This is a genomic window from Streptomyces daghestanicus (assembly GCF_020521275.1).
In the GTDB taxonomy this organism is placed as follows: domain Bacteria; phylum Actinomycetota; class Actinomycetes; order Streptomycetales; family Streptomycetaceae; genus Streptomyces; species Streptomyces griseoviridis.
The window spans coordinates 57357-288042 of the sequence record NZ_BNDX01000014.1 but is presented as its reverse complement, the minus strand read 5'-3'; the positions used below and the strand labels follow the sequence as shown (position 1 = coordinate 288042).

Genomic DNA, 230686 nt, shown 5'->3' with positions numbered 1-230686 from the left:
GTAGTGCACCGCCTTGCCGCCCGCGAGGGTGGTCACCGCCGTCCACAGGGGGAAGTCGGGGGCGGGGATCAGTACTTCGTCGCCGTCCTCCACCAGGGCCTGTACGGCCATCGACACCAGTTCCGAGACGCCGTTGCCGAGCCAGACGTCGTCCACCCCGACCTCCAGGCCGAGGGTCTGGTAGCGCTGGGCGACCGCGCGGCGGGCGGAGAGGACGCCCCGGGACTCGGTGTACCCGTGGGCCTGGGGCAGCATCCGGATCATGTCCTGGAGGATCTCCTCCGGCGCCTCGAACCCGAACAGGGCCGGGTTGCCGGTGTTGAGCCGCAGCACGCTGTGGCCCGCCGCCTCCAGTGCGTCGGCGTGCTCGATCACCGGGCCGCGGATCTCGTAGCAGACCTCGCTGAGTTTGTTCGACTGCCGGAACTCCATGCGCCGCTTCCCTCCGCCATCTGGTATTGCTTGGTTTTACCAAGTAGATCCTTGGAAAGTCCAACACATTGTCTAGACTGCGCCGCATGTCACCTCGCCGAAGCTACGACCAGTACTGTTCCGCCGCCCGCGCGCTCGACGCCGTCGGGGACCGCTGGACCCTGCTGATCGTCCGGGAGCTGCTCGCCGGACCCCGGCGCTACACCGACCTGCACGCGGACCTGCCGGGTGTCAGCACGGACGTACTCGCCTCCCGGCTGAAGGACATGGAGCGCGACGGCCTGACCGCCCGCCGCCGGCTGCCTCCGCCCGCGGCGGCCTCCGTGTACGAACTGACGCCGCGCGGACGCGCGTTGCTGCCGGTCCTCCAGGCGCTGGGCGGCTGGGGCGCGGGCGAGCTGGGGGAGCGGCGGCCCACCGACGCTCTGCGCGCCCACTGGTTCGCGCTGCCGCTGCTGCACGCGCTGGACGGCGAGGGCGTGGTCGAAGTACGCCTGCGCGAGGGCGACTTCCACGACGGGGTCTTCCACCTCTACGTCGGAGCCCAGGACGGCCCGGCCTACGGGGAGGGCCCCGCGCCCCGCGAGCCCGACGCCCGGCTGGTCCTGGACGCCGGGACCTGCGCCGCCGTCGGCCGGGGCGAGACGGGGGTGGCCGAGGCGGTGCGGGCCGGCCGCATCGAGGTGACCGGCGACGGGGCGCTGGCGAAGGCGCTGCGGGAGGACTGAGGCCGGGGACGCCGGGGGCGCCGGGGAACGGGCGAGGCCCGCCGGTACGCGTCCCCCGGCGGGCCTCCCCTACGCGATATGACGGAGTGTCAGGCGCCCGGCGGCACCCCGCGCGGCCGGCCCGAGCCGCGGGTCAGGGCGTAGCCGCCGATGCCCGCCAGCGCGGCCAGCACGCCGCCGATCCCCGTCCACACCCACCGGTCGGACCACCAGCCGGAGGACCAGCCGTCCTCGGGCTCGATCGCGGAGAGCACGGCGGAGTCACCGGAGTCGTCATCGGCCGCGTCCTGCCGGGACGTCACCGCGATGCCCGGCACCAGCGGCTCGGAGAGCGAACCGTCCACCGCCGCCGCGCCGCCCATGTCCTTCGCGTCGGCCCGGACCTCGGCGCCGACCGGCAGGCCGAGGTCGGCGGCCGGCAGGTCCAGCGCCGTCAGCCGGACGTAGTACGTGCCCGGCAGCGGGTCGTTCGCCCACGGCTCCGACCAGGCGCGGACCGTGCGCAGCACACAGGCCAGCTCCACGGAGGAGGTGCCCGCGGCGGCCGTCCGGGTCTGGGCGCCGTACTGGCACGCCTGCCGCCGGCGCAGACCGTCGTACACGTCGACCTGCCAGGTCTGCGACGCGTGCGTGTCCGGCAGCTTCACGGTCGCCCGCACGGTGGGCCGCTGCCCGGCGTCCGCCGGGAACGACCAGTACAGGTAGTCGCCCGCGGAGGCGTCCGCCGTGGCCCGCTGCCCCTGCTCGATCTCCGTCGCCGTACGGAACGACGTACCCGCCGACGAGGGGGCCGGGGAGCCCGCGGCGGGGCTCGGGGAGGAGTCGGCCGCCGCCGGTCCCGCGGCCAGGCCCAGCGCCAGCAGCGCCGCGCCCGTCACCGTTGCGATCCGCATCAGTTCGTCCTCCAGACGGCGACCCGCCAGCGCGACACCCAGCCCCACACCAGACCGGCGAGGAAGCCCACCACGACCAGCGCGCCCAGCAGCCACCAGCCGCGCCCCAGCCCGAACGAGGCCACGTCGGACGCGTCGTCCGGACCGTCCACGACGTCGACCGTCAGCTCCAGCGGAAGCCCCGGCGTGGTCTTCACCCCGGAGGCCGCCGAGAAGGAGTGCGTCACCTCCAGGCACACGGTCTCGGCGGCCTCCTCGGCCGCGTCGTCGCTCTCGGCCTCCGCCTTCGGGTAGCGCAGCCCCGTCGAGACGACGTCCGTGCGCCCGTCGCCCGCGGCCTCGCCGCGCACGATCTCCCGGCCGGGCGCGGTGACCGCCCGCAGCAGCACCCCGTACGAGGGGGCCACGGCACGGTCGGCCGACACGCTCACCGAGGCGCGCAGCTCCTTGCCCGGCGCCACCGCCACCCGGTACCAGCGCTGCTGCCCGAACTCCACGCGGTCGGTGTACAGCCCGGACTCCAGCGTCGGCGCCGCCGCACAGCGGTCCGCGCCCTCGGTGGCGGCCGGCACCACCACCGGATCGGCCGCCCGCTCCACCAGCTGACTGACCTTGTCGGTGAGTTCATCGGTGTGCTGCACCGACGTGTACGTCCCGCCGGTCGCCTCCGCGATACAGCTGAGCTGCTGGCGCAGCTTGGTGCTGGGCACCAGCCCCAGGGTGTCGATGGTCAGTCCGATGCCCTTGGCGGCTATCTCGCGGGCCACCTCGCACGGGTCGAGCGGCTGGCAGGTGTCCTCACCGTCACTGATCAGCACGATCCGCTTGGAACCGGCGCCGGAGCCGAAGTCGCCCGCCGCCTTCAGCAGCGCGGGACCGATCGGCGTCCAGCCGGTGGGGGTGAGCGTCGCCACCGCCGTCTTCGCCTCCGTGCGGTCCAGCGGACCGACCGGGTAGAGCTGCGCGGTGTCCTTGCAGCCCGTCGCCCGGTCGTCGCCCGGGTAGTCCGCGCCGAGCGTCCGGATGCCGAGGCGCACCTCCTCGGGCGTCGCGTCGAGCACCTCGTTGAACGCCTGCTTCGCCGCGGCCATCCGGGTCCCGCCGTCGATGTCCTTGGTCCGCATGGAGCCGCTGACGTCGAGCACGAGGTCGACCTGGGGGGCGTCCTCGCCGGTGGGTTCGCCGGCGGACGCCGGGGCCGGGAGGGCGAGCCCGGCCGTCAGCGCGGCGAGCAGGGCGCAGACACCCGCCGCCAGCCGTTTACTTGTGATCATCGGCGGATCTTATTGACCCCGGGTGCCCTGCTCCAAAACAGCCGCCGGCCAACGGGTTCACGGGCGGAGGGGATTGGGCAGCCGGGCCCACCGGTCGCCGGACCCCTTAGGCGCCAGCCGCATCAGCGTCAGCGCCTTCGCGGGCAGCGGCTCCTCGCACAGCGCCACGAGGTCCGGTGTGCGCGGCAGCTCCCGTACGGCCGCCGCCAGCGCGTCCCGCAGCGCCGGACCGCTGCCCGCCGTCTGCGCCAGCGCCCCCGCCACCAGCGAACCGAACAGCTTGCGGCGCAGCACCGCGACGTCGTCCGTGACCATCCGGTCCGGCAGTCCGGGCACCGGCACGCCGTGCCGGGCCAGCCGGGCCGGGCTGATCCGCAGGTCGGCGAGGTCCCGGTAGACCAGCCGGACCGGCTCCCCGGCGGCGGAGAGCACCACCAGCAGGTTCTGGCCGTGCGCCTCCAGCGCCACACCCAGCTCCAGCAGGCGCAGCCCCACCCGCAGCGCGAGGCGGGCGAACCGGGCCGTCCAGCCCGCCGACCCGGGCAGCGTGGTCGTCGCCAGGGCCGCCACCGGCACCACCCGCTCCCCGTCGGCCCCGTACCGGTCCGGCGACTCCCGCAGCACGGCGGCGAGATCGGGACTGTGGGCGCTGGCCGCGGCCAGCGTCCGGGTGATGTGCAGCAGCCCCTCGCAGCGCGCGGCGAGCCCCTCGCCGAACGCCGACAGCGTCGCCGAGGCGGCGACCGAGGCGACGGAGATGTCCCGGACCGAGGAGGTCAGCCGGGCCGACAGCGCGGTCTTGACGTGCGGCCCGCCGGGCACGGCGAGGGTCCGCAGCGACATCAGCGGATGCGCGTCGAGTCCCGGGCCGCCGTCCTCGTCCGCGCCCTTCAGCACATGCGCCGCCTGCCACGGATGCACCGGCAGCAGCAGCCGCCCGGCGTCCCGCAGCGCGGCCGGCCAGTCGCCCGACACCAGGCACTCCCCGGCCGGCACCGCCACCCGCCGCAGCGTCACCACCGGCCCGTGCTCGGGCGCGTAGGCGAGCTGTTCGGCCACCGAGAAACCGGGCCGCGAGCGGCAGCCGGGGTGGAAGGGGTGTCCGTCGACGACCCGCTGCTCCCACTCCCAGCCGTTCCCGGGCCACTCCGGCGCCGGCGCGCCCCGGCCCGCCCGGGACAGCGCCAACGAGGCCACACTGTGCCCGAGTTCCCCGGCGAACGACTCGGCGCCGGGCACGGCGAGGGCGGTCATCAGCCGCGCCGGATCGCCGTACTCCCGCCCGGCGCACCGTACGGCGGTGACAGGGGAGCCGGTGCGGTACGGGTCGGCGGGCGGGCCGGACAGCCGGCGGCCGTCCCGCAGCCGCAGGACCAGCTCCCCGGCGGCGGCCTCGCGGCCGGCGATCCACGGCAGCGGCTCATGGGCGAGCGCACGCCAGAGCCGGGACAGCACGGCCGCGCGGGCGCCGGGCAGCGCGGCCGTGTACCCGGCGACGAGACCGGGCCGGACGGCGGCCAGTTCCTCGGCGACCTCGGTCTCGGCGGTGGGGGGACGGTGCACGGCGGCTCCTTCGGGTGCGGACTCGGTACGGGTCGGGGGCGTCACGGCGGAGTGACGAGGGCAGACATACTGATCCTCTCCGCCCATGACAGACCGTAGGGAACGAGTGGAACGCGTGGATGTCCTGCCCCCGCCAACCGGCGGCGACGCCGTGAGCCGTGCCGGCGTCGCGGCGCTCGCCGACGCCCACGCGGCGGTGCCGCTGCTCAACTGCCTGCTGCGCGAGGTGGCCGAGCCCCTGCCCGGCCATCGCGGCGCCGGCGGTGACCGCCGGGTGTACCGGCTGCCCGGCACCGGCCGGCTGCTGCGGGTGCGCGGCGGCCGGCGCCCCGCCGAACCCGAGGTGCGCACGGCGGCCGGCTGGCACCGCCTCGGCCACCCGGACCTGGTCGCCCTCGTCGCGGAGGAGCTGCTCCGGCACACCGGCCTGCCCAACCACGAACTGCCCGCCGAGATGACCGACAGCCGGGACGCGGTCGCCGCCCTGCTGACCGCCCGCGCCGTCGCCGACCCGCCCGCCGACCCCTACCTCCGCTCCGAACAGGCCCTGCTCACCGGCCACACCCACCACCCCGCCCCCAAGGCCCGCGGCGGTGGCCCGGCCGCGGCCTGGCTGCCGTACGCCCCCGAGGCCCACGCCCGTTTCCCGCTGACGCTGCTCGGCGTGCGCGCGGACCTCGTCGTCGAGGAGGGTGACACCTCCGCCCTCGACGCGCTCGGCGACGCCCCGCCCGGCTACCGGCTGCTGCCCGCGCACCCCTGGCAGCTCGCCCTGACCGCCGACGCCCTCGCCCCGGCCTTCGCCGACGGCCGGCTGATCCGGCTCGGCGAGACCCCGGCCCCGGTCTGGCCCACGGCGGCGATCCGCACGCTCTACGCGCCCGGACCCGACCTGTTCCTGAAGTTCAGCCTCGACGTGCGCATCACCAACGACATCCGCCGGCTGTGGCGCCACGACCTGCTGAAGCTGTGCCGTACGGACACGGCGGCCCGCGCGGCGTTCGCGGCGCTCGACGGGAACGCCGCCTGGCTGGCGGACACCGGTTACCGCACCGCCGCCTTCGCCTTCGAGGAACTCGCCGTCCTGGTCCGCGACGGACTCCGCGGCCACCTGCTGCCCGGCGCGGTCCCACTGCTCGCCGCCGGGCTGGCCGAGGGCTTCGCGGGCAGCCCCCTCGACACCGCCGCCGACCCTGGCGCCTGGTGGGAGGCGTACCTCGCCCGGGTCGTCCCCCCGGCCCTGGCCGCCTTCCACGACCACGGCGTCGTCCTGGAGGCCCACCTCCAGAACACCCTGGTCGCGGTCGACGCCCACGGGACGCCCGTACAGGCCCTGTTCCGGGACGCCGAGGGCGTGAAGCTGCTGGGTGACGTGGACCGGGCGGCCGGCTGGGAGCGGCTGGTGTACTGCCTGGTCGTCAACCACCTCACCGAGATCGCCGGTGCGCTGGCCGACCGGCACCCCGGCCTGGACCCCTGGCCCGCCGCCCGCCGCGCGTTCGCCCGGCATCCGCTCCCCGAGATCCCCGCGCTGCTCACCGCGCCCACCCTGCCCGGCAAGACCAACCTGCTGCTGCGCTGGACCGGCGCGGACGGCGCCGACGCCCGCTACCGGCCGCTGCCCAACCCGCTCGCCGGGCAGGGGGCGGTCAGTCCGGATAGGCGTGGGTCTGGGCCGCCTTCACCGTCGCCCAGACCTCGGCGCCCGGACGCAGGTCGAGTTCGGCCGCCGCGACCGCGCTGAGGTCGGCGGCGAGCGGCAGTTCCCCGCCGAGCGCGGCACGGACCCGGTCGCCGTGGCTCTCCAGCCCGGTGACCTCGCAGCGCCAGAGGTTGCGGGCGCTGGCACCGGCGGGACGGTCCCGGTACAGGGTGACGGCGCCCGGCGGGAACGCCACGAAGACCGGCCCGGTCAGCTCCTCGGTGGTGGTGACCGTCTGCCCCGAGCCGAGCCGGACGGTGTGCCCGTCGGCCTCGCCCCGGTAGAGGTTGAGGCCGACGAGCTGGGCGATGTAGTCGGTACGGGGGCGGCGCGCGATGTCGGCCGGGCCGCCCTCCTGCACGATCCGCCCGTTCTCCACGACCACCAGCCGGTCCGCGAGGACCATCGCGTCCAGCGGGTCATGGGTGACGATCACCGCGACCGCCTCGAACTCCGCGAGATGCCGCCGCAACTGGGCCCGGACCTCCAGCCGGGTCCGGGCGTCCAGCGCCGCGAGGGGCTCGTCGAGCAGCAGCAGCCGGGGCCGGGTGGCCAGCGCGCGGGCCACGGCGACCCGCTGGGCCTGCCCGCCGGAGAGCCGGCGCGGCTTGGCACCGGCGTGCCCGGCGAGCCCCAGCCGGTCCAGCCACTCGGCGGCCTGCGCGCGGGCCCGCGCCTTGGACGCGCCGTGGCAGCGCGGCCCGAAGGCCACGTTGTCCAGCGCGGTCAGGTGCGGGAAGAGCAGGTAGTCCTGGAAGACGACGCCGACCGGGCGCAGTTCGGGCGGGGTGCGCTCCAGCGCCGCGCCGTCCAGCCGCAGCCGCCCGCCGGTCAGCGGGGTCAGTCCGGCCAGGGCCCGCAGGGCGGTGGTCTTCCCGGCGCCGTTCGGCCCGAGCAGGGCGACCACCTCGCCGGGCGCGACGGCCAGCTCCACGTCCAGCCGGAACGCGCCCCGCTCCACCACGAGGTGGGCGTCGAGACCACTGCCCGTCCCGGTACCCCCCGTCCCGGCAGTCCCCGTCCCGGTACCCCCCGCCCCGGCAGTCCCCGCCCCGGTCATCTCGTCCCCGTCTTCCGCGGTCATCCGGCGGTCATCCAGCGGTCGCGCAGCCCGGCGAGGACGGCGACGGACACGGCGAGCAGGACCAGGCTGAGCGCGGTGGCCGCCTCGGGGTCGCTCTGCAGGGCCAGGTAGACGGCGAGCGGCATCGTCTGGGTACGGCCGGGGAAGTTGCCCGCGAAGGTGATCGTCGCCCCGAACTCGCCGAGCGCCCGCGCCCAGGCCAGCACCGCGCCCGCCGCGATGCCCGGCGCGATGAGCGGCAGCGTGACCCGGCGGAAGGCGGTGAACCGGGAGGCGCCCAGCGTGGCCGCCGCCTCCTCGTAGCGGGGGTCGGCGGCGCGCAGGGTGCCCTCGACGCTGATGACGAGGAACGGCAGCGCGACGAACGCCTCCGCGATCACCACGCCCGCGGTGGTGAACGGCAGGGTGAGGCCGAACCAGTCGTCCAGCCACTTCCCGACGATGCCGTTGCGGCCGAGCGCCATCAGCAGGGCGACGCCGCCGACGACCGGCGGCAGCACCAGCGGCAGCGTCACCAGGGCCCGTACGAGACCCCGCCCGGGGAACTCCACCCGGGCCAGCAGCCAGGCCAGCGGCACGCCGATCACCAGGCTCACCGCGGTCGCCGCCGTCGCGCACAGCAGCGACAGCCGCAGCGCCTGCCACACCTCGGCGCCGGTCAGCAGCTCCGGCAGGCTCGACCAGGGCGTCCGCACCAGCAGGGCGAGCAGCGGCACGATCAGGAAGGCGAGCCCGATCAGCGCGGGCACCAGCAGCGGCAGCGGCACCCCGCGCACCTGCGCCCCCGCGCGCCGGCGTCGGCGCCGGGGGAGTACGGCCTTGTCGCCCGCCGTCACGACGTCAGGAACCCGGCGTCCGTGAGCACCTTCCGCCCCTCGGCCGAGCGCACGAGGTCGATGAACGCGTCGGCGCCCGCGGCGTTGCCCGCGTCCTCGAGCCGGGCGATCGGGTAGGCGTTGACGGCGCCGGCGGATTCGGGGAAGTCCACGCCCTCCACTTTGTCACCCGCCGCGCGCACGTCGGTCCGGTAGACGACGGCGGCGTCGGCCTCCTTCAGCTCGACCTTGGTCAGGGCGGCCTTGACGTCCTGCTCGTAGGAGACGGGCGTGAGCTTCAGGCCGCTCGCGTCCAGCGCCTTCCGCGCGGCGGCGCCGCAGGGCACCTCCTCGGCGCAGAGCACGACCTTCAGCGCGGTGTCCGTGAGGTCCTTCAGCGACGCGATCCGGTCCGGGTTGCCGGGGAGGGTGGCGATCTCCAGCTGGTTGCGGACGAAGGTGACAGGGGTCCCGGACGTGTCCCCGGCGTCCGTGACGATCTTCATCGTCTTGGGGCTGGCCGAGGCGAAGACATCGGCGGGGGCGCCGCCGGTGATGCTCGCCGCGAGCGAGTCGCTGCCGCCGAAGCTGAAGGTGACCTTCGTGCCGGGGTGGGCCTTCTCGAAGGTCTCGCCCAGCGTCGTGAAGCTCTCCTTCAGCGAGGCGGCGGCGAACACGGTGACCGTGCCGGACACCCGCCCCGAGCCGGAGGAACCCGGAGCGCCGGACGACGCGGAGGAGGAGGAGGCGGATTCGTCGGACGACGAGCAGGCGCTCAGGGCGAGCAGCGCGGCGACGCCCGCGCCGGCCGCCCGCAGGGTACGGGTCATCACAGGTCCACTCCTCGAAGGTCCTGGCAGGTCCCGGCACGGTCCTGGCAGGTCTGACCGGTCCCGACGGACAGGATGTCCCGATGATAGTCCCGCAGATGCCAGGAGGAAGTCACCTGTGGGTTCGCATCAGCGGGACCGGCGGACCGTGAAGGTGGCATGTGCGTTGCTACGGACGCGGCGGCTCAGGCGCGGTCGATGTGCACGTTGGTCGACTTCACGCGGGCGGTGGCCTCCATGCCGACCTCCAGACCGAGTTCCTCCACGGCCTCGCGGGTCAGCAGCGACACCAGCCGGTGCGGACCCGCCTGGATCTCGACCTGCGCCGCGACGTCGCCGAGCTTCACGGCGGTGACGATGCCGGGGAAGGCGTTGCGCGCGGAGGTGTACGAGGCGGCCTCCCCGGTGTCGTCACCGGACCGGGCGAGTTCGACGGAGAAGGCGGCCAGGTCCCGGCCGTCGACGAGACGCCGTCCGCTCTCGTCCCGGTGCGTGGCCACCCGCCCCGCGTCCGCCCACCGGCGGGCGGTGTCGGGGCTGACGCCGAGCAGCCGTGCCGCCTGGCCGATCGTGTAGGACTGCATGGGCGTCAACATACGTGACCGCGCGTCCCGCGACGCCCGGAGGCCGTACGGTCGGAACCCTGCGACCGAGAGGGGACGTGCGATGCGCGGCGTGACCTGTTCGATGGGTGTCTCGCTCGACGGGTACATCGTCGGGCCGGACGGCGGTCTCGACTGGTCGGTGCCCGACGCGGAGGTGTTCCGCCTCGCCACCGACGAGGTGCGCGGGCTCGGCGCCCACCTGCTGGGACGGCGCCTCTACGAGACGATGCTGTACTGGGAGAACGCCGACCGGGATCCCTCCCTCGACGCCGCGGAGCGCGAGTTCGCCGCGCTCTGGAAGAGCCTCCCCAAGGTGGTGTTCTCCCGCACGCTGACGTCGGTGCGGGGCACCGGCACCCGCCTGGCCGGCGGCGGTCTCGCCGAGGAGGTCGAGCGGCTGCGGGCCGAACCGGGGGAGGGCGCCATCGCGATCGGCGGCGCGACCCTCGCCGCCGAGGCGGCCGCGCTCGACCTGATCGACGAGTACCTGATCAGGGTCCACCCCGTACTGGTCGGCGGCGGCATCCCCTTCTTCCCTCACGACGAGCGCCGGGTGGCCCTGGAACTGGTCGAGAGCCGCACCTTCGCCTCGCAGATCGCCCACGTCCGCTACCGCCTAAGGCGCTGACCGGCGCTGACCGCGGGGCGCCGCCGCGCCGCGCGGCCGCACGCGTCCGGGACCGGCAGGAGAGGCGAGTCGGGCGATCGTCGGGTGAGCCGCGCGTCAGTCGGCGCGGCCGGCGGCGGTCACCGGGTGGAAGCAGGCGGTGACCGACTTGCCGTAGGGGCAGGGGCGGGCCTCCCAGCTGTCCGCCAGGGCCTCCACGAGCAGCAGGCCCCGTCCGCCGGGGCGGTCACCGCTGGGCTCCTGGGGCTCGGGCAGGTTCCGGTTGTCGTCGTGCACCGTGATGTGCAGGCACTGGCTGTCCCAGGTCATCACGAGCCGGGCGGTGGAACGGGCGTGCACATGGGCGTTGGTGACCAGTTCCGAGACGGTCAGCAGCACGTCGTCCACCGGCTGCGGGCTGTCACAGGTCCAGCCGATCGTCTCCAGATGGCCGAGTGCCCAGTCGCGCGCGGCCTTCGGACCGGTGTCCATCGGCAGCGAACGCGCCCAGCCCACCGCCCGCACCGCTGACTCCTCAACCGACGGATCGTCCACTGCGTCCTCTTCCTGATGGCCTCTGCGACTTGTGTCCCCGCCGGGTGCACGGCCCCGGTCGCCGGCAGCCGCATCCCCGCACGCGGGCGGGTGAGCTGCCGTAACAGCGCGTACCCGGTCCGGTCGTTCACATGCCAGGCCCTGAGACCGTCACGGACGCGGTCCCGCTTCGAAATTTCGACCGGCATTCGGAAACTTCATCATCCGAAGGATGTCGACGGACCCTAGGGATGTCGCTGGCGCTGTCAACACTTCCGCCAGGATTGCTCGGTCACCGGCCTCTCGATGGCGCGATCGGCCCCGAATGTTTCGGGATGCGGGGCGAATTCTGCGAGAAGGATTGACGGCGCGTGCTGGGCTCATATCATCCAGAAAGCTCGACAGACCGTCCCGCATTCGGCATTCCGAACGTGCGGCAGCTTGCTCATTCCGCGCGAGACCGGGATGCCGCCAGCTCCGCTTGTCATGCCCGCATCAATCAGGCACCGCGCTTCCCGCTCCCCGACCCAGGAGAACGAGGTTCCGTCATGCGCCGCAGACTCCGCGCCTCGGCCGCAGCGCTCATCGCCCTGCCGCTGGCGTTCGCCGCCGCACCGTCCGCCCACGCGGCCGACCCGACCACCATGACCAGCGGGTTCTATGTGGACCCCGACTCCAGCGCGAAAAGGTGGGTGGCCGCCAACCCCGGCGACGGCCGGGCCGCCGCGATCAACGCCTCGATCGCCAACACCCCGATGGCCCGCTGGTTCGGTTCCTGGAGCGGCACCATCGGCACCGCCACGGGCGCCTACGCCGGAGCGGCCGACCGCCAGGACAAGCTGCCGCTCCTCGTCGCCTACAACATCTACAACCGCGACTACTGCGGCGGCCACTCCGCCGGCGGAGCCGCGTCGCCGTCCGCCTACGCCGACTGGATCGCCCAGTTCGCCGGCGGGATAGCGGCCCGCCCGGCCGTCGTCATCCTCGAACCGGACTCCCTGGGGGACTACGGCTGCATGTCCCAGGCACAGATCGACGAACGCGAAGCCATGCTCTCCGGCGCCCTCGCCCAGTTCGCCCGCCAGGCCCCCAACACCTGGGTCTACATGGACGCCGGCAACCCGCGCTGGGCCGACGCGGCGACCATGGCCCGGCGCCTCCACGAGGCCGGCCTCCGCCAGGCCCACGGCTTCTCGCTCAACGTCTCGAACTACTTCACCACCGCCGAGAACACCGCCTACGGCAACGCCGTCAACAGCGAACTCAGCGCCCGCTACGGCTACACCAAGCCGTTCGTCGTGGACACCAGCCGCAACGGCAACGGCTCCGACGGGCAATGGTGCAACCCCGCGGGCCGCCGCATCGGCACGCCCACCCGGACGGGCGGCGGCGCCGAGATGCTCCTGTGGATCAAGACCCCGGGCGAGTCGGACGGCAACTGCGGCGTCGGAACCGGCTCCACCGCCGGACAGTTCCTCCCCGAGGTCGCCTACAAGATGGTCTACGGCTACTGACAGGGGTCCCCGGCGCCCACCGGACGTCCCACGCCCTCCCCCTCACTCCGCACTCCGCACTCCGCACTCCAGACACTCCAGACACTCCAGTCCCTCCCTCCCTCATGTCGACCTTGGAGGCACAGTCATGGGCTCATACGCCCTTGCCGGACCGGCCGTCCGCCGGAAGACCCGCGGCCTGCTGCTGGCGCTGCTCGTCGGCGTCCTCGCGGTGGTCGCCGCACTGGTCGCGCCGCCGACCGCCCAGGCGGCGGAGAGCACACTAGGCGCCGCGGCGGCGCAGAGCGGCCGCTACTTCGGTACCGCCATCGCCTCGGGCAAGCTGGGTGACTCGGCGTACACGACGATCGCCAACCGCGAGTTCAACTCGGTCACGGCCGAGAACGAGATGAAGATCGACGCCACCGAACCGCAGCGGGGCCAGTTCAACTTCACCGCCGCCGACCGGGTCTACAACTGGGCGGTGCAGAACGGCAAGCAGGTACGCGGCCACACCCTGGCCTGGCACTCCCAGCAGCCCGGCTGGATGCAGAGCCTCAGCGGCAGCGCGCTGCGCCAGGCGATGATCGACCACATCAACGGCGTGATGGCCCACTACAAGGGCAAGATCGCCCAGTGGGACGTCGTGAACGAGGCCTTCGCCGACGGCAGTTCGGGCGCCCGGCGCGACTCCAACCTGCAGCGCACCGGCAACGACTGGATCGAGGTCGCCTTCCGCACCGCGCGCGCCGCGGACCCGTCCGCCAAGCTCTGCTACAACGACTACAACGTCGAGAACTGGACCTGGGCCAAGACCCAGGCCATGTACAACATGGTCCGGGACTTCAAGCAGCGCGGCGTCCCGATCGACTGCGTCGGCTTCCAGTCCCACTTCAACAGCGGCAGCCCCTACAACAGCAACTTCCGCACCACCCTGCAGAACTTCGCCGCCCTCGGCGTCGACGTGGCCATCACCGAGCTCGACATCCAGGGGGCCTCGGCCACGACCTACGCCAACGTGACCAACGACTGCCTGGCCGTCCCGCGCTGCCTCGGCATCACCGTCTGGGGCGTGCGCGACACCGACTCCTGGCGATCGGGCGACACACCGCTGCTGTTCAACGGCGACGGCAGCAAGAAGCCCGCCTACACCGCCGTCCTCAACGCACTGAACGGCGGTACCTCCACGCCCCCCACGGACGGCGGACCGGTCAAGGGCGTCGGCTCGGGCCGCTGCCTGGACGTGCCCGGCACCAGCACCACCGACGGCACCCAGCTCCAGCTGTGGGACTGCCACAGCGGCACCAACCAGCAGTGGACGTACACCACCGCGGGTGAACTCAGGGTGTACGGCGACAAGTGCCTGGACGCCGCCGGCACCGCCAGCGGCACCAAGGTCCAGATCTACGGCTGCTGGGGCGGCGACAACCAGAAGTGGCGCCTCAACTCCGACGGAACCATCGTCGGCGTCCAGTCCGGCCTCTGCCTCGACGCCGCCGGCACCGCCAACGGCAGCCCGATCCAGCTCTACACCTGCGCGAACGGGAGCAACCAGCGCTGGACCCGCGCCTGAGCGGATCCGCCCCCGACGACAGCGCACCGGGTCGCCGCCACCACGGCGGCGACCCTCGCGGTGTTTCCCTGCCGGCGGATTCGTGATGCGGCGGTTCCCCATGGGAACGGTCTTCCTGGTCGGCAACGGGATCGGCCTGCTGGTAATGGTCCCGCTGGTGCTGACCAGCGTCACCGGCCTGAGCACCCTCCAGCTCGGCCCCTTCCTGATCCCTGGCGGGGCGGCGATCTCGATCGTGGCGGCCCTGAGCAGCCGGGTCACGACCGCTGGCGGCGGCTGTCGGTGGGGATGCCGGCGGCCACCGGGTCGCCCCGGGACCGCCGGGTCCGCAGGAAGCCCGCGAGATCGTCCATGTGCCTCATGGCTTGGGCAGGGCCCGTGAGGATGGTCCCGCCGTTACCAGGAGGTCCCGGCCGATGGATGAGGAGCCCCTGAACGCCGGACGGCGGGACGCCCAGGATCGGAGGCATCCGATCCGAAGGAGTTCCCAGGAAGACGCCGATCGTCTACGCCCACCCGGAGCCGAAGTCGCTCAACGGCTCGCTGAAGGATGTCGCGGTCTCCACGCTGGAGTCCGCCGGGCACGAGGTACGGGTGAGCGATCTCTATGCGATGAACTGGAAGGCGGTCGTGGACGCCACGGACTACGGCCCCGACACATCGAGCCCGCTGAAGGTCGCCCGGGACTCGGGCAGCCGGGCCTTCGACGCCGGAACGCTCGCGCCGGACGTCCGCGCCGAGCAGGAGAAGCTGCTGTGGGCCGACACGCTCGTCTTCCCGTTCCCGCTGTGGTGGAACACGATGCCCGCGATCCTCAAGGACTGGGTGGACCGGGTGTTCACCTCCCGCTTCGCGTACGGCGTCGGCGAGCACCGCGACACGTGAAGGAGGGACTGGAACCGGCGGGCCGCACGGGTTTCGGGCCGCACGTGCGCCGTTGACCGCCAGCGATGGAACAGGACGAGCTGAGGCGCGGACCCGATAACAGCCCGGGAGCCCGCGCCGCGCCCGGCAGGCAGTCGCGTCCGTCACCGCAGTCGGCCCGCGCCCCCTCCTTCGAGGCGGTGCGCATGCCGGTCTCGACCATGAAGGCGCGGATGACGACTCCCGGACGGGCCCCCGCGGGCGTGGTCAGGTACCTTCGGCGACGTCATCGCGGTGAACGCGTGGAACACTTGCACACAAGAAGCCCGCGCCGGCCAAGGCCGGCGTCATCCGGCCCCAGGCCGAGGGGACGAGGCGGTGGCAGGGGGAAGCGGCCCCGCAGGGCGGTTCCACGTGCCGCGGCACACCTCCGCGTCGATCATGCTGGAGGAGGGCGAGTCGGTGGTGACGTCGGCCCGTCGGCCGGGGCACTCCTCACCGGCGATCACCCTCGGTTACTATGCACACTTCATGCCGGAGGCCGGGAGCAAGGGGCGCAGGGCCGTCGACGCACTGCTGGAGAGGACGGGAGGCAGCATGCCGGTCCGAACTCCCCAGATCCTCCCCATGGCTGATCCCGGACGGACTCACCCGATGAGCGGTTCAAGGAGTGGTCGTGGAACGCAAGGCCAAGTGGGCGGTTCGGGTTCAGGAATGCTGAGGCACGTCACCGCCACCCGCTACATCGAACCCCTCACCACCGGCGGCTCCGTCCCCGCCGTCGTCGAGGCCGACGACCTCGGGACCTACGTGGTGAAGTTCACCGGCTCCGCGCAGGGCCGCAGGGCGCTGGTCGCCGAGGTGATCGTCGGGGAGCTGGCGCGGGCGCTGGGGCTGCGCTTCCCCGAGCTGGTGCTGGTCGGCTTCGACCCGGTGATCGCCGCGGACGAGCCGCACCAGGAGGTGCGCGAACTCCACCGGGCCAGCGCCGGCGTCAACCTGGGCATGGACCATCTCCCGGGCGCCGTCGACTTCACCCCCGAGGCCGCCCGGACCTTCCCGGTCGACCCGGTGGAGGCGGGGCGGATCGTCTGGTTCGACGCCCTCACCGCCAACGTCGACCGGACGGTGCACAGCTCGAACCTGATGATCTGGCCGACCCTCGGCACCGTCCCGCCCCGGCTCTGGCTGATCGACCACGGCGCCGCCCTCGTCTTCCACCACCGGTGGGAGAGCGCGGACCCCGCCAAGGCGTACGACTTCCGCCACCACGCCCTCGGCCGCTACGCCCCCGACGTGCGGGCCGCCGACGCGGAACTGGCGCCGAGGGTCACCGAGGGGCTGCTGCGCGGGATCGCCGCCGAGGTCCCGGACGCCTGGCTCGCCGCCGAGGAGGGCTTCGCCGGCCCCGACGACGTACGCCGGGCCTACGTCGACCACCTGTACGCGCGCGTCCGGGCCTCCGCGGCCTGGCTCCCCACCGACTTCCCCACCGGGGACGAACTCGCCGCCGAGGACGCCCGCCGGGCGGAGCGCACCCGGCGGGGCCGTCCGGACTGGCTCAAACGCGTCCCCGACCTGCACGGCAAACCGGGAGCGGCCCAGGACTGGTCGGTCCACCTGGGCGGCGGCACCGGCGGGAAGACGGACCGACAGGAAGGACACGGCGGATGACGGACGACGAGCGGCGCGTGGAGATCGAGTACTGCACCCAGTGCCGCTGGCTGCCGAGGGCGGCCTGGCTGGCGCAGGAACTGCTCACCACCTTCGAGGCGGAGCTGACCGAGGTGGCGCTGAAGCCCGGCACCGGGGGCGTCTTCGTCGTCCGGGCCGCCGGCGAGGTCGTCTGGGACCGCCGGGAGCACGGCTTCCCGGAGCCGACGGCCGTCAAGAAGGCCGTACGCGACCGAGTGGCCCCGGGCAGGACCCTGGGCCACTCGGAGAAGACCGGCCGGTGACTCAGCCCTTGAGCTGCTCGTACGCCGGCAGGGTCAGGAAGTCGGCGTAGTCCTCGTCGAGGGCGACCGTCAGCAGCAGGTCGTGGGCCTGCTGCCAGTTGCCGGCCGCGAACGCCTCGTCGCCGATCTCCGCGCGGATGCCCGCCAGTTCCCCGGCGGCGACCTCGCGGGCCAGTTCGGCGGTGACCGGCTCGCCGTTGTCCAGGACGACACCGGCGTTGATCCACTGCCAGATCTGGGAGCGGGAGATCTCGGCGGTGGCCGCGTCCTCCATGAGGTTGAAGATGGCGACCGCGCCGAGGCCGCGCAGCCACGCCTCGATGTAGCGGATGCCGACCTGGACGGCGTTGACCAGACCCGCGTACGTCGGCCTGGCGTCCAGGGAGTCGATGGCGATCAGGTCGGCCGCCTTGACGTCGACGTCCTCGCGCAGGCGGTCCTTCTGGTTCGGCTTGTCGCCGAGGACCTTGTCGAAGGACTCCATGGCGATCGGGACCAGGTCGGGGTGGGCGACCCAGGAGCCGTCGAAGCCGTCGTTCGCCTCGCGGTCCTTGTCGGCGCGGACCTTCTCGAAGGCCACCTTGTTGACCTCGGGGTCCTTGCGGGACGGGATGAACGCCGCCATGCCGCCGATCGCGTGCGCGCCGCGCTTGTGGCAGGTGCGCACGAGGAGTTCGGTGTACGCCCGCATGAAGGGGGCGGTCATCGTGACCGCGTTGCGGTCCGGGAGCACGAACCGGGCGCCGCCGTCACGGAAGTTCTTGACGATGGAGAAGAGGTAGTCCCAGCGCCCGGCGTTCAGCCCGGAGGCGTGGTCGCGCAGTTCGTAGAGGATCTCCTCCATCTCGTACGCGGCGGTGATCGTCTCGATCAGGACGGTGGCGCGGACCGTGCCCTGCGGAATGCCGGCGTAGTCCTGCGCGAAGACGAAGATCTCGTTCCAGAGGCGGGCCTCCAGGTGGGACTCCGTCTTCGGGAGGTAGAAGTACGGGCCCTTGCCGAGGTCCAGCAGGCGCCGCGCGTTGTGGAAGAAGTACAGGCCGAAGTCGACCAGGGCGCCGGGGACGGGGCGGCCGTCGAGCCGGAGGTGACGCTCGTCCAGGTGCCAGCCGCGGGGGCGCATGACGACCGTGGCGAGTTCGTCGGCGGCCTTGAGCGCGTACGTCTTGCCGGACCTCGGGTCGGTGAAGTCGATGTTCCGGGTGTAGGCGTCGATCAGGTTGAGCTGGCCGAGGACGACGTTCTCCCAGGTGGGGGCCGAGGCGTCCTCGAAGTCGGCGAGCCAGACCCTGGCGCCGGAGTTCAGCGCGTTGATGGTCATCTTGCGGTCGGTGGGGCCGGTGATCTCCACCCGGCGGTCGTTCAGCGCGGCGGGGGCCGGGGCGACCTTCCAGGAGTCGTCCGCGCGGATCGCGGCGGTCTCCGGGAGGAAGTCCAGCGTGCAGGTGCGGGCGATCTCGGCGCGGCGCTCGGCGCGGCGGGCGAGGAGTTCGTCACGCCGGGGGGTGAACCGGCGGTGCAGCTCGGCCAGGAAGGCGAGGGCCGCGTCCGTGAGGACCTCCTCCTGCCGGGGCAGGGGCTCGGCGTCGACGATGGCCAGCGGAGACGGCGCTGGTGCGGACATGAGCTGTCACTTCCTTCGAACAGGCACAGGCACTTCTGAGGCACAGGCACTTCTGATCACGGAGTAGCACAACGGATAGTAGTTTCCTCATGGTGGAAGTTCAATGGTTTGTTGATGTCGAGATACCGCGTGGTTCACTCCCTCCGCCCCGGGCTCCTCCGCCCCGGGCTCCTCCGCCCGGGGTTCTCCTGTCCGGGGCGCCCTTGCCCGAGGTGGACGAGATCCGCCTCGGTGTCGATGTCGTAGGGCCGCGCCACGTCACCGCACTCCACGAGCGTGATCTCCCGCGCGTGCTCCTTGAGGTAGGCCCGCGCCCCCCGGTCGCCCTCGGCCGCCGCGGCCACCCCCGCCCAGTGGTCCGCGCCGAGCAGCACCGGATGCCCCCGGACACCGGCGTACGCGGCCGAGGCGAGCGTCGCCGCGTCCCGGAAGGCGCCCCGGACCCGGGCCACCGCCTCCGCGCCGATGCCGGGCTGGTCCACCAGGCAGACCAGCGCCCCCCGGGCGCCCGTCCCGGCCAGCGACTGGAGACCGGCCCGCAGGGACGACCCCATGCCCCGCTCCCACTCCGGGTTCTCCACCACCACGCACCCGTCCAGCGCCGCCCGCGCGCGTACGTCATCGGCTCGCGCCCCCAGCACGACGTGCACGCGGGCGCAGCCACCCGCGCGCAGGGTGCGCACCGCATGCTCGGCCAGGGGGCGGCCACGGTGTTCCAGCAGGGCCTTGGGGCGTCCGCCGAGGCGCCGCCCGCCGCCCGCCGCGAGCAGCAGGGCGATGACCTGGTCTTCGTACTCCGTCATGGGTCCTGCATACCGGAGCGCGCGGCCGACACCCCGGCGGGCGCCGGGTTTCGGGGGACTTGTTTTCGGCCTGCGCTGTGGCGCGGGCCCGCCGGGGTGGCGTTTACTGACCCGCGTCCCCCCGGCGCCCACCAGCGTCCTCGGGGATGCGGGCGCCATCAGGGGGCAAGGGGAATGAAGCACGAGAGGGCGCACAACGGCGTGCGAGGGGGAGGGACCGTGTTGCGTGGCGTGGGGCGGGAGCGCATGGCCGACGGCGTGGGACGGGAACGGACGACCGCGGGCGCGGGCCGGGAGCGAGCGACCGCGGACGTGGGTCAGGAGCGCGTGGCCGCCGGTGAAGAGGACGTGCGGGTGCGGGAGTTGCGGACCGCGGTGGCCCGGCTGCGCCGGCTGCTCGCCGCGTTGCCCGCGGAGTTCCCGGACCGGGGCATCGCCGAGGAGGAGCTGGCCGGTCTCGCCGCCATGGCGGCGGACGGCGTGCCGGAGGTGCCGCGGCTGCGGCGCTCCCTGCTGCTGCTCGCCGGCGCGATCGGCTCGGTCAGCGCCCTGTCGGCCGGGCTGACGGAGGTCCGGCACGCGGTCGAACTCTTCGGAGAGCCGCCGCGTCGCCGCGCCGCTGAGCCGCCGCGCCGCTGAGCCGCCGCGCCGCAGCGCCGTCGAGGCGCGGGGGCGCCCCGGTCAGGCGGCCGGGCCGCCGTGCCCGGAGGCGAGGAGGGTCTCCGACAGCTCCGCCGCCACCTGCCGCAGGACCGGCACGATGGTGGCGGTCGCGGCCTCGGTGACCCGGCCGGCCGGGCCGGAGATCGAGATGGCCGCGGCGGTGGGGGAGTCGGGCACGGACACGGCCAGGCAACGCACCCCGATCTCCTGCTCGTTGTCGTCGATCGCGTACCCCTGCCGCCGGACCTCTTCCAGCGCCGCGAGGAACCCGTCCGGCGTGGTGATCGTCTTCTCCGTCGCGGCGGGCATCCCGGTGCGGGCCAGCAGCGCCCGTACCTCCTCCGGCGGGAAGGAGGCGAGCAGCGCCTTGCCCACGCCGGTGGAGTGCGGCAGCACCCGCCGGCCGACCTCGGTGAACATCCGCATCGAGTGCTTGGACGGCACCTGGGCCACGTACACGATCTCGTCGCCGTCCAGCAGCGCCATGTTCGCCGTCTCGCCGGTTACCTCGACCAGCCGGGCGAGATGGGGGCGCGCCCAGGTGCCGAGCAGCCGGGACGCCGACTCGCCGAGCCGGATCAGCCGAGGCCCGAGCGCGTACCGCCGGTTGGGCTGCTGACGGACGTACCCGCAGGCCACCAGGGTGCGCATCAGGCGGTGGATGGTGGGCAGCGGCAGTCCGCTGCTCGCGGACAGCTCGCTGAGGCCGACCTCGCCGCCCGCGTCCGCCATCCGTTCGAGCAGGTCGAAGGCGCGCTCCAGGGACTGGACGCCGCCGCTCGCGGCGGGCCTGGCGGAGTCGGTGGTGCTGGCGCTGGACGTCGGCACGGCGCGTTCCTTTCGGGGCGGACGGGAGGGCAGAAGCCTACCCGGCGGCCGGTTGACTCCCTGCTTGTGCATAGCTACGTTCTGCTTGTCGAAATAGTAATTCCGCTTTGTGGAAACGTCTAGAGGTTCCATCGCGCGCCGGCCCCCGGCGCGCGGTGCCCCTTGACGGCGCGCGGGAGGCGGAGGGAAGCTCCTTCAACAGAACGTTGAAGTCCGTTACGTGGCGGTTAACACGTATACAGCGAGAGGGGTTCGGGTGTCCGGAGCTGAACTGGTGCTGCGTTCCACACGGGTCGTCACACCCGAGGGGACGCGCGCCGCGTCGATCCAGGTGACCGGGGAGACGATCACGGCCGTCCTGCCGTACGACGCCCCCGTCCCGGCCGGTGCCCGCGTCGAGGACGTCGGCGACCACGTCGTCCTGCCCGGCCTGGTCGACACCCACGTGCACGTCAACGACCCCGGCCGCACCGAGTGGGAGGGCTTCTGGACCGCCACCCGGGCCGCCGCGGCCGGCGGCGTCACCACCCTCGTCGACATGCCGCTCAACTCCCTCCCGCCCACCACCACCGTCGACCACCTGGAGACCAAGCGGAAGGTCGCCGCCGACAAGGCCCACGTCGACGTCGGCTTCTGGGGCGGCGCGCTCCCGGACAACGTGCCCGACCTGCGCCCGCTGCACGAGGCCGGCGTCTTCGGCTTCAAGGCGTTCCTCTCCCCGTCGGGCGTGGACGAGTTCCCGCACCTCGACCACGAGCAGCTCGCCCGCTCCCTGGCCGAGATCTCCTCCTTCGGCGGCCTGCTGATCGTGCACGCCGAGGACCCGCACCACCTGGCCGCCGCCCCGCAGCAGGGCGGCCCGCACTACCGGAACTTCCTCGCCAGCCGCCCGCGCGACGCCGAGAACACCGCCATTGCCGCCCTCATCGCCCAGGCGAAACGGTTCGACGCCCGCGTCCACGTCCTGCACCTGTCCTCCAGCGACGCGCTCCCGCTGATCGCCGAGGCCAGGGCCGAGGGCGTCCGCCTCACCGTCGAGACCTGCCCCCACTACCTCACCCTGACCGCCGAGGAAGTCCCGGACGGCGCCAGCGAGTTCAAGTGCTGTCCGCCCATCCGCGAGGCCGCCAACCAGGACCTGCTGTGGCAGGCGCTGGCCGACGGCACCATCGACTGCGTGGTCACCGACCACTCGCCGTCCACCGCCGACCTCAAGACCGACGACTTCGCCACCGCCTGGGGCGGCATCTCCGGCCTCCAGCTCAGCCTGCCGGCCATGTGGACCGCCGCCCGCGCCCGCGGCCACTCCCTGGAGGACGTCGTCCGCTGGATGTCCGCGCGCACCGCCGCCCTGGTCGGACTGACCGGCAAGGGCGCCATCGAGGCGGGCCGCGACGCCGACTTCGCGGTCCTCGCCCCCGACGAGACGTTCACCGTCGACCCGGCCGACCTCCAGCACCGCAACCGCGTCACCGCGTACGCGGGCCGCACCCTGTACGGCGTCGTGAAGTCCACCTGGCTGCGCGGCCGACGCGTCGTGCACGAGGGCGCGTTCACCGAACCGAAGGGACGGCTCCTCTCCCGCACCCCCTGACCCTCTCCCGACCGTGCCCGACGACCGAAAGGCAGAACTGATCACCGTGACGGCGACCTCGATGTTCACCGGCGACGCGAACCCCTACGCGGGCGGCGACCCGTACGCGGACTACCGCACCGCCGACTTCCCCTTCACCCACCTCGCCGACCTCGCCGACCGGCGGCTCGGCGCCGGTGTCATCGCCGCCAACGACGAGTTCTTCGCCCAGCGCGAGAACCTGCTGGTGCCCGAGCGGGCCGAGTTCGACCCCGAGCACTTCGGCCACAAGGGCAAGGTCATGGACGGCTGGGAGACCCGCCGCCGCCGCGGCGCCTCCGCCGAGCACCCCTGGCCCACCGCCGACGACCACGACTGGGCGCTGGTCCGCCTCGGCGCGCCCGGGGTGATCCGCGGCATCGTCGTCGACACCGCCCACTTCCGCGGCAACTACCCGCAGGCCGTGTCGGTCGAGGCCACCTCGGTGCCGGGTTCCCCGTCGCCCGGGGCCCTCCTCGCCGACGACGTGAAGTGGACGACGCTCGTCCCCCGTACCGCCGTCGGCGGCCACGCCGCCAACGGCTTCGCGGTCGACGCCGAGCAGCGCTTCACCCACCTCCGCGTCAACCAGCACCCCGACGGCGGCATCGCCCGCCTGCGGGTGTACGGCGAGGTCGTCCCGGACCCCGCCTGGCTCGCCGCGCTCGGCACCTTCGACGTGGTCGCGCTGGAGAACGGCGGCCGGGTCGAGGACGCCTCCAACCTCTTCTACTCGCCGGCCACCAACACCATCCAGCCGGGCCGCTCCCGCAAGATGGACGACGGCTGGGAGACGCGCCGCCGCCGCGACCAGGGCCACGACTGGATCTCCTACGGCCTGGCCGGCCGCTCCGCGATCCGCGCGCTGGAGATCGACACGGCCTGCCTGAAGGGCAACGCGGCCGGCTGGGCCTCGGTCTCCGTACGCGACGGCGAGGACGGCGAGTGGCGCGAGATCCTGCCCCGCACCCGCCTGCAACCCGACACGAACCACCGTTTCGTGCTCCCCGAGGAGGCCGTCGGCACGCACGCGCGCGTGGACATCTTCCCCGACGGCGGCATCTCCCGCCTGCGGCTGTTCGGCTCCCTCACCGAGGACGGCGCGGCCCGCCTCGCCGCCCGCCACCAGGAACTGGGCGGCTGACGCACGGCCCGACCGGCCCGCCGGGTGGCCGGAGCCCTTCCGTCCGCCTGGCCGGCCTTCCTGCTGTCCCGCGCGGGGTGAGCGGGTCACGTGCCTCGCCCCGCGGCCGGAAGGCGTGGGGGGTCCGCGGGGCGAGGGGCGGAAGGCGCCCGGGGCCGGACGCGGCACGTCGGGGCGATGCTCAGCAGTCGTGGTCGACCAGGTCGAACGACGCGTAGTGGTCCGCCGTGCAGTAGTCCTCCTGGTACTCCTCGCCGGTGACGATGCGCCGGGCGCCGCGGGTGGCGGAGCCGAGCGTGATCACCGTGTACTCGGGGTAGTACCCGCCCGCCCGGCTGGGCAGCACGCCCTCGCGGTTCCGGAAGACGGTGCCGTCCTGCTCGTACGGGAAGGGGCCGCCCCGCTCGATCAGGGCCAGGGTGTCGTGGGCCTGCGCGGAAACAGGTCGCTGTGGCAGATGCCGCCGACGGCCGCGACGGAGGTGTCCGCGGAGTGCGCCGCGGCGGTCCCGCCGACGATGACAAGCTCACCTTCCCCCGTGCGGGCAGCGGACCTTTCCGCCGTTCGACGTGCGGGCCGTGGTGCCGCCGGGCGCGGTGACCCCGCCGGTGGAGGGGGTGGCCGGACGCCTGTGGACCGTGCTGCCATATGTCCGGACAATCGGACGACACGACTTCCCGTCAACCGCGCGCGAGGCTACGCTCGGTCACGTGCCGAAACCAGAAGTGGACCCGACCGTGGCGCTCGGCCTCGGCGTCGACCGCGGCAGCCCGGTGCCGCTGTACTTCCAGCTCTCGCAGCAGCTGGAGGCGGCCATCGAGCGCGGCGCGCTGACCCCGGGAAGCCTGCTGGGCAACGAGATCGAGCTGGCCGCCCGGCTCGGCCTGTCCCGGCCCACGGTCCGCCAGGCCATCCAGTCCCTCGTCGACAAGGGCCTCCTCGTCCGCCGCCGCGGAGTCGGCACCCAGGTCGTCCACAGCCAGGTCAAACGCCCCCTGGAGCTGAGCAGCCTCTACGACGACCTGGCGGCGGCCGGCCAGCGCCCCGGCACGACGGTGCTGGTCAACGATGTCGTCCCGGCGCCCGCCGAGGCCGCCGCCGCGCTCGGCCTGGGGGAGGGGAGCGAGGTCCACCACGTGGAGCGGCTGCGGCTGGCCCACGGCGAGCCGATCGCGTACCTGTGCAACTACCTGCCCCCCGGCCTCCTCGACCTCGGCACCCGCCAGCTGGAGGCCACCGGCCTCTACCGGCTGATGCGGGGCGCCGGGATCACCCTGCACAGCGCCCGCCAGTCCATCGGGGCCCGCGCCGCCACCGCCGCCGAGGCCGAGCGGCTCGGCGAGGACCCGGGTGCCCCGCTGCTCACCATGCGGCGCGCGACGTACGACGACACGGGCCGCGCCGTCGAGTACGGCACCCACACCTACCGGCCCTCCCGGTACTCCTTCGAGTTCCAGCTCCTCGTACGGCCCTGAGCCGCCGCCCGCGCACGCCGCAATGTCCTGACAAGGTGGCCGGCACCCGCCCCCCGCGTGCCGCCTCCGGCGCCCGTGCCCGACAATAGGGCGTTTGGGTCGGTGGGCCCACCGGTCCTCACGCGGGACAGAACCACCACAGAACGCCGCAAGACAGCACACAGCAAGAAGGGCACCGCCTCGTGGCACGGTTTCGGACCTGGACAGGCATCGCGCTGGCAGGGGCATTGTCACTCTCCCTCGTCGGATGCAGCAGTACCGGCGGCAAGCGCGCCGAGGACGCCCGGAAGGCCGCCGCGGCCCAGGGGAGGGCGGCGGTGGACACGCCCCGCTGGACCGTCGCGATGATCACCCACTCGGGAGACGGCGACACCTTCTGGGACATCGTCCAGAGCGGCGCCGAGCAGGCCGCCGTCAAGGACAACATCAACTTCCTGTACTCCCACGACGACGAGGCCCAGCAGCAGGCGCAGCTCGTGGACGCCGCCGTGGACAAGAAGGTCGACGGGATCATCGTCACGCTCGCCAAGCCGGACGCCATGAAGGCAGCCGTGGCCCGCGCGGTCAAGGCCGGCATCCCGGTGGTCACCGTGAACTCCGGGTCGGCCGAGTCCAAGGAGTTCGGCGCGCTCACCCACATCGGGCAGGACGAGACGATCGCCGGCGAGGCGGTCGGCGAGGAACTGAACGAACGCGGCCGCAAGAGCGCCGTCTGCGTCCTGCACGAGCAGGGCAACGTCGGCCACGAACAGCGCTGCGACGGCGTAGAGAAGACCTTCGACGGCAAGCTCCAGCGGCTCTACGTCACCGGCACCAGCATGCCGGACGTGCAGTCCGCCCTGGAGGCCAAGCTCCAGACCGACAAGAGCGTCGACACCGTCGTCACGCTCGGCGCGCCGTACGCGGACACCGCCGTCAAGGCCAAGGAGGGCGCGAACAGCAAGGCCGAGATCGACACCTTCGACCTCAACGCCAAGGTCGCGGCCGGCCTGAAGAACGGCACCCTCGGGTTCGCCGTCGACCAGCAGCCCTACCTCCAGGGGTACGAGGCCGTCGACCTGCTCTGGCTCTACCGGTACAACGCCGACGTCCTCGGCGGCGGCCAGCCCGTGCTCACCGGCCCGCAGATCATCACCGAGGACGACGCCGACGCGCTGGCCGACTACACGGAGCGGGGCACCCGATGACCGCCACCGACGCCCCGGCCGCCGACGAGAGGATCCTGCGGGCCTCGCCGCTGCGGAAGCTGCTGGGCCGCCCCGAGCTGGGCTCGGTCGTCGGCGCGATCGCCGTCTTCCTCTTCTTCGCCTTCGCCGCCGACAGCTTCCTGCGCGCCTCCAGCCTCAGCACGGTCCTGTACGCCTCCTCCACCATCGGCATCATGGCCGTCCCGGTGGCGCTGCTGATGATCGGCGGGGAGTTCGACCTCTCGGCGGGGGTCATGGTGACCTCCTCCGCCCTGCTGTCGTCGATGTCCAGCTACCAGATGACCGCGAACGTCTGGGTCGGCGTGGGCGTGTCCCTCCTGGTCACCCTCGCCCTCGGTGCCTTCAACGGCTTCATGCTCAGCCGCACCCGGTTGCCCAGCTTCATCATCACGCTGGGCACCTACCTGATGCTGATCGGCATGAACCTCGGCTTCACCAAGCTGATCGACGACACCGTCTCCACCAAGTCCATCGCCGACATGGAGGGCTTCACCTCCGCCAAGGCGGTCTTCGCCTCGACGGTCACCCTCGGCGGCGTCGACTTCAAGATCACCATCCTGTGGTGGGTCGTCCTGGTCGCGCTGGCGAGCTGGGTCCTGCTGCGCACCCGCGCCGGCAACTGGATCTTCGCGGTAGGCGGCAACCAGGACGCGGCCCGCGCGGTCGGCGTCCCGGTGACGAAGACCAAGATCGGCCTCTACATGGGCGTCGCCCTCGGCGCCTGGATCTCCGGTCAGCACCTGCTCTTCTCGTACGACGTCGTCCAGTCAGGCGAGGGCGTCGGCAACGAGCTGATCTACATCATCGCCGCCGTCATCGGCGGCTGCCTGATCACCGGCGGCTACGGCAGCGCGGTCGGCTCGGCGGTCGGCGCGCTCATCTTCGGCATGACCAGCAAGGGCATCGTCTTCGCCGAGTGGAACCCCGACTGGTTCAAGTTCTTCCTCGGAGCGATGCTGCTCCTCGCGACCCTGCTCAACGCCTGGGTCCGCAAGCGCGCGGAGGCCACCAAGTGACCCAGCCATCGAGTCGTACGCCCCTCGTGGAACTGTCGGACGTCAGCAAGCAGTACGGCAACGTCCGCGCCCTGGAGGGCGTCTCCCTGACGGCCCGCGCCGGCGAGATCACCTGCGTGCTCGGCGACAACGGCGCCGGCAAGTCCACCCTCATCAAGATCATCGCGGGGCTCCACCAGCACGACGGCGGCACCCTCGCCCTGGACGGCGAGGAGACCCGTCTCTCCTCGCCCCGCGAGGCCCTGGACCGGGGCATCGCCACCGTCTACCAGGACCTGGCCGTCGTACCGCTCATGCCGGTGTGGCGCAACTTCTTCCTCGGCTCCGAGCCGCGCAAGGGCGCCGGCCCCTTCAAGCGCATGGACGTCGACCACATGCGCCGCACCACCCGCGCGGAGCTGCTCCGCATGGGCATCGACCTGCGCGACGTCGACCAGCCCATCGGCACCCTCTCCGGCGGCGAGCGCCAGTGCGTGGCGATCGCCCGCGCGGTGTACTTCGGCGCGAAGGTGCTGGTCCTGGACGAGCCGACCGCCGCGCTGGGCGTGAAGCAGTCGGGCGTCGTCCTGAAGTACGTGGCCGCGGCCCGCGACGAGGGCCTGGCCGTCGTCTTCATCACGCACAACCCGCACCACGCGTACCTGGTGGGCGACCGTTTCGTCCTCCTCAAGCGCGGCACGATGACCGGCAACCACACCCGCGACGAGATCACCCTCGACGAACTGACCCGCCAGATGGCGGGCGGCAACGAACTCGAGGATCTCCGCCATGAGCTGGAACGCCGCTGAGGGCGCTGACTCCGCTCCCCTTGCGCCGACGGCCCAGGGGCGCGGGGAACCGCGCGCTCGACCACGACTCACCCGCACCCGCCCCCGGGGCCGGGTCCTCCCCTGAAGGGCGCGAGGAACCGCGCACCCGGACCGGGCGCCCCGCACCCCTCCCCTCCCGCCCACCATCCCCCCCACCCAGCCGCCACCCGCAGGGTTCGGCACCCACCACCCCCGTACGGCACAATCGCACCCGATGAGCACCTACCGCGACCTCACCGCCCCCATCGGCTCCCGCCGGGCCACGGCGCTGCGCACCGTCGGCACCAGGGAACGCCGTTCCCACCTGACGGCCCCCCGCGTCCCCACGGTCGGCATCGACATCGGCGGCACCAAGGTGATGGCGGGCGTCGTGGACGCCGACGGCACCATCCTGGAGAAGGTCCGCGCGGAGACCCCGGACAAGTCCAAGAGCCCCAAGGTCGTCGAGGACACCATCGTCGAACTGGTCCTGGACCTCTCCGACCGCCACGACGTCCACGCGGTCGGCATCGGCGCGGCCGGCTGGGTCGACGCCGACCGCAACCGCATCCTCTTCGCCCCCCACCTGTCCTGGCGCAACGAGCCCCTGCGCGACCGCCTCTCCGGCCGCCTCTCCGTGCCCGTCCTCGTGGACAACGACGCCAACACCGCCGCCTGGGCGGAATGGCGCTTCGGCGCCGGCCGCGGCGAGGACCACCTCGTCATGATCACCCTCGGCACCGGCATCGGCGGCGCCATCCTGGAGGACGGCCAGGTCAAGCGAGGCAAGTACGGCGTCGCCGGCGAGTTCGGGCACATGCAGGTCGTCCCCGGCGGCCACCGCTGCCCCTGCGGCAACCGCGGCTGCTGGGAGCAGTACAGCTCGGGCAACGCCCTGGTCAGAGAGGCCCGCGAGCTGGCCGCCGCCGACTCCCCGGTGGCGTACGGGATCATCGAGCACGTCAAGGGCAGCATCGGTGACATCACCGGCCCGATGATCACCGAGCTGGCCCGTGAGGGCGACGCCATGTGCATCGAGCTGCTCCAGGACATCGGCCAGTGGCTCGGCGTCGGCATCGCCAACCTCGCCGCCGCCCTGGACCCGTCCTGCTTCGTGATCGGCGGCGGCGTCAGCGCCGCCGACGACCTGCTCATCGGCCCCGCCCGCGACGCGTTCAAGCGCCAGCTCACCGGCCGCGGCTACCGCCCCGAGGCCCGGATCGTCCGTGCCCAGCTCGGCCCCGAGGCCGGCATGGTCGGCGCCGCCGACCTGGCCCGCCTGGTCGCCCGCCGCTTCCGCCGCGCCAAGCGCCGCCGGGTGGAACGCCACGAGCGGTACGAGCGCTACGCGCAGACCCGCCGTGCGGAGCGGGAGGCGCTGTGACGGGAGCCGTAGCGCCGCACGGCGGACCCGCGAAGGAATCCGGGTCCCCGGCCGAGGACCGCCGGCACATGATCCGCCGCCGGGCGCTCACCCTGCTCATCATCGTGCTGCTGATCGGCGTCCCGGCGGGCTACCTGCTGATCTCCGCCGAGCAGAGCCGCAGCAGCGGCCGGGACAAGGAGGAGAAGTACTCCGCGACCGGGCTGACCGAGGGCTGGCCCTCCAAGCTCCAGCGCCGCCTCTACCAGATCCCCGTCCCGCACCCGGCCGGCAAGGTCGCGTACTACGAGACGAACAACTGGAAGACCAGCCGCCTCTACATCCAGTTCGAGACCAGCGCCGCCGGACTGGACGCCTTCCTCGCGGGCGTCGGCGTCGACCGGGGCGATCTGGAGCGGGACGACATCTCCATCAGCGACCGCGACCGGCGGGTCACCGGCTGGGACTTCTCCGCGCCGGGCCAGTGGTGGGGTCTGATCCACACCCAGGAGAACCCCGCCCCCACCCAGGACATCGTGATCAACCTCGCCAACCCCCAGACGCCGATGGTCTACGTCGTCTCCCGCACCGTCCCCTGACCGGCCCGCGGCAGGAGTCCGGAGCCGATTGTCAGACCCCGCCCGTAGAGTCGAAGACAGGTGGTCCGACGACGGGTCGGTCCGGCGACGGGCCGGTCCGGCGACGGGCCGGTCCGACGACGGGAGGTGGCAGGACGTATGAGCGGCATGACAGCGGCGCCCGGGCGGGAAGTACCGGGCGGCGAGGCGGACCCGGCCGCGCGCGTCCCCGTCCGCCTCGCCGCCGTCTTCCTGCCCGCCGCGCTCCCACGCGAGAGCCGGATCGCCTTCTGGGACCCGGACACGGCGGAGCGACCGGAGGCACGGGCACCGATCGACGCACCGACCCCCTACGAGCCACGGACACCACCCGGCCCAGGGGCGTGGCCCGAGCCGCGCCCGCCGGAGCCGGACGCACCGGCCGAGCCGGCCGTGAGCCCGCTCACCCCCGCCCCGCTCACGGTCGTACGGCGCCACGGTTCCCGCGTACGCCGCAGGATCGTCCCCGCGCTGACCCTCAGCGTCGAGGAGGCGCTCCCCCTGCTGGTGCGCGCCCGGCACGACCCGGCCGCGCATCCCGCCACCGCCTGCTGGGGCGCCGCCGCCCTGCACGCCCTGCGGCTCGCCGCGCGCGGCCGGCTGCTGCCCGGCCTGACCGCCGACGGCCACGACGCCTGGCGGGCCGGCCCGCTGGAGCCGGACGACATCGCCCACCTGCGGGCCGTCGCCGCCGCCCTGCCGCCCGAGGGCCACGCGGTGCCGCTGGACGGCCCCGGGCCGCTCCGGCTGCCCGAACCCCGCGCGCTGGTCCGCGCCTTCCTGGACGCGGTCACCGACACCCTGCCCCGCACCCCGGCGGCACCGCACGCCCTCGGCCGGCCCTTCGCCGCCCGCCCCGCCCAGCGGCTGCCCGGCGCGCGGGACTGGGCCGCCGAGGTCGCCGCCGGCATGGACGCCGGGGTGCGGATCTCGCTGCGCCTGGACCTGTCGCCGTTCGACCTGTTCGACGCTTCGGGGCTGGGCGACGCGGACAGCGGGCGCGGCCGGGCCGCCGGCGCCGCGGTGGTCCAGGTGCACAGTCTGGCCGACCCCACCCTGGTGGCCGACGTCGCCGATCTGTGGTCGGGCGCGGCGGACCCGGCGTTCGGCCCCCGCGCCCGGGTGGACACGGCGCTCGCGGTGCGCCGCGCCGCCCGGACCTGGCCCCCGCTGGACCGGCTCACCGAGCAGGACGTGCCCGACGTACTGGCCCTGTCCGAGGAGGAGCTGACCGACCTGCTCGGCGTCGCGGCCACCCGGCTCGCCGCCACCGGCGTCGCCGTCCACTGGCCCCGCGACCTGGCCCAGGACCTCACCGCGACGGCCGTGGTCCGGCCCGCGCCCGGCTCGGCGACCGACGGTACCGGCTTCTTCGAGAGCGGCGACCTGCTCCGGTTCGGCTGGCAGCTCGCCCTCGGCGGCGACCCGCTCACCGAGGCCGAGATGGACCGGCTCGCCGAGGCGCACCGCCCGGTCGTCCGGCTCCGCGACCGCTGGGTGCTGGTCGACCCCGCGCTGGTCCGCCGCGCCCGCAAGCGGGACCTCGGCCTCCTCGACCCGGTCGACGCGCTGTCCGTGGCCCTCACCGGCACCGCGGAGGTCGACGGTGAGACGGTGGAGGCGGTGCCGGCCGGCGCGCTGGCCGCCCTCCGCGACCGGCTGACCGCGGGGCTGCGCCCCGCCGAGCCGCCGCCCGGCCTCGCCGCCACCCTCCGCGACTACCAGCTCAAGGGCCTGGCCTGGCTGGACCTGATGACCTCGCTCGGGCTCGGCGGCTGCCTCGCCGACGACATGGGCCTCGGCAAGACGATCACCCTGATCGCGCTGCACCTGAAGCGGGCCCGTCCCGAGCCCACCCTCGTGGTCTGCCCGGCGTCCCTGCTGGGCAACTGGCAGCGGGAGATCAGCCGGTTCGCCCCCGGCGTCCCCGTCCGCCGCTTCCACGGCCCCGGCCGCACCCTGGACGGCCTGTCCGGCGGGTTCGTCCTCACCACCTACGGCACCATGCGCTCGGCGGCGGCCCTCCTCGCCGACCGGCCGTGGGGCATGGTCGTCGCCGACGAGGCCCAGCACGTCAAGAACCCCTACTCGGCGACGGCGAAGGCCCTGCGCACCATCCCGGCCCCCGCCCGCGTCGCCCTCACCGGCACCCCGGTGGAGAACAACCTCTCCGAGCTGTGGGCCCTCCTCGACTGGACCACCCCCGGCCTGCTGGGCCCGCTGAAGTCCTTCCGCGCCCGGCACGCCCGCGCGGTGGAGACCGGCGAGGACGAGGAGGCGGCGGCCCGGCTGGCCCGCCTGGTCCGCCCGTTCCTCCTGCGCCGCCGCAAGTCCGACCCCGGCATCGTCCCCGAGCTGCCGCCGAAGACCGAGACCGACCACCCCGTGCCGCTCACCCGGGAGCAGGCCGCCCTGTACGAGGCGGTGGTGCGCGAGTCGATGGCGGCCATCGAGACGGCGGAGGGCATCGCCCGCCGGGGCCTGGTGCTGAAGCTGCTGGGCGCGCTGAAGCAGATCTGCGACCACCCCGCGCTGTACCTCAAGGAGGACCACCGGCGGCAGGGCGACGGCGCGGCCGTCCGTTCCGGCAAACTGGCCCTGCTCGACGAGCTGCTGGACACGGTGCTCGCGGAGGACGGCTCGGTCCTGGTCTTCACCCAGTACGTCGGCATGGCCCGCCTCCTCACCGCCCACCTCTCCGCCCGCGCGGTCCCCGTCGAGCTGCTGCACGGCGGCACCCCGGTGCCGGAGCGCGAGCGGATGGTCGACCGTTTCCAGGACGGCGCCACGCCGGTCCTGGTGCTGTCCCTGAAGGCGGCGGGCACCGGCCTCAACCTCACCCGGGCCGGCCACGTCGTCCACTTCGACCGCTGGTGGAACCCGGCCGTCGAGGAACAGGCCACCGACCGCGCCTACCGCATCGGCCAGACCCAGCCCGTCCAGGTCCACCGCCTGGTCACCGAGGGCACGGTCGAGGACCGCATCGCGGAGATGCTCGCCGCCAAGCGCGCCCTCGCCGACGCGATCCTCGGCTCCGGCGAGTCCGCCCTCACCGAGCTGACCGACCGGGAGCTGTCCGACCTGGTCTCCCTGCGGAGGCCGGCATGACCTCCCGGCCCGCCGACGAGGCCCGCCGTGCGCTGCGCGCCGCACGCGAACGACAGGGCGCACCGGCGTCCGCCGAGCCGCGGCCGGCCGAGCGCGCATCGCCCGCAGCCCCCCGCCCGGGCGACGCGGCCCGCGCGGCACTGCGCCGCGCGGCGTCCCCGCAGCCCCCCACGGCCGAGGACCAGGACGCGTCACCGGCCCGTCCTGAGGAGGGCGACGACACGCCCCCGCCCCCGGCTTCCCGCCGCACCCGCCCCGCCTTCGCCCCGCCCCGGCCGGACGCCGGCCCGACTGCGGCGCCGGCCTCGGCGTCCCCTGCTCGCGATGAGGCCCGGCCCGCTCCCGGTCCGCCCGCCGGGGAGCCGGCCCCGCCCTCCGCCGGCCCGGCCAAGGCCGCGTCCCGGGCCGCCGCCGGCGGCACCGGTACGGCCGCGGCAGCCGCCCCCGATGCGGACGGGACTTCGCCCGCCCCGGGGCCGCACGACGTGCCGACTCCGCCCCCGTCCGCCGGGGACCAGCCCGCGGCCTCCGAGGCGGAGACGTCCGCTCCCGCCCGCCCCGGGGACGGCGCGCGGGAGGCGTTGCGGGCAGCGCGCCGTCAGGCCCGTCAGGCCCGGGAGACCGCGTCCGCGCGCAGGCCCGGTTCCGGGCGCCGTCCGGTGCGCTCCCCGTCCGCCGCGGACGCCCGCGCCCGCACCGTACGCGACCTGCTGGCGCACGCCTTCCGGCCGCCGTACCAGGAGGAGCCCTCCGGGGACGCCGCAGCCCCCGCCGCACCTCGGCCGCTTTCCGAGGACGCGGCTGCCCCCGCCGCACTCCGGCCACCCTCCGAGGACGCGGCGGCCTCCGCCGCACCCTCCTCGCCCGCCGCAGGAAGCGACTCCACCGGCACCCCGCCGCACCGGCCGTCCGACGCCCCGGCGGGCAACCCGACCGCCACTCCGACGCACCTGCCGGACAACGACCCGCCGCACCGGCCGTCCGCCGCCCCGGCGGGCAACCCGACCACCACTCCGACGCACCTGCCGGACAACAATCCCCCGCAGCGGCCGTCCGACGCCCCGGCGGACGGGCGCACCAACACCCCACCGCACAAGCCGGCCGCCACCACCCCTACCGCATCCACCAACCCTCCGCCCCCCACCGGAGCCCCGGACGACGACGCCCCCGCCCTCGAAGCCGCACCCCCTCGGACACCCCCCTCCATGGCCGCTCCCCGCCGGGACGGCGAGCTGCGGCGGACCTTCCCCGCGTTCCCGCCGGGCCCCTCCGCCGGGCCGGGCTTCGCGGGGACCTGGTGGGGCAACGCGTGGGTCACCGCGCTGGAGGAGGGCGCCCTGGACGCGGGGCGTCTGGCGCGGGGGCGGACGTATGCCGAGCGCGGGCATGTCGACGCCATCACCGTCACGCCCGGACTCGTCCTCGCCTACGTCCAGGGCAGCCGCCCCCGGCCGTACCGCGTGCAGGTACGGCTGCGCACCCTGGACGACACCGACTGGGACCGCTTCCTCGACACCGCCGCCGAGCGGCCGGGACACATCGCCGCCCTCCTCGACAAGGAGTTGCCGCCCTCGCTCGCGGACTGCGGGGTCCGCCTGCTCCCCGGCCCGGGCGACCTCGCCCCGCGCTGCAACTGCCCCGACTCCGGCCACCCCTGCAAGCACGCCGCCGCCCTCTGCTACCAGACGGCACGGCTGCTCGACGCCGATCCGTTCGTGCTGCTCCTGCTGCGCGGCCGGGGCGAGCGCGAGCTGCTCGACGCCCTGTCCCGGCTGAGCGCCGCCCGCGCGGCCCGCGCCGCCCAGGGCGAGGAACCGGCGGCGTTCCCCGGCGTCCGTGCCACCGAGGCGCTGACCCCCCGCGCCCTTCCGCCCCTGCCGCCGCCGCTGCCCGCCCCGCCCCATCCCGAGCAGCCCCCCGCCTATCCGGCGGCGCCCGGCGGTCCGGACCCCTTCGCCCTGGACCAGTTGGCCACCGACGCCGCCGCCCGCGCCCACGCCCTGCTCACCACCGGCCGGGACCCGGTCGGCGGGCTGACGCTGTGGCAGGACGCGGTGCGCCTGGCCGCCGCCCGGCCGGGGTCCGGTCTCACCGCCGGGACCCGCGCCCTCTACTCCTCCCTGGCCCGGGCGGCCGGCCGTGACACGGCCGAGCTGGCCCGTGCGGTGGCCGCCTGGCGGCAGGGCGGCGCGGAGGGACTGAGCGTCCTGGAGGAACCGTGGGACCCGCCGGCCGGACGGTTCGACCGGGCCCGGCCGCTGCTGCTCGCCGCCGACCTGCCGGCGTTCCGCCCGTGGCGCAACCACCTCACCCACCCCGGCGGCCACATCCAGCTCCGCCTGGGCCGCGACGGCCTGTGGTACGCCTACGAGTCCGAGCCGGACCGCGACGACTGGTGGCCCCGCGGCACCCCGGACCTCGACCCGGTGGGCGCCCTCACCGGCCTGGGCGCGGCCGACGGGAACTGACCGGCCCGCGCGGGGCGCGGGGGCGGCCCCGGGGCATCGGGAGGTCCAGGGACGTGGACTCGGCAGCGGGTCCGGCTGCCAGATGACCGGGTCCGGTCACACGTGCGCGGAGGGCGCCAGCCGGCACGGGCCGGTCGCGGAGTCCGCGGGGACCACCCAGCCGACCTCCTGGGAGGCGGTGTACTCCGTCCGCCGGGGGACGGACCACATGGCCGGGTCCGCGCGGAACGTCCCGCCGGCGGCACGCTGACGGTGTGGGCGCCCGTCGCCCGTGGGACAGGCGTGGAACCCGCGGTGCCGGGGCGTACCGGACCCGGACGGTGGCGCCGACCGGGCGCGGTCCCGGGTCGGTGATCTCGACGGCGGAAACGACGTGGTCCTGGGTGACCCGGGCGCACACCCGCCAGACGGCCGGCTCCGGCCCGGCGAACGGCACCCCGTACCGGCTGTCCTCCCCGAGCGGCCCCTCAGCTGATCGCCCACGGCCGGCCCCGCACCTGAACCCGGCCACCACCCGACCATGGCGGCGGCGCCCGGCAGGCCGGCGAGCCGGACGGCACCGACCGGGTCTTCGCGGCCACCGAGTCCGGCGGTACCCGGACCTCCCGGTCCGTCGTCCCCGGAGTATCGGCGGACCGGCTCGCGGTACGCCGTGACAGCGACGGCGGTGACGTGCTCCACCTGCCCGACACCACCCGCCGGACCCCGTACTACGCCCGCCGCTGAGCGGCCCCGGCGAGGAACGGCAGGACGACGCCGGCCATCTCGTCGGGCACCTCCTCCGCCAGGTCGTGCCCGGCGTCGAAGACATGGGCGGTGACGTCGTCGGCGACGTGCCGTACCTGGGACTCGACGCGCTCGCCGATGAAGGCCGCCCCGCCGAGGGCCAGCACGGGGATGTCCAGCTTCTTCCGCGCGGCCCGCCGGTTCTGTTCGGCGTCGGTGAGCATCGCCCGGTAGACCGCGAGCATCGCGCGGACGCCACCGGGCAGGGAGTAGCAGCGGACGTACTCCTCGATCGCGTCGGGGGTGGCGCTGTCGGGGCGGCTGCGCTCGTTCTTGATCATGTAGGTGATCAGTTCGCGCTCGTGGCCGGCGATCAGCATCTCGGGCACATCGGGCTGGAAGTAGAAGCCCAGATGCCACAGGTGCATGCCGCCGTGGACGTTCTCCGGGGTGAGGGCGGTGTGGTCCTCGAAGCCGAAGCCGGGGAAGAGGGCCTCGGCGAAGACGAGGGCGGTGACGGCCGAGCGGTGGCGGGCGGCGAGCTGATAGCCGATCACCGCTCCCCAGTCCTCGCCGACCACGGCGTACGACGTGTGTCCGAGGCCGGCCATCAGCTCGGCGATGTCGTCGCTCATCGTCGCGGAGTCGTAGCCGCCCGCGGGGCGGGCCGAGTCACCGAGTCCGCGCAGGTCCGGTACGACGACGGTGTACCGCGGCGTCAGCCTCGGCAGGAGGTGGCGCCAGTGGTAGCCGGTCTTGGGCACGCCGTGCAGCAGCACCACCGCGGGGCCCGTCCCGGCCGTCCGGTAGTGCAGGCTCGTTCCGTTGACGGTGGCCCGGCCGGTGCGGACGGGCGTTCCCTCGTGGTCGGACATCATGACTCTGCTCCGTTCTTCTTCGCGGTCGTCGGGGTGTCCGGGGGTCCGGCCAGGACCAGCAGGCGGCTCGGTCCGCCGCCGTCCGGGGCCGTGCGTCCGGCGCGGTCGTCGGCGGGGTGGGCGGCGGCGCGCAGGGTGACGTTCTCCGGGTAGAGCCGGCCGAGGAGGGCCAGGGTGACCAGGGGGTCCTGGCCGGTGGCGTCGACGGTGGTGTCACCGGCCCCGGTCCACACCAGTCCGGGCGCGCGCAGGGCGGTCCACAGCTCCGCGGTGCGTGCGGGGAGAGGTGCGGCGGCGTCCTCCCGGCGGGCGAAGCGGTGGCCGCGCAGGGCCTGGCCGAGGTCGACGCGGGCGGTGGTGCCGTCGGTGCGGGTGACCTCGACGGCGGCGGTCCTGGTCGCGCCGGTGACCGGCCCGGGGACGACCCGTGCGGTGAGCGGGCCGGCCGCCGCCGGGGTGGCCGGCAGCTCCTCGACGGGCGTGCGGGGGGCCGCGTAGTAGTCCGGCAGCTCGGCGACGTAGGAGACGGGGGCGCCGGGGGCGGGGCCCGGACGCCAGGTCAGCAGGTACCGGGGGGCGGTCAGGGGCGGCAGGCCGAGGACGGCGGGCAGGGCGGTGCCGCCGGGCGCGTCGAAGCCGTAGCCGTCCGGGCCGTCGGTGCCGGTGACGGCCCGGCGGGCGAAGGCCACCACACTCGTGTGCCGGACGCGCCGGACCAGGAGTTCGGTGAGGAAGGTGTCGCGGGCCTCCTCGAGATGGCGCAGCCCGAGCGGGGAGATCCGCAGCGGCACGTCCTGCCACGGGGTGAAGGGGAGCAGGGCGTCGCGCAGCAGGACGATCTGGTGCAGCCACTCGTTGTAGAGCTGCATCGTGACGGGGCCGCCCCGGTGGAGGAGGCGCTCGGCCGCGGCCGGGGTGAGCAGATGGCCGTAGCAGTGGCTGCGCACGACCAGCGGGCCGGCGGGCAGCGGAATCCGGTCGGTGAGCAGCCGCCGGAAGGACGCCGTGGCCCAGGAGGCCAGCTCGCGGCCGATCTCCTCGGCCTGCGCGCCCAGTTCGCGGGCCGGCGGCGCGCTGTCGGGGCCGATGCGCAGCGGCAGGGAGGTCTCCCGGGTGCCGAGGGCGAGGGTGGCGCGGATCTGCTCCGCCAGCAGCGCGTCGTCGGCGGCGGTGAGGGCGCCGGCGTCGATGACGCCCTGCAGCAGCGGCTCGGTCGCGGTGAAGAACTCACGGGCGGTCAGGGTGGTGCCGGCCGCGGGGAACGTGTGCCAGCGGCTGCCGCCGAGGGCGGGTGGTGCGGTCGACGTGGGGGAGTGGGCGGTCATGGGTCCTCCGAGGTGCTTTCCGGTGTGCTCCGGTGTGTTCTGCCGAAGTTTCTTTATCGATCGTTACAGAATCAGGCCGTGAAAAACGGCCGGCCGGGGTGCCGGCGGGCCGTCAGTCGAGGGCGGTCAGTGCCACGTCCACGAGGGGTTCGAGGGCGCGGGCGTCCGGGGTGATCTTCGCGGAGACCAGCAGGCCGTTGAGGAAGGTGACCAGGAAGGACGCGAGCGTGTGAGGGTCGTGCCGCGCCGCGATCTCGCCTCGCTCCCGCGCCGCCCGCAGCAGCTCGGTGAGCGCCTCCCGGCTGGCGTCCTGCATGTCCCGCACCGTGCGCCGGGTCGTGGCGTCCTCGGGCAGCCGCTCGCAGACGGCGTTGACCGCGAGGCAGCCCCGGCCGCCCTGTCCGACGGCGATGCGGACCCGCTCGGTCAGCAGCGCGCGGACCGCCGCGCGGACGTCCGCGCCCTCCGCCAGGTCACGCAGGGCGGCCGCCGCGAGGGTGCTGCGGTAGTGCTCCAGGGCGGCCCGGTACAGGCCGTCCTTGTCGCCGAACGCCGCGTACAGGGAGCCCTGCCCGATCCCCAGGTGCTGGGTCAGGTCGCGTACGGAGGTGGCCTCGTAGCCCCGCGTCCAGAACAGGTCCATCGCGCGGCTCACCGCCGCCTCCGTGTCGAATGCCCGCGTTCTCGCCATGGCCTCACGGTAGCTTATCTGGATCGATCGATCAAGAAAGGGGGTGGCGCCCGTGGGTCGGCGGGCCGTCACCGGTTCCCCGGTGAGAGGCACGTCAGGGTTCGCGCGGTTGCTGACGATCGCCAGGCGGGGACCGACCGTGCCCATGTGCCACTGGCCGCCGACCAGGGGGAGCAGGGCGATGCCGGGCGTCGGCCCCCCGCGTCCAGTCCAGGGGGCCGGCGATGGTGACGAGCCGGGCGCCGGCGAGGGCGTCGGCGACCCAGGCCCGGTCGGTGGGATCGTCCGCGGCGGTGAGGGCGTGGTGCGCCGCCTCCAGGAGGGCGTGGGCCAGGCCGAGGGGCTGGAGCCTCTCCCGGGCGCGCGTGCCCGGCACCGGTTCAGTGCCGGTCGGCGAGTTCCCGTCGCGCTCCGGGGACGTCCACACCGGTGGAGGCCCCGGTCTTCCGGCGGCCCGGGAGGACCGCGAGGACGATCAGCGCGCCGACGGCCATGATGACGCCGCCGATGAGGCTGGTGTGCGCCACGCCGTGGGCGAAGGACTCGTGCACCGCGTCCACCAGGGCCTGCGCCTGCCGGGGGCCGGCGGCCGGGTCCTTCGCCACCTGCTCGGCGACGGCGAGGCCGCCGCCCACCGAGTCCTCGGCGGCGTCCAGCGCGGCGGCCGGCAGCCGGCCGCCCACCAGTTCGCCCAGCCGGTCCTCGTAGGACGTGGCCAGCAGGGAACCGAGCACGGCGATGCCCAGGGAACCGCCCAGTTCGAGCGAGGTGTCGTTGGCGCCGCCGCCGACGCCGAGCTGTGACTCGGGGAAGGAGTCCATGATGGTGTCGGTGGCCGGGGAGACGCTGAGGCCGATCGCGAAGCCGAGGAGCAGCAGCGAGGCCAGGAAGTCGGTGTACGTGGAGCCCTGGCCGATCCGGACCAGGAGGAGGACGCCGGCCGTGCCGATGGCCATGCCGGCCGTGATCGTCACCCGGACCCCGAGCCGCGGGGTCAGCCGGCCGGTGACCGCGGCGCCCGCGAAGACGGCGCCCGCCAGCGGCAGCAGCCGGACACCGGTCTCCAGCGGGCCGTGGCCGAGGACGAACTGCAGGAACTGGGTGGAGTAGTAGATCGAACCGAAGGTGCCGAAGAAGAAGAACAGCACCGCGAGCATCGACCCGCTGAAGGGGCGCCGGCGGAACTTGCGGACATCGAGCATCGGGTGCGGGTGGCGCAGCTCCCACAGGGCGAACGCGACCAGGCCGGCGCCCGCGACCACCGCCGCGGCGACCGGGCCGGCGCCCCAGCCGAAGTGCGGGCCCTCGATGATCGCGTACACCAGGCAGCCCACGGAGACGATCGACAGCAGGCCGCCGACGTAGTCGATGCGGCCCATGTCCCGCGCCCTGGACGGCGGCACCAGGATGAAGGCGCCCACCACGGCGACGGCGGCGACGGGCACGTTGATGAGGAAGGTGGAGCCCCACGCGTGGTCCTCCAGCAGCCAGCCGGCCAGCAGCGGGCCGGCGGCGATGGCCAGTCCGGAGGTGGCGGTCCACGCCGTGATGGCGCGGGCCCGCTCGCCCCTGGGGAACATGGCGACCAGCAGGGACAGCGTGGCCGGCATGACCACCGCCGCGCCGACGCCCATGACGGCGCGGGCCGTGATGACCAGGCCGGTCTCGTCGACCAGGCTGCCCATGACGGAACCGCCGGCGAATATCAGCAGGCCCGTGACGAGGGCGCCGCGGCGGCTGTACTTGTCGCCGATGGCGCCCAGCACCAGCATCAGCGCGGCGTAGGGGACGGTGTAGCCGTCGATGACCCACTGCAGGTCGCTGCTGCTCAGCCGCAGATCCCGGGTCATGGCCGGCGCGGCCACGATCAGGGACGTGTTGGCCATGACCACGATCAGGAGGCTCAGGCAGAGCACGGTCAGGCCCCACCAGCGCCGTGGGTACGGCCCGGTCATCTTCTCGACCGGGGTGTTCGCGACGAGTGGCATCGGAAGCTCCTTGGGCCGGCACGCGGCGTCGGGGGAGACAGGGGCGGGCGGACGAGCAGGCCCGCGCCAGAGCACTACTTGCCCACCGATGTGCAGATTAGTTTCTTGCTCGCAAGTGTGCAAATACCCCGGGGGTGAGACAACAGGCGTCCGGCGGGAGGACACGCGTGAGGCGCCGCGGGCCGTCGGGCCGCGGCGCGGGGCAGGCGCAATCCGGGACCTCGGTGCGGAACAGACGGAACCTGGGACCTCGGTGCGGAACAGGCGGAACCTGGGACCTCGGTGCGGAACAGGCGGAACTTGGGACTTCGGTGCGGCGCAGGCCGAAATCCGGGGCCTCAGCGCGCGGTCGTGCCGTCCCGCACGTCCGGGGTGACGTCACCGACGACCCGGACCGCCCGCTCCTCCGGCACGCCCGCCGCGACCAGATTGATGACGGCGGTCCGGGCGCCGTCGTCCTCCCACGCCCCCGTGTTGACGCTCTCCAGCAGGGAGACGTTGAGGGCTTCGAGGCAGGCGCTGAAGGCGGCCGGCGGCAGCTGGCGGTGGAACACGGCCCGCCGCTGCCCCCGCTCCAGGATCGCGGCGATCCACGCGCGGGCCGGCGCGAGGATCTCGGACACCCGCTCCATGCCCAGGTCCCGGCGGGCGAGGGTCAGCAGCAGCCGGTAGCGGTCTCCCACCGGCCAGATGGAGAGCATGAACCGCGCGAGCGCCCGCTCGGGGTCCTCCACCGCCTCCGGCTGCGACGCCACCACACCCTGGAGCGCCTCGGCGGCCTCTTCGGCGAGCGCGTCCAGCAGCGCCGCCCGCCCCGGGAAGTGGCCGAACAGTGTACGGCGCACGACACCGGCGGCCTTGGCGATCTCCTCCAGCGTGACATCCGGGTTGCGGCCCAGCTCCTGCCGCGCGGTCACCAGGATGCGGGCCCGGTTGGACCGCGCGTTGCGCCTCAGGGGTTCACGGGCCACGGGCTTGGACACGGGACGGACCTCACGGATCACCGGACGAGCGGACAGCGGGTCCATCCTCCCACGCAGGGGTGCCGCCGGGACTCCTCCGGCGCCCGCGGCCACCGGAGCCGGACCCCGCGCGGCACCGGGCCGCGAGCCGGTCGGCAGGGGTAACCCTCCGTCCGTCGGCGTGCGCGGGTACCTTTCCGGGGAGGGCCCGAGCGGGCCGCCGGTGTGGAGGAGAGGCAATGGACGTGACCGGTTCCGGTGCGAGTGGGCGGTCCCGGCCCGGTCCCGGGACGGCGCCCGCGCTGCCGGCGGACGTGGCGGCGGCGGTGCTCGTCGTCGACGCGGACGGCCGCATCGCCGAGGCGAACGGCGTCGCCCAGCGCGTCCTGGGACACAGCCACGAGGAACTCGTCGGCCACGACTCGCACGACCTGCTGCACCGCGACAGCCACGGGCACACCATGCCGCGCACCCGCTGCCGGCTGCGGCAGGCCCTGCTCGCCGGACGCACCGAACACGGCGGTCCGGAGTGGTTCAGCCGGGGGGACGGGACCTCCGTCCGGCTGTGCTGGTTCCTCGTGCCGCGCTCGCCCGTGCCGGGGAAGACGGGCGCGCTCGTCCTGCTGTACGGGCCGGACGGGGCCGCGGCGGACGGCGCCCCGGCACCGCTCTCCGAACTGGACCGCCTGGCCCTGCTCGCCGAGACGACCACCCGGATGACGTCCACCCTCGACACGGACGAGGCGCTGCACCGGCTGGCTGCCCTGACGGTGCCCCGGCTCGCGGACTGGGCGGTGATCGACCTGCTCACCGAACGCGACGAGGTACGCCGGGCCCTGGTGATGGAGTACCGGGACGGCGCCCTGGTCGAGCGGGAGGACCTCCAGGGGCCCATGCCGCCCGTGCCGCAGGAGTCCCCGATGCCCCTGTCCCGGGCGCTGCGCGGCGCCGCGTCCTCCCTGGCCGGGCCCGCCACCTACCAGGGGCCGCCCGACTCGGGGATCGCGGTGGAGCAGCGCCGGCTGTTCGCGGCGACGGACATGCACTCCGCCGTCATCGCGCCCATCCGGGGCCTGCGCGACGTGCTCGGCGCGCTGACCCTGGGGCGGGCGAAGCACGCCGCCGCGTTCACCGCCGCCGACCTGCCCCTGCTGGAGGACATCACCCGCCGGGCCGGCCTGGCCCTGGACAACGCGCGGCTCTACCAGCGCCAGCGCAAGGTCGCCGAGACCATGCAGCGCCACCTCCTGCCCCAGCTCCCCACCGTGCCCGGGGTGGAGATGCGGGCCCGGTACGTGCCCGCGCCGGACGCCTCCTCGGTCGGCGGTGACTGGTACGACGCCTTCGCCCTGTCCTCCGGCACCCACGCCCTGGTCATCGGGGACGTCGTAGGGCACGACCTGGACGCGGCGGCCGGGATGGCGCAGGTCCGGAACATGCTGCGGGCCTTCGCGTGGTCCCGGCCCGACGCCGCGGCCAGTGCCGTCGTCAGCCAGCTCGACGAGGCCGTGAAGCACATCGCCGAGGTACCCATGGCGACCATGATCCTGGCCACGCTCGGCCGGGGTGACGACGAGCTGTGGCGGCTGTGCTGGACCAACGCGGGACACCCGCCGCCGCTGCTGGTCGACAGCGACGGCCGCACCCGCTACCTCACCGACGCGCACGGCATCCTGCTCGGCACCGGGCTCGTCAAGCCCCGCCCCGACGCGGTGACCGTCCTCCGGCCCGGCACCACCGTCCTGCTCTACACCGACGGCCTGGTTGAGTCCCCCCGGCACTCCATCGACGAGGGCCTGGACCGGCTGAGCCGGCACGCGGCCGCCCTCGCCCACCGCCCCCTGGACTCCTTCTGCGACGTCCTGCTCGAACAGGTCCGCCCCGTCGGCAGCGACGACGACGTCGCCATGCTGGCCGTGCGGATCCCCGACCGGGCGTAGGGCCTGTCGTTCGGATCAGGTCGCGGGGAGTCGGCTGCGTCTTCCTCGCGCCGGTGAGCGGGGCCTGGTGCGCGCGGATGCAAGGCGGAGGAGGGAGTCGACGCGGAGCGTCGGCGAGTGACGACAACGCGGCAGGTGCGCGTGCCAGGCCCCGCGTCCGCGGCGTGATCCAAACGACAGGCCCTAGAGGGCCCAAAGCTCGTTCCCCACTGGTACAGCCGGTCCTCCAGGTCCCGCACTCACTGTTCCTGCTCGTGCGACGCCGGCGCGCACCGCACTTCACGCACCCGGTCCATGCCCATCGCCTGCCACGTCCGCTCCAGCGGGCCCAGCGCGCGCCGCGTACGCGCACGTGGCTTCCGGGTGGCCGGCCGCCACCTCGACTGCGGCGAGGTCGCCGAGCACGACGGTGCTCTGTTTCTCCTCGGCCGGGCTGAGCGCGTCGAGGACGTCCTGGAGGCAGGACTCGATGCGCCGTGGGCCGCACTGACACAGATCGTCAACTGATTGATTCTCACGGGGCTGGTCGCTGTCCCGGACCTGCGAAAGGGTTCCAGGAAGGCGGCAGTGCGGCAGGTGCGCACTCGACCTGTTGCCGCGCCGAGTGTTCAGGCACATCCATGAGAGAAGGAAACACCCCCCTATGCGCGCCCTTGTGGTCGATCACAGTGAGGCCGGACCCGTCCGGTTCGCCGATGTCGATGAGCCCGTCCCGTCCACCGGTGAGGCGCTGGTGGAGATACGGCACATCGCTCTCAACTTCGGAGAGCTGAATTACGTGCGCCAGTGGCCAGCCGGCGCTGTGCACGGTCATGACGCCTCCGGCATCGTGGTGCGCGCCGCATCCGACGGCTCGGGGCCGCCCGAAGGCACGCGCGTCGCCGTGGGAATGGCTCCCCACGCGTGGGCGGAGCGGGTGGCAGTCAGCCCCGCCTCGCTCGGCACCGTCCCCGAGGGCGTGGATCTGGCCGACGCCGCCGCGCTGGGGATCGCCGGGGTCACCGCATTCCGGGTGCTGCGCAAGCGTTCCCTGCTGGCGCGCGACGTGCTGATCACCGGCGCCAGCGGGGGCGTGGGGCACTTCGCCGTCCAGCTGGCGGCGCTGGCGGGAGCCCGGGTGACGGCACTCGTCGGTTCGCCGGGGCGGGCCGCCGGGCTCCGCGAACTCGGCGCCGACAAGGTCCTGACCGACCTGGCCGAGACCGGGGACCGGTTCGACATGGTTCTGGACACGGTCGGTGGACCACTTCTGGCCCAGGCATGGAGTTCCCTCGCCGAGGGCGGCACCATCCACCTGGTCGGTTACTCCTCGGGGCAGGAAACCACGTTCCCGTCAGGGGCCTTGTTCGGCTTCGGTGAGCCCCGCAGCATCGCCACCTACGGCGACATGACGCCGACCGGCGGGGAGCTGACGGACCTGCTGGGTCTGATGGCCGCCGGGAGGCTCTCGGCGCCGGTCGGACTGCGAGGCGACTGGCAGGGCGTCAAGGACGCCGTCCAGGCGCTGTTCGCGCGGAAGGTACACGGAAAAGTCGTTCTTGACGTGGCCTGACTCTGTGCACGAGGACAGATGCGTCGTCGGCAGTCGGCAGCCGGCAGTCGGCCGTTGGCGGCGGTGGACGAGGATGGACCCATGGATGTGCTGGCGGAAGTCTTGCGTGTTTCGGGTGCGCGTGGAGCGCTCGGGGTCATGCTGAAGGCCGGAGGAACCTGGGGCCTGTGGCTGGACTCCTATCCAGGAGCGGCACTGCACGTAGTGTCCCGCGGCACCATGTGGCTCCACGCCACAGGCGAGAAACCTCTTCAGGTGCAGGCCGGAGACGCCGTCCTCGTGTCGCCGGGCACCGCACACGGGATAGCCGGCGGCGCCAACGCGACGATGGGTTCCTGCGACCGCGAGGCGGCGGCCCGGGCTTTCGGCGATGGCCGGGCCCTGCGGCTGGGCTCGGCGCCGGCGCAGACCGAAGTGATCGTGCTGCACTACGAGCAGGACCCGGAGGTGCGCACACCGGTGCTGACCTCCCTCGCTCGGCCGATGCACGTCACAGCCCGGGAGAACGCGCAGCTCAGGAGGACCGTCGAGCTTCTCGCTGCCGAACTCGCACAGCCGCAGATCGGCACCACCGCCGCCATCAACAGCATCGTCGACCTTCTGCTCGTCCAGTTCGTACGCGCCTGGCTGGCCCGCCACCCGCAGGAGCCGTCCGGCTCATGGCTGGGAGCGATGCGTGATCCGGTCGTGCGCGCCGCTCTGGCACACGTCCACGCCCAACCGGAACACCCCTGGACCACGGAGACCCTGGCCGCCGCGACGAGCGTCTCCCGGGCGACGCTGTCCCGGCGTTTCCGGTCCGCCCTCGGACAGACGCCGGGCGCGTACGTGACGCAGTGGCGCATCGACCTGGCGTCCGTCCGGCTCCGCGATACCGATGAGCCGGTCGAATCGATCTCCGGCGCGGTCGGATACGGCTCTCCCCACGCTTTCAGCCGCGCCTTCAGACGCGCCCGAGGCACGGCCCCGGGCGAGTACCGTTCTCTGCTCCGCAAGTGATCCGGGCTCCGGAGAGGTCAGCACCAGGCAGGTGCCGTCCCCCTTCCCCCAAGGCCCACATCGGTACAGGAAACAGGAAATACGCGACACCTCGGCATGTGAGCCCATCCGTCCCGCAGCCGAAAGCAGCGGACACCTCGTTGCCCGACAACGCACTTGCCCAATCAACGGCCGGGAAGTGCCAGGTGTCCGGCGCCTACGCGCAGTCCGAATGGCACGGACCGAGGAGGAACGCGACACCCGAAGCGGGAGACCGCCGACGCGCCGTACTGGAAGTGGGCCCGCCTGTACCGCAAGGAGCGGTCAGCCGCAGTCGTTGCGGTTGATCCTCAGGGAGCGGGTCTATAGGTGTGTCGTCCGGGCGGGTCGGTGACGCGGCCGGCCGGTCGGTGGCCGCCGGTGCCGGTGCCGGTGCGGGGTCGGTGGTTGGTTGTACCTGTCCAGCCAGCCGAAAGACGCCGGGGGCTGATGCCCGCTCGTGGCAGGTGTCGCGCCAGGTGTTCCTGGTGCAGGCCCAGGCGTTGTCGGTGAGGTCCCGCTCGACTATGAAGCCCTACCGGGCGAACCAGGCGGCTGCTCGTCGCGGGAATGCCGCGCAGGTGGCGGCCTTCTCGCCGGGCGGGTCCTCGGTGTGGGCGAGGGGGTGTGGTCGTCCAGGGCGGTGTGCGGACAGGCGGCTACGAACGGCGCCCGGCCCGGCGAACCGGTCCACCTCGCCGTCAAGAAGCCCGGCCGGGTCCCCGACGGCGGCGGCCACAAGGTCCTCGGCCGGGCGGCCGGCAGCCCCGACAACGACCGCCGCAACGGCGCGGGACATGGTGCCGGAGGAGGATGCGGGGGCGGTGGAGGCGGCGATGCCGCATCGGGCGGCCGGCCTCACCGGCCCGATCCGGTGTTCGCGCCGCAGCCGCAGCCGCAGCCGCAGCCGCAGCCGTAGCCGCAGGACCCGCTGACCGACCGGGGCGGGCGTCTGCCGCGGGCTGTGGCGCGGGCGGCTGGGGCGGTCGTGCATCCCGGCCGCGCCCAGGTGCCGGTAGCGGCTCGCCCGGCGGGCGGCGGTGGTGTGGCTGACCTGGAAGCGTTCCGAGCCCCCGCCGCAGCGGCCGGCCGTCGTCCACGACACACCGGGCCGGACGCGGCCTCCTGGCCGGTGTCAGCGGGGCATCGCGGTGGGACACGAGGGCTTCTTGGCCTTCGGTGCAGATGTCGCAGTCCGCACCGACCCCGAAGGCCCTCACCCGTTCAAGCACCCAGCGCGCGTGTCACCGACGTCCCGGGACGGCACACCCGGGCGCCGCCTCAGTCGCCGGCCGCGGCCACCCGCGCGCGGACGCTCTCGACACTGCCGCACCCGTCCTTCAGGTACCGCGCGCGGGCCTCCAGGAACGCCTGGCCCAGCTCGGCGCGGCGCTCGTCGCGGACGTTGGCGCGGGCGTCGTTCAGCAGCGTGCGCTCCTCCTCGTCCGCGTGGTGGTTGACCGCCGACACCAGCTCCTCCAGGGCGTCCTCCCACGCGTCGGAGGCGGTGTCCTCCACCTCCAGCAGCGCCAGCAGCGCCTCGTCGGCCTCGTGGTGCTCGTGGACGCTGTGGTCGACGTCCTCGCCGTCGACGTTCTTGTAGCGCCGCAGCGCCGGATAGACCTCGTCCTCCTCGGCCGACGCGTGGGCGATCAGCAGGTCCGCGAACTCCCGCAGGGCGCGGGCCCGGTCCGCCTCCGCGTTGCGCATCGTACGGAAGAGGTCTTCCATGCGGCGGTGGTCCTTCAGGATGAGGTCGACGACATCGGTGGACGCCACGGCGGCTCCTCACTCGGGGTGACGGTGTTCCGCTGTGCTGCTACCCCGGCTCGGGCGAGTGAGGCGTGGCGAGGCCGCCCCGGCGCCGGCCGTTCCCGCCGGGCCGTCAGCCGAGGCCGTGCACGGTGGTCAGTTCGGCGAGTCCGGAGACCTCCAGTACGGGGGCCAGCAGCGGGGTGGCGACCAGCTCGATGCGGTCGGCGTGGCGGAACAGGACGCTCAGACCGGCGCTGTCCAGGTACTCGATCCCGGTCAGGTCGATGACGAGCGGCCCGTCGGTGGTCTCGATCGCCGTGGCCAGCGCGTCGGTGTTGCTCATGTCGATCTCACCGACGGCCGTCAGCTCGGTCACACCGTCGGGCCGACGACTGGCGGTCAGGGTCAGAAGCGTGGTCATCAGGCGATCCTCGTGTGCATGTCGACGGTGGTGCCGGCGGCGCCGGAGGTGATGGTGACCTGGTGCATCAGCGCCCGCATCAGAGCCACGCCACGGCCACGGTGGGCGTTGGCCTCGGGCTGAGGTGTCTTCCAGCGGCCGGTGTCGGCGACGGTGAGGCGCAGGTCGTCGACGAGTGCCTCGGCACGGAGGCGGACCGTGTCGCCGGGGGCGTCCCGGTGACCGTGCTCGATGGCGTTGGCACACGCCTCGCCCACGGCGACCAGGACGTTCTGCACCGTGTGCGGGGGGAGCTCGCACTGGGCGAGCCAGCTGCGCAGGGCCTTGCGGACCGGCGCGAGCTGCGCGGACTCGGCGGGGAAGGCCATGTCGAGCGGCGCCGGGTGCCGGTACAGCAGGAGCGCCACGTCGTCGTCGTAACCGTCGGCCGGCGCGAGTCGCTTCATGACCTGGGTGGCGAGGTCGTCGACCGCGGCGTCGCGGCCGGCCTGCACCGCCTCGCCGGCCTGGTCGATGCCGGCCGTCAGCGGCCGGCGGCGGCGCTCCACGAGCCCGTCGGTGTACAGCAGCAGGGTGGCCCGCGCCGGCACCGTGCAGGTGCCCTCGGGACGGGCCCGCCCCGGGCGCACCGCCAGCGGCACGGAGCGCCCCTTGTCCAGGAGGACGAGGGTGCCGTCCGGATGGGTGAGGATGCCCGGCGGGTGCCCGGCGCTGGAATAGGTGAGGTTGCCGGTCACCGGGTCGAGGACGCCGCAGAACACGGTGGTGCACATGGCCCCGGGGACACCGGCGGCGAAGTGGTCCAGGGCCATCAGGGTCTGTGCGGGGCTGGAGTCCTGGAGCAGCAGGGCGCGGCAGGCGCTGCGCAGCTGGCCCATGACGGTGGCCGCTTCCAGTCCGCGTCCCACGCAGTCGCCGACGACGATGCCGATCCGGCCGTCCGGGAGCCGGACGGTGTCGTACCAGTCACCGCCGACCTCCAGCGGCCGGGTGGCGGGTTCGTAGCGGACGGCGAAGCCGTCGGGGAGGTCGGCCGGGCCGAGGATCGCGCGTTGCAGGGCGATGGCGGTCTCGCGCTGCTGGTCGATCTGGTGGGCCCGGGACAGCCCCTGGGCGAGCTGCCCGGCGAGGAGGGACAGCAGCAGCTGGTCCTCACCGGTGAACGGCCGCTGCTCTCCCAGGTCGATCCAGAGCACCATGGTGCCCTCGGGATGGCCGACGGTGATGCCCGCCCCGGTGCCGTCCTCGACGGGCGTCAGCAGCGGCCTGTCCAGCCATGAGGTCAGCCGCTCCCGGCGCTCGGCGGGCAGGTCCGCCCAGCGCAGCCCGGCGTCGGTCGCCGTCACCGACATGTCCTGCCCGGCGGTCGCGACGGCGGCCAGCACGCACTCGGCCCGCCACAGGGTCTTCAGCTCCGCCAGGGAGCCCGCGAGGGCCTCCGGCAGGCTGGTCGCCTGCGTCAGCCGCATGCCCAGCGCGGCCTGGGCGCTCTTGCGCTGGACCGCGTAGTGCTCGGCGGTGACGTCGCGGAAGGTCCCGACGGTCACCCGGCGTCCGGTGTCCGGGTCCTGCGCCTGGTTGAAAGTGGCCGTCACCCACAGCCGGTGCCCGTCCCGGTGGGTCACGGGGATGGTGTACGAACCCTTGGGGTTGTTCAGCAACTGGGCGAAGGCGTCACCGACCTCGCGGTGCGCCTCGGGGTCGGCGACGGCGTCCGGCCACCAGGGGTGGACCGGCCGGTAGGGGAGGCCCTCGGGGCCGTAGCCGAGGGTGTTCGTGAAAGCGGTGTTGATCTCGATGACGGCGCCGTCCTCGTCGCAGACGAAGAACGCCTCCTGGAGGGAGTCCACCAGCGCCTTGCGCCAGCGTGCCTGGTGGTTGCGGAGCCGGGCCAGCTCCACGTTGGCCCGCACCCGGGCGAGGAGTTCGGCCGCGGCGAACGGCTTGACGAGATAGTCGTCGGCGCCGGCCCGCAGCCCCTCGATGGACGCCTCCTGACCGGCCCGCGCCGACAGCAGCACCACCGGCACCGACGCGGTGCGCGGGTCGGTGCGCAGCGCCGCCACCAGCCCGAGGCCGTCGAGGCCCGGCATCATGACGTCGCTGATCACCAGGTCGGGAGCGCCGGCCCGGACCGCCTCCAGCGCCGCCAGGCCGTCGACGGCGGTGTCCACCAGGTATCCGGCGCCGTCCAGGAGCCGGGTCAGGTACTCGCGCATGTCGGCGTTGTCGTCGGCGACCAGCACCCGCGTCGCGACGGCCGGGGCGGTGGCGTACCCCGACGGGTCGGCCGCCGTCGCCGTGGTCCGCGCGTCCCCGGAGACCTCGTCCGGCAGCCAGCGCAGGGCCTCCTGCACGAACGGGTCGGCGCTGGTCGCCGCGTGGCCGTCCGCGGCGGGGGCCAGCGCCTCGGCGGGCAGGTGCGCCGAGCCGAACGGCAGCCGGACGGTGAAACAGGTGCCCTCGCCCTCGGTGCTGTCGGCGGTGATGCTGCCGCCGTGCAGCGTCACCAGCTCCTTGACCAGGGCGAGTCCGATGCCGCTGCCCTCGTTGGAGCGGGAGCGGGCGTTCTCGATCCGGTGGAACCGCTCGAACAGCCGGGGCATCTCCGCCGCGGGCACCCCGATGCCGCTGTCGGCGACGGTCACCACGGCGTGCGCGTCCTCGGCGCGCACGGCGACCCGGATCGAGCCGTCGAAGGTGAACTTCAACGCGTTGCTCAGCAGGTTGAGGACGACCTTCTCCCACATGCCGCGGTCGATGTACACCGGCTCGGGCAGCCGGTCGCAGTCGATCCGGAACCGCAGGCCGGCCTTGTCGACGGCGGACCGGAACACGCTCGCCAGGTCGGCCGTGACGACCGCCAGGTCGGCCGGTTCGTACCGGGCCTGCATCCGGCCCGCCTCGATGCGGGAGAAGTCCAGCAGGGAGTTGACCAGCTTGCCCAGGCGCAGTCCGTTGCGGTGGACGACGTCCAGTTCCTCCCGTACCTGCGGGTCGGCGCCGGCCAGCCGGGTCCGCAGCTCCTCCACCGGGCCCATGATCAGCGTCAGGGGGGTGCGGAACTCGTGGCTGATGTTGGAGAAGAAGGCGGTCTTGGCCCGGTCCAGCTCCGCGAGTTCCTCGGCCCGCCGCTGCTGGGCCTCGTAACTGCGGGCGCTGGCGATGCCCGCCGCGACATGGCCCGCGGTCAGCTCGACGAACCCGCGGTAGGCGTCGTCCAGGGCCCGGTAGCGGTTCAGTCCGGCCACCAGGAACCCGTACGGCGTCCCGCCCCGCTGGAGCAGCGGCAGCACCAGCGCCCGCGTGGGCGGCAGCGGCCATTCACCGGCCGGGAGCGCGTCGGCGAACGGGGCGTCGCCCAGCTCCACCAGCACCGGCTCGCCGTGGGCCAGCGGCGCGACCGGCCACACGCCGGAGCCGTCGGCGGGCAGGGTCGGCGGCGCGGCCGGGTGGCCCGCGGCCACGCCGGTGGCGTCCGCGAGCCGGGCACCGCCACCGGCGTCCGCGAGGTAGGTCAGGGTGAAGGGCAGGTCGCGCTTGTTCCGGGCGAGCTGCTGGTTGGCGAAGGCGAGCCACTCCTGCTCGGTGCGGACGACGCTGGGGTCGGAGCCGAGGTCACGCAGGGTCGTCATCCGGCGCTCGCCGATGACCCGCTCGGTGTCCTCGCTGACCACGCAGAGCATGCCGACCACGGTGCCGTCGTCGTCGCGCAGCGGGCTGTAGGAGAAGGTGTGGTAGCTCTCCTCCGTGTAGCCGGACCGCTCCAGGAACAGCAGCAGGCCCTCGTCCCAGGTCGCCTCCCCGGTGGTCATGACGGTGTCGATGCGCGGGCCGATGTCGTCCCAGATCTCCGCCCACACCTCGCTCGCGGGCCGTCCGAGCGCCCACGGGTACTTGGCGCCCAGGGTGTCGCGCCGGTACGCGGCGTTGCAGAAGAACGTCAGCTCCGGCCCCCACGCCATCCACATCGAGAACCGGGAGGACAGCAGGATGCTCACCGCCGTCCGCAGGGACTGCGGCCACTGTCCCGGCGCGCCCAGCGGCGTCGCCGGCCAGTCCACCCGGGCGAGGTCCGCGCCGACCTCCCGGTCGGCACCGAACACGTCCGACCCGGGCACCGCCACGACCTCGCGCGCAGCGTCTTCCGAACGCCCCACTGGACACCCTTTCCCTCACACCGCCCGAACCGGCAGCCGCCCACCGGGGGTCGTCGGCCAGCTCTGCCGAACGCCCGCACCGTCGTCCCGGAACAGCACTGCGGGGGACCGTCCGCACCGTCCTCGCCTGCCCCTGTCGCCGCCGCTGCCTGCGGGGACCTCGGGGGGATCGCCGGCCACGCGCGTCGGCTTCGTAGGATAAGCCAGGCGCCGGCACGTGCCGAAGGCAGGGGAAGAGGATGCGACAGAGACGACGCAGGGGGAGACGATGACGGTGAGCCCCGTGCGGACCGTCCCGGAGGCATCCGCCGACGAGGCCGCGCGGCTCGCCGCCGTCCGTCGCTACCGGATACTCGACACGCCGCCCGACGGCGCCTTCGACCGGATCGCCGCGCTGGCCGCGCGCCTCTTCGACGCGCCCATGGCCACCGTCTCGATCGTCGACACCGACCGGGTGTGGTTCAAGGCCGCCCACGGCCTCCAGGGCGTCACCGAGATCGACCGCGGGCCTGGCCTGTGCGCCTCCGCCATCCTCCGCGGCGAGCCCTACGTGGTGCCCGACGCCGGTGCCGACGCGGGCGCGTTCGCCGACCCCCTGGTCCGGGGCGAGCCGGGGGTCAGGTTCTACGCCGCCGCGCCGATCACCACGGCCGACGGGCAGCGCCTGGGCACCGTCGACGTCCTGGACACCAGGCCCCGCCGCCCCACCGAGGACCAGCTCCAGGCCCTGCAGGACCTGGCCGCCCTCGTCATGGACGAGCTGGAACTGCGGCTGTCGGCCATGCGCACGGTCGCCGCCGAGCGCGAGCGGCGGGCCGAGGCCGAACGCCTGGCCCGTGCCCTCCAGCGCACCCTGCTGCCGCCCGCTCTGCCCGAGGTACCCGGTCTGCACGCCGCCGCGGCTTACCACACGGCCTCCCCGGACGAGGTCGGCGGCGACTTCTACGACCTGTTCCCGCTGAACGACGGCCGGTGGGCGTTCTTCCTGGGCGATGTGTGCGGCAAGGGCGCGGACGCCGCCGCGCTGACCTCGCTGACCCGCTACACCCTGCGCGCCGCCGCCATCTACGACCCGGACCCGTGCGCCGCCCTCGCCAACCTGGACGCGGTCCTCAAGGGCGAGTACCAGGGCAGCGACCCGCGCTACTGCACGGCCGTCTTCGGCGTGCTGCGGCCGCTGCCGGACGGGTCCCACGCCATCACCCTGGCCGGCGGCGGGCACCCCTCCGCCCTGGCCGTCCGCGGGGACGGCTCGGTGGAACCGATCTCCACGATGGGCGGCCAGCTGGTCGGGATGCTGCCCGATCCGCAGTTCGTACGGACCAGTACGCGTCTGCGGCCCGGCGAGAGCCTCCTGCTGTACACGGACGGCCTCACGGAGGCGCGTACCGCCGGGGGCACAATGCTGGGGGAGGACGGTCTCACGCGCCGGCTGACCGCCACCGCCCCCCGCACGGCGCACGAACTGCTGGACTCGGTCGAGGGGCTGCTGCGGCAGCTGGGTGACGGCGTCAGCGACGACACCGCCCTGCTCGCCCTCTCTGTACCCCCACCCCCCACGCCCCGTATTCAGGAGAACCGGTGATCGAGAACGAACACCTGCTGACCGTCACTCCGCACCAGATGCCCGCGGGGCCCCTGGTCCTGCGGGTCACGGGAGAGCTGGACCACCACAGCGCCCCGCTCCTGTCCCGGGCGGTGGACGACGCCGCCTTCGACGACACCGGTGTGGTCCTGGACCTGTCCGGCCTGACCTACTGCGACTCCACCGGCATCACCGTGCTCATCGGCGCCTACCAGCGGTCGCAGCGGACCGGTGCCCCGCTCATCCTGGCCGGGGTCAACCCGGACCAGATGCGCGTCTTCACCGTCGTGGGGCTCGACCAGGTCTTCACCTTCCACCCCAGCACCGAGGCGGCCGTGGCGGCGCTGGCGAAGTGACCGGGCGGCCCGCCCGGCCCACGGCGCGGGGGCGGCGCGCCCCGAAGCGCGCGGCCCGGCCGTACACGCCGGCCTCAGGCGGCGGGCCCGCCCAGCGCGATCCGCGCGGTGACGCGCTTGCCGGTCGGCTCGCGCCGGATGTCGACGTCCTGGCAGAGCGCGGCGACGATCTCCAGGCCGTGCTGTCCCACCCGGCCGGGGTCGGCGGGCCGGGGGACCGGCAGGGTGCTGCCGCCGTCCCGCACGGTGACGGAGAGCAGGTCGCCGGTCCGGGCCAGGACCAGTTCCACGGGACCGGCCCCGTACTTGACCGCGTTGGTCACCAACTCGCTCACCACCAGCTGGACGGTGCCCGTCGCGCCCGGCGGCAGCGGGCGGTCCCGGTCCCGCTGGGTCTCGGCGAGGTACTCCGCCGCGAAGCCGCGTGCCTCGGCGATGCGCACGGTGTCCCGCCCGAACGTCCGCGAGACCTCCCGCGGTCCGGTTCCCTCCGGTGTACGGCCGGTCAAGCCGTTCAGTCCGGTTTCCCCCATACCAACCGTCACATTACCCCCGTGTGCTGCAGGGCACGCTGACGTCTCCCGCGCCCCAGGAACATCTGTCGTTCCCACAGTAGTTCCATGGGTCACGCGCCACCGCGCTCGGTCCAGGGGAGCGGGTGCCCGGAGATGAGGCCGGTATGGCTGCGGTCTCCCGCGACACGCGAATGTTTCGGTGCGGACGGCGATTCTTGCGGGAAGTCTTGACGCCGTGTGCCGGTGCCCCGATATTCGGGTTGCTCGACACTCCGGCAAGCGTTCGATATCACGAACGTGCGCCGCCCTGTGTGTCATGTTCTCGTCAAGGCCGGTCGACGGGGTCGGCCGGAACCGTCTACTCAGGATCGGGGAAGCCCCTATGCGCAGAGGAAGTTCCCGCCGAAGGCGTCCGTCCGGAACGCTCGCCGCCGTGGTCGCGGTCCTTGCCGCGCTGGCGGCGATGCTCGCCGCCGTCCCGGCCCAGGCGGCGTCCACCGGCGCCCTGCGCGGCGCCGGGTCGGGCCGCTGTCTCGACGTGCCGGGCGCGAGCCAGACCGACGGCACGTACCTCCAGCTGTACGACTGCTGGGGCGGGACCAACCAGCAGTGGACGCTGACGGACAGCAACCAGTTGACCGTGTACGGCGGCAAGTGCCTGGACGTTCCCGGTCACGCCACCGCACCCGGCACCCGGGTGCAGATCTGGGGTTGCTCCGGCGGCGCCAACCAGCAGTGGCGGGTCACCTCCGGCGGCACGGTGGTCGGCGTGGAGTCCGGGCTGTGCCTGGAGGCCACCGGCGGCGGCACGGCCAACGGCACGACCGTGGGGATCGGGACGTGTGACGGCGGCAGCGACCAGAAGTGGTCCGGCCTGACCGGGACCCCGCCGACGGACGGCCCGTGCGCCCTCCCGTCGTCGTACCGCTGGGCGTCGACGGGCGTGCTCGCGCAGCCGGCGAACGGCTGGGCCGCCCTGAAGGACTTCACCACCGTGACGCACAACGGCAAGCACCTGGTCTACGCGTCGAACGTGTCGGGATCGTCGTACGGCTCGATGATGTTCAGCCCGTTCACCAATTGGTCGGACATGGCGTCGGCCGGCCAGACCGGGATGAACCAGGCCGCGGTGGCGCCCACGCTGTTCTACTTCGCGCCGAAGAACATCTGGGTGCTGGCGTACCAGTGGGGCGCCTCGCCCTTCGTCTACCGCACGTCCAGTGACCCCACCAACCCCAACGGCTGGTCCGCTCCGCAGCCGCTGTTCACCGGGAGCATCTCCGGCTCCGACACCGGGCCGATCGACCAGACCCTGATCGCCGACGGGCAGAACATGTACCTGTTCTTCGCCGGTGACAACGGCAAGATCTACCGGGCGAGCATGCCGATCGGGAACTTCCCGGGCAGCTTCGGCTCGTCGTACACGACGGTCATGAGCGACACGAAGGCCAACCTGTTCGAAGCGGTCCAGGTCTACAAGGTCCAGGGCCAGAACCAGTACCTCATGATCGTCGAGGCGATGGGGGCGAACGGGCGTTACTTCCGCTCCTTCACGGCCACCGGTCTGAGCGGCTCGTGGACCCCGCAGGCCGCGAGCGAGAGCAACCCCTTCGCGGGCAAGGCCAACAGCGGCGCCACCTGGACCAACGACATCAGCCACGGCGACCTGGTCCGCGACAACCCCGACCAGACCATGACCGTCGACCCCTGCAATCTGCGCCTCCTCTACCAGGGCAAGTCCCCCACCGCGGGCGGCCCCTACGACCAGCTCCCGTGGCGGCCGGGCCTCCTCACCCTCCAGCGCTGACCTCCCCGCGGCGCCCGGACGGAACCCCGGCCCCTTCGGTGGCCGGGGTTCTCCGCGCGCCCGGGAGGAACGGCGGCTTCCGGCCAGATGATCCCCGGCATCGTTGCCCCAGGCATCTAGTGCGGGAAGCATGGAGGCACGGCACCCCCCACCGTCGCGGAGGCAGGCATGACCGAGACCTTTTCGCACACCCCGGACGACCTCGCCGCATTCCCGATGCCCAGAGCCGCCGGGTGTCCCTTCGACCCACCCCCCGCCCTGCGGACCCGGCAGTCGGACGCCCCCCTCTCCCGGGTGCGGATCTGGGACGGCAGCACGCCGTGGCTGATCACCCGGCACGACCACATGCGCACCCTGCTCGCCGACCCACGGCTCAGCTCCGACGTCACCCGCCCCGGATACCCGCACCTCAGCGCCGGCGCCAAGGCCGGCAACGACGCCCGGCGCTCCTTCATCACCCTGGACGACCCCGAACACGCCCGGCTGCGCCGGATGGTGACCGCGCCGTTCGCCATCAAGCGGATCGAAGCCCTGCGGCCCGCCGTCCAGAAAATCGTCGACGACCTCATCGACGACCTGCTCGCCGGGCCGAAGCCCGCCGACCTGGTCCAGGCGTTCGCCCTGCCGGTGCCCAGCCTGGTCATCTGCGCCCTGCTCGGCGTGCCCTACGAGGACCACGACCTCTTCCAGAGCAACACCAAGGCGATCGTGCACCGCGCCTCCACCGCGGACCAGGTCGTCACGGCGCTCACCACGCTCACCGACTACCTGGACGACCTCCTCGCCGCCAAGCTGGCCCGGCCCCAGGACGACCTGCTGTCCGTCCTCGCGACCCGGCAGGTGGCCACCGGCGAGCTGTCGCGCCGGGACGCCGCCCGGACGGGCGTCCTGCTGCTCGTCGCGGGCCACGAGACCACCGCCAACATGATCGCCCTGGGCACCCTCGCGCTGCTGCGCAACCCCGACCAGCTCGACCTCCTGCGCGGCGCCGACGACCCGAGGACGACCGCGTCCGCCGTCGAGGAACTGCTGCGCTACCTGAACATCACCCACAGCGGCCGGCGCCGCGTCGCCCTGGCCGACATCGAGATCGACGGACAGACCATCCGCGCGGGTGACGGCCTGGTCATCGCCGGTGACATCGCCAACCGCGACCCGGCCGTCTTCCCCGACCCCGACCGGCTGGACCTCACCCGCGACGCCCGCCGGCACGTCGCCTTCGGCTTCGGCGTCCACCAGTGCCTGGGCCAGCCCCTGGCCCGCATGGAACTCCAGGTCGTCTACGGCACCCTGTACCGGCGCGTCCCCACCCTCGCCCTGGCCACCGGCCTCGACGAGCTGGAGTTCAAACACGACGGCGTCGTCTACGGCGTCCACGAACTCCCGGTCACCTGGTAACGCCCCCCCCCGAACGGAAGCGAGCCCCCATGCGCGTGGAAGTCGACCAGCCCAAGTGCGTCGCCTCCGGCCAGTGCGTCCTGCTGGCGCCCGCCGTCTTCGACCAGGACGACGACGGCATCGTCACCCTGCTCGACGCCGACCCCGGCCCCGAACACCACGCCGACGTACGGGAGTCGGCGGCGATCTGCCCGGCCGCCGCCATCCGTCTGGTGGAGAAGTGACCGTCGCGCCGCGGCGGGTGGTCGTCGTCGGCGCCTCGGTGGCCGGTCTCACGGCCGCCGAGACCCTCCGCAGGGAGGGGTACGACGGCTCGATCACCCTCATCGGCCGCGAACCGCACCCGCCGTACGACAGACCGCCGCTGTCCAAGCAGGTCCTGCTCGGCGACTGGCCCGCCGAGCGGGTCTTCCTGCGCCGGCCCGAGGACGTGGCGGCCCTCGGCCTGGACCTGCGGCTGGGCACCGCCGCGACCGCCCTGTCCACGGCCGCCCGCACCGTCACCCTGTCCGACGCCACCGAGACCGGCTACGACGCCCTGCTCATCGCCACCGGCGTACGGCCCCGGCGGCCCCCCGGGTACGACCTCCCCGGCACGCACGTGCTGCGCGACCTGGCGGACGCCCTCGCCCTGCGCGAGCGGATCGCGCCGGGCCGCCGGCTGGTGGTGCTGGGCGCGGGCTTCCTCGGCGCGGAGGCGGCGTCCTCGGCCAGGGCCCTCGGCGCGGAGGTGACCCTCGTCGAACCGGCCCCGGCCCCGCTCGCCCACGCCGTCGGTCCGCAGGCCGCCGCCCACCTGGCCCGCCTCCACCGCGAGCACGGCGTCGACCTGCGCACGGGCACCAAGGTGACCGGCGTCGAGACCACCGACGGACGGGTGAGCGGGGTGCGCCTGTCGGACGGCACACGCACACCCGCCGACGACGTGCTGATCGCCGTCGGCTCCGAACCGGACACGCGCTGGCTGGAGGGCAGCGGACTGCGCCTGGCGGACGGGGTGGTGTGCGACGCGTACTGCGCCGCGGCTCCGGGCGTGTACGCGGCCGGTGACGTGGCGCGCTGGCACAACCCGCTGTTCGGCGTCTCGATGCGGATCGAGCACCGCACCAACGCCGCGGAGCAGGCCATGGCCGCCGCGCGCAACCTGCTCCGCCCGGAACAGGCCCGGCCGTACGCCCCGGTGCCCTACTTCTGGTCGGACCAGCACGGGGTCAGGGTGCAGGCGTTCGGCCACCTCCGCGGGCACGACGAGGCACGGGTGGTCGAAGGCGACCCGGAGGAGGGCGGCTTCCTCGTCGCCTACCGGGCCGGCCGGACGCTGACGGGCGCGCTGTCCGTGGGCCTGCCACCCAGGGCATTGCGCCGCTGGCGGACGGCGGTGGCCGGCCGCGCGGACTGGCGCGCGGCGACCGAGGACCTCCCGGAACGGTGAGGACGCCGGCCCGCCGGCCGTCCCCGGCCGGAAGGCGGCCGGGAGCGGAACGGGCTGTGGGGTGGTCGCTTCCCACCGGTGCCGGAGGGACGCCCCTGGCGGCGGGCCGGGCGGACCGCGGAGCCGCCGCACGCCTCGCCGGCCGGCTCCGGGGTGCCCTCGGCCTGCCGCTCCTGGACCCGGTCGAACCCGGACGAGTCACCGGGGGAGTGGCCGGAGTGACGAACCACCACGACGAGTGGGGAGAGCGCGTGCGGACGGACGGGAGGAGCGGACGGGGCGCCGGTGGTGCCCGCGCCCCCGGAGGACACCGTCGAGGCCGCGCGGCTCGCGCCGGACCACCGGATCAGCGTGGCCGGCCCCGGCCGGCACGGCGAGGGCGTGCCGCCCGACTGGGCCGCGGTCGGCCGCCGGCGCACGGGCCCGGCCGGTGAGAGCGAGGAGTGGGAGGACGACGAGCGGCACCGCCCCCCGGAGGCGCTCGGCTGGCCCGCCCCCACCGACGACGTGGACCGCGCCCTTCAGCGAACCGTCACCGGACACGGACCGGCCGGGTACGTCCGGCCCGTGGTGCCGGTCTCCACCTTCCCGCCCCACCTCGACGCCGTGGGCGGCTTCGTCCTCGAACGCCTCACCGCGACCGACCTGCTGGACCGCCTGCCGGCCGGCCACACCCTGTACGCCGGCCCGCCCAGCCCCGCCGGCACCGTACCGGAGCCCGGCCCGCTCGCTGGGACGGCCCGCGCGCACACCGCCGGCCGGTGCGACCCGGGCCGGGGAACCCGTACGGCGGTACGCGTCGTCCTCAGCGGTGACACATGAGCGGACGCGCGGTCGCCGTCGGCTCACCGCACCGTTCGGGAGGTACCCCATGGCCCTGGTCGGCCTGTTCTGGATCACCGAGGACTGCGTCTACGTGGGAGCCGAGCCGGTCGGCGCGGCGACCGGCGTCCGGCTGACCGAGGACGGCGTGGAAGCACTGGGGCTGGGGCGGGGCGAGTCGTGGCGGTGGGACCGGGTCCGGCGGATCGAGGTCCGTGACGTGGCCGTGCGGTCCGCCGCCCGGCGACTGGTGTCCGTGGCGTTCGACAACCTGATGGTGATGGTGACCGGCGACGGCGAGCTCCCGCCCGCCTTCACGGTGTGCGTGGACGCCGCCGACGGCCCCGTCGAGGTGAGCGTGGTCTCCGCCGTCACCGGCGGGGTGTACACGCCCGCCGAGTACGAACTGTCCCGCGCGCTCCTGACCCGGCTCACCGACGGCAGCACGCCGGTCGGCGAGCTGCTCGCCTGGCGCCGCGACCACGGCACCGGCGGAACACCGTCCCGTGCGGAGCGCGAGGCACTGCTGCGCAAGTGGACCGGCGACGACCGCGTCTGACCCTCGGCGGCGCCGACGTCCGCGGTCCGGCAGGACCGGGACGTCGTGCCGAGGTGGGCGGAGCCGTGGGACCAGGTTCCCGCGGTCGATCCGCGAGCGCGGGGTGCCGGTGATGACCGAGCGCGGCGGCGGATCGGTCATCGACGTCACCAGCGGCCAGGGGCTGTCCGGGACCGTCTGCGGCCGCGAGGGACACGGCCGCACCGGCATCGGGGCCGTCGCCACCGGGGCGAGGGAGTCCACGCGCGCCATCCACCACCGCTTCCAGGGCGAGGACCACCTCCTCCCGGAGGCCGTCCACGACGGCGCCGGCCGGTCGCGGACGCCTTCGTCGCGACGGTGGCCGAGCAGCCCTCCGGCACCGGCGTCCGCACCCCGACACGGACCGGGCACCTGTGCCGCGTGCCGTGGGTGAGGGAGACGGCGTACTGAATGAAGTTTCGAAGGAGTGTGTGAACACCGTGTCGCCGGGCACAAGGGCTATCGCACCGAGGTCCTGACAGTCGGAACTGGTCGGGATCTACCAACCAAGGGACCAACTCAGGCCCTTGTGAGGCTTGTACGCACACGCGCCTGAGCCGAAATTGACGATGGGATTTGCAATGATCATTCTTGGGCTCATTCTGCTGATCATCGGCCTGCTTGTCGGCATGGGGCTGCTGACGACGATCGGTGGCATCCTCATTCTGGTCGGTGCCATCCTGTGGATCCTGGGTGCGACCGGCCGCGCGGTCGGTGGACGCAAGCATTTCTTCTAGAGGCAGGGCGTCTCACCGGCTCTCTGCGACGAGTGACTGTCCCTGAGCCGGGCTCTGCTCGCCGGTCATCGAGCGCGGAGCCCGGCTGCGGGGCGAGGCGGACGCCGCCGCCACTGCCCCTCTCGCCGGCCCCTGTGCCGTCGAGTCACTCGGCTGCCTGCTCGGGGTCAGGCAGTGGGGGCAGTCCGTGCCGGCCGTTCAGGCCGGTTCCGGACACGTTGAGGAACCGGCCAGGGCCGTCGCTGCCGAAGGCGCTGTCGACGCGCTCGACCGCGGCCTTGACCAGCCCGGCGAAGAGCGGGTGCGGGCGGGTCGGGCGTGAGCGCAGTTCCGGGTGGGCCTGGGTGGCGACCAGGTAGGGGTGGGTCTCGCGGGGGTACTCGACGTATTCGACGAGTTTGCCGTCGGGGGAGGTGCCGGAGAAGACGATGCCCGCCTTCTTCTCCAGTTCCGCGCGGTAGGCGTTGTTGACCTCGTAGCGGTGGCGGTGGCGTTCCTCGACGTACTCCTTGCCGTCGTAGACCTCGCGCACGATCGAGCCCTCGGCCAGTTTGGCCGGGTACATGCCGAGCCGCATGGTGCCGCCCATGTCGCCCTCGCCGGCGACGATGTCGAGCTGCTCGGCCATGGTGGAGATGACCGGGTGGGCGGTGGCGGGGTCGAACTCGGTGGAGTTGGCGTCGGCGATCCCGGCCAGGTTGCGCGCGGCCTCGATCACGATGCACTGCAGGCCCAGGCAGAGGCCGAGCAGCGGGATCTTGTGCTCGCGGGCGTACTGGATCGCGCCGACCTTGCCGAGCACGCCGCGGTCGCCGAAGCCGCCCGGGATGCAGACGGCGTCGACGTCACCGAGCTGTGCCCGGGCGCCGGCCGGGGTCTTGCAGTCGTCCGAGGTGACCCACTTGATCTTCACGCGGGCCCGGTTGGCGAAGCCGCCGGCGCGCAGTGCCTCGGTCACCGACAGGTAGGCGTCGGGCAGGTCGATGTACTTGCCGACCAGTGCCATGGTGATCTCGTGCTCGGGCTGGTGGACGCGTTCCAGCAGGTCGTCCCAGGTCGTCCAGTCCACGTCCCGGAACGGCAGGTCGAGCTTGCGCACGACGTAGGCGTCCAGGCCCTCGGCGTGCACGACCTTGGGGATGTCGTAGATCGAACGGGCGTCCGGGCAGGCCACCACGGCGGCCTCGTCGACGTCGCACATCAGCGAGATCTTGCGCTTGATGGCGGTGGGCACCTCGCGGTCGCAGCGCAGCACGATGGCGTCCGGCTGGATGCCGATGTTGCGCAGGGCGGCGACGCTGTGCTGGGTCGGCTTGGTCTTCAGCTCGCCGGAGGGGCCGATGTAGGGCAGCAGCGAGATGTGGACCACGAAGACGTTGTCCCGGCCGACCTCGTGGCGGACCTGGCGGACGGTCTCCAGGAACGGCAGCGACTCGATGTCACCGACCGTGCCGCCGACCTCGGTGATGACGACGTCGACCTCGTCGGTCGCCATACGGCGGATGCGGTGCTTGATCTCGTTGGTGATGTGCGGGATGACCTGCACGGTGTCACCGAGGTACTCACCGCGCCGCTCCTTGGCGATCACGGTGGAGTACACCTGGCCGGTGGTGACGTTGGCCGAGCCGTCCAGGTCGCGGTCGAGGAACCGCTCGTAGTGGCCGATGTCCAGGTCGGTCTCGGCGCCGTCGTTGGTGACGAACACCTCACCGTGCTGGAACGGGTTCATCGTGCCAGGGTCGACGTTGAGGTAGGGGTCGAGCTTCTGCATCACGACACGCAGACCCCGGGCCTTGAGCAGCATGCCGAGGCTGGAGGCGGTCAGCCCCTTGCCGAGAGAGGAGGCGACACCCCCCGTGACGAAGATGTGCTTGGTCGTCGAGGATGTGTGCGGCATGGCCAAGAGGGGGCTCCCGTGGTCGCGGTCCGGTGTGCGGAGCGGCTTATGAGGACGTGCCGTTCGGGACAGAGCCGCTGGGACACAGACGTCTGACAATGTCTGTCTCGCAGTCGAGGATGTGCGGAAGTGCTCCGAGCGTGTCCGCGATGAAGCCGTACAGGCTCGCTTCGCGCTCGACGGACACGTCGGCCAAGAGGTTGTGTCCGCCCGTCACGGCGGCACAGAAGCGCACGTCGGGACAGGCGGCCAAGGCGGTACCGACCGTTTCGATGCCTGCCGGGTGAACCTTCAGCCGCACGCGTGCGTCCACTCGACGGCCCAGCAGGGCCGGCTCGACGAGCGTGCGCAGGTGGAGCACCCGGCGCTCCAGCAGAGACGTGATGCGTCGTCCCGCCGTAGCCGTGGAGAAGCCGATGTCCCTGGCGAGTTCGGTGAGGCTCACGCGTGCGTTCCTCATCAGGGCCTCGGCGACGCGGATGTCGGTGGGAGTGAGGTCGTAGTGGTGCGCGAGATCGGGCAGGGGCCGGACCAGACTCGCGCGCAAGCGCTTCTCCTCTTCAGCCGTCAGGACGGGGGCGTGCCACTCGGCCTCACTCAAGAACGGGCGCAGTGTGATGTGCGCGCCGAGCACCTGGACGTCCAGGAGGCCGGGAACGTCTTTCGTCGACAGGGAGTGCAGATGCGACCGGCCCTCCAGCAGTAGCTCGCACCAGAGCTGGCCGACCCCTCCGCTCACTGTGGCGACGTTAAGCACATCAGGAAGCCTTGCCAATCTCTGAGAGACGCTTTCCAGACAGCTTGTGGAAGTCTGGAGCAGCAAGTGACCTGTGGGGCCGCGGCCACAGCGCAGCGGAGCGTACTCAGCCGTACAGTGCACGACCCCCGTGTCCAGGAGCCTCTGGAGACGTCGTGCCACCGATCGCTCGTGTTCCCCGAGGATGCGGCCCACCTCTGCCACACCGGCCCGGGGGTTGATCTGGAGCGCGGCGACGATCCGCTGGTCGAGTCCCTCAAGGATGTCGGAATCATTCATCATGACCGCATGATGGCAGGATCTTTATCACGGGGGCCAGGTTCGTTGTCGGAATCGATCTGCTGATGCACACTGTTGCCTGCTACGAACAGTGATGAGTGCTCAGCCTGCTGTATTCAACCTGGCTACGGCCCGAGAGGACAGAGCCCTTGTTAGGCGAGAGCAACCCCGCAGCAGTTCAGGACCACGTCACGCCGGATGCGTTCCGCTTCGTCATGGGGCGGTTCTGTTCAGGAGTCACCGTAGTCACCGCGATGGGTTCCGCAGGGCCGGTCGGGTTCACCTGTCAGGCGTTCTCCTCGCTCTCCCTCGACCCGCCCCGTATCGTCCTGTGCGTCAGCCGCACCTCGACGAGCTGGCCGTCCATCAGGAACCGTGCCTCCTTCTGCGTCAACGTACTGTCCCGGCAGCAACACGCACTCAGCGAGCGGTTCGCGCGGTCCGGCGGTGACAAGTTCCGCGGAGTCGCGTGGGCCCCGTCGTCGGATGGCGCGCCACGGCTGGCCGAGGCGGCCGCATGGATCGACTGTTACCTGCACGCCGAGTACGACGGCGGCGATCACCTCGTGGTGATCGGCGACGTGAGCCGGCTGGAGGCACCGGCCGAGCCCCGGGAACCGCTGCTGTACTACCGAGGCCGGTACACGGGCGTCGCCGACGCCTTCTGACCGGCACAGCCTCGACCGATTCCCCCGGCCGGGCGGCGCGGACCGCACATCCCACCGCGACTGTCCCTTGGCGGGGATGACGCATGCCGGTGACTCCCGGCCGCGGTACACGCATGCCCGGCGCCGGAGTCACCCGCTCTTCTCCACCACCACTCACCTCTCCGAAGAAGAAGGAGCGACACAGTCATGGAGACCACCTCGGCCACGGACGAAGTGTCCACACACAAGAGCGGTCTTCTCGCAGGACTCGATGTCTTCGTGGGCGGCCCGATCCAGCACGCCATCCTGGAGAACGGCTTCGTCGGTCACTTACAGGACGCGATCACCACCGCGATCGGCACGGTCAGGGAACACGGCGGCAACATCTTCTCGGCCCACGTCGTCGAGAAGTTCGGCGCCGAGACCGCGGCCTTCACACCGGAACAGGTCTCGGTCCGCGACTTCCGCTGGATGAAGAAGTGCGACGTCTTCGTACCCGTTCTTCCCCTGCTGGAGGACGGCACACTGCGGCGTACCGACGGCACCCATGTCGAACTCGGCTGGGCCACGGCTCTGGGGCGTCCCATCGTCCTGATCACCCAGCAGCCCTTCGTCGAGTCCGCGAGCCACCTCCTCAAGGGCCTGCACCGGGTGGGCTTCGTCCAGGCCATCGGCTTCGAGGAGTTCATGGAGAAGCCGGGCCTGCTCATCGACGCCGTGCTCGCCGCCACCGAGCGGCAGCGCGAGGCGATCGGCGCGAGCTTTGTCGCCTAGACACCCGCTGACCGCCCATCCGCTCATCCGCCGGACGGAGATACCAGTGTCCGATGTGACCGCTCTGGGCCTGCCGATCGCCAACCCCGTGATCGTCGGATCCGGACTGCTGACGGACCAGGAACGCAACATCCGCCGACTCATAGAAAAGGGAGCCGGTGCCGTAGTCACCAAGACCATCCACCCCAACCCCCCCGAGGGGTTGGACGAGCGGATAGTACGGCTGCCCGTCGGCATGCTGAACAGCACCACGTACTCCAAACGGCCGGTCAACCACTGGCTTCGGGTTCTGCGTTCGTTCGCCGACGACCGGCTTCCCGTCATCGCTTCTCTGCACGCCGACTCGCCGGCCGAACTGGCCGCGCTGGCCAAGGACGTCGAAGCGACCGGCTGCCGGGCACTGGAACTCGGCATCTCGTGCCTCAACGAGGAGGACGGACTGGAGGACGACAACCCCGACCGGGTCTACGCCTACACCTCCGAGACCCGCAGCCGCACCGGGCTGCCCATGTCGGTCAAGCTCGCCATCGGTGAGGGCCTGCAGGACCGGGTCCGCGCCGCCATCGCCGGTGGAGCCGACGCCGTCACCGTCAGCGACACCATCTCGGGAGCGGCCGTGTCGCCCGCGACGGGGGACCTGGAACTGAACGGCGTCTTCGGATACTCGGGGCCGGGCATCAAGCCGCTGGTCCTCGCCGCCATCTGGCAACTGCGCCGCCGAGGTATCGACCTGCCCGTCCTGGGCTGCGGTGGAGTGGGCAACGGCCGCGACGTGGCCGACTACCTCCGGGTCGGCGCGAACGCGGTGCAGGTCTACACGGCCCTGCACACCGACATGTACCAGACGCTGGAGCGCATCCTGGCGCAGACCCGCGAGCTTCTCGACCCACGGACCGACTTCCCGGTTCCCGGCCACCGCGAGCCCGAGGGGGCGGTCACATGACGGGCGGGCGGCAGGCCGCCCTGCGCCTCACCGACCTGACGAGCAGTCGCGTCACCGAAGCCGTCCGCGGACGTACCGTCGTCTGGCCCGTCGGAGCCGTCGAGCAGCACGGCCCGCACCTGCCCCTCTCCGTCGATCTGCTCCTCGCGGAAGCCTTCGCCGACGAGATCGCGCGGGAACTGGACGCCTTCACGCTCCCCGCACAGGCGATCGGCGCACGCTCGCTGCCGCAGAGCGGCGGAGGACTGCACTTCCCCGGCACCGTGTACGTCGCCGGTGACACCTTGATCCGCTTCCTGCGCGAGAGCATCGGTTCCCTGGCGAAACTACCGATGGCCCGCCTCGTCGTGGTCAACGGCCACTACGAGAACGAACCCTTCCTCTTCGAGGCGCTGGACCAGGTACGGGAGCAGGGCCTGCTCGACGGCAAGGAAGTCTTCGCGTTCAGCTGGTGGAGCCTGGTGCGCGACGCCTTCACCGACGCCGAGATCCCCCGGTTCCCCGGCTGGCACGCCGAACACGCGGGAGTCACCGAGACCAGTCTGATGCTCCACCTGCGTCCGGACCTCGTCACCGACCAGCGCCCGGACCACGACCAGCCGCCCCGCGCGGGCGTCTACCTCCATCCGGTGGACGCGGAGAAGACCACCGACCGTGGTGTCCTCTCATCGACCTCGGGATCGAGCGCCGCACTCGGCGAGAAGCTCCTGCGGCACGTCGTCGAGGAGGCGACGGCCCTGGTGCGCGACGGCGAGGGGCTGATGTTCGCATGGATCCAGCCCGACCGCCGGCGTACCGACCCCAAGCACCGAACCACCGCACCGTCCGGAGGGAAGCGACCGTGACACGCAAGTTCCATCTCGCCTGCATCTTCAACTTCACCCCGGACGACTGGCAGGGCCCGTTCGGCACCGGCGGTTCTCCCTGGGACGGCAGGTTCCACACGGAAGTGGCCCAGGCGCTGGAGCGCGCCTGCTTCGACTACGTGATCATCGAGGACAAGCTCATGGTCCCGGAGAGCTACGGCGGATCCTCCGAGCGGGCGCTGCGGCAGGGCATGGTCGTCCCCAAACACGACCCGGTCCCGCTCGCCGTCGCGATGGGGCTGGCCACCTCTCACCTGGGCATCGTCGCCACCCTGTCGACCATGGCGTACCCGCCGTTCATCACCGCGCGACTCGCCTCGACAACCGACAGCATGCTCGGCGGCCGGTTCGGCTGGAACATCGTCACCAGCGCCGAGGACCTCGCCGCGCAGAACTTCGGCATGGAGAAACTGCCACCGCGGGACGTCCGCTACGCGATGGCCGACGAGTACGTCGACGTCGTCCGGCAGCTGTTCGCTTCCTGGGACGCGGACGCCGTCGTGCTCGACCGGGAGCGAGGGATCTACGCCGACCACACCAAGGTCCGGCCGATCCATTTCAAGGGCGAGCACTTCCAGGTGCGCGGCCCGCTGAACACCGTGCCCTCCCCGCAGCACCGGCCCGCGTTCGTCCAGGCCGGCGCCTCGCCCAGAGGCCGGATGTTCGCCGCCCGCAACGCGGACTCGGTCATCGCCATCGCCAACGGCCCCTCCGGCATGAAACAGTTCCGGGACGACGTGCGCAAACACGCCGAGGCCGCCGGCCGCGATCCGGACGACGTCAAGGTGCTGTTCTGTGTCACGCCGACTCTCGGCGAGACAGAGCAGGACGCACGGGACAAGTACCAGCGGATGATTTCCTCGCCCCAGTTCATCCACGACATCCTCGCCGAGACGTCCGCGCTCACCGAGATCGACTTCGCCCAGTTCGACCTGGACAAGCCGCTGCCCTACCGGCTGGAGACCAACGGCGAACAGGGGTCGCTGGACCAGCTGCAGCAGTGGGGAAGCGGCAAGACGCTGAGAGAACTGGTGATGGACGCGGCCGGGGGACTGGTTTCCTCGGTGGAACTGATCGGTACGCCGGACCAGGTGGCCGAGCGCATGGGTGAGGTGATGGAGGAGGTCGGCGGCGACGGCTTCATGCTGACCACACCCGTACTCCGGCTCAACCGCCGATGGGTCGCCGAGGTCACCGACGGTCTTGTGCCCGCGCTGCAACGCCGTGGTCTGACCCGGTCGACGTACACGCCGGGGAACACCCTCCGGCAGAACCTCGCGGAATTCTGACACCGGCCCCAGCGATGACGACCTCCATGGAATCCCGGCTGGTCCTGGACGCAAGCGCCCAGGACCTGCTGTTCAGGCGGGCGCGCACCGCGGACCGCTTCACCGGCGAACCGGTCGACGACGAGGCGATACGGGCCGTGTACGATCTCGTCCGCTACGGCCCGACCGCCTTCAACCAACAGCCCCTCAGAATCCTCCTGCTCCGCTCCCCGGAAAGCCGGAAACGGCTGGCCGTTCACCTCTCGCGGAGCAATCGGGAGAAAGCCCGGCGGGCGCCGCTGACCGCCCTGCTGGCGGTGGACAATGAATTCCACCGAAGACTTCCCGAACTGTTTCCCCAGTTCCCCGGAGCGGCAGACCTCTACGCCGGGAATTCCGCACTGCGGGAGCGGTCTGCGTTGCTGAACGGGGCGTTGCAGGCTGCCTACTTCATCATCGGGATACGGGCTGCGGGTCTTTCCGCCGGACCCATGAGCGGCTTCGACGAGGACGGGGTCAACCGGGAGTTCTTCCCCACGGGCGATCTCTCGGCACTGTTCGTGGTGAACATCGGCCGGCCCGAGACCTCCGGTGAGCGGCCGCGCGCGCCCCGGCTGTCCCACAGCGAGGTCTGTTCGACACTGTGACGTCGCGCCGTCCGGCCCTCGCCCGTGTCAGGAGGACGGGCGAGGGCCGGACGGGGCCTCGGGACGTACGGTCTCGCGGTACCAGCGGCCCCACTTGTCCAACTCCTCCGTGATGGAGTCCAGGCTGTGCCCGACCTCGGTGAGCGCGTACTCGACCCGCGGCGGCACCTCGCGGTACACGGTCCGCGTCACCAGGCCGTCGGCTTCGAGTTCCCGCAGCTGCCGGGTCAGCATCCGCTGGCTGATGCCCGGCAGCGCGCGCATGAGTGCGCCGAATCGATGGGTGCCCGCGGTCAGCTGCTTGAGAATGGCCAGCTTCCAACGCCCCCCGAGCATCTCCATGGCGAACTCGACCGCGCAGTGATCGGGAGTTTCCTGGACGCTGGAACGCACGACTGACCTCCATCGGTATACAGCGTGGCACTAAGGGACGCCAAAGACCGTACTTGTGCCCCGGGTTGATACATCCTGAAACTGAGACTATGTCAAACAAGGAGGCAGCCGCACAGATGCGAGCAATCGAAGACACCGAACACGGGGAGGCTCCGGCCGCCCCGCCGGGACGGCGATGGCTGGTGCTGGCCGTGGTCTCGGGCAGCCTGCTGCTGTGCGGTATCGACCTCACCGTGCTGCACGTCGCAGTACCCAGCATGAGCCGGGAGCTCGAACCTTCTCCCGCCGGGCTGCTGTGGATCGTCGACGTCTACTCGCTCACGCTCGCGGCCCTGCTCGTGACCTGCGGCACCCTCGGTGACCGGATCGGCCGGCGCCGCATGGTGCTCAGCGGTTTCGTCACCTTCGGCCTCGCCTCGGCGGCAGCCGCCTTCTCGACCTCGACGGCGCAACTCATCGCCTCGCGCGCCGCGCTCGGAGTCGGCGCGGCGATGATCATGGCGTCCACGGTGGCGATCATCAGGGTCGTCTTCACCGACGACCGCGAACGGGCCGTCGCCATCGGCATCTGGACAGCCGCCCACAGCGTCGGCGCCACGATCGGCCCGCTGGTCGGCGGTCTGGTCACCGCGAAGTGGGGCTGGGGCGCGGTCTTCCTGATCAACCTGCCCATCATCGTCGTCATCCTGGCCGTCGGCGCCCGGGTCATCCCCGAATCCCGGAACCCCGTCCCCCGCCGCTGGGACCTGGCCAGCGTGGCGCTGTCCGTCACCGGCCTGGCCGGTGTGGTCTACGCGCTCAAGCAGGCCGGCGAGCACGCCGGGGTGAACAGCGTCATCGTCATCACGGCAGTCCTGGGAAGCTTCCTGCTCTACGTCTTCGTGCGCCGCCAGCGGCGCATCGCCGAGCCACTGCTGGACTTCACCCTCTTCAGTGAACGCCGCTTCACCACCGCCACCTTGTGCGTCATCGGCTGCTTCGGATCGTATGTCGCCCTGCTGTTCTTCCTCACCCAGTGGCTCCAGCAGGTGGGCGAGTACTCGCCCCTGCGCGCCGGACTCGCCCTGATGCCCCTGGCCGGCGCCAACGCCATCGGCGCCGTCACGGCGCCCTGGGCAGCGAACCGGTGGGGCAACCGGTGGGCGCTCACCGGGGCGCTCGCCCTCTTCGCCGTCGCGCTGGCCGTCATGGCCGGCGTCGGCGACACCGCCCACTACGGGGTGCTGCTCGTGCCCTTGCTGGGCGCGGGCTACGGCGCGGGCATCGTGATGACCCTGGGGGCCGACTCCATCATGAGCGCCGCGCAGCCGGAACGCTCCGGGGAGGCGGCGGCCATCCAGGAGACGTCGTTCGAACTCGGCGCGGGCCTGGGCGTCGCCGTCCTCGGCACCGTCCTGACCGCCGTGTACCGAACCGGCCTGCCCCGGGTACCGGGACTCGGCCCGGACGGGCGGGCGACTGCCGAGGAGTCGTTCGCCCACGCCGAGGGCCTCGCGGCCGGCCTCCCGCCCGAAACCGCCCGGACGCTGCTGCACGCGGCACAACGGGCCTACGACCACGGCTTCACCGTCGTACTGACATGCGCCACCATCGGCTTGGCCGTCACCGCCACCATGGCGGCCGTCCTGCTGCGCCCGCCGAGGACGAGGTGACGGGCCGCGTCGGGACCGCGCCGCCCTCGTGCGCCGCTGAAGGGGCGCCGCCTGCGTACCCCGGGAGGGCAGCCCAGCCCCTCTGGGTTCCTCGGGCCGTGCGGCTCGGCCGCCGTGCTGTCGCCGTCGGCGCGCGGTCCCGCGGACGCCCGGGTCAGCCGGACACCGCCCCCAGCGACCGGCCCTGGGCCGACGTCGACAGGGTGAGGGTGAGCACACAGCCCGCGGCCAGGACGGCGCAGATCAGGGTGAGGACGCCGGTGAAGCGCGGCGAGACGTACCGGGTGCCGGTGATCCTCGGGGCGGTGATGCCGCCGATCCGGCCGAAGGCGTCGGAGGTGGCGGCGGCCATCGGGCGCGACCACGTCGGGTACCCCTCGGGGAGGTAGGTGTACAGCGGCGCGTACAGGCCGTTGAGGAAGAAGCCCAGCAGGATGCTGAGGATGAGGACGGCGGTGTTGCTGTCCGCCTGGGAAGGAGACGGACAGGGCGTGGTCGGTCACGTGTGCTCCTCGGAGGGTGCGGCGGCCGGGAGGGCAGTTCCCAGTCGGTGCCGTCGGCGTCGGGCAGGGTGTGGCGGGTGGGGGCGCCGTGAACGCCTCACGCCCGCTGACCGAACCGGCCTCGCGGTGTCAGAGGGAGGTGATCTCCAGGGTGACGGCGGAGTAGACGCTGTCGACCGTACCGAGTCCGAGGGTGCAGGCGAGGATGCCGGTCGCGGGTCCGGTACTGATCTGCACGACACTGTCGCCCGCGATCACTCCGGAGGTGACGTTGCCGGTGATGGTGACCACCAGGGCCGCGCCGACCACGGTGGCGGTCCGGGACCCGGAGATCGTGCTGGTCTCCCCGGTGTCCCAGGTGATGGTGAAGGCGGACACCGCGGTCTCCAGCAGGGTGAGGCAGGACCGGTCCGGGGTGAGGACGTGCAGCGACCGGGAGCCGGAGTCGATGTCGGGGCGGCTGAGGGAGACGCACGGTCCGTACTGGACGGTGGAGGAGAAGGTGACGTCCTGCGGGGCCAGCGTGAGGGGCGGGTCGTAGGTGGTGGCCTCGCTGCTGGGTGCCGTGCACGTGAGGTCGAGGAGACCGTCGGTGGAGGCGGCTGCGGGAGAGGCGAAGACGAACGCGCTGACGACGAGGCAGGCGGTCGCCAGCAAGGCGGAGAGCCGGGACCGTGCCCGGGGGGAAGGGTGCGCGACGAGGGACATCGAGTCCTCCGATCGGGGAGTACCGCCGCATGCGCGAGAGGGAGGGCCACCGTGAGCGGCAGGTGCTCAGGAGCGTAGGGACGGCCCTGCCCGTGAGTAAGGGTGCGAAGGCGCCGGACGCGTGCCCACCGTGCACACGGGGCACGCCGCTTCCCCACCCCGCCCCCGCGAGGTCCCCGCCCCATCCGGGCCGAGGGCGGCGGCGCGGGCGGGACGCGGCGGGGCCGGGCGGCCGGGTTCGGCCATCACGGGGTGTTCGTGCTCGTGTTCTGGAGAGGTGGCGCGGGCCGTGCCACCGGTGCCGGCGCGAAGCCGTGGACGGCGACGGAGATGTCGGCCTGCTGCGGGGGCCCGCCTGGTTTCGGGCGGCACGGCAGGCACGGCCGTACCGGGTCCAGTGCTCGGGGGTGCCGCCGAGGATGCCGAGGAACTTCGGCAGGCCGAGTTCGACCGCGCGGTGGACGGAGTCGGGGCTGCCGCCGGTTGCCCAGCCAGATCCTCCGTTGCCGACGATGTGCCGGCCGAGGCGCGGCAGATGCCGCTCGCCCTGATGCCCCGGCCCACGCCCACCGGTCGGCCTGATCACCGCCCGGGTCATCACCGCCGCGGGACGGACGGCAGGCATCGACGCCGTACGCGGCGTCCGGGTCCTGGCCGTCGGCGCCCCGCCCGCACCCCGCACTCCGCCTTGGCGGCCCGCGACCGAGGCCGGTGGAGACGGGGGACACGCTGAGGTGAGCGTTGACGGGGTGGTTCCGGATCACGCCGGAGGCATGCCTTCTGCCAGTGGCAGAACACCGGCCCGACCGGGCCCGACGATCACTACAGTCCAGGCTCATGACGACAGTTACCTCGCGCACGGTCGCATACACGGCCGACGGCCTGACGATGACCGGGCACCTCGCGCTCCCGGCCGGTGCCGGCCGCAGGCCGGCGGTCCTGGTCGGGCCCGAGGGGGTGGGGCTCAGCGACGTCGACCGCCGCCGGGCCGATGCGCTCGCCGAGCTGGGATACGTGGCGCTGGCCTTCGACCTCCACGGCGGACGCTACCTGGGCGTCCCCGAGGAGATGCTGGCCCGTTGCATGCCACTGCTCGCCGACCCCGACCGGATGCGAGACATCGGCTACGCGGCGCTCGACGTGCTCCGCGCCGAGCCGCGCACCGACCCGGACCGGATCGCCGCCGTCGGCTACGGCACCGGCGGTGCCATCGCGCTGGAACTCGGACGCGACGGCGTCGACCTGCGCGCGATCGCGACAGTCAACGGACTGACCACGGGCCGACCAGGCGAGACGGCGCGCATCCGCTGCCCGGTGTGGGCCGGGGTCGGGTCGGAGGACCCGATCATGTCGCCCGCGCAACGGGACGCGTTCACCGCCGAGATGCAGGCGGCGGGCGCCGACTGGCGCCTCGTGGTCTACGGCGGCGCCCTGCACGCCTTCCATCACCCACCGGTCGACCACAGCGTGCTTCCCGGGGTGGGTCATCACCCTCAGCACGCGCAGCGAGCCTGGCGGGACATCGTCGACCTGCTCACCGAGTGCCTGCCCATGACGGAGTGAGCAGGCGGCGGACAGCGATGCCGAGGCGGGTGCCGTGGGCGAGGGCGGTGGCGCGGTGGCCCAGGTCAACCCACGCCGCCCGCGGGGGCGGCTCGCCCGATCCGTGCGGGCCCGGCTTCGTGGTCGCCGGGCTTCGGCCGGTTTCAGCGAACCTCGGCAGCACCTGCGGTTCGACAGCAGGGGTACTCGACGAAGCGGTGGACGACGGCCGACACGAGCAGGGTCGCGGCCACGAGACGAATGACCAGCGCGAGCGGCACCAGCGGCAGCGCCGAGACGGAGAACGGAGCGGGCAGGACGAGGCAGATGAGGACTCCGAGCATCTGATGGACTTCGTTCCTGACCCGTTGCGGCCGCAGAACCTCCTGGGGACGTGGCCCGAGGGTCGCGGGGCGGGCGAGCTGGACGAGGTAGTTGCGTTCCAGTTCGTCCAACTGCAGCGCGCGAGCGATGGCCATCAGGACCGAGTCGGAGACACTGGGGTTTCGGCCCTGTTCGATGCGTGCGTAGTAGTCCGCGCTCACACCGGCCAGCTCCGCGACTTCCTCGCGGCGCAGTCCGGGCACCCGGCGGGAAACCACACGGGCCGGGCAGGCCCACCTTCTCCGGCGCCAGGCGCGAGCGGCGGGAGCGGAGAAACTGCCCCAATTCGGTGTGCTGATCCATGTATCCAGCTTCTCGCAGAGTGACGGGCCCGAGGTGTCTCAAGGTGGACCTGCTGGACCTACCCAGAGCCACAGGGCCGCCGGGCGGGGGCGTATGACCGGTTCGTCCACGCCGTCATCGTGGCGTCGCGGGCACGAGGTCGGCACTGGCACGGGCGGACCGGACCTGGCGGCAGTTCGCCCCCAGCATCGCGCCGCCAGGAGGCTGAGGGGGAGGGAGGGGAAGACGTATCTGGTCCGTTGATCATTTCACGCGAGCGCCTTCTCCGGCCTGTCACCCAGGCCTGGAGACGCTCCCCGCGAAACGGAATGCGCGGCGTGGCGGGGGCGTCACGGTGTGACATTCCGCCTGATATGCAAGCCTCTGCTCCATGATTGACCGACACCATTCCATGGATTGTCGGACAAAAGTTGGGGCAAGCGATCCATCAGTGTGGCGCTGAAGTGGGGTCTTCGGTGCAGTCTCTTGTGTGATCTTTTCGTTGGTGTTACGTTCACGCGCAAGTTGTTCGACAATCAACGTGTCGACTATGTCACGCACAGTAATGGCCCTTGTGTGAGACCGCCCCTGAAGGGACCTTGCAGCAAATGTCACCTGATATGAAACGTCGAGCGTTCCTCATAGCGGGCGCAACCGTCGCCGGCGCCGCGCTACTCCCCAAGCCCTTCGCCATCGCATCCGCCGCCGCCGGGAAAAAGGGCGTCATGCTGATGAACCGGATCGGCCCGTCGGCATCGACCCTGTACATCGCCGACGCGGACGGAACGAACGAGCGCAAGCTGCTGAAGGACGCGGCGTTCGATTACCACGCGACCTTCGGCAACGACGGTGCGTCGGTGTACTTCACGTCGGAGCGGACGGGCGACGGCAACTCCTGTCTGTATCGAGCGGCCCTCGACGGGTCTCGCGTCGAACCCCTGGTGACCGGTCCGGCCATGGACGACTGGGCGGTTCCGTCGCCGGACGGGACCAAGGTGGCCTACGTGTCCACGAGCGGGGATCACAGGACGCACATCTGGCTGCTCGACCTGAGCACGCGCAAGCGCATCAACCTGACCGGCGCCGCGGGGCTCGCCGGCGACCCGGCGAGTCCCGACTGCCAGTTCCGACCCGCCTGGTCACCCGACGGTCAGTGGATCACCTTCTCCAGCGATCGCAACACCACCTGGCGCGGCCACGGCAACGGCGCGGGCTGGGAGCACACGCAGGAGCTCAGCATCTACGTCATCCGGCCGGACGGCACCGGCTTCCGCCAGGTCGCCACCCGGGACGGATACTGCCTCGGCTCGCCGAAGTGGTCACCGGACGGCTCCCGGATCGTCTTCTACGAGATCACCGTCGAAGGGACGTGGGGCGCCCACCGTCCGGAGGCCATCGGCCAGGTCGAGTCGCAGATCGTCTCGGTCGACGTCACGACCGGCGCGCGGGTCGAGCACACCTCCGGCCCGCACCTGAAGGTCGCACCCCAGTACATCGGCGCCGACGAGATCGGCTACCTCGTCAAGGGCGGACCGGACGAGGGACTGGCCTACGTGTCGGGCACGCGGCCAGGCGTCAAGCGGGCGTTGCGCTCGCCGGTCTGGTCACCCGACGGGAAGTCGGTGATCTACGAGAAGCTCGACTACGCCACCCGCGCGCTCGACGCCCCGCTCTACAGCTGGGACTCCGACTGGGAGTACCGCTTCTGTGACGTGTTCCCGGTCCTGTCGAAGCAGGGCCGCCTCGCGATCACGGACAAGCAACTCGGCACGTCCTCGATCGTCACCATGCGTCCGGACGGCTCGAACCAGAAAGTCGTCTTCGACAGCACGAGCGCAGGGCTCGACCCGGCGATGGTCGCCAAGGGACTGGCCGGCGCCTTCCGGCCCACCTGGTCGCCCGACGGCAAGTGGATCGCCTTCGGCGTGGGCGGCTGGTTCCAGACCCGCGCGACGAGCACGGCCACGCTGATGCGGGTACGCAGCGACGGATCCTCCTACGAGCCGCTCACGGACGGCACGGTCAACGCCGGCTTCCCCAGCTACTCGGAGGACGGCAACCGCATCGTCTACCGCGTCTGGGGTCCGGACGCGAAGGGCCTGCGCATCCTCGACCTGAGGACCGGCCGGTCGACCGTCCTCACCACGGAGGCAGACAACCTGCCGGACTGGTCTTCGGACGGCAAACTCATCCTCTTCACCCGCAAGACGAGCGCCACCAACTTCGACGTCTGCACCATCAAGCCCGACGGCAGTGGGCTGCGCGTCCTGACGACGAGCGGGGCGAACGACGGCCACGCGGTCTGGAACCACGACGGTCGCATTCTGTACAACAGCGGCATGTACGGGTTCCGGGAGGAAGCCGCGCTGTACGACGACACATTCCAGCCCTACGGACAGATCTTCAGCATGAACGCGGACGGGTCGGACAAGAAGATGCTGACCGACAGTCAGTGGGAGGACTCGATGCCGCTCTATCTCCCGCAGAGCGTTCTTTCCGGATGATGTGAAAGCGTCGGCGCGCAACGGCCCCCCTGTGTGTCATGCTCGCGCCAAGCGTGTGCTGCGGGGGAGAGGACGAGGGGAGGCCGGGCATGCGGTGGCACAGCGCGCCCGGCCCGCCCCGACTCACCTCAACGACGCCGGGCCGCGCTGACCGGTCGAGGACAGGACGAGTACGACGATCCCGACGCAGGCAGCGGCCACCCCGCCGACCAGCAGCGCGCTGCGGGCACCCCAGTACGCGCCGACCGCTCCGACGAGCGGCGCCCCGATGACCGTGCCCCCCATCCAGCCGATGGACCAGATCGCCATGACCCGCCCACGCATCTGGGGCGCGGCCCCCATCTGTATCAGCGTTCTGGCCGACGAATTGAACGTGATGGAGCCGACGCCGACGAGGACGAGCAGGGCCAGGGCCACCGGGAGGCCGGGCGCCAAGGCAGCTGCGCAGATCAGAACTCCCCAGATCATCGCCGACACCGACAGCGAACGGGTGCTGAGCCGGTGACGCCGTACGGCCACTAACCCGCCCAGCACCCCGCCCACGCTCATCACGGCCGTGGCCGCGCCGTAACCGGCGGGGCCGGACCGGAACACCGATGTGGTGAGCAGCGGCAGACTCACCGGAAACTCCCAGGTGAGGATGCCTGTTACGTACACCATGAGCATCGGGTACAGCAGTTCCGGGGTGCGGCGGATATGGGCGAGTCCGGCGCGGATCTGACCCTTGGCGCGCACCTCCCGTTCCGCGGGACTCATCTCCGCCGTCCGCAGCATGGCCAGACTGACCAGCACGGCCAGGAAGGACACGGTGTCCAGGGCGAAGCACGGCACCACGCCCAGGGCGGCGATGACGAAGCCGGCGACGCCAGGGCCGACCAGTTTCGCGGTGTTGATGAAGGTGGAGTTGATCGCGATGGCGTTGGTCAGAAGCCCCGGGGTGACCAGTTCGCTGATCAGCTTCTGACGCGCGGGACCGTCGAAGAGGTTGGTCAGGCCGAGCGTCAGCATGATCAGGACGAGTAACGGCAGCGTCACCAGATGAGCCGCGGACAGCCCGGTGAGGAGTGCGGCCTGCGCGGCGAAGCCGACCTGGGTCCAGGCGAGCACCCGGCGGGTGTCGTGGCGGTCCACCACGAGACCGCCCCAGGCCCCCAGCAGCAGGACGGGCAGATACCGGGCGCCGGTTACCACCCCCAGCATCGTCCCGCTGTGCGTCAGCTCCAGCGTCAGCCAGCCGACGGCGATGTTCTGCATCCAGTTGCCCACGACGGACGTGGATTGGCCGAGCGTGTAGATGCGGTAGTTCCTGATCCGCAGCGAGGCGAAACCGCTGCTGCGCCGAGCGTCCCCGGCCGGGGTGGGCCGGCCGGACGGCGGGCCCTGGTCCACATCCGTCATCGGCGCACCGGTGCCGGTCGGCTGCGGCGACAAGGGCGACGCGTCGCGTCGCCCCGATTGCGGACGCGGAGGACGGCCGGGTGCGGCCGGGAAGACGTCATGACGCTCCGTTCCTGGTGGCCGGTGCCGACCGTGGACTCGTTTCCGGGCGTGGTCGCGCCGGAACGGTTCGTCGACGGACGCCGGCCGGCGAACTGATGACGATCCGCCGGCACAAGGTGCGGCGGGGACCGGGTCGCCACCGCGGGTGGCGGCAACCCGGTCGGGACGGTGGGCAGCCGGAGGCGGAGGCAGTCCGGTCAGAACCGCGGCCGGCCGGAGGCGTCAGCACGGACGTGGAAGGCGATGCAGTCGGGGGCGGGCACGGCCACACCGGCACCGGTGTCCGTGAGGCGCCCGGACTCCGGGTCGACGCGGAAGAGGTTCACTGTGCCGCTCGCCTCGTTCGCGACGAACAGCCATCGGCCGCCGGGGTGCAGGGCGAAGCTCCACGGTGTGACGCCCCCGCACGGGACGCGCTGGATCTCGGTGAGCCGACCGGTTCTCGCATCCGCCGAGAAGACGACCAGGGTGTTCTCGCCGCGGTTGGAGACGTAGACGTGGTGGCCGTCGCGGCTGACGGCCAGCTCGGCGGCGCTGGTCGCCCCGGTGTGACCCGGTGCGTTCGTCGAGAGAACCTGGCGGAGTGTCAGTACGCCTCGTGCCGCGTCCCAGCGCAGGGTCTGGATATCGGCGGTCAGCTCGTTCAAGAGGTACACCGCCTGGCCGTTCGGGTGGAAAGCCAGGCGTCGTGGGCCCGATCCCGGTGCCGTCGCGTAGGCGCCGGGGCCGTCGGGAGGCCCGGCGGACAGCCGGTGCGTGGTCCGGTCGTAGTCGTAGACGAACACCCGGTCGGCGCCGAAATCCGCGACCAGCGCGAACCTGCGGCTCGGGTCGACGACCACATGGTGCGGATGGGGGCCCGCCTGCCGAGGATGGGGCCCGGACCCGGTGTCCTGCACCCGCGAGACCACCCCACCGAGTCGTCCGTCCGCGTCCACGGCGACGGCCACGGCGGAGCCGGCCGCGAAATCGGCGACCAGCAGGGCGTCCGCCGCCGCGGTCAGCCCGATGTACGACAGTCCTCCGGTGCCGGTCGGGACGGACTCCGTCTCGACCTGGCCGATCTGCCGCAGGGCTCCCGAGGCGCCGTCGATACGGAGGACGCGGACGAGACCGCCTTGTTCACCGCCGGCGACGTAGAGGACCGGCCGGGTTGGATGTGCCGCGACCCAGTTCGAGCTGACCTCCGCGACGCGTCCCAGGGATGTCATGGTCCCGTGATCGGATTCGAACCGCACCGCGTGCACTTGGCCCTGCCCCCAGGTGCCGATGTACAGGAGGTCACCGTGCCGCTCAGGGGCCGCCTCGGCCCGCGTGGCCGGGAGCAGCGGTGCGATCACCGCGGGCGACGCGGCGATGGTGGCCAGTACGGTGCGGCGGGAGGGCCGCCCCTCTGGCCTGTCACCCGAAGGGAAGTGCGAGGACGTGTTCATGGGGAGGGAGTCCTTCCTCGGTCACAACGCGTGCGCGGCCCGCTCCGGGAGCGCGGTGCCCTGGTGCTTCGCCGGTCCTGTGCACGTGCCTCGGGGGATTGAGGGCGTCGCGCATCCGATCGGACTCGTTCCCCGGCAGGATTGTCGGACAAGATCTGTCAGGAACGTAACGCCACGGGCTGGCGCTGGCAAGAGAGCTGCGTCAGGAGCTGAGGGTGGCGGAAGAAGCACCTACGGGACGCTGCGGATTGTTGGCCAATTTTTGGTGAGTTCGGGATGGACCCGTAAAGCTTCGAGCGTGGTTCCCCCTGAGGGGGTGTACGTGCGCCGGGGTGCGAAAGGGGGGCATGCGCGGCTCGGGGCTGCCGCAGATGCTCGGCGACACCTGCGAACCCCACGGCGGGGGGCGGTCTCGGCCTTCCAGTGATCGACCCCTCGTCCCGTAGGTGGCGGTCCTGCGGTTCAGCTGGCGGTTCCGGATGCATGTCGCTCGCCACCTTGAAGTCCATCTGGAGCGACGTTGTCCAACAATCTCCTGTCATCGATTCAAGGGGACTGTGGGCGAGCATCTTCTTCCTGCAGACTTCTTGTGGACGTGGGTCGGCGGTGTTACGTTCCCCTCACCGCTTGTCGGACAATCTTCAGGCGGGGGTGGTGCCGCCGAGATCGCGTCAAGCGGAGAACGAGCCGCCCTGATGTTCCCCGGGGCACGTCCGGACGCACCAACTGCCAGCGGTTCACCGCACCGTCACACATGAAAGCCGCCGCGGGTGAGGGCGCAGGGCCCCGCTCCGTCTCTTCGTGAGGAGGCGGCCGAGGAGACAGATATGTCGAGCAGTCAGCGCATCTCGCACCCGGAAGCACTCCGGCTCGAACACGTCACTCTGCAGTTTCCCGGTACTCACCGACCGGCGATCGAGGACGTGTCGTTCAAGGTCGACCGCGGCAAGGTCGTCGCCGTGATCGGACCCAGCGGGTGCGGCAAGAGCACCATCCTCAACCTGGCCGCCGGGCTGCTCACTCCCACCCAGGGCGAGGTGCACTACGCCGGCGAGCGGGTCACCACGGTCAACTCCGACGCCGCGTACGTGACTCAGCACTCCCACCTGCTGCCCTGGCTGAGCGTCGACGCGAACATCGGCCTGGCGCTGAAGTTCCGCAAGGTGCCCAAGGAGGAACGCGAGGAACGCATCGCCCACTGGGTCGGACTCGTCGGCCTGAAGGGCTTCGAGAGGCACTACCCCCGGGAGCTGTCCGGCGGTATGCAGAAGCGCTGCGCGATCGCGCGTGCGCTGATCTACAACCCGTCCATCGTGCTGATGGACGAGCCGTTCGGTCCGCTGGACGCCATCACCCGGCTGGAGCTCCAGCAGGAACTGCTCAACATCTGGCGGGAGCAGAACGGGACGCTCATCTTCGTCACGCACGATCTCAACGAGGCCATCTACCTGGCCGACGAGGTGGTCGTGATGTCGAAGGGCCCGGGCACCATCCGCCGCATCCTTCCCGTCCCCTTCGAGCGCCCCCGCCAGATCGGCGAGCTCGTCGAGTCGCCCGAGTTCTCGGAGCTCTACAACGAGCTGTGGAGTCTCTTCGCCGCCGAGCGGAAGGCCGCCGCGTAACGCGGGAGCCACTCGCCACCGCGGCCCGCCGCCCGTGCGGACTCCCCGGTCCTCTGCGGGAACTCCCCGGACCCGGTCCCGGATCTCCGCGCCCAAGTCGCCAAACCGCCATGCCGGTCGTGCCGTCGTGCCCTTTCCCCGATGACGTCAGACCTGCCGCCGAGTGAGGTTCACAGCTTTGATATCGATCACGGAAGAGATCACCGTACCGAGTCCGCCCACACGTGTCTGGGAGGTCATCTCCGATCCCTCGGCCGTCGTGTCCTGCATCGGCGGCGCCGAACTCGGGGCGTCCCACGAGGACGGCTCCTTCGACGGAACCCTGGCCATCAGGTTCGGTGGCCTGCGGGTCAAGTTCGCCGCCCGGGTCGCGCTCGACCTGGACGAGTCCGCGCTCGAGGGTCGCCTGACGGCCCGCGGCGGCGACGGGCAGGGCGCCACCCGATTCAGCGCCGGCGCCACCTTCAGGGTCACCGAGGGGGACACCTTGGGTACCTCGCGGGTCTACTGCGACGGTGAGATCAAGCTCAACGGCAAGCTCGCCAAGCTGATCGAGTCGGGCGCGGGAGTGGTGGTCACCCGGATGACGAAGGAGTTCACCGACGAACTGGTGAAGGCATGCGCCGCACCCGCCGAGCCCGGCACGGCGGCCGTCCCGAAGCTGCTGACGGCAGTGCCCGCCGGCCCCTCCGCGGCAGACTCCGCCGAACCGTCCGCGGCGACGGCCGCCCGGCCGCGCCCGACCGCGCCCACCGGCCTGTTCGCCCGGTTGCGTGCCTGGTGGGCGGGGCGGAAGTCCCGACGCCAGGGTCTGTCGCCACAGCCGGCACACCACTCGGCGGACAACACCAGTGACGCACTCGGCCAGGGAGGTCGGCGATGACAGGGTTCAGGCACAACAAGGTGATCGAGCGGCTGGCCGCGGGGGAGCACGTCTTCGCGACCTTCTCGGCCGCCGACCCGACGGCCGCCGTCGAGCTCACCACCACGGACTACGACGGGGTGGTGTTCGAGATGGAGCACAAGCCCTGGGACATCAACGCGCTCAAGGACAGCTTCCAGTACCTGCTGAGCCGCCGTCAGGTCTTCGAGGCGGACAGCCTCGCGCCGGCCGTCACTCCGATGGTGCGCATCCCGGCCAACGGCGCGGAGAAGGCCCAGTGGCATGCCAAGCAGGCCCTCGATCTCGGTGCGTTCGGCATCATCTGGCCGCACGTCTCCACGGTGGAGGAAGCCCGTAACGCCGTCGCCGCCTGCCGTTACCCGCGGCTGCCCGACACCGCGCTGTACGAACCCGCCGGTCTGCGCGGGGACGGCCCGCACGCGGCGACGCGTTACTGGGGCATCTCGAACATCGAGTACTACGCCAAGGCGGACGTGTGGCCGCTCGCCGAGGACGGTGAGATCCTGGTGGGCCTGATGATCGAGGACCAGCTCGGCATCAAGAACCTGCCCGACATGCTCGACCAGGTGCCGGGGATCGGACTGATCCTCATCGGCGAGGGCGACATGAGCCAGGAACTGGGCTTCCCCCGCCAGTACGAGCACCCCCGCGTCCTGGAGTGCAAACGGCGGATCCTCGACATCTGCAACGAACGCGGCATCGCCGTGGGCCACCCCCATGTGACGGCCGGCAACGTCAAACAGGTACTCGACGACGGCTACCGCTTCCTGATGTCGGCGCCGGTGCGCACCTACCCCGGCCTGGAAAAGGCCCGCGAGCTGACCGGCCGCGCCTGATGCGCCCCCGGTCCCGCCGTACACCACGCGAACACCGCACCGCGATTTCGGAGTGATACATGATCATCGACTGCCACGGTCACTTCACCACGGCGCCCGCCGCGCTGGGGGAGTGGCGCCAGAAGCAGATCAGGGAGTTCGAGGAGTCCGGCGCCCGCCACTCACCCGACGAACTGCGCATCACCGACGACGAGATCCGTGCCGCCATCGAGAACGGGCAGCTCAAGCTGCAGATCGAGCGCGGCACCGACCTGACGATCTTCTCGCCGGGCGCGGGCAAGATGGCCCACCACTACGGGGACGAGCGGACCAGCCTCGACTGGTCCCGGGTCAGCAACGACCTGATCTCCCGGGTGTGCGGCCTCTTCCCCGAGCGGTTCGTGGGCGTGTGCCAGCTCCCGCAGTCCCCGGGCGACGCCCTCCCCGCCTCCCTCCGCAACTCGGTCGTCGAACTGGAGCGCTGCGTCGAGGAGCTGGGCTTCGTCGGCTGTCTGCTCAATCCGGACCCTTCCGATGGTTACTACCAGGCCCCGCCGCTGACGGACCGCGTCTACTACCCGCTCTACGAGAAGATGGTCGAGCTCGACGTCCCCGCGATGGTCCACGTCGCGATGTCGAGGAACCCCGCGCTGCAGGGCACCTGCGCCCACTACCTCGCCGGTGACACCGCGGCGTTCATGCAGCTGTGCGAGTCGGACCTGTTCAAGCACTTCCCGACGCTCAAGTTGATCCTGCCGCACGGCGGCGGAGCCGTTCCGTACCACTGGGGCCGCTACCGGGGAATGATGCAGGACCGCGGCCGGCCGCCGCTCGAGGAGTCGATCCTGCGCAACGTCTACTTCGACACCTGCGTATACCACAAGCGGGGCATGGAGCTGCTGCTCGACATCATCCCCGCCGAGAACGTGCTCTTCGCCTCGGAGATGATCGGCGCCGTGCGCAGCGTGGACCCGGAGACCGGCCGCCGGTTCGACGACACCAAGTACACCCTCGACTCCATCGACAGCCTGAGCGACACCGAGCGGCAGGCGGTCTACGGAGGCAACGCGCTGCGGGTCTTCTCCCGGCTCGACGGCGTCCTGAAAGCGCGGGCGACGGCCGCGGCGAACGCGAAGGAGTCATAGGACGTGAAGGTCTACGAAGCACTGGCCGAGGCATTCGTCAAGGAAGGCACCACCGATGTCTTCGGCATGATGGGCGACGCCAACATGCACTGGATGGCCGCGCTCGCCGACCGAGGGGTGCGGCTGTACGAGGTGCGGCACGAGGGGTCCGGCCTCGGCATGGCGGACGGCTGGGCCCGCGGCGCCGGGCAACCGGGCGTGGTCACCACCACCAGTGGCCCCGGTGTCTCGCAGCTGGCCACCTCGATGCTCTGCGCGAGCCGGGCGCGTACCCCCCTGGTCGCCTTCTGCGGCGAGACCCCGCTGGGCGACGAGGGCGCCACCCAGTACCTCGACCAGCGGCGCTTCGCCGCCGCGATCGAGTGCGAGTTCATCCACGTGACCCGGCCCGAGAACGCCCAGGAGGCCGTGCGGCAGGCCTTCTACCGGGCCCGGACCGAGTCCAGACCGGTCATGATCAGCGCGCCTTTCGACGTCCAGGTGGCCGAACTGGACGACTACGACGAGGACTACGTCCCCTCCACCGCGCTGATCGACACCCCGCGGCTGCTGCCCGACCCGGCCAGGCTCCACAACGCGGCCGACCTGCTGCGAGACGCCAAGCGGGTGGTGATCATCGCGGGGCGGGGCGCGCGCAAGGCCGAGGCCGGCGAACAGATCCTCACCCTGCAGCAGCAGACGGGTGCTCTCCTGGCCACCACCCTGCAAGCGAAGAACTGGCTGTGCGACCGTACCGACTTCCACGTCGGCCTGTCGGGTCTGTTCGGCGACAAGCTGTCGATGGAACTGCTCCAGGAGGCCGACTGCGTGCTCGCGGTGGGCGCCAGCCTGAACCACTACACCATCGAGAGCGGCTACCTCTACCCCGAGGCCAAGTACATCCAGATCGACACCGCTCCGCACCTGGTGATGGGCAACGGCAGGACGGCGGACTGCTATCTGCAGGCCGACGCGGTCACCGCCCTGGGCGAATTGACCCGGGCCCTTGAGGAGCGTGGCGTCCGGCTGGAGGGCTACCACACCGAGCAGGTCCGGCAGCACCTGACCGGCAGGCTCCAGCAGCCGGAGTACGTACGCGAACCCGGACGGCTCGACCCGCGCGAGGCCATCTGGGTCCTGGACCACGAGCTCCCCGCCGAGATGGGCCTGGTGCTGGGCAGCGGCCACCAGACCGACTTCGGCACCATGCTCTTCCAGCGATCGCGCGACGTGCTCTCCAACTACGGCATGTTCGGCGCCATCGGCCAGGCTCCGCTGATCGCGATGGGCCAGATGGTCGCCAAGGGCAACAAGCCCGGCTTCGTGGTGGAGGGCGACGCCAGCTTCCTCATGCACCTCTCCGAGTTCGAGACGGCCTGCCGGTACGACATCCCGCTGCTGGTCGTCGTGATGAACGACCAGGGCCTCGGCGCCGAATACCACAAGGCGAAGGCGAAGGGACTCGACCCTGAGCTGGCGACCATCTCCACGCCCGAACTGGGCGACGTGGCGAGGACGCTCGGTGGCGGCGGAGCCACCGTCCGCACGGCCGGTGAGCTGCGCGCCGCACTCGCGGAGTACGTGCGCTCCCCCCGGCCCACCGTGATCGACGTCCGCATCACCCGCGAGGTGCTGAGCACCCCGTACCGCCGTATCCAGTACGGCGAGGACGTGTGAGCGCGCGAGAAGGAACACCCATGCCGACGCCGTTGAAGGTGCTGCTGGGCGATTACCCGCACACCCGTCCGCTGAAGGAGGGCACCGTCTCCGTGGAGGGGGTGGAGTGCCGGTATCCGGAGTCCTCTCCACTGCCCCCGGCCTTCGCCCGGATGGTCCGTGACCTGGCCTACGACATCTGCGAGCTGCCGATGGCCACCTACCTCCAGGCCCGCGACGCCGGCATACCGGTCACGCTGCTGCCGGTGGTGCTGGTCGGAAGCACCCACCACCGCTCCCTCACTAGGCTGCCGGAGGGACCGGAGATCGGCCCCCGGGACCTCGTCGGCCACCGCGTGGGTGTCCGTGCCTACGGCCAGACCACCGGCCTGTGGGTGCGCGGCTGGCTGCGGGAGGAGTACGGGGTCGAGTCCTCCGACGTCACCTGGGTGACGACCGAGGACGTCCATGTCGCCCAGTACGTCAACCCGCCGTACGTGGAGCGGTCGAAGACCGAACGGGTCGCGGACCTGCTGCACTCCCACGACGTCAGCGCGGCGGTCCTCGGTCCCAAGGCGATCGGCGGGCAGGGCGCGGGCCTGGTCCCCCTGGTGGCGGACGCGGAGCGCGCCGGGCAGGCGTGGATCGAGCGGCACGGGACGATCCCGGCCAACCACCTGCTGGTGGTGCGCGACGAGGTCCTGCGCGACACCCCGGACGCCGTGCTCGCCGTGTACCAGGCCCTGAAGCAGGCGATCGCGGACACCGCGGGCGAGCGCGACGACTCACCGGCCGGCCGAGCGGTCGCCGCCGGCTGGAGCCCGGGGCTCACCGCGTGCGTGGAGATCGCCGGCCGCTACGCCCTGCAACAGGGCCTCGTCAGGGACGCGGTGGACGTCGCGGCGATCGAGCGGAAGACGGCCTTCCTCGACGCGTGAGGAACCAGCGAACACGTGCGGAACCAGTGAAAGGAGGAGCAGCGATGGGAGAGCCGGTAGGGCTGCGCAAGCGGGGCAACCCGCCCACGCGCAAGCCGGAGACCTGGACACCCGACCTGCTCGACAAGGTCGCCTGGCGGGTGAAGGCGGCACACGAGCCCTTCCGGGGAGTGGCCACCTCCGACGGCATCCGGCCGGGCCTGTTCCCGCTGCGCGACACGGGCGCGGATGTCCGCAAGGCGTGCCGGGCGGTGGAGGAGTACTTGGCGGGCCTGACGGCGCAGCAGCGTGCCGAGGGCCGGTTCACGATGGACGACGAGAGCTGGCGCCACTGGAACAACGGCGCCCGGTACTTCCTGCGCCACGGCGTCCTGCTGGAGGACCTCGACGACGTCGGACGCCGACAGGCCATGAACGTCGTCCGGGAGAGCCTCAGCGCCTACGGGTACGGCCAGGTGGTCGACCTGATGCACCTCAACCTCACCATCGGCGAGCTGAGCGGCAACACGCACGGACTCAACGAGTGGCTGTACTGGTTCTCCGTCTACGGGGAGCCGGAGAACGGCGGCCCATGGGGATGGCAGCTCGACGGACACCACGTCAACGTCAACTGCGTGTTCGTCGGGAACCAGATGGTCCTCACCCCGACCTTCCTCGGAGCCGAGCCGGTGATCGCCGGCGGTGGCAAGTACGCCGGAACCATGGCCTTCCGGGGCGAGGAGGCGCTCGGCCACGAGCTGTTCACGCGGTTCGACGGCCGGCAGCGGGAGCGCGCCACGATCGCGGACACCAAGCCGCAGGAACTGTTCGTCGGAGCCTTCCGGGACAACTATGAGCTCGACTACCGGGGCCTGCGCCTGGCCGAGATGTCCGCCGGCCAGCGTGAGACCGCGCGCCGGCTCCTCGGCCTGTACGTGAACCGGGCCCGCGAGGACCAGGCCCGCACCCGCATGCGGGAAGTACTGGACCACGAGGGCGACACGTACTTCGGCTGGGCCGGGGACCCCGACGGCACCTTCTACTACCGCTTCCACAGCCCGGTGATCATCGTGGAGTTCGAGCACATGCCCGGCGTGATCTTCGACAACGATTACCACTCGCGCCGGCACATCCACACCGTCGTCCGCACCCCCAACGGCAACGACTTCGGCGTCGACCTGCTGCGGCAGCACCACGAGCGGCACCACCGGCACCGTCCCTCCGCACAAGGACCGGCACCAGAACGCGCACAGGAATCGGCACAAGGAGAAGAAGAATGAAGCTGGTGCTCGGCCGCGACGATCTCGCGGCAGCCGCCGCCTCGTCGGCCCGCGAGGCGGGCGCGGAGCCGGAGCGGGTCGGCATCAAGCCGGTGCACAAGGCATCCCGCGGCTTCGTGAACCGATCAGACGTGGACCTGTGCGAACTGGCCATCGTGACCGTCCTGCAGGCCCTCGCCCACGACAAGCCGGTACTGCTGCTGCCGGTCACCACGCTCGGCCGCCACCAGCACCAGACCTTGGTGACCACCGGCGAGCTGTCGGTCGCCGACGTGGAGGGGCACAGCATCGGTGTGCGCGCCTGGAGCCAGACCACCGGCGTATGGGTGCGCGGCTTCCTCACCGAGCAGTACGGTGTCGATCTGCGCAAAGCCCACTGGACGACGTACGAGGGCCACCACGTCGAAGGCGCCGAGGACCCGGCCTGGGTGCAGCGCGCGCCGGAGGGGACCAAACTGCCGGCGGACTTCCTGGCCGGCCAGGTCGACTTCGGCATCATGGGCAATGAACTGCCCTCCGACGACCGCATCCGTACCGCCATCGACGACGCCCGCGCGGTCGCCGAACAGTGGTCGAAGGACCAGGGCTTCATCCCGGTGAACCACGTGGTCGGCGTCTCCGAGGCCGCTGCCGCGCAGTACCCCGAGGCAGTCCTCGCCGCGTACGACGCGATGCGGTCGGTACTCGTCGCCAAGGAGGAGGCCGGACGGCCGTTCCCCCTGCACCCCGTCGGCTTCGAGGCCCTGCGCGGCGCGTTCACCAAGGCGGCCGCCTACGCGCTGGAGCAGGAGGTCATCCCGCGGGCGGTGGACTACGACGAACTCGTCGAGCGGACGTGCGCGGCGCTCGATGTGTCACCGGCCCGCCTCGGCGGCTGAGACCCCTGCCGACGGTCACGACGGAACACGGAACGAAGAGGAAACAGGGTAAACAAGGTATGGACAAGCTCACGGTCGTCCTCGGTGACTACCCCCACGCGCAGCCGCTGCTGGACGGCGATGTCGCACTGGACGGATACGCGGTCGAGCCGGTTGAGGTCAAGCCGGTCATCGGTGCCTACCGGCGGATGATCCGGGACCTGGAGTTCGACGTGTGCGAACTCGCGCCGGTGTCCTATCTCATGGCACGCCAGGAAGGGATACCGCTGACCGCCGTCCCGGTCTTCCTCAACCGGCGGTTCCACCACGGTGACGTGCAGTGCGCCGCGCACTCCGGTATCCGCGTGCCCCGGGATCTGGAGGGACGCCGGATCGGTGTGCGCGCCTACTCGGTGAGCACCGGGGTGTGGGTGCGGGGCGTGCTGCGCGACGAGTACGGGGTGGACATCGACACGATCACCTGGGTGGTGGACGACGACGACCACGTCGAGGGCCGCGTCCCGTCCAACGTCGAGCGGGTCACCGACGGCCGCACGCTGGGCGAACTGCTGCGCGCCGGGGAGACCGACGCGGCGCTGACGGGCAACGCCGGGACCGGACGGGCGGGCGCGCCCAAGGCGGGCTGGACGGCGGCGGCCGAGCCGGAGGACGGCGGAGACGGCGGCCCGTACCCACTCTTCCCCGAGGCCGGCACGCTCGCCGTGGACCACTACCTGCGCAAGGGCGTCTACCCGCTGCACTCGCTGGTGTCGGTGCGTACCGAGCTGGTGGAGCGCGACCCCGACCTGCCGGCCAAGCTGTACGCGGCGTTCGCCGAGAGCAAGCGCCGGCACCTCACCGACCGGCCCGAGTGGGCGGCGGTGCCCCGGCTGGCCCGCCAGGCGCAGCAGATCGGCGGCGACCCCGTGCCGTACGGCATCACGGCCAACGAGTCCAGCCTGACGGCGATGGTGCGGTTCGCCAAGGACCAGGGCCTGCTCGACGCGGACTTCCCCGCCGACCTGAAGTCGCTGTTCGCCGCGGGTGACTACCCGGACGCCTGAGCCGGTCCGTACCGCACATACCGAAGACAAGGGAGCACCACGCATGGACTTCGTCGACGCGCACTGCCACATCATCTCCGAGGATCTGAGCGCTTACCCCAAGGCACCGATCGGGGGCAAGCAGTCCGAGTGGGCCGCGACCCGCCCGGTGACCGCCGAGGGCATGGTCGCCCGCATGGACGAGACCGGCATCGACCAGGCCGTCCTGGTCCAGGCCACCACCAACTACGGTTACGACAACTCCTACGTCCTCGACAGCAGCCGGCGGTGGCCGGAGCGCTTCGTGGCCGTAGGCACCGTCGACCCGCTGCGACCGGACGCCGCCGCCGGTCTCAAGGCCGCGGTCGGTGCGGGAGGCCTGGCCGGCGTGCGGCTGTTCACCAGCGGCAGTACCGTGCCCACCCAGGGCGAGTGGTTCGTCGCCGGGGAGACCTTCCCCTTCTGGGAGCAGGCCGCCGAACTCGACCTGCCGGTCTGCCTCCAGATGCGCCTCGGCGCGGCCACCCGTCAGCTGGTGGAGCTGCTGGAGCGGTTCCCCGGAGTGAAGGTGCTCCTGGACCACATCGGGTACCCCGACATCGCGTCCTCGCCCGCCCGCGCCGGCGCCGAGGTCGCGGAACTCGGCGTCCACCCGGGCCTGCACCTCAAGCTCACCCACCGCAACCTGGAGCGGCTGCGGGACGCCGGGGAGCAGGCCGGTGACTTCCTCACCCCGGTCCTCGAGGCGTTCGGCGCCGGGCGGATCGCCTGGGGGTCCAACCTGCCGGCGGCCGAGCAGTCCCTGCCCGAATTGCGCGCCCTCGCCGAGAACGTCCTCGCGGGGCTGCCGGAGCAGGACCGGCAGGAGATCTTCGCGGGCACCGCCCGGCGGCTGTACCCGGGGCTCACCCAGAGCGGCGCCTGAGCGTCCGGCCGCGGCCGACATCCTGTCGCGTTGTCGCAGAATGTCGGCCGGGCCCCGGCGATTCCCGCCGACGGCCGGCTCCTCCGAGCAGACCCACAAGGTGATCATGATGGATTCCAACGGTTTCGACGACGACGCGGGCCGGACGGCGCTCACCCGGCAGAGCCAGGCCTACGAAGGGCTGCGTTCGCTGCTGCTGTCGGGGAGCATCGAGCCGGGAACCCGGCTCACCGAGGCCGACCTGACCCGGATGTTCAGCGTCTCGCGCAGCACCATGCGCACGGTACTGGTCCGGCTGGCCCAGGAGGGGTACGTCACCAGTGAGGTCAACCGGGGCGTACGGACCCGCAGCTTCTCGGTCGAGGAGGCCGCGGACATCCTGGAGGCGCGCGAGACGCTGGAGTCCGCTCTGGCGGGCAAGGCCGCCGAACGGGCCACCGAGGAGGAGATCCTCGGGCTGCGCCGCACGCTGGAGGCGATGGAGGACTGCAAGGCCCGCGGGGACGCGACGGGCTACTCCCAGGGGAACCGGCGCTTCCACCAGCAGGTGAAGGAGGCCGCCCACCAGCAGACCCTGGCCCGGGCGTACGACACCCTGCTCTACCCCCTGGTGATGCGCCAGTACCGCAACCTCTCCGCACCGCACCCGCGGGCCGGCTCGCTGGAGGAGCACCAGGCCATCCTCTGGGCCATCATCACGCGCAATCCGCAGGCGGCGACCGCCGCCATGTTCCACCACGTCAGCAGTGCCCGGCAGGCACTGCTGCTGCACGTGCGACGGGAGCGCACCGCAGGCTGACGAACGGCTACGGAAAGAGAGACCATGCTCCAGCGAGTGAAGACCGAAGCGGGACTGGTGGAGGGCATACCCGGGCGGGACCGGTCGGTCACCGTCTTCCGCGGCATCCCCTACGCGGCCCCGCCGGTCGACGATCTCCGCTGGCGGCCACCCCGCCCCCCGGCGCCCTGGGCCGGGGTGCTCAAGGCCGACAGATTCGGCCCGATGAGCCCTCAGGTGCCGGGCTCCGAGCGGGACGGCAACAACCTCCCGGTGAGCGAGGACTGCCTGCGCATCAACGTCTGGACCGGGGCAGGCGCCGGGCAGGAGCGGCTTCGCCCGGTGCTCGTCTGGATCCACGGCGGTGGCTTCCGGGTCGGCACGGGCGCCAACCCCCGTTACGACGGTGAGGCACTGGCCCGTAAGGGCATCGTGGTGGTGACCTTCAACTACCGCCTGGGCGCCCTCGGCTTCCTGGCCACGCCCGAGCTGAGCGAGGAGTCCGAACACCGGGCCTCCGGCAACTACGGGCTGCTCGACCAGATCGCCGCGCTGGAATGGGTCCAGCGCAACATCACCCACTTCGGCGGCGACCCGGACCGGGTCACCGTCGCCGGTCAGTCGGCCGGTGCCGGATCGGTCAGCTTCCTCGCTATGTCACCGCTGGCCGAGGGACTTTTCCACCGGGCGATCGCACAGAGCCACGCCCGCCACGCCCGCGATCCCGAACTGCGCTATCTGTCCTCGTCCTACCGGACCCTGGCCGACGCCGAGGCCGCCGGCACCCGGTATGCGGCGGCGCGTGGCGCGCGCACCCTTCGGCGGTTGCGGACGCTGCCCTGGCAGAAGCTGGTCGAGGGCAACGCCTCCGCGGTCGACCACACCGTCGAGACGGGGAGCGAGGCGAAACCGCCCTTGTTCCGCCCGGTGGTCGACGGCTGGGTGCTTCCCCACGGCTACGAGGAGACGTACGCCAAGGGCCTGCAGAACGACGTCTGGTATCTCGCAGGGAGCAACCTCGACGAGAGCGGGGCGGTTCCCGCCGACACCTTCGCGATGTACCGGGAGGCCGGCCGGAAGAGCTGGCGGCCGGGCGCGCCGCCGGTCCACGTGACACTTGAGGACTACGTCACCGCCTCCCGTCTCAAGTTCGCGGCGAAGGCCGAGGAGTTCCTCCGGCTCTACCCGGCACACACCGACGAGGAAGCGGCGCACGCGCATTGCGCCGCGGTGCGGGACAGTGCCAAGATCTCCACCTGGCTGTGGGCGAGAGACTGGACCGCACACGCAAAGCGGCCCGTGTACACGTACTTCTGGACCTACGCCGCCCCGACGGCCGGCCACGGCACCCGCCGCGCTTCGCACGGCTCCGAGATCGACTTCGTGCTCGGAAACCTGCATCCCGACCGTGCCGCGTGGTCCGACGAGGACCGCGAGGTCGCGGAGACGATGAGCGGTTACTGGGCCAACTACGCAGCCACCGGCGATCCCAACGGCCCCGGGCTGCCGCACTGGCCCGCGTGGGCGCCGGAGAACCCGGCGGTCATGGAGGTCGGTGCGCACTTCGGCGCCATCCCCTTGGCCGACCCGGCCCGACTCGATTTCTGGCAGCGCTACTTCCTCACTCAGCACGCTTGGTGACAGGAGACCGTTCATGACACACGACCACCCCACCGCCCGCCCGGCCCGCGGCAGCTTCCGGGTCCGGACCGGAGGCAGCCGGCGGCTGCTGGCCACAGCCTCGGCCGCGGTGCTGGCACCGGCGTTGCTCACCGCCTGCGGCGGCAGTTCCCCCACCACGACCACCGCCGACGGGCTCACCCAGATCACGGTGGGCGGTGGAGGCAGCATCTTCGACACACCGCTGCACGTGGCCGACGCACAGGGCTTCTTCAAGCAGCAGGGTCTGCAGATGAAGTTTGTGAGCCTGACCGCGGCCACCGGACCCTCGGCGCTCCAGTCGGGCTCGGTGCAGTTCTTCGACAGCAGCCCCACCGGGTTCGTGACCTCCCTCGCCAAGGGCCTGCCACAGATCGCGGTCTCCGCCGACGGCCTCGGCAACCCGCTCGGTCTCGTCGTGAGCAAGAAGTTCGCCGCAGCCCACGACCTGACCGCGAAGACCCCCGCCGCGCAGGTGGCCAAGGCGCTGTCGGGCTCCACCGGCGGCGCCAGCTCGGCCAACACCAGGGCCGAGGCCGGCATCTTCCTGAAGAAGTACGGTGTCGACCCCGACAAGAAGGTCAAGTGGGTCTCGCTGCCGAGTCCGGCCGCGGACAAGGCCGCCATCAACAATGGCCAGATCGACTGGTTCCTCACCTCCGAGCCGATCCCGCTGCAGATCCAGGACTCCGGGGACGGCATCCTGGTCGCCGACCCGGTCAAGGTTCCCCAGTGGGCCGCCGAGCAGGCCGGCTACGGGCAGGTGGTGGTGACGCAGAAGAGCTACGCCGCCGAACACCCCGACATCGTGGAGAAGTTCGTCACGGCGGTCCAGCAGGCGACCGCATACATGAACACCCACCTGAAGAACAGCAACGACAAGACGGTGGTGCAGGCGGCGCAGAGGGCGCTGGAAGGCGTACCGGACACCGTGGTGGAGGACAGCCTCCAGCAGGTCGAATGGCCCACGGAAGGATCGATGGACGCCGCGGGCTGGCAGAAGACGATGGCCTTCCTGAACAGCCTGGGCACGCTCCCCGACGGAGCGAAGGTCACCACCGACAACTGGACCAACAAGTACCTGCCGTAAGACGGCCGACGTGCCGCGCCCGGTGAACCGGAAGGAGCAGACGATGGCGACTGCCACCAGCAGTGCGGAGAGCAAGACCGAGGTCAAGAAGGTGACCCCGACAGGAGGCGGCAAGAACAGTGTGTGGCGGAGGACCGCCCTGGTGGTGGTGCTGCGTATCGCGGTGATCGCCTTGTGTCTGGTCCTCTGGCAGGTGATGAGCGGGCCCGTGCTGCCGGAGTACGCCGTCAGCAAGCCGACCGACGTGTCACACGCCCTGTGGGATCTGCTGGGCTCGTCGACCGGATGGAACGACATCAGGGCGACGGCCGTCGAGATCGTGGCGGGCTTCGGGATCGGTGTGGCGATCGGCACCGTGATGGGCCTGGTGCTCGGCTCGGTACCGCTCGCGGGCCAGGTGCTGGAGCCGCTCATCGCGGCCGTCAACGGCATACCCAAGATCGCGCTGGCGCCGTTGTTCCTGCTGTTCTTCGGCATCGGCCCCATGTCGAAGATCACGATCGCGGCGGCGGGCGTGGCCTTCGTGGTCTTCTACAACGTCTACCTGGGCCTGCGCCTGAGGGAACGCGAACTGGTGGAGATCGTCCAGGTCATGGGCGGACGCCGGCACCACGTCCTGAGCTACGTGACGCTTCCCACCCTGGCCGCGCCGTTCTTCGCGGCGCTCAAGACGGGCGGACCGCTGGCCATCCTCGGTGTCATCGGCGGTGAGTTCATCGCCTCCACCGAAGGCGTCGGCCACGAGCTGTTCACCGCGGCCACCAACCTCGACGCCCCGACCGAGTTCGCCGGCCTGATCGTCCTGGTGGCGATGACGCTCATCCTCAACGGGGTGCTCACCGCGCTGGACACACTGGCCCTCAAACGCCTCGGCCTGGGAGACCGGCGGTCGGGTCGCAAGATCACGTGAGCCACCCCCCTCAGCGACCGTGTGGGGAACCGGGAGCCGCGCTGGAAGACCGCCGGACGCGCACCCCCCGATACTTACGCCCCCGCCCGCGGCGCGGGCGGCTGGTACCTACGCTTGTCCCGATAGACCGGCAGGCTTCGCGCGTTGCCGGGTCGCTCACCACCGGTCAGGAGTTGAGCGTCACGCCGGCGGCCGGGCGAGTTTGGCGGCCACGGCGTCGAGGACCCAGTCCAGGCCGGTCGCGAAGGATGCCTCGGCGTCCACGTCCGTGCCCTCGTACACGGCCTTGGTCAACGCCGGGAAGCGGCCCGTGGCCAGCATTCTCGTCAGGTGCGGGCCGTGGGTGCGCTGCCAGTCGTGCTTGGACAGGCCCGTGGCGCGCGCGGCCCGCAGATTCGTGATCTCGCGCCTGATCGCGCCCGTGAAGTAGGCGCTGACCGTCTCCACGGCACGCATGACGGTGTCGATGTCGGCGAGGCCGTCGAGGGCGGACAGGGTGGACTCGGCCACGGCGAAGCCGTTCGGGCCGAAGGCCGGGCGGCCGCCGAGCAGGTCGGCCAGCCATTCGTGACGGAGGGCGGCCTGCCTTGTGCGGTGGGCGAGGACGCGCAGCGCCTCCCGCCAGTCACCGGGCTGCTCCTCGGGGACAATCTCGGCCTGGACCTCGTCCACCATGAGGTCGAACAGCTCCTCCTTGGTGGAGATATATCCGTACAGCCGCATCGGGCCGGCCTCCAGCCGGGCGGCGACCTTGCGCAACGACACCGCCGCAAGGCCGCCCTCGTCGGCCAGCGCGATGGCGGCGGCGACGATCCGCTCCCGGTCGAGCGGCACGGGGCGAGTCGGCGGCTCCGGCCGGTCCCACACGGTCATGGTTACTCCGAACTGTTGCGATGCATCGTAATGAGCAAATACAGTGTATAGATATGAGACATCGTATCGCTGTGATCGGGAGCGGCCCCGCCGGCCTTACCTTCGCCCGCGTCCTGCACCGCCATGGCCACCCCGTCACCGTCCTCGAACGCGATCCCGCCCCCGACGCCCGCCCCCCGGGCGGCACCTTGGACCTGCACGAAGGGCTGGGCCAGCTCGCGCTGGACAAGGCGGGGCTGCTGGCGGAGTTCCAGGCGCTGTCCCGTCCCGAGGGGCAGGCCATGCGCATCCTGGACACGGACGGGACCGTCCTGCGCGACTGGCGACCCCGTCCGGATGACCGGGCCAATCCCGAGATCGACCGCGGGCAGCTCCGTGACCTGCTGCTCGGCCCCCTCGACGTCCAGTGGGGCCGGGGCGTGACGCAGGTGGCGCCAGGGACCCGGGATGGCGTACTGGTCCATTTCGCGGACGGGCGGCAGGAGACGTTCGACCTCGTGGTCGGCGCGGACGGCGCCTGGTCCCGGGTCCGCCCGGCGGTCTCGTCGGCGACACCGCACTACACCGGCGTCACCTATGTCGAGACCTTCCTCGACGACGTCGACACCCGCCACCCTGACCTCGCCCGGCTGATCGGCGACGGTTCCGTGGCTGTGTACGGGGTGAACCGAGCTCTCGTGGCCCAGCGCAACAGCGGCGGCCACGTCAAGGTGTACGCCCAGTTCCGCGCGCCGCTGGACTGGCACACGAACCTGGACCTGGCCGACGTCGAGGCCGTGCGATCGAGCCTGCTGGCTCTGTTCGACGGCTGGGCCGCTCCCGTCCTCGACCTCCTCCGCCACGGCACCGCTTTCGTCGACCGCCCCCTATACGTCCTGCCCGTGTCCCACACCTGGACCCACGTCCCCGGGGTGACGCTACTGGGCGACGCCGCACACCTGATGCCCCCACTGGGGGCTGGCGCGAACCTTGCGATGCTGGAAGGCGCCGAACTCGCCGAGTCCATCGCCACCGGGCCTGCAGATCTGGACGAGGCCGTCCACGCCTTCGAGGAACAGATGTGGGCACGGGCCGGCAGATGGGCAAAGATCACGACGGCCGGTCTGGAACGCCTCGTGAGCCCGGACCCTGCCGAAGCCCTCGCCCTCTTCGACCAAGTCCAGCCATCCTGAACACCAGCACTTCTGCGGACGGTTTCCGCATGTTGCCGCTTTGTCGGTGACGCTACCAGGACAACGGGCGTGCGGCCGATGATCGCTATGGCGTCATGCTCGACCGGCTGGGACTTTGGACGGCACTGACCATGAGGCTGACCTAGCCGAGCACCAGGCCGTCACCGCCGAGACCGGAATGCCGATCTACCTTTGCAAGCCACGGAGTCCGTGGCAGCGCGGCACCATCGAGAACACCAACCGGCTGCTGCGGCAGTACCTCCCCAAGAGAGCGGACCTCCGCACGTTCAGCCAGGCCAACCTGGACGCCATCGCCCATGAGCTCAATCACCGTCCGCGCAAGATCCATGGGTATCGCACTCCGGCGGAGGTCTACGCTGACCTTCTGAACAGCGATGATGCGCTGACCGCTTGAGGGAGCGGGACTGGGCGGGCTGACGCTCGCCCGGGTACTGCAAGCTCACGGCGTCGCCGCGACGATCTACGAGGCCGAGGCCTCGGCGACGACCCGCACGCAGGGCGGCCTGCTCGATATCCACGAAGAGACCGGACAGGTCGCCGTCCGCGCAGCCGGTCTGTACGACGAGTTCCTCACGCTCGTCCGCCCGGGCGAGGACGCCAAGCGCGTGGTCGACCGCCACGGCACGATCCTGTTCGACCAGCCCGCGGACCCCGGTTCGGCCCGTCCAGAAGTGGATCGCGGCGAACTGCGGCAGCTGTTCATCGACTCGCTGGCACCCGGGACGATCAGGTGGGGGCACAAACTCGCTTCGATCCGGCACCGCCCGCAAGGCGGTCACGACCTCACCTTCGCAGATGGATCCACCGCGCATGCCGACATCACCATCGGCGCGGACGGCGCCTGGTCGAAGGTGCGTCCACTGCTCACGCCCGCCAAGCCCCTCTACAGCGGCACCTGCTTCATCGAGATCGCTCTCAGCGCAGATGGCCATGACTGTCAGGCGAGCGTGGCCGCGATCGGCAGTGGCACGCTGATGGCGGTCGCGCCGGGCAAAGGCATCATCGCCCACCGCTACGCCGACGGGCATGTGCGCGGGTACGTGGCGCTGAACAAGACCGAGGAGTGGATGAGGTCGATCGACTTCGGTGACCCAGCTGCTGGCCTCCGCCGACTCGCCGACTCGCCGACGGCTGGTCGCCCCTGCTCACCGCCTTCGTGACGCAGAGCGACGCGGAACCGTGGCTCCGGCCCATCTACGCGCTTCCTGTCGGACTCACATGGGACAGGTCACCCGGCGTGACGCTCGTCGGCGACGCCGCGCATCTGATGTCCCCGTTCGCCGACGAGGGCGCGAACCTCGCCATGTTCGACGGTGCCGACCTGGCGAACAAGTTGCTGGAGCAACCCGACATCGAGGTCGCGCTCGCTTCCTACGAAGAGCGGCTGTTCCCGCGCAGCAGCGACTCCGCCGGACGCTCGGCACAGAACCTGAAGGTGTTCTTCGGCCAGGAAGCGCCGCAGAGCATAGTCAGCCTGTTCAATCGCCTCTGATACTTCAGTACCACCGGTGAACTGGTCTTCTACCTGCGCTGGTCGCCCACCGCGGTCGCATGGTGCTCCGTTGCTGTAGATCGTTGACGGAGGCGGCGTGATGCCCACGGCTTCGCGGCAGGTGATGAGGGATGGGTGCGGCGTCTGTTCAGTTCCCGGCCGCCCGGTCGAATCGAAGTCGAGGAGCATCGAGACGAAGAAGTCGGGGTTCTTAGTGGGCGTTTGCATAGCTTTTTTTCGTTATGCGAGTTTTGCCCATGCCCTGCTTTGGGCGCCTTCACCGGGTAGGAGCTATTCGTACTCTGCGGGGCCGAGCACTCGACTGTCCGTCTCATGCGGCTCCATGCCCGAAAACCCGTCTGATTTGAAAACACCCCAGAATCGTCCGAGTCTCAGCGGAACCCACCCCTCCGCAGTACTCAGAATCACGCTGCCCCGTGAGCGAGCGCAAGCCGTACCCCAGCGACCTGTCCGTCGCCCGATGGGCCCTGATCGAGCCGACGCTGACGGCCTGGAGAAAGGCCCGCCTCGAACGCCGGCCGACGGGACAGCCGGCCAAAGTCGAACTGCGCGACGTATTCGACGCACTCCTCTACATCAACCGCACCGGAATCCCCTGGAAGTACCGCCCGCACGACTTCCCGGGCCACGGCACCGTCTACTTCTACTACGCCGCCTGGCGCGACGAGGGAATCCTCGCCCAGCTCAACTACGACCTGACCGGCCTGGCCCGCGTCAAGGACGGCCGCAAACCCGAACCGACCGCCTCCATGATCGACACCCAGAGCGTGAAGACCTCCACCAACGTACCCCTGACCAGCCAGGGAACAGACGCCGCCAAGAAGATCGTCGGCAGGAAGCGCGGCATCCTCACCGACGCCATCGGCCTCATCCTCGCCGTGACCGTCACCGCCGCCAGCCTCTCGGAAAACGCCCTGGGAATACGCCTCCTCGACCAGGCGAAGGAGAAGTACCCAACCATCTCCAAGAGCTGGGTCGACACCGGCTTCAAAAATGCCGTCATCGAACACGGCGCCCGCCTCGGAATCGACGTCGAAGTAGTCAACAGAAACCCGGATAAGCGCGGATTTCACGTCGTGAAGAGGTGCTGGGTAGTAGAGCGAAGTATTGGCTGGATCATGATGCACCCGCCGTCTCGCCCGCGACTACGAGACCCTCACTGCCAGTTCAGAAGCCATGATTCACATCGCCTCGATCAACAACCTCGCCAAACGCATAACGGACGAGACCACACCAACCTGGCGAGGAACCTACTAGGGCATACAGGGTAATACGCCTAGATCAAATGCCCTCTTAGCGTAAGCCAGAGGCTGAACCACGATTTTCCGACGGCCGGCCAAGCCGCTCGGGCTAGTGCTGTAACCGCATACGTTCACCGGGTCGGAGCGATGGGGCAGCCATGATGTGAGCCATGCGGCATGTGCACGACATCTTCGGTCCGTTCACACACCGGCCGCGGAAGGACGAGCGGCCGCGCCCGGGGCGCTGGGAGGTCCTGGCGGCTCCTCCGTGTACTTCGCTGCTCGACCACCCGCATCCTCCTGCATCCGGCCTGCTCTCAGTGAGGATGGGCAAGACTCACGGTCGGGTGCGCCGACGTCGACCGATCGGCCTTGCCCCTCACCGTGGAAGCATGCCCGCCTGCTTGCACGCACCAACGCATACGTCACTCGGGCGGCGTCCACCAACCCCTGTGTACGTAGGCGACCGGCTCACCGCCTTTTCTGCTCGAAAAGCCAGTCCCGGATGCCCTCGATGGTGTAGGCGGCCCGCCAGGTGCAGACGTGGTTGTCGACGGAGTTCTCCTCCAGCCCCGACCACACCACCGTGCCCTTCTTGAGTGCCACGAAGTTGACCGGGGTGTTCTTGGCCCGCATCCGCGCGGTGTACGGGGCGAACTGCTCGGGGGTGAGCTGGCCGTCCCAGACGGCGCGGCTGATCTTCGCTCCCGCCGCTTCCAGGGTGTTCATGATGCCGGTCATGCCGGGGTACGCCTGCTCGTCCCCCTGCGACACGACCGCCCAGATCTTCTGCTTGGCCAGCGGCTTGACCTGGGAGAGGTCGTCCCACTGGCCGGCCACCAGGAAGGAGGCGGCGAAAAGGTCCGGGTAGGTGAAGTCGAGGGCGATCGAGGTGATCGTGCCGCCCGACTGCCCCGTGGTGTAGAGCCGCTTCCGGTCGATGCTGTACTGGTCGGCCAGTGAGTCGAGCAGACCCTTGATGGTCCTCAGGGCGGGGGCGTTGCCGTCACTGCCCTCGTCGTCCTCACCGGTGAACTGGGGCGCGAGGACGAAGCACTCGTGCTTGGCCTGTTCCGACGGGCTGGCCCAGACGACCGCTCCGAGCCCCTGGGTCAGTGTGATGAGCGGGTTGCTGCTGGCGGTTCCGCCGTCGTGCATGAACAGCACCATCGGATACGACTTCGCCTTGTCGTAGTTCTCCGGTACGAACAGGTTGTACTGCAGGGACCGTCCGGTGCCGGCGTCGGTGTACTTCAGCTGCTGGAAGTCGTCGACGATCAGGTTGTCGACCTTGCTCGTCGCGACGGCAGTACTGACGGCGGCGTAAGTGTCGCCGTCGACGGTGGTCACCGAGCCGACCTGGGTCACCTCGGCCGAGGCCGTCTTCAGTGTGGGCTCCCGCATGCCCCCGCCGCCTCCCGGTCCGCCACCGGACGGAGAGCCCGACGGGGACCCGGACGGAATCGGCGACGACGACGTGGCGGCCGAGGGCTGCTGTGAAGACGATGACGAACCCGAGAACGAGTCCTCGTACAGGCGGGCCGCGTGGTCCAGCGGCGAGAGTTCAATGACGACGTACTGGCCGTTGACGCCGTGCGCCGCCTTCGCCGGCTCGGTGTTGGCGTAGACGTTCGTCACTGTTCTGTCGGTGACCTCGAACGCGGACGGCGACAGCTTGGCCGCATCGATCTCCTTGTCGTACTTCAGTGCCACGGCGGTGAGCTTCTGTCCGTCACCGAAGACCTCGGTGATGGCGGTGCCTTCGGTGATGTGGCCGGCGCTGGCGGCCAGTTGCGCGGCGGCTGCCGTTTCGGTCTGCTGGGTTCCGGACGAGCATCCGGCGACGACGGGGGTGACGGTCGCGGCCATCATTCCGGTAAGGAGGCTGCGGCGTTTCATGTCATCTTCTCCCTTGGCGGGCCGCCTCTCCTCAGGAGTGCGGCTGCGTACCGTCCGGTTCGACATGCGATGCGGACGTCGGTCGGTGGGGTTGTCCCGGCCTCGGTCGGCGCTATTGTCAACGATTTCGTCCGTTTCTTGAGTGATCATGAATTTCCGCTGTGAGTCAGCCGTGAAAAGTTGTGTCCGCACCATGAGTCGACGTCAGAGTTAGCGAAATTGTCAACATTCTTCTAGCGTCACCGACAGGGCTCAGAGAGCCCGTGAACAACTCGCAAGCACACACGCGGGACAAACCGGAGAGGACCTCACGGTGAAGCACAAGGCAGTCAGGCGCAGGTCGGTCGTTATGGGCATCGGAGCCACCGCGGGTATCGCGGCGATCGGCGGTATCGCGGTCGGAGCGCAGGCGGCAGGCACGAGTTCCGCCTCGTCCTCGTCGGATGGCCTGCTCTTCGATCCGGACGGCTACACCGAGATCACGACCACGCTGACGGACACCGACGGCACCGACCATGAGGTGACCTACCACTTCTGGAAGGCGATCACCTACGTCTCCAAGCCGGTGGACGCCACCTACCAGAGCCTGATCGTCAGTGTTCCCGTCACCATCGACGGCAAGGCCGTGGACGCGTCCGACGCGCCCATCGTGCTGTCCAACGTCATCGCCGGTTACGTCGAGTCCTCCGTGGCGGAGGCCACCGGTATCGGTGGTGCCGCCATGGGGGGTACACCGCCCACCGGGGGCGGCGGTCCCTCCTCCGCGCCCCCCTCCGCCTCCGCTTCCCCCACCCCGTCCGCCTCCGCCGGAGCACCTGCCGGCGGTGGCGGTGCGGCGGCCATGCCGCAGATGGCACTGCTCGCCGGCTACGTCGTCGTGGAACCCGGCGCCCGGGGCCGCACCCTGACCGACTCCAGCGGCGAGTACTACGGCACCGCTCCCGCCGCGATCGTCGACCTGAAGGCGGCCGTGCGGTACATCCGCCACAACCGGGGCCGCATCCCCGGTGACGTCGACCGGATTGTCTCCGTGGGCGTGAGCGCGGGCGGCGCCCTGTCCGCGCTGCTCGGTGCCTCCGGTGACAGCCCGCTCTACGACGAGTACCTGAAGGAGATCGGCGCCGCCCACGCCTCCGACGCGATCTTCGCAACCGGCGCCTGGTGCCCGATCACCGACCTGGAGCACGCCGACGGCGCCTACGAGTGGAACTGGGGCACCAACACCACCCAGTCCACCGGCAAGACCGTCGACCAGACGGTGTCCAAGGACCTGCGCACACAGTTCGCCGAGTACCAGGCGGCACTGAAGCTCCGGGGCCTGAACCACTTCGGCACGCTCACCGCCCGCAACTACGACGAGTACCTGCTCAAGCAGTACCTCCAGCCGTCGGCGACCACGTACCTGGCCGGCCTGTCGGACACGGAGCGCGAGACCTACCTGGCCGCCAACACCTTCATCACCTGGAAGAACAGCAAGGCGTCCTTCACCTGGGAGGACTTCCTCACGCACGTCGGCACGCGCAAGAAGACCGCTCCGGCCTTCGACGCCTTCGACCTGTCGGCCGGCGAGAACAACGAGTTCGGCACCGGCACCACCAAGGCCCGCCACTTCACGGCGTACGGCCTCAAGAACGACATCACCGGTGTCACCGGCACCCGCGTCGACAGCGACATTCCCGAGAAGCTGCGGCTGATGAACCCGATGTACCACCTGCTGGAGAAGACCAACCCCAAGCGCACCCGGCACTGGTGGATCCGGCTCGGCACCAGCGACACCGACACCTCGCACGTCATCTCCGCCAACCTCGCCGCCGCCGCGAACAGCCTCGGCGACCAGGTCGACCACCGCTACTACTGGGACCAGGGCCACGGCGCCAACATCGATCTGCCCGACTTCGTGGCCTGGGTCGCCGGCATCACCGGTCACAAGAGCGCGCTCAAGTAGGGCGTCGAGCACCCACCGTGGCCACCCGCGCCCGGCCAGCCCGTCCCCAGGGAGGCGGACCGGCCGGGCGGTCAGCGCGCGGGCTGCCTCACATGGCGGGGCTGATGTCGTTCCACAGCGCGCAGTTGTGCTCGGCGTCGATCTGCGCATAGGTCACCCGGTGGGCGGAGGGCGCCTGGAACTGGAGCAGGTCGCCCTGCGGGGCGTACCGGGGCCAGGCGGGTGCGAGCCGCACGTTCGGGCGCCCGTCTTCGCTGAAGCTGCCCCAGTAACTGATCATCTGGTCGGAGAGCCGCACCTGATCGGCGCTGAACGGCAGGGCGGTGCCGAGGTAGTCCCACAGGTAGCCGAGCTCGTTGACATGGGTGGCGCCGAAGGGGTAGTCGGTGCCGAGCCGCCAGATCGAGGTGAAGGCAGGGCCGTCCTTCTCGGCGAACTCGTAGGCATACGTCCGGGTGTCGGCCGCCAGCCGGTCGCGCAGGGTCTGGTCGCGGCAGGCCCGCTGATCGCTCTGGATCGTGCCCCAGGCCACCGTCGGCGACCAGTACTCGTCCACCGGGTATGCGGCCTCGACCCGGTCCGCGCCCTCCGGGTACGTCTGCTCGATCAGGTCGCCGACCTGGGCGGCGGTGAGCGGGTTGCCCCGGTAGTCGTACTGGCCGAAGACGCTCTGCTGGGACTCGTCGGAGTTGCCGCCGACCACGACCGGCAGATTGGTCAGCTTCCCCGTCTTGAGCAGGGCCAGCGGGTCCGCGGGCAGCACGGACGTGCCGTAGACCGAGGAGTTCTGGGAGACCTTCTGCTGGGCGGCGAGGATGTCCGCGGGGCTCTTGGCGCGCAGGCAGGCGAGCTGGCCGGTGCCGGTGGGGCAGTGCAGCTCGGCGGCGAACCGGTCACCGCTGTCGGCGGCCTCGGTTCGGGTGCGGGCTGGGGCGTTGCAGCCGCCGCTCTGCAGGATCACCCGGTCGAAGAGTCCCTTGGCACCCGGTGCGGCGAGCTGGGTGCAGGTGTTGCGGGCGCCCGCGGACTGGCCGGCGAGGGTGACGTTGTGGGGGTCGCCGCCGAAGGCGCGGATGTTCTGCTGCACCCAGCGCAGCGCGGCCTGCTGGTCGAGGAGGCCGTAGTTGCCGGCCGCGCCGTCCTTGTTGTCCTGGTTCAACTGGTCGGTGTAGAGCCAGCCCATGGCGCCGAGGCGGTAGTTGAGGGTGACGAAGACGGCGTCCTGGCGGGTGATGAACTTGGCGGGGTCGGTGTCCCGGCCGGCGCCGCCGGTGTTGCCGCCGCCGTGGTTCCACACGAAGACCGGCAGGTTCTTCTTCGTGCTGTTCGACGGCCGGTAGACGTTGAGGTACAGGCAGTCCTCGGTCAGCGTGGGCTTGTCGTATCCGGGGTCCCAGCCGGTGCCCTGGACGCAGGAACCGCCGAACTCGGTGGCGTCTCGCACGCCGTTCCACTTCGCGGCCGGCTGCGGGGCCTTCCAGCGCAGGGTGCCGACCGGTGGCTTGGCGTAGGGGATGCCCTTGAACGAGGTGACCATAGACGCGGCCTCGCCACGTAGCTTGCCCTGCGCCGTGCTGACGACGGGATTGCGGCCCGGGTAGGACGCCGCCTCGTCGCCGGCGGACTCGGCGCCCGCCTGGGCCATCGCGGTGAGTGTCGTGGCCGCGGCGACCGCGGCCGACACTCCCGCCACCAGAAACGTTCTCAGTTTGGTTCGCATGCGCTGCCTGCCTCCTTCTCGCCGGGGCGGGACCGGGCACGGACTGCCGCGGCCTGACCGCCCCGGGCGGCTTTGGTGGTATGCGGTGGTACGTGGTGGTAGGGGAGGGCCGGGTAGTGGTCAGTACTCTTTCGTCTGTGACTCCAGGTAGTCACGCAGGAAGGCGTACTTGACCTCGCTGCCGGCGGCCGGGACGGGCCCGAAGCGGTCGCCGAGTTCCATGGTCTGCGGCTTGCCGGGGCGCAGGGCCGGCCAGGTGAGCGGGGCACCGCGGCCGTGTCCGTTGGGGTTGCCCGTGGCGGCGAAGTCGGCCAGATAGGTGGTGGTGAGGTCCGCGAGCCTGTGGTCCTTCGCCGTCCAGGGGCGGCCCGCGCCCTTGAGGTTGCCGAAGAGGTAGTACATCTCGGCGCCGTGGTACGCGCCGAGCGTGGCCGCGTCTCCGCGGGTCATGATCGGGTTGCCGGTGTCGGCTCCCGGCGGCACGTGGGACCACCAGTAGTTCCAGACCGGGCTGCGGTTGCCGGCCGTCTCCTTGAACAGCGTGCCCCACAGGAAGGTGGAGACCCGTTCCTCGTCCCGCGCGTAGTCGTTGTAGGACGTCACGGCCTCGGCGTCGGTGGCCGCCGGGTAGAGCGCGAGGAACTCCTCGGCCCCGTCACCGAAGGTCGTCGTGGCGAATTCCCGGTACTGCGCCACTGTCATGGACAGCGAGGGCGAAGCGCCGTTCTCGTCCTTGTTGTTGCCGGTGAGGACCGGTACGTCGATCTCGGCGCCCGATGTCATCGCGGCCCCGTACGTGCTGGGCAGCACATACCCGTCAAGGGTGTTGCCGCCGGTGGCGGGGGCACCGGCCGCGTTGGACCCGGCCACGATCTCGTCCGCGCTCAGGGCCCGCAGCCCGGCCAGCGAACCGGCGCCCGTGAACTCCTGGAAGGCCAGGCCGTTGGCCTCCGCGACATCCAGGGTTTTGTAGCCACCCGCCACCCGCCCCAGGGCCGGGTCCTTCGGGTACTGCACGCCGGCGCAGAGCACGGCCCGCTGGTACAGGCCCCGCGCGAGGCAGGAGGCCATCAGGATGTTGACCAGCGAGGAACCGTGGGACCAGCCGGCCAGCGTCACCCGGTCAGGGTCCCCGCCGAAGGCGCCGATGTTCCGCCGGATCCATTCCAGCGCTGCCACGGTGTCCATGGCGCCCCAGTTGCCGGACGCGCCATGCCCGGACTCCGCGCTCAGCTCGGGATGGGCCAGGTTGCCGAAGGCGCCGACCCGGTGGTTGAAGGTGACGAAGACCAGCCCCTTGCTCGCCAGGTACGACCCGTCGTACACCGGCTGCTGGGTCCACATCGCCGTCCTGGCACCGCCGTAGACCCAGACGACCACCGGACGGCGTTCGCGCGAGGAGGAGGCACCGGTCCAGATGTTGAGGTTCAGGCAGTCCTCACTGAACTCCGGCAGCTCGGCCCAGGCGGGCGTGTCCGTCGTGGGCTGCGGACAGGCGGGCCCCCACGTGTCCGCCCTGCGGACGCCCTTCCAGGACGGTGCGGGCTGCGGCGGGCGCCACCGGTTCTTGCCCGCGGTGGAGGCCGCGAAGGGGATGCCCTTGTAGACGGTGACACCGGGCAGGGCGGCACGGACGCCCGTCACGAGGCCGGACCGGGTGCGCACGGGCGTCTCGGGGCGGCTGCGTGCGGGGGTGGAGGCCGTGGCGGAGGCCGGGAACGCGGGCTGTACGCCTCCGAGCAGCGCCGCGCCGACGGTGGTGGCGGCCGCGCGGCCGAGAAAGCCGCGCCGGTCGGACGCCGCTGCGGGGAGTATGGGGAGGAAGGGTTCGTCCGAGGTCACAGGGGCCTCCAGCGGTGGTGGATCGGATGTGCCGCGTCGGTCGTCTCGTCCGGCTCCGGATCGGGTCGGTTCATGCTGTTGGGCCGTGCCACAGCCATCAAGACATCGGACCGGAACTACGGTTGCCTCCCGCGAAATCACAGTGTGCGGAGGCGGGGGGTATGAGAAGTCGGTCGTCAGGCTCGGTGCTTCCGGCAGGCAGATGCTGAGAGCATGACCTGGGGCACGGGGTGGTACGGGCGGGCGGTGGCGGCGGGCGGGTCCGGGGGCGACTGGCCCGCCGCGCGGACTCAGCCGGTGCTCGTGTTGTACAACTTGTCACCGCTGTAGACAACGGTGACGGTTTTGCCGGACCACTGGGACGCGGCGCCGCGGAGAACGGCGTGGCCGTCGCTGAGCTTGACGGGCTTGCCCAGGTCGACGCCGTCGGCCTTGAACTGGACGGTGCCGGTCGCGGTGGCGGGTTCACTTGACGCGGGGGTGACGGTGGCGGTCAGCTTCGAGGTGCCGGTCGTCACCGCGGTGGTGGTGGCGCGGAAACCGACCCGGGTGAGGAAGTCGTGCAGGGTCTGCTGCCAGAACGCCCAGGTGTGGCCGCCGCTGGCCGAGTAGTAGGTGAAGGGGACGCCGGCGTTGATGAGGCCCTCGCGCTCGGTGATGGCGGTCATCATGGGCGCGTTGCCGCCGAGATCCTGCTGGCCGATGGCGAGGTGGATGCCGAGAACCTTCTTCAGGGCGGGGTCCTTGTAGGCGTCGTCGATCGGGGTGTTGCCCTGGCCGGTGACTGTGACGGCGGGCGCTCCGGAGGCCGGGGACCAGACGCCGATGTAGCCGAAGGCGGTGGTGTCCTTGAAGAGGAAGTTGTTGGCCTGGGTGCCGTAGGCGCTGGTGCCGGCGAAGGCGCGGTCGGCGGCGCCGGTGCCGACGTTGTAGTGCGCTTCGACGTACGGCAGCACGGTGCCGGTGATCTCCGTGGTGTAGCTGCCGGAGGTGAGACCGCTCCCGTTGGGCATGACCACGATGGCGGGCTGCACCCTGCCGGAGGCGATCAGGTTGTCGACTATCTGCCGGAGCCGGCCGCGGGTGGACCAGGCGATCTCGTTCTCGCCGCCGCCGTGGCTGAGGACCAACACCGGGTACGGGGTGGAGCGCTTCGCGTTGTAGCCGGGCGGGGTGTAGACGGCCAACTGGTGATCGCCGGTGGTGGTGTTGGCGGTCGGATAGGTGACCTCGGTGAGCTTGCCCTGCTTGGATGCCGGGGCGTCCGCCGTGTACGAGAGGTCGGCGGTGCCGAACCTCTCGTCGGAGGGCACGTACACCTGGCTGAACACGGCGGACGAACCGGTATCGTTCCAGGCCGGGTTGGCGGGGTCGGTCTTCGCGGTGCAGCCACTGAGCGTGGCGGAGGCGCAGTCCGCGTAGAACTGGTAGTCGAAGGTGCCTGAAGGCAGCGGCACGGTGTAGGACCAGACGCCGGTCTTGGCGTCCTTGGTCATCGAGGCCACCGGCCATGCCTCGCCCGGCTGATTGGGCGACTGGAGGGGGAAATCACCGGGTCCCCAGTCAGTGATGGCGACGGCATCGGCGTTCTTGGGGTCGGTGCTTGTGGACTCCGTGGACGCGAACGACCAGGTGCCCTTGATACGCATCGAGGTCGCCGCGGAATCCTTGACGCGGAAGGTGACCTCGTAGCCGGTGGGGCCCGTCCCCGTATGCGTCACGGTGAGGCCGAGGGCTGCGGGGGAAGCCTGGCTCGGCGAGCCGACGGTCGCCAGTGTGGCGGCCAGGGCGAGGCTGAGCATGAGGGGGGTGACGACTCTGCGCGTGATTCTGGGCATGGGCGGCTCTTTCGAGTACACGCGGGGACAGTGACGTCCGGCGCAGGTGGCCGTCCGCAGGCTGCGGACACCGAGCACGACGGGGTGGGCGGAGGACGTTCCGTTCCCTCTCATCGGAAACAGAGTGGGGTCAGAACGTCGTCACGAGCCGGGGGCGACTGGGAGGGCGAGTCCTGCGGACTGCGTCGGGCTGCGCGACCGCGCACTCTGGCGGTACGAGCGGCGTCGCTGAATGTGCTGCTTGTATTCGGAGGTTGAACGATCGTGGTGTCGAGCGTCGTATTTTTAATCCTTCTGAAATCAACCTGTCAACAGATCGAGCAACGCCCGGGGAAAGTCACAGCGAGACTCGCCCGTCAGCCCCCAGGGCAGAGCCGCTCCCAGTTGTCGGCCGGGAACGAGGGCCCCACAAAGGTCGACGAAATTGTTGACATGAGCCGGGGGCGGACTTACGTTCGCTGAGCCCCGGCCGCGACCTGCCCGGTTACGGCCGCACCGGCGCCGCTGCGGGCGACACAACCGCTCTTCACACCTCCGGAGCCCGCACGACGGAAGACAGCCGTCACCTGTCGCAGCACGAAGGGACAGCCATGCAACACAGATTCGCGCACCGAAGGACGGTTCTGAGGGGAATCGGTGCCGTGGCGGGCGCCGTCGCGGCAGGCGGTCTCACCGCCACCGGCGCTCAGGCGTCCCCGGCGGCGCGGACGACCGGCGTAGGCCGGCCGCACTCCCTCGTCTTCGACAAGACCGCCTACACCCTCCGGACGGCCGTCCTCCCGTCCGCCGACGGCGGGACGAAGGAGGTCACCTACCGCTTTTACGCACCGACCACCTACGTCACCGACCCGTTGGACGCAGCTCATCAAAGCCTTGTCATCAGCGTGCCCGTCGCGATCGACGGCCGGAAGGTGAACACCGAACGCGCCCCGATCGTCTTCGCGAACTGGGTCGGCGGTTACTTCCCCGTCAGCGTCGCCGAGGCCACCGGTGTGGGCGAAGGCATCATGGAGATGCCGAACGGCCAGGTGCTGGAGAACAACGGCAACGACACCAACCTCCCCAAGCTCGCCCTGGCGGCCGGCTACGTGGTCGTCGAGCCCGGCGCCCGCGGACGTACCCTCGTCGACGGCGAAGGTGTCTACTACGGCACGGCCCCTGCCGTCATCGTCGACCTGAAGGCCGCGGTCCGCTACCTGCGCGCCAACAAGGGCCTGGTCCCGGGAGACACCGACCGGATCGTCTCCACCGGCACCAGCGCCGGCGGCGCCATGTCCGCCCTGCTTGGCGCCTCCGGCGACAGCCCCCTGTACGCCGGGCATCTCCGGCAGCTTGGTGCGGCGGACGCGAGCGACGCCGTGTTCGCCGCGGCCGCCTGGTGCCCGATCACCGATCTCGAACACGCCGACATGGCCTACGAGTGGTGCTGGGGAGAGGCGCAACTGTCGTCCACGGGCACGCTCGTCGACCAGAACCTGTCCAGGGAACTGCGCGCGGCGTTCGCCGAGTACCAGGCTTCTCTGCGGGTCGATGGGCTGGGCGGCTTCGGCCGGCTGTCGGCCCGCAACTACGACGACTACCTTCTGAAGACCTATCTCCAGCCCGCCGCCACGGCTCATCTCTCCGGGCTGTCCTCCGACGCACGGTCGGCCTATCTGGCCGACCGTCCGGCCATCCAGTGGAACGGCAAGCGGGCGTCGTTCACCTGGGACGCCTACCTCGCGCATATGGGCGGCCGCAACAAGAACGTCCCGTCGTTCGACGGCTTCGGGCTCACCACGGGCGAGAACAACCTCTTCGGCAAGGGCACCGTCAGCGCCCGCCACTTCACCCGGTACGGCCTGGACCACGACACGACGGGACTCGGCGCGGACCGTCTCGACAAGGACATCCCCGAGACGCTCGCCCTGATGAACCCCATGCACTTCATCCGGCGACGCCACGCGGGCCGGTCCCGGCACTGGTGGATCCGGCTGGGCACCAGCGACCCCCACACCTCGCTGACCGTCGTCGGCAACCTCGCCGCGTCCCTCTCCGGACTCGGCGACCACGTGAACTCCGCCATGTACTGGGACGCCGGCCACGCCACCAACCGGGACCCCGCCGCCTTCCTGCGCTGGATCGCCGAGGTGACCGGCTCACCAGCCACGCACCGCTGACACCGACGCCCGCACATCCTCGCCTCGGAAACTCCTCAGCCGACTCCCGAAGGGCCGGCCCTCCAGGGAGAGCAGGACAACCGCTGGGGGTCATCGCCGCATGCGGCTCCACTGCGACCGCCGCCCTCGCCGCCGGCATCCCGCCGGATCACACCGTCGGTCCCGGTCCCGACGCCCGCGGCCGGCGCCGACCGCACGGGCACCGGCCCAGTAGCCCGGCCGAAGCGAAGAAGCGAGCGCCATCCTCCACACCCGGTGTCCGCAGCGGCCACCCAGCTACCTCGACAGGATGGAAGTCGCATGTCCATGACCAGACGCGAGGCTGCCCGCGCGGTGGCCGCCACCGCTGGCAGCGTCTCACTCGCCGGCCTGACACTCGGAGCCTCACCCGCCTCCGCGGTGGTGCAGGGCCGTGGCAGCACATCGGAGAAGAGCTCCCGCAAGAAGCCTGGACCTCTGGTACGGCACACCGGCAAGGGAGCCACCGGGTACGAGGTCACCTTCCGTTACTACGCTCCGACCGCCAAACGTGTTCAGCTCAAGGGCGAGTGGTATTTCGAGCGGCCGAGCGAACTCGCCGAACGCCTCACCGGCCCCGACCACCTCGTGCAGACCCCGGGTCTGCTGCCCCGGCAGTGGCGGCCGGGCGACGTCCCCGCCGCTCACCCCAACTCCACCAGCCCCCTGTGGCCGGTCGTCGATATGGCCAAGGGCCGCGACGGGGTGTGGACCTACACCACACCCCTGCCGGGCGGTGTCTACACGTACGGCTTCTTCGTCGACGCACAGGCCGACTCCACCACGACGACCGGGCAGCTGCCCGACCCGGGCAACCCGACCTGGAACGTGACCGACGGTGTCGCCGACGGCAGGGCCGTCGACCGCAGTCAGATCTACGTGCCGTCCGACCCGGAGTTCAACGGGGCCGATCACTCCTGGCAGGGCCCGACTCGCGGCAAACGTGGGAAACTGCGCCACGTCACCTACGCCTCACCCGGTCACGTCGTGCCCGCCGACACCAACTACCTCGTCGTGTACACCCCGCCCGGCTACGACCCGAAACGTAGCAAGCCCTATCCGACGCTCTACCTCAGCCACGGCGGAGGGGAGGACGAGATGGGCTGGAGCACCCAGGGCGACCTGGCCGACATCATGGACAACCTCATCAACTCCGGTGAGGTACAGCCGATGGTCGTCGTCATGCCGAACGCGACTGGCTACGCGAGTTCGGCGGCGGACCAGCAGGAGCACCGCACCGACCTGATCGACCGGGTGTTCCCCTACGTCGAGGAGCACTACAACGTGTCGTCCTCGGCGGCCGACAGGGCCTACACCGGACTGTCCGCGGGCGGCATGCGCACGGTCTTCCTCCTCCTCCACAACACCGAACAATTCGGCTACTACGGAATCATGAGCGCGGGGCTGCCGCCCGGCACCACGTTCACCGAAGCGCAGGTCACCGCCATGAAACAGGTGTCGGTCTACCTCGGCTGTGGCTGGCAGGACCCCATCAACGCCGGATTCTCAACGCTCCACCGCGGCCCGTTCCGGGCCGTGCGGGATCTCACCGAAGCCGGCGTTCACGTACAGACCGACTTCATCGACGGCGGACACTCCTGGCACGTCTGGCGCATTCTGCTCAAGGACTTCCTGACCCGCGTGGCCTTCCTGCCACCGACCTCGGCTTCCGTTACTTGGGGTGCTTGACCTCCTTCGGACGCTGACCCGCACACCTTGCGCTCGTCGGCCGTCGAGCCCGCGAGAACGACAGTGTCATCGTTGCTCTCGCTCCGGCCGGTCCCGGACGCTCCCTGATGGATCTGGTCAAGGCCGGAGCGCAGTGGGCGCGAACGGGTGAGCCCGAGCTGAGCACGCGAGCGACTGCCGGGTCAGCACCGTGTGGCACCGAGATGTGAGCCGATCAGCGCAAACCGTGCTGTGCCCCCCGGGGAGGGGGAGGGCCCAGCACGGTGCAGGCCGCTACGGAACGGCTGCCCGGGATGTGGGCGCGACGGCCCGGGAGGTCGTGGACGGCCCGGTGCTGCTCACCCGCGCCGAAGGCACGGCCGGCGGGCGGCGAGTCAGCTCGCCAGGGCATCGATCCGGCCGGCGCACGGGGTAGGACAACACTTCGCGCTACCACGAGAAACAGGGACCTGTCGCCATTGTCCCGGACGTGCACTGTCGTGCTCGGCTTGTCACTTGAGCCGGCCGGCGGCCCAGAGCACTCCGCCCCGGACGTGCTCGATGAACGCCGCGTCCTTGTAGGCGTCTGCCGCATGCCCGAGGGCTGTATAGAAGACGCGTCCGTCCCCATGGTGCCGACACCAGGCTATGGGGTGGTCCGTTCCCATCCCGCCGCCGGTGTAGGAGGATTCGTCTACGACTGCCAGGATGCGCGAGGTTCCTCGTGGACTGGTGTCGAAGTCGTACCACTCGTCCTCGAATTCCCAGACCGTGGGGAGATGCCGTGTGGCAGGGTGATCCGCGTCCTCGACCAGCGCCATGCCTGGCTGGTAGTCCGGGTGCCGGGTGAACCGTGCTTTCAGGAAGTCGCCGTAGCCGGGCCACCCGTACTCGGTGCAAGCGGCTGAGTGGATGCCGACGAAGCCTCCTCCCGACTCCACGTACCTGGTCAAATGTGTCCGTCCGGCCGGGTTGAGAACGTCTCCGCTGGTGGACAGGAAAACGACCGCTTCGAACCCTTCCAGGCCGCCCTCGAAGGATGCGGGGTCTTCGGTGTGCACCATGTCGATGCCCACCATCGAGCGCAACGCTGCCACGGCCTCGGGTATCGAGGCGTGACGGAACGCGGTGGTACGGGTGTACACGAGCACACGGCAGTCCATGGTGTCCCTGTCGACCAGCGGGTTTTCAAGGTTGAGCGGCACGGGTTCTGTGCTGCTTCAGCTCGACGCAGACGGCCGAGTGCGGGGCGAGTCGCCGAGTGAAGTCGGCGTCCTGGGCGATCGCGCCTCGGGTGTCGAGCGCTCCCAGGTCGACGGGGGTGGACCGGTGGTTGACGATCACGGCTCTGGTGCCGAAGACGGCCACTTCGACACCCTTGGCCGGCGGGAGGAGAGCTGTGGGGGCGGGCCCGGCCAGTACCCCGACGGGAGTGCGGTGCAGGAGCACCAGGGGGTGCATCTCGCGCTTGCCGTAGCGGGGAGGGACGATGGGCATCGACTCACGGCAGTAGGAGTAGCCGTACTGGAAGCCGAAGGAATAGACATTTCCGGCGCCCCAGGATGTCTGTGAGATCGCCGTCTCCTGTGAGTTCAGATACGCGGCCAGGGGCTCTCCGCTCGTGAAGGTGACGGTCGACCAGCCGTGGGGGATGACCTCCTCGTCGCTCCAGGCGAAGCAGTCGAAGTCGATGTCCGATTCCTGGATGTCGAAGGCGCGGCGCGCGAGTTCACACGAGGGGCCGTGCCAGGTGGTTCCCCCCGCGGCGGTCCACTCGCGCACAGCGTTTTCGAGGGCGGCGTTGTCGCCGAGGTCATAGAGGGAGTTCGTGGGAACGACGAGGTGCTGGTAGTGAGCCAGGGTTCCGTCGGTCACTTGATCGGGGTGGATGATGTCGACGTGCCAGCCCAGGTCGGTGAACTGCTGGTACCAGCCGAGCAGGTCCATCCGGTGCCGGCCGCCGTGGTCGAGTTCCACGGGTTCGTACAGGCTCATCTCGGCGGGGAAGAGGAGGGCGACCTGGCGGGTCCGGGGTTCCGTGAGCAGGGGCATCACCTCGGCGGCCCATGTCATGCCGGTGCGCAGGGAATCCTTGAAGAGGGGGTCCGTACGGAAGAGCACGCCTCCGTCGTCCAGACCGCTGTAGCCGTAGATGTGGAGGCCGCGGGCGCCGGCGGCTACCTGGGTTGCGATGGCCTCTGCCGGAGGCACGGTCCGGTAGACGTCCGTGTTGACGTGCCGGCCGAGGTACAGACCGGCGGTGAACGGTGCGAACCCGTTCGCCGCGCGGGCGATGGATCCCTCCACGCTGACCACGGAGGCGTCGGCTCGGTTCTCCGCGTTCAGCGGGGCGGTGATGAACAGGACTCCGTCCAGGTGCCGGGCGCACCGGTAGACGTCCAGGGCGCGCTGGCCGGTCTGCCAGTCACGTTGTCGTGGCGGGTTGAAGAAGTACCCCCACTGGTGGAGCACCGGTTCGGCGAAGACATCGAGGTCGTTCCAGTGGCTGCGCATCGTGGCGAGGTAGTCGTCGAGGACGTCGGCGAGGTAGGTCTGGTTGTCGATCCACCGGTGGAAGTCGGGGGTCCGGCGTGCGAAGTCCTCGTGGCCGGGGAGGGCGCAGCCCACCCAGTTCAGTTCGTCGGGCCGCAGCCAGTACGTGTGGGGCTCGAGGTCGTCGAACGAGGTGGCTCGCAGTGCATAGCGTTCGTTGAGGTGCTTGATGTCGTCGTTATAGCGGTCCGCGAGCCAGGTCAGGTAGTGCCGCCGTCCCTCGGCGTCGAAGCTCGGTTTGGCGATGGGGTCGAACATGGTCTGGACGACGGTGCGTCCGTCCGAGGCGCGTCGCATGCCGGAGCCGTAGAGCTTCAGCAGGCCCCGCACATGATCGACCATGGTGGCCTGCGCCGCCGGCGACCAGTACTTGTAGGTGCCCATCGGCCGGCCGTCGGGCAGGACGGCTTCCTCGCCGCGCACGGGCGGCACGTCGCGGATGGTCGGGTACAGGTTGTCGCCGCACAGGTACAGGGCCAGGGATGTGTAGTCCATGCCGCGGGCTGCGGCTTCGGCCATCATGAATTCCTGCATCGCTACATACTGGCTGGCCTCACCGCCTGCGTAACGGGCGAAGAAGTCCTCCCAGGGTTTCGAGTCCAGGTTGATGGCGTTGAAGCCGAGGTCGGCGATCTCGGCTATGCCACGCCGGGTGGCGTCGTAGTCGCTGTAGAAGGGCTCGAAGAAGTTGCCGAACCACATGCTGAGGAAGGGGCGTTCGGTGTTGTCCATGTCCTTCTCGTAGGTGGAGGGGCCGTTGTGGGGTTACGGATGCGGCGATGGGTGTGCGGCGGCTCGCGCGGATGATGACGGGGTCAGGAGGCCGATGCTCTCGGCGCAGGGCCGGCAGGCTAGGCGGAAGTCGCGGAAGTCGGCGGTGAAGGACGCGTCGACGAGGTCGCGGGCGTGGATGCCGACCAGGGTTCCGGTGAAGCGGAGGGTTCCTCCGTGGTCGTCGGAGAGGCGGGTGCAGTCGAGCGGGAGTCCGATCTGGGTGCGCTGCCCGTCGGTGGCGTACCAGAAGCGGGCGGACGTACCGGTGATGGTGACGCCGAGTGTGACGGGGTTGTTCGGTTCGATCTCCTGCAGCGCTGCCTGCCGGGCGCCGTGTTCGTCGCGCTCGACGAGGCTCAGGACGACCCGGCCCGCTGACTGCCACTGCTGGCCGCGCTGGGCCTCACCGTCCGGTTCGGTCCAGGTGAGGTCCAGTGAGAGGTAGGCCGCGGCGTCGTAGCGCAGGATCAGGCCGGCGGCCTGGGTGAAGGTTCGCGGCCGGGCGTCGACGGTGACCTGGGCGGTGGCGTGGTGTTCGGTGAGGCGCTGGGCGAGCAGACTCTGTTCCCACCGTGACTCGGGGCCGTGCCGGCCTCGCAGCCGGATCCACCCTGGGCGGGTGGTGGTGTCAGCCCAGGTGGAAGAGGGCGGTTCACGCAGTGTGCTCCACGGCCAGTTCAGCGATGTCGGCTCTGCTTGGCGCGGGGAAGGCGGTGCGCAGGGCGTGGTCGCCACGGTGACCTCGGTTGCCGGATGCCATCCCCCCTGCTGCAGGCGGGGCCATTGCTCCTCGTCCCAGGTGATCGCTTGGATCGCGGTCTCCCGGCCCAGGGTGCAGCGCGGACCGGCCGCTGTCTGCAGGGGGCGGGCTGCCAGATGGCACAGCACCCATTGTCCGTGCGGTGTCTGGACGAGTTCGCCGTGCCCGGCCTTCTGCAGCGGAAGCGTGGCGTCGTCCCGCGTGGTCAGCAGGGGCAGGGTGTCCAGTTCGTAGGGCCCGCCGAGGCTGCGGCTCCGCGCCATCCGGACACCGTGCTCGAAGCCGGTGCCGCCCTCGGCGAGGGTGAGGTAGTACCAGCCGTTGCGGGTGCAGACCTTGGGTCCTTCGATGAGGCGGTCGTGCTGGAGGAGCAGTCGTGTCTCGTCGACGGGGGCGAGGCTGGCGGGGTCGAGTTCGGTGAGGACGATTCCGCTGAAGCGCTGGCCGCCCGGCCGGTGGTCGTTTTGCAGGTTGAGCAGCCACAGGCGGCCGTCTTCGTGGAAGAGCGCCGGGTCGAAGCCGTGGCTGGCCACCCGGCGCGGCGGTGTCCACGGGCCGCGGGAGTCGCTGGCCGTGGTGATGTAGGTGTCCAGGTCGAAGTACGGGGTGCCCACCGAGCGCACCACCGCGTACACCATCCAGAACCGCTCGCCGTCCCAGCTCATGGACGGGGCCCAGATGCCACCCGAGTCGGGGACGCCGGCGAGGGACCCGCCGGGAGCGGCTCCCTGCACGTGGCCGGCGTACTCCCAGTGGGCCAGATCCCGCGAGCGGTGGATGGGGATGGTCGGGAACCACTCGAAGGAGCTGTTGGCCACGTAGTACCAGTCGCCGACGTGGATCATCGACGGGTCGGGCATGAAACCGCGGATGACGGGGTTGCGCGCAACAGTCGTGCCGTCGGGTACGGGGCTGGTCACTTCAGCGCTCCCAGGGTGACGCCGGAACGCCAGTAGCGGCGCATGGCGATCATCAGGATGGCCATGGGCACGATCGACAGCAGAGCACCGGTCAGCACCAGGCTGGTCAGGTCCACTCCGGCTTCCAGGCGCTTGCCCGACCAGTTGTACAGGCCCAGGTTGAGCGTCCAGTTCTCCTCGCCGCGCAGGACGGTCAGGGGCAGGAAGAAGGCGTTCCAGGTGTTCACGAAGGCGAGGAGGAAGATGGTCGCACCGCCGGTGGTCATCATGCGGACCACGATGCTGAAGAAGATACGCAGCTCGCCCGCTCCGTCGATGCGCGCGGCCTCCAGCAGTTCGAAGGGGATGGTGGCCTCCGTGTACACCTTGGCGAGGTAGACGCTGAAGGGATTGATCAGGCACGGAATGAGCATCGCCCACGGCGTGTCGACCAGGCCGATGTCGGAGAAGACCAGGTACAGCGGCAGGGCGAGCAGTGCGATCGGGATCAGGAACGATCCCACGACGCAGGCGAAGATGAGGCCGCGGCCGGGAAAGGTGAAGCGGGCGAGGCCGTAACCCGTGGCGAGGGCGATCAGCGTGCCGCCCAGGCTTCCCACGCCGGCGTACAGGAGTGAGTTGGCTGTCCAGCGCAGGAAGATGCCGCCCTCGTAGGTGAACAGCTGGTGCAGGTTGTCCGTGAGGTGCCAGCCCGAGAACCAGAGACCGTTGCTCTGATAGAGGCCCACGCGGTCCTTGGTGGCCGCGATGATCAGCCACCACAGGGGGAAGAGGCTGTAGGCGCAGGCGAGGATGAGGCCGATGAGAACGAAGCGCTGGCCACCGCGTGAGCGGGAGGCCGGGTCGGGCCGTGTGACGCGTTGCACGCTGCGGACGCGGGGCTTGTCGGTGGTGTGCTCGGTGAGCGTCATCAGTCGGCCTCCTTCGAAGTGAGCCGGTAGAACACGAAGGAAGCGATGCCGAGGATCAGGGCGAGCAGTACCGACAGCGTTGCCGCGTAGTGGTAGTTGCCGGCGTTGAACGCGGCGTTGTAGATGATCATGATGGGGGTGAACTTGTCGTCCACGGTCTGCGGTGTGACGTTGCGGAACAGGGCGGGCTCGTTGAAGATCTGCAGCATCTGGATGATGGACAGCAGGCCGGTCAGGACCAGCGCGCTGCGTACGTAAGGGATCTTGATGCTCCGGGCGATGCGCCACTCCGATGCCCCGTCGAGCCGGGCCGCCTCAAACAGTTCACGGGGAACCGCCTGCAGCGCGGAGTAGATGATCACCATGTTGTAGCCGATGCCGTGCCAGGTCAGGAGGTTTCCGATGGAGGGCCACACCATCGAGGGGGTGAAGAAGTCCCAGTCGAAGCCCAGTGCGTCGCCCAGCGGGGTGAGCGGGCCGACGTTCGGGCTGTAGAGGTTGATCCAGACGATGGCGGCTACGACACCGGGGATCATGTACGGGACCAGCAGCAGGATGCGGAACCGGCCGGCCGTGCGTGAGGTGAGCGAGTCCAGCAGCAGGGCCAGCACCAGGCTGATGAGCAGCATCAGCGGGATCTGTACGCAGGCGAAGAGCGCCACCCTGAGGACCGAGCCCATGAAGGCGCTGTCGGTGAGTCCTTCGAGGTAGTTGTCCAGGCCGACGAAGCTCTGGCTGGAGCCGCCCAGACCGAGTCCGGACTGTTCTTCGCGGAACAGGGACTGGTATGCGGCGTAGCCCATCGGCAGCAGGTAGAGGAAGACGAAACCGAGGAGGAACGGCGCCGTGAAGGAGGCGCCCTTCCATCGCAGGGAGGAGATCATGAGCGTTCTGCCTCTGCCTTCGTCAGCCCTTGACGTTGATGCCGCGGGACTTCAGGTCATCGACGGTCCACTTCTGCATGTGGGTCAGCAGCTCGGTGACCTTCAGCTCCTTGCTGACGACCTTGCCCCACTGGCTCTGCAGCTCGGTGAACATGGCGGTCCAGTTCGGGCCGAAGGTCCAGTCCGTGTTGACGGTGTCCAGGCTGTCATTGACGATCTTCTTCGCCGGCTCGTAGTTCTCGCCCAGCAGCTCCTTGGAGATGGTCACGTCGGTGTATGCGCTGCTGTCCTTGAGGGCCGGCAGTACTCCGCTGCCGGTGCCCGGAGTGGCCATGGTCTTCACGGCCCCCGGATCGGTGGACAGCCACAGTGCTGCCTCGGCAGCCTGTTCGGGGTGCTTGCACTGCTCCGTGACCAGGTTCAGTCCGGCGCTCTGGTTGGTGCCGGCCGGGGTGCGGACGGCCGAGCCGGCGAAGGCCGGCCAGGGGCTGAGGGCCCAGTCGCCGAGAGACTCGGTGAAGTTCTGGACCATGCCGGACATCTGCCAGGTGGAGATCTGACGTGTGACCGTACCGCCGCTGTCGAAGTTGCGCTGCACTGCGGCGTAGTCCGCGAACGACAGCTTGGAGTTGAGGTCCTTGTCGATGATCTCTTGGATGACTTCCGCGGCCTGGAGGCTCCCCTTGTCCCGGAAGTTCACTCGCCAGGCGTCCCCGTCGATGGCGTACCAGTGGGCCTCGGCCTGCATGGCGAGGACCTCCAGGACACTGGGGTCTTCCCCGGCGAAGTTGGTGATTTTGATGCCGTGCTTCTTCAGCACCTCACCCGCGGCGATGAAGTCGTCCCAGGTGGCAGGCGCCTCCAGCCCGTACTTCTCGAACACGTCGGTGCGGTAGATCGTGAAGGAGGGCGCCGAGCTGGTGGGGACCCCGTAGACCTTGCCCTGGACCTGAACCCCGGCCCACGCTCCGGGATTGAAGGCCGACTCCTTCGACTTCACGTACTGGGTGATGTCGGCGAGAGCCCCCTGTGAGACCCAGCTCGTCACGTACTCGGCGGTGTTCTGGACCAGGCAGGGGGCGTTGCCGGCCTTGACGGCATTGCTGAGCTGCTTCTGCGTACCGAGCTGATCGGTGACCTTCGTGTACTTGAGCTGGACATCCTTGTGCGCGGCGTTGAACGCCTTCACCACGGCCTCCTGGCCGTTGGCCCACCCCCAGAACTCCAGCGTGATGGGGCCCTGGCTCAAGGCATCGTCGTCGCCGCCCGACCCGCCGCACGCGGTGAGCAGAATGGACAGCGCAAACGTCGCGGTGGCGGCTCGGCGAACGCTTCGACGCGGACTGATGGACTTCATTGACCCAGATCCTTCGACTGAGGGACGCCCTCGCCAGGAGGGAGGAAGAGGACTGCGCGGAACGCAGTGGACTGCCGGGGAAGCCGGCTGGGTACGGCGACGACCCACCGCAGCACAAAACTGTAGTAATCGCTTCCCATGGAAGCTACGTTCAGCCTGCGTATCAGAGCAAGAGCTGCGGCCCAAAATGTTTCGACTACTTGTCCGTTGGGTTCATTCGGCGTTCCACGAGCCTGCCCGGATGGCCTCATATTGACTGCTCATAGCCCAGGTACGCCCCTGGGAGGGGCCCGGTCCGGGCAGGAGAGCGGGAGACGCCTCAGCTGACCTCATCGGGCGGCGAAGTGGACCGTAAACGATTACTCACAATGTCGAGCTGAACGTCGCGGCGGTCAGGCCAGGCGCGTCAGATCGGCCCGGCGGACCGGATGGACCAGCGGCTGCCCGGCGGCCAGGCGGGCGACCTCGTCCACCACGACGGCACCGAGCCGCTCGAGTTCGTTGCCGAGAGAACCAGCGATGTGCGGTGTGAGGAAGACGTTGGGCAGCCGGTAGAGCGGCGAGCCGGCCGGAGGCGGCTCCGGATCGGTGACGTCGAGAATGGCCTGCAGCCGGCCCGCCACCAGTTCGGCGGCAAGTGCTCCGTGGTCCACGAGCGCCCCTCGGGAGGTGTTGATGAGCACCCCGCCGTCACGGATGAGGGCGAGCCGGGTGCGGTCGAGCATGTGATGGGTCTCGGGCGTGTCGGGCGCATGCAGGCTGACGATGTCGCTGCGCCGCAGCAGCTCCTCCAGCGGCATGAGCGCCGCGCCCAGGCCGGCGGCCTCGGCGGGGTCCACGTAGGGGTCGTAGAGCAGAACCTCCAGGTCGTGGGAGCGCAGGAGCTTCAGCAGGTGGCGGCCCACGCGGGAAGCACCGATGATCCCCACGCGGCGGCCGACGTTGCCGATACCGGCAGTCTGGACCGCGGTGGGGTAGGCGTGCGTGTCGCGGTAGCGTTCCCGCTGTGCGAAAGCGTCCTTGCCGGCGAGCAGGATCATCGCCAGGGTGTACTCGGCCACGGGGACCGCGTTGGCGGCAACCGCGCTGGACACGGCGACCCCGTGGGACCACAGCGCGTCGCTGACGAGTGCGCGGACGGAGCCGGCCGCGTGCAGTACGGCCCGCAGCCGCGGCGCGGCTTTGAGGACCTCCGGCCCGAGCGGGGGGCACCCCCATCCGGTGATCAGCGTGTCGGCCCCGGCGAGAGCCGCGGCCGACCTGGGGTCGGCGAAGTCCCGCACAACGACGTCGGGGTCTATCCGGGCCGATGCCTGGAGCCTGGCCATGAGCGCCGGCGGGAACAGCATCGGAAGGTGAACCGGGTCCAGGGCGAAGACCGCTCGGGGAAGTGGGGCGCTGGGCATGACTCTCCTGAGGAGCGAGCAATCACGGGTTGGACGACAGAAAACGTTTGCCGTGAAGCCACGGTAAGCTCGCCCCGGAACGCTGGTCAATGAGCCGGGCAGAGGCTGCGATGCTTTGCCCGGATGCCGCGGCCTGCGTGAGGGAGGACTCCGCAGCGTTCCCGAAGGGGGCGCCGGAGATGTCGGCGGATGCGGCGGGCGCCTCAGTGGGTCACTGTCGGGTACGGCACAGACGCCTCATGGAGGCTGCCAGACGCCTACTGCCAGGCGAGCCGGCGGACCGACTTCCGGATGATCAGTTGCGTGCCGAGCACGACCCGGTCGTCGTCGGACATGGCGTCCCTGCGGGTGAGGGCCAGACGGACAGCAGTGCGGCCGAGTTCCTCGTAGGGCACGCGGATCGTGGTGAGCGCGGGGGTCAGGTCGGTGGCGAACGGGACGTCGTCGAACCCCACGACCGAGACGTCGTCCGGGACACTCCGTCCGGCTTCCCGCAGCGCTGCGAGGGCGCCGAGGGCGACCATGTCCGAGGCCGCGAACACGGCGGTGAACTCCACGCCGTTGCGCAGGGCGTCGCGGGTGCGGGCATAGCCGGAGACGCGCGTGTACGGGCCCTGCGTGTCGAGAGCCTCGGCGCGGAGGGCGACCCCGTGGGCGCGCAGTGCGTCCAGGTAGCCGGCTCGGCGCTCGTCCGGACTGTTCAGCCCGGCCTCACCGCCCAGGAACAGCACGCTGCGATGGCCGGATGCGAGCAGGTGTGACGTGGCCTGGAAGGCGCCGCCGCGGTTGTCGTAGTCGACCACGGTGACCGGCAGGCCCGGAGCCGGCGCCGGGCGGCCGACCAGTACCAGCCGGGAGCCGGCCGCGTCGAGCGCCCGTGCGTATTCGCTCATGCGGCGCTGATAGCTCTCGTCGGGTGCGGCACTGCCCACGAGGACGACGGCTGCCGCATGCTGCTCCCGCATGAGCTGCACCAGGTCGTTCTCGCGGGCCGAGTCGTCGTGTGTGGCGCACACCAGGCTCAGCCTGCCCAGGGAGGCCGCCTCCTGCTCCACGCCGGCGGCGACGTGGGCGAGCGAGGGGCCGGTGATGTCTTTGATCACCAGGGCGACGGGGCCCGCGACGCGCCCGGACAGAGCCTTGGCGTGGACATTGACCACATAGTGCAGTGACTTGACGGCGGCCATGACGCGCGCCCGGGTTTCCTCCGAAACCGGATAGTTGCCGGCCAGGGTGCGTGAAACGGTTGCTACGGAGACTCCGGCCTCTCGGGCCACGTCGGTGATGGTGCTGGGCCTGTCCGCGGGCCCGCGCCGGGACTTTCCCCTTTTGCCCTTCGAAGTCTTGGTCGCACTGTCGACCGCCTGATGATTCACGCTGTCAGTCACGGCTCGACGTTACTGCATCTTGCATGCGCTGCCGACCCGTGGGCAGGGCAGAGACCGGGCAGGACCGGTAATCGTTTCCCGCAGGAGGGAAGAAGGGCTTGGTCTCGCCCTGCGTCGCCCCCATTGCCGAGAAGGACGGGAGGGCGTCGCTCCCGCGCGAGCCGGAGCGACGCCTGGGCACCCGCGGGGTCTCAGCCCCTCCTGAGCACGACGGTGGTCCCCGGCTTCAGCCGCAGGTCCCCGACGGCCCTGGCTCCGGTCGGGAGGCTCCTCGACGGGCCGAAAGTCCTGGTGTCCAGGGTGTAGGTGCGGTCGCTGGAGGTGTTCATCGCGATCAGGTAGGGGCCGTACTGGCACCGGTAGAAGGATGCGCGGCCGGCGAAGGGGCTCTCCACGCCGGGGGCGCGCGGCGGCACATCGCCGGGGGCTTTGGCCAAGGGCAGTGGCTGACCGGCGAACGCCTGGTGCAGGGCCGGGCCCGGTGGGGGGAAGCCCCCGTCGGGTATGTCGAGATCGCCGACGGTGAACTCCCAGTTGGTCCAGTCCGGCTCGGCGAAGCTTCGTCCGTCGGGCTGGTACTTGACGTGCTGCCAGACCGTGGCGGAACGTTCGATGCCGTCGGCTGCGATGTGGTGGATGCGGGCCAGGCAGTTGATGCCCCAGCGCGCGCGCCAGTACAAGGACACGTAGAGGATCTCGCTGCCGTGCTTGACCGCCACGACACCGGTCTCCTCGTCGCTGAAGACGAAGTCGGGCTCTCCCGGGGTCATCGGCATGCGGGCACCGCTCGACGGTGCGGCGGCGATGTAGCGGTAGTCGTCAGCCACGCTCAGCAGGTTGAGGTTGGTGCGGGCGGACGCGGTCAGTGCCGCGGCTTGGTCGAGGACGTGGAAGACCTGGTTGTCGGTGAGGGACTGACGGGCGTAGGAGGTGTAGTCGGCGTCCTTGAGCAGGGTGGCCAGGTGGAGGGGGTGGCCGTCCCACTTGTTGCCTTCGTCGTAGGCGATGTCGCCGGGGTATTCCGTGTCGCGCCAGCCGACGACCGACTCCAGGCGCATCGCCTGGTAGCCGTCTCCGTCCAGGGCGGGGTAGTGGAAGACGGCGCGGGTCTTGGCCATCGTGCTCAGGTGGTCGCGCAGGACGTTGTCGTCGACGCCGCCGATGCCGATCACGGCGTCGTAGACCATGGACAGCCATTCCTGCAGTTCACCGTAGTTTCCTACGTAGCCGAGTTCCTTCGACAGGCCGTTCTTGCTCACCTGGTAGTAGGAGCTGCCCAGTGGTTTCGTCGGCGTCCCGTCCTCCTCCTCGGGGCCGAGCCAGGGCGCCAGCCCGACGGACTGGTAGATGTAGTCGCGGGCTCTCCTCTCACCCCAGGCTGCGTCGGATCCGAGGAGGGTCAGGCCGCGGTCGGCGAGGTAGAGGCCGATAGCGCAGATGATGGCCTGGTTGGTGTACTGCGGGATGCGCCGGCGCCAGTACTCGCGGCTGTCGAGCAGCATCTTCGTCCAGGCGGCGCGGCGCACGACGGGCGCGTGGCCGGAGCCGTCCGGCCCGGTCATCGTCAGGTCGTCGAACCACGCGATGCCGGCTCCGGAGAGACGGACGCTGACCGTGACGTGGGTTGCGGTGGCGGGCGTGGCGCAGGCGAAGGTGACGTGCTCGAAGTCGTGGGTGCCGCCGGCCGCGTAGCCCTTGTTGTCGCTGCCCACCTGCTGGCCGCTCGCGTCGTGGAAGACGACGTCGAGGTAGGCGCTGTCGGTGCCCACGTTCTCGGTCTTGACCCAGGCGCCGTAGATGTAGGTTCCCTGGTCCACGGGGATCTTCACGCTGGTGCTGTAGCCCACGGTGCCCGAGGCCGGGATCGTGATCTTGGCTGAGGCGCTGCCCGAGCGGTGCACCGTGGTGTCACGGGAGGCGGTGCCGCTGCCGGACCAGGTGGCGGATCTCCATGCAGTGGTCCCGATCTCGAAACCGGGATTGGTCAGACCGTACGGGGAGCCGAGCACGGGTTCGTCCAGCAGGGGCTGGATGCTGTCGGAGAGGCAGAGCAGGACGAGGCCGGCCCGGCCGAGCCCCATCCACTGCTGGCTGGAGTCCGTCATCACGGCGGCGTCGGCGGTGTACTTCCAGTAGATGCCGTCCAGGCTGCGTGCGACCTGCGGGGCAACGGCGGTGCTGCGGTACGCGGGGGTCGACGGCATGCCGTGGGCGCGGGCCAGGAAGTCCAGGTACCACAGGTCGAGCTGCGCGGTGGTGCGTGCCATCTCCGTGGCGACCTGAGCGTTGACCCGGGTGTTGATGCGCTCGACCACCTCCTGCCCCGGGGAGGTGCGCGTGGCGGGCTCGGGCATGACACCCGTGACGTCGTCCGGGGCGAGGGCGAGGTAGGGCTCGTCATGGGTGTATACCCGGTAGATCCCGCGACTGGGCCCGACCTTGTCCTTGTAGTACGCCGTGGCTGTGGTCGCGTAGCCGGAGAGGGCTCCCGTGGAGCGGATCTCGAGGGAGAGGGTCTTCTTCCCCGCGGTCATGGCGAGCGGAAGGGGGAGCGTGTGGAAGTAGAAGCGCTCCGGGGTGCGGGGCTCGGCGCTGGCGATGTCCAGCGGATCGACGGCGCCCAGGTGGAAGTGGCCGACCTGTTTGCCGTCGGCGAAGAGCTGCAACCGCCCGAGGTCCGCACCGCTGTCGGAGCCCCACAACTTGACGGTGACGTAGGTGGCCCCCGAGGGGTTGCAGGCCATATGCGCGGTGAGCGTGCCGCCCCAGAAGCTCGCCGCGTCCCCTGGGTTGAGGACGCGAGCGCTTTGCCCCAGTCCGCCAGAGATGAGATCAGACCGGGTCGAGGTCAGGGTGTGCCGGCGTTCTGAGGCGGTGTTTCCCAGGACGAGGGTGTCACGGGGGCCGGCCTCGGCCGGGACGGCATGGGCGGCGGCCCCGGCGTCCAGTGTGCTCGCCTGCCACAGCCACCCCCCGGCGGCGGTGGCCGCGGCCGTTCTCAGGATGGACCTGCGCGGATAGTTCGTGGGCATGCCAGCTGTCCTTTCGGCTCTGGGAGCACAGTTGAGGCATCGGTGGGCGTGGGCTTCCGCGGACGGCGTCCCGTGCAGTACGCACAAGCCCGGCGGTGCTGCGGGGTTCATGAGCCCAGAAGTGGAAGGACGGATCGGCACCGTGTGGTCCTTGGATGTCAGGTCGTCCACGGTGGCGGACGCACCGACTGCTGGTGCCCCGCCCATGACGGCTCCAGCGTGGGTGGCTGCCGTCGCCACTGGGTGGGAAGTGCCCTTCGCTTGGTGCGGGGATGTCGTAAGGGTGTGCGTGGGCCTGGATGACTTATCGTCCGGCGCGACGCCTAGGCCGTTTCTGTGCACACCGCAGAGTGTGCCGCGCCGACGAGGCAAGGATCTCGTTCGGTAGTAATCGTTTGTTTCTGGAGAGCTTCACGCCGCGAAGACGTGGCGTCAAGCCCCAGGGGTGAGGTTTCGGATAGAACGGCCGTGGCACCGAGCCCCATACGCAAGGCAGCCCGCTGCCCATGGCTGCCTCTGCTTACGAAGCCGGGCCGGCCCAGAACCCCTGATCGCAATGACTTCAGGCGACTCCAGCGCATCAGTGCGCAACCGAGAGTGCGAGGCAGCCCGCTGCCCGCCCTGCCTCGGCTGACGGGGTGTCACCCAATCTCGGCCTCACCGCGCAGGGCAGCGAACTTGGCGTTCTCGGCGTCGATCAGTGCCGCCAGTGTCACGGCGTTCTCCGCAGCGCTTGACCGTAGCGCAGGTGATCCTGCACGCAGCCGAGTCGCCGAGTCCAGACTCGCCACGCCGAGGTTCCCTGGATCAGCCAGCGCTGCGGGACCAAAACCCAACCCGCTCACGGGCGGAGTCGTCAATGCCGACGGCCATGCTTGGCACCTGGAGTTCGAGGGCTGCCACCCAGTCAATCAACATGTCGACTCATAGGGGTCATGCGGCGCAAGCTGCTGCGTCGACTGCCTACGGTTCGCAGAACGCGCCCGACACGTAGCTCACCGCCACGAGGCCGGCAGCGGCGGGTGATCACGCCGCCGCGTAGCTTGCCCGGAACAGGCCCTGCGCCCGTTCCCCATCCCTCGGCGTACGAAGCTGCGCTTCAGATCACCCGTCCCTTGGTGACGCGTTCCGCTGGCTGCACCGCTACAACACCCGACGCCGTCACTCCCGCCTCGGACATCGCAGCCCAATTGCTTGCGAGACAGCGTCCGAGACGACATCGACTACGCCGGCACCAGCCGTATAACCCGTGTCCAGGATTCGGGGGCAAGGCCCAACCAAAGCCACGGTGTCCAGGTGTCCACGGTGAAGGGGAAGCTCCAACGGCCCCCTCCCGAACGGAGAACAATGACGACCACTACCGCGACACGTGCCTGCCGGGCGCGACATCCCGGGACAGCGATTCAGTGGCACGTCCGCCGTAGGTGAGCCCGGCCAGGGAGGTGATCCATTGTCCTTACCCATTTCCCATGTCTCGCCCTCGGCGCAAGTCTGCGACTTCGGCGCCGTGCAGGAGTCTTGACGCTGCCGGACGGCCCACCCTACGGTCAGTAATCGTTTTCTATCCGAGTCGTTCATCCTTTCCGGAGCCGCAGATGTCCGATCGTCCCGAGCTGTCTTGCCCACCGCGTCTCTCCCGCCGTGCCCTCCTGACCGCCGCGGCGCTGGGGGTCGCTGCCCTGGGCCTGCCCGGCGTGGCAGCGGGACGCGCCGTCGCCGACATGGCGGCCGACGAGGGCCTGCCGACCCTGCGGACGTGGAGGAGTAAACAGGGTTTCGTCCACCCCGGCGTCGGGATCACAGCCGAGCGTCTGCGCCTCGCCCGCAGCCAGGTGCTCGCCGGGATCGATCCCTGGGCGAGCGCCTACGCCGCCGTGCGGCAGACCCCGTACGCCTCCGCGACCCTCGTGTCGAAAAACGTGAGCAGCGTGCCCGACCGGCCCGCCAACGATGCCTTCACCTCCCAGGGCACGGAATCACAGCTCATCGCGGACTCCTGGGGCGTGCTCACCCAAGCGGTCCTGTACTTCTTCACCGGCGACCCGGTCTACCGGGCCAACGGCATGAAGATCATCCGGATCTGGAGTCACATGGATCCGGACAAGTACGCCTACTACGCGGACGCCCAGATCCACTCCGGCGTCCCGCTCTTCCGGCTGCTGTACGGTGCCGAGATCTTCCGCGCCACGGACCATGACACGGCTTACCCGGAGTACGACCTGGCCTGGAACGACGCCGACACCACGAACCTGACGGACAACCTCATCGTCCCGATGACCGAAACGTTCCTGCACAAGAACACCTACTACTACAACCAGCACCTCTACCCGCTCATCGGAGCACTGGCCGGATACATCTTCACCGACAACCTCGACCGTTACCGGGAAGGGGTCGAGTGGTTCACCTTCAACCGCACCACCACGGCGCCCCATCAGAACGGCGCGCTCGCCACGAACTTCGTGAAGGTCGACAAGAAGGACCCCCTCAATACCCACGGGCACACCTTCGTCCAGGTCCAGGAGATGGGGCGCGACCTGGCGCACGCCGAGGACAACGTCTTCACCGTCGCGAACATCGCCCGCATCCTCACCGCCCAGGGCACCCTGCTGCACCCGGAGAAGGGCACGGTCTCCACCGCCCGTGGCGCCGTCAGCCCGTACCGCTTCCTCGACAATCGCCTGCTGGCCGGAGCCGACGCCATCTACCGCTACATGCTGGGGTACGCGGTCCCCTACGTCGACACCACGGGCGGTGTCGGCACCCTCTCGGACGCCTACCGCGGACGTCTGTTCAAGCCGCTGGACGAGGTGTACTACACGTACACCTACGACGAGCCCGTCGACCTCCGCGAGCAGGCGCCCGGCGTCCTGGAGGCGAATCTCCACACCGAGGGCCCCGTCTACTACCACGGAAGCGCCCTTACCAATTTCTGGGCCAACACCGAACAGCAGAACTCCGAGTACTGGCTCTCGCTGCCCAAGGCCGCCGCCGGCCCCGTTCCGGCGGTGCCGGCCGGCCCGAACGTGCCGTTCGCGACCAAGGCGGTTCTGCTGGACAGCAGGTCCAAGGTCCGGGACGAGGACGGGCACAAGTTCGTCCGGGTCAGGCCCACGAGTGACGGCAGTGTCGTGGCCGTCCGGCAACTCATGTACGGCGACACCTCGAAGTACTATCCGGTAGGTGTCCGTGTCCGCACCAACGCCTCCGCGACCCTGGAGATCGGCCGGGACCGGTCATCCACCCCCTACTACAGGCTCACCGTGCCCGACACGCAGGGCGAATGGCGGTACCTCACCTACAACCTCCAGGCGTCCGTCATCCCCGCCTCCCTCGTCGGCAACTACATCGCGTTCTTCAGGATCAAGGGCTCGCCCGGCACCACCGTGGATCTCGACCATGTGAACCTCGTCGCGGCCAGCCAGCTCTCGCCGCCGCTGTTCCCGCAGGGCGACTCTACGACGATCATCGGTCTCAAGGAGGTGCCCCTCACCCGGTCCCTCGCTGCCACCGACTCGAACGCCGCGGACACCCTCATCTACCGGGCCGAAAAACTCCCCCCGGGTGCGCGACTGGACGCCTCCACCGGGGCTTTCCACTGGACCCCGGGCGCCTCGCAGATCGGCACGCACACCTTCCACGTGGTGGCCTCGGACGGCACGGTGGACACGGTCCTCGACGTCACCGTCGCGGTGGCCGCCGACCGCGCGGCCGCGCACCAGCTCGCTCTCGGCGGCTTCGACGGCATCGCCACCTACACCACCGTCTCCCTCGCCGCCTTCCAGCCCGTCGCCGACTCCGTCAAGGCGTCGATCGACACGGCGGACGACGAGGCGTTCCTGGGGAACCTGGTGACGCTCCAGGCGGCCGTGGCCAAGCTCCAGCTCCTCTCCCCGCTCCTGAGCGACGACGGCAGCCTGGCCTACCCCGCCCTGGTCACCTCGCCCACGCTGACCGCCGCCGCCATCGCCAACATGACGGACGGCGACTTCAACACCACCAGCGGTGACCTCCGGGCGCCCTTCGTCCTCGACTTCGGCGCGGACTACCGCTTCACCGCGACCGCCTTCGGTCTCCGGGCCCGGTACAACTTCGCCAACCGCTCGCAGGGCGCCAACGTCTACGGCTCCAACGACGGGGGGACCTGGACGAAACTGACCGTCAGCGAGACGACGGACACCACGGACGACAACTTCGCCATGGAGACCATCGACGTCTTCGACGCACTGCAGGACGAGCAGTACCGCTACCTCAAGGTCCAGGTCGACGATCCCGGTGTTCCCACCGACCCCGCCTACCCGGGCATCTCCTCCTTCAGCGAGCTGCGCGTCCACGGCAGCCGTCACGAGACCGTCACCAAGATGTCCTCGGTCGGTCTCACCTCCAGCAACGCCCTCCCCGGCCGTGCCGTGAACGGGGACACCGTCACCGTCACCTTCGTCGCCAAGGAGGCGGTCACCGGACTGGCGGTGACCATCGAGGGCCAGGCGGCCCGGATCACGGCGGACAGCGACACCGCCTTCCGCGCCAGCGTCGTCCTCCCCGACGACATCGACTCCGGCCGCAACCTGCGCTGGAGCGCCGACTACCGCACCGCTGACGGCGTCAAGGGGACGACCCTCTACGCCACCACTGACAACTCGTACCTCTACCTCTCGAACGAGAAGAACCTCGTCGACGACGTCATGGCGAAGTCGGACCTGGTGAGCCTCACCGGCGCCTCCGAGACCTCCCTCAAAGAGGCCGGCACCGCCGTGATGTTCGACGCGAAGCCTCTGACCTGGTCCGACACCCGAGCGGTCAACGGCGCGTACTACATAGTCTGGGACTTCCACGAGGGCGGTTCGCTCGCCCTCGACCGTGCCGATCTGCTCGTGCGGCAGGACGCCTACGGCCCTGCTCGGGCCGGCGGCCTCCAACTCCTCGGCTCCAACGACCTGACCACCTGGACGGCCATCACCAAGACCGCCCAGTCCGTCCTGCAATGGCAGAACCTCGCCCGCACGGACACCACCTCCGATCCGGTGCCCTACCGGTATATCCGCCTGTCCAACACGAACATCATCGGCGTCTCCGAACTCCGGTTCTTCGGTACCTGCACGGCACCTGACGCGAGCTGACGGGCACCGGCCCGCATCCCGTGCCCCCGCGACCCGGTCCCGGCCACCCCACGTACGCCGGCGGAGCGGCGACACCGCGCCGGCCCAGCGGCCTGCCGACCTCGGCGGCCCAGTCCTGCGGTGGTCCGGGCCTGCGGTGTACGTCCGGAACGTGTGTGTCCGGACGATCCGGAGCGGGTCGGGGAGGCCCGATCGGCGGCTCGGGCCTGAGCCAGGGGAAAAAGTGTTATCGAGCCGGTCCGGGCCCGTCTCCTGTGCGCACCACATGCACCTCAGTACGCGCAAGGAGTGATTCATCCCCATGGCAGAACACAACCGGCACCGCCTCAGCCGCCGCAGCGCCCTCGGTATCGCGGGCGCACTGGCGACCGTCGGGGCCGTCAGCAGTGCCGCTCTCACCCTGAGCGGCCACGACACGGCGGGCGCGGCGCAGAGCCGTCGTCTCACGCACCCCGGCATGCTGCACAACGCCGGTGACCTGAACCGGGCCAAGGTCCGGGTAGCGGCCGGCCAGGACCCGTGGCTGAAGGGCTGGAACCGTCTGACGTCCAACGCCCACGCGCAGAGCGGCTGGACACCCCGTCCCCGGGCCACCGTGGTACGCGGGGGGACAGGGGAGAACTACACGATGCTGTACAACGACATCCACGCCGCCTACCAGAACGCGCTGCGATGGCGGATCGGCGGGACCACGGCCAACGGGGATACCGCCGTCGCCATCCTGAACGCCTGGGCCTCGCAGCTCAAGGCCGTCGAGGGCAACGCCGACCGCTTCCTCGCTGCCGGCATCTACGGTTGGCAGTTCGCGAACGCGGCGGAACTGGTACGGGACCACGCGGACTTCGACCTGGACGCGTTCAAGAAGATGATGCTGGACGTCTTCTACCCCATGAACGACGACTTCCTGACGCACCACAACGACGCCTACATCACCAACTACTGGGCCAACTGGGACCTGTGCAACGTCGGTTCCCTGATGGCGATCGGCATCCTGTGCGACGACCGCGCCAAGTTCCGACGCGCGGTGCAGTACATGAAGACGGGTGCGGGCAACGGCTCCCTCCCGCATGCCGTCCCCTTCCTGTACGAGGATGTGGACGGGTACGCCCTCGGTCAGTGGCAGGAGTCGGGCCGTGACCAGGGGCACACCCTGATGGGCATGGGCCAGATGGGCGCGATCTGCGAGATGGCCTGGAACCAGAAGGTCGACCTGTACGGCTGGGACGACAACCGGTTCATGAAGGCCGCGCAGTACGTCGCCAAGTACAACCTCGGCCAGGACGTCCCCTTCACCAGCTACACCTGGGGGACCGGCCAGCGGGGCAGCATGATGTCGCAGACCGTCATCTCCGAGGCCGGACGGGGCGGGGTACGGCCGGTGTGGGACCTGCTGCACTATCACTATGCTCGGCGACGGAGGCTGGATGTGCCGTACATCACCGCGATGGCGGAGAAGACGAGGCCGGAAGGGGGTGGCGGCGACTACGGCCCGAACAGCGGCGGCTACGACCAGCTCGGCTTCGGGACCCTGGCGTACGCCAAGTGAAGTGAGAAGCACACGGACGCCCGTGGACGGGCGGGAGTGGCGCGATGTCGTCGTGGCCGCGCAGAACGGGGACCGCCTGAGCCGGGACGCCCTGGTCGAGGGCTGGCTGCCGCTCGTCTACAACGTGGTCGGCCGCGCCCTGAACGGTCACACCGACGTCGACGATGTCGTCCAGGAGACCATGGTGCGGGCGGTGTACCGCCTGGAGGGGCTGCGCGACCCGGATTCCTTCCGGTCCTGGCTCGTCGCCATCGCCATGCGGCAGGTGCGCGAGTGGGCCAGGACCCGCGACCACGTGCGGCGCGCCGAGGTCGACGACACAGCCGCGGCCGCTGATTTCGCCGACCTCACCGTGCTGCGACTCCAGTTGGAGGGACAGCGGCGCGAGGTGACGGAGGCGGTGCGCTGGCTCGACTCCGAGGACCGGCAACTGCTGTCCCTGTGGTGGCTGGAGACGGCGGGCGAGCTGACCCGGCGGGAACTGGCCGCCGCGGCCGGCATCACCCGGCAGCACGCCGCCGTACGCGTCCAGCGGCTGAAGGGCCGCCTTGAGACCGCCCGCGGAATCGTCCGCGCCCTCGGTTCAGGCTGCCCGGAGCTCGCCCGCGAGGAGTCCGCCCGCCAGGGGCGGGTGGACTCCGTCTGGCGCAAGCGCATCGCCCGCCATGTGCGGGGCTGCGCCCGGTGCGGTACGCCCGACGAGGAGCACGTGCCGGTCGAGCGACTGCTCGCGGGCATGGCGCTCGTGCCGGTACCGGTGGCGCTGACCCTGTCCATCCTGTCCGGCGGCGGGAAGACCGCTGCCGCGGCGGCGCCGGCGTCATGGGCGGCCAAGAGCATCGCCGTCCTGACGAAACCGGCGGTCGCCGCCACCGCCGGCGTCACTCTCGTGGCGGGAGGTCTCTACATGGCGGCCTCCTCCACGGGCCGACCGCAGCCCTCCGGTGGGCGAGCCGCGCCGGCCGTGAGCGCGCCGGTGCCGACGGCGGCCTTCCCTGACGCGTCGCCGGCGACGCCGTCGCGGGCGGACGCGTCCCCGTCCTCGTCCCCGACCGCGACACCGGCGGCGCCGCACGCCGCGTACGGTACCGTCGTCGACACGGCCGATTCCGCTCCCGCGGCCGGCGCCCCGCCGGCGGCGCTGCCCCGACGCGCCGAGACGCGCGTTGTCCTGTCGGGGGCGCCGGCCGCCGGACTGACGCACCGGGGCGAGTCGGTGACCCTCACCGGGGTGGGCTATGTCCGTGTCCGGTGGCAGGTGCTGCCGTCGCAGCGGGCCGGGGCACTGGTGATGCCGACGTGGACCGGGCTCACCGGCCGGCTCTTCCACGTGGCCTCGGGCGGCGGGCACCGGATGGACGACCGGCGGCCCGGCGTCGCCGACGGCACCACCTGGATGGAGGACCCCGTGAACGGGGCCACCGTGCTGCCCGGCGGCGCCCAGCAGATGTGGCAGAACGAGTACTTCTGGATCAACGGCAGTGTCACCCTCCACCAGAACGAGAAGGGGGCGGACTACAACCTCTTCGTGGAGGCGTCCAGCTGGACCGCGGTGACCGAGGACGTCGGGACGGCACCCGGGGACGGAGTCGTCCGCTACGGACTGGTGCGCGACACCGGGACGGATCGAGCACCAGTGCCGCAGTACCTCACGCGCGAGTCCCCGGACGCGCCGGAAGCGGTGCCACAGCGGTCCCGCCCGGGACCGCCCTGAAGCGTCCGGCGGCGGCGTGGGCAGGTACTCAGATCCGGCGCAGGTAGATCTGCGGGGCGCCGCCGTCGGCCCAGCCCGGGACCAGGTCGGTCGCCCAGGAGTAGAAGACCACCTGACGTCCGGACGCGGACACAGCGCCCGCATAGCCGCCGCCCCCGCCGGTGGCCGTGCTGGTGACCACCCATGCGGTGTTCAGCCGGAGGTCGCGCACGAAAACCTGGTAGGCGCCGTTCAGCGGCTGGGCGACCAGGTTGGAGGAGAAGGACTGGAAGGCGACATGACGGCCGTCGGCCGACAGGGAGGCGGCCCGGCTGCCGCTCCAGCCGTTGCCGGACAGGCCGTCGAGACCGAGGGACGCCTTGACGGTCGTACCGGTGCGCAGACTGTGCACGAGGACGTCACCGGCGGGGTTGGCCGGCCCGTCCGCCGTCAGTCCGGCGGCCCCGGAGGTGAACGCGACGGTGGAACCGTCCCGGGAGAACACGGGCGAGGTGCTGGAACCCCCCGTCGCCTTTGCACCGGTGGAGCTGACCGAGCCCCTTGGACGTCTCCGGTCCTGAGGTTCCGGATGAACACGTCGTACTGGGCGTTGGTGTCGCCGGGCACCAGGTCGGCGGCGGCGGACGCGGAGGCCACCAACCGTCCGTCGCCGGATATCACCTGGCTGCGGCTGAGGCTGTCGGTGGCCGGAGCCGACACCGGCGCCGTGGTGCCGGTGCGCGGGTTCCTTACCTACACCGCGGATCCGGAGGCGCTGCCGGCGCCCGCGACCAGGTTGGTGGAGTTGGAGGAGAACACGGCCTCGCGTCCGTCGTCGGAGACTGCGGGCGGCTGCTGGAAGCCCGGCAGCACGCCCATGTCGGCCTGGCTCCCGCCACCGGCGACCGACACCCGGGTGGTGACGCCGGTGCGCACGTCGAACTCGAACTCGTCGGTCGAGCCGTTGGTGTCACCGGCGACCAGGTTGCCGGCGGACGAGTAGGACACGATGTGCCGGCCGTCGGGAGTGATGACCGGGGGGTGCTGGCGAGGTCACCGGGAACTCCGGCGAGGGAAGCCGAGACCAGGCGGGTGGTGCCCGCGACGACGTCACGGAGGTAGGTCTGCCGCGGAGCCGGATCGTCGCCGGGGCGCCCGGCAGCAGGTTGGTGCAGGGCGCCCAGAGCGACGACGTCCGTGAGGGCGAAGACCCCGTCGACCCTGCCGCTCGTCGGCGGCCGTGCGCGTGAGCCCCGCGGTACGGAGACGACCTGCGCAAAGCACGCCGGGCACCGGGCTCGGGACTCGATGCCGCGGGCGGACAAGGCCTCGACGGGCCGGGACAGCCCAGGAGTCCGCCCGGCGCCCACGTGGCCGGTACGGAACCCACCCATTCCACAGTCCAGGCAGCCCACCCCGGGTCTGCCTGGAACCACCTGCGCACGGATGAGGACCCACCCCTCCACGACCAGCTCACGGCCCCGGATCGTCGTCAACCTCGACCTGCCCGGCGCCATCGTCAGCCGTCATCTCCACGGTCGCTTCGCCGAGCGCCTCGGACGCTGCGTCTACGGTGGTTTCTGGGTGGGCGAGGACTCGCCCCTGCCCAACGAGGGCGCGCCGAGGCGTACACCGACCTCGCGTGCCAGTACGCCACCTACTGCCGTGACCAGGGCGACAACAAGCTCTACCCCATCGCGGCCGGCGCCAACGTGGACGGCTACGCGTGGACCGAGGCGCTGACGAAGTCCTTCGGCTGCCTCACCTGCGGCGCAACCCGGGCCCCTTCCAGGCGATCTGCACTACTACGCGATGAACGGCTCCTGGGATGACAAGGGGCACGCCACTGATTTCACCGCGGACGACTTCTACGTCACCATGCTGCGGGCCCGCAGGATCGAACACCTGCTCAAGCGGCACTCCCGGTGCTGGACCGTTACGACCCCGACCGGGAGATCGGCCTGGTCCTCGACAAGTGGGGCACCTGGTGGAACGGCGAGGAAGGCACCGACCCCGGCTTGCTGTGCTAGCAGAACTCCCTGCGGGACACGCTGGTGGCGAGCGTGCACTTTGACGCCTTCCACGCCTTCGCGGACCGGCCCGTGATGGCCAACACCGCCCAGACGGTCAACGTGCTCCAGGCCATGCTCCTCACCGACCCCGGGACCGGGGCCCTGGCCCGCACGCCGACCTATTACGTCTTCGAGATGAACGTGGGCCACCACGACGCCACCGCGGTACGGTGCACGTCCTGGCGCACCGGACGCGCGGCGCGAGGCCGAGGGCAAGAACCTGCCCCTGTTGTCTGCGTCGGCCTCCACGAAGGACGGCGGGGCTCTGATCTCCCTCTCCCATCTGGACGCCGACCAGCCGCGCACCGTCGTCCTGGACCTGCGTGGCGACACGGTGACAGGGCACCAGGCCCGTGTCTCGACAGCGCCGAACCCGCAGGCGCACAACACGCCGGAGCGGCCTTGAGGTCGACCTGCCGACGCACTCCTACGTCACCGTCGCCCTCACCTTCGCCGATGAGCACTGACCGCGATGAGCGAGACCCGGCGGGCTGGCGACGGAGGTCCTCCGTCGTGATCCGGCCCGTCGGGCCCTCCCGTGCGCCGGGGAACGTGGTCGTCCCGTCGCCGGGATGTGAGGAGTCGGCTACTTGGCGTACATCAGCGTGCCGAAGCCGAGCTGGTCGTAACCGCCGCTGGTGGACTCGTAGTCACCGCCGCCCCCCTCGGGTGCGACGAGGGCGTACATCTGTGCGATGTACTTGTCGTCCAGGTACAGGCGCCGGTTGTAGTGGTAGTGGAGCATCCCCCACACCGGACGGAGCAGACCGCGCGAGCCGCTTCCCAGCGCCGTCTGCGAGTGCACGGCGCAGTTGGTGCCGCTGCCCCAGGTGTAGGTCGTGTAAGGCACGTCCCGGCCCACGTTGTACTTGGCGACGTACTGGGCCGCCTTGAAGAACCTCCGGTCGTCGTAGCCGTACAGGTCGGTGCCCTGGTTCCAGGCCATCTCGCAGAGGGCGCCCATCTGGCCCATGCCCAGCATGCAGTGGCCCTGGTCGCGGCCGGACTCCTGCCACTGACCGAGCACGTAGCCGTCGTCGTCCATGTACAGGTACGGCACGGCGTGGGCGATGGAGCCGTTGCCGGCCCCGGACTTGAAGTAGGTGACGGCCTGGTCGAACTTCTCGCCGTCCTCGCAGAGAATACCGATGGCCATGATGGACGCCATGTTGCACAGGTCCCAGTTGGCCCAGTAGTTGGTGATGCAGGCTGCGTTGTGGTTGACGAGGAAGTCGTTGTTCACCGGGTAGAACACGTTCAGCATCATCTGCTGGAACGCCGCGAGGTCGAACCCGGAGTAGTCGCGCAGGAGTTCTCCGACGTTGGCGAACTGCCAGCCGTAGATGCCGGCGGCAAGGAAGCGGTCAGCGCTGCCCTGGATGGAGGTGAGGGTGTCCGCCCAGGCGTTACAGATGGCGGCGGCGCAGGCGGCGTTGGCGGTGGTGCCGCCGATCCACCAGCGCAGGGCGTTCTGGTAGGCCGCGGCGATGTCGTTGTAGAGCGCCGCGTAGTTCTCGGCGTAGCCGGAGCCCCGGTACACGATGGAGGCGGGGCGGGCCGTCCAGGTGGAGGCGGAGTGCGCGTTGGCGGTCAGGAGCTTCCAGCCGGAGTACCAGGGGTCGGTGCCGGCGGCGACCCTGACCTTGGCGCGGTTGAGGTCACCCCGGTTGTGCAGACCTCCGGGGTGGGTCCAAGTGACCGGGGCAGCCCCGGCGGACCACATGGTGGCGCCGCCGAGGGCTCCGGCCGCGGTGAGGCCGCCGGCAGCACGAAACAGCGCGCGCCGGCTGGGCTCCGTACGGGGGGACGGTGGAACAGTGGGGGGTCGTCGGTGGAGATTTCTGCGGCTCATGGGGGAACATCTCCCATCCTGTGTCGAGGCCCGGCCTGTCCTAGCCGGAGGTGACGATCACCTGCTCGAACTGAGCGGTGCCGAGGGTCCGGGGGTCACGGGAGCAGACCACCAGGCCCACGTGATAAGGGGCGTCACCGAACGCGGGAGCCTCGCCGGAGGCGAGGACGGTCCAGGTGGCCCCGTCGTCGGTGGACGCCGCTGCGGTGAAGGCGGTCCCGGTGCGCGTAAGCCGCAGCAGGCAGGGAAGGGTGACGGCCGCGTTGCCGGTGAAGACGGACTTGCCGGCGACGGTGGTGCGCAGCATGAGCTGCGCGGATGTGCCGCCCGTGACGATCGCTCCGGCCGCCAGGTCGAACGGCGACAGCGACTTGGTCATGAGCAGGCCGATCTGGTCGGTGGTCGCCCCGCTGCGGGATACTAGCCGGGCCGTGACCTCGCAGTCGCCCGTGACGGTCCGATGCGCGAACTGGCCCGTCATGGCCTGACCGTTGACGTTGAGGTCGGGGCCGGCGCCGCGCACCGTGAAGGTGCCGTCGTGGTAGGCGGTGCTTCCGGCCGCGCGGACGGCGATGACACCGAAGGTGCCGTAGTCCCGTGGGTTCAGGACGACGTCGGCGAGGTCGGTGTGGCTCCACGGGCTTGGCGGTGGTGTGCCGACGGTCAGTTTCAGGGTGCCACTCGCGGTGCCCGCCGCGTTGACCGCCGTGGTGGTGACGCTGAACTCCCCGGTCTCCTGCGGGGTGCCGCTGACGAGGCCGGTGCGGGTGTCCACCGTGAGGCCCTTGGGTAGTCCGTCTGCGGTGAGGCGCACGGGCTCGTGGGATGCCCGCAGGTACCACTGGAACGGCTCGCCGAGTCCGGCGAACGCGGTGGTGGGCGAGGTGAGTACGGGGTTGCTCGGGGTCGGCATGACGGCGCTCGCCGACTGCGACCGGGGTCCGACACCCCCGCTGCCGGTCTTGGCGACGGTGTAGTGGTAGGTACGGCCGGGGATGCCGGTGGCGTCGGTGAACCGGATGCGGGTGCCGAATCCGACCGGGCCGACGTCGGTGGCGAGGGCTCGGTACGGGCCGCTCGCAGTGTCGGATCGCAGCACCGTGTACCGGGCTGAGAGGTCCGGGTCGGTCCAGCTCAGGCCGATGGCGTCGGCGCCGGCGACCGCGTGCAGGTCGGCGGCGGTGCGGGTGGGGCGGGGGGTGGCCCACACGTCGCCGGACGGGGCGGTGACACTGACGTTGTCGAATGCGCCGGTGCCGGTCTCTGCGTGGTCCTCGTCCACGCCGAGGCACGAGGTGAGGACGAGTCCCGCGTACACGGTGCCGCCGAGGCCCACACGGGCCGTGCCGACCTCGGTCCAGTGGACGCCGTCCGGGGAGATGGCGCCGGTGCAGCGGGCGTCCTGGCGGGTCACCCGCACCCAGTAGGGGGCGCGCAGTCGGTATCCGTCACCGGCCCCCTCCACGTACGGGGCTTGGAGCGGGGTCGCCGACTCGGGCAGGGTACCGAGGTCGGAGATCGGGAAGGACGCGGCGGTGGTGATGGCCTGCTGTTGGGAAGGCGGTACCGGGGTGCTGCCGGTGGCGGACACCTCGGCTCCGGCCGACGGACGCACGGTCCACACCCCGCTCCAGGTGTGCAGGGGCAGGCCCTGGATCAGCATGGCGGCGTAGGCGGCCTCCGGGTCGAGGGAGTCGCGGAGGGTGACGCCGATCTTGGCGTACTGGGAGCTGAGAGGGAACACGATCCGCGCGGTGATGGTGCCGTTGCCGCGCAGGGGCAGGTGCACGAGGCGGTAGGTGTCGGCGGTGCCGCTCGCCTCCAGCACGAAGCGCTCGCCGTCGTAGGCGGCGGATCCGGGGATCTCGACGGTGCCGACGTCCCGGGTGGACCAGGGCGCCGGCAGCCCGCGAGTGGCCGCCGCCGGGGCCGAACCCGCGCCGGTGCCGCGGGCGTTGGCCGCTGTCACGGAGTAGAGGTAGGTTCGTCCGGCCTCCGCGTGGCGGTCCGTGTACGTGGCCGTGTCGACACCGGTCGCGATCGTCTCGTACGGTCCGCCCGCGGCCTTCGCCCGCCGCACGGTGTAGCTCTCGGCGCCCGCGGACGGCAGCCAGGACACGGTCACCGCGTCGGCGTCGCCGACCGCCGTGACGCCCGCCGGCGCGGTGGGGACGGCCGGCGCGGAGGCCTTGGCCCCCGCGTAAGCGAAGGTGCCGAAGCCTGGCAGGTCGTCGTTGCTGCCCTCGACGACCCGGCTGCCGCCGGTGCCGCGGAAGACGGCGGCGCGGGTGTACGGGGCGTCGCGGCCCCGGACGCCGGCGTAGTGGGCGTAGACCATCTCGTAGACGGGCGGCAGGGTGCCGCGGCCGGTCGCGGAGACCGCGGTCTTGATGTACTTGCCGGTGCGGTCCAGGTCCGGGACGAAGGGTACGTCCCCGCCGAGATTGTAGCGGGCGGCGTACTCCGTGTTGGCGAGTATGCGGTCGGCGTCGCAGCCCCACAGGTCGACGCCCTGGTTCCAGGCGACCTGGGCAGCGTCCGCGAGAAGCCCGACCGCGAGTTGTTCGTGGCCCTGGTCGCGGCCGCTCTCCTGGCCCTGGCCGTCGGCGGTGACGACGCGGTGCGGGACACTGCCGTTGCCCGCGCCGGCCGCGGCGAAGCGCAGCGCGTCCTCGAAGAGGACCGGCTGTTCGCAGAAGACGCCGATGGCGGCGATGGTCTGCAGGCAGGTCAGGTCCCAGTTCCCGTTGGCGTACAGCGCGTAGCCGGAGACGGCCGGGTACCAGACGTCGAGGAAGGACCGTTCGCAGCGTGCGACGTCCGCGTCGCTCCAGCCGTCGTAGTCGGTGTGCCGCAGGAGTTCGGCGGCGTTGACGAACTTGAACGCCTGGAGTCCGGCGCCGAGGGGGCCGTCCGCGCCGGTGACGCCGGTGAGCGAGGACGACCAGGCGTTCAGGATGTCGCGGGCCTTGTCCGCGTGGGCGCGATCGCCGGTCACGGCCCACATCAGCGCGTTCTGGTACGCGGCGGCGGAGTCGGCGACGGCCTGGGCCTGGTAGTTGGCGGGGCCGCGGCCCCAGGTGGTGATCTGACCGGTGTTCTGCACGGTGTACGTGGCCGACGAACGGGCGTGTGCCGCGAGCACCAGGTAGCCGTCGTGGACGGGTGATTCCTCGGCGGCGACCGCGGCCCTGAGGCGGGTGAGGTCGTCGGCGCTGTGGAGCAGGCCGGGATGGGCGAAGGAGCGGGCGACGGTGTCATGTCCTGAGGCGCCGACGGCCCGGGCGGTGCCGGGCGCGAGCAGTCCGCTCGCGCCCGGCACCAGCAGCAGGGCCGCGGCGCCGCCGAGGAAGCCCCGGCGGCTGGTCGCGGGCGTCTGTGTCATGACGCGGCCGCCTCGGCCGTGGTGAGGAACTTGAGGTTGGTCACGTGCTCGTTGGCGTACCACTGGACGACGTCGGTGGTGTAGTACCAGGACGGCTTCTGCATCGAGTCGGCGATGACCGTGCCGTTGATCACCAGGTTCTCGAAGGTGACGTTGTCGATGGCGTGGTCGGCGTCGTAGCCGAGGAGGAGCGACGGGTTGGCACGGGTCCCGGTGTAGGAAAGGTTCTTGACGTAGACGTTCTTGATGCCCCGGCCGATGGAGGTGTTGTATTTGGTGTTGTACATGACCTTCATGTAGATGACCTGGCCCCAACGGAAGTCCTCGATCCGCACGTCCTCGATGTGGACGTTGCTGAGGAGGTTGGAGTCGCCGACGTTGAGGGCGATGCATCCCTGGTAGTTCATCTGGGGCTCGCGGTGGTCGAGGATGTCGATGTTCTGGATGACCAGGTTGTCGATCACTTCGGGGGCCTCACTGTTGCCGTGCGTCCCGACGTTGATCGGGTGGGCCACGTCGGCCCAGAGGGTGCAGTTCTTGACGGTGACGTCGCGGGTGTCGCCGTAGTAGTCCCAGCGGTGACCGTAGACGGCGACGCAGTCGTCCGAATTGCGCAGGAAGCAGCCGTCGAGGACGACGCTGCTGCTGGAAAAGACGTCGATGCCGTCACCGTTGCCGCGGGAGCTGAAGCCGCGCAGCTTGCTGATGGTGACGTTCTCGCTCTCCCCCAGCATCGCGACGTAACCGCCCTTGGGATTAAGGACGATGACGTCGTTCACCTCGATGTTCTTGCTGCCCTCGCACAGGATCGCGTTGACCGGGCTCGCGTAGAGCACACCGCGGCCGGTGAGCGCCGCGTTCTCCACGTCCTTGAAGTGGACCTGGCCGACGAGAACCGCGCCGCCCGCCAGGTACACGGTCTTGCCGCTGGGCACGGTGAGCGTACCGCCGGTGACGGTGTGGATGCCGGGTCCGTAGTAGAGGATGTCGGGGTCGGTCTCGGCCGGCGGGTCGGGATCGATTCGGTTGGTGATCAGGTGCAGGCAGTCGAAGATCTCGTCATTGATCTGGACGACGACGTCCTTGGGCTCGTCCAGGGTGAAGCGCAGCGTGTCGCCGTGGAGTTCCGGCGTGATGCCGAGTGCGTCGGGCCGCACCCGGGCCTTGATGGCGCCGCCCTTGAGGTAGGTCACCTCAACCTCGACCGAACCCCGGCAGTCGAAGTACGCCAGTGAGGAGTCGTACACCTTGCCGACGCCGGTGGTGGGGTTGATCTCCTCCAGCTGGGGGAGCCAGATGTCGAGGTTCTGCCAGGCTCCGTGCGGCGCGGTGCGCACCCTAGCCCGAAAGCTGGTGTTGGTCGGCATGTCGGCCGGGCGGGGATAGGTGACCAGCCGCGGCTGGGACTTGCCGGACGAGGCTTCGGCCTCGGTGATGCCGGCGGTGCCGGCGAGCCCCGTGGCGAGCGCGACGGCACCAGCCGACCGGAAGGCGGTTCTGCGGGACAGGGGCGTGTTCATGGGACCTCCGGAGCAGCTGGACGGAACAGGGGAAGCGGGGTAAGGGGCTACCTGTAGGGGGCTAGCAGTTGATCATCATCGTGATGGTCTCCCCGGAACCACTGACGCCGGTGGAGACCCGCATCGCGCATCCGTTGAGAGCCGTCGCACCGGCCACGGCCGACCGACAGTGCAAGGAACCTGCGGCGGCTGGTAGGAGCGCCGGCTTGGGCGCGCATGACTGTCTCACCTTCATTGGGGTTCGATGTGGGGAAGGGCTCTGACATCGTTCGCTGTTTAGCAAACGATTTCTACACGCTGGGCCAGAGCTTCCATCGCTCCATACACGACGTCAAGACCTTCGACCGGCATTCGGAGACGCTGAGCGGTCGCTCTCATGAGCACACACCGGGCAGTCATCTCCGTGCACCACGCCGAACACGCTGTTCAGGGTCGTTCCACAAGTGGCACGACGCCAGTCAGGCCGACATGGCCGAGGGGTGAGGCCGGGTCAGAGCAGAGTACGTCCCGACCGGAGGCCGCAGCCTCGGAGCGGCGACGGGTTGATCGGTCGACTGCGTCACACCTCCGATGGACTCACGTTGTAGAAAACGTTTCTTACTGATCTTTTCGTTGGTTCGGTGGGGTTGGCGAGTGCTGGGTGAGGCCGGTGTGGGCGAGGAAGGACCAGGGCAACTATCGCTTCTGTTTGATGCGGCGGATGCCCTGTTCCGTGGCGTCCGCGATGTCGGCGAGGTGGTCACCGGCGAGGTCGGCGAGCTCGTGGTCGGTCGTTGCCCTTGCCGGTGTCTGCCTGCTGCCGATGGCCGTACTGCACCGCATCGCCGAGACCGTGGAGTCGTCGTCCCCCTCGGCGTCCGCCGCCCGCCCCGGTCGGCGGGCCGTGCGGTCGCTGGTGCGTCAGCCGGGGGTCGCTGTGTGGGCGGGCGTCCTCGTGCCGCTGGTATGGATGGGCATCATGCTGCCGCAGGCGCTCATCCCGCCGCTGCTGGTGGACCGGGGCTGGCCGCTCGGCCGTATCGGGCTGCTGACCGTCCTGCTCGGTGGGGCGGCCGGGATCGCGGGGGCGTCCGTCACCGGGCGACTGGTCGCCCGGCTGGGACGCGGCCGGGTGCTGCTCATGGGCTGCGCTGGGCAACTGGCGGCAACGGGCGTGCTGTTGGCCGTGGCTGTCGGGGCGCAGGGGGCGGTCGCGGCGGTCGCGGTCGCCGCGCTCGGTCTAGCCCGGGGTGCGCTCAATACCGTGATCTTCACGGTCTTCATGGACTTCTGCCGACCGGCCACCGCGGGGACCGACTTCACTCTCCTGTCGGCCTGGGGCTTCGCCGTCGCGGTGGCGGCGCAGTCCGCGGGGCCACCGCTCGCCGGGGCCGTCGGCTACGGAGCGGCCGTCGCCGTCGCCGGGATGATGACCGCCGTCGCTCTGGTGTGGGCGCGGGCGGTGTACGGCCGTGAGGCACCGGATTCGCCGTCAGAGGGTGCCGAGCATGCCGTCCAGGACGCGCGGTAGGGCCCAGGCCAAGTCGTCGCGGGACACACTCGCCCCGGGCGGGCCGGGGACCGGTACGGCATCCGCGTCCCCGGCCTCGTGGGCACTTTCGGGGCCGACGCCCTCGGAGCGGGTGTGGCCCACCGGATGGGCGTTGAGCACGTGACCGAGCAGCAGATGCCACAGCACCCGGTACACGCGGGCGATATCGGCCCGTGATTCCGCCGTACCCCCGGCCAGCACCCTCAGTGTGCCGAGCGCGCTCTCGGCGAAGGCCGAGGCGCCGTCCGCCACATGCTCGCCCTCGGCGATGATCCGAGCCGCCCAACGGTGTTGTGACAGGTAGTCGTAGGCGTCCAGCCACTGGCCGATGACCTGTTCGCGGACGTCCGGGCACTTTCTCGGACCCGGGAGATGGACCGCGACGTCCTCCGCGAGGAGGCGGAGCAGTTCGTCGCGGTCCTCGATGTGGCGGTAGAGGGACGCCTGTCCGGTGCCGAGGCGCTGCGCGACCCGTCGCACGGTCAGCGCGTCCAGCCCCTCGTCGTCCGCGATGCGCCGCGCCATGGTGACGATGCGTTCACGCGACAGGATGCGCGGTCGGCCGGGAGCACGTGCGTTCACGCGGACACCCTACCCGCCGCCCCCCCCGGCTGGACTTGTGGCCCAGGGCGAAGGACGCCTATCCTCGTAATTAGCGAACACTGGTCGCAAATCAAAACGCAGAGGTGACCCTTGACAGCCCCCGCCGCCGGAGCCCCCGCCCGGCCAGGAACGAAGGCCCTGCTGGCCCTCATCCTGGCCGTCCTGTCCTACTCGCTCGTGCAGACGATGCTGGTGCCCACGCTGGGCATCCTGCAGACCGAGCTCGACACGAGTGCCGCGGGCGCCTCCTGGGCGGTGCTCAGTTCCACCCTGCTGGCGAGCGCGGTCCTCACCCCGCTCATCAGCCGGCTCGGCGACAGCCACGGCAAGCGACGCGTACTGCTGGTCACGCTGGCGCTGCATCTGCTGGGCAACATCGGCGCGGCAGCCGCCTGGAACGTCGGCTCGCTCATCGCCTTCCGTGCCGTCCAGGGCGTCAGCCTCGCGCTGCTCCCCCTGTCCCTGGGGCTGATCCGCGAGGTGCTGCCGCCCCACCGGGTGGCGTTCGGTCTGGGCCTCACCTCGGGCCTCGTGGGCGGTGCGGCCGGCCTCGGCCTGCTGGTCGGCGGCCTGATCGTCGACCACGCATCCTGGCGGTGGCTGTTCGTCGCGGGCGGGGCCCTGGTTCTGCTGGCCCTGGCCGCCGTGGTGCGGTACGTGCCCGAGAGCCGTCCGAGCGCACCGGCGCGGCTGGACCTGGCCGGTGCCCTCCTGCTGGGCCTGGCCCTGGTCTGTGTGCTGCTGGGGCTGACCGAGGGGCCGACCTGGGGCTGGTCCTCCAGCCGAGTGATCGGGCTCTTCGTCGGCGGCGTGCTGTTCTCCGCGGTGTTCCTGCGGTGGGAACGCCGGGCGCCGCACCCGCTGATCGACCCGGCCCTGCTGCTCGGCCGCCCGATCGCGGGAGCCCACATCGGCGCATTCCTTCTGGGTGCCACCCAGTTCGTCTTCTACGTCCTGGTGCCCAAGCTCGCCGAACTGCCGACGGGGCTGCCGCCGGAAGCGGCGCGTCTCGTCGATTACGGCTTCGGGGCTTCGGTCACGGCAGCCGGCCTGATCCTCATTCCCGGGACGCTGCTCGGCCTGCCGGCCAGCTCGGCCGTCGGACGGGTGGAGGGCCGGCTGGGCCCGCGTGCCCCGCTGGCGCTCGGGCTCGCGCTGAGCGCGGTGGGCGGGGCGGTCATGGCACTGTTCCACGCCCGGGAGTGGCAGGCCGTGGTGGCGTACGGCGTGATCGGCACCGGCTTCGGGTTCGCCATGGCGGCGCTGCCCAAACTGATCCACGACGCCACTCCGCCGCACGCCATCGCCACGGCCAACGGCATCAACACGGTGGCCCGGACCGTGGGCGGAGCCGTCGGCAGCCAGCTCGCCGCCGCGGTCCTGGCCTCCCGCACGATCTCCGGCACCTCGCTCCCCGACGACTCGGCCTTCACGCTCGCGTTCTGGATCGCCACCGCCATAGCGGCGTCCGGGGCGCTCTATGCCCTGATGACCGTCAATCGCTTGACCACTGAAGGAGGAAACGGTCAGGAATTCATTAGGACCAAAAAAGAGGTCGCCGATCAGGTAATGGGAGAATAAAAAGTGAGTCGACTGTCACGTCCGTCGATTCCGCCAACTCGCCCAATGAGCCACCGAAGAAAAGAAGTGCCAGGTGACGGGGGGTTCGACGGTCAGTAAGGGTACCCTACCTTGGCATGGAGCGAGGGTAGTGTCAACTGTCCGCGCAACCATGCCGAATGGCCGAGAAATGACGTTGCGAACAACGGTCGCAATCTGCCGGTGATCAACTCTTGCCAGACCCTTCAGGCATGTGCTGATACTTGTGCGGCCCGGGGAAGTTCTCGCCGTGTCGAAATCCCGGGACATCCGAACGCGCAGGAAAACCGTCCTTGCCTGGAGGGGTCTTGCCTGGTTCCGCCCGTCACACCGCACCGTCCTCCGGCCTTCCCATGAGCCAGGAGGACCTACGCCGGCACCTCGCGCGCAGCCTCCGGCTGGATCCCGCGGAGATCGGCGACGACGACGATCTCGTCGGCCTCGGCCTGGACTCCGTGACCGCCATGACGATGGTCGGAGCCTGGCGCGACGCGGGGCTGACGGTCACCTATCGTGAGTTCACCGTCAGCCCGACCGTGTCCGACTGGTGGGCCCTGCTGGCCGACGGCCGGTCCGAGACGCCGCCCGTCGCCGAGACGGTCACCGCCGTCGATCCGGGGGCTCCCTTCCCGCTGACGCCCGTCCAGCACGCGTACTGGATCGGGCGGCACGAGGGGCAGGTGCTCGGCGGGGTCGCCTGCCACGGGTACTTCGAGTTCGACGGGCCCGGTGCCGACCCCGCCCGTCTGGAGGACGCCGTCCACCGGCTGACCGAGCGCCACGGAATGCTCCGGGCGGTGATACGGGACGACGGCCGCCAGGAGATCATGTCCCGTTCCCCGTGGCCCGGTCTCACCTGTCACGACCTGCGATCGCTGAGCCCGGACGCCGCAGGGGAGCGGCTGCGGGCCGTCCGGGAGGAACTGTCCCACCGGTTGCTCGATATCCAGGCCGGTCAGGTCTTCGACATCCAGCTGTCCCTGCTTCCTGACGGCAGTGCCCGGCTGCACCTCGACGTAGATCTGATCGTCGCCGACGTCATGAGCATCCAGGTGCTCCTCGCGGACCTCGCGGCCCTGTACCGGGGCGTCGACCTCCCGCCGCTCACACTGAGCTTCGCCGAGTACCTGGCCGACCGCACTGCCCGCCGCCGCGAGGAGCGGGAACAGGCGCGGGCCCACTGGCGGGAGCGCGCCGAGCGGCTGACCGTCGGCGGCCCGCGCCTGCCGCTTGCCACCGACCCGGCCCGGGTGGTGCGGCCGCGCTTCCGGCGGCGCTCCCACCTGCTGGAACAGGCCCGCTTCGACCACCTCAAGGAGTGGGCCCGCGCCCACCGCGTGACCCCCTCGATGGTGCTGGCGACGGCGTTCGCGGAAGTCCTCGGCCAGTGGAGCGAGGACCGGCGATTCCTGCTCAACGTCCCGCTGTTCGACCGACAGGCGGGCCATCCCGACACCGAGCGGATGATCGCCGACTTCACCAACCTGATCCTGCTCGAAGTGGAGACAGGCGGCACCGCGCCCTTCGGGGACCGGGTGCGCGCGGTCCAGGACCGCTTCCAGCAGGACGTGTCGTATGCCGCCTACTCCGCGGTCGAGGTGCTGCGGGATCTCGCCCGGAGCCGGCCGGACGGGCCGGTCACCGCTCCCGTGGTCTTCGCCAGCAGCATCGGCGGACTCTTCGTGGACGACGACTTCCGCGGCCTCTTCGGCGACATGAGCTGGATGCTCTCGCAGACCCCGCAGGTGTGGCTGGACCATCAGCTGTACGAGACCCCCGACGGGTTGTTGCTCACCTGGGACACCGTGGACGCCCTGTTCCCCGACGGCCTGGTGGACGCGATGTTCACTGCCTACACGCACCTGGTCCGGCGCCTGGCCGAGGACGAACGGGCATGGACCGGCCCCGTCGCGCGGGCGCTGCCGCCCGCCCAGGCCGCCCGCCGTGCCCAGGTCAACGCCACCGCCGCACCCGTACCGGAGGGGCTGCTGCACGACGGCTTGATCGCCCAGGCCCGGCGCACCCCCGACCGCACCGCTGTCGTCGCCGCTGACCGCAGCCTCGCCTACGGCGAGCTCCTCGGCCGCGCCGAGGCCGTCGCCGAACTGCTGCGGGAGCGATGTCGATGTACCACCGGGGAGATCGTGGCCGTCGCCATGCCCAAGGGCTGGCAGCAGATCGTCGGCGTGCTCGGCACCCTGCTGGCCGGCTGCGCCTACCTCCCGCTCGACACCGCCCAGCCGCCCGCGCGCCGGGACCGGATCCTGAAGGACGCCGGGGTCCGCCAGATACTGGTGTGCGAGGGCGGCCCCGGCCCGGCTGGCTGGCCCGAGCAGGTCCGCGTCGACGCGGTCGACGACCTCACCTCCGCCGCCACATCGCCGTACACCTCACCACCGTACGGCGAACGGCCGCGGCCCGAGGACCTGGCGTACGTCATCTACACCTCCGGGTCGTCCGGCACGCCCAAGGGCGTGATGATCAGCCACCGCAGCGCGCTCAACACCGTCGCCGACATCAACACCCGGTACGGCGTGGGCGAGGACGACCGGATCCTCGGTCTGGCCGGCCTCGGCTTCGACCTGTCCGTCTACGACGTCTTCGGCCCCCTGGCCCGGGGCGGCGCCCTGGTGCTGCCCGCCCCCGACCGGCGCGGCGACCCCTCCCACTGGGCGGAGCTGATCCACGAGCACCGCGTCACGCTGTGGAACTCCGTCCCCGCGCAGCTCCAGATGCTCGACGACTGTCTGGGGCCCACCGCCGAGTGGGACCTGTCCCGGTTACGGCTGGCCCTGATCAGCGGCGACTGGATCCCGGTCACCCTGCCCGACTCGATCCGCGGCAAGCTGCCCGGACTGCGTGTGATCAGCCTGGGCGGTGCCACCGAGGCGGCGATCTGGTCCATCCACTTCCCCATCGGCACCGTCGACGAGAAGTGGACCAGCATCCCCTACGGCACCCCGCTGGCCGGCCAGACCTTCCACGTCCTGGACGCCGAGGACCCCGCACTGCCCCCGTGCCCCGACTGGGTCACCGGTGAGCTGTACATCGGGGGCGTCGGGCTCGCCCTGGGATATCTCGGCGATCCGGAGCGCACGGCCGAACGGTTCGTCCGCCACCCGGTCACCGGCGAACGGCTCTACCGCACCGGCGACCTGGGGCGCTACCGCCCCGACGGCGTCATCGAGTTCCTCGGCCGGGCGGACTCCCAGGTCAAGGTGCTCGGGCACCGCATCGAACCGGGCGAGATCGAATCGGCCCTTGAACGGCACCCCTCGGTCGGGGCCGCCTGCGTGCTGGCCGACGGCGGCCGTACGGACCGCCGCCTGGTCGCCTTCGTGACCGGCAGCCACCGCACCCGGAACGCCGGCTCCACGGCGGAGCTGGCGGCAGCCGCCGACGCCGCCGGACGCTCCGCCGCGAAGGCACCGGACGCGGCCCGGATGCGCGCCTTCCACACCGCGCTCGACGAGGCCGTGCTGCTCACCGTCGGTCACGTGCTGCAAGAACCCCTCGCCGAAAGGCATACCGCGGACGAGGTGCTGCGGCTGATGCGGGCAGTGCCCCGGCACCATTGGATCGTGCGCCGCTGGCTCGGCCTGCTGCACGAGGCGGGCCGGGTGACCCACGATCCCACCACCGGCATGTACACCGCCGCCCCCGGGGCGCTGCCGGACAGCCGGTCCGAGGTCGACGCGGCCTGGCGGCGGGTGCGCGAGCTGCACGCCCACGGCCACGACCAGTGGTCGCCGGAAGCGGTCGCGCTGTTCGAACGCAGCGGGGCCCGCCTGCCCGAGCTGGTCAGCGGCGCTCAGGACGAGGTCCACCTGCTCTTCCCCGAGGGGCGGGCGGACACCGCCGTGTCCCTCTTCACCGACAGCCTGATCGCGCGCTACACCAATGCCGCCACCGCCGGAGCCCTGCGGGAGATCGCGCTGAACCACACCCCGGACCACGGTCCGCTGCGGGTGCTGGAGGTGGGGGCCGGTGTCGGCGGCACCAGCGCGGCAGCCTTCGAGGCCCTGGCCGACCAGGACGTGGAGTATCTGTTCACGGACGTGTCGCCGTTCTTCCTCAACGGAGCACAGGAACGCTTCGCCGACGTCCCCTTCGTGGACTACGGCCTGTTCGACATGAACACCGACCCGCGCTCCCAGGGCCTGGACCCGAACTCCTTCGACGTGATCGTCGCCGCGAACGTCCTGCACAACGCACGGAACGCGGCCACGATGCTCGGCCGGCTGCGGGAACTGCTCGCCCCCGGCGGGCGGCTGCTGTTCACCGAGCCGACGCGGGAGAGCCCGGAACTCCTGATCTTCATGGCCTTCCTGATGGACGCGGGTGAGACGGGCGTCGACTTCGCCGACGTCCGACGCGGCCAGGACCGGATGCTGCTCGACCGGGAGGAGTGGACCCGGTTGCTGCGACAGGCGGGCGCCACCGAGCTGTGGCACCTGCCGCGGGACCCCGGCCCAGACGCCGACCTGCTCCCGCCGTCGCTCGGACAGGTGCTGCTCGCCGCCCGCTTCAAGACCGATCAGGCCCGGGTGAGCCCCGACGCCCTCGGCACCTACCTGGCCGGCCAGTTGCCGGCGCACATGGTGCCCTCCCGTACCCAGGTGCTCGACGCCCTGCCGCTGACCGCCAACGGCAAGGTGGACCGGGGCGCGCTGGCCGCCTGGCTGCGGGCTGCCCCGGACCCGGCCGCCGGCCGCAAGGGGGCGCTCCCGCCGCGGGACGCGCTGGAGGAGGCGATAGCCGGCCTGTGGGCCGAAGTGCTGGGGGCCGGTGAGCAGATCGGCGTCGACCAGGACTTCTTCGCGGCCGGCGGCGATTCCCTGCTGGCCACCCAGCTGATCGGCAAGGTCCGCGGACAGGTACCGGAGGCGACCGGGCACGGCTTCGACGCCCTGCTGAGGTGTCTGATCGAGTACCGGACGGTCGAGGCTCTCGCCGCGGCCGTACGACAACCCCCGGGCGTGGACCCCGGTGAGGAGCCGGGCCGGTGAGTGCCGTCCCGTCGCGCCGGTCCGGCCTGCTGCAACGTCACACTTCCGGGCACCGAGGCCGGGCACGGCTGGTGTGCCTGCCGCACGCCGGAGCCGCACCCGGCATGTTCGTGCCCTGGGCCGACGGTCTGGGCCCGGACGTGGACCTCGTCTCGGCGCGGTACAGCACGCCCGACGATGTTCCCCGCAGCGTGGCCGACCTCGCCGACCGCGTCGCCGGAGAGCTGGAGCGCCTGTCCCGGCGCCCCACCACACTGTTCGGCCACAGCATGGGCGGCATCGTCGCCTACGAGGTGGCCCGCCGCTGCTCGGCCCGAGCCGGCCTCGTACGCCTGGTCGTGTCGGGCACGGTGTCTCCCGCCGCGCACCGGCCGGGCGGCACCCACCGGCTCGACGACACCGCGTTCGTCGCGGAAGTGCTCGCCCTCGGCGGCACCGCCCCGCACCTGTTCGCGGACCCTGCCGCCCGCGCCGTGTGGCTGCCGCCGATCCGCCAGGACTTCCGGCTGATCGACACCTACCGGCACCGGCCCGGACCACCGCTGACCTGCCCGGTCACCGCGATGGCCGGGCAGCACGACCACGAGGCACCGCCGGACCTCATGCGGTCCTGGCAGGACACCACGGCCGCCGACTTCGATCTGAGGGTTTTCCCCGGCGGCCACTTCTATCTGCTGGACGCCCAGCGAGCGGTCGTCACCGAACTGCGGCGCCGGCTGGAGCGGCCGAGCGCCGTGCCGTCCCCCCTCACCCTGCCCTGACCGGCGGCGCACCACCGGACGCACCCGTCCCCCACTCACACACTCCACCCGCAAGGAGTTGCCCGTGCAGTTCGGCCTGAACTTCTTCCCCGTCATCGACCCGGCGCGCAAGAGCGCCCCGCAGTATTACCAGGAAACGATCCAACTGGCCCTGCTCGCCGAGTCGTCGGGCTTCGAGCACGTACAGACGGTGGAGCACTACGGCTCCCCGTACGGCGGCTACTGTCCCGACCCGGTCACCCTGCTCACCGCCATCGCCGCCAGGACCAGCACGATCCGCCTCACCACCGGCGCCGTCATAGCCGCCTTCAACCACCCGCTGAAGACGGCGGCCAGACTGGCCATGCTCGACAACCTTTCGGGCGGACGGCTCGACGCCGGCTTCGGCCGGGGTTTCCTTCCCGACGAGTTCGCGTGGTTCCAGGTGCCCATGGCCGAGAGCCGGGCCAGGTTCGCCGAGATGGTCGACGCGTGCGTCGCCCTGTGGTCAGAGGAAAGCGTCACATGGACCGGGGATTTCTACCGGTTCGGCCCGGTCTCCCTGCTGCCCCGTCCCGTGCAGCGACCGCACCCGCCGGTGTTCGTCGCCTCCGCGACAAGCGCCGAGTCCTGCGCCGCCGCCGGCAAGGCCGGCCACCACCTCCAGGTCGTGCCGTCCGTCACCTCGCGCGAGCAACTGCGGGAGATGCTGGCGGCCTACCGCGAGGCATGGGCGGCGAGCGCCCACCCCGGTCGTCCACGCATCCAGATCAAGTACACCTGCTACCTCTCCGAGGACCGGGCCGAGGCGCTCGACGCTGCCGAGCGGTACGAGCGCAACTACGTCGAGCACATGGCGGGCGCGGTGGCCGGCTGGGCGGGAGCCCGCAGCGACCAGTACCCCGGGTACGAGAAGTTCGTCGACAAGGTCCGCGACTACGACTTCGCGGCCTCCCTGGCCGCGAGGAAGGTACTGGCCGGCACCCCGGCCGAGGTCCGCGACCAGCTCGCGGCCATCGCGCAGTGGTACGGCGACGACCTGACCGTCAGCATCCAGGTCAATCCCGGCCACATGCCCTACGAACAGAGCGAACGCGCCCTGCGGCTGTTCGCCGACCACGTGATGGCGGAGGTGTGACCGTGCTCGACGGATGTGTCGCCAGACCGCAGGAGGAGATCGACCGCTACCGCGCAGCCGGATACTGGACCGGTGAGCCGCTCGGCGCGGCGCTGCGGCGCTGGGCCGCCACCCACCGGGACCGCACCGCCCTGGTCGGGGAGGGACGGCGCATCTCGTACGCCGGACTCGACTCCTGGGCCGACCGCCTGGCGGCCGGGCTGCGCGGGCTCGGCATCGGTCCCGGCGACCGGGTGGTCGTGCAACTCCCCAATGCACCCGACTTCGTGGCCGTCTGCTTCGGCCTCTTCCGCCTCGGGGCGGTGCCGGTGTTCTCGCTTCCCGCCCACCGGTCGTACGAGGTGCGTCACCTGTGCGAGCTGTCCGGTGCGGTCGCCCATGTCGTACCCGGGTCACAGCGGGGCTTCGACCATGTGGGAATGTCCGTGGCCCTGCGCAAGGAGGTCCCGTCCCTCCGGCACACGCTGGTGGTGGGCGAACCACGGCCCGGGACACCAGGGGACGTCGTCCTGCTGGACGGCCTCACCGGGCACCCGGGCAAGGCGTACGCGCCGGACCCGACGGACGCGGCGTTCTTCCTGCTCTCCGGCGGTACGACGGCCCTGCCCAAGCTGATCCCGCGAACGCACGACGACTACGGCTACCAGATCCGCACCACCGCCGAGGTGTGCGGTCTCGGACCGCAGACCGTGTACCTGGCGGTTCTGCCGGTGGAGTTCAACTTCACCTGGGGGTGTCCCGGCATCCTCGGCACCCTGCACGCCGGAGGCACCGTGGTGTTCGCTCCCGACCCGAGCCCCGACACCTGCTTCCCCCTGATCGCCGCCGAGAGGGTCACCCTGACCTCCGTGGTGCCCACCATCGCACACCTGTGGATGGGCGGGAACGAGCACGCCCGGCACGACCTGTCGAGCCTGGCTCTCCTCCAGATCGGGAGCGCCAAGCTGCACCGGCACGTCGCGGAACAGGTCCGTCCAGTGCTCGGATGCGCGCTCCAGCAGGTCTTCGGGATGGCCGAGGGGCTGCTGACCATGACCCGGCGCGACGACCCGGATGACGTCGTCCTCGCCACCCAGGGACGGCCCGTCTCACCGGCCGACGAGATACGCGTGGCCGATCCGGTGACGGGGGAGCGGGCGGAGCCCGGCGAGGTGGGCGAACTCGTCACGCGTGGTCCCTACACGCTGCGTGGCTACTACCGGGCGCCGGAGCACAACCGGACGGCGTTCACCGACGACGGCTTCTTCCGCTCCGGTGACCTGGTCCGGCTCACCGCGCGGGGTGATCTGGTGGTCGAAGGCCGGGTGAAGGATGTCGTGATCCGGGGCGGCGACAAGGTGTCCGCGACCGAGCTCGAAGGTCATCTGACCCGGCACCCCCGTGTCGCTCAGGCAGCCGTCGTGGCCGTTCCCGACCCGGCGCTGGGCGAGGCGATCTGCGCGTGCGTCATGCCCGACGGCGATCCACCGGGCATGCCGGAACTGCGGCGCATGCTGCGGGAGAGCGGCGTGGCCGACTTCAAGCTTCCCGACCTGCTGGAGATCTACGACGCCTTCCCGCTCACCGGTCTGGGGAAGGTCGACAAGAAGGCACTCGCGGCCGACGCCGCCGGCCGGCGGGCCGCGCGCGGTGAGGAGAACCACTGATGCGCGGCGACCGTGTGTACGACGTGCCCTTCGCCCGCCGGGGAAGCGTGCTGGACGACACCGAGTTCCGGGCACTGACCGAGGTGCTCCACTCCGATGCCCCGCTGTCCATGGGGAAGTGGCGCACCGCGTTCGAAGACGAGTTCCGCACCCTTGTCGGTGCCCGACACGCCCTGTCGGTGACAAGCGGAACCGTCGCACTGGAGATCGCGATCGCGCTGCTCGACCTGCGTCCCGGCGACGAGGTCGTGGCCAGCCCGCAGACCTTCCAGGCGACGATCCAGCCACTGCTCGACCTCGATGTCCGGGTGCGGTTCTGCGATGTCGACCCGTACTCGCTCAACATGGACCCGAACCGGCTGGCCGACCTCATCACCGAGCGGACCCGCGCCGTCCTCCTCGTCCACTACGGGGGCTGGCCCGCCGAGATGGAGGCGGTGATGGACCTGGCGCGCGCCCGGGGCATCGTGGTCCTGGAGGACTGCGCGCACGCCCTCGGTGCCGAGTACCGGGGACGCCGGCCGGGAGCCCTGGCCGACATCGCCTGCTTCAGCTTCCACTCCTCCAAGAACATCACCACTCTCGGCGAGGGTGGCATGATCACCACCGACCGCGACGACTGGGCGGAGCGCATCGAGCGCCGCCGCTCCAACCAGGTCGATGGCGTGTTCACCGGGTCCCCCGCCCCGCCCGGTGACGTCCCCGCACTGCTGCCATGGATGCAGTACTCCGCCTACATCTACCGGGAGTCGTGCGAGTGGGTGCGCAGATCGGGCACCAACGCCACCCTGTCCGAGGCGGCCGCCGCCGTCGGCCTCGCCCAGCTGGCCAAGCTGGACGCCTTCGTCGCCCGCCGCCGGCAGATAACCGCCCGGCTCGACGAGGTGGCGTCGGCTCATCCCGGGGTCCGCGTCCAGCGGCCCGGCAGCGGTATCGGGCACGCCCACCACCTCTACACCTGTTTCGTGCCGGGCGGCCCCGAGGCACGCACCCGGCTGGTACGGGCCCTGGACGAGCGGGGCGTGGAGATCCAGCTCCGGTACTTCCCGCTCCACCTCGTCCCGGAGTGGCGGACCCGTGGCCACGGCCCCGGGGAGTGCCCCACCGCTGAGCGGCTGTGGTTCACGGAACAGCTGAACCTCCCCTGCCACCCCGGACTGACCGACCGGCAAGTCGACCATCTTGTTGAAGCGTTCTCCGACAGCCTGGACGAGGTCCTGCCTGTCGGCGCCATGTCCCTACCGCGGCAAGGAGGCTCTGTCTGATGCCCTTGATCGAAGTCAAGCTGTACGAGAAGCGGGTAACGCCCGAGACGCGCGGGCAACTGATCGAGCGACTGACCGACGCCGCGGCGGAAGTGCTGGGGGACGAGGTACGGGAGCACACCTGGGTAGTGCTGCATCCGGTGCCCGAGACACACTGGGGAATCGCCGGCAAGCCGGGCGGCGACTGAGATGCGGCTCGGATGAGGACCCGATTCGACGACTGGCCCGTCGTGACCCTCCTCGCCGAGGGGGAGGCTCCGGACGTGGTACGCGACGCAGTACTGGACCTGCTCCACTCCGCGCTGGAACGGGGGCAGCCGTTCGCGGCCGTCCTCGACCTCACGGCCACGGCAGGCGCGAAGGAGGCCGACCGCGGCCCCCGGACCGCGGAACATGCCAGAGCGGTCGAGGAATCACGGCCAGCTCTGGCCAGCTGGTGCCGCGGCCTCGTGGGTGAACTCGGGGGCGCGCTGAACGGTCGGCAGCTCCGAACGCGGGCCTGCGAAATCATGGACGCAAACGGCCTTGGGTGCAGTTCCTCTGAAGTGAAGGTCGTGGATCAGGCGGTCAGTCTGTATGTGGCCAGGCCAGAGCTGGGGTAGAGGCGTTCGTGTTCGCGGGCGGTGTGGTAGGTGAAGTAGGCGTCAAGGTGTCCGTTGCTGGTGACGGCGCGGAGTTTGAGGACGGCTTCGGCGCCGGCGAGGCCCCAGCGGGCGCCGGTGATGTCGAGGCGGTCGGCGATGAGATGCCGGCAGGCTCCTTCGATCGCGCCGGTGGCGATGGGCCAGCCCGCTGCGAGGGCGGTGTCGTAGTGGAGTTGGTCGAGGTGGCCGGTGAGGTAGCGGTGGCAGGTGATGACGGCTTCGCGGGGTGAGGCCGCCAGGTGGGCCTGGTCGGCTTGTGCGAGGAGTTCGTCGGCGACGCGGGCGGCGTGACCGGCGAGGATCGCGGTGAGCCGGTCGGCGGTGAAGGCTTCGGCCTCACGGCTGCCGGGCTTGTGGAAGGCGTGCGCGGCCGCCCAGACGTATTCGGTGACGTGGACGAAGTCGATCAGGACGTGGATCGTCACGCCCCGGCGGGCGGCTTCGGCCTGGACGACGTCGAGCTGGTGTCGGGCGCCGTCGACCAGGACGATCCAGTGGCGCAGGTGGTGCGGGTCGCGGGCCTGGGCCTGGTCGAACGCCTCGGCGATGACCTCCTCGGGGGGTTTGACCAGGGAGGCGGTCAGCCACTTGTTCTCCGCCCTGGGGTGCGGGCGGCGGGTGCGACGGTGGCTGCGGCCCTCGGGCGGGCCGATCACGTCGTGCGGGCGGCGCGGGGCCGGGCGGATGTCGAAGACGCAGGCGATGGTGGCCATCCGTTTCCGGTTGGGTTTCTCGCCCGGGGCCAGCCGCCCCCGCCGGCCCGCGGCGGCGGCCCGGGCGGCCTTGCGGCGGGTGGCCTCGCGCAGGGCTTCGGGCCGCATGACCACACCCTTGCCGTCGGCCTGGATGACCAGCGGCATGTCCCGGCTGCAGGGCAGCGCGGTCTTCGCCCGGTAGAAGCCCTCGACATCCGCGGCGGTCTCGACGACGAGTTCCTCCAGCCGGCGTTTGCCCAGCACCGGCCCGCACTGCCGGCCGACGGCAGCCACGGCCTGGTCGAAGGAGCCGCGCACGGCCTCGGTGACGGCCAGGCGGCGCAGACCGGCCGAGTGCCGGCCCGCGGGCAGCGACAGAGCTACGTCCGCGGGATGCACGTTGCTCACCCCAGGTCCACGATGCGCGACCCGTCGTACCCTCACGTGGCCGAAGACGGTGGACAGCCACCGCTCATGCCCCTTCTCCCGCCACGGACGCGGGATGCCGTCGCCACCCGTCACCCTCAGGCAGGGACGGGCCGCGAGGTGTTCTTCCTCGCGCAGCGCGCGCAGGTCGAGGTGGTCCTGCAGCAGTTGGCGTATCAGCGCGCGTCCGGCTTCCTGGAGGTGTTCCTCCAGCTCACCATGGGTCCACTCTTCGGCCTCGCGGCCTGACAGGGTGGCCGTCAGCAGGTCGAAGGCACTGACCGAGCGTGCGAACGCCTCAGGCGTGCCCCGCATGTCGTAGGGTTCCATCCGGGCTCTTCTCTCGCAGGTTCGTTCTGGTTCGCACCTTCGAATCTAGAAGGAAGAGCCCTTCTTTCAGGGCGTGTTGGACGAATGAGTCTTTCTCGTGGCGGATGGGGTGAACAGGCCGGGAGTGGTCTCGTCCAGCCAGCCCCGTACCACCAGACGCTTCAGCTTCGACCGCGTCACCTCGATCTTCCCGTTCTCCACCGGCAACCCGATCCTGGGCACGATCTGCTTGGCCCGCACCGGCCCCGGCGCATCATCGACGACCTCGAGAATGTCCTGGTAGACCCGCGGCAGCACAGTCGCGGCCATGCCCGGCTGCCACTTCGGCACCGACAGCACCCCCACGACCTGGCGCTCGGCCCCGGCGAACGGCGATACGTCCGCCGCCGCCGCCGTCGGCGGCGTCTCGTCCGCAGCGCTGCCGTCGCTCATCCTCGCCAGGAGTTCCCCTGCCGTCTCACGGGTGATCACCAGCCGTGACAGCCTCTCCTGCTCAGCCTCCAGCCGCTCGGTCAACTCGGCCAGCTGGGCCTTGAGTTGTTCCACCCGGCCCCGGACCTCCGCCTCCTCGGCCTCGATCGCCTCGAACAACGAGCCCACCGACACCACCTCCTCCCCTCAGGGAGAAGACCTGCCCACCTGGACGCCAATCAACGTCTCCCCAGGTCAGCCCGTCCCTCGAAACGAGCCGCACCCAACGGCCTTCGCAGGGTCCGTCTGTACGATGCTCGGGCGTCTTGCCTCACGTACCTGGCCAACAAGGGGGTGCCGGATCACCTGCTAGCCAGGTGGGCTGGGCACACCAACGTGAAGACGACGAAGAAGTGGTACGTGAAGCCGGACGTGGCGGACCTGCTTCCAGCGGCGGGGGCATGGGGAGGTCTCGCAGGTGGCGTGTGACAGATCGTGACAGATGAAGGTGTGAACCCGTGACCGAAGCCAGGATCGAAACGCTGCAATACCGCTTTGACGGGCCAGAACACCTTCCTGTGTTGATCTTGGGGCCGTCCCTCGGTACCACCTGGCACATGTGGGACCGCCAGGTTCCCGAACTGGCCCGGCACTGGCGGGTCTTCCGGTACGACCTGCCGGGGCACGGCGGCGCGCCCGCCCACCCCGGGGGGTCCGTCGGTGACGTCACCGAGCGGCTGCTGGCCACGCTGGACGGGCTCGGCGTGCAGCGGTTCGGGTACGCGGGCTGCGCGTTCGGGGGCGCGGTCGGGATCGAGCTGGCGCTGCGGCACCCCGAGCGCCTCGCCTCCCTCGCGCTGATCGCCGCCTCGCCGCGGTTCGGCACCGCCGACGAGTTCCGCCAGCGCGGCGTGATCGTCCGCACCAACGGCCTCGACCCCATCGCCCGCAGCTCGCCCGACCGGTGGTTCACCGGCGGGTTCGCCGCCGCCCAGCCCGCGATCACCGAGTGGGCCGTGCAGATGGTCCGCACCACCGACCCCGGCTGCTACATCGCCGCCTGCGAGGCCCTCGCCTCCTTCGACGTACGGCACGAACTGGGCCACGTCGGCGTGCCCACCCTCGTCCTGGTCGGCTCCGAGGACCAGGTCACCGGCCCCGCCGAGGCCCGGACCCTGGTCGCCGGCATCCCCGACGCCCGCCTCGCCGTGGTCCCCGGCGCCTCCCACCTGGTCCCGGTCGAGCAGCCCGCCGCCGTCACCGACCTCCTCCTCCGGCACTTCACCACCGCCTGGCAGCCCGCCCCGGACGCCACCGGCCAGACCGTGCTGCCCGGCGTCCCCGGCAAGCCGGTGCTCGCCGCGGCGCCGCAGACGGTGCCCGTGGCCGAGATCGCCCCGGCCGTCGCCCAGCCGCAGGCCGCCCAGGGCCGGCCCGACCCCTACGAGGCGGGACTGAAGGTACGCCGCGAGGTCCTCGGGGACGCGCACGTCGACCGGGTGCTGGCCGACGCCGACGACTTCGCCGGCGACTTCCAGGAACTCCTCACCCGCTACGCCTGGGGCGAGGTCTGGAACCGGCCGGGCCTGGACCGCCGTACCCGCAGCTGCGTCACCCTCGCCGCCCTGATCGCGGGCGGCCACGCGGAGGAGATCGCCCCGCACCTGCGGGCCGCCCTGCGCAACGGCCTGACCCCGGCCGAGATCAAGGAGGTGCTGCTCCAGACCGCCGTCTACTGCGGCATCCCCGCGGCCGACCGCGCCTTCCGCATCGCCCAGCAGGTGGTCCGGGAGGAGACGACCCCCTCGGAATGACCCGGAACGACCTCGGGGCCAGGATGGAACCATGACGCTGAAGCTGACCAAGAAGTCCCACTCCTGCGTCCGCCTGGAGAAGGACGGACAGACCCTCGTCCTCGACCCCGGCGGGTTCAGCGAGGAGGACGCCGCGCTCGGCGCGGACGCCGTCCTCATCACCCACGAGCACCCCGACCACTTCGACGAGCTGCGGCTGCGCGCCGCGATGGAGATCAACCCGGCCGCCCAGGTGTACACGCTGCGGTCGGTCGCGGAGAAGATCACCGCCGCCTTCCCCGGCCGGGTGCACACCGTCGGCCACGGCGACACCTTCACCGCCGCCGGTTTCGACGTGCAGGTCCACGGCGAACTGCACGCCGTGATCCACCCGGACATCCCGCGCATTACCAACATCGGCTTCCTCGTCGACGGCGGCCGGCTGTTCCACCCCGGCGACGCCCTCACCGTCCCCGACCACCCGGTCGAGACGCTGATGCTGCCCGTCATGGCCCCCTGGAACAAGATCTCCGAGGTCATCGACTACGTCCGCGAGGTCCGCCCGCAGCGTGCCTACGACATCCACGACGCCCTCCTCACCGACCTCGCCCGCCCGATCTACGACCGTCAGATCGGGGCGCTGGGCGGCTCCGAGCACCTGCGGCTGGCGGCGGGGGAGACCACCGTCCTGTGAGTGTCGGAGGCGCCCGGTAGGTTGGGGGACATGCGCATCGCGACCTGGAACGTGAACTCGATCACCGCCCGCCTTCCGAGGCTGCTGGCCTGGCTGGAGAGCAGCGGCACCGACGTGCTGTGCCTCCAGGAGGCCAAGGTGGCCGAGGACCAGTTCCCGTTCGAGCCGCTGCGCGAGGCGGGCTACGAGGCCGCCGTCCACGCCACCGGCCGGTGGAACGGCGTGGCGGTGCTCAGCCGCGTCGGCCTGTCCGACGTGGTCAAGGGCCTGCCCGGCGACCCCGGCTACGAAGGCGTCCAGGAACCCCGGGCGATCTCCGCGACCTGCGGTCCGGTCCGCGTCTGGTCGGTGTACGTGCCCAACGGCCGCGAGGTGGAGCACCCGCACTACGCGTACAAGCTCCAGTGGTTCGAGGCGCTGCGCGCGGCCGTCGAGGGCGACGCCGCCGGCGACCGCCCGTTCGCGGTGCTGGGGGACTACAACGTGGCGCCGACCGACGACGACGTCTACGACCGCGCCGCCTTCGAGGGCTCCACCCACGTCACCCCCGCCGAGCGCGCCGCCCTCGCCTCCCTGCGCGGCGCCGGCCTGTCGGACGTCGTCCCGCGCCCGCTGAAGTACGACCACCCGTACACGTACTGGGACTACCGCCAGCTCGCCTTCCCGAAGAACCGCGGCATGCGTATCGACCTGGTGTACGGCAACACGCCGTTCGCCAAGGCCGTCACCGACTCCTACGTCGACCGCGAGGAGCGCAAGGGCAAGGGCGCCTCCGACCACGCTCCGGTCGTCGTCGACCTCGACGTCCAGGTCTCCTGAGGTCTAAGGGACCAGCAGCCGCAGGTCCACCGAGTCGGCCAGCGCCTTCAGCCCCGCGTCCCCGGGGTGCAGATGGTCGCCGCTGTCGTGGGCGGGCCGCATCCGCGCCGGGTCCGCCGGATCGCGCAGGACGGCGTCGAAGTCGAGCACGGCGTCGAAGGCGCCGCCGGTGCGCAGCCAGGCGTTCACCGCGCGCCGCTCGGCGTCCACGGCGGGCGTGCACGCGGCCCGGCCGCCGCAGGGCAGCACCGTCGCCCCGAGCACCCGCAGCCCGGCGGCCCGCGCCCGGTCCGCCAGCGCGCGCAGCCCGGCGGTCAGCGTCCGCGCGTCCGCGCCCGCCAGCAGGTCGTTCACACCCTCGAAGACGACCACCGTGCGCACCGAGGTCTGCGCGGTGACGTCGCGGTCGAACCGGTGCAGGGCGCTGACCCCGGCCTGGTCGGTGGAGACGCCGTCACCGGGGTAGCGGTCGGTGACCACACGGTTGCCCGAGACGCCGTGGTTGAGCACCCCGTAGCGGGGGACGGCGCGCTGCGCCCGCAGCCGTCCGGCGAGGACGTCGGGCCAGCGCCGGTTCGCGCCGACCGTCGACCGGTCGCCGTCGGTGATCGAGTCCCCGAGCAGGACGACCGACCCCGGCCCGCCGCCGACATCCACCCCGGTCAGCAGCGGCCAGGACGTCAGGCTGGTGGTGTACGCGCCGCCGGTCCGCTCCGCCGTGTGATCACCCGGCCCGCTGAGGTACGACCGCTGCACCGCGAGCCGGTGCACCGGCGCCGCCTTCACCGGGCCGGGCAGATGGAAGCTCACCAGCAGGTCGGCGCCCGCCGGCACCGCGAACCCCAGTGGATCGCTGTACGCCTGCGCCCCCGCCGGGATCACCGCGCCCCGCGCACCCCCGAACGTCAGCCGCGCGGGCGCCTTCCGCGCCGCCGCGCCCGACGCCCGGACCGCGACCGTCGCGCCGCCGATCCGCACGGGCGCCGCCGCGAAGGTGTTGTCGAACCGCACCCGCACCCGTGTCCCGCCCACCGAGGCGCGCACCACCAGCCGCAGCGTACGGTCCGTCCACGGCCCCACCGCCGGGTGACCGGACGTCGACGCCGCCCAGGTCCCCGTCCAGCCCCGCCCGGTGTCCCGTACCGCCAGCGCGAAGACATGCAGGTCCGTCGCGCGGGGCAGCCGCACCGAGGCCACCTCGCGGCCGGCCGCGAGCGGCACGGTCACCACGTACAGCCGGGCCCGCCCGGCGCTCCGGCCGGCCGGCGTGTTGACGCGCGGCACGGTCACGGCCCTGGTGGCGAGCGGGCCGGTGCGCCAGTGGGGCGCGAGGAGGCGGAAGCCCGACCGGCCGCCGTCCGCGTACGCCACCTCGCCCGGCCCGCCCGCCGTACCGCCGCCGGTGCCCGCCACCAGGAAGGCCAGTGCGTCACCGCGCCCGGTGACCCGCACCTCCTGCCCGTCCGCCCGCACGTTGTCCGGTTCGCCCGCGGGCCGGTCCGGCCAGGTCAGCCGGGCACCGAGCACGGTCAGCGGACGGCCCGGCGTCCAGCCGGCGGCGGTGAGACCCTGGGCGGAGAGGGAGGCGCCCGCACCGTCGAAGTCCGCCTCCGCGGGGCGGGCGTCGTCGCTGACGGCCGTGTTGTCGAAGTACCGCTCCAGCGGCAGCGGCGCCGCCGCGCGCGCCGGTGCGCCCGGCGTCAGGACCGCCAGCAGGGCGAGGACGACCGCGGCTCTCCGGACCCCTCGGCGCACGACCGGCTCCTCCCCCTCGACTCCCCCGACGGACGCACGCGAAAGTAGGGAGACCTCCGGCGGCCGTCAATGCGCCATGCCGCCGCGACCCGTCATGTCACCCGGAAGCGGGACCGCGCGCCTGTGGTGCGAACGGCGGTACGAATGCCAGGCTGGAGGCATGAACATCCCCTTCCTGGGCAAGCGGCGCGTCGATCCGGGGACTCGCGACCCGGAGGGCATCGCCGGCCTGCTCGCCGAGTGCGAGCTGCTGCGGTCCCAGGCGGACCGGGAGGGCGTCCGGCTGGACGACTCCCCGGCCTCGCTGGAGCAGCTCGACCAGGTCGTGCCCCGCTGGCGGGACGACGAGGAGATCCTGCCCTGGCTGGGCAACGACGCCGGGCTGTACCTGGGCACCGTCATCGTACGGACCGTGCCGGGGGCCGCCTGGTGGTTCAGGGCGGACGGCCAGCCGGTCGTCCGGCTCGCCTCCGGCCGGGAGTTCGACGTGGTGGCCTCCGGGCACGAGTGGGCCGCCAGCGGCGCGCCCGAGCTGTCGCAGTCCTACGCCGAGGTCGCGGAGACCTGAGCGGCCGGGCCGGGCATCGTGGTCTCGCCCTACCCCCATGGCCGTAAATACGGCTAATGCCCGGAAAGTGCGTGTCGGGTGGGGGCCGCTCTCCCGGCCGGATACCTTGCGGCAGCCAGGACACAGCTGAGGAAAAGGGCTGGGATGGTCATCGATCCAGTGATCGAGTCGAGTGACGCAAGGAAGCACGCGGGGGAGAGGGCCGGGGGCAGCGGGGGGCGCGCGAGCCCGTCGCGCCGGTGCCCACGCGCTCGATGCCGGTGCGGGTGCGCTCCGCGCCGGTATCCACGCACCCCGTTCCGTGACGCCCGGCACCCGGGCCGCGATGCCGGGTGCCGCCGCCTCCGGAGCGCCGGGCAGCTCGCCCGCCGGTGCGCCGGGCACCCCGGCTGACACCGCCGGGAAGCTCCTTCCGACAGTCGGACCCGTCCGGTGCCGGCCGCAGATCACTCCCGCCATGGAGAAGGTCAGCCGCGCGCCGGCCGGGCCCGCCGAGCCGGGTACGCCGAGCCGGGTACGCCCAGGGCGCCCGGGTCGAGGTCGCCGTCTCTCGCGGTTCCCCGGGTTGAGGTCGCCGTCTCTCGCGGTTCCCCGGGTTGAGGTCGCCGTACTCTCGCGGTTCCCCGGGGCGAAGCAGCCGTACCCCTCGCGTCGCCCGTACCCCGAACCCGGCGCCCCGGACGGCCCTGTCCAAGCGACCGGATCTGTCGCTTGGACGTCCCTTCGTGCATTCTTGGCGACGCGGTGGCGGCTCCGCCCCGCCCGTCACTGACCGGCCCCGCGCCCGTGCCACGACCCGCGCGGAGCGGGCGGGTACGTACCGCAGGTCTCCCTGCCCCCGCCTCCCGCAGCCCCGCCGCGCCGGCATCGCACCCCGGCCGGTGGCACCCCTGCGCGCAGCGGCGTCCGCACGTGTCCGCGAGGACAACGCGTCCGGTCAGGACAGCAGAGAAGGGACAAGGCATGAGGCATGCGAACCGGTACGGCTCGGTTCCCGGGCGCACCTTCGGGCGTACCAGAGCCGGCGCCGTCACCGTGGTGCTGGCCACCCTGGTGACCGCCCTGGCGGCGCCGTCCGGCGCGGCCGGAGCGCAGGGCGGACTCCGCCCGGAGACACAGTCGCTGGACGGCAGCGGCAACAACCGGGCGCACCCGGGGTGGGGGCGCGCCGGTGGCGCCTACGCCCGGCTGGCGCCCGCGCACTACGCCGACGGGCGCAGCAAGCCGGTCGCCGGTCCGGACCCGCGTTACGTGAGCAACCGGATCTTCGCCGACGAGGAGGTCCAGGGCGGCCGGGTGATGCCGGCGAACATCTTCTCCGAGCGTCAGGTCAGCCAATGGGCCTGGACCTGGGCGCAGTTCCTCGACCATACCTTCGCCCTGCGGCTGGGCGAGCAGGCCACGGACCCGCAGGGTGAGTCCGCCGACCTGACGGGCGACGACAGCGACCCGCTGGAACTGGTCTCCGGGAAGCACTACCTGCCGTTCACCCGGTCCACGCCCGCCCGGGGCACCGGAACCCGCTCGCCGCGGCAGCAGGTCAACATGGCCGGCTCCTACCTCGACGCGTCGGCCGTCTACGGCGGTGACGGCGAGCGGCTGGAATGGCTGCGGCAGGGCGAGGTCGACGGCGACCTCTCCGACAACGGCGCGAAACTCCTCCTGCCGGACGACTACCTGCCGCGCCGGGACGCCCGGGGCGACGCGCGGTCCGCGCCCGCCACCGACATCGACGGCCGGCTGCGTGCCGATCCCGGCAGTGCGGTGGTCGCCGGGGACGTACGCGTCAACAACAACATCGCGGTGACCGGCGTACAGACGCTGTTCGCCCGGGAGCACAACCGGATCGTGGACGCGCTGCCCGCCCACCTCTCCGAGGAGGAGAAGTTCCAGACAGCCCGGCGGGTCGTCATCAGCGAGATCCAGTACATCACCTACACCGAGTTCCTGCCCGCGGTCGGCATCACCCTGCCCGGCTACCGGGGCTACGACCCGAGGACCGACGCCACGCTCACCAACGAGTTCGCGACCGTCGGCTACCGCGCACACAGCATGATCCACGGCGCCACCTCCCTCAACCAGCCCGCGGGGCGCTACACCGAGGCACAACTGGAGGCATTCCGGGCCGCCGGGCTCGTCGTCATGGGCGCGCCGGACGGGCCGGTGAGCGTCGAGGTCAGCCTGGAGTTCATGCGGGACAACCCCGAACTCCTCAAGGACCTGGGCCTGGGGCCGCTCCTGCAGTCCCTCGGGGACAAGGCGCAGTACCGCAACGAGGAGATGACCGACCACCTGCTGCGCAGCGTCCCGTGCTCCGCGCCGAACGCCGACCCCGCCTGCGTCTTCGACCTGGCCGCCACCGACCTGGCCCGCAGCCGCGACCACGGCATGCCGTCCTACAACGACCTGCGCGAGGCGTACGGACTCGCCCCGGTGACGTCCTTCACCGGCATCACCGGTGAGGCCCGCGACACCTTCCCGCAGGACGGCGAGCTGACCCCCGGTGCCGAGATCGACGACCCGGACAGCGTCGACTTCACCGACATGCGCAACCTCTTCGGCAGCAAGGTCGGCTTCCAGGCGCTGCCCGGGGACACCTCCGCCACCACCTACACCCGGCGCACCCCGCTCGCCGCCCGCCTCAAGGCGATCTACGGTTCGGTCGACCGGGTCGACGCCTACGTCGGCATGCTGGCCGAACCCCACCTGAGGGGCTCGGAGTTCGGCGAACTCCAACAGGCCATGTGGGCGGACCAGTTCCGGCGGCTGCGCGACGGGGACCGGTTCTTCTACGGCAACCAGTCCGCCACGCTGAGGGCGATATCCCGGACGTACGGCATCGACTTCCGCCACCGCCTCGCCGATGTCATGGCCGCCAACACCGACATCGAGCGCTCCGCCCTGCCCGACAACGTGTTCTACTCCCACGGTGAGGTCCCCGCCGGGAGCTGCCGGGTGAGGTACGCGGCGGGCGAACCCGACGCCGCCGGCGCGTTCACCGGCACCCTCGAGATCAAGAACACGGGCCGGACACCGCTCACCGCCTGGGCGCTGCGCTACCGCTACGCCGACGGGCAGAAGGCCCTCGAGGCGAAGGGCGCCGTCGTGTCGCAGAACGGCACCGACGTGACCGTCCACAGCCCGGACTCCGGCGGCACCATCCGGCCCGGTCGGACCCTGCGGGTGCCGTTCACCGGCACCGCGGGCGCGACCGGCGGCGACGCCGCCGATCCGGCCGCCTTCACGCTGAACACCACCCGCTGCTCGACCCGGTAGGCGCCGCGCACCGGTCCCGGGGGCTACGGGGGAGTGTCGGCCCCGGGGACCGGTTCGCCGCCGACGAGCAGATTGATGACCGTGAGGTGCTCCCCGCAGTGCGGACAGGCGTGCAGGGCGCCCAGCCGGACCGCGGCCGGGCCGGCGGGCTCCCCGGCCCCGGCGGCCTGCTCGGCGCTCCGGCCGCGCCCCGCCCGCCACCACCGGGAGCGGCACCTGGGGCCGCAGAACCTGCGGTTCGGATTCCGGCTCGTCCAGGCGAACTCCGTGCCGCACTCTGCGCACCACCGGGGCGCGGTGACCATGGGGCCTCCTCTTCCGCTCGCGGGGCCGCGTGCTCCGCGCGCACCAGTACACCGCGGAACAGGTAACTCCGCCGTAACACAGAGCCACGGCCCCGGCCGCCCCGCCCGTCCCGTCCACCCGGTCCGTTCTGTTACCTGGCCGAGACGTCGCCTCCGGAAGGATGAGTGCCTGCGGACAAGGGGGCGATGAGGTGCGGAGGATGGCGGGCGAAGCGGCACGAGGGACCGGCCGGCGGACGGAACCGGTGGCGCGCGAGCGGGAACACGGCACACTGGACGTCCGCGCGGCCACCCGGCGCACCGCCCTGACCCTGTCCCCCGGACTGCCACTGGCCCAGTGGCGCCACCTCGGCCGGCAGATGTTCGTGGTCACGGACTCGTCGGCGTGGTGGCTGGGGGACTGGCTGATCTACGGTCGCAGAGAGTATCCGGACCGCTATCGCCGCGCCCTCACCGAGAGCGGCCTCGACTACCAGACCCTGCGCAACTACGCCTGGGTGGCGGGCAAGTTCGAGCCGTCCCGGCGCCGCGCGCGGCTCAGCTTCCAGCACCACGCCGAGGTCGCCGGCATTCCCCCGGACGAGCAGGACGAGTGGCTCGCCCGCGCCGAGCGGGAGGGCTGGTCCCGCAACGAGCTGCGCCGGCGGGTCAGGGCCCACCGCCGCGACGACCGGGCGCTGCCGCATCCGCTGGTCCCCCTCCGGGTCCCCTCCGACCGCCGGGTCCGGTGGCAGCAGGCGGCGGAAGCCGCAGGTCTGGACCTGCTGGACTGGATCGTCTCCCGCCTCGACGAGGCGGCCGGTGAACCGGTGCGCCCCGAGCCCTGGACGGACGCCGACATCGGAGCCTGAGTCTCCGTTTTCCCCTGGTGAGCGCCCGCGCGGGCGGCGGGCGGGCGGCCGTGTCCCGCCGGCGGGACGGGCCCGCCGGCCACCGGACCGCGTCACCCCGGTGGCGTGTCTCCGTTTTTTCGTCATATTCACGCCGCTGTCGAGCGATCGTGACGCAAAGGTGCGCAGCCCGCTCGACCTGCGGTTCTCCCCGTGTGCGGCGGCCCGGCCCCGGCACCGGTCACTCCCTGTGGCCCATATGCCGGGCGGGCGGGCTCTGGACGAGGCGTAAGGCGTCTGCTGTTCTGGTGTCCAACTCGGCGTGCGGCCACCGGCCGCCGTCGGCCATTAGGGCCGCAGTTTCTGGTGGTGCGGCTCATGTGGTGGTAACACGGGGGAAGTCGAATGATCTCAAGCATGGGCACCATTCGCAGATCAACACCTAGAGGCCGGACGGAAGTTCCGGCGGCCGAAGTGCGTCGGGGGGCCGAAGTCGCGCCGGGGACGTCGTCGCGCGCGTCCGGTCCTTCCGTGCCGAGACACCTGACTCCCTGTCCGGCGGAATTCCCACCTGCCGGCTGAACTCGCTGATCCCGTCGTGCGCGTCGTGCGCTCTCGGAACGTCCTGCGCGGTCGACACGTCATGAACGGGACGTCTGTCATTCGTCACGGAACACGAACGTGTGTACAGAAAGAGCCTCGGGGGAGTTTGTAATGCAGCTTGACCAGACGCAATTCGAACAAGGGCTGGTCGTCGAAGTCGAGATCGGTTCCTTGGTCGTGGAAGGGTCGCCGCGCAGTGCCGGGGAGGACCAGGACCATATCCAGGCCCTGGTGGAAGTAAGGGCTCCGCTTCCTCCCGTACTGGTGCACCGGCAGACGATGCGGGTGATCGACGGGATACACCGGCTGCGGGCGGCACAGCTCCGCGGCGACGACAAGATCGCCGTGGCGTACTTCGACGGCAGCGAGTCCGACGCCTTCGTACTCGCCGTGGAATCGAACATCACGCACGGTCTGCCGCTGTCCATGGCCGACCGGAAGAGAGCGGCGAGCCGGATCATCACCTCGCACCCGCAGTGGTCGGACCGGATGATCGCCTCGGCCACCGGCCTCTCGCCCGGCACGGTCTCCGAGATCCGCCGCCGGGCGGCCGGGGACACGCTCGCGGAGGGCAGCCGGATCGGCCAGGACGGACGGGTCCGGCCCGTCAACAGCGCCGCGGGACGCGAACTCGCCGGGCGGCTCATCAGGGAGAACCCGGGTCTCTCCCTGCGGCAGATCGCCCGCGCGGCCCGGATCTCGCCGGAGACGGCCCGGGACGTACGGAACCGCATCCACCGGGGCGAGGACCCGCTGCCCAAGCCGCGCGTCCGGGCCCGTCCGAAGCCGAAGCCACTGGCCGAGGAGCCGAGCCGGAACCGGGCCGGCGCCGCCGGACAGACCACCGGCACCGCGCGGATCGCGGCCCGGGTCGCGGCCGTGGACCGGCTGAAGTCCGACCCCGCCCTCCGGTTCAGCGAAACCGGCCGCACCCTGCTGCGGCTGCTGAACCTGCACACCCTGAGCGGCGCCGAATGGCAGGCGATCATCGACAGCGTCCCGCCGCACTGCACCTCCGTGGTCGCCGACCTCGCCCACGCGTGCGCGGGAGTCTGGGGCGAGGTCGCCGCGCGGATGGAACACCAGACGGTCCGGCACGGCTAGGTGTGCTGTCCCGGGACGTTGGTGACACGCGTGCTGGGTGCTTGAACGGGTGAGGGCCTTCTGGGTTCGGTGTGGATTGCGACATCTGCACCCGACCGCAGGAGGCCCTCGTGTCCCACCGTAACGCCCCGCTGACTCCGACCGGGCGGCTTCGCCTGGCCCGGTGCGTCGTGGACGAAGGCTGGCCGTTGCGGCGGGCCGCGGAACGCTTCCAGGTCAGCCACACCACCGCCGCCCGGTGGGCGGGCCGCTACCGGCAACTGGGCCCGGCCGGGATGCGGGACCGCTCCAGCCGCCCCCACCACAGCCCGCGCCAGACGCCCGCCCCGGTCGAACAGCAGGTGGTGCGGCTGCGACGCGAACACCGGATCGGTCCGGTGCGGCCGGCCGCCCGTTGCGGCATCGCCGCCTCCACCGCGCACCGCATCCTCCTGCGGCACGGCCTGCCCGCACTGGCCGCCTGTGACCGGGCCACCGGCGAGCCCGTGCGCCGCTACGAGCGTGCCAGGCCCGGAGAACTGGTCCACATCGACGTCAAGAAACTCGGCCGCATCCCCGACGGCGGCGGCCACAAAGTCCTCGGCCGGGCAGCCGGCCGGGCCAATCAGGACCGCCGCAACGGCACCGGATACGCCTACCTGCACACCGCCCTGGACGACCACACCCGCCTCGCCTATACCGAAAACCTCCCCGACGAGAAGGCCGCCACCTGCGCCGGCTTCCTCACCCGGGCCGCCGCCTGGTTCGCCGCACGCGGCATCACGATCGAACGGGTCCTCACCGACAACGCCTGGGCCTACACCAAGAACACCTGGCGCGACACCTGCCGCGACCTGGGCATCAGCCCCCGCTGGACCCGGCCCTGGCGGCCGCAGACCAACGGCAAGGTCGAACGCTTTCACCGCACCCTGCTCGAGGAGTGGGCCTACCAGCGGCCCTACACCTCAGACCGCGAACGCCAGGCAGCGTTTCCCGACTGGCTGGACTGGTACAACTACCACCGACCCCACACCGGCATCGGCGGCCACCCACCAGCCAGCCGCGTCACCAACCTGTCCGAACAGCACAGCTAGGGCCTGTCGTCTGGATCAGGTCGCGGGGCATCGGCTGTGCCTTCCCCGCGTCTGCGGCGTGATCCGAACGACAGGCCCTAGGACGGGCCGAAGGGCGGCCGGGGACGAGCCGAAAGGCCGTCCAGACGTCCGTGACCGACGGTTGGACGGCGGCCGGCCCCTTTCGCGGAAGCATGCGAAAGGGGCCGGCCGCCCGGCCGAATGCGCCTGCATTCTCGCATTCATTACCGTCCATTTCCGACCCGCTCCCTTCTCGCGCAATTACCGTGTCCAAGCGTGCGCATCGCGCAGTTGGACGACGTTGTCGAATCATCGGGGGGCGTGTGATGCTGAGCCCGCGAATTCCGCACCGGAGATCGCGTCGACGGCTTTCGGAGGGAATCCATGGCAGCGCAGCACACCGGAAAAGGTGCCCGCTCCGGCGATTCCCCTGACCCGACCGGACGGGCGGCCGACACCGCCGACCGCGCCCTGTTCGACCGCACCGGACTCGTCCAGGGGCGGTACGGGTCCGCGGGGCCGCCCGACACCGGGGTGAAGGTGTTCGGCCGGGCGTGGAGCGCACCGGTCGTCGTCGTCCCCCAGCCCGACCGGACCCGGCCCGGACAGGAACGCGCCGCGATCCGGGCGAGCGCCGCCGCGGGACTCCCCGCCGTCGTGAGCACGCCACCCTGGTCCGCGACTCCGGCCGGTGACGGTGCCGGTGACGGGCCGCCGTGGTCCGTGGCTCCCGCCGGTGACGGCGTCGTACCGCCGTGGCTGGACGTCACCGCCGTACGGGACCGGCGAGCCGCCCGTGAACTGGCCGTACGCGCGCAGGACGCCGGCTTCGGCGCCCTCACCCTGGGGCTCGCGCCGGGCCCCGGCCCCCGGCCCGCCGCCTACTGGTCCGTCCTCGCCACGCTGCGCCCGGTGACCTCGCTGCCGCTGCTGGCCGCCGGGACGGACACCGCGCGGGACGCGCTGCGCGCGGTCGAGGCGGGCGCCGACGGTGTGGTCGCCTCCGGCCTCGACCGACTGCCCCTGATCGCGGACGCCGTGGGCGGGGCGGTGCCCGTCCTGCTCGACGGCGGCGTCCGCACCGGCGCCGACCTCGTCGTGGCCCTGGCCCTGGGCGCCGACGCGGTGGTCCTCCGGCCGGACACCCCGGGCACCGAGGGCGCGGCACCCGATCTGCCGGGCCTGGTGAGGGACTTCGCCCGTGCCATGGAGTTCACCGGGGCCGGCGCGGTGACCGACCTCGGGCGGGAGGTGATCCGCGTCCAGACCGCCCCGGCGGACCCCGCGCCGGCACCCGTGCCGCCCGTCCCGGAAGCCGCGCCGGGCCCCGCGCCCGCACTGCGCCGGACGGAACTGCACAGCGCGCTCTCCGACCCCGTCCTGGACACGATGAACTTCCTCAACGAGGTCACCTTCCGCTACCCCGACGCCATCTCCTTCGCCCCGGGACGGCCCTACGACGGCTTCTTCGACACCGAGCAGGTCTTCACCCACGCCCGCCGCTACCTCGACCACCTCGCCGAACGGGGGCACACCCCCCGGCAGATCCGGACGGCGCTCTACCAGTACGGCCCCACCGCCGGCCTGATCCGCGACATCATCGCCGACTCGCTCAGGACCGACGAGGGCATCGACGTACCCGCGGAGGCGCTGGTCGTCACCCTCGGCGCCCAGGAGGCCATGCTGCTGGCCCTGCGGGCGCTCATCGGCGGCCCCGAGGACGTCCTGCTCGTTTCCAGCCCCTGCTACGTCGGGATCGTCGGAGCGGCCCGGCTGCTGGACATCGAGGTGCACCCGGTGGAGGAGCGGGAGGACGGACTGGCCTGCGCCGACGTGGACGCCGCCGCCCGCGGCCTGCGGGCCCGCGGCAAACGCCCCCGCGTCCTCTACGTCCTGCCGGACCACGCCAACCCCTCCGGCAACACCCTGGACCTCACCACCCGCGAGGAACTGCTGCGGACGGCCGCGCACCACGGCATGCTGATCCTGGAGGACAGCCCCTACCGCATGGTGAGCCCGGGGCCACGGCTCCCGACGCTCAAGGCCCTCGACCGCGACCGCAGGGTCGTCCACCTCGGCTCCTTCTCCAAGACCGTCTTCCCCGGCGCCCGGGTCGGCTACGTCGTCGCCGACCAGCCGGTGAGCGACGACGCGGGCGGCACCACCCTGCTCGCCGCCGAACTAGCCAAGATCAAGAGCATGGTGACGGTGAACACCCCCTCGCTCAGCCAGGCCGCGGTGGCGGGCGCGCTGCTGGCCGCGCGGGGCCGTGTCTCGGAGATGAACACCGACGCCGCCGCCTACTACGGCGAGGCGATGCGGTCGGTGCTGCGGCACCTGGACCTCGACCTGCCCGCCGACCGCCGGGCCCGGCTCGGCGTGCGGTGGAACGAACCGGCCGGCGGATTCTTCCTCAGCGTCCGGGTGCCGTTCCGGGCGGACGAGGCGGCACTGACCCGCTCGGCCCAGCAATTCGGCGTCATCTGGACGCCGATGGAGCACTTCCACCCCGGGGGCGGCGGCCGGAACGGAATCCGGCTGTCCATCAGTTATCTGACGCCCGCGGAGATCCAGGAGGGAACAGCACGGCTCATCCGCTTCATCGAGACGGAATGCGCCGCGAACGAAAGGTCAGGCACATGAATCACGTCGTACGGACACTGCGCAGCACACCGCGCAGGTGGGGGTGGACTTACCGATGACCACGACCGTGGAACGGCCCGTCACCGCGGAACCGGAATTCCTGCCGGGAGGATTCGTCCGCCCGCGGATCGTGGGAGTGGGGACGGCGGTGACACCGACCTCCTACTCCCAGCAAGAAGTGCTCGACGCCTTCGGGATCGGCGATCCCCGGGTCCGTTCGGTCTTCCTCAACAGCGCCATCGAACGGCGCCATCTCGTCCTGCCCGCGCCGGACGACACCGGCGAGCGGCGGCCCGAAGCCCAGGGCGACCTGATCGACAAGCACAAGTCGCTGGCCGTCGAGATGGGCGCCGAGGCCCTGCGCGCCTGCCTGAAACGGGCCGGCGCCGACCTCTCCGACCTGCGCCACCTGTGCTGCGTCACCTCGACCGGCTTCCTCACCCCGGGCCTGAGCGCCCTGCTCATCCGGGAACTCGGCATCGACCGGCACTGCAGCCGCTCCGACATCGTCGGCATGGGCTGCAACGCCGGCCTGAACGCCCTCAACGTCGTCACCGGCTGGTCCGCGGCGCACCCCGGCGAACTCGCCGTCGTCCTCTGCGCGGAGGCCTGCTCCGCCGCGTACGCGATGGACTCCTCGATGCGCACCGCCGTCGTGAACAGCCTGTTCGGCGACGGAGCGGCGGCCGTGGCGCTGCTCGCCGGCGAACACCCCGGCACGGTCTCCTCCGAGGGACCGCGGCTGCTCGACTTCGCCAGCTGCATCATCCCCGAGGCCGTCGACGCCATGCGCTACGACTGGGACCGCGACCTCGGCAGGTTCAGCTTCTTCCTCGACCCGCAGATCCCCTACGTGGTCGGCGCGCACGCCGAGATCGTCGTGGACCGGCTGCTCGGGGGCAAGGGCCTGCGCCGCAGCGACATCGCGCACTGGCTGGTGCACTCGGGCGGCAAGAAGGTCATCGACGCCGTCGGCGTCAACCTCGGACTGACCCGGCACGACGTACGGCACACCACCGGCGTGCTGCGCGACTACGGAAACGTGTCCAGCGGATCGTTCCTCTTCTCGTACGAGCGCCTGCTCGACGAGGACATCACCCGACCAGGGGAGTACGGCGTGCTGATGACCATGGGGCCAGGCTCCACCCTCGAGACGGCGCTGGTCCAGTGGTGAGGCCGGCGAGCGCGATGAGCGAGGCGCTGACGCTCACGGTCGACGGGAGCGAGCCGCTGACGGCGGCGACCGTCAAGGCCGTCCAGGACGTGTGCGACCGCGCCGAGGACCAGGACGCCCACGGCCCCCTCGCCGTCCACGCCACGGGAACCCCGTCCGGCGACTGGACCGGCGGGCTCGACGTGATGCTGGTCAGCAAGTGGGAGCGGGTGCTGCGCCGGCTGGAACGGCTGCCCGTGGCCACCGTCGCGGTGGCCGACGGCGAGTGCGGCGGCCCGGCGCTCGACGTGTTCCTGGCCGCCGACGTCCGCGCGGTGACCCCCGGCGCGCGGCTGCTCGTCGCCCGCGACGCCGCCGGCACCACCTGGCCCGGCATGGCCGGCTACCGGCTGGTCCAGCTCGCCGGCCCGGCGGGCGTCCGCCGCGCGGTGCTGTTCGGGCTCCCGGTCGAAGGGCCCGAGGCGCTGCGCCTCGGCCTCGCCGACGACCTGGTCGACGACCCCGCCGCGGCCGTCGCCGCCGTGGCCGGCCTCACCAGCGGCCTGTCCGGCAAGGAGCTGGCGATCCGGCGGCAACTGCTCTTCGACGCCGCGAGCACCTCCTTCGAGGACGCCCTCGGCCCGCACCTGGCCGCCTGCGACCGGGCCCTGCGCGGCACCGCCCGGGAGGCGGCCTCGTGACGGCCGCCGCCCCGCCGCTCTGGCCGGAGGCGCGGGAGGCGGACACCCACGTCGACAAGCTCGTCGCGACGCTGCCCGGACCCGCCCGGCGCACCGAGGAGCAACGCGCCGAGATCGCCGCCGCGAAGAACGCCGCCCGCGCCCTGCGGACGTCCTACCTGGACCGGTACGCGGACCCCGTGTACCGGCGGCTCACCGAGGACACCGGCGGGCTGCGCCTCGGAGAACTCCTCGACGCGGCGGCGGCCCGCTTCCCCGGCCTGGTGCCGGGCGCCGAGCACATGGCCGCCGACCGCGGCCGGCGCCAGGCCGACAAGGAGGGCTGGGAGATCGACCAGGGGATCTTCCTGCGCGCGGTGCTCCGGTCGCCGTACGCCGGTCCGCACCTGCTCGACACCATGCTGCGGCCCACCGACCGGGCCCTGGACCTGCTCCCGGAGTTCCTGCGCACCGGCGTCCTGCGCACCCGCTCGGTGCTCCTCGAACGACGGGACGGCACCGCGCACCTGACCCTGTGCCGGGACGACTGCCTGAACGCCGAGGACGAACAGCAGGTCGACGACATGGAGACCGCCGTCGACCTGGCCCTGCTCGACCCCGGGGTCCAGGTGGCCGTCCTCCGCGGCGGCACCATGTCCCACCCCCGCTACCAGGGGAAACGGGTGTTCAGCGCCGGCATCAACCTCAAGGCGCTGCACGCCGGCGACATCTCCCTCACCGGGTTCCTGCTGCGCCGCGAGACCGGCTACCTCCGCAAGATGATCGCCGGGCTCTTCGTCGACCACGACGGTTCCTGGCACTCACGTACCGTCGAGAAGCCGTGGATCGCCGCGGTCGACACCTTCGCCATCGGCGGCGGCATGCAGGTGCTGCTCGCCTGCGACCTCGTCCTGGCCGCCTCGGACGCCTACCTCACGCTGCCGGCGGCCCGCGAGGGCATCGTGCCCGGCGCCGGCAACTTCCGGCTCGGCCGGTACACCGGACCGCGGATCTCCCGCCAGGTGATCCTCGGCGGCCGCCGCCTGTGGGCCGCCGAACCGGACGCCCGGCACCTGGTCGACGAGGTCGTCGAACCCGAGGACCTGGACGCGGCCGTCGAGCGCGGCGCGGCCCGGCTCAAGAGCCCCGCCGTCGTCGCCAACCGGCACATGCTGAACGCCGCGGAGGAACCGCCGGAGGAGTTCCGCCGGTACATCGCGGAGTTCGCCCTCCAGCAGGCGCTGCGCCTGTACGGCGAGGACGTCATCACCAAGGTCGGCCGGTTCGCGGGACGCACGGCATGAGCCCGGCCGGCCCGGGGACGCGGCCCTGCCCGCCCGAGGCGTGGCTCGGGCTGGTCCCCGGCGCCGGCCGGGTCTGCGCGGGGCCACCGCCCGGCGGCCCGGCGCCCCGGGCCCCGCGGGTCGACCAGCCCGCCCTCGCCTCGGTCGGCACGCTGCTCGCGGAGGCGTTCACCGCCGTCGCTCCGTGGGGGGAGTGCCGGCGCCGCGAGGGCCGGGAGGCGCGTGAGGGCGCCGGGGCGGACGGGGGCGGCCCTCCTGCCGCCGGGCCCGCGGCGGCCGGGGCTGCCGGAGCTGCCGTGACGGGCGTCGACAGGGCTGCCGGAGCTGCCGGGACCGCGGTGGCCAGGGCTGCCGGAGCCGCCGTGGCGGGCGTCGACAGGGCTGCCGTGGCCCGGGCTGACGGGACTCCCGGGATCTCCGACATCTTCCGTATCCGACAGCGACAGTGAGGGGGCCGCCCGATGCCGGTGGCGCACGTCAACGGAATCAACCTCGGCTACGACGACCACGGCTCCGGCGAGCCCGTCGTCATGATCACGGGTACCGCGGCCCCCGGCCGGATCTGGCGCGCCCACCAGGTACCCGCCCTCAAGGCCGCCGGCTACCGGGTCGTCACCGTCGACAACCGCGGCATCCCGCCGACCGACCTGTGCGAAGAGGGCTTCACCCTCGATGACATGGCGGCCGACGTCGCCGCGCTCATCACCCACCTGGACGCCGGGCCCTGCCGCGTCGTCGGCTTCTCCCTCGGCGGGATCATCGTGCAGGAACTGCTCCTGGCCCGGCCCGACCTGGTCAGCCAGGCGGTGCTCATCGCCTCCTGCGGCCGGGCGGACGCCCTGATCACCGCCATGTCCGCCGCCGACCTCGCCCTCGCGGACAGCGGCATCACCCTCCCCGCGCGCTACGCCGCCTACGTCCAGGCCCTGCAGAACCTCTCCCCGGACACCCTCAACGACGAGGAACAGCTCCAGGACTGGCTGTCGGTCCTCGAACTGTCGCCCCCCTCGCCCGCCGCGGTCCGCGGCCAGCTCGGCCTCCAGCTGATCGGCGACCGCCTGCCCGCCTACCGGCGGATCACCGTCCCCTGCCAGGTCATCGGCTTCCGGGACGATCTCATCGCCCGCCCCGCACTCGTACGGGAACTCGCCCGGCACATTCCGGGAGCCGCCTACGCGGAAATACCGGGCTGCGGTCATTACGGCTGTCTCGAAAAACCCGACACCGTCAACGAGATCATCACCGCATTCTTCACACGGAACTGAGCACTGCGGCGATACCCTGTTCCGCTGGATACAACTCCCGTGACATCAGGGCCAGTTCGCAGGGCGAGCGTCGCGGTCGGCGGAGTTCTTCACGAGGGGCGGACGATGAGAGTACTGGTGGTCGAGGACCATGCCGTGCTGGCGGACTCGGTGGCGCGGGTGCTGCGCCGCGAGGGTATGGCCGTCGACGTCGTCCACGACGGGGAACGGGCGCTGGAGAGCACCTCGGTCGTCGACTACGACGTGGTCGTGCTCGACCGGGACCTGCCCGGCATCCACGGCGACGAGGTGTGCGGCACCCTCGCCGAACAGCCGGTCCAGCCGCGCGTGCTGATGCTCACCGCGTCCGGCACCATGGACGAGCGGGTCGAGGGGCTCAACCTTGGCGCCGACGACTACCTCCCCAAGCCCTTCGCCTACCCGGAGCTGATCGCCCGGATCAGGGCCATCGGCCGGCGTCCGCAGCGGGCCCTGCCCCCCGTCCTCGTCCACGGCGATCTGCGGCTCGACCCGGCGAAGCGGCTCGCCACCCGGGCCGGCCGGCGACTGCCCCTCAACCCCAAGGAACTCGCGGTCCTGGAATACCTGCTGGCCGCCCAGGGCAGGCCCGTCCCGACCGAGGAACTCCTCGAACGCGTGTGGGACGAGGCCACCGACCCCTTCACCAACACCGTCAAGACCACCATCAACCGCCTGCGATCCAAACTCGGTTCCCCGCCCGTGATCGAGACGGTACCCCGCGGCGGGTACCGGATTTGAGGTGCCCGTGCGGCTGTTCCCGTTTCCCGCAGACGTCCTCGGCCGCGCCAGGGCAGCCGCACTGCTGAAGCCGCGCAAGGTGCGCATGCGGCTCACACTGCTGTACGGCGCGCTGTTCATCGTCTCCGGCACGGTCCTGCTCGCCGTCACCTACCTGCTGGTGGCGGGCACCACCACCAGCCTCATCCTGATCGACGGCACCCGGGACGCGCCCGGCGGCTCCCGGCCCCCGCAGGTCCACCACTACATGGGCGACGACGCCGGCGCCGCCGGCAGCCCGGGGAACATCGACCGGCAGGCCGAGGCGCTGCACCAGCAGGCCGAGCACACCCACCAGGCGATGATCGACAACCTGATGTTCAACGCGGTGATCGCCCTGGCGATCACCTCCGTCGTCTCCATCTGGCTCGGCTGGGTGGTCGCCGGACGCGTCCTGCGCCCCCTGCGCTCCATGACCACCACCATCCAGCGCATCACCGCCCGCAACGTGCACGAACGGCTGGCCGTCGAAGGCCCCCGCGACGAGCTGAAGGACCTCGCCGACACCGTCGACGGCCTCCTCGGCCGGCTGGAGACCGCCCTCGACTCCCACAAACGGTTCGTCGCCAACGCCGCCCACGAACTGCGCACCCCGCTGACGCTGGAACACGCCCTGCTGGAGGAGTCCCTCATCGACCGGGACCCCACCGTCGACACCTTCCGCACCAACTTCGAACGCCTGCTGGCCATCAGCAAACAGCAAGGACGCCTGCTGGAGGCACTGCTCTTCCTGTCCACCAGCGAACGCGGCCTGGACCGGCCCGAGCCGGTGGACCTCGCGGCCCTCGCCGACGAGGCGGTACAAGCCGTCCGCCCGGCGGCCGACCGGCGCGGGCTGCGGCTCGACGCCCGTGTCGCCCCCGCCTGCCTCGAAGGCGACCCGGTGCTCGTCGGGCGGCTGGTGGCCAACCTCCTCGACAACGCCCTCTCCTACAACGTCCCCGACGGCCGGGTCGACCTCACCGTCGGCACCCGTGACGGACGCGCCTTCCTCACCGCCGCCAACACCGGACAGCAGGTCCCCGAGGACCAGGTCGACCGGCTCTTCCACCCCTTCCAGCGGCTCGACCGCAGCGCGGACGACGGCCACCACGGCCTCGGCCTGTCCATCGTCCGCTCCATCGTCGACGCCCACGGGGCCGCTCTCACCGCCCGCGCCGGCACCGACGGCGGACTCGTCGTCGACATCGTCTTCCCCGAGCGCCATCAGCTCTCCGGCAAGCACCCCAAAATGGCCGGCACCCTGCCGCGTTGAGTCACCGCCGCACGTGTCCAAGTGCCGATAATGAATAGTTGGACACCGGACCGTAATTCCGTCGCTTGTCGCCCCGGAAGGGGCTCACTATCGTGGGCAACGCACTTGGTGAACCCCACCGACGGGAGTGGTCACAGTGAATCCTTTCGACGATGAAAACGCGTCCTTTCTCGTTCTCGTGAACGACGAGAATCAGCATTCTCTCTGGCCCGCGTTCGCCGAGGTGCCGGACGGCTGGAAGGCCGTGTTCGGCGAGGACACCCGGGCGGCCTGCATCGCGTACATCGAGAAGAACTGGACGGACATGCGCCCGAAGAGCCTGGCCGACCGGATGGACGCCGTCCAAGCCGTCAACTGACCGAAGGCCGCCGGCGAGACAACGGGACAGAGGTGGTAGCTGTGGCCATGATGGGTGGCCCAGGACCGGTGATCGTACGGGGGGACGGACCTGACCCCTCCCTTTCCAAGCAGGACGTAAGGCCCGGCACGGCAAAACGCATCATCCCGTACGCCAAGCGGCATCGCCGCAGCATCGGAATTCTCCTGGCCGCCACAGTGCTGAACGCGGGCAGCGCGGTGGCCATTCCACTGATGTTCAAATACCTCATCGACAACGGCATCATGAAAGGCGACACCTCGGTCGTCGTATGGATAGCCGTGGGCGTCGCCGCCCTGTCGGTGGTGGCCGGACTCCTCGGATTCGCGGAGGCGTGGCTCTCCGCCCGCGTCAGCGAGGGCCTCATCTACGACCTGCGCACCGAGGTGTTCGACCACGTACAGCGCCAGCCGCTGGCGTTCTTCACCCGCGCCCAGACCGGGGCCCTCGTCAGCCGGCTCAACACCGACGTGATGGGAGCGCAGGCGGCACTCACCTCACTGCTCTCCACCGTCGTCTCCGCCGCGCTCACGCTGACGTTCGTCCTCGTCACGATGGTCTACCTGTCGTGGCTCATCACGCTCGTAGCCCTGCTGCTCGCGCCGTTCTTCATCCTGCCCGGCAGGATCATCGGACGGCGCATGCAGCGTCTCATGCGCCGGCACATGCAGATCAACGCCGAGATGGGCTCGATGATGCACGAGCGGTTCAACGTCACCGGCGCGCTCCTCGCGAAGCTCTACGGCCGGCCCGACCGCGAGTCCGGCGAGTTCTCCGGACTGGCGGGCCGCAGCCGCGACGTCGGTGTCCGCACCTCCGTCCACATGAAGCTGCTGTTCCTGTCCACCATGCTGGTCAGCTCACTGGCGACCGCCGCGGTGTACGGAGTCGGCGGCCACCTGGTCGTCCAGGCCACCATCCAGCTGGGCACCCTGGTGGCCCTGGCCACCCTCCTGACCCGCCTGATGCAGCCGCTCGGCCAGCTCGCCAACGCCCAGGCGGACGTGATGAACACGCTGGTCAGCTTCGACCGGCTCTTCGAGGTCCTCGACCTGGAACCGCTCATCGCCCAGAAGCCGGACGCGGTACCGGTCGGCGGGGCCACGGACATCGAGTTCGACAACGTGTCGTTCCGCTACCCGAACGCCGCCGACGTCTCCCTGGCCTCCCTGGAATCCATCGCCCTTCCGATGCCCGAACGCGCGGGCGACGCCTGGGTCCTGCGCAACCTGAGCTTCACCGCGCCGGCCGGGAAACTCACCGCGCTGGTCGGCCGCTCCGGGGCGGGCAAGACGACCATCACCCATCTGGTGCCGCGGCTGTACGACCCCAACGAGGGAACCGTCCGCATCGGCGGCCAGGACCTGCGGGACGTCACCCTGGACTCCCTGCTCGACACCGTCGGCATGGTCACCCAGGACGCCCACCTCTTCCACACGACGATCCGCCAGAACCTCATGTACGCCCGCCCCGACGCCGTCGAGCAGGACCTGATCGACGCCTGCCGGGCCGCGCAGATCTACGACCTCGTCGCCTCGCTGCCCGACGGCTTCGACACGGTGGTCGGCGACCGCGGCTACCGGCTCTCCGGCGGCGAGAAGCAGCGCATCGCGATGGCCCGGCTGCTGCTCAAGGCCCCGCCGGTCGTCGTCCTCGACGAGGCCACCGCCCACCTCGACTCCGAGTCGGAGGCGGCCGTCCAACTGGCCCTGAGCACCGCGCTGAAGGGCCGGACGTCCCTGGTCATCGCCCACCGGCTGTCCACGATCCGGGACGCCGACCAGATCCTCGTCATCGACGAGGGACAGGTGAAGGAGAAGGGCACGCACGAGGAACTCCTCGCCTCGGGCGGTCTCTACGCCGAGCTGTACCGTACGCAGTTCGCGGGACAGTCGAAGAACGGCGCCGGCCCGGAACGCGACGAGTCCGCCGCCCGGCCCGCCGAACCGGCCGGAATCACCGGTCCGGGCGGCCACCACGGCCCTGGTGGCCCTGGCGGTCCCGGTGGCCCTGGCGGTCCCGGTGGTCCGGTGTACGTCGGTGGACCGATGCCCGGCATGGGGCACGGACCGCACCCCGTGCCCGGCATGGGGCCCGGCCCGGTGCCGATGCCCGGCGGCCCGGGACCGGTACCGAGGCAGGGACCCGGCGGGCCGGGCGGCGGCCCCCGCTTCCACGTAGCCCCGAGCGATGGCCCCACCGGCGGTCCGAACGGCGGTCCGAACGGCGGCCCGAGCGGAGGCCCGAACGGCGGCCCGAGCGGAGGCCCGAGCGGAGGCCCGAACGGCGGCCCGAACGGCGGTCCGCCACCCAAGGGGCGCCGCAGGCCCTCCTAGGGACCCTCCCACAGGGACCCGCGTCCCACCGTGAACACGCCCCGGCGCGCACACCGTGCCGGGGCTCCGGACCCGCCCCGGGCGGACTCGCCCCGCGGCCGTGCCGCCCGCCCCGCCCCCGCGGCCGTCGAAGCTTCCCGATCCAGCCAGTGGAGACCCTGCGATGTCTGACGCCCGCTCGCTTCGCCCGGACCACGCGGACCGCCCGGAGGCCACCACGCCCCGAGCCGGCCGGCCCTCGACCCCGGCGGCCCGGCAGTCCGTGCCCGACCGCGTCGCGGCCTGGGCGGCCCGGTCACCGCGGGCCGTGGCGGTGCGCTGCGGCACCAGGACGGTGTCGTACGCGGAACTGGACGCACGGGCGAACCGGCTGGCCCGGTATCTGCGCCGGACGGGCACGGCCCCGGAGGCGCGGGTCGGCCTCGCGCTGGGCCGGGGCGTCGACATGGTCACCGCCGTCCTGGGCGTGTGGCGGGCCGGGGCCGCGTACGTGCCGCTGGACCCCGCCTACCCGGCGGACCGGCTGCGCCACATGGTCACCACCAGCGGCGCCGCCCCCGTCATCGACGACGCCTGGCTCGCGGCGGCCGACGCGGTGATCGACGCCGAACCGGACACCCCCCTCGGCATACCGCTCGACCCTGACCAACTCGCCTACGTCATCTACACCTCGGGCTCGACCGGCCGCCCGAAGGGTGTCGCCGTCACGCACCGCGCCGTCGCGGACCTGGTGGACGCGATGACCCCGATCCTGGGCGCCGGACCGGGCGAGACGACCCTGCAGTTCGCGTCGTTCAGCTTCGACGCGTCGGTGCTCGACCTGGCCGTCACCCTGGCAGCGGGCGGCACCCTGGCCATCGCACGGACCGAGGAACGCGCGGACCCCGCGGCGCTGGCCCGGATGATCCACGACACGGGCGTCACCGTCGCCAGCGTCGTCCCCTCCCTGCTCTCCACACTCGACCCCCGGTCGGTGCCCGGCGTACGGAACTGGCTGCTGGGCGCCGAACGGCTCACCGCCAGCCTCGCGGCCCGCTGGCGCGCGCACACCGGCCTGTGGAACACCTACGGTCCCACCGAGGCCACCGTGATGGCCACGGCGGTGGAGATCCCCTCGGGCACCACCGCCCAGGACGCGCCGCCGCCGATCGGCCGCCCCCTCGACGGCACCCACGTCCTCGTCCTCGACGCCGCCCTGCGCCCCGTACCGGCCGGCACGGTCGGCGAGGTGTATCTCGCCGGCCCCGGCCTGGCCCGCGGCTACCTGGGCCGCCCGGACCTCACCGCCGAACGGTTCGTGGCCTGCCCGTTCCTCCCCGGGCAGCGCATGTACCGGACCGGTGACCTGGCCCGCTGGTCGGACGACGGGCTGCTGCACTTCGCGGGCCGCGCCGACGACCAGGTGAAGATCCGCGGCTTCCGCATCGAACTCGGCGAGGTGCAATCCGCCCTCGCCGCGCACCCGGCGGTCACCCAGGCCGTCGTCCTCGTACGGGACGGCCGGCTCGCGGCCTACGTCGCCGCCACCGGCGCGCCCGGCCCGGCGGACCTGCGCGCGTTCACCGCGGGACGGCTGCCCGCCTACATGGTCCCGGCCACGGTGACCGTCCTCGACACCCTGCCGTTGACGGTGAACGGCAAGGTGGACACGGCCGCCCTGCCCGTCGGGGAACCGGCCCGCCCGGCGGGCCGCGCACCGTCCACCCCCGTCGAGGAGCTGCTCTGCGGCCTCTTCGCGGAGGTCCTGGGCGAGGAGGGCATCGGCGCCGGCGACGACTTCTTCGTCCTGGGCGGCGACTCGATCCTGTCGATGACGGTCGTCTCCGGGGCCCGCCGGGCCGGTTACGTCCTCACCACCCGCGAGGTCTTCGAGCACCGCACCCCGGCCCGCCTCGCCGCCCTGGCCCGCCCGCTCACCACCACCCCGGCCCCGGACGGCACGGCCACCGCCACCGGTGAGATACCGCTGACCCCCGTCATGCGGGAACTCCTCGACCGGGTCGCCCCCCAGGACGTCGCCCAGGTCTACCAGTCGGTGCTGGTGGCGACACCGGCCGGCCTGGACGCCGCGGTCCTGACGTCCGCGATCCGCGCGTTGCTGGAACGGCACGAGATGTTGCGGGCCCGGCTGGTGCCGGGTCCTGGCACGGACACGGGCACGAGTACGAGTACGGGTCCTGGTGCGGGTTCGGCGGAGTGGCGGCTGGTGGTGCCCGAGGAGGTGCCGGAACGGGTCCGGGTGCGCCGGGTGGACGCGGCGGGCCTCGGTACGGCCGAGCTGGACGCGCTGGTGGCGGCGCATGCCGAGCAGGCGGTGGGACGGCTGGACCCGCTGGCCGGCGTCATGCTCGAAGCCGTCTGGTTCGACGCGGGCCCCGCCACTGCCGGCCGACTGCTGCTGGTGGCCGACCACCTGGTGGTCGACGGTGTCTCGTGGCGGGTGTTGTCGGCCGATCTGGCGTTCGCGTACGGGGAGTTGTCGGCGGGGCGGCCCGCCGGGTTGCAGCCGGTGGTGACGTCCTTCCGGCAGTGGGCGCGAGGACTGGCCGCACAGGCCGGGAGCGAGGAACGGCTGGCCGAACTGGCACGGTGGCGGGACCTCCTCCGCACCGCGGAGCCGGTCCTTGCCGAGGACGCCCCGGACCGCTCCCGGTGGCTGGGCGCGACCGTGCGTCGGGTGTCGGTGCGGGTGCCGGTGGGTGTGACGGCGGGGTTGCTGGGTGGGGTGCCGGCGGCGTTCCACGCGGGTGTCGAGGATGTGTTGTTGGCGGGTCTGGTGGGTGCGGTGGCCGGGTGGGAGGTGGCCGGGGGCTCGTCGGTGTTCGTGGTGGATGTGGAGGGGCACGGTCGGGTGCCGTTGGGGGAGGGTGATGATCTTTCCCGGACGGTGGGGTGGTTCACGGGTGTGCGTCCGGTGCGGGTGGATGTGCGGGGTGTGGACGCCGGTGCAGCCCGGTCGGGTGGTGGTGCGGCGGGTGAGCTGGTCAAGCGGGTCAAGGAGCAGTTGAGGAACGTACCGGGTGACGGTCTCGGGTTCGGGGTGCTGCGGTATCTGAACGAGGAGACGGCGGAAACACTGGCAGGGCTGCCGGTACCGGAGATCGGTTTCAACTACCTCGGACGCTTCGACAGCCGCGACGACGCGTGGCACCTCATCGGCGACGGATTCGGCGAAGGCATCGCCGGTGACGCACCCGTCATGCACGCCCTGGAGGTCGAAGGCATCGTTCACGACCTGGCCGGGGGGCCGGAGTTGGTGTTGTCGGTGTCGTGGCCGGAGCGGTTGTTGGGGGAGGGGTCCGCGCGGGCTCTGGTCGAGGGCTGGGCGGGGATGTTGGAGGGGCTGGTCGCTCATGTGGAGCGGGCGGGGGGTGGTGGGTTCACGCCGTCGGACTTCCCGCTGGTGGCGTTGGATCAGGCGCGGGTGGAGGAGGTGGAGGCTGCTGTGGCGGGGCTGGTGGAGGTGTTGCCGGTTTCGCCGTTGCAGGAAGGGCTGCTGTTCCACTCGCTGTTCGATGTCGGGTCGGTGGATGTGTATGTGGAGCAGTTGGTCCTGGAGGTGCGGGGGCTGCTGGATGTGGGGGTGTTGCGGGCTTCGTGGCAGGCGGTGGTGGACCGGCATGCGGGGTTGCGGGCGGGGTTCTGGCAGCCGTCTGGTTCTGTGCGGCCGGTGCAGGTGATCGCTGAGGGTGTCGAGGTGCCGTGGCGGTGTGTGGATCTGTCGCGGGTGTCGGGTGGGCAGGCGTGGGCGGAGTCGGAGCGGATCGCGGTGGAGGAGCGGGCGCGGCGGTTCGATCTGGCGCGGCCTCCGTTGTTGCGGGTGTTGCTGGTGCGGGTGGGGGTGGACGAGTGGCGGTTGGCGGTGACGTTGCATCATCTGGTGCTGGACGGCTGGTCCCTGCCACTGCTCCTGCGTGAGGTCTGGACGGCCTACGCGGCCGGCGGAACCGCCGACGACCTCGCACCGGCGCTCCCCTCCCGCGCGTACTACTCCTGGCTCGACCACCAGGACCGCCCCGCGGCCCGCCAGGCATGGACCCGAGCCCTGGCCGGCCTCGACGAACCGACCCTCATCGCACCCGCGACCGACGCCCTCGGCCCGGGAACGACCGCCCAGTACGTCGTCCGGCTGGACGACGAACTGGACACCGCGCTCCGCGAACTGGCCAGTGGTGCGGGTGTCACGCTGAACACGGTGGTGCAGGTGGCGTGGGCTGTCGTGGTCGGCGCGCTGGCGGGACGGCGTGATGTGGTGTTCGGGGCGACGGTGGCGGGCCGTCCGGCGGAGCTGCCGGGTATGGAGACGATGCTCGGGCTGTTCATCAACACGGTGCCGGTGCGGGTGCGGCTGGAGGGGTCGTGCACGGTCGCCGAGTTGCTGGGTGTCGTGCAAGCGGAACAGTCGGGGTTGCTGGATCATCAGCACCTCGGGCTGAGCGAGATCCAGCGGGCGGTGGGGCCCGGTGCGGGCTTCGACACGCTGCTGGCGTTCGAGAACTACCGCGTCGGCAGGAGCGACCCGCCCGCCCCGCTGCGCCTCGTCGGTACCGGAGTCCGCGAGTCGACCCACTACGCGCTGACCCTGGGAGTCAGCCCGATCGACGGTCTGGAACTGCGGATCGACCACCGACTGGACCTCTACGACACGACGGCAGCCGAGGCGCTCGCCGGACGACTGATACGCGTACTGGAGCAAATGGCCGCCGGCCCGGAGGCGCGAGTCGGCACGCTGACCCTCCTGGACGCCGGCGAGCGGGCGCGGGTGGTCGAGGAGTGGAACACCACCGGGCGTCCCGTCGACGCGGCACTGGTACCGGAGCTGGTCGCCGAGTGGGCGGCGCGGACGCCGGAGGCTGTGGCGGTGCGGTGTGGGTCCGTCGAGTTGTCGTACGCGGAGTTGGATGCGCGGGCGAACCGGTTGGGGCGGTTGCTGCGGGAGTGCGGCGTCGGTGTGGAGTCGCGGGTGGGTCTGAGGCTTCCGCGGGGTGTCGACATGGTCGTGGCGGTCCTGGGTGTCTGGAAGGCGGGGGCGGCGTATGTGCCGTTGGACCCGGAGTATCCGGCGGAGCGGCTCGCGTTCATGGCGGCGGACAGTGGTGCGGCGCTGGTGATCGACGAGGCGTGGCTGGCGGATGCGGCCGTCGCGGCTCAGTCGGACGCTCCCCTCGGTGTCGAGGTCGGTTCCGATCAGCTGGCGTATGTGATCTATACGTCGGGGTCGACGGGCCGGCCGAAGGGTGTGGCGGTCGCGCACGGTGGGCTCTCGAACCTGGTGGCGGCGATGGGGCCGGTGCTGGGTGCGGGGCCGGGTGAGGTGACCTTGCAGTTCGCGTCGTTCAGCTTCGACGCCTCCGTGCTGGACGTGGCCGTGACCCTCGCCAGGGGTGGCACGCTGGCGATCGCGTCGGGCGAGGAGCGCACGGACGGCCAGGCGTTGGCGGAGATGGTCCGTGAGGCTGGGGTCACCGTGGCCAGCGTGGTGCCGTCCCTGCTCGGTGTCCTGGACCCGCAGGCGGTGTCCGGTGTCCGGAACTGGGTGCTGGGTGCCGAGCGGCTCAACGCCGATCTCGCCGCCCGCTGGCGTGCGCAGGCGGGTGTGTGGAACACGTACGGGCCGACGGAGGCGACGGTGATGACCACGGCCGTCGAGATCGCGGAAGGCGTCACACCCGAGGATGCCCCGCCCGCGATCGGGCGTCCGCTGACGAACACGCGCGTCTTCGTGCTGGACGGTTTCCTGCGCCCCGTGGCACCGGACATGGTGGGTGAGGTCTATCTGGCGGGGCCGGGTCTGGCTCGTGGGTATCTGGGCCGCCCGGACCTGACGGCGGAGCGGTTCGTGGCCTGCCCGTTCCTCCCCGGGCAGCGCATGTACCGGACCGGTGATCTGGCCCGTTGGTCGGACGACGGGTTGCTGCACTTCGCGGGTCGCGCGGACGAGCAGGTGAAGATCCGTGGTTTCCGGATCGAACTCGGTGAGGTGGAGTCCGTCGTCGCCGCCCACCCGGACGTCGCCCAGGCGATCGTCGTGGTGCGTGAGGGTCGCCTTGTCGCCTACGTGGTGTCGAGTGGTGAGCCGGCGGGGGTGCGGGAGTTCGCCGCCGCGAGGCTGCCCGAGTACATGGTGCCGTCCGTGGTCATGGTGCTGGACGCGTTGCCGCTGACGCCGAACGGAAAGGTCGACCAGGCCGCCCTGCCCGCCCCCGAGACGGGAGCTGAGGCAGGCCGTGCGCCGTCGAGCCCGGTCGAAGCCGTGCTCTGTGACCTGTTCACGGAGGTACTGAGCCGTGAAGGGGTCGGTGTGGACGATGACTTCTTCGTCCTGGGCGGTGACTCGATCCTGTCGATGCTTCTGGTGTCGGCGGCGCGGCGTGCGGGCTTGGCCATCTCTTCCCGGCAAGTGTTCGAGAAGCGGACACCGGCCGGGCTCGCGGGCGTGGCCGACGTACTGGGCGAGAACCTGACCGCGGACGGTGAGTCCGGTGTGGGGGACGTGCCGCTGACGCCGGTGATGCGGGAACTGGTGGAGCGGGTCGGGCTCGACCGGCTGAGCGAGGTCGTCCAGTCCAACCGCGTCAGGACGCCGGTGGGTGTGGATGTCGTGGTGTTGGCGTCTGCGGTGCGGGCGTTGGTGGAGCGGCATGAGGTGTTGCGGGCGCGGCTGGTGTCGGACGCGGGCGCGGGTGCGGGTGTGGGTGTGGGTTCGGCGGGGTTGCGGTTGGTGGTGCCGGAGGAGGTGCCGGATCGGGTCTGGGTGCGGCGGGTGGACGCGGCGGGTCTGGGTGCGGCCGAGGTGGATGTGTTGGTGGGGGTGGAGGCCGAGGCAGCGGTGGCGCGGCTGGACCCGTCGGCCGGGGTGATGTTCGACGCCGTCTGGTTCGACGGCGGGTCGGAGGCCGAGGGGCAGTTGCTGCTGGTCGCTCATCACCTGGTGGTCGATGGCGTCTCGTGGCGGGTGGTGTTGGGGGATCTGGCGTCTGCGTTCGGGGAGTTGTCGGCGGGGCGGGGTGCTGGGTTGGAGCCGGTGGTGACGTCGTTCCGGCATTGGGCTCGGGGGTTGGCCGCGCAGGCGGGGAGTGCGGGGCGGTTGGGTGAGTTGGCGGCGTGGAGGGGGTTGTGGGAGGGGGCCGGGCGGGTTCTGGGTGGGTTGGTGCTGGACCCGGTGCGGGATGTGGAGTCGTCGGTGCGTCGGGTGTCGGTGCGGGTGCCGGTGGGTGTGACGGCGGGGTTGCTGGGTGGGGTGCCGGCGGCGTTCCACGCGGGTGTCGAGGATGTGTTGTTGGCGGGTCTGGTGGGTGCGGTGGCCGGGTGGGAGGTGGCCGGGGGCTCGTCGGTGTTCGTGGTGGATGTGGAGGGGCACGGTCGGGTGCCGTTGGGGGAGGGTGATGATCTTTCCCGGACGGTGGGGTGGTTCACGGGTGTGCGTCCGGTGCGGGTGGATGTGCGGGGTGTGGACGCCGGTGCAGCCCGGTCGGGTGGTGGTGCGGCGGGTGAGCTGGTCAAGCGGGTCAAGGAGCAGTTGAGGAACGTACCGGGTGACGGTCTCGGGTTCGGGGTGCTGCGGTATCTGAACGAGGAGACGGCGGGGGTGTTGGCAGGGCTGCCGACGCCCGAGATCGGCTTCAACTACCTCGGACGCTTCAGCAGTCGTGACGACACCTGGCAGCTCATCGGCGACGACTTCGGTGGAGGAGTGGGCGGGGACTTTCCGGTGCTGCATGCGCTGGAAGTGATGGGTGTGGTGCGTGATCTGGCCGGGGGGCCGGAGTTGGTGTTGTCGGTGTCGTGGCCGGAGCGGTTGTTGGGGGAGGGGTCCGCGCGGGCTCTGGTCGAGGGCTGGGCGGGGATGTTGGAGGGGCTGGTCGCTCATGTGGAGCGGGCGGGGGGTGGTGGGTTCACGCCGTCGGACTTCCCGTTGGTGGCGTTGGATCAGGCGCGGGTGGAGGAGGTGGAGGCTGCTGTGGCGGGGCTGGTGGAGGTGTTGCCGGTTTCGCCGTTGCAGGAGGGGCTGCTGTTCCACTCGCTGTTCGACCAGGACGACACCGATGTGTATGTGGAGCAGTTGGTCCTGGAGGTGCGGGGGCTGCTGGATGTGGGGGTGTTGCGGGCTTCGTGGCAGGCGGTGGTGGACCGGCATGCGGGGTTGCGGGCGGGGTTCTGGCAGCCGTCTGGCGTCGAGCAGCCGGTGCAGGTGATCGCAGAGGGGGTGCGACTGCCCTGGCAGGAGGCGGACCTGTCGTCTCTCGACTCACTCACGGCAGTGGCCGGGTCGGAGGACCTGGAACGCGAGGAGCGGGCGCGGCGGTTCGATCTGGCGCGGCCTCCGTTGGTGCGGGTGTTGTTGGTGCGGGTGGGGGTGGACGAGTGGCGGTTGGCGGTGACGTTGCATCATCTGGTGCTGGACGGCTGGTCCCTGCCCGTCTTGCTGCGTGAGGTGTGGACGGCGTATGCGGCCGGTGGCAGTGGTGCGGGGTTGCCGGTGGTGACGCCGTACCGGGAGTACGCGGCGTGGCTGGCCCGGCAGGACGGGGAGGCGGCGCGGGATGCCTGGCGGCGGACGCTGGCCGGCGTCGAGGAACCGACACTCGTGGCACCGGCGGCGTCGCGGAACACCGTGGTCGAACCGCGCCAACTGACGGCCGCCCCGGGGGCCGAGCTGGCGGCAGCGCTGGGCGAGCTGGCTCGTGGTGCGGGTGTCACGGTGAACACGGTGGTGCAGGTGGCGTGGGCCGTCGTGGTCGGCGCGCTGGCGGGACGGCGTGATGTGGTGTTCGGGGCGACGGTGGCGGGCCGCCCGGCGGAGCTGCCGGGTATGGAGACGATGCTCGGGCTGTTCATCAACACGGTGCCGGTGCGGGTGCGGCTGGACGGGTCGTGCACGGTCGCCGAGTTGCTGGGTGTGGTGCAAGCGGAACAGTCGGGGTTGCTGGATCATCAGCACCTCGGGCTGAGCGAGATCCAGCGGGTGGCGGGGCCCGGTGCGGGCTTCGACACGCTGCTGGCGTTCGAGAACTTTCCTGGTGATCCGGATGTGCCGTCGTCGTTGGATGCGGTGGTGGTCACGGGCGCGGGGATGCGGGAGTCGACGCATTTCGTGCTGGCGTTGGGTGTCGATCCGGCGGAGTTGAGGTTGCGGCTGGATTACCGGCCTGATCTGTTCGACGCGGGGCGGGCGGAGCGGGTCGTGCGGCGGGTCGTGCGGGTGCTGGAACAAATCGCGGCCGACCCACGCGTACGCCTCGGTGAGATCGACGTCTTGGACGCCGATGAGCGGACGCGGGTGGTCGAGGAGTGGAACGGCCCTGCCCGGCCGGTGCCGCTGACTTCGTGGTTGGACCTGTTCGACGGCAGGGTTCATGCGACGCCGGAGGCTGTGGCGGTGCGGTGTGGGTCCGTCGAGTTGTCGTACGCGGAGCTGGATGCACGGGCGAACCGGTTGGCGCGGTACGTGCGCCGGTCGGGTGTCGGTGTCGAGGACCGGGTCGGTCTGCGGTTGCCTCGTGGCGTCGACATGGTCATGGCGGTTGTGGCGGTGTGGAAGGCCGGGGCGGCCTACGTGCCGCTGGACCCGGAGTATCCGGCGGAGCGGCTCGCGTTCATGGCGGCGGACAGTGGTGCGGCGCTGGTGATCGATGAGGAGTGGCTCGCGGATGCGGCTGACGCTCTTGCCGTTGAGTCGGCGGAGCCGCCGGCGGTTCCCTCTGACCCGCAGCGGTTGGCGTATGTGATCTATACGTCGGGGTCGACGGGCCGGCCGAAGGGTGTGGCGGTCGCGCACGGTGGGCTCTCGAACCTGGTGGCGGCGATGGGGCCGGTGCTGGGCGCGGGTCCGGGTGAGGTGACCTTGCAGTTCGCCTCCTTCAGCTTCGACGCCTCCGTGCTGGACGTGGCCGTGACCCTCGCCAGGGGTGGCACGCTGGCGATCGCGTCGAGCGAGGAACGCACGGACGCCCAGGCGCTGGCGGAGATGATCCGCGACTCGGGGGTCACGGTCGCCAGCGTCGTGCCGTCCTTGCTCTCCGTCCTGGACCCGCAGGCGGTGTCCGGTGTACGGAACTGGGTGCTGGGTGCCGAGCGGCTCAGCGCCGATCTCGCCGCCCGCTGGCGTGCGCAGGCGGGTGTGTGGAACACGTACGGGCCGACCGAGGCGACGGTGATGACCACCGCCGTCGAGATCGCGGAAGGCATCAGTCCCGAGGACGCCCCGCCCGCGATCGGGCGTCCGTTGCCCGGGTGCCGGGTGTTCGTGCTGGACGAGTTCCTGCGGCCTACGCCGGTCGGTGTGGTGGGTGAGGTGTATCTGGCCGGCGCGGGATTGGCGCGGGGGTATCTGGGCCGGGTGGATCTTACGGCGGAGCGGTTCGTGGCCTCTCCCTTCGGGGCCGGGGACCGCATGTACCGGACCGGTGACCTGGCCCGTTGGTCGGACGACGGGTTGCTGCACTTCGCGGGCCGCGCGGATGAGCAGGTGAAGATCCGCGGTTTCCGGATCGAACTCGGTGAGGTGGAGTCCGTCGTCGCCGCCCACCCGGACGTCGCCCAGGCGATCGTCGTGGTGCGTGAGGGGCGCCTCGCCGCGTACGTGGTGTCGAGCGGTGAGCCGGCGGGGGTGCGGGAGTTCGCCGCCGAGCGGCTGCCCGAGTACATGGTCCCCGCCACCGTCGTACGCCTCGATGAACTGCCTCTCACTCCCAACGGGAAGATCGATCAGTCGGCTCTGCCCGCGCCCGACGTGGAGCGCGCCGCGGGTCGGGCGCCCTCGTCCCCGGCCGAGGCGGTGCTCTGCGATCTCTTCGCCGAGGTGCTGGGACTGGAACGCGTAGGCGTCGACGACTCCTTCTTCGCGCTGGGCGGTGACTCGATCCTGTCCATGCTTCTGGTGTCCGGTGCGCGGCGCGCGGGGTGGGTGCTCTCGCCCCGGCTGGTGTTCGAGGAGCAGACGCCGGCTCGGCTGGCCTTGGTTGCTCAAGCGTTGGCAGACGGTGCGGCCTCCGGGGGTGAGTCCGGTGTGGGGGACGTGCCGCTGACGCCGGTGATGCGGGAACTGATCGAGCGGGTCGGACTCGACGCCCTCGGACAAGCCGTGCAGTCGAGTGTGGTGCGGACGCCGGTGGGTGTGGATGTCGTGGTGTTGGCGTCTGCGGTGCGGGCGTTGGTGGAGCGGCATGAGGTGTTGCGGGCGCGGCTGGTGTCGGACGCGGACGCGGGTGCGGGTGCGGGTGTGGGTGTGGGTGTGGGTTCGGCGGGGTTGCGGTTGGTGGTGCCGGAGGAGGTGCCGGATCGGGTCTGGGTGCGGCGGGTGGACGCGGCGGGTCTGGGTGCGGCCGAGGTGGATGTGTTGGTGGGGGTGGAGGCCGAGGCGGCGGTGGCGCGGCTGGACCCGTCGGCCGGAGTGATGTTCGACGCCGTCTGGCTCGACGAGGGCCCTGGGCATACCGGACGGCTCCTGTTGGTGGCCAACCACCTCGTGATGGACACCGTTTCGTGGCGGGTGGTGTTGGGGGATCTGGCGTCCGCGTTCGGGGAGTTGTCGGCGGGGCGGGATGCTGGGTTGGAGCCGGTGGTGACGTCGTTCCGGCATTGGGCTCGGGGGTTGGCCGCGCAGGCGGGGAGTGCGGGGCGGTTGGGTGAGTTGGCGGCGTGGAGGGGGTTGTGGGAGGGGGCCGGGCGGGTTCTGGGTGGGTTGGTGCTGGACCCGGTGCGGGATGTGGAGTCGTCGGTGCGTCGGGTGTCGGTGCGGGTGCCGGTGGGTGTGACGGCGGGGTTGCTGGGTGGGGTGCCGGCGGCGTTCCACGCGGGTGTCGAGGATGTGTTGTTGGCGGGTCTGGTGGGTGCGGTGGCCGGGTGGGAGGTGGCCGGGGGCTCGTCGGTGTTCGTGGTGGATGTGGAGGGGCACGGTCGGGTGCCGTTGGGGGAGGGTGATGATCTTTCCCGGACGGTGGGGTGGTTCACGGGTGTGCGTCCGGTGCGGGTGGATGTGCGGGGTGTGGACGCCGGTGCAGCCCGGTCGGGTGGTGGTGCGGCGGGTGAGCTGGTCAAGCGGGTCAAGGAGCAGTTGAGGAACGTACCGGGTGACGGTCTCGGGTTCGGGGTGCTGCGGTATCTGAACGAGGAGACGGCGGGGGTGTTGGCAGGGCTGCCGACGCCCGAGATCGGCTTCAACTACCTCGGACGTGTCGATGCCGGGACTTCCGAGGCGGGACAGGGCCGGGATTGGGCGCCCGTTGGGGAGGGCGTGGTCGGCGAGAGCGTCGGCGGGGACTTTCCGGTGCTGCATGCGCTGGAAGTGATGGGTGTGGTGCGTGATCTGGCCGGGGGGCCGGAGTTGGTGTTGTCGGTGTCGTGGCCGGAGCGGTTGTTGGGGGAGGGGTCCGCGCGGGCTCTGGTCGAGGGCTGGGCGGGGATGTTGGAGGGGCTGGTCGCTCATGTGGAGCGGGCGGGGGGTGGTGGGTTCACGCCGTCGGACTTCCCGCTGGTGGCGTTGGATCAGGCGCGGGTGGAGGAGGTGGAGGCTGCTGTGGCGGGACTGGTGGAGGTGTTGCCGGTTTCGCCGTTGCAGGAGGGGCTGCTGTTCCACTCGCTGTTCGATGTCGGGTCGGTGGATGTGTATGTGGAGCAGTTGGTCCTGGAGGTGCGGGGGCTGCTGGATGTGGGGGTGTTGCGGGCTTCGTGGCAGGCGGTGGTGGACCGGCATGCGGGGTTGCGGGCGGGGTTCTGGCAGCCGTCTGGTTCTGTGCGGCCGGTGCAGGTGATCGCTGAGGGTGTCGAGGTGCCGTGGCGGTGTGTGGATCTGTCGCGGGTGTCGGGTGGGCAGGCGTGGGCGGAGTCGGAGCGGATCGCGGTGGAGGAGCGGGCGCGGCGGTTCGATCTGGCGCGGCCTCCGTTGTTGCGGCTGTTGTTGGTGCGGGTGGGGGTGGACGAGTGGCGGTTGGCGGTGACGTTGCATCATCTGGTGCTGGACGGCTGGTCCCTGCCACTGCTCCTGCGCGAGGTCTGGACGGCCTACGCGGCCGGCGGGAGTGCGGTGGGGCTGCCGGTGGTGACGCCGTACCGGGAGTACGCGGCGTGGCTGGCCCGGCAGGACGGAGAGGCGGCGCGGGACGCCTGGCGGCGGACGCTGGCCGGCGTCGAGGAACCGACACTCGTGGCACCGGCGGACCCGGCGCGGGTGCCCGGTGAGACCGCGAACGTCAGCGCCCAGCTCTCACCACAGCGTGCTCGTGACCTGGAGCGATTGGCTCGTGGCGCGGGTGTCACGGTGAACACGGTGGTGCAGGTGGCGTGGGCCGTCGTGGTCGGCGCGCTGGCGGGACGGCGTGATGTGGTGTTCGGGGCGACGGTGGCGGGCCGCCCGGCGGAGCTGCCGGGTATGGAGACGATGCTCGGGCTGTTCATCAACACGGTGCCGGTGCGGGTGCGGCTGGACGGTTCGTGCGCGGTCGCCGAGTTGCTGGGTGTGGTGCAAGCGGAGCAGTCGGGGTTGCTGGATCATCAGCACCTCGGGCTGAGCGAGATCCAGCGGGTGGCGGGGCCCGGTGCGGGCTTCGACACGCTGCTGGCGTTCGAGAACTTTCCTGGTGATCCGGATGTGCCGTCGTCGTTGGATGCGGTGGTGGTCACGGGCGCGGGGATGCGGGAGTCGACGCATTTCGTGCTGGCGTTGGGTGTCGATCCAGCGGAGTTGAGGTTGCGGCTGGATTACCGGCCTGATCTGTTCGACGCGGGTCGTGCGGAGCGGGTCGTGCGGCGGGTCGTGCGGGTGCTGGAACAGATCGCCGCCGATCCGCAGGTGCTGCTGAGCGGGCTCGACGTCCTGGACGCCGATGAGCGGGCGCGGGTGCTCACGGAGTGGAACGCCACGGAGGAGCCGGTCGGCTCTGCGACGGTGGTGGAGCTGGTCGCCCAGTGGGCGGCGCGGACGCCGGACGCCTCGGCGGTGCGGTGTGGGTCCGTCGAGTTGTCGTACGCGGAGCTGGATGCGCGGGCGAACCGGTTGGCGCGGTTGCTGCGGGAGTGCGGCGTCGGTGTGGAGTCGCGGGTGGGTCTGAGGCTTCCGCGGGGTGTCGACATGGTCGTGGCGATCCTGGCGGTGTGGAAGGCCGGGGCGGCCTACGTGCCGCTGGACCCGGAGTACCCGGCGGAGCGGCTCGCGTTCATGGCGGCGGACAGTGGTGCGGCGCTGGTGATCGACGAGGCGTGGCTGGCGGATGCGGCCGTCGCGGCTCAGTCGGGCGCTCCCCTCGGTGTCGAGGTCGGTTCCGATCAGCTGGCGTATGTGATCTATACGTCGGGGTCGACGGGTCGGCCGAAGGGTGTGGCGGTCGCGCACGGTGGGCTCTCGAACCTGGTGGCGGCGATGGGGCCGGTGCTGGGCGCGGGTCCGGGTGAGGTGACCTTGCAGTTCGCCTCCTTCAGCTTTGACGCCTCCGTGCTGGACGTGGCCGTGACCCTCGCCAGGGGTGGCACGCTGGCGATCGCGTCGGGCGAGGAACGCACGGACGCCCAGGCGCTGGCGGAGATGATCCGCGACTCGGGGGTCACGGTCGCCAGTGTCGTGCCCTCGTTGCTCTCCGTTCTGGACCCGGGTTCCGTCCCGGGTGTACGGAACTGGGTGCTGGGTGCCGAGCGGCTCAGCGCCGATCTCGCCGCTCGCTGGCGTGCGCAGGCGGGTGTGTGGAACACGTACGGGCCGACCGAGGCGACGGTGATGACCACCGCCGTCGAGATCGCGGAAGGCATCAGTCCCGAGGACGCCCCGCCCGCGATCGGGCGTCCGCTGACGAACACCCGCGTCTTCGTGCTGGACGACTTCCTCCGGCCGGCACTGATAGGCGCGGTCGGTGAGGTGTATCTGACGGGGCCGGGCCTGGCCCGTGGGTACCTGGGCCGGCCGGACCTCACTGCCGAACGGTTCGTGGCCTGCCCCTTCCTCCCCGGGCAGCGCATGTACCGCACCGGTGACCTGGCCCGCTGGACGGACGACGGGCTGCTGCACTTCGCGGGCCGCGCGGATGACCAGGTGAAGGTCCGTGGTTTCCGGATCGAACTCGGTGAGGTGGAGTCCGTCGTCGCCGCGCACCCGGACGTCACGCAGGCGGCCGTCCTCGTCCGCGACGACCGTCTTGTCGCCTACGCCGTGTCCCAGGGGGACCCGGCGTCCATCCGGGCCTTCGCCGCCGAGCGGCTGCCCGAGTACATGGTCCCCACCACCGTCATGCTCCTCGGCGAATTCCCCCTCACCCCCAACGGGAAGATCGACCGGTCCGCGCTCCCGGCTCCCGAGAGGGAGCATGGTGCGGGCCGGGCACCCTCCACCCCGGTCGAGACGGTGCTCTGCGGTCTCTTCGCCGAGGTGCTGGGCGCGGAGGGGGTGGGTGTCGATGACGATTTCTTCGTGCTGGGCGGGGATTCGATCATGTCGATGCAGTTGGCGTCGCGGGCGCGGCGTGCGGGGTGGGTGCTCTCGCCCCGGCAGGTGTTCGAGGAGCGGACCCCGGCACGGCTGGCGGGCGTGGTTGAGCCCGTCGAAGCGGCCGCACAAGGTGTACGCGATGTGGGTACCGGTGAGGTGGCGTTCACGCCGGTGATGAAGGCGGTGGGGGACACTGCGGCGAGCCCCGAATTCGCGCAGTGGATGGCCGTTGTGGCTCCGCCGCGGCTCGGTGTGGAGGTGTTGTCGGCGGGGTTGTCGGCGGTGGTGGACGCGCATGACATGTTGCGGGCTCGTCTGGTGGCCGGTGAGGACCGGTTCGTGGTGGGGGCGCGTGGGTCGGTGGACGGGTCGGGGTTGGTGTCGCGGGTGGATGCGGCCGGCCAGGGCCAGGCCGGCCAGGGCCAGGCCGGGCTGGAGCAGGTCGTGGGGGTGGCGGCGCGGGCGGCTGTGGGCCGGTTGGATCCGGTGGCCGGTGTGATGGTGCAGGTGGTGTGGGTCGATGCGGGTCCGGGAGTGCCGGGCAGGATCGTGCTGGTGGCGCATCACCTGGTTGTGGACGGGGTGTCGTGGCGTGTTCTGCTGCCCGACCTGCGTGCGGCCTGTGAGGCGGTGCTCGCAGGTCGGCCCCCCGTCCTCGACGTGGTGGGTACGTCCTTCCGCCGCTGGTCGCAGTTGTTGGCGGAGGAGGCCGTGAGCGAGCGGCGTGGGGCGGAACTCGATGCGTGGACGCGCATCCTGGCCACCCCCGGCCCCCTGCTGGCCGGGCGTGCCCTGGATCCCGTACGGGACACGGTGGCGGTGTTGCGGCGGCGGGAGTGGCAGGTGCCCGCGGACGTGGCCCGGACGCTCGTGGGACGTACGGCGGCGGCGTTCCACTGCGGGGTGCATGAGGTGCTGCTGGCGGCGTTGGTGGGGGCGGTGGGTGTGTGGCGGCCGGAGCATGCCGGCACGGGACTGCTCGTCGACGTGGAGGGGCACGGACGGGAGGCCGTGGCCGAAGGGGTGGATCTGTCGCGGACGGTGGGCTGGTTCACCAGCGTGCATCCCGTGCGGCTGGCCACCGGCGAGGCGGACCTGGGTGAGGTGCTGGCCGGCGGTGCGGCGGCCGGTGTGCTGCTGAAGACGGTGAAGGAGCAGGTGCAGGCGGTGCCCGGGAGCGACGGCCTCGGATACGGGCTGTTGCGGCACCTGAACCCCGCCACCGGCCCGATCCTCGCCCGACTGCCGGTCCCCCAGGTCGGCTTCAACTACCTCGGCCGATTCACCGAAGGCCGATCGACCGAAGTCTGGGAACCCGCGGCCGACGCGGGTCCGGTGGGCGCCGCCGACCCGCACGCGCCCGCCGCCCATGCCCTGGACGCCGGTGCGGTGGTGCGGGACACCTCGGAGGGCCCGGAGCTGACGATCTCGCTGGCCTGGCCGGGCACGCTCGTCGAGGACGCCGAGCGGCTCGGTGAACTCTGGCGGGAGATGCTGGCCGGACTCGCCGCGCACACCGACGCCGACCCCGGCGCCGGCGGCCACACCCCCTCCGACTTCCCCCTCCTCACCCTGACCCAGGACAACGTCGAGGAACTAGAGGCGGCGGTCCCGGACCTGGTCGACGTATGGCCGCTGTCACCGCTCCAGCAGGGGCTGCTGTTCCACACCACCCTCGCCGAGCAGGGACCCGACGTCTACGAAGGACAACGGGCGTTGCTGCTGACCGGCCCCCTGGACGCGGCGCGGCTGCGGCGGGCGTGGCAGACCGTCGTGGCCCGGCACCCCGTGCTGCGGGCGGGGTTCCACCGGGGCGTCGCGGACGAGGCCGTACAGGTGATCGCCGGGCAGGTCACGGTGCCGTGGTGGGAGGCCGACGTGAGCGGGCTGCCGCCGGACCGGGCGGACGCCGAGGTCGCCCGGCTGTGCGCGGCGGAGATGGCGGAACGGTTCGACCTGACCGCGCCACCACTGCTGCGCGTCCTGCTCATCCGGCTCGGCACGGAACTGCACCGCATGGTGGTGACCACCCATCACGTGGTCGTCGACGGCTGGTCGCTGCCGGTCCTGTTCGACGAACTGTCGGCCGCGTACGCCTCTTACGCCGCGGACGGCGCCGCACGGGCCGCCCTGCCGCCCGCGACGTCCTACCGGGAGTACCTGGCCTGGCTGGGCCGGCAGGACAAGGAGGCGGCGCGCGCCATGTGGCGGGCCGAACTGGCCGGCACCGAGGGACCCTCCCGGGTGGCGGCGGCGGAGTCCACCCGGGAACCGGCGCGGCCGGTACCGCTGGAGTTCGAGTGCTCCGCCGAGCTGACGGCGGGCCTCGCCGACCTGGCACGCACCCATGGCCTGACCATGAACACGGTGGTCCAGGGTGCGTGGGCGCTGCTGCTGGCCCGGCTGACCGGCCGTACCGACGTGGTGTTCGGCAGCACGGTGGCCGGACGGCCCGCGGAGGTGCCGGGCCTCGACAGCGCGGTCGGCCTGTTCATCAACACCCTTCCCGTACGGGTCCGTCTGGACCCGGCGCAGTCGGCCGTGGACCTCCTCACCGACCTGCAACGACGCCAGGTCGCGCTGATGGGCCACCAGCACCTGGGCCTGGCGGAGATCCAGCGGACGGCGGGTTCCGGCGCCGAGTTCGACACCCTGGTGGTCTACGAGAACTACCCGCGCACCGCCGACGACGCGACCGGGGACGCCCCCGGCGCCCTGTCCATCCGGCCGGACGGCAAGTCGCGGGACGCGAGCCACTACGCGCTCGCCCTGATCATGGCTCCGGGGGACCGGCTGGCCGGGGAGGTCGTCTACCGCCCCGACCTGTTCACCCGGGACTGGGCTGCCCGGCAGCGGGAGCGACTGCTGTGCGTCCTGGAGCAGCTGGCGGCCGACGCCACGCTCCCGGTGAGCCGGGTCAGCCTCCTGGCCGCGGACGAGCGGGCACGCCTCGCGGAGTGGAACGACACCGCCCGGCCGGTGTCCGCCGCCCCGCTGCCGGAGCTGCTGCGGCGCCAGGCACGCCGCACCCCCGACGCCCCGGCGCTGGCGTCCGCCCCGGACGGGCGTACCCTGTCGTACGCCGAGGCCGAGGCCGAGGCCGGCCGGCTGGCACGGCACCTGATCGCGACGGGCGGGGTCGGCCCCGAGAGCAGGGTCGCGGTGATCGCGGAGCGCTCGGTGACGACGGTGCTCACCCTGCTCGCCGTGTCCATGGCGGGCGGAGCCTTCGTCCCCCTGGACCCCGGCTACCCGCCGGACCGGATCGCGTACATGCTGCGCGACTCCGACCCCGCGCTGGTGGTGTGCCCGACGGGGTCGCGCGCCGTCGTACCGGCGGAGTTCGCCGACCGTGTGCTCGTCGTGGACGACACGGCCGTCGTCGCCGCTGTCGCGGACCGTCCGGCCGGCGCGGTCGAGGACGCGGAACGCCTCATGCCACTGGAGCCCGAGCACACGGCGTACGTCATCTACACGTCGGGGTCGACGGGCCGCCCCAAGGGTGTCGAGGTCCTCCACGCGGGGCTGGCGAACCTCGCGCAGGCGCAGATCGAACGGTTCGCCGTCCACCCCGGCGCCCGGGTCCTCCAATTCGCCTCGCTGAGCTTCGACGCGTCCGTGTCGGAGCTGTGCATGGCGCTCCTGTCCGGCGGCACCCTGGTCGTGGCGGGCGCGGAGCACCTGCCGCCGAACGTGTCGCTGGCCGAGGCCCTGCGCAGGACGCGGGCCACCCACGTCACCGTGCCGCCCAGCCTGCTGGCCGTCGCGGAGACACTGCCGGACACACTGGAGACGGTCGCGGTGGCCGGCGAGGTCTGCCCGGCCGCCGTGGCGGACCGCTGGTCGTCGGGGCGGCGGCTGGTGAACGCCTACGGGCCGACGGAGGCGACCGTGTGCGCCGCCATGAGCCCGCCGCTGTCCGCGGGCGGCGGGGACACCGTACCCATCGGGGAGCCGATGGCGAACGTACGCGTCTTCGTCCTCGACGCCTTCCTGCAACCGGTGCCGGCCGGGTCCAGCGGCGAGCTGTACATCGTCGGCCCGGGGCTCGCCCGCGGCTATGCCGGCCGGCCGGGCCTGTCGGCGGCCCGGTTCGTGGCCTGCCCGTACGTCGAGGGCGCCCGCATGTACCGCTCGGGCGACCTCGCCCGGTGGACCCCGGACGGCCAGCTCGTCTTCCAGGGCCGGGCGGACGAACAGGTGAAGATCCGCGGCTTCCGCGTCGAACCCGGGGAGGTGGAGTCCGTACTGGGCACACACCCCGGCGTCGCCCACGCCACCGTCGTCGTACGCGAGGACCAGCCGGGCGAGAAACGGCTCGTCGGCTACCTGGTGCCGGCGCCCGGCGAGCCCCTGGACGGTGACGGGGTACGGGAGTTCGCCGCCGCCCGGCTGCCGGAGTACATGGTCCCGGCCGCGTTCGTCGTCCTGGACGCGCTGCCCCTGACGGTGAACGGCAAGGTCGACCGCGCAGCCCTGCCGGCCCCGGAACGTGCCCCGGCGGGTGCGGGCCGGGCGCCGACGACACCGGCGGAGGTGGCGTTGTGCGGTCTCTTCGCCGAGGTGCTGGGCGCGGAGGGGGTGGGTGTCGATGACGATTTCTTCGTGCTGGGCGGGGATTCGATCATGTCGATGCAGTTGGCGTCGCGGGCGCGGCGTGCGGGGTGGGTGCTCTCGCCCCGGCAGGTGTTCGAGGAGCGGACCCCGGCCCGGCTGGCACGGGTCGCCGAACGGCCGGACGGGCAAGCGGCGGACGGGGAAGTGTCCGGAGTGGGCGAGGTGGCGTTCACGCCGGTGATGAAGGCGGTGGGGGAGGCGGCGCTGCGGCCGGGGTTCGCGCAGTGGATGGCCGTTGTGGCTCCGCCGCGGTTCGGTGTGGAGGTGTTGTCGGCGGGGTTGTCGGCGGTGGTGGACGCGCATGACATGTTGCGGGCTCGTCTGGTGGCCGGTGAGGACCGGTTCGTGGTGGGGGCGCGTGGGTCGGTGGACGGGTCGGGGTTGGTGTCGCGGGTGGATGCGGCCGGCCAGGGCCAGGGCGGGCTGGAGCAGGTTGTGGGGGTGGCGGCGCGGGCGGCTGTGGGCCGGTTGGATCCGGTGGCCGGTGTGATGGTGCAGGTGGTGTGGGTGGATGCGGGACCGGGAGTGCCGGGCAGGATCGTGCTGGTGGCGCATCACCTGGTGGTGGACGGGGTGTCGTGGCGTGTTCTGCTGCCCGACCTGCGTGCGGCCTGTGAGGCGGTGCTCGCAGGCCGGTCCCCTGTCCTCGACGTGGTGGGTACGTCCTTCCGCCGCTGGTCGCAGTTGTTGGCGGAGGAGGCTGTCAGCGAGCGGCGTGGGGCGGAACTCGATGCGTGGACGCGCGTCCTGGCCACCCCCGGTCCGCTGCTGGGCCGACGTCCCCTCGACCCGGCCCGGGACACCGTGGCGGTGTTGCGGCGCGGTGAGTGGCGGGTGCCCGTGGAGGTGGCCGAGACGCTGATGACGCGTACGGCGGCGGCGTTCCACTGCGGGGTGCACGAGGTGCTGCTGGCGGCGTTGGCGGGGGCGGTGGGTGTGTGGCGGCCGGAGCAGGCCGGCACGGGGCTGCTCGTCGACGTGGAGGGGCACGGGCGGGAGGCCACGGTCGAGGGCGTGGATCTGTCGCGGACGGTGGGGTGGTTCACCAGCGTGCATCCCGTGCGGCTGGCCACCGGCGGGGCGGACCTGGGTGAGGTGCTGGCCGGCGGTGCGGCGGCCGGTGTGCTGCTGAAGACGGTGAAGGAGCAGGTGCAGGCGGTGCCTGGGAGCGACGGCCTCGGATACGGGCTGTTGCGGCACCTGAACCCCGCCACCGGCCCGATCCTCGCCCGACTGCCGGTCCCCCAGGTCGGTTTCAACTACCTCGGCCGATTCACCGAAGGCGACTCCAGTGGCGCGTGGGAACCCGCGGCCGAGGCGGGACCGGGTGGCGCCGCCGACCCGGAGGCCCCCGTGCTGCACCTGCTGGACGCCGGTGCGGTGGTGCGGGACACCTCGGAGGGCCCGGAGCTGACGATCTCGCTGGCCTGGCCGGGCACGCTCGTCGAGGACGCCGAGCGGCTCGGTGAACTCTGGCGGGAGATGCTGGCCGGACTCGCCGCGCACACCGACGCCGACCCCGGCGCCGGCGGCCACACCCCCTCCGACTTCCCCCTCCTCGCCCTGACGCAGGACGAGGTCGAAGAGTTCGAAGCGATAGCGGCAGAACGAGAAGGTGGGCAGTGACAGTGAAGAAGCCGAGTCCGGTCAAAGCGGCGGCCCTCGCCGAGGTCTGGCCCCTGTCACCGCTCCAGGAAGGGCTGCTCTTCCACACCTCCTTCGACGCCGGCGGTCCGGACGTCTACGCCCTCCAGACCGTCATCTCCATCGACGGCCCCCTGGACCCCGACCGCTTCCGGGACTCCTGGCAGGCCCTGCTGAACCGGCACGCGGCCCTGCGCGCCAGCTTCCACCAACGCAAGTCCGGCACGCCGGTCCAGCTCATCGCCCACCAGGCGGACCTGCCCTGGCAGACGACCGACCTCTCGGACCTGGCCGAGGACGGGAGGACGGCCGAAGCCGCGCGGCTGGCCGCACAGGAGCGTGCCCACCGGTTGGACGTGTCCGTCGCGCCCCTGCTCCGGCTCCTCCTGATCCGGCTCACCGACACCCACCACCAGCTCGTCATGACCACCCACCACTTGCTCCTGGACGGCTGGTCGATGCCCGTCCTGCTCGACGAACTGGCCCGGATCTACGCGGCCGGCGGCACCGCCCGCGCCCTCCCGCCCGCCGCCGCGTACCGGGACTACCTGGCCTGGCTGAGCCGCCAGGACAAGGACGAGGCACGCGCCGCCTGGCAACGGGAGATGGCGGGTACGGACGAGCCGACCCTGGTCGCCGCCGAGGGCCGGCGGCGCGCCGCCGCGCTGCCCCGCGAACACACCCTGGAACTGTCCGAGACGGCCACCGCCACCCTCACCGGCCTGGCCCGGGAACACGGCCTCACCGTCAACACCGTGGTCCAGGGCGCGTGGGCGCTGGTCCTCGCGCGTCTCACCCGACGTGACGACGTGGTGTTCGGAGCGACGGTGGCGGGCCGCCCGCCGGAACTGCCGGGGGCGGAGACCATGGTCGGCCTCCTCATCAACACCCTCCCCGTACGGGTCCCGCTCCGGCCGGAGCAAGCGGTACTGGACATGCTCACCGCGCTCCAGCGCCGCCAGACCGCGCTGCTGCCCCACCAGCACCTCGGCCTCGCGGAGATCCAGCGGGTGGCCGGCCCCGGCGCGGGCTTCGACACCCTCGTGGTCTACGAGAGCTTCCCCCGGGCCCCCGAGAAGCCCGAACGCCCCGAGACGTACACCATCTCCGGCGGCGCCACCCAGCAGGCGACCAATTACCCGCTGACCGTGGGCGTCACCCCGCACGACCGCCTCCGCATCGAGGTGGCCTACCGCCCCGACCTCTTCGACGCCCGCCAGGCCGACCGCATCGGCCACCGCCTGGCCCGCGTACTGGAACAGATCGCGGCCGACCCACGCGTACGCCTCGGTGAGATCGACGTCCTGGACGCCGATGAGCGGGCGCGGGTGCTCACGGAGTGGAACGCCAGGGAGGAGCCGGTCGGCTCTGCGACGGTGGTGGAGCTGGTCGCCGAGTGGGCGGCGCGGACGCCGGAGGCTGTGGCGGTGCGGTGTGGGTCCGTCGAGTTGTCGTACGCGGAGTTGGATGCGCGGGCGAACCGGTTGGGGCGGTTGCTGCGGGAGTGCGGCGTCGGTGTGGAGTCGCGGGTGGGTCTGAGGCTTCCGCGGGGTGTCGACGTGGTCGTGGCGATTGTGGCGGTGTGGAAGGCGGGGGCGGCGTATGTGCCGTTGGACCCGGAGTATCCGGCGGAGCGGCTCGCGTTCATGGCGGCGGACAGTGGTGCGGCGCTGGTGATCGACGAGGCGTGGCTGGCGGATGCGGCCGTCGCGGCTCAGTCGGACGCTCCCCTCGGTGTCGCGGTCGGTTCCGATCAGCTGGCGTATGTGATCTATACGTCGGGGTCGACGGGCCGGCCGAAGGGTGTGGCGGTCGCGCACGGTGGGCTGGTGAATCTGGTGGCGGCGATGGGGCCGGTGCTGGGCGCGGGCCCGGGTGAGGTGACCTTGCAGTTCGCCTCCTTCAGCTTCGACGCCTCGGTGCTGGATGTGGCGGTCACTCTGGCCGCCGGTGGCACGCTGGCGATCGCGTCGGGCGAGGAGCGTACGGACGGCCAGGCGTTGGCGGAGATGGTCCGTGAGGCCGGGGTCACCGTGGCCAGTGTGGTGCCGTCGTTGCTCTCCGTCCTGGACCCGCAGGCGGTGTCCGGTGTACGGAACTGGGTGCTGGGTGCCGAGCGGCTCAGCGCCGATCTCGCCGCCCGCTGGCGTGCGCAGGCGGGTGTGTGGAACACGTACGGGCCGACGGAGGCGACGGTGATGGCCACGGCCGTCGAGATCGCGGAAGGCATCACACCCGAGGACGCCCCGCCGGCGATCGGGCGTCCGCTGACGAACACGCGCGTCTTCGTGCTGGACGGTTTCCTGCGCCCCGTGGCACCGGACATGGTGGGTGAGGTCTATCTGGCGGGGCCGGGTCTGGCTCGTGGGTATCTGGGCCGGCCGGACCTGACGGCGGAGCGGTTCGTGGCCTGCCCGTTCCTCCCCGGGCAGCGCATGTACCGGACCGGTGATCTGGCCCGTTGGTCGGACGACGGGCTGCTGCACTTCGCGGGCCGCGCGGATGACCAGGTCAAGGTCCGCGGCTTCCGGATCGAACTCGGTGAGGTGGAGTCCGTCGTCGCCGCGCACCCGGACGTCACGCAGGCGGCCGTCCTCGTCCGCGACGACCGTCTTGTCGCCTACGCCGTGTCCCAGGGTGACCCGGCGTCCATCCGGGCCTTCGCCGCCGAGCGGCTGCCCGAGTACATGGTCCCCACCACCGTCATGCTCCTCGGCGAACTCCCCCTCACCCCCAACGGGAAGATCGACCGGTCCGCGCTCCCGGCCCCCGAGAGGGAGCATGGTGCGGGCCGGGCACCCTCCACCCCGGTCGAGACGGTGCTCTGCGGTCTCTTCACCGAGGTGCTGGGCGCGGAAGGGGTGGGTGTCGATGACGATTTCTTCGTGCTGGGCGGGGATTCGATCATGTCGATGCAGTTGGCGTCGCGGGCGCGGCGTGCGGGGTGGGTGCTCTCGCCCCGGCAGGTGTTCGAGGAGCGGACCCCGGCACGGCTGGCGGGCGTGGTCGAGCCCGTCGAAGCGACCGCACAAGGTATACGCGATGTGGGTACCGGTGAGGTGGCGTTCACGCCGGTGATGAAGGCGGTGGGGGAGGCGGCGCTGCGGCCGGGGTTCGCGCAGTGGATGGTGGTCAAGGCTCCGCCGCGGCTCGGTGTGGAGGTGTTGTCGGCGGGGTTGTCGGCGGTGGTGGACGCGCATGACATGTTGCGGGCTCGTCTGGTGGCCGGTGAGGACCGGTTCGTGGTGGGGGCGCGTGGGTCGGTGGACGGGTCGGGGTTGGTGTCGCGGGTGGATGCGGCCGGCCAGGGCCAGGGCGGGCTGGAGCAGGTTGTGGGGGTGGCGGCGCGGGCGGCTGTGGGCCGGTTGGATCCGGTGGCCGGTGTGATGGTGCAGGTGGTGTGGGTGGATGCGGGACCGGGAGTGCCGGGCAGGATCGTGCTGGTGGCGCATCACCTGGTTGTGGACGGGGTGTCGTGGCGTGTTCTGCTGCCCGACCTGCGTGCGGCCTGTGAGGCGGTGCTCGCAGGCCGGTCCCCTGTCCTCGACGTGGTGGGTACGTCCTTCCGCCGCTGGTCGCAGTTGTTGGCGGAGGAGGCTGTCAGCGAGCGGCGTGGGGCGGAACTCGATGCGTGGACGCGCATCCTGGCCACCCCCGGCCCCCTGCTGGGCCGGCGTCCCCTCGACCCGGCCCGGGACACCGAGGCGTCCACCGTGCGCCGGCACTGGCGCGTACCGGCGGCTCAGGCCGAGACGCTGGTGACGCGTACCCCTGCGGCGTTTCACTGCGGGGTGCATGAGGTGCTGCTGGCGGCGTTGGCGGGGGCGGTGGGTGTGTGGCGGCCGGAGCACGCCGGCACGGGGCTGCTCGTCGACGTGGAGGGGCACGGACGGGAGGCCACGATCGAGGGCGTGGATCTGTCGCGGACGGTGGGCTGGTTCGCCAGCACCCATCCGGTGCGGCTGCGGCTCGGGGCCGTAGGACTGGGCCGGGTACGTACCGGGGGTCCGGCGGCCGGCGCGCTGCTGAAGACGGTGAAGGAACAGGCGCAGGCCGTTCCGGGAGACGGTCTCGGATACGAGCTGCTGCGGCACCTCAACCCCGAGACCGGCCCGGTGCTGGCGCGGTCGCCCGTCCCGCAGCTCGGCTTCAACTACCTGGGCCGGTTCCCCGCCGGCCGGGCGGACGGTCCGTCCGGCGCCTGGGAACCGGTCGACGGATCGGGGCTGGGCGGCGCGGTCGCCCCGGACACACCGGCCCGGCACGCGCTGGAGGCCGTGGCCGTGGTCGAGGACACTCCGACAGGCCCGGAGCTGACGATCTCGCTGGCCTGGCCGGGCACGCTCGTCGAGGACGCCGAGCGGCTCGGTGAACTCTGGCGGGAGATGCTGGCCGGACTCGCCGCGCACACCGACGCCGACCCCGGCGCCGGCGGCCACACCCCCTCCGACTTCCCCCTCCTCACCCTCGCCCAGGGCGAAGTCGACGACCTCGAAGCCGAGTTCGCCGACGACCCCGCCTGATCCGACGCCCCCCCCGCACCACAGACACACAGCGCACAGCAGACGACACACAGCGCACAGCGCACAGCGCACAGCACGCCGCACACCGCACACCGCACACCGCACGCCGCACACCGCATGGAACGACGAAGACGTGTTAACGGCACCACCCAGGTAACGGTGAGGAGACACTCCGATGGCCCGAGCTCGTGTCGAGGACGTATGGCCTTTGTCGCCCCTTCAGGAGGGACTGCTCTTTCACGCGTCCTTCGACGGCCGGGGCACCGACGTGTACCAGGGCCAGCGCTGCCTTGACGTGCTCGGTCCGCTCGACGCGGATGTGCTGCGCGCGTCGTGGGAGGCGCTGCTGACCCGCCACGCCGCGCTGCGGGCCGGTTTCCGCAGGCGCGCTTCCGGTGAGTCCGTGCAGGTCATCGCCCGTGAGGTGACCCTGCCCTGGCAGCGGGCGGACGTCAGCGCGCTACCCGAGGCCGAGGCCGACGCCGAGATCGGCCGGCTCTGCGCGGCGGAGATGGACCGGCGTTTCGACCCGGCCGTCCCGCCGCTGCTGCGGCTGCTGCTCATCCGGGTCGCGCCGGACCGGCACCGGCTCGTGCTCACCAGCCACCACCTGCTCATGGACGGCTGGTCCCTGCCCGTCCTGTTCGGCGAACTCACCGCCGTCTACGCAGCGGGCGGTGACGCGCGCGTCCTGCCCCGCACCGCCTCCTACCGGGAGTACCTGGCCTGGCTGGCACGCCAGGACAAGCCCGCCGCACGGGCCGCCTGGCGTGCCGAACTGGCCGGCGCCGAACAGCCGACGCTGGTGGCCCCCGCCGACCCGGGCCGCCGGTCCGGCGAGACGGCGCATGTGATCACCGAGCTGTCCGCCGCGCTGAGCCGGGACCTCGCGGGGGTGGCCCGTGGCCAGGGCGTCACCCTCAACACCGTGCTCCAGGGCGCCTGGGCGCTGGTCCTGGCCCAGCTCTCCGGCCGGACCGACGTGGTCTTCGGGGCGACCGCCGCCGGCCGGCCCGCGGACCTGCCCGGTGTGGAGTCCATGGTCGGCCTGTTCATGAACACGCTCCCCGTACGGGTCCGGCTGGACGGCACGCTCACGGTGGCCCGGCTCCTCACCGACCTCCAGGCACGGCAGTCCGCGCTGATGCCGCACCAGCACCTAGGACTCCCCGAGGTACAGCGACTGGCCGGGCCCGGCGCCGTCTTCGACACGATCGTGGTGTACGAGAACTACCCCAGCCCTCCCGAGGAGGAGCCGGACCGCGCGGCCGGCGCCATCGAGATCCGGCGGACCAGGGAGGTCAAGGACGCCTCCCACTACCCGCTCGCCCTGGTCGTCGTCCCCGACGAGCGGATGCACCTCAAACTCGACCACCAGCGGGACCTGTTCGACGAGGACGCCGCCGGGTCGGTGCTGGCCCGGCTGGTACGGGTGCTGGAACAGATCGCGGCGGACCCGCTGAGGCGCGTACGGGACGTCGACCTGCTGGCCGCGGACGAGCGGGCGCGGGTGACCCGGGAGTGGAACGACACCGGCGTCCCGGCCGCCGTGGCGACGGTGCCCGGCCTGTTCGCGGCCCGCGCGGCACGGACCCCGGACGTACCGGCGGTGCGGTGCGGGACCGTGGAACTGTCGTACGCGGAACTGGACCGGCGGGCGAACCGGCTGGCCTGGTACCTGCGCGGACGCGGCGTCGGCGCGGAGACACGGGTCGGGCTGCGGCTGTCCCGCGGGGCGGACATGATCGTGGCGATCCTCGGGGTGTGGAAGGCCGGGGCCGCGTACGTGCCGCTGGACCCGGAGCACCCGGCGGACCGGCTGGCGTTCATGACCCGGGACAGCGGGGCGGCACTGACCCTCGACGACGAGACGCTGACCGCCGCGGCCGGGACCGTCACCGCCGAGCCGGACACGCCGCCCGACGTCACCCCCGACCCCGACGGGCTGGCGTACGTCATCTACACCTCCGGCTCCACCGGCCGGCCGAAGGGCGTCGCGGTCGCGCACCGCGGGGTGGCCGCCCTGGCGGACGCGATGCGTCCCGTCCTCGGCGCCGCCGAGGGGGAGGTGAGTCTCCAGTTCGCGTCGTTCAGCTTCGACGCGGCCGTCCTGGACGTGGCCGTGACCCTCGCCGCGGGCGGGACGCTGACGATCGCCACCGAAGCGGAACGCACCGACCCCGAGGCGCTGGCCCGGCTGATCCGCGACGCCGGGGTCACCGTGGCCAGCGTGGTGCCGTCGCTGCTCTCCGTCCTCGACCCCGAGTCCGTCCCGGGTGTACGGAACTGGGTGCTGGGCGCCGAGCGGCTCACCGCCGACCTGGCGGCACGCTGGCGCGCGCGGGCGGGAGTCTGGAACACCTACGGCCCGACCGAGGCCACCGTGATCAGCACGGCCGTCGCCCTCGCCCCGGACCTCCACCCGGAGGACGCCCCGCCGCCCATCGGCCGCCCCCTCGCCCACACCGGCGTGTACGTCCTGGACGCCTTCCTGCGTCCCGTCGCCCCCGGCGCGGTGGGCGAGGCGTACCTCACGGGCCCCGGTCTGGCCCGCGGTTACACGGGCCGGCCGGACCTGACGGCGGAGCGGTTCGTGGCCTGCCCGTTCCTCCCCGGGCAGCGCATGTACCGCACCGGTGACCTGGCCCGCTGGTCGGACGACGGGCTGCTGCACTTCGCGGGCCGCGCCGACGACCAGGTCAAGATCCGCGGCTTCCGGGTGGAACCCGGTGAGGTGGAGTCCGTCGTCGCCGCGCACCCGGACGTGGCCCAGGCCGCCGTCGTCGTCCGCGACCAGCGGCTGCTGGCCTACGTGGTCGCCGGGGACGGCCCTCCGGACCCGGCCGCCGTACGCGCGTACGCCGCCACCCGCCTCCCGTCCTACCTGGTCCCGGCGGTGGTGACGGTCCTCGACCGGCTGCCCCTGACGGTCAACGGCAAGGTCGACAAGGCCGCCCTGCCCACCGTGGAGGCCGCCGGGGGCACCGGACGGGCGCCCGCCACGCCGGTCGAGGAGATCCTGTGCGGCCTCTTCGCGGACGTGCTGGGCCGGGAACGGGTCGGACCCGACGACAGCTTCTTCGAATCGGGCGGCGACTCCCTCCTCGGCATGCGGCTCACCGCCCGCATCCGCGCGGTGCTCGACGCGGACCTCAGCGTCCGCGACCTGTTCGCCACCCCGTCGGCGGCCGGCCTGGCCCGGACACTGGCCGACGCGAGCGCCGGTTCACGGGCACCCCTGCGCCCAGCCGTACGACCCGACCGCGTACCGCTGTCGTACGCCCAGCGGCGCATGTGGTTCCTGAACCGGATGGCCACCGGCACCGGCGCGGACGCGGCGGGCGCGTACAACCTGCCCCTCGCGCTGCGGCTCACCGGCGACCTGGACCGGGCGGCGCTGGCGGCGGCGCTCGGGGATCTCGCGGACCGGCACGAGAGCCTGCGCACGGTGTTCCCCGACACGGACGGCGAACCGTGGCAGCGGGTGCTGTCCGGCCCGGCCGCCCGGCCCCCGCTGACGGTGACCGAGACCGATACGGCCGGGCTGCCCGACGAACTCGCCCGGCGGTCGCACCACCCCTTCGATCTGAGCACGGACCTTCCGTGGCGGACGGTGTTGCTGACGACGGCTCCGGGTGAGGCGGTGCTGCTGCTGGTGGTGCATCACATCGCGTCGGACGGCTGGTCGATGGGGGTGTTGGCGCGTGATCTGCGGGTGGCGTACGGGGCGCGGTGTGCGGGGCGGGTGCCGGAGTGGGAGCCGTTGCCGGTGCAGTACGCGGATTACGCGTTGTGGCAGCGGGAGACGCTCGGTGATCCGGAGGACCCGGAAAGTCTGATCAGTGCCCAGCTTGACTACTGGCGGCGCGCGTTGGCCGACTCGCCACCGGAGCTGCGGCTGCCGGTGGACCGGCCCCGCCCCGCCGAACCGTCCTTCCGGGGCGGCAGCGTCCCGGTGGAGGTGGACGCCGACACCCACGCCCGCCTGGTGGCCCTGGCGGCCCGCGGCCGGGCGACGATGTTCATGCTGGTGCACGCCGCGGTGTCGGTGGTGCTGTCGCGGATGGGCGCGGGGTCGGACATCCCGGTGGGGACGGGGATCGCGGGGCGTGGTGACGCTCAGTTGGAGGGGTTGTCCGGGTTCTTCGTGAACACGTTGGTGCTGCGGGCGGATCTGTCGGGTGATCCGTCGTTCGCCGAGGTGCTGCGGCGGGTGCGGGAGACGGATCTGGCGGCGTACGCGCATCAGGACGTGCCGTTCGAGCGGTTGGTGGAGGAGCTGAACCCGGCGCGGTCGCTGTCGCGCAACCCGTTGTTCCAGGTGATGCTGGCCTTGCAGAACGTGCCCGAGGCCGCATGGGACCTGCCCGGACTACGGGTCGCGCCCCTGCCACCGGTGACGGAGCTGCCCGCCCGCTTCGACCTCTCCTTCTCCCTGGCGGAGCGGCGGGGGGCCGATGGCGCGCCGGGTGGTCTGGGCGGCGGCATCCTGTACGCGGCGGATCTGTTCGACGCGTCGACAGTACGGTCGCTCGGTGACCGGCTGGTGCGGGTGCTGGAACAGATCGCCGCCGACCCGCAGGTGCGGCTGAGCGAGATCGACGTGCTCGACGCCGACGAGCGGGCGCGGGTGCTCACGGAGTGGAACGGCGAGACACGCCCCAAGGCGGCCGGTTCATGGCTGGAGCTGTTCGACAACCGGGTCGTCCTGACCCCGGACGCACCGGCCCTGCGGTGCGGGTCCGTCGAGTTGTCGTACGTGGAGCTGGATGCGCGGGCGAACCGGTTGGGGCGGTTGTTGCGGGGGTGCGGCGTCGGTGTGGAGTCGCGGGTGGGTCTGAGGCTTCCGCGGGGTGTCGACATGGTCGTGGCGGTCCTGGGTGTCTGGAAGGCGGGGGCGGCGTATGTGCCGTTGGACCCGGAGTATCCGGCGGAGCGGCTCGCGTTCATGGCGGCGGACAGTGGTGCGGTGCTGGTGATCGACGAGGCGTGGCTGGCGGATGCGGCCGTCGCGGCTCAGTCGGACGCTCCCCTCGGTGTCGAGGTCGGTTCCGATCAGTTGGCGTATGTGATCTATACGTCGGGGTCGACGGGTCGGCCGAAGGGTGTGGCGGTCGCGCACGGTGGGCTGGTGAATCTGGTGGCGGCGATGGGGCCGGTGCTGGGCGCGGGGCCGGGTGAGGTGACCCTGCAGTTCGCCTCCTTCAGCTTCGACGCCTCGGTGCTGGATGTGGCGGTCACTCTGGCCGCCGGTGGCACGCTGGCGATCGCGTCGAGCGAGGAGCGCACGGACGCCCAGGCGCTGGCGGAGATGGTCCGCGACGCCGGGGTCACGGTCGCCAGTGTGGTGCCGTCCCTGCTCGGTGTCCTGGACCCGCAGGCGGTCTCCGGTGTACGGAACTGGGTGCTGGGTGCCGAGCGGCTCAACGCCGATCTCGCCGCCCGCTGGCGTGCGCAGGCGGGTGTGTGGAACACGTACGGGCCGACCGAGGCAACGGTGATGACCACCGCCGTCGAGATCGCGGAAGGCATCACACCCGAGGACGCCCCGCCCGCGATCGGGCGTCCGCTGACGAACACGCGCGTCTTCGTGCTGGACGAGTTCCTGCACCCCGCACCGGTGGGCGCGGTCGGTGAGGTGTACCTCGCCGGGCCGGGCCTGGCCCGTGGATACCTGGGCCGGCCGGACCTCACCGCCGAACGGTTCGTGGCCTGCCCGTTCCTCCCCGGGCAGCGCATGTACCGCACCGGTGACCTGGCCCGCTGGACGGACGACGGGCTGCTGCACTTCGCGGGCCGCGCCGACGACCAGGTCAAGATCCGCGGCTTCCGCATCGAACTCGGCGAGGTCGAGTCCGTCGTCGCCGCCCACCCGGACGTCACGCAGGCGGCCGTCCTCGTCCGCGACGACCGTCTTGTCGCCTACGCCGTGTCCCAGGGGGACCCGGCGTCCATCCGGGCCTTCGCCGCCGAGCGGCTGCCCGAGTACATGGTTCCCACCACCGTCATGCTCCTCGGTGAACTCCCCCTCACCCCCAACGGGAAGATCGACCGGTCCGCGCTCCCGGCCCCCGAGGTCGTACGCGGTCCGGGCCGGGCCCCCTCGTCCCCGGTCGAGGAAGTCCTGTGCGGCCTCTTCGCCGAGGTGCTGGGCACGGAACACGTCGGCGTGGACGACGACTTCTTCGCGTCGGGCGGTGACTCCCTGCTCGGCATGCGGCTCGTCGCCCGGGTCCGTACGGTGTTCGACGCGGACCTGAGCATCCGGGACCTCTTCGCCGCACCGACCGTCGCGGGCCTCGCACGAGCCGTGGTCCAAGCCGAAGCCGATACCGAAGCCGCCGAATCCGAAGCGGCGGCCGGCACGGGCGCGTCCGTCGGAGGTCGGCCCGTGGCTCTCCGCCCCCGGCCCAGGCCGGAGGAGGTGCCGCTCTCCTTCGGGCAGCAGCGGATGTGGTTCCTGAACCGCATGGACGGGACGGACTCGGACGCGGCGGGCGCGTACAACCTGCCGCTCGCGCTGCGGCTCACCGGCGACCTGGACCGGGCGGCGCTGGCGGCGGCGCTCGGGGATCTCGCGGACCGGCACGAGAGCCTGCGCACGGTGTTCCCCTCCCACGAGGGCAAGCCCCGGCAGGACGTGCTGACCGGGCCGGCCGCCCACCCCGAACTCATCCTCAGGAACACCGACCCCGAGCACCTCCACGCCACCCTGGACGACCTGTGCGCCCGCGGCTTCGATCTGAGCACGGACCTTCCGTGGCGGACGGCGTTGTTGACGACGGCTCCGGGTGAGGCGGTGCTGCTGCTGGTGGTGCATCACATCGCGTCGGACGGCTGGTCGATGGGGGTGTTGGCGCGTGATCTGCGGGTGGCGTACGGGGCGCGGTGTGCGGGGCGGGTGCCGGAGTGGGAGCCGTTGCCGGTGCAGTACGCGGATTACGCGTTGTGGCAGCGGGAGACGCTCGGTGATCCGGAGGACCCGGAGAGTCTGATCAGTGCCCAGCTGGACTACTGGCGGCGCGCGTTGGCCGACTCGCCGCCGGAGCTGCGGCTGCCGGTGGACCGGCCGCGCACCGCCGAGCCGTCCTTCCGCAGCGGCACGGTCGACGTCGAGGTCGACGCGCGGACGCACGCGCGGCTGGTCGAGGTCGCCGGACGCGGCCGGGCGACGATGTTCATGCTGGTGCACGCCGCGGTGTCGGTGGTGCTGTCGCGGATGGGCGCGGGGTCGGACATCCCGGTGGGGACGGGGATCGCGGGGCGTGGTGACGCTCGGTTGGAGGGGTTGTCCGGGTTCTTCGTGAACACGTTGGTGCTGCGGGCGGATCTGTCGGGTGATCCGTCGTTCGCCGAGGTGCTGCGGCGGGTGCGGGAGACGGATCTGGCGGCGTACGCGCATCAGGACGTGCCGTTCGAGCGGTTGGTGGAGGAGCTGAACCCGGCGCGGTCGCTGTCGCGCAACCCGTTGTTCCAGGTGATGCTGGCCTTGCAGAACGTGCCCGAGGCCGCATGGGATCTGCCCGGTCTCCGCGTGACACCGCTGCCCCCGATCGCCGAACCCCCGGCCCGCTTCGACCTCTCCTTCTCCCTGGCGGAGCGGCGGGGGGCCGATGGCGCGCCGGGTGGTCTGGGCGGCGGCATCCTGTACGCGGCGGATCTGTTCGACGCGTCGACGGTACGGTCGCTCGGTGACCGGCTGGTGCGGGTGCTGGAGCAGATCGCCGCCGACCCGCAGGTGCGGCTGAGCGAGATCGACGTGCTCGACGCCGACGAGCGGGCGCGGGTGACCGAGGAGTGGAACGCCACCGGGCGTCCGGTCGACCCGGCCCTCGTACCGGAGCTGGTCGCCCAGTGGGCGGCGCGGACACCGGAGAGTGCGGCGGTGCGGTGCGGGTCCGTGGAACTGTCGTACGCGGAGCTGGACGCGCGGGCGAATCGGCTGGCGCGATCGCTGCGGGAGCGCGGCGTCGGCGTGGAGTCGCGGGTGGGTCTGAGGCTCGCGCGGGGTGTCGACATGGTCGTGGCGATTGTGGCGGTGTGGAAGGCCGGGGCGGCCTACGTGCCGCTGGACCCGGAGTATCCGGCGGACCGGCTCGCGTTCATGGTCGCCTCCAGCGAAGCCGCCCCGGTGATCGACGAGGCGTGGCTGGCGGACGCCGGTGAGGCCCTCGCCGCCGGGTCCGCCGGGCCCGGAGAGCCGCTGGACGTGCCCTCTGACCCGCAGCGGTTGGCGTATGTGATCTATACGTCGGGGTCGACGGGCCGGCCGAAGGGTGTGGCGGTCGCGCACGGTGGGCTCTCGAACCTGGTGGCGGCGATGGGGCCGGTGCTGGGCGCGGGCCCGGGTGAGGTGACCTTGCAGTTCGCGTCGTTCAGCTTCGACGCCTCCGTGCTGGACGTGGCCGTGACCCTCGCCAGGGGTGGCACGCTGGCGATCGCGTCGAGCGAGGAACGCACGGACGCCCAGGCGCTGGCGGAGATGATCCGCGACTCGGGGGTCACGGTCGCCAGCGTCGTGCCCTCGTTGCTCTCCGTCCTGGACCCGCAGGCGGTGCCCGGTGTCCGGAACTGGGTGCTGGGTGCCGAGCGGCTCACCGCCGATCTCGCCGCCCGCTGGCGCGCACAGGCAGGGCTGTGGAACACGTACGGGCCGACCGAGGCGACGGTGATGACCACCGCCGTCGAGATCGCGGAAGGCATCACACCCGAGGACGCCCCGCCCGCGATCGGGCGTCCGCTGACGAACACGCGCGTCTTCGTGCTGGACGAGTTCCTGCACCCCGCACCGGTAGGCGCGGTCGGTGAGGTGTACCTCGCCGGGCCGGGCCTGGCCCGTGGGTATCTGGGCCGGCCGGACCTCACCGCCGAACGGTTCGTGGCCTGCCCGTTCCTCCCCGGGCAGCGCATGTACCGGACCGGTGACCTGGCCCGCTGGACGGACGACGGGCTGCTGCACTTCGCGGGCCGCGCCGACGAGCAGGTCAAGATCCGCGGCTTCCGCATCGAACTCGGCGAGGTCGAGTCCGTCGTCGCCGCCCACCCGGACGTCGCCCAGGCCGCCGTCCTCGTCCGCGAGGACCGGCCCGGCGATCCCCGGATCGTCGCCTACGCCGTCCCCACCGCCGCGGCCGGCGCACTGGACACCGGCGCGCTGCGCGCCTTCGCTGCCGAGCGCCTGCCCGCATACATGGTCCCGGCCACCCTGATGGTCCTGGACGCCCTGCCCCTCACCCCCAACGGCAAACTGCACAAGTCGGCCCTGCCCGCACCGGACTACGCCGACCTCGTCTCCGCCGAAGCGGCGCAAGGAGAACTCCAGGAAACCCTCTGCGCCCTCTTCGCCGAGGTGCTCGGCCTCGAACGGGTCGGCCCCGACGACAACTTCTTCGACCTCGGCGGCAACTCGGCCCTCGCGATGCGGCTCGCCGGACGCATCCGCACCGAACTCGGCGCCGAACTGAGCATCCGGCACTTCTTCGGGTCCTCCACCCCGATCGGCGTGGAACGGCTCCTCGGCGCCAAACTCCGCCCCCCGCTGCGAGCCGGGGAACAGCGGCCCGACCGGATCCCCGCATCCGTGCGCCAGCGGCAAATCTGGCACGCGCAGCGCCACGGCGACCGGGGAGCGACCAGCAACCTGCCCGCCGCGCTCCGGCTCGACGGCGACCTGGACGTGCCCGCCCTCAACGCCGCCCTCGGAGACCTCGTCGAACGGCACGAGATGCTGCGCACACGGTTCCGGGAGACCCCGGAGGACGGACTCGTCCAGGAGGTGTCGGACGCCGGGGACCTCGTGAGCGAACCGGTCCTCGTACGCACCGACGCCGAGGAACTGCCGAGGCTGCTCGGCTCCCGGGTCCGGCGCGGCTTCGACCTGACGCGGGAGGCGCCCTGGGCGCCGTACCTCTTCGCGCTCTCGGCGACCGAACACGTGCTGCTCCTGGTGGTCCACCCGATCGCCGCGGACGAGTCCTCGGTGAACCTGCTGCTCCGGGACCTGGCCGCCGCCTACGGGGCACGGCGCGAGGGACGCGTCTCCGAACGGGCCCCGCTGCCCCTGCAGTTCGCCGACTACGCGGTCTGGGAACGGGAACTCCTCAAGGGCGAGGAGAAGCCCGACAGCCTCGTCACCGACCAGCTGGAGTACTGGAAGGCCACCTGGGCGGACACCCCGCCGCGCACCCACCTCCCCGTCGACCGGGAACGGCCCCCGGCCCCCACCTGGCGGACCGCGTCCGTGCCCGTGCGCGTCCCGGCGGAGACACACGCCCGGCTCATGGACGCGACCGAGTCCGCCGACGCGACCTCCTTCACCGCCGTGCACGCCGCGCTGGCGCTGCTGCTGACCCGTCTCGCGGCCGGCTCCGACCTGGTGCTCGGCACCGTACTGCCCCGGCCGGACGGCGAGGAGAGCCTGGAGGGCGTGGTGGGGCCGCTCGCCGGACTGCTCGCGCTGCGCCTGGACACCTTCGGCAACCCCTCCTTCCTCGGCCTGGTCAAACGGGCCCGCGAGGTGTACCAGGAGGCCCAGCAGAACCAGGACGTGCCGTTCGAGCGGCTGGTGGAGCTGCTGGCGCCGCCGGAGTCGGCGGGACACCACCCGGTGTTCCAGGTCGTGCTCGACGTACGCGACGACATCGCCGAGAAGTGGGAGGACGCGGAACTGCCCGGCCTCGCGACCGAGCGGCTGCCGGTGGCGCCGCCGGCCTCCCCGTTCGACCTGCGGATCGTCCTCACCGAGAGCTTCGGGGACTACGGCGACCCGGACGGCATCGTCGGCACCCTGGAGTACGCCGCCGAACTCTTCGACGCGTCCACCGCCGACGCCCTCGCCCGCCGCCTGGTGCACGTCCTGGAACAGGTCGCCGACGATCCCGAACTGCGGGTCGGCCAGGTCGAGGTGCTGCTGGACGAGGCCGAGCGGCGGGCGGCCCTGCCGGCCGGGAACGAGACCGGGGACGAGACCGGTGACCCCGGGCGCACGCTGACCGAGCTGCTGGCCGAGCGGGCGGCGCTGACCCCCGAGGCGGTCGCCGTGTCCGACGCGGAGACCTCCCTCACCTTCGGCGCCCTGGACACGGCGGCCGACGCCCTGGCCCGGCGGCTGGCGGCACGGGGCGTGGGCCACGAGGACACCGTGGCGATCGCCGTGCCGGCCGGCGTACGCCTGGTCACCGCGCTGCTGGGGGTGCTCAAGTCGGGCGCGGCCTGCTGTGTCACCGGGGACGGGCGGTCACCGGACGAGGCCCTCGTGCTGCCGGGCGGGACCCGGCCCGCCGCCGTGGTCACCGACGCCGCGGCCCCCGCGGGCCTCCCCGCGCTGCCCGTCGAGGACGCGGCGACCGGGGCGGGGCCCACGGGTCCCCCGCCCGCCCCGCCCCTGCCGGCCCACGCGGCACTGCTCCTCCCCGCCGCACCGGCGGCGGACCGGGGCACCGCCGCGGGCGTCGTCGTCGAGCACCGCGCGCTCGCGGAACAGGCCGCCGCGTTCACCGGGCGACGGGACGACCCACGAGCGCGCGCGGCGGACCCCGTCCGGACCGTCCTGGACACCCGGATGCCCGTCACCGAACTGCTCCTCCCGCTGCTCACCGCGCTCGCCGGCGGCACCGTCCACCTCGGCACACCGGACGGCACCGGCACCGACACCGGCACCGGCGCCGCCGAGGGGACCGGCGTACGCCTGGTCACCACACGGGCGTTGCTGCCGACCGTGCCGCGGCCACGCGCCGCCGAGGTGGTCATGGTGGGCGGCGACGGACCCGAGCCGGTGAACGGCGCGGGGGAGTGGCGGGCCCGCCACCCCCGGCCCGCCCTGCTCAGCGGCCAGGACGCGGCGGAGACCGCCGGACCGTGGCTCGGCCACCGGACCGCGCCCGGCGAGGACCTCCCGGCGCTGCTCGACACCGGAACCCCCGTCGGGGACACCCGCACCTACCTCCTGGACTACTACCTGCACCCGGTCCCGCCCGGCACCCTGGGAGAGGTGTACGTGGCCGGCCGCGGCCTCGCCCGCGGCTACGCCGACGCCCCCGGAGCCACCGGTGGCCGGTTCGTCGCCAGCCCCTTCGGCGGGCCGGGGGAACGGATGTTCCGCACCGGCCGGTGGGCACGCCGGGACCCCGACGGACGGCTCCGCCTGCACGCGGACGTGCCCGGCCGGCACCTGCGCGACGGCGTGCACCGGCGCACCGTACGCAACTCCGAGGACCTCGGGGTGCTGCTGCCGCTGCGCCCCGAAGGCAGCCGGCGGCCGCTGTTCTGCGTCCACCACGGCACCGGGCTGAGCTGGAGCTACGCCACCCTGCTGCCGTACCTCCCGGCGGACCTGCCGGTGTACGGCGTGCAGGCGCGCGGCCTCGCGGGACCGGAACCGCTGCCGAAGACCATCGACGAGATGGCCGCGGACTACATCGAGCAGATCCGCGGCGTGCAGCCGCACGGGCCGTACCGGCTGCTCGGCTGGTCGCTCGGCGGCGTGGTCGCCCAGGCCATCGCCTGCCGGCTCCAGGACGCCGGCGAGGAGGTGGAACTGCTCGCGCTGCTCGACGCCTACCCGCTGCGCGACGTCGGCGAGATCGCGGGTGAGGACGAGTCCGTGCTCGGCCCCGACGACGGCCGGGCGACCTGGGGCGAGGGCCAGGCCGGGAAGGACAGCCGGGCCATGGAGGTGCGCGGGCCGCTGCTGGAGAACATGCGGGAGGTCATCAAGAACACCGTCGGTCTCATCCGGGACCACCGGCCGGCCGTCTTCCGGGGCGACCTGCTGGTGTTCGTGGCCACCGACCGCAAGACCGAGACGCTCCTCGCGACCGAGGCGGTCGCGAGCTGGCGGCCGTACGTCGCCGGGGACATCGAGACGCACGAGGTGCTCGCCGCCCACGAGGACATGCTCGAACCGGCGCACCGGCCCGTCATCGGCCGCGTCCTCGACCAGAAGATCCGCACCGCGCCGACGCCCGCACGGAAGGACCAGCGATGACCAGGGAAACCGGTGAACTCAGGGGCCGCAACCGCGACCGGACGGCGGACATCATCCCCCACCACCTCAGGGAGGGCATGGACCCGCCGCCCGGCCTCGGCCGCATGAGCACGGAGACACCGCTGGTGCCGGAGACCGGACCGGGCCTGATCGACTGGGTCGCCACCGGCCGGGAGGAAGTACGGGCCATCCTCGGCGACGCGGACCGGTTCAGCACCCGGCCACCCGCCGACACCGAGGAGGAGTCCCGCCAGATCACCCAGATCGGCAACCCGCTGATGTACGACCCGCCGGAGCACACCCGGCTGCGGAAGCTGCTGGCACCGGAGTTCACCCTGCGCCGGATGCGCCGGATCGAACCGCAGGTCGAGCGGATCATCGAGGACCGGCTGGACGTCCTGGAACGGGCCGGACGGCCCGCCGACCTCGTCCGGCACTTCGCCTGGCCCATCCCCGGCCTGGTCGGCTGCACCCTGCTCGGCATCCCCCGCGACGACCAGGCGGAACTCGCCCGGCACCTCGACCTCAGCCGGCGCGACAACCGGGGCTGGCAGGCCCGCCGCGCCTCCGCCAAGACCTTCGACAACTATCTGGCCCGGTACGTCGCCGCCCGCCGCCGCGACCCCGGCGACGACCTGGTGAGCATGCTCGTCAAGGACCACGGCACCGACGTCTCCGACAAGGAACTGGTGGGCCTGGCCGCCTCCGTCATGGCCGCCGGCATCGAGAACATGGTCGGCATGCTCGGCCTGGGCGTCCTGGCCCTCCTCGACCACCCCGACCAGCTCGCCCTGCTCCGCGAACGCCCCGAACTGATGGGCCAGGCGGTCGAGGAACTGTTGCGGTACGTCACCGTCGTCGCGGTCGCCTCGCCGCGCACCGCCCTGACCGAGGTGACCGTCGGCGACCACGTCATCGAGCCCGGCCAGGTCGTCTCCTGCTCGTTCCTCGCGGTCAACCGGGCCCAGCCGCCCGGCGCGCCCCCGGACCGCCTCGACATCCTGCGGGAGGGCACCACGCACGTGGCCTTCGGGCACGGCATCCACTACTGCGCGGGAGCCGCCCTGGCCCGCATGGAGCTGCGGATCGCGTTCGCGGGGGTGCTGCGCCGCTTCCCGGGGCTCCGGCTCGCCGTACCGCGCGAGGAACTGCGCTTCCGCCCGCCGTGGATGGCCACCTTCGGCATCGAGAACCTGCCCGTCTCCTGGTAACCACCGCCCAGAAAGGCCCGTCATGCCGAAGCCGCCGGACATTCCCCCGCACCTGCGCCGCCGCATCCTGGACCCGCTGCCCGAGCTGAGCCGGATGAGCGACGAGACACCCGTCTGCCCCGACCCCGGCGGAGCGGACTGGCTGGTCACCGGGGACGCCGAGGCGCGGGCGGTGCTGGGGGACGCGGACCGGTTCACCGCCAAGCCGCCCGATCTCGAACGGGCCATTTCCCGAGGGGCCAGGGAAGAAGGGAACCTGCTGCATTACGACCCCCCGGAGCACACCCGGCTGCGCAAACTGATCGCGCCGGAATTCACGCTGCGCCGCATGCGCAGAATGGAACCGGTCGTCGAACAGATCGTGGCCGAACGGCTGGACGCGCTGGCCGCGGCGGGATCACCGGCCGATCTCATGCGCCATTTCGGCTGGCCCGTACCGGGACTCGTCATCTGCGCCCTCCTCGGGATTCCCCGCGACGACCTCGCCGCGCTCGGCAGAATGCTCGACGTACGGGCGCCCAGCCGTATGGACGCGCATTCCAGCGGGCGTGCCCGTAAACGGGTGGCGGCGCAGAAGGCCTTCGCCTCGTACCTGGGCGGAATCGTCGCGAGGAAACGCGCCGACCCGGGCGAGGACATGCTCGGCACGCTGATCCGGGAGCACGGCGACGAGGTCACCGACGCGGAACTGGCCGGGGTCTGCGCCTCGTTCCTGGCGGCCGGCCTGGAGGGCTCGGCGCAGATGCTGGGCCTCGGGCTGCTCGCCCTGCTCCAGCACCCCGACCAGCTCGCCGCCCTGCGGGCCGACCCGGCGCTGCTGCCGCGGGCGGTGGAGGAACTGCTGCGGTACGTGTCGGTGGTCTCCACGGCCTCGCCGCGCACCGCGCTGACGGACGTGACCGTCGGCGGCCAGGAGATCAGGAAGGGGGAGGTCGTCACCTGCTCCCTGCTCGCGGTCAACCGCGCCCGGCCGCGGGGCCTGTCGCGGGACCGGCTGGACATCACCCGCGAGGACACCGCCCACGTGGCCTTCGGACACGGCATCCACCACTGCGTCGGCGCCGCCCTCGCCCGCGCCCAGCTCCGGCTGAGCTTCGCCGCGCTGCTGTCCCGCTTCCCCGGCCTGCGGCTCGCCGTGCCCGTGGAGGAACTGCGGTTCCGTCAGTTCGCCGTGCAGTACGGCGTGGAGGAGCTGCCCGTCGCCTGGTGAGGCCCCCGGCGCGGCGAAGCCGGCGGCCCGTGCGGGGTGCGCCGGCTTCGGCGTGCGGTTTCCTCGTGCGGCCTTGTCGTACGGCCTTGTCGTACGGCCGTGTCGTGCGCGGAGCAGTCCTCAGCGCACGGCCGAGGCGCAGTCGTAGAGCGTCTCCGTGTTGCCCTCGGCGTCCTTGCCGCTCGGCGCGGTCACGCCGTAGGAGGCCGGATCGACCTCGGCGCAGGCCGACTTCACCCACCGGTCGATCCGCGCCACCGAACTGTCCGGCGGCGGCTCGCTCGCCTGCCCGCCCCCGGCGCCGCTCATGCTGCCCGCGTGCGTGCCGACCAGGGCGAAGCGCAGGTCGCCGGCCCGGATCAGGTCCTGGTACTCGGCGAGCGTCACGACGTTCGCCTCGCCCAGGAAGCCGCCCAGGGGCAGGACGGGCAGGGCCCGGTTGTAGATGTAGCGCGAGGCCGTCTGCCAGCTGTTCGTGGAGAAGGCGTAGGCGGCGCCCCGGTTGTTCTGCTGCACGTGATCGATGAGTTTCTCCTGGTCGGGGCTCAGCTCGGCGAGTACGTCCGGGCCCTGGGAGGTGGTGGACGTGACCCCGCCGAGCACGCCGTTCTTGGACGTACGCATCCCCTTGCCGCCCGGGCCGGAGCCCCCGGGCACCTTGAACGGCGGCCCCGCGTAGGCGTCGAACGGCGAGCCCGCGTACCGCTCGTCCAGCACGCTCAGCGACCAGACGGCCGGCGCGGCGATCACCGCGACGCACCCGCTCACCAGACCGAGAGCGGTGACACGCCGGGCCAGGCGGCGGCCCGACGGGCGCGGCAGCGCGGTGTACACGAAGGCCGCGCAGGCGGCGACCGAGGCCACCAGGACCAGGGGGACGAGCCAGGGCGCGAAGTCCGCGTACGGGGCGGCCGTACGGATCGTCCAGACCTCCTGCGCGAGAATCGCCACGGGCAGTATCCAGGCCCAAGGGCCGCCGCGGGCCGCCCGGTGGACGCGCCACAGGGCCACCGCACCGGCGCCGGACAGCGCCGCCAGGGGCGGGGCGAGCAGGGCGGCGTAGGCGGTGTGCGGGATGCTCATCGCGCTGAGCACCAGCGCGGCCGTGACCAGCCACAGGCCCCACATCAGGTAGCCGGCGCGGCGCCGGTCGGTCCGCGCGGCCCCGCGGTGCCGTACCAGGCCCAGGACCAGGGCGATCAGCGCGAGCGGGTACAGCCAGCCGATCTGGGTGGCGAAGCGCGGCCCGAGGAGCTTGCCCCAGCCCTCCGAGCCGGGCAGCACCGCGAGCGCGGCGGACCCGCCCTGCGGGGGCTGCGACGCGGACGCCGGTGCGCTCGCCCCGCCACCGTCCCGGGCGGTGCCGCCGTCGGCCCCCTGGGAGGTGTCCTGGGCCGTACCGCCCGCCGCCGCGCCTTCGGCCGCACCCGTATCCGCACCCGTATCCGCACCCGTATCCGCACCCGCCCCCGCGCCCCCCGTCGCCTCCGCGCCCGCCGACGTCCCCGTGTCCGTACCGTCCGCCGCCGCGCCCGTGCCGCCGCCCCCGGAGGGCGCGCCGACGGCCCCCGGGATCAGTCCCTCGTGGAAGCGGTTGAAGCCGTTGTAGCCGAAGACCATGGCGAAGGCGCTGTTGTTGGTCGAACCGTCCGCGTAGGGGCGGGAGTCCTCCGGTGTGAAGGTCATCAGCGCGACCCAGGAGAGGGACACGGCGAGCAGCACCCCGCCCGCCGTCAGCAGGTGCCCGACCCGGCGCCGCAGCCCGTGGGGGGCGGCGACGAGGTAGGCGACGGCGAGCGCCGGGACGACGAGCCACGCCTGCATCATCTTGGCCTGAAACCCCAGCCCGATCCACACGCCGCAGAGCAGCAGCGGGTTCAGCCGGCCCGTGAGGACCGCCTTCTGGCCCTGGTCGGCCGCCAGCACCAGGCACATCGTGACCGAGCAGTCGAGGATCGCGTGCCCGAACATGGAGGCGGCCAGCGGCGTCAGGGCCAGCAGCCCCGCCGCGACCAGCCCGGCCGCCGCCCCCTGCCAGCGCCGCACCAGCCGGTACAGGACGAGCACGGTGACCACGCCCTCGACGCACTGCGGCAGGGTCAGCGCCCAGTCGTGGAAGCCGAACAGCCGCGCCGACAGCGCCTGCGGCCACAGAAAGCCGCCGATCTTGTCGAGGGTGATGGTGGAGGAGGGGTCGAAGGCGGTGAACAGGAAGGCCTTCCAGCTCTCCGACATGCTCCGCGCGGCCACCGAATAGTAGGGGGACAGATCACTGCCGGCGATGTTCCAGGTGTACAGCAGCGCGGCGAGCGCGGCGACGGCCAGCAGGGCCGGGCGGGCCCAGCCCGGCTGGTCCGGGGGCGAACGCCAGAACGCGAACCGGTGCCGTCGCGGCGGCGCGGGATCGTCGGGAAAGGCGGTCGAACCGGGAGCGAGGGTCAAAAGGTCCGAGGGCATATC

General features: G+C 71.7%; 146 protein-coding genes and 10 pseudogenes (1 of these 156 running past the window's edge). 98 read left to right on the top strand and 58 right to left on the bottom strand.

Annotated features, from left to right (window positions below):
- Positions 1–432 carry the start of a pyridoxal phosphate-dependent aminotransferase gene (locus Sdagh_RS26525; protein ID WP_189422947.1) on the bottom strand. The gene continues 777 nt to the left of window position 1, outside the view, so the window shows 432 of its 1209 coding nt (coding positions 1–432); its start codon is at positions 430–432; the stop codon falls past the left edge of the window.
- A gap of 86 nt (positions 433–518) precedes the next feature.
- Here Sdagh_RS26525 and Sdagh_RS26520 point away from each other — a divergent pair, with 86 nt between their 5' ends.
- Positions 519–1160, top strand: coding sequence for a winged helix-turn-helix transcriptional regulator (locus Sdagh_RS26520; RefSeq protein WP_189422949.1), 642 nt, complete (start codon positions 519–521; stop codon positions 1158–1160).
- 89 nt (positions 1161–1249) lie between these two features.
- Here Sdagh_RS26520 and Sdagh_RS26515 read toward each other — a convergent pair whose 3' ends face one another.
- Genes Sdagh_RS26515 through Sdagh_RS26505 form a run of 3 tightly spaced genes read right to left on the bottom strand, consistent with a single transcriptional unit; the run spans position 1250 to position 4890 of the window.
- A complete protein-coding gene (locus tag Sdagh_RS26515; RefSeq protein ID WP_189422951.1) occupies positions 1250–2053 on the bottom strand; it encodes a hypothetical protein in 804 nt (267 codons plus the stop codon).
- Entirely contained in the window at positions 2053–3327 is a 1275-nt protein-coding gene (locus Sdagh_RS26510) for a VWA domain-containing protein (RefSeq protein WP_189422953.1), read from the bottom strand. The genes Sdagh_RS26515 and Sdagh_RS26510 overlap by 1 nt, the downstream gene beginning before the upstream one ends.
- Positions 3328–3384: 57 nt before the next feature.
- Positions 3385–4890 (bottom strand): IucA/IucC family protein, encoded by a 1506-nt coding sequence (locus Sdagh_RS26505; protein ID WP_189422955.1) that lies wholly within the window; start codon positions 4888–4890, stop codon positions 3385–3387.
- A 106-nt stretch (positions 4891–4996) separates the two neighbouring features.
- Between Sdagh_RS26505 and Sdagh_RS26500 the strand changes: the two genes are divergently transcribed.
- Positions 4997–6634: an IucA/IucC family protein gene (locus tag Sdagh_RS26500; RefSeq protein ID WP_189423053.1), complete on the top strand. Its 1638-nt coding sequence runs from the start codon at positions 4997–4999 to the stop codon at positions 6632–6634.
- On the opposite strand, the gene Sdagh_RS26495 is transcribed toward Sdagh_RS26500, so the two are convergent.
- The 4 genes from Sdagh_RS26495 to Sdagh_RS26480 form a co-directional block, all read right to left on the bottom strand.
- Entirely contained in the window at positions 6540–7652 is a 1113-nt protein-coding gene (locus Sdagh_RS26495; RefSeq protein WP_189423055.1) for an ABC transporter ATP-binding protein, read from the bottom strand. The two genes, Sdagh_RS26500 and Sdagh_RS26495, sit on opposite strands and share 95 nt — an antisense overlap.
- A 20-nt stretch (positions 7653–7672) precedes the next feature.
- Complete coding sequence (gene modB / locus Sdagh_RS26490) at positions 7673–8512, bottom strand: molybdate ABC transporter permease subunit (RefSeq protein WP_189422963.1); 840 nt, start codon at positions 8510–8512, stop codon at positions 7673–7675.
- Complete coding sequence (gene modA, locus Sdagh_RS26485) at positions 8509–9321, bottom strand: molybdate ABC transporter substrate-binding protein (protein WP_189422965.1); 813 nt, start codon at positions 9319–9321, stop codon at positions 8509–8511. Before modA ends, modB begins: the two co-directional genes overlap by 4 nt.
- Before the next feature lie 185 nt (positions 9322–9506).
- On the bottom strand, positions 9507–9905 hold the full coding sequence (locus tag Sdagh_RS26480; RefSeq protein ID WP_189422967.1) for a TOBE domain-containing protein: 399 nt from the start codon (positions 9903–9905) through the stop codon (positions 9507–9509).
- Between the two features lie 82 nt (positions 9906–9987).
- Here Sdagh_RS26480 and Sdagh_RS26475 point away from each other — a divergent pair, with 82 nt between their 5' ends.
- Positions 9988–10554: a dihydrofolate reductase family protein gene (locus Sdagh_RS26475; protein WP_189422970.1), complete on the top strand. Its 567-nt coding sequence runs from the start codon at positions 9988–9990 to the stop codon at positions 10552–10554.
- Positions 10555–10650: 96 nt separating this feature from the next.
- Here the strand turns inward: Sdagh_RS26475 and Sdagh_RS26470 are convergent, their stop codons facing one another.
- Complete coding sequence (locus Sdagh_RS26470; protein WP_189423057.1) at positions 10651–11025, bottom strand: ATP-binding protein; 375 nt, start codon at positions 11023–11025, stop codon at positions 10651–10653.
- Between the two features lie 590 nt (positions 11026–11615).
- On the opposite strand from Sdagh_RS26470, the gene Sdagh_RS26465 reads away from it, so the two are divergent.
- Positions 11616–12581, top strand: a complete 966-nt coding sequence (locus Sdagh_RS26465) for a glycoside hydrolase family 6 protein (RefSeq protein WP_189422973.1) — start codon at positions 11616–11618, stop codon at positions 12579–12581.
- 127 nt (positions 12582–12708) lie between these two features.
- On the top strand, positions 12709–14133 hold the full coding sequence (locus Sdagh_RS26460; RefSeq protein ID WP_189422975.1) for an endo-1,4-beta-xylanase: 1425 nt from the start codon (positions 12709–12711) through the stop codon (positions 14131–14133).
- A 266-nt stretch (positions 14134–14399) separates the two neighbouring features.
- Here Sdagh_RS26460 and Sdagh_RS26455 read toward each other — a convergent pair.
- Positions 14400–14486, bottom strand: a pseudogene (locus Sdagh_RS26455) (XRE family transcriptional regulator); the annotation flags it as partial.
- A gap of 115 nt (positions 14487–14601) precedes the next feature.
- Between Sdagh_RS26455 and Sdagh_RS26450 the strand changes: the two are divergent.
- The 3 genes and pseudogenes from Sdagh_RS26450 to Sdagh_RS26440 all read left to right on the top strand — a co-directional run.
- Positions 14602–15015 (top strand): annotated as a pseudogene (locus tag Sdagh_RS26450) (NAD(P)H-dependent oxidoreductase); the annotation flags it as partial.
- Positions 15016–15711: 696 nt separating this feature from the next.
- Positions 15712–16671 carry a HipA family kinase gene (locus Sdagh_RS26445; RefSeq protein ID WP_190077721.1) on the top strand — a complete coding sequence of 320 codons (960 nt, stop codon included), beginning with the start codon at positions 15712–15714 and terminating at the stop codon, positions 16669–16671.
- Positions 16668–16955, top strand: coding sequence for an Rdx family protein (locus tag Sdagh_RS26440; protein WP_189422979.1), 288 nt, complete (start codon positions 16668–16670; stop codon positions 16953–16955). The genes Sdagh_RS26445 and Sdagh_RS26440 overlap by 4 nt, the downstream gene beginning before the upstream one ends.
- A 1-nt stretch (position 16956) precedes the next feature.
- Here Sdagh_RS26440 and aceB read toward each other — a convergent pair whose 3' ends face one another.
- Positions 16957–18579 carry a malate synthase A gene (gene aceB / locus Sdagh_RS26435; protein ID WP_189422981.1) on the bottom strand — a complete coding sequence of 541 codons (1623 nt, stop codon included), beginning with the start codon at positions 18577–18579 and terminating at the stop codon, positions 16957–16959.
- Between the two features lie 134 nt (positions 18580–18713).
- Entirely contained in the window at positions 18714–19382 is a 669-nt protein-coding gene (locus tag Sdagh_RS26430; RefSeq protein ID WP_190077720.1) for a nucleotidyltransferase family protein, read from the bottom strand.
- 327 nt (positions 19383–19709) lie between these two features.
- On the opposite strand from Sdagh_RS26430, the gene Sdagh_RS26425 reads away from it, so the two are divergent.
- On the top strand, positions 19710–20021 hold the full coding sequence (locus tag Sdagh_RS26425) for a DUF5955 family protein (protein WP_189423059.1): 312 nt from the start codon (positions 19710–19712) through the stop codon (positions 20019–20021).
- A gap of 42 nt (positions 20022–20063) precedes the next feature.
- Here the strand turns inward: Sdagh_RS26425 and Sdagh_RS26420 are convergent, their stop codons facing one another.
- The gene (locus Sdagh_RS26420; protein ID WP_189422984.1) at positions 20064–20873 is read right to left on the bottom strand and encodes an IclR family transcriptional regulator; all 810 of its coding nucleotides are present in this window, start codon (positions 20871–20873) and stop codon (positions 20064–20066) included.
- Between the two features lie 256 nt (positions 20874–21129).
- On the opposite strand from Sdagh_RS26420, the gene allB reads away from it, so the two are divergent.
- Both allB and alc read left to right on the top strand, forming a co-directional pair.
- Complete coding sequence (allB, locus tag Sdagh_RS26415; protein ID WP_190077719.1) at positions 21130–22467, top strand: allantoinase AllB; 1338 nt, start codon at positions 21130–21132, stop codon at positions 22465–22467.
- Between the two features lie 46 nt (positions 22468–22513).
- Positions 22514–23629 (top strand): allantoicase, encoded by a 1116-nt coding sequence (gene alc, locus Sdagh_RS26410; RefSeq protein WP_189423061.1) that lies wholly within the window; start codon positions 22514–22516, stop codon positions 23627–23629.
- Positions 23630–23810: 181 nt separating this feature from the next.
- Here alc and Sdagh_RS26405 read toward each other — a convergent pair.
- Positions 23811–24148: pseudogene (locus tag Sdagh_RS26405) on the bottom strand (guanyl-specific ribonuclease).
- A 218-nt stretch (positions 24149–24366) separates the two neighbouring features.
- Here Sdagh_RS26405 and Sdagh_RS26400 point away from each other — a divergent pair.
- The 8 genes from Sdagh_RS26400 (at position 24367) to Sdagh_RS26365 (ending at position 35672) form a co-directional block, all read left to right on the top strand.
- Positions 24367–25104: a GntR family transcriptional regulator gene (locus Sdagh_RS26400; RefSeq protein WP_189423064.1), complete on the top strand. Its 738-nt coding sequence runs from the start codon at positions 24367–24369 to the stop codon at positions 25102–25104.
- 182 nt (positions 25105–25286) lie between these two features.
- The gene (locus tag Sdagh_RS26395) at positions 25287–26291 is read left to right on the top strand and encodes a sugar ABC transporter substrate-binding protein (RefSeq protein ID WP_190011301.1); all 1005 of its coding nucleotides are present in this window, start codon (positions 25287–25289) and stop codon (positions 26289–26291) included.
- Positions 26288–27328 carry an ABC transporter permease gene (locus Sdagh_RS26390; protein ID WP_190077718.1) on the top strand — a complete coding sequence of 347 codons (1041 nt, stop codon included), beginning with the start codon at positions 26288–26290 and terminating at the stop codon, positions 27326–27328. Before Sdagh_RS26395 ends, Sdagh_RS26390 begins: the two co-directional genes overlap by 4 nt.
- The gene (locus Sdagh_RS26385; RefSeq protein ID WP_190011302.1) at positions 27325–28116 is read left to right on the top strand and encodes an ATP-binding cassette domain-containing protein; all 792 of its coding nucleotides are present in this window, start codon (positions 27325–27327) and stop codon (positions 28114–28116) included. Before Sdagh_RS26390 ends, Sdagh_RS26385 begins: the two co-directional genes overlap by 4 nt.
- Positions 28117–28351: 235 nt before the next feature.
- The gene (locus Sdagh_RS26380; RefSeq protein ID WP_189423000.1) at positions 28352–29500 is read left to right on the top strand and encodes an ROK family glucokinase; all 1149 of its coding nucleotides are present in this window, start codon (positions 28352–28354) and stop codon (positions 29498–29500) included.
- Entirely contained in the window at positions 29497–30078 is a 582-nt protein-coding gene (locus Sdagh_RS26375; RefSeq protein WP_190011303.1) for a sugar kinase, read from the top strand. Before Sdagh_RS26380 ends, Sdagh_RS26375 begins: the two co-directional genes overlap by 4 nt.
- 147 nt (positions 30079–30225) lie before the next feature.
- Positions 30226–33204 carry an SCO1167/SCO6262 family helicase gene (locus Sdagh_RS26370; RefSeq protein ID WP_190077747.1) on the top strand — a complete coding sequence of 993 codons (2979 nt, stop codon included), beginning with the start codon at positions 30226–30228 and terminating at the stop codon, positions 33202–33204.
- Positions 33201–35672, top strand: coding sequence for an SWIM zinc finger family protein (locus Sdagh_RS26365; protein ID WP_190077717.1), 2472 nt, complete (start codon positions 33201–33203; stop codon positions 35670–35672). Before Sdagh_RS26370 ends, Sdagh_RS26365 begins: the two co-directional genes overlap by 4 nt.
- Positions 35673–36382: 710 nt before the next feature.
- Here the strand turns inward: Sdagh_RS26365 and Sdagh_RS26360 are convergent.
- The 5 genes from Sdagh_RS26360 to Sdagh_RS26340 all read right to left on the bottom strand — a co-directional run bounded on the left by Sdagh_RS26360 (position 36383) and on the right by Sdagh_RS26340 (position 42263).
- Positions 36383–37276 (bottom strand): alpha/beta fold hydrolase, encoded by an 894-nt coding sequence (locus Sdagh_RS26360; protein WP_189423004.1) that lies wholly within the window; start codon positions 37274–37276, stop codon positions 36383–36385.
- Positions 37273–38601, bottom strand: a complete 1329-nt coding sequence (locus Sdagh_RS26355) for a hypothetical protein (protein WP_190077716.1) — start codon at positions 38599–38601, stop codon at positions 37273–37275. Before Sdagh_RS26355 ends, Sdagh_RS26360 begins: the two co-directional genes overlap by 4 nt.
- Before the next feature lie 112 nt (positions 38602–38713).
- Positions 38714–39292: a TetR/AcrR family transcriptional regulator gene (locus Sdagh_RS26350; RefSeq protein ID WP_190011305.1), complete on the bottom strand. Its 579-nt coding sequence runs from the start codon at positions 39290–39292 to the stop codon at positions 38714–38716.
- Between the two features lie 380 nt (positions 39293–39672).
- Positions 39673–41280, bottom strand: coding sequence for an MFS transporter (locus Sdagh_RS26345; protein WP_190077715.1), 1608 nt, complete (start codon positions 41278–41280; stop codon positions 39673–39675).
- 338 nt (positions 41281–41618) lie between these two features.
- Positions 41619–42263 carry a TetR/AcrR family transcriptional regulator gene (locus Sdagh_RS26340; RefSeq protein WP_190077714.1) on the bottom strand — a complete coding sequence of 215 codons (645 nt, stop codon included), beginning with the start codon at positions 42261–42263 and terminating at the stop codon, positions 41619–41621.
- A gap of 218 nt (positions 42264–42481) precedes the next feature.
- Here Sdagh_RS26340 and Sdagh_RS26335 point away from each other — a divergent pair, with 218 nt between their 5' ends.
- On the top strand, positions 42482–44182 hold the full coding sequence (locus Sdagh_RS26335) for a SpoIIE family protein phosphatase (RefSeq protein ID WP_189423014.1): 1701 nt from the start codon (positions 42482–42484) through the stop codon (positions 44180–44182).
- 242 nt (positions 44183–44424) lie between these two features.
- On the opposite strand, the pseudogene Sdagh_RS26330 reads toward Sdagh_RS26335, so the two are convergent.
- A pseudogene (locus Sdagh_RS26330) lies at positions 44425–44641 on the bottom strand (transcriptional regulator); the annotation flags it as partial.
- Between the two features lie 184 nt (positions 44642–44825).
- Here Sdagh_RS26330 and Sdagh_RS26325 point away from each other — a divergent pair.
- The 3 genes and pseudogenes from Sdagh_RS26325 to Sdagh_RS37055 all read left to right on the top strand — a co-directional run.
- Positions 44826–45734, top strand: a complete 909-nt coding sequence (locus tag Sdagh_RS26325; RefSeq protein ID WP_190077713.1) for a zinc-binding dehydrogenase — start codon at positions 44826–44828, stop codon at positions 45732–45734.
- Positions 45735–45815: 81 nt separating this feature from the next.
- Positions 45816–46733 carry an AraC family transcriptional regulator gene (locus Sdagh_RS26320; RefSeq protein ID WP_190011308.1) on the top strand — a complete coding sequence of 306 codons (918 nt, stop codon included), beginning with the start codon at positions 45816–45818 and terminating at the stop codon, positions 46731–46733.
- 694 nt (positions 46734–47427) lie between these two features.
- Positions 47428–47550 (top strand): annotated as a pseudogene (locus Sdagh_RS37055) (IS481 family transposase); the annotation flags it as partial.
- 482 nt (positions 47551–48032) lie between these two features.
- Here the strand turns inward: Sdagh_RS37055 and Sdagh_RS26310 are convergent.
- The 3 genes from Sdagh_RS26310 to Sdagh_RS26300 form a co-directional block, all read right to left on the bottom strand.
- A complete protein-coding gene (locus Sdagh_RS26310) occupies positions 48033–48530 on the bottom strand; it encodes a hemerythrin domain-containing protein (RefSeq protein ID WP_189423025.1) in 498 nt (165 codons plus the stop codon).
- Between the two features lie 106 nt (positions 48531–48636).
- A complete protein-coding gene (locus Sdagh_RS26305) occupies positions 48637–48927 on the bottom strand; it encodes an STAS domain-containing protein (RefSeq protein WP_190011309.1) in 291 nt (96 codons plus the stop codon).
- Positions 48927–53087 carry a SpoIIE family protein phosphatase gene (locus Sdagh_RS26300; RefSeq protein WP_190077711.1) on the bottom strand — a complete coding sequence of 1387 codons (4161 nt, stop codon included), beginning with the start codon at positions 53085–53087 and terminating at the stop codon, positions 48927–48929. The genes Sdagh_RS26305 and Sdagh_RS26300 overlap by 1 nt, the downstream gene beginning before the upstream one ends.
- A 268-nt stretch (positions 53088–53355) precedes the next feature.
- Between Sdagh_RS26300 and Sdagh_RS26295 the strand changes: the two genes are divergently transcribed.
- Together Sdagh_RS26295 and Sdagh_RS26290 are read left to right on the top strand one after the other, a co-directional pair.
- A complete protein-coding gene (locus Sdagh_RS26295; RefSeq protein WP_190011311.1) occupies positions 53356–54672 on the top strand; it encodes a PP2C family protein-serine/threonine phosphatase in 1317 nt (438 codons plus the stop codon).
- Positions 54669–55028: an STAS domain-containing protein gene (locus Sdagh_RS26290; protein ID WP_189423033.1), complete on the top strand. Its 360-nt coding sequence runs from the start codon at positions 54669–54671 to the stop codon at positions 55026–55028. Before Sdagh_RS26295 ends, Sdagh_RS26290 begins: the two co-directional genes overlap by 4 nt.
- Positions 55029–55102: 74 nt before the next feature.
- Here Sdagh_RS26290 and Sdagh_RS26285 read toward each other — a convergent pair whose 3' ends face one another.
- Positions 55103–55537 (bottom strand): ATP-binding protein, encoded by a 435-nt coding sequence (locus Sdagh_RS26285; RefSeq protein ID WP_226535833.1) that lies wholly within the window; start codon positions 55535–55537, stop codon positions 55103–55105.
- Between the two features lie 388 nt (positions 55538–55925).
- Between Sdagh_RS26285 and Sdagh_RS26280 the strand changes: the two genes are divergently transcribed.
- The 8 genes from Sdagh_RS26280 (at position 55926) to Sdagh_RS26245 (ending at position 62319) form a co-directional block, all read left to right on the top strand.
- Positions 55926–57350 carry a non-reducing end alpha-L-arabinofuranosidase family hydrolase gene (locus Sdagh_RS26280; protein WP_189423037.1) on the top strand — a complete coding sequence of 475 codons (1425 nt, stop codon included), beginning with the start codon at positions 55926–55928 and terminating at the stop codon, positions 57348–57350.
- 168 nt (positions 57351–57518) lie between these two features.
- Complete coding sequence (locus tag Sdagh_RS26275) at positions 57519–58748, top strand: cytochrome P450 (protein WP_189423038.1); 1230 nt, start codon at positions 57519–57521, stop codon at positions 58746–58748.
- A 29-nt stretch (positions 58749–58777) separates the two neighbouring features.
- Complete coding sequence (locus Sdagh_RS26270) at positions 58778–58972, top strand: ferredoxin (protein WP_189423041.1); 195 nt, start codon at positions 58778–58780, stop codon at positions 58970–58972.
- Positions 58969–60180 (top strand): NAD(P)/FAD-dependent oxidoreductase, encoded by a 1212-nt coding sequence (locus tag Sdagh_RS26265; protein WP_189423043.1) that lies wholly within the window; start codon positions 58969–58971, stop codon positions 60178–60180. The genes Sdagh_RS26270 and Sdagh_RS26265 overlap by 4 nt, the downstream gene beginning before the upstream one ends.
- A 285-nt stretch (positions 60181–60465) precedes the next feature.
- Positions 60466–61002: a hypothetical protein gene (locus Sdagh_RS26260; protein WP_190077710.1), complete on the top strand. Its 537-nt coding sequence runs from the start codon at positions 60466–60468 to the stop codon at positions 61000–61002.
- 49 nt (positions 61003–61051) lie between these two features.
- Positions 61052–61561: a hypothetical protein gene (locus tag Sdagh_RS26255; protein ID WP_189423047.1), complete on the top strand. Its 510-nt coding sequence runs from the start codon at positions 61052–61054 to the stop codon at positions 61559–61561.
- Between the two features lie 112 nt (positions 61562–61673).
- Positions 61674–61976 (top strand): hypothetical protein, encoded by a 303-nt coding sequence (locus Sdagh_RS26250; RefSeq protein ID WP_226535831.1) that lies wholly within the window; start codon positions 61674–61676, stop codon positions 61974–61976.
- A gap of 187 nt (positions 61977–62163) precedes the next feature.
- Positions 62164–62319, top strand: coding sequence for a hypothetical protein (locus tag Sdagh_RS26245; RefSeq protein ID WP_010059700.1), 156 nt, complete (start codon positions 62164–62166; stop codon positions 62317–62319).
- 253 nt (positions 62320–62572) lie between these two features.
- Here the strand turns inward: Sdagh_RS26245 and pyrG are convergent.
- Together pyrG and Sdagh_RS26235 are read right to left on the bottom strand one after the other, a co-directional pair.
- A pseudogene (pyrG, locus tag Sdagh_RS26240) lies at positions 62573–64216 on the bottom strand (CTP synthase); the annotation flags it as partial.
- A gap of 46 nt (positions 64217–64262) precedes the next feature.
- The gene (locus Sdagh_RS26235) at positions 64263–65255 is read right to left on the bottom strand and encodes an Lrp/AsnC family transcriptional regulator (RefSeq protein ID WP_189424015.1); all 993 of its coding nucleotides are present in this window, start codon (positions 65253–65255) and stop codon (positions 64263–64265) included.
- Between the two features lie 251 nt (positions 65256–65506).
- On the opposite strand from Sdagh_RS26235, the gene Sdagh_RS26230 reads away from it, so the two are divergent.
- From Sdagh_RS26230 to Sdagh_RS26205, 6 genes are all read left to right on the top strand, one after another.
- Entirely contained in the window at positions 65507–65920 is a 414-nt protein-coding gene (locus tag Sdagh_RS26230) for a flavin reductase family protein (protein WP_229868535.1), read from the top strand.
- 186 nt (positions 65921–66106) lie between these two features.
- Complete coding sequence (locus tag Sdagh_RS26225) at positions 66107–66673, top strand: TIR domain-containing protein (protein WP_189424013.1); 567 nt, start codon at positions 66107–66109, stop codon at positions 66671–66673.
- A gap of 46 nt (positions 66674–66719) precedes the next feature.
- Positions 66720–67616, top strand: coding sequence for a dihydroorotate dehydrogenase (locus Sdagh_RS26220; protein ID WP_226535829.1), 897 nt, complete (start codon positions 66720–66722; stop codon positions 67614–67616).
- The gene (locus Sdagh_RS26215) at positions 67613–68461 is read left to right on the top strand and encodes a creatininase family protein (protein WP_190078178.1); all 849 of its coding nucleotides are present in this window, start codon (positions 67613–67615) and stop codon (positions 68459–68461) included. Before Sdagh_RS26220 ends, Sdagh_RS26215 begins: the two co-directional genes overlap by 4 nt.
- On the top strand, positions 68458–69771 hold the full coding sequence (locus Sdagh_RS26210) for an NtaA/DmoA family FMN-dependent monooxygenase (RefSeq protein WP_226535827.1): 1314 nt from the start codon (positions 68458–68460) through the stop codon (positions 69769–69771). The genes Sdagh_RS26215 and Sdagh_RS26210 overlap by 4 nt, the downstream gene beginning before the upstream one ends.
- Before the next feature lie 26 nt (positions 69772–69797).
- Complete coding sequence (locus tag Sdagh_RS26205; protein ID WP_226535824.1) at positions 69798–70397, top strand: malonic semialdehyde reductase; 600 nt, start codon at positions 69798–69800, stop codon at positions 70395–70397.
- A gap of 27 nt (positions 70398–70424) precedes the next feature.
- On the opposite strand, the gene Sdagh_RS26200 is transcribed toward Sdagh_RS26205, so the two are convergent.
- A complete protein-coding gene (locus Sdagh_RS26200; RefSeq protein WP_190078176.1) occupies positions 70425–70790 on the bottom strand; it encodes a winged helix-turn-helix transcriptional regulator in 366 nt (121 codons plus the stop codon).
- A 116-nt stretch (positions 70791–70906) separates the two neighbouring features.
- Here Sdagh_RS26200 and Sdagh_RS26195 point away from each other — a divergent pair, with 116 nt between their 5' ends.
- A complete protein-coding gene (locus Sdagh_RS26195; RefSeq protein WP_226535822.1) occupies positions 70907–72442 on the top strand; it encodes an MFS transporter in 1536 nt (511 codons plus the stop codon).
- A 154-nt stretch (positions 72443–72596) separates the two neighbouring features.
- On the opposite strand, the gene Sdagh_RS26190 is transcribed toward Sdagh_RS26195, so the two are convergent.
- Positions 72597–72794, bottom strand: a complete 198-nt coding sequence (locus Sdagh_RS26190) for a hypothetical protein (protein ID WP_190078175.1) — start codon at positions 72792–72794, stop codon at positions 72597–72599.
- 280 nt (positions 72795–73074) lie between these two features.
- Positions 73075–73653, bottom strand: a complete 579-nt coding sequence (locus tag Sdagh_RS26185) for a hypothetical protein (RefSeq protein WP_190078174.1) — start codon at positions 73651–73653, stop codon at positions 73075–73077.
- 837 nt (positions 73654–74490) lie between these two features.
- On the opposite strand from Sdagh_RS26185, the gene Sdagh_RS26180 reads away from it, so the two are divergent.
- The gene (locus tag Sdagh_RS26180; RefSeq protein ID WP_190078173.1) at positions 74491–75216 is read left to right on the top strand and encodes a dienelactone hydrolase family protein; all 726 of its coding nucleotides are present in this window, start codon (positions 74491–74493) and stop codon (positions 75214–75216) included.
- A 143-nt stretch (positions 75217–75359) separates the two neighbouring features.
- On the opposite strand, the gene Sdagh_RS37050 is transcribed toward Sdagh_RS26180, so the two are convergent.
- Entirely contained in the window at positions 75360–75782 is a 423-nt protein-coding gene (locus Sdagh_RS37050) for a helix-turn-helix domain-containing protein (RefSeq protein ID WP_372478472.1), read from the bottom strand.
- Between the two features lie 699 nt (positions 75783–76481).
- Between Sdagh_RS37050 and Sdagh_RS26170 the strand changes: the two genes are divergently transcribed.
- Positions 76482–78365: a hypothetical protein gene (locus tag Sdagh_RS26170; RefSeq protein WP_226535820.1), complete on the top strand. Its 1884-nt coding sequence runs from the start codon at positions 76482–76484 to the stop codon at positions 78363–78365.
- Between the two features lie 123 nt (positions 78366–78488).
- On the opposite strand, the gene Sdagh_RS26165 is transcribed toward Sdagh_RS26170, so the two are convergent.
- Entirely contained in the window at positions 78489–79763 is a 1275-nt protein-coding gene (locus tag Sdagh_RS26165; protein WP_190011708.1) for an MFS transporter, read from the bottom strand.
- A gap of 299 nt (positions 79764–80062) precedes the next feature.
- Positions 80063–81298: a lactonase family protein gene (locus tag Sdagh_RS26160; RefSeq protein ID WP_189423982.1), complete on the bottom strand. Its 1236-nt coding sequence runs from the start codon at positions 81296–81298 to the stop codon at positions 80063–80065.
- Between the two features lie 827 nt (positions 81299–82125).
- On the opposite strand from Sdagh_RS26160, the gene Sdagh_RS26155 reads away from it, so the two are divergent.
- From Sdagh_RS26155 to Sdagh_RS26090, 14 genes are all read left to right on the top strand, one after another.
- Positions 82126–82920 (top strand): ABC transporter ATP-binding protein, encoded by a 795-nt coding sequence (locus tag Sdagh_RS26155; protein WP_189423978.1) that lies wholly within the window; start codon positions 82126–82128, stop codon positions 82918–82920.
- A 178-nt stretch (positions 82921–83098) separates the two neighbouring features.
- Positions 83099–83803, top strand: a complete 705-nt coding sequence (locus Sdagh_RS26150) for an SRPBCC domain-containing protein (protein WP_189423976.1) — start codon at positions 83099–83101, stop codon at positions 83801–83803.
- Positions 83800–84660, top strand: coding sequence for an HpcH/HpaI aldolase family protein (locus Sdagh_RS26145; protein WP_189423974.1), 861 nt, complete (start codon positions 83800–83802; stop codon positions 84658–84660). The genes Sdagh_RS26150 and Sdagh_RS26145 overlap by 4 nt, the downstream gene beginning before the upstream one ends.
- A gap of 59 nt (positions 84661–84719) precedes the next feature.
- Complete coding sequence (locus Sdagh_RS26140) at positions 84720–85784, top strand: amidohydrolase family protein (protein ID WP_189423972.1); 1065 nt, start codon at positions 84720–84722, stop codon at positions 85782–85784.
- 3 nt (positions 85785–85787) lie between these two features.
- Positions 85788–87440, top strand: coding sequence for a thiamine pyrophosphate-binding protein (locus Sdagh_RS26135; protein WP_189423969.1), 1653 nt, complete (start codon positions 85788–85790; stop codon positions 87438–87440).
- Positions 87441–87460: 20 nt separating this feature from the next.
- Positions 87461–88357, top strand: a complete 897-nt coding sequence (locus Sdagh_RS26130; RefSeq protein WP_190078171.1) for a substrate-binding domain-containing protein — start codon at positions 87461–87463, stop codon at positions 88355–88357.
- A gap of 44 nt (positions 88358–88401) precedes the next feature.
- Complete coding sequence (locus Sdagh_RS26125; protein WP_189423965.1) at positions 88402–89616, top strand: DUF3500 domain-containing protein; 1215 nt, start codon at positions 88402–88404, stop codon at positions 89614–89616.
- Positions 89613–90494, top strand: a complete 882-nt coding sequence (locus tag Sdagh_RS26120; RefSeq protein ID WP_189423963.1) for a hypothetical protein — start codon at positions 89613–89615, stop codon at positions 90492–90494. Before Sdagh_RS26125 ends, Sdagh_RS26120 begins: the two co-directional genes overlap by 4 nt.
- A 59-nt stretch (positions 90495–90553) precedes the next feature.
- The gene (locus tag Sdagh_RS26115) at positions 90554–91537 is read left to right on the top strand and encodes an ABC transporter substrate-binding protein (protein ID WP_189423961.1); all 984 of its coding nucleotides are present in this window, start codon (positions 90554–90556) and stop codon (positions 91535–91537) included.
- Positions 91538–91580: 43 nt separating this feature from the next.
- The gene (locus tag Sdagh_RS26110; protein WP_189423959.1) at positions 91581–92441 is read left to right on the top strand and encodes an amidohydrolase family protein; all 861 of its coding nucleotides are present in this window, start codon (positions 91581–91583) and stop codon (positions 92439–92441) included.
- 106 nt (positions 92442–92547) lie between these two features.
- On the top strand, positions 92548–93240 hold the full coding sequence (locus Sdagh_RS26105) for a GntR family transcriptional regulator (protein WP_226535819.1): 693 nt from the start codon (positions 92548–92550) through the stop codon (positions 93238–93240).
- A gap of 24 nt (positions 93241–93264) precedes the next feature.
- Entirely contained in the window at positions 93265–94860 is a 1596-nt protein-coding gene (locus Sdagh_RS26100; protein ID WP_190078170.1) for a carboxylesterase/lipase family protein, read from the top strand.
- A gap of 13 nt (positions 94861–94873) precedes the next feature.
- Entirely contained in the window at positions 94874–95968 is a 1095-nt protein-coding gene (locus Sdagh_RS26095) for an ABC transporter substrate-binding protein (protein ID WP_189423955.1), read from the top strand.
- Between the two features lie 43 nt (positions 95969–96011).
- The gene (locus Sdagh_RS26090; RefSeq protein ID WP_189423953.1) at positions 96012–96878 is read left to right on the top strand and encodes an ABC transporter permease; all 867 of its coding nucleotides are present in this window, start codon (positions 96012–96014) and stop codon (positions 96876–96878) included.
- Between the two features lie 180 nt (positions 96879–97058).
- Here Sdagh_RS26090 and Sdagh_RS26085 read toward each other — a convergent pair whose 3' ends face one another.
- Positions 97059–97751, bottom strand: coding sequence for a TetR/AcrR family transcriptional regulator (locus Sdagh_RS26085; RefSeq protein ID WP_190078169.1), 693 nt, complete (start codon positions 97749–97751; stop codon positions 97059–97061).
- A 53-nt stretch (positions 97752–97804) separates the two neighbouring features.
- On the opposite strand from Sdagh_RS26085, the gene Sdagh_RS26080 reads away from it, so the two are divergent.
- The 4 genes and pseudogenes from Sdagh_RS26080 (at position 97805) to Sdagh_RS26065 (ending at position 101714) form a co-directional block, all read left to right on the top strand.
- Complete coding sequence (locus Sdagh_RS26080) at positions 97805–98923, top strand: FAD-dependent oxidoreductase (RefSeq protein WP_190011696.1); 1119 nt, start codon at positions 97805–97807, stop codon at positions 98921–98923.
- 142 nt (positions 98924–99065) lie between these two features.
- Positions 99066–99338, top strand: a pseudogene (locus Sdagh_RS26075) (IS30 family transposase); the annotation flags it as partial.
- A gap of 10 nt (positions 99339–99348) precedes the next feature.
- Positions 99349–100436: pseudogene (locus Sdagh_RS26070) on the top strand (FAD-dependent oxidoreductase).
- A gap of 437 nt (positions 100437–100873) precedes the next feature.
- Positions 100874–101714 (top strand): annotated as a pseudogene (locus Sdagh_RS26065) (IS5 family transposase).
- Positions 101715–102169: 455 nt separating this feature from the next.
- Here the strand turns inward: Sdagh_RS26065 and Sdagh_RS26060 are convergent.
- Entirely contained in the window at positions 102170–103597 is a 1428-nt protein-coding gene (locus Sdagh_RS26060; protein WP_226535815.1) for a PHB depolymerase family esterase, read from the bottom strand.
- Between the two features lie 349 nt (positions 103598–103946).
- Between Sdagh_RS26060 and Sdagh_RS26055 the strand changes: the two genes are divergently transcribed.
- A complete protein-coding gene (locus Sdagh_RS26055) occupies positions 103947–105542 on the top strand; it encodes a subtype B tannase (RefSeq protein ID WP_189424398.1) in 1596 nt (531 codons plus the stop codon).
- 88 nt (positions 105543–105630) lie between these two features.
- Here the strand turns inward: Sdagh_RS26055 and Sdagh_RS26050 are convergent, their stop codons facing one another.
- The 3 genes from Sdagh_RS26050 to Sdagh_RS26040 form a co-directional block, all read right to left on the bottom strand.
- Positions 105631–107262 (bottom strand): carboxylesterase/lipase family protein, encoded by a 1632-nt coding sequence (locus tag Sdagh_RS26050; RefSeq protein ID WP_189424319.1) that lies wholly within the window; start codon positions 107260–107262, stop codon positions 105631–105633.
- 120 nt (positions 107263–107382) lie between these two features.
- Positions 107383–109104, bottom strand: coding sequence for a carboxylesterase/lipase family protein (locus Sdagh_RS26045; protein ID WP_190078168.1), 1722 nt, complete (start codon positions 109102–109104; stop codon positions 107383–107385).
- A gap of 290 nt (positions 109105–109394) precedes the next feature.
- The gene (locus Sdagh_RS26040; protein ID WP_190078167.1) at positions 109395–110942 is read right to left on the bottom strand and encodes an alpha/beta hydrolase-fold protein; all 1548 of its coding nucleotides are present in this window, start codon (positions 110940–110942) and stop codon (positions 109395–109397) included.
- A gap of 641 nt (positions 110943–111583) precedes the next feature.
- Here Sdagh_RS26040 and Sdagh_RS26035 point away from each other — a divergent pair.
- Entirely contained in the window at positions 111584–113101 is a 1518-nt protein-coding gene (locus tag Sdagh_RS26035) for a subtype B tannase (protein ID WP_226535813.1), read from the top strand.
- A 300-nt stretch (positions 113102–113401) separates the two neighbouring features.
- Positions 113402–114808, top strand: coding sequence for an alpha/beta hydrolase-fold protein (locus Sdagh_RS26030; RefSeq protein WP_189424327.1), 1407 nt, complete (start codon positions 113402–113404; stop codon positions 114806–114808).
- Between the two features lie 491 nt (positions 114809–115299).
- On the opposite strand, the gene Sdagh_RS26025 is transcribed toward Sdagh_RS26030, so the two are convergent.
- From Sdagh_RS26025 to Sdagh_RS25985, 9 genes are all read right to left on the bottom strand, one after another.
- Complete coding sequence (locus tag Sdagh_RS26025; protein ID WP_189424400.1) at positions 115300–115950, bottom strand: ThuA domain-containing protein; 651 nt, start codon at positions 115948–115950, stop codon at positions 115300–115302.
- A gap of 25 nt (positions 115951–115975) precedes the next feature.
- The gene (locus Sdagh_RS26020) at positions 115976–118072 is read right to left on the bottom strand and encodes a hypothetical protein (protein ID WP_189424329.1); all 2097 of its coding nucleotides are present in this window, start codon (positions 118070–118072) and stop codon (positions 115976–115978) included.
- 33 nt (positions 118073–118105) lie between these two features.
- The gene (locus Sdagh_RS26015) at positions 118106–119794 is read right to left on the bottom strand and encodes a glycoside hydrolase family 43 protein (RefSeq protein ID WP_226535811.1); all 1689 of its coding nucleotides are present in this window, start codon (positions 119792–119794) and stop codon (positions 118106–118108) included.
- Positions 119791–120705: a carbohydrate ABC transporter permease gene (locus Sdagh_RS26010; RefSeq protein WP_189424332.1), complete on the bottom strand. Its 915-nt coding sequence runs from the start codon at positions 120703–120705 to the stop codon at positions 119791–119793. The genes Sdagh_RS26015 and Sdagh_RS26010 overlap by 4 nt, the downstream gene beginning before the upstream one ends.
- A complete protein-coding gene (locus tag Sdagh_RS26005; RefSeq protein ID WP_190011689.1) occupies positions 120705–121589 on the bottom strand; it encodes a carbohydrate ABC transporter permease in 885 nt (294 codons plus the stop codon). Before Sdagh_RS26005 ends, Sdagh_RS26010 begins: the two co-directional genes overlap by 1 nt.
- A gap of 22 nt (positions 121590–121611) precedes the next feature.
- A complete protein-coding gene (locus tag Sdagh_RS26000) occupies positions 121612–122946 on the bottom strand; it encodes an ABC transporter substrate-binding protein (RefSeq protein WP_190011688.1) in 1335 nt (444 codons plus the stop codon).
- A gap of 392 nt (positions 122947–123338) precedes the next feature.
- Positions 123339–124352, bottom strand: a complete 1014-nt coding sequence (locus tag Sdagh_RS25995) for a hydroxyacid dehydrogenase (RefSeq protein ID WP_189424345.1) — start codon at positions 124350–124352, stop codon at positions 123339–123341.
- Positions 124353–124609: 257 nt separating this feature from the next.
- Entirely contained in the window at positions 124610–125638 is a 1029-nt protein-coding gene (locus tag Sdagh_RS25990; RefSeq protein WP_226535849.1) for a LacI family DNA-binding transcriptional regulator, read from the bottom strand.
- A 293-nt stretch (positions 125639–125931) separates the two neighbouring features.
- On the bottom strand, positions 125932–128772 hold the full coding sequence (locus Sdagh_RS25985) for a Tat pathway signal protein (RefSeq protein ID WP_190078166.1): 2841 nt from the start codon (positions 128770–128772) through the stop codon (positions 125932–125934).
- Between the two features lie 1694 nt (positions 128773–130466).
- Between Sdagh_RS25985 and Sdagh_RS25980 the strand changes: the two genes are divergently transcribed.
- The 3 genes from Sdagh_RS25980 (at position 130467) to Sdagh_RS25970 (ending at position 137149) form a co-directional block, all read left to right on the top strand.
- On the top strand, positions 130467–133889 hold the full coding sequence (locus tag Sdagh_RS25980; protein ID WP_190078165.1) for a putative Ig domain-containing protein: 3423 nt from the start codon (positions 130467–130469) through the stop codon (positions 133887–133889).
- Positions 133890–134190: 301 nt separating this feature from the next.
- Positions 134191–135435, top strand: a complete 1245-nt coding sequence (locus Sdagh_RS25975) for an alginate lyase family protein (RefSeq protein ID WP_190078164.1) — start codon at positions 134191–134193, stop codon at positions 135433–135435.
- A 1-nt stretch (position 135436) separates the two neighbouring features.
- The gene (locus Sdagh_RS25970) at positions 135437–137149 is read left to right on the top strand and encodes a sigma-70 family RNA polymerase sigma factor (protein WP_190078180.1); all 1713 of its coding nucleotides are present in this window, start codon (positions 135437–135439) and stop codon (positions 137147–137149) included.
- A 28-nt stretch (positions 137150–137177) separates the two neighbouring features.
- Here the strand turns inward: Sdagh_RS25970 and Sdagh_RS25965 are convergent, their stop codons facing one another.
- Positions 137178–137633: a TolB-like translocation protein gene (locus tag Sdagh_RS25965; RefSeq protein WP_190078163.1), complete on the bottom strand. Its 456-nt coding sequence runs from the start codon at positions 137631–137633 to the stop codon at positions 137178–137180.
- Between the two features lie 248 nt (positions 137634–137881).
- Positions 137882–138136 carry a hypothetical protein gene (locus Sdagh_RS25960; protein WP_190078162.1) on the bottom strand — a complete coding sequence of 85 codons (255 nt, stop codon included), beginning with the start codon at positions 138134–138136 and terminating at the stop codon, positions 137882–137884.
- A gap of 1046 nt (positions 138137–139182) precedes the next feature.
- Here Sdagh_RS25960 and Sdagh_RS37045 point away from each other — a divergent pair.
- Together Sdagh_RS37045 and Sdagh_RS25950 are read left to right on the top strand one after the other, a co-directional pair.
- Positions 139183–139320, top strand: a pseudogene (locus tag Sdagh_RS37045) (alpha-L-arabinofuranosidase C-terminal domain-containing protein); the annotation flags it as partial.
- A 109-nt stretch (positions 139321–139429) separates the two neighbouring features.
- Positions 139430–139606 carry a hypothetical protein gene (locus Sdagh_RS25950; RefSeq protein ID WP_226535809.1) on the top strand — a complete coding sequence of 59 codons (177 nt, stop codon included), beginning with the start codon at positions 139430–139432 and terminating at the stop codon, positions 139604–139606.
- 180 nt (positions 139607–139786) lie between these two features.
- Here Sdagh_RS25950 and Sdagh_RS25945 read toward each other — a convergent pair whose 3' ends face one another.
- From Sdagh_RS25945 to Sdagh_RS25930, 4 genes are all read right to left on the bottom strand, one after another.
- Positions 139787–141052 (bottom strand): alginate lyase family protein, encoded by a 1266-nt coding sequence (locus tag Sdagh_RS25945; protein ID WP_190078161.1) that lies wholly within the window; start codon positions 141050–141052, stop codon positions 139787–139789.
- 40 nt (positions 141053–141092) lie between these two features.
- Positions 141093–144437 carry an alginate lyase family protein gene (locus Sdagh_RS25940; protein WP_190011680.1) on the bottom strand — a complete coding sequence of 1115 codons (3345 nt, stop codon included), beginning with the start codon at positions 144435–144437 and terminating at the stop codon, positions 141093–141095.
- The gene (locus Sdagh_RS25935; RefSeq protein WP_190011679.1) at positions 144434–145957 is read right to left on the bottom strand and encodes a glycosyl hydrolase family 28 protein; all 1524 of its coding nucleotides are present in this window, start codon (positions 145955–145957) and stop codon (positions 144434–144436) included. Before Sdagh_RS25935 ends, Sdagh_RS25940 begins: the two co-directional genes overlap by 4 nt.
- A 675-nt stretch (positions 145958–146632) precedes the next feature.
- Positions 146633–146779, bottom strand: a complete 147-nt coding sequence (locus Sdagh_RS25930) for a hypothetical protein (RefSeq protein ID WP_226535864.1) — start codon at positions 146777–146779, stop codon at positions 146633–146635.
- Here Sdagh_RS25930 and Sdagh_RS25925 point away from each other — a divergent pair.
- Positions 146760–147467 carry an MFS transporter gene (locus Sdagh_RS25925; protein WP_229879920.1) on the top strand — a complete coding sequence of 236 codons (708 nt, stop codon included), beginning with the start codon at positions 146760–146762 and terminating at the stop codon, positions 147465–147467. The two genes, Sdagh_RS25930 and Sdagh_RS25925, sit on opposite strands and share 20 nt — an antisense overlap.
- Here Sdagh_RS25925 and Sdagh_RS25920 read toward each other — a convergent pair.
- Positions 147429–148070 carry a TetR/AcrR family transcriptional regulator gene (locus Sdagh_RS25920; protein ID WP_226535804.1) on the bottom strand — a complete coding sequence of 214 codons (642 nt, stop codon included), beginning with the start codon at positions 148068–148070 and terminating at the stop codon, positions 147429–147431. The genes Sdagh_RS25925 and Sdagh_RS25920 overlap by 39 nt on opposite strands.
- A gap of 111 nt (positions 148071–148181) precedes the next feature.
- On the opposite strand from Sdagh_RS25920, the gene Sdagh_RS25915 reads away from it, so the two are divergent.
- From Sdagh_RS25915 to Sdagh_RS25880, 7 genes are all read left to right on the top strand, one after another.
- Positions 148182–149672 (top strand): MFS transporter, encoded by a 1491-nt coding sequence (locus Sdagh_RS25915; RefSeq protein WP_190078159.1) that lies wholly within the window; start codon positions 148182–148184, stop codon positions 149670–149672.
- A gap of 371 nt (positions 149673–150043) precedes the next feature.
- Positions 150044–154699: a non-ribosomal peptide synthetase gene (locus Sdagh_RS36755; RefSeq protein WP_190078158.1), complete on the top strand. Its 4656-nt coding sequence runs from the start codon at positions 150044–150046 to the stop codon at positions 154697–154699.
- The gene (locus Sdagh_RS25900; protein WP_226535802.1) at positions 154696–155460 is read left to right on the top strand and encodes a thioesterase II family protein; all 765 of its coding nucleotides are present in this window, start codon (positions 154696–154698) and stop codon (positions 155458–155460) included. Before Sdagh_RS36755 ends, Sdagh_RS25900 begins: the two co-directional genes overlap by 4 nt.
- 64 nt (positions 155461–155524) lie before the next feature.
- Positions 155525–156577 (top strand): LLM class flavin-dependent oxidoreductase, encoded by a 1053-nt coding sequence (locus Sdagh_RS25895; protein WP_189423943.1) that lies wholly within the window; start codon positions 155525–155527, stop codon positions 156575–156577.
- 2 nt (positions 156578–156579) lie between these two features.
- Positions 156580–158223 carry a (2,3-dihydroxybenzoyl)adenylate synthase gene (locus tag Sdagh_RS25890; RefSeq protein WP_226535800.1) on the top strand — a complete coding sequence of 548 codons (1644 nt, stop codon included), beginning with the start codon at positions 156580–156582 and terminating at the stop codon, positions 158221–158223.
- Positions 158223–159488 carry a DegT/DnrJ/EryC1/StrS family aminotransferase gene (locus Sdagh_RS25885; protein ID WP_189423939.1) on the top strand — a complete coding sequence of 422 codons (1266 nt, stop codon included), beginning with the start codon at positions 158223–158225 and terminating at the stop codon, positions 159486–159488. Before Sdagh_RS25890 ends, Sdagh_RS25885 begins: the two co-directional genes overlap by 1 nt.
- Positions 159488–159676, top strand: coding sequence for a tautomerase family protein (locus tag Sdagh_RS25880; protein WP_189423937.1), 189 nt, complete (start codon positions 159488–159490; stop codon positions 159674–159676). Before Sdagh_RS25885 ends, Sdagh_RS25880 begins: the two co-directional genes overlap by 1 nt.
- 371 nt (positions 159677–160047) lie before the next feature.
- On the opposite strand, the gene Sdagh_RS25875 is transcribed toward Sdagh_RS25880, so the two are convergent.
- Positions 160048–161583 carry an ISKra4 family transposase gene (locus tag Sdagh_RS25875; protein ID WP_190078773.1) on the bottom strand — a complete coding sequence of 512 codons (1536 nt, stop codon included), beginning with the start codon at positions 161581–161583 and terminating at the stop codon, positions 160048–160050.
- Positions 161584–161649: 66 nt separating this feature from the next.
- Complete coding sequence (locus Sdagh_RS25870; protein ID WP_190078772.1) at positions 161650–162183, bottom strand: hypothetical protein; 534 nt, start codon at positions 162181–162183, stop codon at positions 161650–161652.
- Between the two features lie 329 nt (positions 162184–162512).
- Here Sdagh_RS25870 and pcaDC point away from each other — a divergent pair, with 329 nt between their 5' ends.
- From pcaDC to Sdagh_RS25855, 3 genes are read left to right on the top strand one after another with little or no spacing between them, the layout of a single operon-like run.
- Entirely contained in the window at positions 162513–163808 is a 1296-nt protein-coding gene (pcaDC, locus tag Sdagh_RS25865; protein WP_190011673.1) for a bifunctional 3-oxoadipate enol-lactonase/4-carboxymuconolactone decarboxylase PcaDC, read from the top strand.
- Between the two features lie 37 nt (positions 163809–163845).
- On the top strand, positions 163846–164481 hold the full coding sequence (locus Sdagh_RS25860) for an MBL fold metallo-hydrolase (protein ID WP_189424019.1): 636 nt from the start codon (positions 163846–163848) through the stop codon (positions 164479–164481).
- Between the two features lie 30 nt (positions 164482–164511).
- Positions 164512–165300, top strand: coding sequence for an exodeoxyribonuclease III (locus Sdagh_RS25855; protein ID WP_189423934.1), 789 nt, complete (start codon positions 164512–164514; stop codon positions 165298–165300).
- Between the two features lie 3 nt (positions 165301–165303).
- Here Sdagh_RS25855 and Sdagh_RS25850 read toward each other — a convergent pair whose 3' ends face one another.
- Positions 165304–167055, bottom strand: coding sequence for an SGNH/GDSL hydrolase family protein (locus Sdagh_RS25850; protein WP_190078743.1), 1752 nt, complete (start codon positions 167053–167055; stop codon positions 165304–165306).
- Positions 167056–167215: 160 nt separating this feature from the next.
- On the opposite strand from Sdagh_RS25850, the gene Sdagh_RS25845 reads away from it, so the two are divergent.
- Together Sdagh_RS25845 and Sdagh_RS25840 are read left to right on the top strand one after the other, a co-directional pair.
- Positions 167216–167623 carry a DUF6278 family protein gene (locus Sdagh_RS25845; RefSeq protein WP_190078742.1) on the top strand — a complete coding sequence of 136 codons (408 nt, stop codon included), beginning with the start codon at positions 167216–167218 and terminating at the stop codon, positions 167621–167623.
- 963 nt (positions 167624–168586) lie between these two features.
- Positions 168587–170899 (top strand): peroxidase family protein, encoded by a 2313-nt coding sequence (locus Sdagh_RS25840; RefSeq protein WP_190078741.1) that lies wholly within the window; start codon positions 168587–168589, stop codon positions 170897–170899.
- 23 nt (positions 170900–170922) lie between these two features.
- On the opposite strand, the gene Sdagh_RS25835 is transcribed toward Sdagh_RS25840, so the two are convergent.
- Positions 170923–171204, bottom strand: coding sequence for a DNA gyrase inhibitor YacG (locus Sdagh_RS25835; RefSeq protein ID WP_189423926.1), 282 nt, complete (start codon positions 171202–171204; stop codon positions 170923–170925).
- Positions 171205–171404: 200 nt separating this feature from the next.
- Here Sdagh_RS25835 and Sdagh_RS25830 point away from each other — a divergent pair, with 200 nt between their 5' ends.
- The 17 genes from Sdagh_RS25830 (at position 171405) to Sdagh_RS25750 (ending at position 228226) form a co-directional block, all read left to right on the top strand.
- Positions 171405–172055 carry an LmbU family transcriptional regulator gene (locus Sdagh_RS25830; RefSeq protein WP_226535798.1) on the top strand — a complete coding sequence of 217 codons (651 nt, stop codon included), beginning with the start codon at positions 171405–171407 and terminating at the stop codon, positions 172053–172055.
- 693 nt (positions 172056–172748) lie between these two features.
- Positions 172749–173741: a ParB/RepB/Spo0J family partition protein gene (locus tag Sdagh_RS25825; RefSeq protein ID WP_189423922.1), complete on the top strand. Its 993-nt coding sequence runs from the start codon at positions 172749–172751 to the stop codon at positions 173739–173741.
- A gap of 110 nt (positions 173742–173851) precedes the next feature.
- The gene (locus Sdagh_RS25820; RefSeq protein ID WP_226535796.1) at positions 173852–174814 is read left to right on the top strand and encodes an IS481 family transposase; all 963 of its coding nucleotides are present in this window, start codon (positions 173852–173854) and stop codon (positions 174812–174814) included.
- 384 nt (positions 174815–175198) lie between these two features.
- Complete coding sequence (locus Sdagh_RS25815; protein ID WP_190078731.1) at positions 175199–177457, top strand: aminotransferase class I/II-fold pyridoxal phosphate-dependent enzyme; 2259 nt, start codon at positions 175199–175201, stop codon at positions 177455–177457.
- A 55-nt stretch (positions 177458–177512) separates the two neighbouring features.
- The gene (gene dpgA, locus Sdagh_RS25810; RefSeq protein WP_189423920.1) at positions 177513–178631 is read left to right on the top strand and encodes a 3,5-dihydroxyphenylacetyl-CoA synthase DpgA; all 1119 of its coding nucleotides are present in this window, start codon (positions 177513–177515) and stop codon (positions 178629–178631) included.
- Positions 178632–178645: 14 nt separating this feature from the next.
- A complete protein-coding gene (dpgB, locus tag Sdagh_RS25805; protein WP_189423918.1) occupies positions 178646–179311 on the top strand; it encodes an enoyl-CoA-hydratase DpgB in 666 nt (221 codons plus the stop codon).
- The gene (gene dpgC, locus Sdagh_RS25800; RefSeq protein ID WP_189423916.1) at positions 179308–180594 is read left to right on the top strand and encodes a (3,5-dihydroxyphenyl)acetyl-CoA 1,2-dioxygenase DpgC; all 1287 of its coding nucleotides are present in this window, start codon (positions 179308–179310) and stop codon (positions 180592–180594) included. Before dpgB ends, dpgC begins: the two co-directional genes overlap by 4 nt.
- A 461-nt stretch (positions 180595–181055) precedes the next feature.
- A complete protein-coding gene (locus Sdagh_RS25795) occupies positions 181056–181859 on the top strand; it encodes an alpha/beta fold hydrolase (RefSeq protein WP_190078730.1) in 804 nt (267 codons plus the stop codon).
- Positions 181860–181964: 105 nt separating this feature from the next.
- Positions 181965–182618, top strand: coding sequence for a response regulator transcription factor (locus Sdagh_RS25790; protein ID WP_189423912.1), 654 nt, complete (start codon positions 181965–181967; stop codon positions 182616–182618).
- An 85-nt stretch (positions 182619–182703) separates the two neighbouring features.
- On the top strand, positions 182704–183912 hold the full coding sequence (locus Sdagh_RS25785) for a sensor histidine kinase (RefSeq protein ID WP_189423910.1): 1209 nt from the start codon (positions 182704–182706) through the stop codon (positions 183910–183912).
- 127 nt (positions 183913–184039) lie between these two features.
- Positions 184040–184270, top strand: coding sequence for an MbtH family protein (locus Sdagh_RS25780; protein ID WP_189423908.1), 231 nt, complete (start codon positions 184040–184042; stop codon positions 184268–184270).
- Between the two features lie 47 nt (positions 184271–184317).
- A complete protein-coding gene (locus Sdagh_RS25775) occupies positions 184318–186624 on the top strand; it encodes an ABC transporter ATP-binding protein (RefSeq protein WP_190078729.1) in 2307 nt (768 codons plus the stop codon).
- A gap of 163 nt (positions 186625–186787) precedes the next feature.
- A complete protein-coding gene (locus Sdagh_RS25770; protein ID WP_226535794.1) occupies positions 186788–208279 on the top strand; it encodes a non-ribosomal peptide synthase/polyketide synthase in 21492 nt (7163 codons plus the stop codon).
- A 2-nt stretch (positions 208280–208281) separates the two neighbouring features.
- Positions 208282–212820, top strand: coding sequence for a non-ribosomal peptide synthetase (locus Sdagh_RS25765; RefSeq protein WP_226535792.1), 4539 nt, complete (start codon positions 208282–208284; stop codon positions 212818–212820).
- A gap of 175 nt (positions 212821–212995) precedes the next feature.
- Positions 212996–225805, top strand: coding sequence for a non-ribosomal peptide synthetase (locus Sdagh_RS25760; RefSeq protein ID WP_226535790.1), 12810 nt, complete (start codon positions 212996–212998; stop codon positions 225803–225805).
- The gene (locus Sdagh_RS25755; protein WP_189424926.1) at positions 225802–227016 is read left to right on the top strand and encodes a cytochrome P450; all 1215 of its coding nucleotides are present in this window, start codon (positions 225802–225804) and stop codon (positions 227014–227016) included. Before Sdagh_RS25760 ends, Sdagh_RS25755 begins: the two co-directional genes overlap by 4 nt.
- A gap of 22 nt (positions 227017–227038) precedes the next feature.
- Positions 227039–228226 carry a cytochrome P450 gene (locus Sdagh_RS25750; RefSeq protein ID WP_189424924.1) on the top strand — a complete coding sequence of 396 codons (1188 nt, stop codon included), beginning with the start codon at positions 227039–227041 and terminating at the stop codon, positions 228224–228226.
- A gap of 120 nt (positions 228227–228346) precedes the next feature.
- Here Sdagh_RS25750 and Sdagh_RS25745 read toward each other — a convergent pair whose 3' ends face one another.
- The gene (locus Sdagh_RS25745) at positions 228347–230683 is read right to left on the bottom strand and encodes an ArnT family glycosyltransferase (RefSeq protein WP_190078551.1); all 2337 of its coding nucleotides are present in this window, start codon (positions 230681–230683) and stop codon (positions 228347–228349) included.
- Between the last annotated feature and the right edge of the window lie 3 nt (positions 230684–230686).

What these genes read in the sequence shown, in the direction of transcription:
- Sdagh_RS26520 (WP_189422949.1), top strand. Translation starts at nt 519, where the DNA reads ATGTCACCTCGCCGAAGCTACGACCAGTACTGTTCCGCCGCCCGCGCG.
- Sdagh_RS26515 (WP_189422951.1), bottom strand. Translation starts at nt 2,053, where the DNA reads ATGCGGATCGCAACGGTGACGGGCGCGGCGCTGCTGGCGCTGGGCCTG.
- Sdagh_RS26510 (WP_189422953.1), bottom strand. Translation starts at nt 3,327, where the DNA reads ATGATCACAAGTAAACGGCTGGCGGCGGGTGTCTGCGCCCTGCTCGCC.
- Sdagh_RS26495 (WP_189423055.1), bottom strand. Translation starts at nt 7,652, where the DNA reads ATGACCGGGGCGGGGACTGCCGGGGCGGGGGGTACCGGGACGGGGACT.
- modA (WP_189422965.1), bottom strand. Translation starts at nt 9,321, where the DNA reads ATGACCCGTACCCTGCGGGCGGCCGGCGCGGGCGTCGCCGCGCTGCTC.
- Sdagh_RS26480 (WP_189422967.1), bottom strand. Translation starts at nt 9,905, where the DNA reads ATGCAGTCCTACACGATCGGCCAGGCGGCACGGCTGCTCGGCGTCAGC.
- Sdagh_RS26475 (WP_189422970.1), top strand. Translation starts at nt 9,988, where the DNA reads ATGCGCGGCGTGACCTGTTCGATGGGTGTCTCGCTCGACGGGTACATC.
- Sdagh_RS26470 (WP_189423057.1), bottom strand. Translation starts at nt 11,025, where the DNA reads ATGGACACCGGTCCGAAGGCCGCGCGCGACTGGGCACTCGGCCATCTG.
- Sdagh_RS26465 (WP_189422973.1), top strand. Translation starts at nt 11,616, where the DNA reads ATGCGCCGCAGACTCCGCGCCTCGGCCGCAGCGCTCATCGCCCTGCCG.
- Sdagh_RS26460 (WP_189422975.1), top strand. Translation starts at nt 12,709, where the DNA reads ATGGGCTCATACGCCCTTGCCGGACCGGCCGTCCGCCGGAAGACCCGC.
- Sdagh_RS26445 (WP_190077721.1), top strand. Translation starts at nt 15,712, where the DNA reads ATGCTGAGGCACGTCACCGCCACCCGCTACATCGAACCCCTCACCACC.
- Sdagh_RS26440 (WP_189422979.1), top strand. Translation starts at nt 16,668, where the DNA reads ATGACGGACGACGAGCGGCGCGTGGAGATCGAGTACTGCACCCAGTGC.
- aceB (WP_189422981.1), bottom strand. Translation starts at nt 18,579, where the DNA reads ATGTCCGCACCAGCGCCGTCTCCGCTGGCCATCGTCGACGCCGAGCCC.
- Sdagh_RS26430 (WP_190077720.1), bottom strand. Translation starts at nt 19,382, where the DNA reads ATGACGGAGTACGAAGACCAGGTCATCGCCCTGCTGCTCGCGGCGGGC.
- Sdagh_RS26390 (WP_190077718.1), top strand. Translation starts at nt 26,288, where the DNA reads ATGACCGCCACCGACGCCCCGGCCGCCGACGAGAGGATCCTGCGGGCC.
- Sdagh_RS26380 (WP_189423000.1), top strand. Translation starts at nt 28,352, where the DNA reads ATGAGCACCTACCGCGACCTCACCGCCCCCATCGGCTCCCGCCGGGCC.
- Sdagh_RS26370 (WP_190077747.1), top strand. Translation starts at nt 30,226, where the DNA reads ATGACAGCGGCGCCCGGGCGGGAAGTACCGGGCGGCGAGGCGGACCCG.
- Sdagh_RS26365 (WP_190077717.1), top strand. Translation starts at nt 33,201, where the DNA reads ATGACCTCCCGGCCCGCCGACGAGGCCCGCCGTGCGCTGCGCGCCGCA.
- Sdagh_RS26360 (WP_189423004.1), bottom strand. Translation starts at nt 37,276, where the DNA reads ATGATGTCCGACCACGAGGGAACGCCCGTCCGCACCGGCCGGGCCACC.
- Sdagh_RS26355 (WP_190077716.1), bottom strand. Translation starts at nt 38,601, where the DNA reads ATGACCGCCCACTCCCCCACGTCGACCGCACCACCCGCCCTCGGCGGC.
- Sdagh_RS26350 (WP_190011305.1), bottom strand. Translation starts at nt 39,292, where the DNA reads ATGGCGAGAACGCGGGCATTCGACACGGAGGCGGCGGTGAGCCGCGCG.
- Sdagh_RS26345 (WP_190077715.1), bottom strand. Translation starts at nt 41,280, where the DNA reads ATGCCACTCGTCGCGAACACCCCGGTCGAGAAGATGACCGGGCCGTAC.
- Sdagh_RS26335 (WP_189423014.1), top strand. Translation starts at nt 42,482, where the DNA reads ATGGACGTGACCGGTTCCGGTGCGAGTGGGCGGTCCCGGCCCGGTCCC.
- Sdagh_RS26325 (WP_190077713.1), top strand. Translation starts at nt 44,826, where the DNA reads ATGCGCGCCCTTGTGGTCGATCACAGTGAGGCCGGACCCGTCCGGTTC.
- Sdagh_RS26320 (WP_190011308.1), top strand. Translation starts at nt 45,816, where the DNA reads ATGGATGTGCTGGCGGAAGTCTTGCGTGTTTCGGGTGCGCGTGGAGCG.
- Sdagh_RS26305 (WP_190011309.1), bottom strand. Translation starts at nt 48,927, where the DNA reads ATGACCACGCTTCTGACCCTGACCGCCAGTCGTCGGCCCGACGGTGTG.
- Sdagh_RS26295 (WP_190011311.1), top strand. Translation starts at nt 53,356, where the DNA reads ATGACGGTGAGCCCCGTGCGGACCGTCCCGGAGGCATCCGCCGACGAG.
- Sdagh_RS26280 (WP_189423037.1), top strand. Translation starts at nt 55,926, where the DNA reads ATGCGCAGAGGAAGTTCCCGCCGAAGGCGTCCGTCCGGAACGCTCGCC.
- Sdagh_RS26275 (WP_189423038.1), top strand. Translation starts at nt 57,519, where the DNA reads ATGACCGAGACCTTTTCGCACACCCCGGACGACCTCGCCGCATTCCCG.
- Sdagh_RS26270 (WP_189423041.1), top strand. Translation starts at nt 58,778, where the DNA reads ATGCGCGTGGAAGTCGACCAGCCCAAGTGCGTCGCCTCCGGCCAGTGC.
- Sdagh_RS26255 (WP_189423047.1), top strand. Translation starts at nt 61,052, where the DNA reads ATGGCCCTGGTCGGCCTGTTCTGGATCACCGAGGACTGCGTCTACGTG.
- Sdagh_RS26250 (WP_226535831.1), top strand. Translation starts at nt 61,674, where the DNA reads ATGACCGAGCGCGGCGGCGGATCGGTCATCGACGTCACCAGCGGCCAG.
- Sdagh_RS26245 (WP_010059700.1), top strand. Translation starts at nt 62,164, where the DNA reads ATGATCATTCTTGGGCTCATTCTGCTGATCATCGGCCTGCTTGTCGGC.
- Sdagh_RS26235 (WP_189424015.1), bottom strand. Translation starts at nt 65,255, where the DNA reads ATGATGAATGATTCCGACATCCTTGAGGGACTCGACCAGCGGATCGTC.
- Sdagh_RS26230 (WP_229868535.1), top strand. Translation starts at nt 65,507, where the DNA reads ATGGGTTCCGCAGGGCCGGTCGGGTTCACCTGTCAGGCGTTCTCCTCG.
- Sdagh_RS26225 (WP_189424013.1), top strand. Translation starts at nt 66,107, where the DNA reads ATGGAGACCACCTCGGCCACGGACGAAGTGTCCACACACAAGAGCGGT.
- Sdagh_RS26215 (WP_190078178.1), top strand. Translation starts at nt 67,613, where the DNA reads ATGACGGGCGGGCGGCAGGCCGCCCTGCGCCTCACCGACCTGACGAGC.
- Sdagh_RS26205 (WP_226535824.1), top strand. Translation starts at nt 69,798, where the DNA reads ATGGAATCCCGGCTGGTCCTGGACGCAAGCGCCCAGGACCTGCTGTTC.
- Sdagh_RS26195 (WP_226535822.1), top strand. Translation starts at nt 70,907, where the DNA reads ATGCGAGCAATCGAAGACACCGAACACGGGGAGGCTCCGGCCGCCCCG.
- Sdagh_RS26190 (WP_190078175.1), bottom strand. Translation starts at nt 72,794, where the DNA reads ATGGCCGCCGCCACCTCCGACGCCTTCGGCCGGATCGGCGGCATCACC.
- Sdagh_RS26185 (WP_190078174.1), bottom strand. Translation starts at nt 73,653, where the DNA reads ATGTCCCTCGTCGCGCACCCTTCCCCCCGGGCACGGTCCCGGCTCTCC.
- Sdagh_RS26180 (WP_190078173.1), top strand. Translation starts at nt 74,491, where the DNA reads ATGACGACAGTTACCTCGCGCACGGTCGCATACACGGCCGACGGCCTG.
- Sdagh_RS26170 (WP_226535820.1), top strand. Translation starts at nt 76,482, where the DNA reads ATGAAACGTCGAGCGTTCCTCATAGCGGGCGCAACCGTCGCCGGCGCC.
- Sdagh_RS26165 (WP_190011708.1), bottom strand. Translation starts at nt 79,763, where the DNA reads ATGACGGATGTGGACCAGGGCCCGCCGTCCGGCCGGCCCACCCCGGCC.
- Sdagh_RS26160 (WP_189423982.1), bottom strand. Translation starts at nt 81,298, where the DNA reads ATGAACACGTCCTCGCACTTCCCTTCGGGTGACAGGCCAGAGGGGCGG.
- Sdagh_RS26155 (WP_189423978.1), top strand. Translation starts at nt 82,126, where the DNA reads ATGTCGAGCAGTCAGCGCATCTCGCACCCGGAAGCACTCCGGCTCGAA.
- Sdagh_RS26145 (WP_189423974.1), top strand. Translation starts at nt 83,800, where the DNA reads ATGACAGGGTTCAGGCACAACAAGGTGATCGAGCGGCTGGCCGCGGGG.
- Sdagh_RS26140 (WP_189423972.1), top strand. Translation starts at nt 84,720, where the DNA reads ATGATCATCGACTGCCACGGTCACTTCACCACGGCGCCCGCCGCGCTG.
- Sdagh_RS26130 (WP_190078171.1), top strand. Translation starts at nt 87,461, where the DNA reads ATGCCGACGCCGTTGAAGGTGCTGCTGGGCGATTACCCGCACACCCGT.
- Sdagh_RS26125 (WP_189423965.1), top strand. Translation starts at nt 88,402, where the DNA reads ATGGGAGAGCCGGTAGGGCTGCGCAAGCGGGGCAACCCGCCCACGCGC.
- Sdagh_RS26120 (WP_189423963.1), top strand. Translation starts at nt 89,613, where the DNA reads ATGAAGCTGGTGCTCGGCCGCGACGATCTCGCGGCAGCCGCCGCCTCG.
- Sdagh_RS26115 (WP_189423961.1), top strand. Translation starts at nt 90,554, where the DNA reads ATGGACAAGCTCACGGTCGTCCTCGGTGACTACCCCCACGCGCAGCCG.
- Sdagh_RS26110 (WP_189423959.1), top strand. Translation starts at nt 91,581, where the DNA reads ATGGACTTCGTCGACGCGCACTGCCACATCATCTCCGAGGATCTGAGC.
- Sdagh_RS26105 (WP_226535819.1), top strand. Translation starts at nt 92,548, where the DNA reads ATGATGGATTCCAACGGTTTCGACGACGACGCGGGCCGGACGGCGCTC.
- Sdagh_RS26100 (WP_190078170.1), top strand. Translation starts at nt 93,265, where the DNA reads ATGCTCCAGCGAGTGAAGACCGAAGCGGGACTGGTGGAGGGCATACCC.
- Sdagh_RS26095 (WP_189423955.1), top strand. Translation starts at nt 94,874, where the DNA reads ATGACACACGACCACCCCACCGCCCGCCCGGCCCGCGGCAGCTTCCGG.
- Sdagh_RS26090 (WP_189423953.1), top strand. Translation starts at nt 96,012, where the DNA reads ATGGCGACTGCCACCAGCAGTGCGGAGAGCAAGACCGAGGTCAAGAAG.
- Sdagh_RS26085 (WP_190078169.1), bottom strand. Translation starts at nt 97,751, where the DNA reads ATGACCGTGTGGGACCGGCCGGAGCCGCCGACTCGCCCCGTGCCGCTC.
- Sdagh_RS26080 (WP_190011696.1), top strand. Translation starts at nt 97,805, where the DNA reads ATGAGACATCGTATCGCTGTGATCGGGAGCGGCCCCGCCGGCCTTACC.
- Sdagh_RS26060 (WP_226535815.1), bottom strand. Translation starts at nt 103,597, where the DNA reads ATGAAACGCCGCAGCCTCCTTACCGGAATGATGGCCGCGACCGTCACC.
- Sdagh_RS26055 (WP_189424398.1), top strand. Translation starts at nt 103,947, where the DNA reads ATGGGCATCGGAGCCACCGCGGGTATCGCGGCGATCGGCGGTATCGCG.
- Sdagh_RS26050 (WP_189424319.1), bottom strand. Translation starts at nt 107,262, where the DNA reads ATGCGAACCAAACTGAGAACGTTTCTGGTGGCGGGAGTGTCGGCCGCG.
- Sdagh_RS26040 (WP_190078167.1), bottom strand. Translation starts at nt 110,942, where the DNA reads ATGCCCAGAATCACGCGCAGAGTCGTCACCCCCCTCATGCTCAGCCTC.
- Sdagh_RS26030 (WP_189424327.1), top strand. Translation starts at nt 113,402, where the DNA reads ATGTCCATGACCAGACGCGAGGCTGCCCGCGCGGTGGCCGCCACCGCT.
- Sdagh_RS26025 (WP_189424400.1), bottom strand. Translation starts at nt 115,950, where the DNA reads ATGGACTGCCGTGTGCTCGTGTACACCCGTACCACCGCGTTCCGTCAC.
- Sdagh_RS26020 (WP_189424329.1), bottom strand. Translation starts at nt 118,072, where the DNA reads ATGGACAACACCGAACGCCCCTTCCTCAGCATGTGGTTCGGCAACTTC.
- Sdagh_RS26010 (WP_189424332.1), bottom strand. Translation starts at nt 120,705, where the DNA reads ATGACGCTCACCGAGCACACCACCGACAAGCCCCGCGTCCGCAGCGTG.
- Sdagh_RS26005 (WP_190011689.1), bottom strand. Translation starts at nt 121,589, where the DNA reads ATGATCTCCTCCCTGCGATGGAAGGGCGCCTCCTTCACGGCGCCGTTC.
- Sdagh_RS26000 (WP_190011688.1), bottom strand. Translation starts at nt 122,946, where the DNA reads ATGAAGTCCATCAGTCCGCGTCGAAGCGTTCGCCGAGCCGCCACCGCG.
- Sdagh_RS25995 (WP_189424345.1), bottom strand. Translation starts at nt 124,352, where the DNA reads ATGCCCAGCGCCCCACTTCCCCGAGCGGTCTTCGCCCTGGACCCGGTT.
- Sdagh_RS25985 (WP_190078166.1), bottom strand. Translation starts at nt 128,772, where the DNA reads ATGCCCACGAACTATCCGCGCAGGTCCATCCTGAGAACGGCCGCGGCC.
- Sdagh_RS25975 (WP_190078164.1), top strand. Translation starts at nt 134,191, where the DNA reads ATGGCAGAACACAACCGGCACCGCCTCAGCCGCCGCAGCGCCCTCGGT.
- Sdagh_RS25945 (WP_190078161.1), bottom strand. Translation starts at nt 141,052, where the DNA reads ATGAGCCGCAGAAATCTCCACCGACGACCCCCCACTGTTCCACCGTCC.
- Sdagh_RS25940 (WP_190011680.1), bottom strand. Translation starts at nt 144,437, where the DNA reads ATGACACAGACGCCCGCGACCAGCCGCCGGGGCTTCCTCGGCGGCGCC.
- Sdagh_RS25935 (WP_190011679.1), bottom strand. Translation starts at nt 145,957, where the DNA reads ATGAACACGCCCCTGTCCCGCAGAACCGCCTTCCGGTCGGCTGGTGCC.
- Sdagh_RS25925 (WP_229879920.1), top strand. Translation starts at nt 146,760, where the DNA reads ATGGCCGTACTGCACCGCATCGCCGAGACCGTGGAGTCGTCGTCCCCC.
- Sdagh_RS25930 (WP_226535864.1), bottom strand. Translation starts at nt 146,779, where the DNA reads ATGCGGTGCAGTACGGCCATCGGCAGCAGGCAGACACCGGCAAGGGCA.
- Sdagh_RS36755 (WP_190078158.1), top strand. Translation starts at nt 150,044, where the DNA reads ATGAGCCAGGAGGACCTACGCCGGCACCTCGCGCGCAGCCTCCGGCTG.
- Sdagh_RS25885 (WP_189423939.1), top strand. Translation starts at nt 158,223, where the DNA reads ATGCGCGGCGACCGTGTGTACGACGTGCCCTTCGCCCGCCGGGGAAGC.
- Sdagh_RS25880 (WP_189423937.1), top strand. Translation starts at nt 159,488, where the DNA reads ATGCCCTTGATCGAAGTCAAGCTGTACGAGAAGCGGGTAACGCCCGAG.
- Sdagh_RS25875 (WP_190078773.1), bottom strand. Translation starts at nt 161,583, where the DNA reads ATGGAACCCTACGACATGCGGGGCACGCCTGAGGCGTTCGCACGCTCG.
- Sdagh_RS25855 (WP_189423934.1), top strand. Translation starts at nt 164,512, where the DNA reads ATGCGCATCGCGACCTGGAACGTGAACTCGATCACCGCCCGCCTTCCG.
- Sdagh_RS25845 (WP_190078742.1), top strand. Translation starts at nt 167,216, where the DNA reads ATGAACATCCCCTTCCTGGGCAAGCGGCGCGTCGATCCGGGGACTCGC.
- Sdagh_RS25840 (WP_190078741.1), top strand. Translation starts at nt 168,587, where the DNA reads ATGAGGCATGCGAACCGGTACGGCTCGGTTCCCGGGCGCACCTTCGGG.
- Sdagh_RS25835 (WP_189423926.1), bottom strand. Translation starts at nt 171,204, where the DNA reads ATGGTCACCGCGCCCCGGTGGTGCGCAGAGTGCGGCACGGAGTTCGCC.
- Sdagh_RS25830 (WP_226535798.1), top strand. Translation starts at nt 171,405, where the DNA reads ATGGCGGGCGAAGCGGCACGAGGGACCGGCCGGCGGACGGAACCGGTG.
- Sdagh_RS25825 (WP_189423922.1), top strand. Translation starts at nt 172,749, where the DNA reads ATGCAGCTTGACCAGACGCAATTCGAACAAGGGCTGGTCGTCGAAGTC.
- Sdagh_RS25815 (WP_190078731.1), top strand. Translation starts at nt 175,199, where the DNA reads ATGGCAGCGCAGCACACCGGAAAAGGTGCCCGCTCCGGCGATTCCCCT.
- dpgA (WP_189423920.1), top strand. Translation starts at nt 177,513, where the DNA reads ATGACCACGACCGTGGAACGGCCCGTCACCGCGGAACCGGAATTCCTG.
- dpgB (WP_189423918.1), top strand. Translation starts at nt 178,646, where the DNA reads ATGAGCGAGGCGCTGACGCTCACGGTCGACGGGAGCGAGCCGCTGACG.
- Sdagh_RS25795 (WP_190078730.1), top strand. Translation starts at nt 181,056, where the DNA reads ATGCCGGTGGCGCACGTCAACGGAATCAACCTCGGCTACGACGACCAC.
- Sdagh_RS25790 (WP_189423912.1), top strand. Translation starts at nt 181,965, where the DNA reads ATGAGAGTACTGGTGGTCGAGGACCATGCCGTGCTGGCGGACTCGGTG.
- Sdagh_RS25785 (WP_189423910.1), top strand. Translation starts at nt 182,704, where the DNA reads ATGCGGCTCACACTGCTGTACGGCGCGCTGTTCATCGTCTCCGGCACG.
- Sdagh_RS25775 (WP_190078729.1), top strand. Translation starts at nt 184,318, where the DNA reads ATGATGGGTGGCCCAGGACCGGTGATCGTACGGGGGGACGGACCTGAC.
- Sdagh_RS25770 (WP_226535794.1), top strand. Translation starts at nt 186,788, where the DNA reads ATGTCTGACGCCCGCTCGCTTCGCCCGGACCACGCGGACCGCCCGGAG.
- Sdagh_RS25760 (WP_226535790.1), top strand. Translation starts at nt 212,996, where the DNA reads ATGGCCCGAGCTCGTGTCGAGGACGTATGGCCTTTGTCGCCCCTTCAG.
- Sdagh_RS25755 (WP_189424926.1), top strand. Translation starts at nt 225,802, where the DNA reads ATGACCAGGGAAACCGGTGAACTCAGGGGCCGCAACCGCGACCGGACG.
- Sdagh_RS25750 (WP_189424924.1), top strand. Translation starts at nt 227,039, where the DNA reads ATGCCGAAGCCGCCGGACATTCCCCCGCACCTGCGCCGCCGCATCCTG.
- Sdagh_RS25745 (WP_190078551.1), bottom strand. Translation starts at nt 230,683, where the DNA reads ATGCCCTCGGACCTTTTGACCCTCGCTCCCGGTTCGACCGCCTTTCCC.